This is a genomic window from Actinoplanes hulinensis (genome assembly GCF_019429605.1).
GTDB lineage: Bacteria > Actinomycetota > Actinomycetes > Mycobacteriales > Micromonosporaceae > Actinoplanes > Actinoplanes campanulatus.
Genome location: NZ_JAHXZI010000005.1, coordinates 113102 through 341331, shown reverse-complemented (window position 1 = coordinate 341331; position 228230 = coordinate 113102). Strand labels below are relative to the sequence as shown.

The 228230-nt window shown below is 71.6% G+C and carries 211 protein-coding genes and 1 riboswitch (2 of these 212 running past the window's edge); of the genes, 94 read left to right on the top strand and 117 right to left on the bottom strand.

The window, feature by feature from the left end; all coding sequences use genetic code 11:
• The 3 genes from KZ829_RS12150 to KZ829_RS12140 all read left to right on the top strand — a co-directional run.
• Positions 1 to 2457, top strand: the 3' portion of a protein-coding gene (locus tag KZ829_RS12150) for a sensor histidine kinase (protein ID WP_220143947.1). It extends 354 nt beyond the left edge of the window; the window shows 2457 of its 2811 coding nt (coding positions 355-2811); the start codon falls outside the window, past its left edge; its stop codon occupies positions 2455 to 2457.
• Between the two features lie 101 nt (positions 2458 to 2558).
• Positions 2559 to 3203, top strand: coding sequence for an LppX_LprAFG lipoprotein (locus tag KZ829_RS12145; RefSeq protein ID WP_220143946.1), 645 nt, complete (start codon positions 2559 to 2561; stop codon positions 3201 to 3203).
• Positions 3193 to 4758 (top strand): MFS transporter, encoded by a 1566-nt coding sequence (locus KZ829_RS12140; RefSeq protein WP_308285446.1) that lies wholly within the window; start codon positions 3193 to 3195, stop codon positions 4756 to 4758. The genes KZ829_RS12145 and KZ829_RS12140 overlap by 11 nt, the downstream gene beginning before the upstream one ends.
• A gap of 6 nt (positions 4759 to 4764) precedes the next feature.
• Here KZ829_RS12140 and KZ829_RS12135 read toward each other — a convergent pair whose 3' ends face one another.
• From KZ829_RS12135 to KZ829_RS12120, 4 genes are all read right to left on the bottom strand, one after another.
• Positions 4765 to 5871 (bottom strand): hypothetical protein, encoded by a 1107-nt coding sequence (locus KZ829_RS12135; protein ID WP_220143945.1) that lies wholly within the window; start codon positions 5869 to 5871, stop codon positions 4765 to 4767.
• Between the two features lie 192 nt (positions 5872 to 6063).
• The gene (locus KZ829_RS12130; RefSeq protein ID WP_220143944.1) at positions 6064 to 7569 is read right to left on the bottom strand and encodes a tripartite tricarboxylate transporter permease; all 1506 of its coding nucleotides are present in this window, start codon (positions 7567 to 7569) and stop codon (positions 6064 to 6066) included.
• Positions 7569 to 8018, bottom strand: a complete 450-nt coding sequence (locus tag KZ829_RS12125; RefSeq protein WP_220143943.1) for a tripartite tricarboxylate transporter TctB family protein — start codon at positions 8016 to 8018, stop codon at positions 7569 to 7571. The genes KZ829_RS12130 and KZ829_RS12125 overlap by 1 nt, the downstream gene beginning before the upstream one ends.
• On the bottom strand, positions 8019 to 9023 hold the full coding sequence (locus tag KZ829_RS12120; protein ID WP_220143942.1) for a tripartite tricarboxylate transporter substrate-binding protein: 1005 nt from the start codon (positions 9021 to 9023) through the stop codon (positions 8019 to 8021).
• A 179-nt stretch (positions 9024 to 9202) separates the two neighbouring features.
• Here KZ829_RS12120 and KZ829_RS12115 point away from each other — a divergent pair, with 179 nt between their 5' ends.
• On the top strand, positions 9203 to 10417 hold the full coding sequence (locus tag KZ829_RS12115) for an oxygenase MpaB family protein (protein ID WP_220143941.1): 1215 nt from the start codon (positions 9203 to 9205) through the stop codon (positions 10415 to 10417).
• A 4-nt stretch (positions 10418 to 10421) separates the two neighbouring features.
• On the opposite strand, the gene KZ829_RS12110 is transcribed toward KZ829_RS12115, so the two are convergent.
• The 4 genes from KZ829_RS12110 to KZ829_RS12095 form a co-directional block, all read right to left on the bottom strand.
• Positions 10422 to 11585 carry a TetR/AcrR family transcriptional regulator gene (locus tag KZ829_RS12110; RefSeq protein WP_220143940.1) on the bottom strand — a complete coding sequence of 388 codons (1164 nt, stop codon included), beginning with the start codon at positions 11583 to 11585 and terminating at the stop codon, positions 10422 to 10424.
• Between the two features lie 28 nt (positions 11586 to 11613).
• Positions 11614 to 12732: an aromatic ring-hydroxylating oxygenase subunit alpha gene (locus tag KZ829_RS12105; RefSeq protein WP_308285445.1), complete on the bottom strand. Its 1119-nt coding sequence runs from the start codon at positions 12730 to 12732 to the stop codon at positions 11614 to 11616.
• 9 nt (positions 12733 to 12741) lie between these two features.
• A complete protein-coding gene (locus KZ829_RS12100; RefSeq protein ID WP_220143938.1) occupies positions 12742 to 15165 on the bottom strand; it encodes a GcvT family protein in 2424 nt (807 codons plus the stop codon).
• A gap of 73 nt (positions 15166 to 15238) precedes the next feature.
• Positions 15239 to 16015, bottom strand: coding sequence for an IclR family transcriptional regulator (locus tag KZ829_RS12095; protein ID WP_220143937.1), 777 nt, complete (start codon positions 16013 to 16015; stop codon positions 15239 to 15241).
• Between the two features lie 145 nt (positions 16016 to 16160).
• Between KZ829_RS12095 and KZ829_RS12090 the strand changes: the two genes are divergently transcribed.
• The 16 genes from KZ829_RS12090 to KZ829_RS12010 all read left to right on the top strand — a co-directional run bounded on the left by KZ829_RS12090 (position 16161) and on the right by KZ829_RS12010 (position 34418).
• Positions 16161 to 17279 carry an NAD(P)/FAD-dependent oxidoreductase gene (locus KZ829_RS12090; RefSeq protein WP_220143936.1) on the top strand — a complete coding sequence of 373 codons (1119 nt, stop codon included), beginning with the start codon at positions 16161 to 16163 and terminating at the stop codon, positions 17277 to 17279.
• Positions 17279 to 17599, top strand: coding sequence for a bifunctional 3-phenylpropionate/cinnamic acid dioxygenase ferredoxin subunit (locus tag KZ829_RS12085; RefSeq protein WP_220143935.1), 321 nt, complete (start codon positions 17279 to 17281; stop codon positions 17597 to 17599). Before KZ829_RS12090 ends, KZ829_RS12085 begins: the two co-directional genes overlap by 1 nt.
• Positions 17596 to 19257 (top strand): choline dehydrogenase, encoded by a 1662-nt coding sequence (gene betA / locus KZ829_RS12080; protein ID WP_220143934.1) that lies wholly within the window; start codon positions 17596 to 17598, stop codon positions 19255 to 19257. The genes KZ829_RS12085 and betA overlap by 4 nt, the downstream gene beginning before the upstream one ends.
• The gene (locus KZ829_RS12075; RefSeq protein WP_220143933.1) at positions 19254 to 20681 is read left to right on the top strand and encodes an aldehyde dehydrogenase family protein; all 1428 of its coding nucleotides are present in this window, start codon (positions 19254 to 19256) and stop codon (positions 20679 to 20681) included. The genes betA and KZ829_RS12075 overlap by 4 nt, the downstream gene beginning before the upstream one ends.
• 17 nt (positions 20682 to 20698) lie before the next feature.
• Positions 20699 to 21736, top strand: coding sequence for a quaternary amine ABC transporter ATP-binding protein (locus KZ829_RS12070; protein ID WP_220143932.1), 1038 nt, complete (start codon positions 20699 to 20701; stop codon positions 21734 to 21736).
• Positions 21736 to 23703: an ABC transporter permease subunit gene (locus tag KZ829_RS12065; protein ID WP_220143931.1), complete on the top strand. Its 1968-nt coding sequence runs from the start codon at positions 21736 to 21738 to the stop codon at positions 23701 to 23703. The genes KZ829_RS12070 and KZ829_RS12065 overlap by 1 nt, the downstream gene beginning before the upstream one ends.
• A gap of 3 nt (positions 23704 to 23706) precedes the next feature.
• Positions 23707 to 24672 carry an ABC transporter substrate-binding protein gene (locus tag KZ829_RS12060; protein WP_220143930.1) on the top strand — a complete coding sequence of 322 codons (966 nt, stop codon included), beginning with the start codon at positions 23707 to 23709 and terminating at the stop codon, positions 24670 to 24672.
• Positions 24657 to 25874: a sarcosine oxidase subunit beta family protein gene (locus KZ829_RS12055; RefSeq protein ID WP_220143929.1), complete on the top strand. Its 1218-nt coding sequence runs from the start codon at positions 24657 to 24659 to the stop codon at positions 25872 to 25874. The genes KZ829_RS12060 and KZ829_RS12055 overlap by 16 nt, the downstream gene beginning before the upstream one ends.
• A gap of 23 nt (positions 25875 to 25897) precedes the next feature.
• A complete protein-coding gene (locus tag KZ829_RS12050) occupies positions 25898 to 26140 on the top strand; it encodes a sarcosine oxidase subunit delta (protein ID WP_220143928.1) in 243 nt (80 codons plus the stop codon).
• Positions 26137 to 28869, top strand: a complete 2733-nt coding sequence (locus KZ829_RS42855) for a 2Fe-2S iron-sulfur cluster-binding protein (RefSeq protein WP_246635454.1) — start codon at positions 26137 to 26139, stop codon at positions 28867 to 28869. Before KZ829_RS12050 ends, KZ829_RS42855 begins: the two co-directional genes overlap by 4 nt.
• Positions 28862 to 29353 (top strand): sarcosine oxidase subunit gamma, encoded by a 492-nt coding sequence (locus KZ829_RS12035; RefSeq protein WP_220143927.1) that lies wholly within the window; start codon positions 28862 to 28864, stop codon positions 29351 to 29353. Before KZ829_RS42855 ends, KZ829_RS12035 begins: the two co-directional genes overlap by 8 nt.
• 267 nt (positions 29354 to 29620) lie before the next feature.
• The gene (locus KZ829_RS12030; protein WP_220143926.1) at positions 29621 to 32002 is read left to right on the top strand and encodes a sensor histidine kinase; all 2382 of its coding nucleotides are present in this window, start codon (positions 29621 to 29623) and stop codon (positions 32000 to 32002) included.
• Between the two features lie 47 nt (positions 32003 to 32049).
• Positions 32050 to 32475 (top strand): roadblock/LC7 domain-containing protein, encoded by a 426-nt coding sequence (locus KZ829_RS12025; protein WP_183219981.1) that lies wholly within the window; start codon positions 32050 to 32052, stop codon positions 32473 to 32475.
• Between the two features lie 71 nt (positions 32476 to 32546).
• A complete protein-coding gene (locus KZ829_RS12020) occupies positions 32547 to 32876 on the top strand; it encodes a DUF742 domain-containing protein (RefSeq protein WP_307838042.1) in 330 nt (109 codons plus the stop codon).
• On the top strand, positions 32860 to 33462 hold the full coding sequence (locus tag KZ829_RS12015) for a GTP-binding protein (RefSeq protein WP_220143924.1): 603 nt from the start codon (positions 32860 to 32862) through the stop codon (positions 33460 to 33462). The genes KZ829_RS12020 and KZ829_RS12015 overlap by 17 nt, the downstream gene beginning before the upstream one ends.
• Positions 33459 to 34418 carry an ABC transporter substrate-binding protein gene (locus KZ829_RS12010; protein ID WP_372453857.1) on the top strand — a complete coding sequence of 320 codons (960 nt, stop codon included), beginning with the start codon at positions 33459 to 33461 and terminating at the stop codon, positions 34416 to 34418. The genes KZ829_RS12015 and KZ829_RS12010 overlap by 4 nt, the downstream gene beginning before the upstream one ends.
• Here KZ829_RS12010 and KZ829_RS12005 read toward each other — a convergent pair.
• The 4 genes from KZ829_RS12005 to KZ829_RS11990 form a co-directional block, all read right to left on the bottom strand.
• Positions 34415 to 35737, bottom strand: coding sequence for a vWA domain-containing protein (locus tag KZ829_RS12005; protein WP_220143923.1), 1323 nt, complete (start codon positions 35735 to 35737; stop codon positions 34415 to 34417). The genes KZ829_RS12010 and KZ829_RS12005 overlap by 4 nt on opposite strands.
• Positions 35738 to 35741: 4 nt before the next feature.
• Positions 35742 to 36866 (bottom strand): hypothetical protein, encoded by a 1125-nt coding sequence (locus tag KZ829_RS12000; protein WP_220143922.1) that lies wholly within the window; start codon positions 36864 to 36866, stop codon positions 35742 to 35744.
• Between the two features lie 2 nt (positions 36867 to 36868).
• Positions 36869 to 37303, bottom strand: a complete 435-nt coding sequence (locus tag KZ829_RS11995) for a hypothetical protein (RefSeq protein ID WP_220143921.1) — start codon at positions 37301 to 37303, stop codon at positions 36869 to 36871.
• Positions 37304 to 37704: 401 nt separating this feature from the next.
• Positions 37705 to 38490 (bottom strand): IclR family transcriptional regulator domain-containing protein, encoded by a 786-nt coding sequence (locus KZ829_RS11990; RefSeq protein ID WP_246635453.1) that lies wholly within the window; start codon positions 38488 to 38490, stop codon positions 37705 to 37707.
• Positions 38491 to 38590: 100 nt separating this feature from the next.
• Between KZ829_RS11990 and KZ829_RS11985 the strand changes: the two genes are divergently transcribed.
• The 9 genes from KZ829_RS11985 (at position 38591) to KZ829_RS11945 (ending at position 47749) form a co-directional block, all read left to right on the top strand.
• The gene (locus KZ829_RS11985) at positions 38591 to 39553 is read left to right on the top strand and encodes an ABC transporter substrate-binding protein (RefSeq protein WP_220143919.1); all 963 of its coding nucleotides are present in this window, start codon (positions 38591 to 38593) and stop codon (positions 39551 to 39553) included.
• Positions 39550 to 40353 (top strand): ABC transporter permease, encoded by an 804-nt coding sequence (locus KZ829_RS11980; RefSeq protein ID WP_220143918.1) that lies wholly within the window; start codon positions 39550 to 39552, stop codon positions 40351 to 40353. Before KZ829_RS11985 ends, KZ829_RS11980 begins: the two co-directional genes overlap by 4 nt.
• Before the next feature lie 58 nt (positions 40354 to 40411).
• Entirely contained in the window at positions 40412 to 41185 is a 774-nt protein-coding gene (locus tag KZ829_RS11975) for an ABC transporter permease (RefSeq protein WP_220143917.1), read from the top strand.
• Positions 41186 to 41198: 13 nt separating this feature from the next.
• On the top strand, positions 41199 to 41975 hold the full coding sequence (locus KZ829_RS11970) for an ABC transporter ATP-binding protein (RefSeq protein WP_220143916.1): 777 nt from the start codon (positions 41199 to 41201) through the stop codon (positions 41973 to 41975).
• Between the two features lie 113 nt (positions 41976 to 42088).
• The gene (locus tag KZ829_RS11965) at positions 42089 to 43597 is read left to right on the top strand and encodes a M28 family metallopeptidase (protein WP_220143915.1); all 1509 of its coding nucleotides are present in this window, start codon (positions 42089 to 42091) and stop codon (positions 43595 to 43597) included.
• A 157-nt stretch (positions 43598 to 43754) separates the two neighbouring features.
• Complete coding sequence (locus KZ829_RS11960) at positions 43755 to 44240, top strand: DUF2510 domain-containing protein (RefSeq protein WP_220143914.1); 486 nt, start codon at positions 43755 to 43757, stop codon at positions 44238 to 44240.
• A 164-nt stretch (positions 44241 to 44404) separates the two neighbouring features.
• The gene (locus KZ829_RS11955) at positions 44405 to 44974 is read left to right on the top strand and encodes a hypothetical protein (RefSeq protein WP_220143913.1); all 570 of its coding nucleotides are present in this window, start codon (positions 44405 to 44407) and stop codon (positions 44972 to 44974) included.
• A gap of 7 nt (positions 44975 to 44981) precedes the next feature.
• Positions 44982 to 45722, top strand: coding sequence for a class F sortase (locus tag KZ829_RS11950; protein WP_308285444.1), 741 nt, complete (start codon positions 44982 to 44984; stop codon positions 45720 to 45722).
• A gap of 170 nt (positions 45723 to 45892) precedes the next feature.
• A complete protein-coding gene (locus KZ829_RS11945; protein WP_220143912.1) occupies positions 45893 to 47749 on the top strand; it encodes a pectate lyase-like domain-containing protein in 1857 nt (618 codons plus the stop codon).
• A gap of 25 nt (positions 47750 to 47774) precedes the next feature.
• On the opposite strand, the gene KZ829_RS11940 is transcribed toward KZ829_RS11945, so the two are convergent.
• Entirely contained in the window at positions 47775 to 48191 is a 417-nt protein-coding gene (locus KZ829_RS11940; protein WP_220143911.1) for a universal stress protein, read from the bottom strand.
• A gap of 58 nt (positions 48192 to 48249) precedes the next feature.
• Between KZ829_RS11940 and KZ829_RS11935 the strand changes: the two genes are divergently transcribed.
• The gene (locus KZ829_RS11935) at positions 48250 to 49617 is read left to right on the top strand and encodes an APC family permease (protein WP_220143910.1); all 1368 of its coding nucleotides are present in this window, start codon (positions 48250 to 48252) and stop codon (positions 49615 to 49617) included.
• Between the two features lie 169 nt (positions 49618 to 49786).
• On the top strand, positions 49787 to 50818 hold the full coding sequence (locus KZ829_RS11930; RefSeq protein ID WP_220143909.1) for a helix-hairpin-helix domain-containing protein: 1032 nt from the start codon (positions 49787 to 49789) through the stop codon (positions 50816 to 50818).
• Between the two features lie 673 nt (positions 50819 to 51491).
• Here KZ829_RS11930 and KZ829_RS11925 read toward each other — a convergent pair.
• Complete coding sequence (locus tag KZ829_RS11925; RefSeq protein ID WP_220143908.1) at positions 51492 to 52619, bottom strand: hypothetical protein; 1128 nt, start codon at positions 52617 to 52619, stop codon at positions 51492 to 51494.
• 348 nt (positions 52620 to 52967) lie between these two features.
• On the opposite strand from KZ829_RS11925, the gene KZ829_RS11920 reads away from it, so the two are divergent.
• Positions 52968 to 57698 carry a beta-propeller fold lactonase family protein gene (locus tag KZ829_RS11920; RefSeq protein WP_220143907.1) on the top strand — a complete coding sequence of 1577 codons (4731 nt, stop codon included), beginning with the start codon at positions 52968 to 52970 and terminating at the stop codon, positions 57696 to 57698.
• A 23-nt stretch (positions 57699 to 57721) separates the two neighbouring features.
• Positions 57722 to 59077 carry a transaminase gene (locus KZ829_RS11915; RefSeq protein WP_220143906.1) on the top strand — a complete coding sequence of 452 codons (1356 nt, stop codon included), beginning with the start codon at positions 57722 to 57724 and terminating at the stop codon, positions 59075 to 59077.
• Here KZ829_RS11915 and KZ829_RS11910 read toward each other — a convergent pair.
• On the bottom strand, positions 59038 to 59427 hold the full coding sequence (locus KZ829_RS11910; RefSeq protein WP_308285443.1) for a winged helix-turn-helix transcriptional regulator: 390 nt from the start codon (positions 59425 to 59427) through the stop codon (positions 59038 to 59040). The genes KZ829_RS11915 and KZ829_RS11910 overlap by 40 nt on opposite strands.
• Before the next feature lie 63 nt (positions 59428 to 59490).
• Between KZ829_RS11910 and KZ829_RS11905 the strand changes: the two genes are divergently transcribed.
• From KZ829_RS11905 to KZ829_RS11895, 3 genes are all read left to right on the top strand, one after another.
• Positions 59491 to 60150, top strand: coding sequence for an NAD(P)-dependent oxidoreductase (locus KZ829_RS11905; protein WP_220143905.1), 660 nt, complete (start codon positions 59491 to 59493; stop codon positions 60148 to 60150).
• Between the two features lie 16 nt (positions 60151 to 60166).
• Positions 60167 to 60616: a hypothetical protein gene (locus tag KZ829_RS45000; RefSeq protein ID WP_443611882.1), complete on the top strand. Its 450-nt coding sequence runs from the start codon at positions 60167 to 60169 to the stop codon at positions 60614 to 60616.
• Between the two features lie 116 nt (positions 60617 to 60732).
• Complete coding sequence (locus KZ829_RS11895) at positions 60733 to 61269, top strand: hypothetical protein (RefSeq protein ID WP_220143904.1); 537 nt, start codon at positions 60733 to 60735, stop codon at positions 61267 to 61269.
• 51 nt (positions 61270 to 61320) lie between these two features.
• Here KZ829_RS11895 and KZ829_RS11890 read toward each other — a convergent pair whose 3' ends face one another.
• The 3 genes from KZ829_RS11890 to KZ829_RS11880 form a co-directional block, all read right to left on the bottom strand.
• A complete protein-coding gene (locus tag KZ829_RS11890) occupies positions 61321 to 62691 on the bottom strand; it encodes a sensor histidine kinase (protein WP_220143903.1) in 1371 nt (456 codons plus the stop codon).
• 50 nt (positions 62692 to 62741) lie between these two features.
• Positions 62742 to 62999, bottom strand: a complete 258-nt coding sequence (locus KZ829_RS11885; protein ID WP_220143902.1) for a DUF3040 domain-containing protein — start codon at positions 62997 to 62999, stop codon at positions 62742 to 62744.
• Positions 63000 to 63186: 187 nt separating this feature from the next.
• Entirely contained in the window at positions 63187 to 64299 is a 1113-nt protein-coding gene (locus KZ829_RS11880) for a M20/M25/M40 family metallo-hydrolase (protein WP_220143901.1), read from the bottom strand.
• A gap of 96 nt (positions 64300 to 64395) precedes the next feature.
• Between KZ829_RS11880 and KZ829_RS11875 the strand changes: the two genes are divergently transcribed.
• From KZ829_RS11875 to menC, 3 genes are read left to right on the top strand one after another with little or no spacing between them, the layout of a single operon-like run.
• A complete protein-coding gene (locus KZ829_RS11875) occupies positions 64396 to 65070 on the top strand; it encodes a GNAT family N-acetyltransferase (protein ID WP_220143900.1) in 675 nt (224 codons plus the stop codon).
• Positions 65067 to 65711, top strand: a complete 645-nt coding sequence (locus tag KZ829_RS11870; protein WP_220143899.1) for a MurR/RpiR family transcriptional regulator — start codon at positions 65067 to 65069, stop codon at positions 65709 to 65711. The genes KZ829_RS11875 and KZ829_RS11870 overlap by 4 nt, the downstream gene beginning before the upstream one ends.
• The gene (gene menC, locus KZ829_RS11865; RefSeq protein ID WP_220143898.1) at positions 65708 to 66820 is read left to right on the top strand and encodes an o-succinylbenzoate synthase; all 1113 of its coding nucleotides are present in this window, start codon (positions 65708 to 65710) and stop codon (positions 66818 to 66820) included. Before KZ829_RS11870 ends, menC begins: the two co-directional genes overlap by 4 nt.
• Here the strand turns inward: menC and KZ829_RS11860 are convergent.
• The 8 genes from KZ829_RS11860 to KZ829_RS11825 form a co-directional block, all read right to left on the bottom strand.
• On the bottom strand, positions 66810 to 68291 hold the full coding sequence (locus KZ829_RS11860; protein WP_220143897.1) for a lysyl oxidase family protein: 1482 nt from the start codon (positions 68289 to 68291) through the stop codon (positions 66810 to 66812). The genes menC and KZ829_RS11860 overlap by 11 nt on opposite strands.
• A gap of 112 nt (positions 68292 to 68403) precedes the next feature.
• Complete coding sequence (locus KZ829_RS11855) at positions 68404 to 69198, bottom strand: isocitrate lyase/PEP mutase family protein (protein WP_220143896.1); 795 nt, start codon at positions 69196 to 69198, stop codon at positions 68404 to 68406.
• Positions 69199 to 69352: 154 nt separating this feature from the next.
• Complete coding sequence (locus KZ829_RS11850) at positions 69353 to 69817, bottom strand: DUF5666 domain-containing protein (protein ID WP_308285442.1); 465 nt, start codon at positions 69815 to 69817, stop codon at positions 69353 to 69355.
• An 8-nt stretch (positions 69818 to 69825) separates the two neighbouring features.
• The gene (locus KZ829_RS11845) at positions 69826 to 70968 is read right to left on the bottom strand and encodes an ABC transporter permease (RefSeq protein ID WP_220143894.1); all 1143 of its coding nucleotides are present in this window, start codon (positions 70966 to 70968) and stop codon (positions 69826 to 69828) included.
• Position 70969: 1 nt separating this feature from the next.
• Positions 70970 to 71689 carry an ABC transporter ATP-binding protein gene (locus KZ829_RS11840; protein ID WP_220143893.1) on the bottom strand — a complete coding sequence of 240 codons (720 nt, stop codon included), beginning with the start codon at positions 71687 to 71689 and terminating at the stop codon, positions 70970 to 70972.
• Positions 71686 to 72741, bottom strand: a complete 1056-nt coding sequence (locus tag KZ829_RS11835; RefSeq protein WP_308285441.1) for an efflux RND transporter periplasmic adaptor subunit — start codon at positions 72739 to 72741, stop codon at positions 71686 to 71688. The genes KZ829_RS11840 and KZ829_RS11835 overlap by 4 nt, the downstream gene beginning before the upstream one ends.
• 55 nt (positions 72742 to 72796) lie before the next feature.
• Positions 72797 to 73873 (bottom strand): efflux RND transporter periplasmic adaptor subunit, encoded by a 1077-nt coding sequence (locus KZ829_RS11830; RefSeq protein ID WP_220143892.1) that lies wholly within the window; start codon positions 73871 to 73873, stop codon positions 72797 to 72799.
• A 58-nt stretch (positions 73874 to 73931) separates the two neighbouring features.
• Positions 73932 to 75647 carry an Hpt domain-containing protein gene (locus tag KZ829_RS11825; RefSeq protein ID WP_308285440.1) on the bottom strand — a complete coding sequence of 572 codons (1716 nt, stop codon included), beginning with the start codon at positions 75645 to 75647 and terminating at the stop codon, positions 73932 to 73934.
• A 35-nt stretch (positions 75648 to 75682) separates the two neighbouring features.
• On the opposite strand from KZ829_RS11825, the gene KZ829_RS11820 reads away from it, so the two are divergent.
• Positions 75683 to 76060, top strand: a complete 378-nt coding sequence (locus tag KZ829_RS11820; protein ID WP_220143891.1) for a response regulator — start codon at positions 75683 to 75685, stop codon at positions 76058 to 76060.
• Between the two features lie 60 nt (positions 76061 to 76120).
• Here the strand turns inward: KZ829_RS11820 and KZ829_RS11815 are convergent, their stop codons facing one another.
• The 8 genes from KZ829_RS11815 to KZ829_RS11780 form a co-directional block, all read right to left on the bottom strand.
• Positions 76121 to 76723: a LutC/YkgG family protein gene (locus KZ829_RS11815; RefSeq protein ID WP_220143890.1), complete on the bottom strand. Its 603-nt coding sequence runs from the start codon at positions 76721 to 76723 to the stop codon at positions 76121 to 76123.
• Positions 76720 to 78147 carry a LutB/LldF family L-lactate oxidation iron-sulfur protein gene (locus KZ829_RS11810; protein WP_220143889.1) on the bottom strand — a complete coding sequence of 476 codons (1428 nt, stop codon included), beginning with the start codon at positions 78145 to 78147 and terminating at the stop codon, positions 76720 to 76722. Before KZ829_RS11810 ends, KZ829_RS11815 begins: the two co-directional genes overlap by 4 nt.
• Positions 78144 to 78878: a (Fe-S)-binding protein gene (locus KZ829_RS11805; RefSeq protein ID WP_220143888.1), complete on the bottom strand. Its 735-nt coding sequence runs from the start codon at positions 78876 to 78878 to the stop codon at positions 78144 to 78146. The genes KZ829_RS11810 and KZ829_RS11805 overlap by 4 nt, the downstream gene beginning before the upstream one ends.
• A 3-nt stretch (positions 78879 to 78881) precedes the next feature.
• Positions 78882 to 80261 (bottom strand): rhamnulokinase, encoded by a 1380-nt coding sequence (locus tag KZ829_RS11800; RefSeq protein ID WP_220143887.1) that lies wholly within the window; start codon positions 80259 to 80261, stop codon positions 78882 to 78884.
• The gene (locus KZ829_RS11795) at positions 80258 to 82288 is read right to left on the bottom strand and encodes a bifunctional aldolase/short-chain dehydrogenase (RefSeq protein ID WP_220143886.1); all 2031 of its coding nucleotides are present in this window, start codon (positions 82286 to 82288) and stop codon (positions 80258 to 80260) included. Before KZ829_RS11795 ends, KZ829_RS11800 begins: the two co-directional genes overlap by 4 nt.
• A 1207-nt stretch (positions 82289 to 83495) precedes the next feature.
• Complete coding sequence (locus KZ829_RS11790) at positions 83496 to 85217, bottom strand: ABC transporter ATP-binding protein (protein WP_220143885.1); 1722 nt, start codon at positions 85215 to 85217, stop codon at positions 83496 to 83498.
• The gene (locus KZ829_RS11785; protein WP_308285450.1) at positions 85214 to 86872 is read right to left on the bottom strand and encodes an ABC transporter ATP-binding protein; all 1659 of its coding nucleotides are present in this window, start codon (positions 86870 to 86872) and stop codon (positions 85214 to 85216) included. The genes KZ829_RS11790 and KZ829_RS11785 overlap by 4 nt, the downstream gene beginning before the upstream one ends.
• Before the next feature lie 30 nt (positions 86873 to 86902).
• Positions 86903 to 87217 carry an MFS transporter gene (locus tag KZ829_RS11780; protein ID WP_220143884.1) on the bottom strand — a complete coding sequence of 105 codons (315 nt, stop codon included), beginning with the start codon at positions 87215 to 87217 and terminating at the stop codon, positions 86903 to 86905.
• A 230-nt stretch (positions 87218 to 87447) separates the two neighbouring features.
• Between KZ829_RS11780 and KZ829_RS11775 the strand changes: the two genes are divergently transcribed.
• Complete coding sequence (locus KZ829_RS11775) at positions 87448 to 87624, top strand: Lrp/AsnC ligand binding domain-containing protein (protein WP_308285439.1); 177 nt, start codon at positions 87448 to 87450, stop codon at positions 87622 to 87624.
• A 198-nt stretch (positions 87625 to 87822) separates the two neighbouring features.
• On the opposite strand, the gene KZ829_RS11770 is transcribed toward KZ829_RS11775, so the two are convergent.
• The 3 genes from KZ829_RS11770 to KZ829_RS11760 all read right to left on the bottom strand — a co-directional run bounded on the left by KZ829_RS11770 (position 87823) and on the right by KZ829_RS11760 (position 90941).
• A complete protein-coding gene (locus KZ829_RS11770; protein WP_220143883.1) occupies positions 87823 to 88494 on the bottom strand; it encodes an SDR family NAD(P)-dependent oxidoreductase in 672 nt (223 codons plus the stop codon).
• Positions 88495 to 88519: 25 nt separating this feature from the next.
• Positions 88520 to 89212, bottom strand: a complete 693-nt coding sequence (gene prfH / locus KZ829_RS11765; RefSeq protein ID WP_220143882.1) for a peptide chain release factor H — start codon at positions 89210 to 89212, stop codon at positions 88520 to 88522.
• Between the two features lie 616 nt (positions 89213 to 89828).
• Entirely contained in the window at positions 89829 to 90941 is a 1113-nt protein-coding gene (locus tag KZ829_RS11760) for an RNA ligase RtcB family protein (protein ID WP_220143881.1), read from the bottom strand.
• A 250-nt stretch (positions 90942 to 91191) separates the two neighbouring features.
• Here KZ829_RS11760 and KZ829_RS11755 point away from each other — a divergent pair, with 250 nt between their 5' ends.
• Positions 91192 to 92073, top strand: coding sequence for a poly(ethylene terephthalate) hydrolase family protein (locus KZ829_RS11755; protein WP_220143880.1), 882 nt, complete (start codon positions 91192 to 91194; stop codon positions 92071 to 92073).
• Positions 92074 to 92120: 47 nt separating this feature from the next.
• Here the strand turns inward: KZ829_RS11755 and KZ829_RS11750 are convergent, their stop codons facing one another.
• From KZ829_RS11750 to KZ829_RS11735, 4 genes are all read right to left on the bottom strand, one after another.
• Positions 92121 to 92552, bottom strand: coding sequence for a hypothetical protein (locus KZ829_RS11750; RefSeq protein WP_220143879.1), 432 nt, complete (start codon positions 92550 to 92552; stop codon positions 92121 to 92123).
• 75 nt (positions 92553 to 92627) lie between these two features.
• On the bottom strand, positions 92628 to 93446 hold the full coding sequence (locus KZ829_RS11745) for a DUF72 domain-containing protein (protein WP_220143878.1): 819 nt from the start codon (positions 93444 to 93446) through the stop codon (positions 92628 to 92630).
• Complete coding sequence (gene bluB / locus KZ829_RS11740; RefSeq protein ID WP_372453861.1) at positions 93443 to 94069, bottom strand: 5,6-dimethylbenzimidazole synthase; 627 nt, start codon at positions 94067 to 94069, stop codon at positions 93443 to 93445. Before bluB ends, KZ829_RS11745 begins: the two co-directional genes overlap by 4 nt.
• A complete protein-coding gene (locus KZ829_RS11735; RefSeq protein ID WP_220143876.1) occupies positions 94069 to 95109 on the bottom strand; it encodes a LacI family DNA-binding transcriptional regulator in 1041 nt (346 codons plus the stop codon). The genes bluB and KZ829_RS11735 overlap by 1 nt, the downstream gene beginning before the upstream one ends.
• A 234-nt stretch (positions 95110 to 95343) precedes the next feature.
• On the opposite strand from KZ829_RS11735, the gene KZ829_RS11730 reads away from it, so the two are divergent.
• Both KZ829_RS11730 and KZ829_RS11725 read left to right on the top strand, forming a co-directional pair.
• A complete protein-coding gene (locus KZ829_RS11730) occupies positions 95344 to 95634 on the top strand; it encodes a hypothetical protein (RefSeq protein WP_220143875.1) in 291 nt (96 codons plus the stop codon).
• A gap of 140 nt (positions 95635 to 95774) precedes the next feature.
• Positions 95775 to 97031: an MFS transporter gene (locus KZ829_RS11725; protein WP_220143874.1), complete on the top strand. Its 1257-nt coding sequence runs from the start codon at positions 95775 to 95777 to the stop codon at positions 97029 to 97031.
• On the opposite strand, the gene KZ829_RS11720 is transcribed toward KZ829_RS11725, so the two are convergent.
• Both KZ829_RS11720 and KZ829_RS11715 read right to left on the bottom strand, forming a co-directional pair.
• On the bottom strand, positions 97006 to 97950 hold the full coding sequence (locus KZ829_RS11720) for a DUF2332 family protein (RefSeq protein WP_372453856.1): 945 nt from the start codon (positions 97948 to 97950) through the stop codon (positions 97006 to 97008). The two genes, KZ829_RS11725 and KZ829_RS11720, sit on opposite strands and share 26 nt — an antisense overlap.
• The gene (locus tag KZ829_RS11715; protein WP_220143872.1) at positions 97947 to 98582 is read right to left on the bottom strand and encodes a spermine/spermidine synthase domain-containing protein; all 636 of its coding nucleotides are present in this window, start codon (positions 98580 to 98582) and stop codon (positions 97947 to 97949) included. The genes KZ829_RS11720 and KZ829_RS11715 overlap by 4 nt, the downstream gene beginning before the upstream one ends.
• A gap of 56 nt (positions 98583 to 98638) precedes the next feature.
• On the opposite strand from KZ829_RS11715, the gene KZ829_RS11710 reads away from it, so the two are divergent.
• A complete protein-coding gene (locus KZ829_RS11710) occupies positions 98639 to 99097 on the top strand; it encodes a PH domain-containing protein (protein WP_220143871.1) in 459 nt (152 codons plus the stop codon).
• A gap of 134 nt (positions 99098 to 99231) precedes the next feature.
• On the opposite strand, the gene KZ829_RS11705 is transcribed toward KZ829_RS11710, so the two are convergent.
• On the bottom strand, positions 99232 to 100065 hold the full coding sequence (locus KZ829_RS11705) for an ATP-grasp domain-containing protein (RefSeq protein ID WP_246635451.1): 834 nt from the start codon (positions 100063 to 100065) through the stop codon (positions 99232 to 99234).
• A 234-nt stretch (positions 100066 to 100299) separates the two neighbouring features.
• Positions 100300 to 100863: a hypothetical protein gene (locus KZ829_RS11700; RefSeq protein ID WP_220143869.1), complete on the bottom strand. Its 564-nt coding sequence runs from the start codon at positions 100861 to 100863 to the stop codon at positions 100300 to 100302.
• Positions 100864 to 101273: 410 nt separating this feature from the next.
• On the opposite strand from KZ829_RS11700, the gene KZ829_RS11695 reads away from it, so the two are divergent.
• The gene (locus KZ829_RS11695) at positions 101274 to 102497 is read left to right on the top strand and encodes a glutamate-cysteine ligase family protein (RefSeq protein WP_246635450.1); all 1224 of its coding nucleotides are present in this window, start codon (positions 101274 to 101276) and stop codon (positions 102495 to 102497) included.
• A gap of 308 nt (positions 102498 to 102805) precedes the next feature.
• Here KZ829_RS11695 and KZ829_RS11690 read toward each other — a convergent pair whose 3' ends face one another.
• Positions 102806 to 103042 (bottom strand): hypothetical protein, encoded by a 237-nt coding sequence (locus tag KZ829_RS11690; RefSeq protein ID WP_204297075.1) that lies wholly within the window; start codon positions 103040 to 103042, stop codon positions 102806 to 102808.
• A 284-nt stretch (positions 103043 to 103326) separates the two neighbouring features.
• Between KZ829_RS11690 and KZ829_RS11685 the strand changes: the two genes are divergently transcribed.
• Both KZ829_RS11685 and KZ829_RS11680 read left to right on the top strand, forming a co-directional pair.
• Positions 103327 to 103695: an ArsR/SmtB family transcription factor gene (locus tag KZ829_RS11685; RefSeq protein WP_220143868.1), complete on the top strand. Its 369-nt coding sequence runs from the start codon at positions 103327 to 103329 to the stop codon at positions 103693 to 103695.
• The gene (locus tag KZ829_RS11680; RefSeq protein ID WP_220143867.1) at positions 103692 to 104174 is read left to right on the top strand and encodes an SRPBCC family protein; all 483 of its coding nucleotides are present in this window, start codon (positions 103692 to 103694) and stop codon (positions 104172 to 104174) included. Before KZ829_RS11685 ends, KZ829_RS11680 begins: the two co-directional genes overlap by 4 nt.
• A gap of 54 nt (positions 104175 to 104228) precedes the next feature.
• Here the strand turns inward: KZ829_RS11680 and KZ829_RS11675 are convergent, their stop codons facing one another.
• Genes KZ829_RS11675 through KZ829_RS11660 form a run of 4 tightly spaced genes read right to left on the bottom strand, consistent with a single transcriptional unit; the run spans position 104229 to position 111301 of the window.
• Complete coding sequence (locus KZ829_RS11675; protein ID WP_220143866.1) at positions 104229 to 105488, bottom strand: glycosyltransferase; 1260 nt, start codon at positions 105486 to 105488, stop codon at positions 104229 to 104231.
• Positions 105485 to 107695, bottom strand: coding sequence for a glycoside hydrolase domain-containing protein (locus tag KZ829_RS11670; RefSeq protein WP_308285449.1), 2211 nt, complete (start codon positions 107693 to 107695; stop codon positions 105485 to 105487). Before KZ829_RS11670 ends, KZ829_RS11675 begins: the two co-directional genes overlap by 4 nt.
• 33 nt (positions 107696 to 107728) lie before the next feature.
• Positions 107729 to 110020 (bottom strand): putative bifunctional diguanylate cyclase/phosphodiesterase, encoded by a 2292-nt coding sequence (locus tag KZ829_RS11665; RefSeq protein ID WP_308285438.1) that lies wholly within the window; start codon positions 110018 to 110020, stop codon positions 107729 to 107731.
• 54 nt (positions 110021 to 110074) lie between these two features.
• Positions 110075 to 111301 (bottom strand): aminotransferase class V-fold PLP-dependent enzyme, encoded by a 1227-nt coding sequence (locus KZ829_RS11660; RefSeq protein ID WP_220143864.1) that lies wholly within the window; start codon positions 111299 to 111301, stop codon positions 110075 to 110077.
• Between the two features lie 16 nt (positions 111302 to 111317).
• A riboswitch (SAM riboswitch) is annotated at positions 111318 to 111432 on the bottom strand.
• Between the two features lie 74 nt (positions 111433 to 111506).
• On the opposite strand from KZ829_RS11660, the gene KZ829_RS11655 reads away from it, so the two are divergent.
• Complete coding sequence (locus tag KZ829_RS11655; RefSeq protein WP_220143863.1) at positions 111507 to 112292, top strand: DUF1684 domain-containing protein; 786 nt, start codon at positions 111507 to 111509, stop codon at positions 112290 to 112292.
• A 9-nt stretch (positions 112293 to 112301) separates the two neighbouring features.
• On the top strand, positions 112302 to 113366 hold the full coding sequence (locus tag KZ829_RS11650) for a M20 family metallopeptidase (RefSeq protein WP_220143862.1): 1065 nt from the start codon (positions 112302 to 112304) through the stop codon (positions 113364 to 113366).
• Here the strand turns inward: KZ829_RS11650 and KZ829_RS11645 are convergent.
• Both KZ829_RS11645 and KZ829_RS11640 read right to left on the bottom strand, forming a co-directional pair.
• Complete coding sequence (locus KZ829_RS11645; protein WP_220143861.1) at positions 113355 to 113909, bottom strand: HD domain-containing protein; 555 nt, start codon at positions 113907 to 113909, stop codon at positions 113355 to 113357. The genes KZ829_RS11650 and KZ829_RS11645 overlap by 12 nt on opposite strands.
• 65 nt (positions 113910 to 113974) lie before the next feature.
• Positions 113975 to 114295: an STAS domain-containing protein gene (locus tag KZ829_RS11640; RefSeq protein ID WP_183219844.1), complete on the bottom strand. Its 321-nt coding sequence runs from the start codon at positions 114293 to 114295 to the stop codon at positions 113975 to 113977.
• A 301-nt stretch (positions 114296 to 114596) separates the two neighbouring features.
• Between KZ829_RS11640 and KZ829_RS11635 the strand changes: the two genes are divergently transcribed.
• Complete coding sequence (locus KZ829_RS11635; RefSeq protein WP_308285437.1) at positions 114597 to 116132, top strand: glycoside hydrolase domain-containing protein; 1536 nt, start codon at positions 114597 to 114599, stop codon at positions 116130 to 116132.
• Here KZ829_RS11635 and KZ829_RS11630 read toward each other — a convergent pair.
• The 4 genes from KZ829_RS11630 to KZ829_RS11615 all read right to left on the bottom strand — a co-directional run bounded on the left by KZ829_RS11630 (position 116118) and on the right by KZ829_RS11615 (position 120316).
• On the bottom strand, positions 116118 to 117779 hold the full coding sequence (locus tag KZ829_RS11630) for a sensor histidine kinase (RefSeq protein WP_308285436.1): 1662 nt from the start codon (positions 117777 to 117779) through the stop codon (positions 116118 to 116120). The two genes, KZ829_RS11635 and KZ829_RS11630, sit on opposite strands and share 15 nt — an antisense overlap.
• A gap of 6 nt (positions 117780 to 117785) precedes the next feature.
• Positions 117786 to 119432 carry a sensor histidine kinase gene (locus KZ829_RS11625; protein ID WP_308285435.1) on the bottom strand — a complete coding sequence of 549 codons (1647 nt, stop codon included), beginning with the start codon at positions 119430 to 119432 and terminating at the stop codon, positions 117786 to 117788.
• A 54-nt stretch (positions 119433 to 119486) separates the two neighbouring features.
• Entirely contained in the window at positions 119487 to 119723 is a 237-nt protein-coding gene (locus KZ829_RS11620; RefSeq protein WP_183219840.1) for a hypothetical protein, read from the bottom strand.
• Positions 119724 to 119977: 254 nt separating this feature from the next.
• Positions 119978 to 120316, bottom strand: a complete 339-nt coding sequence (locus KZ829_RS11615) for an L-rhamnose mutarotase (RefSeq protein ID WP_220143859.1) — start codon at positions 120314 to 120316, stop codon at positions 119978 to 119980.
• A gap of 73 nt (positions 120317 to 120389) precedes the next feature.
• On the opposite strand from KZ829_RS11615, the gene KZ829_RS11610 reads away from it, so the two are divergent.
• From KZ829_RS11610 to KZ829_RS11590, 5 genes are all read left to right on the top strand, one after another.
• The gene (locus KZ829_RS11610) at positions 120390 to 121244 is read left to right on the top strand and encodes an alpha/beta hydrolase family protein (RefSeq protein WP_220143858.1); all 855 of its coding nucleotides are present in this window, start codon (positions 120390 to 120392) and stop codon (positions 121242 to 121244) included.
• Positions 121244 to 121657, top strand: a complete 414-nt coding sequence (locus KZ829_RS11605) for a MarR family winged helix-turn-helix transcriptional regulator (protein WP_220143857.1) — start codon at positions 121244 to 121246, stop codon at positions 121655 to 121657. Before KZ829_RS11610 ends, KZ829_RS11605 begins: the two co-directional genes overlap by 1 nt.
• Positions 121658 to 121726: 69 nt before the next feature.
• On the top strand, positions 121727 to 123079 hold the full coding sequence (locus KZ829_RS11600) for an NAD(P)/FAD-dependent oxidoreductase (protein ID WP_220143856.1): 1353 nt from the start codon (positions 121727 to 121729) through the stop codon (positions 123077 to 123079).
• Positions 123080 to 123167: 88 nt separating this feature from the next.
• Entirely contained in the window at positions 123168 to 123794 is a 627-nt protein-coding gene (locus KZ829_RS11595) for a thymidine kinase (protein ID WP_220144026.1), read from the top strand.
• A gap of 97 nt (positions 123795 to 123891) precedes the next feature.
• Complete coding sequence (locus KZ829_RS11590; protein WP_220143855.1) at positions 123892 to 124569, top strand: PASTA domain-containing protein; 678 nt, start codon at positions 123892 to 123894, stop codon at positions 124567 to 124569.
• A gap of 9 nt (positions 124570 to 124578) precedes the next feature.
• Here KZ829_RS11590 and KZ829_RS11585 read toward each other — a convergent pair whose 3' ends face one another.
• The gene (locus KZ829_RS11585) at positions 124579 to 125520 is read right to left on the bottom strand and encodes a lamin tail domain-containing protein (RefSeq protein WP_220143854.1); all 942 of its coding nucleotides are present in this window, start codon (positions 125518 to 125520) and stop codon (positions 124579 to 124581) included.
• 81 nt (positions 125521 to 125601) lie between these two features.
• Here KZ829_RS11585 and KZ829_RS11580 point away from each other — a divergent pair, with 81 nt between their 5' ends.
• Positions 125602 to 127377: an ABC transporter ATP-binding protein gene (locus KZ829_RS11580; RefSeq protein ID WP_220143853.1), complete on the top strand. Its 1776-nt coding sequence runs from the start codon at positions 125602 to 125604 to the stop codon at positions 127375 to 127377.
• 150 nt (positions 127378 to 127527) lie between these two features.
• Entirely contained in the window at positions 127528 to 129549 is a 2022-nt protein-coding gene (locus tag KZ829_RS11575; protein WP_220143852.1) for an ABC transporter ATP-binding protein, read from the top strand.
• A gap of 107 nt (positions 129550 to 129656) precedes the next feature.
• Here KZ829_RS11575 and KZ829_RS11570 read toward each other — a convergent pair whose 3' ends face one another.
• The 14 genes from KZ829_RS11570 to KZ829_RS11505 form a co-directional block, all read right to left on the bottom strand.
• Entirely contained in the window at positions 129657 to 130340 is a 684-nt protein-coding gene (locus tag KZ829_RS11570) for a cellulose binding domain-containing protein (RefSeq protein WP_220143851.1), read from the bottom strand.
• Positions 130341 to 130439: 99 nt separating this feature from the next.
• Positions 130440 to 131339 carry a serine hydrolase domain-containing protein gene (locus KZ829_RS11565; protein ID WP_220143850.1) on the bottom strand — a complete coding sequence of 300 codons (900 nt, stop codon included), beginning with the start codon at positions 131337 to 131339 and terminating at the stop codon, positions 130440 to 130442.
• A gap of 88 nt (positions 131340 to 131427) precedes the next feature.
• Positions 131428 to 133953, bottom strand: a complete 2526-nt coding sequence (locus KZ829_RS11560) for a M14 family zinc carboxypeptidase (protein WP_220143849.1) — start codon at positions 133951 to 133953, stop codon at positions 131428 to 131430.
• Positions 133954 to 134509: 556 nt separating this feature from the next.
• Positions 134510 to 135400: an HpcH/HpaI aldolase/citrate lyase family protein gene (locus KZ829_RS11555; RefSeq protein ID WP_220143848.1), complete on the bottom strand. Its 891-nt coding sequence runs from the start codon at positions 135398 to 135400 to the stop codon at positions 134510 to 134512.
• The gene (locus KZ829_RS11550; RefSeq protein WP_246635449.1) at positions 135397 to 136560 is read right to left on the bottom strand and encodes an acyl-CoA dehydrogenase family protein; all 1164 of its coding nucleotides are present in this window, start codon (positions 136558 to 136560) and stop codon (positions 135397 to 135399) included. Before KZ829_RS11550 ends, KZ829_RS11555 begins: the two co-directional genes overlap by 4 nt.
• The gene (locus KZ829_RS11545; protein ID WP_220143846.1) at positions 136550 to 136849 is read right to left on the bottom strand and encodes a Zn-ribbon domain-containing OB-fold protein; all 300 of its coding nucleotides are present in this window, start codon (positions 136847 to 136849) and stop codon (positions 136550 to 136552) included. Before KZ829_RS11545 ends, KZ829_RS11550 begins: the two co-directional genes overlap by 11 nt.
• Positions 136846 to 137961, bottom strand: coding sequence for a thiolase C-terminal domain-containing protein (locus tag KZ829_RS11540; RefSeq protein WP_220143845.1), 1116 nt, complete (start codon positions 137959 to 137961; stop codon positions 136846 to 136848). Before KZ829_RS11540 ends, KZ829_RS11545 begins: the two co-directional genes overlap by 4 nt.
• Positions 137958 to 138332, bottom strand: a complete 375-nt coding sequence (locus tag KZ829_RS11535; protein WP_220143844.1) for a MaoC/PaaZ C-terminal domain-containing protein — start codon at positions 138330 to 138332, stop codon at positions 137958 to 137960. The genes KZ829_RS11540 and KZ829_RS11535 overlap by 4 nt, the downstream gene beginning before the upstream one ends.
• Positions 138319 to 138777 (bottom strand): FAS1-like dehydratase domain-containing protein, encoded by a 459-nt coding sequence (locus tag KZ829_RS11530; RefSeq protein WP_308285433.1) that lies wholly within the window; start codon positions 138775 to 138777, stop codon positions 138319 to 138321. Before KZ829_RS11530 ends, KZ829_RS11535 begins: the two co-directional genes overlap by 14 nt.
• A complete protein-coding gene (locus KZ829_RS11525) occupies positions 138774 to 139739 on the bottom strand; it encodes a RidA family protein (RefSeq protein ID WP_220143843.1) in 966 nt (321 codons plus the stop codon). The genes KZ829_RS11530 and KZ829_RS11525 overlap by 4 nt, the downstream gene beginning before the upstream one ends.
• Complete coding sequence (locus KZ829_RS11520) at positions 139736 to 141064, bottom strand: MmgE/PrpD family protein (RefSeq protein WP_220143842.1); 1329 nt, start codon at positions 141062 to 141064, stop codon at positions 139736 to 139738. Before KZ829_RS11520 ends, KZ829_RS11525 begins: the two co-directional genes overlap by 4 nt.
• Positions 141061 to 142314 (bottom strand): CaiB/BaiF CoA transferase family protein, encoded by a 1254-nt coding sequence (locus KZ829_RS11515; RefSeq protein WP_220143841.1) that lies wholly within the window; start codon positions 142312 to 142314, stop codon positions 141061 to 141063. Before KZ829_RS11515 ends, KZ829_RS11520 begins: the two co-directional genes overlap by 4 nt.
• Positions 142311 to 143348 carry an LLM class flavin-dependent oxidoreductase gene (locus tag KZ829_RS11510; RefSeq protein WP_220143840.1) on the bottom strand — a complete coding sequence of 346 codons (1038 nt, stop codon included), beginning with the start codon at positions 143346 to 143348 and terminating at the stop codon, positions 142311 to 142313. The genes KZ829_RS11515 and KZ829_RS11510 overlap by 4 nt, the downstream gene beginning before the upstream one ends.
• A complete protein-coding gene (locus KZ829_RS11505) occupies positions 143349 to 143819 on the bottom strand; it encodes a MaoC family dehydratase (protein WP_220143839.1) in 471 nt (156 codons plus the stop codon).
• A 53-nt stretch (positions 143820 to 143872) separates the two neighbouring features.
• On the opposite strand from KZ829_RS11505, the gene KZ829_RS11500 reads away from it, so the two are divergent.
• On the top strand, positions 143873 to 144571 hold the full coding sequence (locus KZ829_RS11500) for a hypothetical protein (RefSeq protein ID WP_220143838.1): 699 nt from the start codon (positions 143873 to 143875) through the stop codon (positions 144569 to 144571).
• On the opposite strand, the gene KZ829_RS11495 is transcribed toward KZ829_RS11500, so the two are convergent.
• A complete protein-coding gene (locus tag KZ829_RS11495; protein ID WP_308285432.1) occupies positions 144568 to 145347 on the bottom strand; it encodes an IclR family transcriptional regulator in 780 nt (259 codons plus the stop codon). The genes KZ829_RS11500 and KZ829_RS11495 overlap by 4 nt on opposite strands.
• A 207-nt stretch (positions 145348 to 145554) precedes the next feature.
• On the opposite strand from KZ829_RS11495, the gene KZ829_RS11490 reads away from it, so the two are divergent.
• Genes KZ829_RS11490 through KZ829_RS11480 form a run of 3 tightly spaced genes read left to right on the top strand, consistent with a single transcriptional unit; the run spans position 145555 to position 149283 of the window.
• Entirely contained in the window at positions 145555 to 146562 is a 1008-nt protein-coding gene (locus KZ829_RS11490) for a flavin reductase (RefSeq protein WP_220143836.1), read from the top strand.
• A 4-nt stretch (positions 146563 to 146566) separates the two neighbouring features.
• A complete protein-coding gene (locus KZ829_RS11485) occupies positions 146567 to 147853 on the top strand; it encodes an acyl-CoA dehydrogenase family protein (protein ID WP_220143835.1) in 1287 nt (428 codons plus the stop codon).
• Positions 147850 to 149283 carry an aldehyde dehydrogenase family protein gene (locus KZ829_RS11480; protein ID WP_220143834.1) on the top strand — a complete coding sequence of 478 codons (1434 nt, stop codon included), beginning with the start codon at positions 147850 to 147852 and terminating at the stop codon, positions 149281 to 149283. The genes KZ829_RS11485 and KZ829_RS11480 overlap by 4 nt, the downstream gene beginning before the upstream one ends.
• Here KZ829_RS11480 and KZ829_RS11475 read toward each other — a convergent pair.
• Positions 149187 to 150554: an RNA-guided endonuclease InsQ/TnpB family protein gene (locus KZ829_RS11475; RefSeq protein WP_220143833.1), complete on the bottom strand. Its 1368-nt coding sequence runs from the start codon at positions 150552 to 150554 to the stop codon at positions 149187 to 149189. The genes KZ829_RS11480 and KZ829_RS11475 overlap by 97 nt on opposite strands.
• 150 nt (positions 150555 to 150704) lie before the next feature.
• Between KZ829_RS11475 and KZ829_RS11470 the strand changes: the two genes are divergently transcribed.
• The 5 genes from KZ829_RS11470 to KZ829_RS11450 all read left to right on the top strand — a co-directional run bounded on the left by KZ829_RS11470 (position 150705) and on the right by KZ829_RS11450 (position 156357).
• A complete protein-coding gene (locus KZ829_RS11470) occupies positions 150705 to 151577 on the top strand; it encodes an isocitrate lyase/PEP mutase family protein (RefSeq protein WP_220143832.1) in 873 nt (290 codons plus the stop codon).
• Complete coding sequence (locus KZ829_RS11465; RefSeq protein ID WP_220143831.1) at positions 151574 to 152725, top strand: FAD-dependent oxidoreductase; 1152 nt, start codon at positions 151574 to 151576, stop codon at positions 152723 to 152725. Before KZ829_RS11470 ends, KZ829_RS11465 begins: the two co-directional genes overlap by 4 nt.
• A complete protein-coding gene (locus KZ829_RS11460; RefSeq protein WP_220143830.1) occupies positions 152722 to 154152 on the top strand; it encodes an aldehyde dehydrogenase family protein in 1431 nt (476 codons plus the stop codon). Before KZ829_RS11465 ends, KZ829_RS11460 begins: the two co-directional genes overlap by 4 nt.
• A gap of 103 nt (positions 154153 to 154255) precedes the next feature.
• Entirely contained in the window at positions 154256 to 155425 is a 1170-nt protein-coding gene (locus tag KZ829_RS11455; protein ID WP_220143829.1) for an NAD(P)/FAD-dependent oxidoreductase, read from the top strand.
• Positions 155422 to 156357 carry an RNA polymerase sigma-70 factor gene (locus KZ829_RS11450; protein WP_220143828.1) on the top strand — a complete coding sequence of 312 codons (936 nt, stop codon included), beginning with the start codon at positions 155422 to 155424 and terminating at the stop codon, positions 156355 to 156357. Before KZ829_RS11455 ends, KZ829_RS11450 begins: the two co-directional genes overlap by 4 nt.
• On the opposite strand, the gene KZ829_RS11445 is transcribed toward KZ829_RS11450, so the two are convergent.
• Positions 156325 to 156648, bottom strand: a complete 324-nt coding sequence (locus tag KZ829_RS11445; RefSeq protein ID WP_188122543.1) for a Dabb family protein — start codon at positions 156646 to 156648, stop codon at positions 156325 to 156327. The two genes, KZ829_RS11450 and KZ829_RS11445, sit on opposite strands and share 33 nt — an antisense overlap.
• A 63-nt stretch (positions 156649 to 156711) precedes the next feature.
• Between KZ829_RS11445 and KZ829_RS11440 the strand changes: the two genes are divergently transcribed.
• From KZ829_RS11440 to KZ829_RS11395, 10 genes are all read left to right on the top strand, one after another.
• Positions 156712 to 158376, top strand: a complete 1665-nt coding sequence (locus KZ829_RS11440) for a nitrilase-related carbon-nitrogen hydrolase (RefSeq protein WP_220143827.1) — start codon at positions 156712 to 156714, stop codon at positions 158374 to 158376.
• A gap of 109 nt (positions 158377 to 158485) precedes the next feature.
• Positions 158486 to 159415, top strand: a complete 930-nt coding sequence (locus KZ829_RS11435) for an oxidoreductase (protein ID WP_220143826.1) — start codon at positions 158486 to 158488, stop codon at positions 159413 to 159415.
• Positions 159415 to 160374 (top strand): alpha/beta hydrolase family protein, encoded by a 960-nt coding sequence (locus tag KZ829_RS11430; protein ID WP_246635447.1) that lies wholly within the window; start codon positions 159415 to 159417, stop codon positions 160372 to 160374. Before KZ829_RS11435 ends, KZ829_RS11430 begins: the two co-directional genes overlap by 1 nt.
• Positions 160375 to 160379: 5 nt before the next feature.
• Complete coding sequence (locus tag KZ829_RS11425) at positions 160380 to 161579, top strand: aromatic ring-hydroxylating dioxygenase subunit alpha (protein ID WP_220143824.1); 1200 nt, start codon at positions 160380 to 160382, stop codon at positions 161577 to 161579.
• Entirely contained in the window at positions 161576 to 162268 is a 693-nt protein-coding gene (locus tag KZ829_RS11420) for a hypothetical protein (protein WP_220143823.1), read from the top strand. Before KZ829_RS11425 ends, KZ829_RS11420 begins: the two co-directional genes overlap by 4 nt.
• Entirely contained in the window at positions 162261 to 163181 is a 921-nt protein-coding gene (locus KZ829_RS11415) for a hypothetical protein (protein ID WP_220143822.1), read from the top strand. Before KZ829_RS11420 ends, KZ829_RS11415 begins: the two co-directional genes overlap by 8 nt.
• On the top strand, positions 163178 to 163933 hold the full coding sequence (locus KZ829_RS11410) for an SDR family oxidoreductase (RefSeq protein WP_220143821.1): 756 nt from the start codon (positions 163178 to 163180) through the stop codon (positions 163931 to 163933). Before KZ829_RS11415 ends, KZ829_RS11410 begins: the two co-directional genes overlap by 4 nt.
• Positions 163933 to 164574: a hypothetical protein gene (locus KZ829_RS11405; RefSeq protein ID WP_220143820.1), complete on the top strand. Its 642-nt coding sequence runs from the start codon at positions 163933 to 163935 to the stop codon at positions 164572 to 164574. The genes KZ829_RS11410 and KZ829_RS11405 overlap by 1 nt, the downstream gene beginning before the upstream one ends.
• Positions 164571 to 165314, top strand: a complete 744-nt coding sequence (locus KZ829_RS11400; RefSeq protein WP_220143819.1) for a maleate cis-trans isomerase family protein — start codon at positions 164571 to 164573, stop codon at positions 165312 to 165314. The genes KZ829_RS11405 and KZ829_RS11400 overlap by 4 nt, the downstream gene beginning before the upstream one ends.
• Before the next feature lie 531 nt (positions 165315 to 165845).
• Positions 165846 to 166592 (top strand): hypothetical protein, encoded by a 747-nt coding sequence (locus KZ829_RS11395; RefSeq protein ID WP_220143818.1) that lies wholly within the window; start codon positions 165846 to 165848, stop codon positions 166590 to 166592.
• Between the two features lie 103 nt (positions 166593 to 166695).
• Here KZ829_RS11395 and KZ829_RS11390 read toward each other — a convergent pair whose 3' ends face one another.
• The 10 genes from KZ829_RS11390 to KZ829_RS11345 all read right to left on the bottom strand — a co-directional run bounded on the left by KZ829_RS11390 (position 166696) and on the right by KZ829_RS11345 (position 179801).
• A complete protein-coding gene (locus KZ829_RS11390; protein WP_220143817.1) occupies positions 166696 to 167376 on the bottom strand; it encodes a neocarzinostatin apoprotein domain-containing protein in 681 nt (226 codons plus the stop codon).
• A 30-nt stretch (positions 167377 to 167406) separates the two neighbouring features.
• The gene (locus tag KZ829_RS11385; protein WP_220143816.1) at positions 167407 to 170313 is read right to left on the bottom strand and encodes an ABC transporter permease subunit; all 2907 of its coding nucleotides are present in this window, start codon (positions 170311 to 170313) and stop codon (positions 167407 to 167409) included.
• 43 nt (positions 170314 to 170356) lie between these two features.
• Positions 170357 to 171088: an ABC transporter ATP-binding protein gene (locus KZ829_RS11380; protein ID WP_220143815.1), complete on the bottom strand. Its 732-nt coding sequence runs from the start codon at positions 171086 to 171088 to the stop codon at positions 170357 to 170359.
• A complete protein-coding gene (locus KZ829_RS11375; RefSeq protein WP_220143814.1) occupies positions 171078 to 172436 on the bottom strand; it encodes an ABC transporter substrate-binding protein in 1359 nt (452 codons plus the stop codon). Before KZ829_RS11375 ends, KZ829_RS11380 begins: the two co-directional genes overlap by 11 nt.
• Positions 172433 to 173521: a hypothetical protein gene (locus KZ829_RS11370; protein WP_220143813.1), complete on the bottom strand. Its 1089-nt coding sequence runs from the start codon at positions 173519 to 173521 to the stop codon at positions 172433 to 172435. Before KZ829_RS11370 ends, KZ829_RS11375 begins: the two co-directional genes overlap by 4 nt.
• A complete protein-coding gene (locus KZ829_RS11365; RefSeq protein WP_220143812.1) occupies positions 173518 to 174516 on the bottom strand; it encodes a WxL protein peptidoglycan domain-containing protein in 999 nt (332 codons plus the stop codon). The genes KZ829_RS11370 and KZ829_RS11365 overlap by 4 nt, the downstream gene beginning before the upstream one ends.
• Before the next feature lie 87 nt (positions 174517 to 174603).
• Positions 174604 to 176250, bottom strand: coding sequence for a WxL domain-containing protein (locus KZ829_RS11360; RefSeq protein WP_220143811.1), 1647 nt, complete (start codon positions 176248 to 176250; stop codon positions 174604 to 174606).
• A gap of 226 nt (positions 176251 to 176476) precedes the next feature.
• Positions 176477 to 177847: an MmgE/PrpD family protein gene (locus KZ829_RS11355; protein WP_220143810.1), complete on the bottom strand. Its 1371-nt coding sequence runs from the start codon at positions 177845 to 177847 to the stop codon at positions 176477 to 176479.
• Complete coding sequence (locus tag KZ829_RS11350; protein ID WP_220143809.1) at positions 177844 to 178611, bottom strand: cyclase family protein; 768 nt, start codon at positions 178609 to 178611, stop codon at positions 177844 to 177846. Before KZ829_RS11350 ends, KZ829_RS11355 begins: the two co-directional genes overlap by 4 nt.
• A complete protein-coding gene (locus KZ829_RS11345) occupies positions 178608 to 179801 on the bottom strand; it encodes a CaiB/BaiF CoA transferase family protein (protein ID WP_220143808.1) in 1194 nt (397 codons plus the stop codon). Before KZ829_RS11345 ends, KZ829_RS11350 begins: the two co-directional genes overlap by 4 nt.
• A gap of 77 nt (positions 179802 to 179878) precedes the next feature.
• Between KZ829_RS11345 and KZ829_RS11340 the strand changes: the two genes are divergently transcribed.
• Positions 179879 to 181312, top strand: coding sequence for a dihydroorotase (locus KZ829_RS11340; protein WP_220143807.1), 1434 nt, complete (start codon positions 179879 to 179881; stop codon positions 181310 to 181312).
• Positions 181313 to 181334: 22 nt separating this feature from the next.
• Here KZ829_RS11340 and KZ829_RS11335 read toward each other — a convergent pair whose 3' ends face one another.
• The 4 genes from KZ829_RS11335 to KZ829_RS11320 form a co-directional block, all read right to left on the bottom strand.
• The gene (locus tag KZ829_RS11335; RefSeq protein ID WP_220143806.1) at positions 181335 to 183305 is read right to left on the bottom strand and encodes an acyl-CoA dehydrogenase family protein; all 1971 of its coding nucleotides are present in this window, start codon (positions 183303 to 183305) and stop codon (positions 181335 to 181337) included.
• A 111-nt stretch (positions 183306 to 183416) separates the two neighbouring features.
• Positions 183417 to 184289: a DUF4437 domain-containing protein gene (locus KZ829_RS11330; protein WP_220143805.1), complete on the bottom strand. Its 873-nt coding sequence runs from the start codon at positions 184287 to 184289 to the stop codon at positions 183417 to 183419.
• Positions 184286 to 185776, bottom strand: a complete 1491-nt coding sequence (locus tag KZ829_RS11325) for a class I adenylate-forming enzyme family protein (RefSeq protein ID WP_220143804.1) — start codon at positions 185774 to 185776, stop codon at positions 184286 to 184288. Before KZ829_RS11325 ends, KZ829_RS11330 begins: the two co-directional genes overlap by 4 nt.
• A 25-nt stretch (positions 185777 to 185801) precedes the next feature.
• Positions 185802 to 186719, bottom strand: coding sequence for a hydroxymethylglutaryl-CoA lyase (locus KZ829_RS11320; RefSeq protein ID WP_246635446.1), 918 nt, complete (start codon positions 186717 to 186719; stop codon positions 185802 to 185804).
• Positions 186720 to 186756: 37 nt separating this feature from the next.
• Between KZ829_RS11320 and KZ829_RS11315 the strand changes: the two genes are divergently transcribed.
• Positions 186757 to 187950, top strand: coding sequence for a CaiB/BaiF CoA transferase family protein (locus KZ829_RS11315; protein WP_220143803.1), 1194 nt, complete (start codon positions 186757 to 186759; stop codon positions 187948 to 187950).
• Positions 187950 to 188597, top strand: coding sequence for an isochorismatase family protein (locus KZ829_RS11310; protein ID WP_220143802.1), 648 nt, complete (start codon positions 187950 to 187952; stop codon positions 188595 to 188597). Before KZ829_RS11315 ends, KZ829_RS11310 begins: the two co-directional genes overlap by 1 nt.
• 129 nt (positions 188598 to 188726) lie before the next feature.
• Here KZ829_RS11310 and KZ829_RS11305 read toward each other — a convergent pair whose 3' ends face one another.
• The 4 genes from KZ829_RS11305 to KZ829_RS11290 all read right to left on the bottom strand — a co-directional run bounded on the left by KZ829_RS11305 (position 188727) and on the right by KZ829_RS11290 (position 191555).
• The gene (locus KZ829_RS11305; protein ID WP_220143801.1) at positions 188727 to 189692 is read right to left on the bottom strand and encodes an alpha/beta fold hydrolase; all 966 of its coding nucleotides are present in this window, start codon (positions 189690 to 189692) and stop codon (positions 188727 to 188729) included.
• Positions 189693 to 189910: 218 nt separating this feature from the next.
• Positions 189911 to 190174, bottom strand: a complete 264-nt coding sequence (locus tag KZ829_RS11300) for a hypothetical protein (RefSeq protein ID WP_220143800.1) — start codon at positions 190172 to 190174, stop codon at positions 189911 to 189913.
• Positions 190175 to 190294: 120 nt separating this feature from the next.
• A complete protein-coding gene (locus KZ829_RS11295; protein ID WP_308285431.1) occupies positions 190295 to 191029 on the bottom strand; it encodes a hypothetical protein in 735 nt (244 codons plus the stop codon).
• Entirely contained in the window at positions 191022 to 191555 is a 534-nt protein-coding gene (locus KZ829_RS11290; RefSeq protein WP_308285430.1) for an RNA polymerase sigma factor, read from the bottom strand. Before KZ829_RS11290 ends, KZ829_RS11295 begins: the two co-directional genes overlap by 8 nt.
• 105 nt (positions 191556 to 191660) lie before the next feature.
• On the opposite strand from KZ829_RS11290, the gene KZ829_RS11285 reads away from it, so the two are divergent.
• Positions 191661 to 192848: a YncE family protein gene (locus KZ829_RS11285; RefSeq protein WP_220143799.1), complete on the top strand. Its 1188-nt coding sequence runs from the start codon at positions 191661 to 191663 to the stop codon at positions 192846 to 192848.
• Here KZ829_RS11285 and KZ829_RS11280 read toward each other — a convergent pair.
• Positions 192831 to 193445: a class I SAM-dependent methyltransferase gene (locus tag KZ829_RS11280; RefSeq protein ID WP_220143798.1), complete on the bottom strand. Its 615-nt coding sequence runs from the start codon at positions 193443 to 193445 to the stop codon at positions 192831 to 192833. The two genes, KZ829_RS11285 and KZ829_RS11280, sit on opposite strands and share 18 nt — an antisense overlap.
• Positions 193446 to 193465: 20 nt before the next feature.
• Positions 193466 to 194467: a hypothetical protein gene (locus tag KZ829_RS11275; protein WP_220143797.1), complete on the bottom strand. Its 1002-nt coding sequence runs from the start codon at positions 194465 to 194467 to the stop codon at positions 193466 to 193468.
• 187 nt (positions 194468 to 194654) lie between these two features.
• On the opposite strand from KZ829_RS11275, the gene KZ829_RS11270 reads away from it, so the two are divergent.
• The gene (locus KZ829_RS11270; protein WP_220143796.1) at positions 194655 to 195572 is read left to right on the top strand and encodes an AbfB domain-containing protein; all 918 of its coding nucleotides are present in this window, start codon (positions 194655 to 194657) and stop codon (positions 195570 to 195572) included.
• 58 nt (positions 195573 to 195630) lie between these two features.
• Here KZ829_RS11270 and KZ829_RS11265 read toward each other — a convergent pair whose 3' ends face one another.
• The 4 genes from KZ829_RS11265 to KZ829_RS11250 form a co-directional block, all read right to left on the bottom strand.
• Positions 195631 to 197622, bottom strand: a complete 1992-nt coding sequence (locus KZ829_RS11265) for a beta-galactosidase (RefSeq protein ID WP_220143795.1) — start codon at positions 197620 to 197622, stop codon at positions 195631 to 195633.
• Positions 197619 to 198959 carry an ABC transporter substrate-binding protein gene (locus tag KZ829_RS11260; RefSeq protein ID WP_220143794.1) on the bottom strand — a complete coding sequence of 447 codons (1341 nt, stop codon included), beginning with the start codon at positions 198957 to 198959 and terminating at the stop codon, positions 197619 to 197621. The genes KZ829_RS11265 and KZ829_RS11260 overlap by 4 nt, the downstream gene beginning before the upstream one ends.
• A gap of 108 nt (positions 198960 to 199067) precedes the next feature.
• A complete protein-coding gene (locus tag KZ829_RS11255) occupies positions 199068 to 199985 on the bottom strand; it encodes a carbohydrate ABC transporter permease (RefSeq protein ID WP_220143793.1) in 918 nt (305 codons plus the stop codon).
• Positions 199982 to 200851: a carbohydrate ABC transporter permease gene (locus KZ829_RS11250; RefSeq protein ID WP_220143792.1), complete on the bottom strand. Its 870-nt coding sequence runs from the start codon at positions 200849 to 200851 to the stop codon at positions 199982 to 199984. Before KZ829_RS11250 ends, KZ829_RS11255 begins: the two co-directional genes overlap by 4 nt.
• 99 nt (positions 200852 to 200950) lie before the next feature.
• On the opposite strand from KZ829_RS11250, the gene KZ829_RS11245 reads away from it, so the two are divergent.
• On the top strand, positions 200951 to 202012 hold the full coding sequence (locus KZ829_RS11245; protein WP_229806926.1) for a LacI family DNA-binding transcriptional regulator: 1062 nt from the start codon (positions 200951 to 200953) through the stop codon (positions 202010 to 202012).
• 69 nt (positions 202013 to 202081) lie between these two features.
• Positions 202082 to 202477 (top strand): sporulation protein, encoded by a 396-nt coding sequence (locus tag KZ829_RS11240; RefSeq protein ID WP_220143791.1) that lies wholly within the window; start codon positions 202082 to 202084, stop codon positions 202475 to 202477.
• A 12-nt stretch (positions 202478 to 202489) separates the two neighbouring features.
• On the opposite strand, the gene KZ829_RS11235 is transcribed toward KZ829_RS11240, so the two are convergent.
• The 4 genes from KZ829_RS11235 to KZ829_RS11220 all read right to left on the bottom strand — a co-directional run bounded on the left by KZ829_RS11235 (position 202490) and on the right by KZ829_RS11220 (position 205175).
• Entirely contained in the window at positions 202490 to 203176 is a 687-nt protein-coding gene (locus KZ829_RS11235; protein WP_246635444.1) for a PilZ domain-containing protein, read from the bottom strand.
• Between the two features lie 94 nt (positions 203177 to 203270).
• On the bottom strand, positions 203271 to 203960 hold the full coding sequence (locus tag KZ829_RS11230; protein ID WP_220143790.1) for a hypothetical protein: 690 nt from the start codon (positions 203958 to 203960) through the stop codon (positions 203271 to 203273).
• On the bottom strand, positions 203957 to 204775 hold the full coding sequence (locus KZ829_RS11225; RefSeq protein ID WP_220143789.1) for an ABC transporter ATP-binding protein: 819 nt from the start codon (positions 204773 to 204775) through the stop codon (positions 203957 to 203959). Before KZ829_RS11225 ends, KZ829_RS11230 begins: the two co-directional genes overlap by 4 nt.
• A gap of 73 nt (positions 204776 to 204848) precedes the next feature.
• Positions 204849 to 205175, bottom strand: coding sequence for a PadR family transcriptional regulator (locus KZ829_RS11220; protein WP_220143788.1), 327 nt, complete (start codon positions 205173 to 205175; stop codon positions 204849 to 204851).
• Positions 205176 to 205277: 102 nt separating this feature from the next.
• Between KZ829_RS11220 and KZ829_RS11215 the strand changes: the two genes are divergently transcribed.
• Genes KZ829_RS11215 through KZ829_RS11205 form a run of 3 tightly spaced genes read left to right on the top strand, consistent with a single transcriptional unit; the run spans position 205278 to position 207648 of the window.
• Entirely contained in the window at positions 205278 to 205796 is a 519-nt protein-coding gene (locus KZ829_RS11215; protein ID WP_183219719.1) for a SigE family RNA polymerase sigma factor, read from the top strand.
• The gene (locus KZ829_RS11210) at positions 205793 to 206596 is read left to right on the top strand and encodes a hypothetical protein (RefSeq protein WP_220143787.1); all 804 of its coding nucleotides are present in this window, start codon (positions 205793 to 205795) and stop codon (positions 206594 to 206596) included. Before KZ829_RS11215 ends, KZ829_RS11210 begins: the two co-directional genes overlap by 4 nt.
• Entirely contained in the window at positions 206593 to 207648 is a 1056-nt protein-coding gene (locus tag KZ829_RS11205; RefSeq protein WP_220143786.1) for an amidoligase family protein, read from the top strand. Before KZ829_RS11210 ends, KZ829_RS11205 begins: the two co-directional genes overlap by 4 nt.
• A gap of 317 nt (positions 207649 to 207965) precedes the next feature.
• Here KZ829_RS11205 and KZ829_RS11200 read toward each other — a convergent pair whose 3' ends face one another.
• Positions 207966 to 208745, bottom strand: a complete 780-nt coding sequence (locus tag KZ829_RS11200; protein ID WP_220143785.1) for a DUF1932 domain-containing protein — start codon at positions 208743 to 208745, stop codon at positions 207966 to 207968.
• A 140-nt stretch (positions 208746 to 208885) separates the two neighbouring features.
• Between KZ829_RS11200 and KZ829_RS11195 the strand changes: the two genes are divergently transcribed.
• The 5 genes from KZ829_RS11195 (at position 208886) to KZ829_RS11175 (ending at position 212666) form a co-directional block, all read left to right on the top strand.
• Positions 208886 to 209026, top strand: a complete 141-nt coding sequence (locus KZ829_RS11195) for a hypothetical protein (protein ID WP_220143784.1) — start codon at positions 208886 to 208888, stop codon at positions 209024 to 209026.
• A gap of 153 nt (positions 209027 to 209179) precedes the next feature.
• Positions 209180 to 209905, top strand: coding sequence for a PIG-L deacetylase family protein (locus KZ829_RS11190; protein WP_220143783.1), 726 nt, complete (start codon positions 209180 to 209182; stop codon positions 209903 to 209905).
• Positions 209905 to 210591 carry a 4-carboxy-4-hydroxy-2-oxoadipate aldolase/oxaloacetate decarboxylase gene (locus KZ829_RS11185; RefSeq protein WP_220143782.1) on the top strand — a complete coding sequence of 229 codons (687 nt, stop codon included), beginning with the start codon at positions 209905 to 209907 and terminating at the stop codon, positions 210589 to 210591. Before KZ829_RS11190 ends, KZ829_RS11185 begins: the two co-directional genes overlap by 1 nt.
• 64 nt (positions 210592 to 210655) lie before the next feature.
• The gene (locus tag KZ829_RS11180) at positions 210656 to 211708 is read left to right on the top strand and encodes a 4-oxalomesaconate tautomerase (protein ID WP_220143781.1); all 1053 of its coding nucleotides are present in this window, start codon (positions 210656 to 210658) and stop codon (positions 211706 to 211708) included.
• Positions 211701 to 212666, top strand: a complete 966-nt coding sequence (locus tag KZ829_RS11175) for a VOC family protein (protein ID WP_220143780.1) — start codon at positions 211701 to 211703, stop codon at positions 212664 to 212666. Before KZ829_RS11180 ends, KZ829_RS11175 begins: the two co-directional genes overlap by 8 nt.
• Before the next feature lie 7 nt (positions 212667 to 212673).
• Here KZ829_RS11175 and KZ829_RS11170 read toward each other — a convergent pair whose 3' ends face one another.
• Positions 212674 to 213381, bottom strand: coding sequence for a GntR family transcriptional regulator (locus KZ829_RS11170; RefSeq protein WP_220143779.1), 708 nt, complete (start codon positions 213379 to 213381; stop codon positions 212674 to 212676).
• Between the two features lie 852 nt (positions 213382 to 214233).
• A complete protein-coding gene (locus tag KZ829_RS11165; protein WP_220143778.1) occupies positions 214234 to 215001 on the bottom strand; it encodes an alpha/beta fold hydrolase in 768 nt (255 codons plus the stop codon).
• Positions 215002 to 215139: 138 nt separating this feature from the next.
• Here KZ829_RS11165 and KZ829_RS11160 point away from each other — a divergent pair, with 138 nt between their 5' ends.
• Complete coding sequence (locus tag KZ829_RS11160; RefSeq protein WP_220143777.1) at positions 215140 to 216096, top strand: LysR family transcriptional regulator; 957 nt, start codon at positions 215140 to 215142, stop codon at positions 216094 to 216096.
• Here KZ829_RS11160 and KZ829_RS11155 read toward each other — a convergent pair.
• Genes KZ829_RS11155 through KZ829_RS11110 form a run of 10 tightly spaced genes read right to left on the bottom strand, consistent with a single transcriptional unit; the run spans position 216062 to position 225810 of the window.
• Complete coding sequence (locus KZ829_RS11155) at positions 216062 to 216934, bottom strand: SPFH domain-containing protein (protein ID WP_220143776.1); 873 nt, start codon at positions 216932 to 216934, stop codon at positions 216062 to 216064. The genes KZ829_RS11160 and KZ829_RS11155 overlap by 35 nt on opposite strands.
• Positions 216931 to 217872 carry an SPFH domain-containing protein gene (locus KZ829_RS11150; protein WP_220143775.1) on the bottom strand — a complete coding sequence of 314 codons (942 nt, stop codon included), beginning with the start codon at positions 217870 to 217872 and terminating at the stop codon, positions 216931 to 216933. The genes KZ829_RS11155 and KZ829_RS11150 overlap by 4 nt, the downstream gene beginning before the upstream one ends.
• Positions 217869 to 218255 (bottom strand): hypothetical protein, encoded by a 387-nt coding sequence (locus KZ829_RS11145; protein ID WP_220143774.1) that lies wholly within the window; start codon positions 218253 to 218255, stop codon positions 217869 to 217871. The genes KZ829_RS11150 and KZ829_RS11145 overlap by 4 nt, the downstream gene beginning before the upstream one ends.
• A gap of 31 nt (positions 218256 to 218286) precedes the next feature.
• On the bottom strand, positions 218287 to 219477 hold the full coding sequence (locus tag KZ829_RS11140; RefSeq protein WP_308285429.1) for a vWA domain-containing protein: 1191 nt from the start codon (positions 219475 to 219477) through the stop codon (positions 218287 to 218289).
• Positions 219478 to 219487: 10 nt separating this feature from the next.
• The gene (locus tag KZ829_RS11135) at positions 219488 to 220174 is read right to left on the bottom strand and encodes an SRPBCC family protein (protein ID WP_220143772.1); all 687 of its coding nucleotides are present in this window, start codon (positions 220172 to 220174) and stop codon (positions 219488 to 219490) included.
• Positions 220171 to 221022: an AAA family ATPase gene (locus tag KZ829_RS11130; RefSeq protein WP_220143771.1), complete on the bottom strand. Its 852-nt coding sequence runs from the start codon at positions 221020 to 221022 to the stop codon at positions 220171 to 220173. The genes KZ829_RS11135 and KZ829_RS11130 overlap by 4 nt, the downstream gene beginning before the upstream one ends.
• A 27-nt stretch (positions 221023 to 221049) precedes the next feature.
• Positions 221050 to 222036, bottom strand: coding sequence for an XdhC family protein (locus tag KZ829_RS11125; protein WP_220143770.1), 987 nt, complete (start codon positions 222034 to 222036; stop codon positions 221050 to 221052).
• Between the two features lie 15 nt (positions 222037 to 222051).
• Positions 222052 to 224445, bottom strand: a complete 2394-nt coding sequence (locus KZ829_RS11120; RefSeq protein ID WP_220143769.1) for an aerobic carbon-monoxide dehydrogenase large subunit — start codon at positions 224443 to 224445, stop codon at positions 222052 to 222054.
• Positions 224442 to 224936 (bottom strand): (2Fe-2S)-binding protein, encoded by a 495-nt coding sequence (locus tag KZ829_RS11115; protein ID WP_183219684.1) that lies wholly within the window; start codon positions 224934 to 224936, stop codon positions 224442 to 224444. Before KZ829_RS11115 ends, KZ829_RS11120 begins: the two co-directional genes overlap by 4 nt.
• A gap of 4 nt (positions 224937 to 224940) precedes the next feature.
• On the bottom strand, positions 224941 to 225810 hold the full coding sequence (locus tag KZ829_RS11110; protein ID WP_308285428.1) for an FAD binding domain-containing protein: 870 nt from the start codon (positions 225808 to 225810) through the stop codon (positions 224941 to 224943).
• 126 nt (positions 225811 to 225936) lie between these two features.
• On the opposite strand from KZ829_RS11110, the gene KZ829_RS11105 reads away from it, so the two are divergent.
• Positions 225937 to 227025 (top strand): XdhC family protein, encoded by a 1089-nt coding sequence (locus KZ829_RS11105; protein WP_220143767.1) that lies wholly within the window; start codon positions 225937 to 225939, stop codon positions 227023 to 227025.
• A 54-nt stretch (positions 227026 to 227079) separates the two neighbouring features.
• Here the strand turns inward: KZ829_RS11105 and KZ829_RS11100 are convergent, their stop codons facing one another.
• Together KZ829_RS11100 and KZ829_RS11095 are read right to left on the bottom strand one after the other, a co-directional pair.
• Positions 227080 to 227865, bottom strand: a complete 786-nt coding sequence (locus KZ829_RS11100) for a serine aminopeptidase domain-containing protein (RefSeq protein WP_220143766.1) — start codon at positions 227863 to 227865, stop codon at positions 227080 to 227082.
• A 234-nt stretch (positions 227866 to 228099) separates the two neighbouring features.
• On the bottom strand, positions 228100 to 228230 hold the final stretch of the coding sequence (locus KZ829_RS11095; protein ID WP_041831370.1) for a metal-sensitive transcriptional regulator. 166 nt of this gene lie beyond the right edge of the window; only the last 131 of its 297 coding nucleotides appear in the window; the start codon falls outside the window, past its right edge; its stop codon occupies positions 228100 to 228102.

The following is a 228230-nucleotide window of genomic DNA, read 5'->3' as shown; positions in this document are numbered from 1 at the left end:
GAGACCGCCGAGTCGGAGATCGCGTTGCTCACCGCGTGCGATGCCGCACGGCACTCCGCGGAACGGCTGCAGAGGATGCTCGACGACGCCATCGAGGCCTACCTGTCGATGGATGCCGACGGGCGGATCATCGGGTGGAACAGGTCCTCCGAGCAACTGTTCGGCTGGTCCGCCGCTGAAGTCCTGGGGAAGCGCACCACCGACCTGCTCGTGCCGCCGAGGTACCGGGACCGGCACGAACAGAGGCTGGCCGAGGCCCGGCGTACCGGAACCTCCGAGCTGGCCGGGCAGTGGCTGGAACTGGCGCTGCTGAACAAGCGGGGCCGGGAGATCCCGGTCGAGATATCCCTGTACATGAACGACGAGCACGGCCGGCCGGTGTTCAGCATGTTCATGCACGACATCACCGAGCGGACCGTGGCGCGCACCGAGCTGGAGAACGAACGGGCCTTCCTGCAGGCGGTGCTGAACAGCCTGGACGTCGGGGTGGTGGCCTGCGACAGCCGGGGCGTCCTGACCCAGTTCAACCGAGCCATGCAGGAGATCCACGGCCTGGAGATGCGGCCGCTCGGGCCGGAGTCGTGGCCGCGGACCTACCATCTGTTCGAGCCGGACGGGCATACTCCGATGCGGCCGGAAGACGTCGGGCTGGCCCGCGCCTACCGGGGTGAGATCGTGCGGCGCCAGGAGAACGCGATCGTCGTCCCGGGCCGGCCACCACGCTACTTCCTCACCAACTCCCGGCCGGTCGAAACCGCGGACGGGCGGCGCCTCGGCGCCGTGGAGGCGGTGCACGAGGTCACTGAGGCTCGCCGCGCCGAACTGCTGCGCCGCTGCCGGTACGCCGTCGCGAGCGCGCTCTCCGAGGCCACCTCAGCACAGGAGGCCGCGGCCGCGGCCGCGGCGGCTGTCGCCGCGGAACTGCAGTGGGCCTGCGCCGAATACTGGGAGGTCGACGAGGAACGAAACCTGATCGTCCGGGCCAGTTGCTGGAGCCGGCCCGGCACCGACCTGACAGGCTTCCGGAACGAAGGTACGCGGGCCGTCACCCGCGGCCACGCCTTGGCCGGCGCCGTCTGGGAACGCGGCATCGAAATCTGGAGCACCGACCTGATCCGCGACCTCACCTTCCCCCACCGGGGCCGGGTGCGGGCCGGCTACCAGGCCGGGCTGCGGACGGGGATCGGTGTACCGGTGCTCTGCGGTCACGGGGTGGCCGGTGCGCTCGTGTTCTTCACCGATGCCGCGATCGATCGCGACCACGAGATCCTCGTCATGCTGCGCGACATCGCCGGACAGATCGGCCGTTTCGTGGAACGGCGCCGCGCCGAGGACCTCACCCTCGCGCTGGCCGCCGCCCGCCGCGACTTCAACCGAGTCATCGAGCAGGTCAACGACTCCTTCTGGACCGTCGAGATCACCCCGTCCGGCGAGGTCCGCTCACATTACGCCAGCGTCGGCGGAAAAGGCATCTTCGGCGGCGCCCTGCCCACCGGCACGGATGCGGCAACCACCATCAGAGAGCTCGTGCACCCGGACGACCGGGAGATATTTCAGCGATACCACGAGCAGACGTCGACGGGCGAGCCGGCCGAATGCGAATGCCGGATGGTCGGCTTCGACGGCGTCACCCGCTGGGTGTGGATGCGCGCCGTCCCCCGCCGCACGAACGGCCACCTCTACATCGACGGCGTGGCCACGAACATCACCGAACGCCGGGAACTCGCTGACCAACGTGAACGACTACTCGCCCAGGAACAGCACCAGGTACGCCGCTTGCAAGAACTCGACCGGATGAAAGACGAACTTGTCGCCGTCGTCAGTCACGAACTACGCAACCCCATCGCCATCATCGCCGCCTACACCGACGCGCTACGCGACGAACCCGGCCTGGCCGACCAACCCGGTCTCGCCGTCATCGCGCGTACCAGCGAACACCTCAACCACCTCGTCGAAGACCTACTGGACCTCGCCCGCTTCGACAGCGGGCGAACCACCATCGACCTCAAACCCATACGGCTGGACCGGCTGCTACGCGAAGCCGTACACGACCACCGACCCCACGCCGAAACCCAATCGGTCACCGTCACCATCGACATCGACCCACTGCCAGTGGTGCCCGGCGACGCCCCCCGGCTCCGGCAGGTCGTCGACAATCTGCTCTCCAACGCCATCAAGTACACACCCGCCGGCGGCACCGCCGCCGTGACCGCACACGCCGACGACACCACCGTCAGCATCAGCATCAGCGACACCGGCATCGGCATCCCCGCCGAGCAATACCCCAAACTCTTCACCCGCTTCTTCCGTGCCACCACCGCGACCGACCGCAAAATCAAAGGCACCGGCCTCGGCCTCGCCGTCACCAAAGCCATCGTCGACGCACACGACGGCACCGTCACCGCCCAACCGGCACCCACCGGCGGCACCACATTCACCGTGACCCTGCCCCGCTGATTCATGACCAGACCGACCGTCCACGGCGGGTCAGCATCACACCTTGACCGCCGGGCGGGTCTAGCATTCGCTCTATGGCCCGACTTCGCCCCCTGCTTGCCTTGACCGTCGTTCTGTTCTCGCTGGTCGCGTGCACTCGCGACAAGAACGACGACACGGCGAGCCTGCCGAACGGCGCCACTCTGGTGCAGGAGTGCGCGGTGGCGATGCGTGAGGTCAAGACCACGCGCTTCCTGATCGTCGCCGACGGTGAGATCGCCGGGCTCAGCCTGCGACGGGCCGAGGGCACCCTGACCAGGGAGGGCAACGCGAAGGGCACGGCGCAGATCGAGCAGGCCGGCTCGACCGTCGAGCTGGAGTTCGTGATCGTCGGCGACACGCTCTATCTGAAGGGGCCGACCGGCGACTACCAGACGCTGCCGCTCACGCTGGCGGCCACCGTCTACGACCCGTCGGCCATCCTCGATCCCGAGCGCGGCGTCGTCACGATGCTCGAATCCGTGACCAGCCCCGAGACCGAGGCCGCGGAGGCCGTCGGCGGCAAGGACGCCTGGCGGGTCGCCGCGGACACGACAGGCACCGGGCTGGCGGGGCTCATCCCCGGCCTCACCGGCACCATCCCGACGAAACTGTGGATCGCCGACGCCGACAAGCGCCTGCTCAAGGCGGCCTTCACGCTGCCGGGCGGCTCGGTGACGGTGACGTTCGAGGAGTTCGACGTGCCGGCGGTGATCAGTGCTCCCTGACGCCACGGCCACCGGGCCGGTGGCGCGGCGGCGGCTGGCGATCGGCGTCGGTGGCGCCGCCGTGCTGTTGGGGGCCCTCGACGCGTACGTCGTGGTGACCGTCCTCACCGACATCCTCAGCGACCTGCACATCCCGCTCAACCGGCTGGAGCGTGCCACCCCGATCGTGACCGGCTACCTGCTCGGGTACGTGGCCGGGATGCCGCTGCTCGGCTCGGTCTCCGACCGGTTCGGCCGCCGCGCGGTCATCGTCGCGTGCCTGGCCGGATTCGCGGTGGGGTCGGCGGTCACCGCCGGATCCGGCGAGTCGCTGTACTGGCTGGTCGCCGGCCGGGTCCTGCAAGGGCTGGCCGGTGGCGCGCTGCTGCCGGTGACGATGGCTCTCGCCGGCGATCTCTGGACGGAACGGCGCCGTCGCGCGGTGGCTCTCGGCACGGTCGGCGCCGCGCAGGAGCTGGGCAGTGTGCTCGGCCCGATCTACGGCGGCGCGGTCGCGGCACTGATCGGCTGGCGGGGCATCTTCTGGATCAACATCCCCCTCGCCGTCCTGGCCATCGTCGCGGTGCTGATCGCGCTGCCCCGCGAAACCGCCGCCGGCCGGGAACGCCCCGGCGTCGACGTGATCGGCGGCATCCTGCTCGCCGCCGGGCTGGCTCTGCTCGTCGCCGGGCTCTACAACCCGGATCCGCGGGACTCGGTGCTGCCGGACTGGGGTCCCGTCGCGATCGGCGCGGCGGTGGCCGTACTCCTGATCTTCGTCTGGTGGGAGAGCCGGACCCGAACGAAGCTGTTCGATCCCGCGGGCGTGGGCATGGCGCCTTTTCTCGCCGCGCTCGGCGCGAGTTTCTGCACCGGCGCCGCACTGATGGTGACCCTCGTCGACGTCCAGTTGATCGCGCAGACACTGCTCGGCAAGGACGCGTTCGGCGGCACGCTGCTGCTCACCCGGTTCCTGGTCGCCCTGCCCGTCGGGGCCCTGCTCGGCGGCGTGTTGCTCGCTCGCCTGGGCGAGCGGCTGGTCACCCTGACCGGGCTGCTCACGGCGGCTTTCGGGTACGTGCTGATCGCGCACTGGCCGACCGATGTGCTCGCCGTGCGCTACGCCGGGTTCCTGCCCCGCCCGGACACCGACCTCGTCGTCGCGGGATTCGGTCTCGGCCTGGTGATCGCGCCGCTCGCCGCGGCCGTGCTGCGTGTCACCCCGCCGGACCGGCACGGGGTGGCCTCCGCGGCCGCGGTCGTGGCCCGGATGGTCGGCATGCTGCTCGGTGTCGCCACGCTGACCGCGTGGGGGCTGCACCGCTTCCAGACGCTGACCGCGACACTCGACACCCCGCTGCCGTTCGGCGTCGACCCGGCCGAGTACCAGGCCCGGCTCGCCGTCTACGAGGCGGCGGTCAAGGCCGCCCTGCAAACCGAGTACCGCGAGATCTTCCTGGTCACGGCCGGTGCCTGCGTGGTCGGTGCGCTGCTCGGGCTGCTGCTGTCGGGCCGGCCCGCTGCCGCCGGTGCCGATCCCGGTGGTCAGATCCGGGCCGTACGCGGCCGGATCTGACCGGCGCTACTTCTCGACGAATCTGCCCAGGGTCGCGACGAGGGTGGGCTCGGTGATCTCCATGTAGAGCTTCTTGTCCGGCTCGAGGCGGACCACATGCGGGCAGGAGATGTCCTTCGCCTCCAACTTCTTGTCCAGGAGCTTCTTGCCGGTGGCCGTCTCGTAGAGGTGCACGCGGTAGGTAGCGCGATACAGCACCCCGGTCCCCTCGAAGCGCTCGGGGTCGGTGCAGGTGCGGACCTTGGCGCCGGTCGCCACCCGGTCCACGCAGGCGACCAGCTGGATCGTCGTCGGGGGCTTGTCGTAGGACCAGGCGGTTTCCTTGTCCTTCGACTTCAGGAACCAGGTGTTGAACATCGTGTACGCCAGCCGGCTCTGGTCGCCCGTGTCGCCGTAGACGAGCGTCGGGTGCGGCGCCTTGCCGGTCCGCTTCGGCAGCATCGGCCAGTAGGTCTCACCCCGGCAGATCTCGTCCATGTCGAAAATGGTCGCCGGCGGGATGCCCTGCGCGACCGGGCCGGACGGGATCGGCTCCAGGTCGTCCGTGACGGCGGTCGACGGGGTGGGCCTGGCGCCCTCGGCCGGGGAGGACTCGCGGGTCGCGGCGCCGGCCGCGGACGACCGGGAGGCGGCGGGCGTGTCCCGGCGGTTCCCGGTCTCCGCCAGCACGGCCCCGACGAGTCCGGCCGCGGCGACCAGGAGGACGAACGTGGTGACCGCCAGGATGGCGATCAGACCGCGGGCGGAGAGCTTCTCCGGGGCGGCGACCGGGGCCGCGAGCAGGGCCGGCGGCGGAACGTAGCTGAGCGTCTCCAGGTGATCGACCGCCGCATGGTCGGCCGGCGCCCCCAGGCCCTGGATCGGTTCCGGCCACGGGTCGGTCGGCGCCTGGAGCTCCGCCGATCCGGTCGCCGGCTGGGAGCGCGCTCCGGCCCGGCTCGCCCACTGAGCGAGGGGCGCATGCTCGGTCTTGTCGGTGTCGCCGGACGAGGGGTCATCCGGCGCTGTGTCACCGGCCGGGGGGCCGTCCGGCTCGGTGTCGGCCCGCAACGGCTCAGGGGTGGCCGCGCCGGCCTCTTCCGAAGGCTCGGAGCCCGTCCCGTCCTCAGCCATGTTCCTCGATCAGCCTTTCCCTCACCCGGGAGGCGACTGTATCGAAAGGCCTCTCCGCACGCCTCGCCGGGTTGATCATCGCCCGGCGGGTGGCCGCACACGATCGGGCGGCGGGACGAGGACGCGCGTACAAGAAGAAGGAGCTGGAAGCGAAACGCGGACCTCGACCACGAAGGACCGGCACGGGACCGGTCAGTCCTCCTCGGTGAAGACGGTTTCGCGGCGGCGGCGGATGGCGGGAAGGGCGACCACGATCAGGGCCGCGGCGGTCAGGAGCAGGAGGCCGGCGGAGATCGGGCGGGACAGGAAGACGGTGGGGTCGCCGCGGGAGATGATCAAAGCGCGGCGCAGGTTCTCCTCCAGCAGTGGGCCCAGGACGAAGCCGAGCAGCAGTGGGGCCGGTTCGCAGCCGCATTTGATGAGGACGTAGCCGAGCAGGCCGAAGAAGGCGATCGCGTAGACGTCGTACTCGTTGAAGCCCAGTGAGTAGGTGCCGATCACGGCGAACAGCACGATCATCGGGAAGAGCACCTGGTACGGGATGCGCAGCAGCCGCACCCACATGCCGATCAGCGGCAGGTTCAGCAGGACGAGCAGCACGTTGCCGATCCACATGGACGCGATCAGGCCCCAGACCAGCTCCGGCTCGTCGTTGATCACGTTGGGGCCGGGGGTGATGCCGTGCACGATGAACGCGCCGACCATCAGCGCCATCACCGGGTGGGCGGGCAGTCCCAGGGTGAGCAGCGGGATGAACGAGGTCTGCGCGGCGGCGTTGTTGGCCGACTCGGGGCCGGCCACGCCCTCGATGGCGCCGTGCCCGAACTCGGCCCGCCGTTTCGAGATGCGTTTCTCGACGGCGTACGAGGTGAACGACGACAGCACGTGGCCGCCGCCGGGCAGGACGCCGAGTGCCGCGCCGAGCCCGGTGCCGCGCAGGATCGGGCCGACGATGCGGCGGCGGTCCTCCCGGGTGGGCCACAGACCCGCGACCTGACCCAGCAGAACCGGGCGGTCCCGTTCGTTCTCCAGGTTGCGCAGGATCTCGGCGATGCCGAACATGCCGACGGCGACGGACACGAAGTCGATGCCGCCGTAGAGTTCGCGCTGGCCGAGGACGAACCTCGGCGTACCGGTGTAGATGTCCTGGCCGACCGTGCCGAGCAGGATGCCGAGCGCGATCATCGCGAGGGCTTTCAGCGGCGAGCCGCGGGCCAGGGTGATCGATACGATGAGTCCGAAGAGGACGAGCGCGAAGTAGTCGGCCGGGCCGAACTCGAGGGCGACGGCGGCCAGCGGCGGGGCGGCGACGGCCAGGACGACGGTGGCGACCGTCCCGGCCACGAAGGAGCCGATCGCGGCGGCCGCGAGGGCCGGTCCGGCGCGGCCCTGGCGGGCCATCTCGTGGCCGTCGAGGGCGGTGACCGCGGCCGACGACTCGCCGGGCAGGTTGATCAGGATGGCGGTGGTGGAGCCGCCGTACTGGGCGCCGTAGTAGATGCCGGCCAGCATGATGAGTGCGGTGACCGGTTCGAACTCGAAGGTGATCGGCAGCAGCATGGCGACCGTGGCGGTCGGGCCGATGCCGGGCAGCACGCCGACGGCGGTGCCGAGCAGCACTCCGACGAAGCACCAGAGGACGTTCTGGATGAGCAGGGCGGTGGAGAAGCCGAGGACGAGGTTGTCGAGGAGGTCCATCACCAGCCCCACAGCGGGAGCCGCAGCTGGAGCCCGACGATGAAGATGAGCGTGGCGGCCACGGTGAGGCCGGCGGCCACGGCCAGGGCGGTGAGCGGCCGGACCCGCCGGCCGGCGAACGCGGTGAGCAGCGCGGTGACGAAGGACGTGGGGACGAAACCGAGCGTCCGGACGAAGACGCCGAAGAACACGACCGCCACGGTGACGAGCACGATGGCGCGCCACGGGACGGCCTCGAACGGGAGGCCGGATCCGGCGACGAGGCCCTTCACCACGATCGCCAGGCCCAGGACGGTCACGATCGCGCCGACCAGCAGCGGGAAGTAGCCGGGGCCCATCCGTAGCGGGGTCCCCCGGTCGTAGCCGAGCGACCCCACCACGAACGCGCCGCCGATCACGGCGAAGACTCCCCCGGCGAGCACGTCCGGGAGTGACCGTCGGCGCTGCATCTACGAGGCCTGTACGCCGGCGTCGGCGATGACCTTGCCCCAGGTCTCGATCTGCTCCTCCAGATGGGCGCGGTGCGTCTCCGGGGTGGCGTCGGCGGCGGTGACCGGCGCGGTGCCGAGTTCCGCCATCTGGTCGATGACCGCCTGGTCGGCCAGTGCCTTCTGGAGCGCCCCGGACAGTTTCTGGACGACCTCCGGCGGCGTTCCGGCCGGCACGTACAGCCCGTGCCACACGCTCACCTGGAGTTGCGGCATCCCGGCCTCGGTGGTGGTGGGCACGTCGGGCAGGCTCTTGACCCGTTCCGGGGTGGTCACCGCGTACGCCTTGATCTTGCCCGCCGTGATCTGGCCGCTGGTGTTGGTGGTCTGGTCGCACATGAAGTCGACCTGCCCGCCGACCAGGTCGGTGAGCGCCGGCCCGGTCCCCTGGTAGGGCACCTCCTGGAGTTTGACCCCGGCCGCCGACTGGAAGAGCAGCCCGCACAGGTGGGAGGCGGCGCCGCGCCCGGCGTTGGCGAGGGTGACCTTGTCCTGGTTGGCCTTCACGTAGGCGGTGAGGTCGGCGAGGGTGGCGGGTGGGAAGTCCGGCCGGGCGACGACGGTCATCGGCACCTCGGTGACCAGCCCGACGGTCGCGAAGTCCTCGAGCGGCTGGTAGCCGAGGTCCTTGTAGAGGGCTGGCGCCGTGGACATGCCGATGTGGTGCATGAGAACGGTGTAGCCGTCCGGCTCGGCCTGGGCGACCTGGCCGGCGGCGACCGTGCCGCCGGCGCCCTCGACGTTCTGGACGACGATCTTGCCGCCGAGCGCCTCGGCCATCGGGTCGGCGATCATCCGGGTGACGGTGTCGGTGGGGCCGCCGGCGCTGAAGGGCACGACGATGGTGATGTTCTGTTCGGGATAGCCGGTGGTGTCCCCGTCCCCGCCGTCGCCGCCCGGGGAGCAGGCGGCGGCGAGCGACACGGCGGCGAGCGCGGCGATTATCCGCGGCCTGCGCGTACCCATGTTTCGACCTCCTTGTCGAAGCCTCGGAACTTCCTCGATGACCGTATTCGCATATCGAGGTTGATCACTAGAGGAGCCACCTTGCCGAGTGCGGCCAGGTGCCGCTATGTTAATCGAAAATCACATATCGATGAACGTAGCCACACCCGCGTAACACCCCGTACGAAGGTGGGAAGCTAATGCAGAATCTCAGTAGACGACGTGTCCTCACCATCGGTGCCGCCCTCGGTCTGGTGGGCGTGGCCGACCCCTCGAAGGCCTGGGCCTGGTCGTCGTCCGGCTCGATCGCCGCGACGGACACCGTCACCGACCCGTGGGGTGTCTGGGACGACGCCACCGACCCGCTGCTCGCCGACCTCCTGGAGAACGGTCGGATCCCGGGCGTCAACACGGCGTTCGAGAAGTGGGTCAGGAACGGCGACGCGCTGCCGAGCGGCATCCCGGCGGCGCTCACCACCTGGCTCCAGGGGCACAACAGGCTGCCGTCGTGGGCCGATCAGACCAAACTCGACCGGGCCGCCCAGTTCAACAAGCGCATGAGCATGTACCTCTTCCTGCTGTACGGCCTGGGCAGCGGCATCATGAGCACGGTCATCCCGCGGGAGGCGCGCAACGTCTACTGGTCCGAGGGCGGCGCCGTGATGAAGTCGCGGGCGGCCAAGACCTTCACCTACGGGTACGACCTGAGCGCCGTCGACGCCTTCAAGCCGACCGGCCACTTCGTCGTCACCTCGAACAAGACCCGCCTCACCCACGCCGCGGTCCGGCACCTGCTGCCGCAGTCCTCGCACTGGCGGGCGGTCACCGACGACCAGGACTTCATCCCGATCAGCAACGGCGACATCCTGATCACCTTCCACAGCCTGGGCACCTTCGTGCACGGCAAGCTGAAGTCGTGGGGCATCCGGATGTCGGCCGCCGAGGAGGAGGCGTTCCTGCACATGTGGCAGGTGGCGCTGCACCTGCTGGGCGTGCGCGACGACTTCATCCCGGCGACCTGGGCGGCGGCCAGGGCCCAGTCGCAGTACGCGCTGACGCCGCTGCTCGCGCCCACCCCGGAGGGCATCGACCTGGCCGACATCCTGCTCGGGCTGACCTCGCAGGTGGACCTGGGCGTCACCAAGGGCTTCCAGCGGGAGTTCGCCCGCTACCTGCTCGGTGACCAGGTCGGCAACTGGCTGAGGCTGCCGCGCGACTACGCCTCCCGCGCGATCATCGAGGTGGGCTGGCCGGCGTACGTGGCGTTCCGGGAGGGGACGTCGGGGATCATCCCGACCACGTACTCGCTCTTCGACCAGTTCATCCGCGGCGTGGCGATGCTGTTCCTCAACAACGGGACGTCGGCCACGTACACGCCGATCACCATCCCGACCGGCAACCGGGCCGGCACCTGAGCGGTCAGAGCGTGAGGGCGCCGATGACCAGCGCGGTGACGGCGTCCCGGTGGCCGGGCGTGTTCTCCCAGCGCAGCGCGCGCCCGGCCTCCACCACCACACCGAAGCCGGCGTGCACCAGCAGCCGGGCCTGACGCGCGTCCAGCTCCGGGCGGACGCCGCGCAACTGCTGCTCCCAGACCGCGATGTGCTCCCGCTGGGCGAGGATGAGCGGCCGCTTCAGGTCGTCCGGCAGGCCGGCGATCTCGGCCTCGGCGACGCTGTTGAGCGCGTCGTGCTCGAACTTGTAGGCCACGTACGCCGCGGCCAGCGCCTCCACCGCCGCCCGCGGGCCGGCCGCGTGCTCCAGGCTCCGCTCCACCGCCTGCGCGAGCAGCCCGGCCGCCTGGAGGCACGCCGCCACCAGGATGTCGACCTTGCCGGGGTAGTGCCGGTAGATCGCCGACGGGGCCAGACCCACCGCCTGCGCGATCTGTGCGTTCGTGACGGTGGCGAACCCGTCCCGGGCGAACAGCGGGACGGCCGCCGCGAGGATCTCCGCCCGTCTGGTCCGCGGCACCGGCGAGGCGGGCGGCTCGACCAGCCCGGCGCTGCCGGCGGCGGCCGACGGGTCGGTGGCCGCCACGTGCAGGGCCGAGCCGAGCAGCAGATCCTCGATCCGGCGCTGGGCGATCGAGGTGTGGTGCATGGTGATCGACCCGATGGCGCCGAGCGCCGCCACGGCCCGCAGGCGCGCCTCCGGAAGCGGGAACTCGCCGGCCACCAGCTCGGTGACCCGGCCCACCACCTGCTCGAACTTGGCCCGCAGCCGGCGACGGTCGGCGGCCTCCAGGTAGCGGGCCTCCCACCGGTACAGACCGCCGGAGGCGCGATGCGCGACCGTCACCCGGGTGACGGCGGCGAACACGTCGCGGAGGGAGGCGACCGACGGCGCCTCCCGCAGAGCGAGAACGAGCCGGTCCACCATGACCTCGGCGCACTCGGCGAACAGCGCGTACTTGTTCGGGAAGTGCCGGTACAGCGCCGCGGCACTGATGCCGACCCCGGCGGCGATCTCCTCCATCGACGCGGCGTGGTAGCCGCGTTCGCTGAACACCTGACCGGCGGCCTCGACGATGAGCTGCTTGCGGTTGTGCGGGCGGGTGGCCGAGGCCGGCCCGGCCGTCACCGCATCACCTGGTACCGGAGCATGAGCGCTAGTCAATCACAGCGTCTCCGAGCCGGCCGGTGACCCATTCGTGGAAGGCGCCGATGTGGTGCTCGGACGGGACCAGGACCCCACCCCGGGCGTACGCGCGGGAGCCCATCGCCGGCTGGCACCGCTCGCAGGCCTCGAAGTCCTGCACGTTCACCCGGTGGAACAGCTCCACCGAACGGGACACGTCCCGGCCGGACTCCACCACCTGTCTCGAGTAGAGCCAGTCGCACTCGACGATGGTGCGGTCGGCGGCGACCGGGTACATCCGGTGCAGGATGATGTGGTCGGGCACCAGGTTGACGAAGACCTGCGGCTTGATGGTGATCGCGTAGTAGCGCCGGTCCTGGTCGTCGGTCACGCCGGGCAGCTTGGCGAAGCCCTCGCTGCCGTCCACGGTGAAGCCCTGGATGCCGGTGCCGAACTCGGCCCCGTGGCCCACGTAGTACTGGGCCGCGTACCCGTCGGCGAACTCCGGCAGCACCTCGGTCAGCTCCGGGTGGATGGTGGCGCAGTGGTAGCACTCCATGAAGTTCTCGACGATCAGCTTCCAGTTGGCCCGCACGTCGTAGGTGATGCGCCGGCCCACGTCGAGGCTGTCGATCTCGTACGAGTCGATCGCCCCCAGATCGCCGAGCCGCTCGACGACCGCGCCCGTCACGTCGTCCTCGAACGACGGCGGCTCGTCCGCCAGGCACACCCAGACGTACCCGATCCACTCCCGCAGGTGAACGGTGACCAGCCCGTACTCGACGCGGTCGATGTCCGGCATCCTCGTCAGGTTGGGCGCCGCGATCAGTTTTCCGTCCAGTCCGTAGGTCCAGGCGTGGTAGGGGCACTGGATGGCCCGCCGCACCTCACCGGCCGGTTCGGTGCAGAGCTTCGCGCCCCGGTGCCGGCAGACGTTGAGGAAGGCGCGCAGCACACCGTCGCGGCCCCGGACGATGACGACGCTCTCCCGGCCGACGTCGACCGTCCGGAAGCTGCCCGGTTTCGGCAGGTCGGCGGCCCGCGCCGCGCAGATCCACATCCGCTCGAAGATCCGCGACTGTTCCATTGTGAAGATCGTGGGGTCGGTGTAGTAGTGGCCGGGCAGGGTGGGGATCAGGCTTGCGGTCACGGCCACTCCTCATGAGCGGATGCGTTCCATCTTCGGGTCGAACAGCGGTTCCGCCCGGACGGTCGCCGGCAGCCGCACGCCGAAGTACTCGACGGCCACCGCGGTGCCCGGCACGGAGAGTGAGGCGGGCAGCCATGCGTACGCGACGGTGCGGCCGACGGTGTAGCCGTAGGAGGCGCTGGTGACGTAGCCGGCGGGCGCCCCGTCGGCGTACACCGGCTCCTTGCCCATCACCACGGCGGCGGGGTCGTCGAGGGTGAGGCAGGTGAGGCGGCGGTCGGGCGACGCCGTGCGTGCTTCGAGGGCGGACCGCCCGATGAAGTCGCCCTTGTCCATCCGGACGGCGAACGCCAGGCCGGCCTCGTAGGGATCATTTTCGGTCGTCATGTCGGTGCCCCACGCCCGGTAGCCCTTCTCCAGGCGAAGGCTGTTGAAGGCGCTGCGACCGGCCGCGACGATGCCGTGCTCCCGGCCCGCTTCCCAGAGGATGTCCCACAGTTTGAGCCCGAGGTCGGCCGAGGTGTAGAGCTCCCAGCCGAGTTCACCCACGTAGGAGAGTCGCATCGCGGTGACCGGGACCTCGCCGAGGTAGGCCCGCCGGGCGCGGAAGTACTTGAGACCGGCGTTGGAGAAGTCGGCGTCGGTCAGCGGCTGGAGGACCTCGCGGGCCCGCGGACCCCACAGGCCGATGCAGCAGGTGCCGCCGGTGATGTCCCGCAACTGAACAGAATCGGGCAGGTGTCGCCGCATCCAGTCCTCGTCGAGCGGCCCGTTCGCACCGACCTGGAACGTCTGGTCGCCCAGCCGGGCCACGGTCAGGTCGCTGCGGATGCCGCCGTGAGAATCCAACATCAAGGTGTACGTGACCGAGCCGACCGATTTATCCACGTTGTTGGTCGTGAGGCGCTGGAGGAAGCCGAGCGCCCCGGGTCCGCTCACCTCGAAGCGCTTGAGCGGTGTCATGTCGTACATCGCGACGCGTTCCCGGGTGGCGGCGGCCTCGGTGGCGGCGATCGGTGACCAGTAGCGGGCCGACCACTCGTCCCGCGGCGGCGTCACGGCCGGGGCGTTCGACGCGTACCAGTGGGGCCGCTCCCAGCCGGCGCCCTCCAGGAAGACCGCGCCCAGCTCCCGCTGCCGTGGGTGGAACGGGCTGGTCCGCAGGGGGCGCGGGCGGTCCATCGGCTGCAACGGGTGCACGACGTCGTACACCTCGATGAAGTTCTGTTTCGCCCTCTCCTCGACGTAGCGGGGCGCCAGTTGCACCGTCTCGAAGCGGTGCAGGTCGCACTCGTGCAGGTCGATGCCGGGGTCACCGTCCACGAGCCACCGGGCGACGGCCCTCGCCACACCGGCCGAGTGGGTGACCCAGACCGCCTCGGCCACCCAGAATCCGGCCAGTTCCCGGTGTTCGCCGAGCAGTGGGAAGCCGTCGGTGGTGAACGAGAAGACGCCGTTCATCCCTTCCTCGACCGCGGTGCCGGCCAGGTCCGGCAGCAGGGCGACGCTGTCCCGCCAGGCCGGTGCGAAGTCGTCGGCGGTGAACGGCAGGACGCTCGGCATGACCGGCGCCTCGGCCGGGGAGAGGAAGTCGCGGACCGGCATCGGGCGGTGGCCGTAGGAGCCGATGCCGAGGCGGTCGCCGTGCTCCCGGAAGTAGAGATCCCGGTCCTGGTGGCGCAGGATGGGCCTGGTCGCCTCCAGGACCGGGTCGTTCACGCCGGCCAGCGCGGGCACCGGGCCGGTCGTCGCGTACTGGTGGGCCAGCGGCAGCAGCGGCACGGTGAGCCCGGCCATCCGGCCGATCCGCGGGCCCCAGAAACCGGCGGCGCAGACCACGATGTCGGCCGGGACGAAACCCTGATCGGTCTCCACGCCGGTGACCCGGCCGGCGCTCTGCCCGATGCCGGTGACGGTGTGCCCGCCGAGGAAGCGGGCGCCGCGCCCGATCGCGCGGCGGGCCTGGGCCTCCACGGCGCGGACCGCCTTGGCCAGACCGTCCGTGGGCACGTGGAATCCGCCGAGGATCCGGGCCGGGTCGAGCAGCGGGTGCACGGCGGCGCACTGGTCCGGGTCGAGCAGTGCGGCCTCGACGCCCCACGAGGTGGCCAGCCCGTACCGCCGCTTGAGGTCGTGCAGGCGGGCCTCGGTGGTGGCCACCTCCAGGCCGCCGACCCGCCGGAAGCACCACCGGCCGTCGAGGGTGAGGCCGCTGAGCTTCTCGACCGTGTAGGTGGCCAGCTCGGTCATGGTCTTCGACGGGTTCGTCTGGAAGACCAGGCCCGGGGCGTGCGAGCTGGAGCCGCCGGGGGTGAAGAGGCGGCCCTGGTCGACCACGGTGACGTCGGTCCAGCCGCGCTCGGTGAGCTCGTCCGCCAGGGCACTGCCGACGACGCCGGCACCGATGATGACTACGCGAGGAGGCTTGGCCATGGGATCCCTGCGTTTCGTTGAGCGCAACCGGATCTGGAATACGCAACAGCTTCAACGCACAGTCAGGCCCGCGTCAAGCCATGAATCCCATCCGCCCGCTCACCTCGCCGGCAGCGGTGATCACCCGCTTCGCGATCTCCGGGAACGCCGCCCGGTCCAGCCGGTACGCCGGGCCGGAGACGCTGAGGGCGGCCACCACCGAGCCGTCGGCGCCCCGGATCGGCGCGGCCACGGCGTTGAGGCCCACCTCGTACTCCTCGCTCGTGGACCCCCATCCGGCCGACCGGACCGCGTCCAGTTCGGCGGTCAACTCGCCTCCGCCGACGAGGGTGGCGGGGGTGAACCGTTCGAGCGGCTCGGCGAGGACGGCGGCCCGGACCGGCTCGGGCGCGAACGCCAGCAGCACCTTGCCGCTGGACGTGGCGTGCGGCGGCGTCTGCCGGCCGACCCAGTTGTAGCTGGTCACCGAGGCGGCGCCGCGGCTCTGGGTGATGTTGACGACGCGGCTGCCGTCCAGGATGGCGATGTTGACGGTCTCCCCCAGGTCGGCGGCGAGCCGGTCGCACACCTCGTGGCCCTGCCGGCTCAGGTCGAGCTGCGCGGCCACCGCCCCGGCGAGACGCACGACGCCGAGGCCGAGCCGGTAGGTGCCACGCTCCTGGGCCTGCTCCACGAAGCCCCGGCTCTCCAGGACCGCGAGCAGGCGGAACGCGGTGGACTTGTGCACACCGAGCTCCCGGCCGATCTCGGTGACCCCGGCGCTGCGGCGCCTCGCCAGGATCTCCAGGATGCTCAGGGCGCGGTCCACGGACTGCACGAGGGCGGGACCCGGCTCGGGCTCGTTGCTCATGGCGCAACACTAGGGCAGGAATTTCAGGCAGGTTGCGAGATTCGACCGGTATCTGTCGCACTCTTGACTATCGATCAATCCCCCGACAGGCTGTTGCGGATCTCACTGACTGTTTCGTGTTCCACAACAGGGGGCGATTACCGGCGTGGAGAAAGTCGCGATCGTCGGGGCCTCCCTGTCCGGCCTCGCCGCCGCACGCGCGCTGCGCCGTCGGTCCTTCTCCGGCGAGATCATCCTCATCGGAGCCGAGCGCCGCCACCCCTACGACCGCCCGCCGCTGTCCAAGGATTTCCTGACCGGCGCCCGCACCGAGGAAGATCTCGCCCTCGACCACGAGGACCTCGGGATCGACTGGCGGCTGGGCGTCACGGCGACCCGGCTGGATCCACGCGGGCGCAGCGTCCGTCTCGACGACGGCACGGAGGTCCGGGCGGACGGCGTGGTCATCGCGACCGGAGCACGGGCCCGGAAGCTCGGCCGTTCCCGGACGCTGCGGACGCTGGACGACGCCATCGCCCTGCGCGAGGACCTCCGGCGGCGCCCGAACGTGGTGATCATCGGCGCGGGCTTCATCGGCGCCGAGGTCGCCTCCAGCGCCCGCTCGCTCGGCTGCGACGTCACCGTCGTCGAGGCCCTGGACACCCCGCTGGCCGGGCCGCTCGGGCCGGAGATGGGCGCGGTCTGCGCGGGCCTGCACGGCGACCACGGGGTCCGCCTGCGGACCGGCGTCCCGGTGCGCGGGCTGACCGGTTCGGATCGGGTCGAGGCGGTCGAGCTGGCCGACGGCACCCGGCTGCCGGCCGACGTCGTGGTGGCCGGGATCGGCGCGGAGCCCGATGTGGAATGGCTGGACGGATCCGGGCTGGCCGTCGCGGGCGGGGTGGTGACCGACGCGTACGGCGCGACGAGCCTGCCCACCGTGGTGGCGACCGGCGACTGCGCGGTGGCCGCGGGCGTCCGCTCCGAGCACTGGTCGCACGCCATGGACCATCCGGCGACCGCGGTGGCCACCCTGCTCGGCGCACCACCGCCACCGGCCCGGCAGCCCTACTTCTGGTCCGACCAGTACGGCGTGCGCATCCAGTTCGCCGGTCGCCGGGAGCCGGGCGACGCGGTCCGGATCGTCGAGGGCGACCCGGAGCGGCGGGACTTCCTGGCCGTCTACGAGCGCGACGGGCATCCGGTCGCGGTGCTCGGCATGAACCGGCCGAAGTCGTTCACCCGATGGCGCCGCCAGGTGCGCGCGGTACCTCAGGAGGCCTGATGTTCCAGCCCGTGTGCCCGCTCAGCACGATCCCGCCGGGAGAGGCGTACCGGTGGGAGACCGACCCGCCGGTGGCGATCTTCCACACCGAGGACGGGGAGGTCTTCGCCATCGACGACACCTGCACGCACCAGGACGCCTCGCTGGCCGACGGCTGGCTGGAGGGCTGCGAGGTGGAGTGCCCGCTGCACGCCTCCCGGTTCGACCTGCGCACCGGCGCGGTCGACGCGCCGCCGGCGAAGAAGCCGGTCCGCACCCACCGGGTCCGGGTGGCCGACGGCGTCGTCCACGTGGCGCTCTCCGAGCAGGCCCGCCCATGACCGACCGGTACGACTTCGTCATCGTCGGAGGCGGCTCGGCCGGCTCCGCGCTCGCCGCCCGGCTCTCCGAGGACCCCGCCACCAGGGTCCTCGTGCTGGAGGCGGGACGCCCGGACTATCCGTGGGACGTCTTCATCCACATGCCGGCGGCGCTGACCTTCCCGATCGGCAGCCGCTTCTACGACTGGAAGTACCAGTCGGAGCCCGAGCCGCACATGTTCGGCCGCCGGATCTACCACGCCCGCGGCAAGGTCCTCGGCGGCTCCAGCAGCATCAACGGCATGATCTTCCAGCGCGGCAACCCGCTGGACTACGAACGCTGGGCCGCCGACCCGGGCATGGCGGACTGGGACTACGCGCACTGCCTGCCGTACTTCAAGAAGATGGAGTCGTGCCTGGCCGCCGACCCGGACGATCCGTTCCGCGGCCACGACGGCCCGCTGGTGCTGGAGCGCGGTCCCGGGACGAACCCGCTGTTCCAGGCCATGCTGGAGGCGAGCCGCCAGGCCGGATATCCGGCCACCGCCGACGTCAACGGCGAGCGCCAGGAGGGCTTCGCCCTCTTCGACCGCAACATCCGCCGGGGTCGCCGTCTCAGCGCGGCCCGCGCCTATCTTCATCCCGCCATGAGAAGACCCAATCTCACGGTACGGACACGCGCACACGTCTCCAGGGTGATCTTCGACGGGAAGCGGGCGGTGGGCGTCGAGTTCACCACCCGCCGCGGCGGCGCTCCCCGACGGGTGCGCGCCGGTGAGGTCGTCCTCTGCGGCGGCGCCGTCAACACGCCCCAGCTGCTGCAACTGTCCGGTGTGGGCAACGCGGCCGAACTGTCCGCCCTCGGCGTCGACCCGGTCCACCACCTGCCCGGCGTCGGCGAGAACCTTCAGGACCACCTCGAGGTGTACGTCCAGTACGCCTGCACGCAACCGGTGTCGATGCAGCCGTACCTGAAATGGCGGCACCGGCCCTGGATCGGCGCGCAGTGGCTGTTCCTGCGCGGCGGCCCGGCCGCGACCAACCACTTCGAGGCGGGCGGCTTCGTCCGGTCCAACGACACCGTGGCGTACCCGAACCTGATGTTCCACTTCCTGCCGATCGCGGTCCGCTACGACGGCTCGGCGCCCGCCGGCGGCCACGGCTACCAGGTGCACGTCGGCCCGATGTACTCCGACGCCCGGGGCAGCGTGAAGATCGTCAGCCGGGATCCGCGGGAGCATCCGGCGCTGCGGTTCAACTACCTCTCCACCGATCAGGACCGTCGCGAGTGGGTGGAGGCGGTCCGGGTGGCGCGCGACATCCTCGGCCAGCCGGCGCTCGATCCGTACAACGGTGGCGAGATCTCCCCCGGTCCCTCGGTGGCGTCGGACGAGGAGATCCTCGACTGGGTGAGACGGGAGGGCGAGACCGCGCTGCACCCCTCCTGTACGGCCAGGATGGGTGTCGACGAGATGTCGGTGGTCGATCCGGGGAGCATGCGGGTGCACGGAGTCGACGGGCTGCGGGTCGTCGACGCCTCGGTCATGCCGTACGTCACGAACGGCAACATCTACGCCCCGGTGATGATGGTCGCCGAGAAGGCGGCCGACCTGATCCTCGGCAACACTCCCCTGGCGCCCGAGCCGGTCGCGTTCTTCCGGCAGGACAGCGCCCGGTGACCGCCACCCGGGAGATCCGCAACCCGGCCGACGGCAGCCTGGTCGCCACGGTTCCCGAGCACACCCGCGGCGACACGCTCGCCGCGATCACGGTGGCCCGGCGGGCGTTCGACGACGGCCCGTGGCCGCGCGTCCCGGCGGTCGAACGGGGAGACCTGCTGCACCGGGTCGCCGCCCTGATCGACCGGGACGCCGGGGAGCTGGCCCGCGCCGAGTCGCTCGACACCGGCAAACGCCTGGTCGAGAGCGAGTACGACATGGCGGACGTGGCGAAGTGCTTCCGCTACTTCGCGGGCATCGCGGCGACCGACGCGGGCCGGGTCATCGAGACCGGCCGCACCGACGCGATCAGCCGGATCACGCACGAGCCGATCGGCGTGTGCGGGCTGATCACCCCGTGGAACTATCCGCTGCTCCAGACGTCCTGGAAGGTCGCCCCGGCGCTGGCGGCCGGGAACACGTTCGTGCTGAAGCCGAGCGAGCTGACCCCGTCGACCGCGATCCGGCTGATCGGCCTGCTGGCCGAGGCCGGGCTGCCGGACGGGGTGGCGAACCTGGTGCTCGGCGCCGGTCCCGAGGTGGGCGCGCCGCTCGCCGAGGACCCCCGGGTCGACCTGATCTCGTTCACCGGCAGCCTGGCCACCGGGCGGAGGCTGATGGCCGCGGCCGCCGCCGCGGTGAAGCGGGTGGCCCTGGAACTCGGCGGCAAGAACCCGAACGTCGTGTTCGCCGACGCCGACGTGGAGACCGCTGTCGACTTCGCGCTCACCGCGGTCTTCCTGCACTCGGGGCAGGTCTGCTCGGCCGGGGCGCGGCTGATCGTCGAGGAGTCGCTGCACGCCGAGTTCGTGGACGCGGTCGTGGAGCGGGCCGCGCGGATCCGGCTGGGCGGCCCGTTCGACCCGGACGCCGAGACCGGGCCGCTCATCTCGGCGGCCCATCTGGCCAAGGTGGAGGCGTACGTGGCGGCCGGGCTCGCCGAGGGCGCGAAGCTGCGCTGCGGTGGGCGGCGGCCGGACGACCCGGAGCTGGCCGGCGGCTTCTACTACCTGCCCACGGTTCTGGACGGCTGCCAGTCCGGGATGAGCGTGGTGACCGAGGAGTCGTTCGGGCCGGTGCTCACCGTGGAGACGTTCCGCGGCGAGGACGAGGCGGTCCGGATCGCCAACGACACGCACTACGGGCTGGCCGGGGCGGTGTGGACGCGGGACGCCGGGCGGGCGCAGCGGGTCGCCGGGCGGCTGCGGCACGGCACCGTGTGGATCAACGACTACCACCCGTACGTGCCGCAGGCCGAGTGGGGCGGGTTCAAGCAGTCCGGTGTGGGCCGCGAGCTGGGCCCGCGCGGCCTGGACGAGTACCGCGAGGTCAAGCACGTCTGGCAGAACATCGACCCACGGCCGCAGCACTGGTTCCGTCCCTGAACATTGGAGTTGTCACGATGACCACCGAGGCCGTCATCTCGGTCCGGGACCTGTGGAAGGTGTTCGGGCCCAAGGCGGACCGGGTGCCACGCTCGGCCGAGCTGGCCGCGCTGTCCCGGCGTGAGCTCGCCGACCGGACCGGCTGCACGGCCGCGGTCCGGGAGGTGTCGTTCGACGTGGCGCCGGGAGAGGTGTTCGTGGTCATGGGCCTGTCCGGGTCCGGCAAGTCGACGCTGGTCCGCTGCCTGACCCGGCTCGTCGAACCGACCGCCGGGAAGGTGGTGTTCGAGGGCGAGGACATCCTGGACGCCGGCCGCCGGCGGCTGCGGGACCTGCGGCGGCACAAGTTCTCGATGGTCTTCCAGAACTTCGGGCTGCTCCCCTACCGGCAGGTCATCGACAACGTAGCGTACGGGCTGGAGATCCGGGGCGCCGGCCGGGCCGAACGCGACCGCCGGGCCCGGGAGGTCATCGAGCTGGTCGGCCTGGACGGGTACGAGCACAGCTACCCCGACCAGCTGTCCGGCGGCATGCAGCAGCGGGTCGGCCTGGCCCGCGCGCTGGCCGTCGACCCGGACGTACTCTATTTCGACGAGCCGTTCTCGGCGCTGGACCCGCTGATCCGGCGGGACATGCAGACCGAGATCTGCCGGCTGCACCGCGAGGTCGGCAAGACGATGGTGTTCATCACCCACGACCTGTCCGAGGCGCTGAGGGTCGGCGACCGGATCCTGATCATGCGGGACGGCGCGGCCGTGCAGTGCGGCACCGGCGACGAGCTGGTCGGCGCGCCGGCCGACGACTACGTGCGCGACTTCGTCCGGGACGTGCCGAAGGCGCAGGTGCTCACGCTGCGCCGGGTGATGCGGCAGCCCCGCCCGGACGACGCCCTGGACGGCCCGGAACTCGGGCCGGACGTGATCGTCCGGGACGCGGTCCGGACCGTTCTCGGGGCTAGCGCACCGGTCCGGGTCGTCCAGGACGGGAAGCTGCTCGGCGTCGTCACCGGCAACCAGATCCTCACCGTCGTCACCGGTGCGGAGGCCGGCGTCTGATGGCTGTCACGACCCTCGCCGCGCCACGGTCCACCGGCCGCCGGATCGGCCGGCCGGTGCTGGTGGCCGCGGTGCTGCTGGCCTGGGTGGTGCTGTGGATCCCGGTGCACGGCATGCACACCCTCGGCCTGTCCCCGGCCGACCTGACCCCGCTGCACCGGTGGCTCAACGACGTCAACGACACGGTCGGCGCCAACCGCAACAGCAGTCCGGTGTTCCTCTACTTCTTCAACGAGATCCGGGCGGCCATCGACAGCCTGGTCACGTTGCTCCAGGACCTGATCGCGCAACCGTCGTACGGGCGGCCGGTGCCGGTGCTGGGCTGGCTGGGCGTGGTGGCGCTCGTCGCGTACGTCTCCTGGGCCTTCGGGAACTGGCGCGTAGCGCTGCCGGCCGCCGGCGGGTTCGTCCTCCTCGGGTTGCAGGGCCTGTGGACCGAGAGCATGGACACGCTGGCCCTGACCCTGGCGGCGGTGGCGATCTCGCTGCTCGTCGGCATCCCGCTGGGCGTCTGGGCGGGGCTGTCCGACCGGTTCCACCGGCTGATCACGCCGGCGCTCGACTTCATGCAGACCATGCCGACCTTCGTCTACCTGGCCCCGCTCACGCTGCTGTTCCTGATCGGGCCGGCGTCGGCGACGATCGCCACGCTGATCTACGCGATGCCGCCGGCGATCCGGCTGACCGCGCACGGGATCCGCTCGGTACACCCGTCGGCGGTCGAGGCGACCGAGTCACTGGGCGCCACCGGCCGGCAGAAGCTGTTCAAGGTGCTGCTGCCGCTGTCCAAGCGCACCATCGTGCTGGGCGTCAACCAGACGATCATGGCGGCGCTGTCGATGGTCACCATCGCGGCCCTGATCGACGCGCCCGGCCTGGGCAAGTCGGTGGTCAAGGCGTTGCAGACGCTGGACGTGGGCACCGCGTTCAACGCCGGCCTGGCGATCGTGGTGCTGGCGATCGTGCTGGATCGGGTCACCACGGCGGCCGGTGACCGGGTTCGCCGGACCGGGCCCGCCTCCCGGCTGCGCCGCCCGCTGGTGGCGCTGTTCGGGATCCTGACCGCGGCCTGCTGCTACATGTCCTACACGTACGTGTGGGCCGCCGAGTTCCCGGACACGTACCGGATCGGCGGCGCGATCTCCCGGGGCGCCGACACGGTGACCGTGTGGGCGCAGGACCACCTGTTCGCCGTCACCGACGCGGTCAAGAACCTGGTCACCTACGCCCTGCTGAACCCGCTCCAGGCGCTGCTCACCGAGTCGCCGTGGTGGCTGGTCGCGGCGGTGGCCGTACTGCTCGCCGCGCTGGTCGGCGGGGTGCGCGCCGCGGTCGTCACCGTCGCCTGCCTCGCGCTGCTGATCGGCACCGGCCTGTGGCAGGACGCCATGACCACCTTGGCCATGACGATCGTGGCGACACTGCTGGTGATGGTGCTCGGGATCGTCTTCGGCGTGTGGATGGGCCGTAACCGCCACGTCGACCGATTCGTCCGCCCGGTCCTGGACGCCGGGCAGACCATGCCGGCGTTCGTCTACCTGGTGCCGTTCGTGGCCCTCTTCGCGGCCACCAGGTTCACCGCGATCGTCGCGGCGGTGGTGTTCGCCGCGCCGGTCGCCATCAAGATCGTCGCGGACGGCGTGCGCGGCATCCCGGCCACCACGGTCGAGGCCGCCACCGCCGCCGGGTCCAGCACCTGGCAGCTGATCACCAAGGTGCAGCTGCCGATGGCCCGGCGGTCGCTGACGCTCGCCGCCAACCAGGGCCTCATCTACGTGCTGTCGATGGTGGTCGTCGGCGGTCTCGTCGGAGCCGGTGCGCTCGGTTACGACGTGGTCGCCGGCTTCTCCCAGAGCCAGTTGTACGGCAAGGGCCTCGCGGCCGGGGCGGCCATCGTGCTGCTCGGCATCATGCTCGACCGCATCGCCCGCGCCTCGTCCCCCTCGAACACCCGGAAAGGTCACTGAATCATGAAATCGACGCGTATCGCGGCGGCCGCCACGATCACGGCGCTCGCCCTTACCGCCTGTGGCGGCGAGAAGGTCGGCGAGACGACCACGACGCCGGGGTCCGCCGCGGCGGCGGCCCCCTGCGGCACCTTCAACCTGGCCGTCAACCCGTGGGTCGGGTACGAGGCCACGGCCGCGGTCATCGCGTACGTCGCGGAGAAGGACCTCGGCTGCACCGTGACGAAGAAGGACCTCAAGGAGGAGATCTCCTGGCAGGGCTTCGCCACCGGCGAGGTGGACGCGATCGTCGAGAACTGGGGCCACGACGACCTCAAGAAGAAGTACATCGACGAGCAGAAGGTGGCGGTGGCCGCCGGGTCGACCGGCAACAAGGGCATCATCGGCTGGTACGTGCCGCCGTGGATGGCCGAGAAGAACCCGGACATCCTCGACCACAAGAACCTCAACAAGTACGCGTCGCAGTTCAAGACCTCGGAGTCCGGTGACAAGGGCCAACTGCTCGACGGCGACCCGTCGTTCGTCACCAACGACGAGGCGCTCGTCAAGAACCTGAAGCTGGACTACAAGGTGGTGTACGCGGGCAGCGAGACCGCGCTGATCACCGCGTTCCGGCAGGCCGAGTCGAAGAAGACGCCGCTGATCGGCTACTTCTACGAGCCGCAGTGGTTCCTGGCCGAGGTGCCGCTGAAGAAGGTGAGCCTGCCGGCGTACACCGCGGGTTGTGACGCGGATGCCGCGAAGGTCGCCTGCGACTACCCCGAGTACGACCTCGACAAGATCGTCAGCAAGAAGTTCGCCGACGCCAACGGCCCGGCCTACAACCTGGTGAAGAACTTCAACTGGACCAACGACGACCAGAACGTGGTCGCCAAGTACATCGCCCAGGACAAGATGTCCGCCGCCGACGCGGCCAAGAAGTGGGTCGAGGCGAACCCGGACAAGGTGAAGGCGTGGCTGGGCCGGTAGCCGTACACCCGGAACGGCTATGGCGCAACCCGGAGCCGGCCGCCGCCTACGACGTGATCGTCGTGGGCGGCGGCGGGCACGGCCTGGCCACCGCCTACTACCTGGCGAAGAACCACGGGATCACGAACGTGGCGGTGCTGGAGAAGGGGTGGCTGGCGGGCGGCAACATGGCCCGCAACACCACGATCATCCGGTCCAACTACCTGTGGGACGAGAGCGCCGGGATCTACGAGCACTCTCTCAAGCTGTGGGAGGGTCTCGAACAGGAGCTGGACTACCCGATCCTGTTCAGCCAGCGGGGCGTGCTCAATCTGGCGCACAGCCTCCAGGACGTCCGCGACAGCGTGCGGCGGGTGCACGCCAACCGGCTCAACGGCATCGACGCCGCATGGCTCGACCCCGCGCAGGTCCGCGAGATCTGCCCGATCATCAACATCTCGCCGGACGTGCGCTACCCGGTGCACGGCGCCACCTACCAGCCGCGCGCCGGCATCGCCAAGCACGACCACGTGGCCTGGGCGTACGCGCGGGCCGCCGACGCCCTCGGGGTGGATCTCATCCAGGACTGCGAGGTTACCGGCCTTCGGATCAGCGGCGGCCGGGTCACCGGGGTGCACACCACCCGCGGCACGATCGGGGCGGGCCGGGTGGCGCTCAGCGCGGCCGGGCACACCTCGGTGGTGGCGAAGATGGCCGGGATCGACCTGCCGTTGCAGAGCCACCCGTTGCAGGCGCTCGTCTCCGAGCTGCTGGAGCCGGTGCACCCGACGGTGGTCATGTCCAACGCCGTCCACGTCTATGTGAGCCAGGCGCACAAGGGCGAGCTGGTGATGGGCGCCGGCATCGACACCTGGAACGGGTACGGGCAGCGCGGCGCCTTCCACATCATCGAGCGGCAGATGGCGGCCGCGCTGGAGCTGTTCCCGTTCTTCGCCCGGGCGCACGTGCTGCGTACCTGGGGCGGGATCGTGGACGTCACCCCGGACGCCTCCCCGATCGTCGGCCTGTCCCCGGTGGACGGGCTCTTCCTGAACTGCGGGTGGGGCACCGGCGGGTTCAAGGCCACTCCCGGGGTGGGCTGGTGCTACGCGCACACGGTGGCGCACGGCGTACCCCACCCGCTGAACGCCCCGTTCAGCCTGGAGCGCTTCGTCACCGGAGCGCTCGTCGACGAGCACGGCGCCGCCGCGGTCGCCCACTGAGCCACTCAGCTGCGAGGAACACCATGATGCTCATCCCCTGTCCCTGGTGCGGGCCACGTGACGAGTCCGAGTTCCACTACGGCGGGCAGGCCGGGGTGGCCTATCCGGTCGACCCGGACGCGCTGTCCGACTCCGAGTGGGCGAGGTACCTGTTCTTCCGGGAGAACCCGAAGGGCCCGTTCCGGGAGCGGTGGAGCCACAGTGCCGGGTGCCGTCGCTGGTTCAGCCTGGTCCGGGACACCGTGACGAACGAGGTGCTGGCATGACCCAGCCGTTCCGTACCGAGGCGGGCGGGCTCGTCGACCGGGGCCGCACGCTGGCGTTTCTGTTCGACGGGCGGGAGTACGAGGGGCATCCCGGTGACACGCTCGCGTCGGCGCTGCTCGCCAACGGGGTCCACCGGGTCTCGTCGGGGATCCGGACCGGGCGGCCGCGCGGCATCTTCGCGGCCGGGGTGGAGGAGCCGAACGCGCTGGTCCAGATCGAGGAGCCGTTCCCGGAGCCGATGCTGACGGCCACCACCGTCGAGCTGTACGACGGGCTGGTGGCACGCGGTCTGCGCGGTCAGGGCCGGCTGGCGGCGGACCCCGATCCGGGCCGGTACGACGGGATGTACGCGCACTGCGACGTCCTGGTCATCGGCGCCGGGCCGGCCGGGCTGGCGGCCGCCACGGTGGCCGCGTCGTCGGGCGCCCGGGTCGTCGTCGTCGATGACCAGATCCGGGCGGGCGGCAGTCTGCTCGGCACCGGTGAGCACCTGGACTGGGTGGACCGGGTGGTCGCCGAGTTGGAAGCCGCCCCCGAGGTGCGGCTGCTGACCCGGACCACGGCGTTCGGCTACTACGACGACAACTACGTGGTGGCGGTGCAGCGGCGGCCGGGGCTGCCGGAGCACCGGGCCCGGGAGCGGGTGTGGCGGATCCGGGCGCGCCGGGTGGTTCTCGCCACCGGGGCGCACGAGCGGTCCCTCGCGTTCGCCGGCAACGACCGGCCGGGCGTCATGCTGGCCGGGGCGGCGCGCACCTATGTCAACCGGTACGGCGTGCTGCCCGGCCGCCGCGCCGTGGTGCTGACCGGCAACGACAGCGCCCACGGCGCGGCCCGTGATCTCGCCGCCGCCGGGGTGGAGATCGCCGCGATCGCCGACCTGCGGGACGGCTGGGCGATCACCGGGGTGGCCGGGACCGAGCGGGTCGAGGCGGTGACGCTGCGGGCCCCGGACGGGATCGAGCGCCGTCTGGAGGCGGACCTGCTGCTGGTGTCCGGTGGCTGGAACCCGGTGGGCGCGCTCTACAGCCAGGCCGGTGGGCGGCTCGTCCACGACCCCGGGCTGGCCGCCTTCCGGCCGGACGGGAACTGCCGGCAGGCGCTGGAGGTCGCCGGGGCCGCCGCCGGGTCGTACAGCCTGGGGGTTTGTCTCGCCGAAGGCGCCGCGGCCGGGAAGCGCGCCGCCGAGGCCGCCGGTCTCGAAGCCGGCGACATCGTCCTGCCGGAGGTCACCGAGCCGGAGGTGACGCCGCCGCTGGCCGTCTGGACACTGCCCGGCGGGGATCCGGCCACCGCGTTCGTGGATCTCCAGCGCGACGTGACGGTGGCGGACCTGACCCGGGCCACCGGGACCGGGATGCGCTCGGCCGAGCACGTGAAGCGCTACACCACCGCCGGGACCGCGCACGACCAGGGCAAGACGTCCGGGACGCTGACCAGCGGGGTGATCGCGGAACTGCTCGGTGTGGAGGTCGGCGCGCTGGGTGTCACGACGTTCCGGCCGCCGTTCACGCCGGTGAGCTTCGCGGCGCTGGCCGGCCGGAACCGGGGCATGCGCTTCGATCCGGTCCGGGTGACCGCCCTGCACGCCTGGCACGAGGCGAACGGCGCGCTCTTCGAGAACGTCGGCCAGTGGCGGCGGCCGTGGTACTACCCGCGCGAGGGCGAGGACATGGCCGCCGCCGTGCTGCGCGAGTGCTGGGCGGCCCGCGAGGGCGTGGCGATGATGGACGCCTCCACCCTCGGCAAGATCGACGTAGGCGGGCCGGACGCCGCGGTGTTCCTGGATCGCCTGTACACCAACATGATCAGCACGCTGGCGCCGGGCGCGATCCGGTACGGCGTGATGTGCCGCCCGGACGGCATGGTGTTCGACGACGGCACCGTGATCCGCCTGGCGGAGGACCGTTTCCTGGTCACCACGACGACCGGCAACGCCGCGGCGGTCCTCGACTGGATGGAGGAGTGGCTCCAGACCGAGTGGCCGGAACTGCGCGTGCACTGCACCTCGGTCACCGAGCAGTGGGCCACCGTGGCGCTGGTCGGCCCGGACTCCCGCCGGGTTCTCGCCATGCTGGCGCCCGCCCTCGACGTCAGCCGGGAGGGCTTCCCGTTCATGACGTGGCGGGACACCGAGGTGGCGGGCCTCACCGCGCGGGTCTGCCGGATCAGCTTCTCCGGCGAGCTGGCCTACGAGATCAACGTGAGCTGGTGGGACGCGGTCACGCTGTGGGAGGCGCTGCTGGCGGCCGGCACGCCGCTCGGCATCACGCCCTACGGCACCGAGACCATGCACGTGCTGCGCGCCGAGAAGGGCTATCCGATCATCGGCCAGGACACCGACGGCACGGTCACCCCGCACGATCTGGGGCTGAGCTGGGCGGTGTCGCGCAAGAAGGCCGATTTCCTCGGCCGCAGATCCTTCTCCCGTACGGACACCGCGCGCCCGGACCGCAAGCAGCTGGTCGGGCTGCTGCCGGACGCCGGAACGCTGCTGCCGGAGGGCTCGCACCTGCTGACCGGGCCGGACGAGACGGCCGCCCTGGGGCACGTGACCTCGTCGTACCACAGCGCGGCCCTGGGGCGGACCTTCGCGCTGGCGCTGGTGCGCGGCGGCCGTGACCTGATCGGGCAGACCCTGTGGGCCACCCTCGACGACGGCGTGACACCGGTGACGGTCACCGGTTCGGTGCTCTACGACCCGGAAGGAACCCGGCGAGATGGCTGAGCGGAATTCCCCTCTGGGCGGCGCCGCGGACCGGTTGGCGGCGGTGGCGGCCGCGACCGGCGGCGCGGTCACCGTGGCCGAGGTGCCGTTCCTGACCCAACTCAACGTGCGCACCCTTCCTCACTCATCGGCAATTGTCGATGTGAACGTTCTCCAGCTCGGCCCGGACGAGTGGTTGATCGTCGGAGCGCCGGGCGCCTTCGCCGAACCGGCGGGACCGTCCGCCGTGGACGTCTCGGCTCAGCGCACCACCGTGGCGGTGGGCGGCTCGCGGGCGCTCGATCTGCTGGCCATGGGCTGCGCGATCGACCTTCACCCGCGCGTCTTCCGGGTGGGTGACTGTGCGCAGACGACGATGGCGCACGCGCCGGTGATCATCTGGCGCCGGGAGACGGAGTTCTGGATCCTGGTGCGGGCGTCCTTCGCGGCACACCTGGCCGACTGGCTCGTCGACGCCGCCCAGGAATTCACAGCGGGTGACTGATAGCGCTCCCATCTCACGATCGGTGATCATGTCAATGCTATGTGACGTTGCGCCATCGTAAATTTCGGCTCGCACTGTTGACCATCAAGGACGAAGCGACGATTCTGTTTCGGCGTAGCCGGAAGATCAGTTCCATGCCCGGCGACCGCGATTCCGTCGCGCCACCCCCCGCTTCACGCAACAAACTTTGCGGATAGACCGTAATGAATCGACGTGCACGCCGGTCGTGAGCGAGCCGAACCGGCGGTCGACAAAGGAGCTGATCGCTTGTCCGTCCATGCTGAGGGCGCCGAGCAGTCCGAGCCGGGCCAGGGCGCGCCGGCCCCCAGCAGCCACCCCGGCGACGAGAGGGCGCGATCACGACGGGCCGGTGGGACGATCCGCCAGCGTGTGGTGCGAACCCTCGCCCTGCCGGTGGCCACCACCCTGGTGCTGCTCACCATCGTGGCCGTCGGCGAGGTCGGCAACTACCGCACCGCCTCGGGCACCACCCGCGCGGTCACCATCGACCTCGGCGTCCAGGAGCTGGTCCAGGACCTCCAGACCGAACGTGGCCTGACCGCCGGGCTGCTCGGCGGCAACGACGGCTTCCGCGCCGAGCTGCTGCCCGCCCGCGACGCGGTCGACCTGCGGCGCGACCAGCTGGAGGTGCTGATCTCCGACGGCGGCGACGTGGAGGACCGGGTCGGCGCCGCGCTCCAGCAGCTGGACGGGCTGACCGGCGTACGGGCCGGCACCGACACCGGCTCCGGCGAGCGGGCCGCCACCTTCGCCTTCTACACCGCCCGGATCGCCGACCTCGGCAACCTCGACTTCGACCTGGACGGCACCAGCGACCCGGAGCTGCGCCGGGGCGCGGCCGCGCTGGAGGCGCTCGGCGACATCAAGGAGGCGACCGCCCAGGAGCGCGCCTTCCTCAACGGTGTCTTCTCGGCCAGCGGCTTCAAGTCCGGCGAGTTCCTCCAGTTCGTCACCATGCGGTCCACGAAGGACGCGGCGCTCGCCGCCTTCGACCGGTACGCCAACAGCACCGAGCGCGCCGCCCGCGACTACATGTTCGACACCGGCGCCGCCCGCGAGGCGGCCTACTTCGAGCAGGTCGCCCTCCAGTCCGGTGACAACCGGTACCTCCAGGTCAACCCGCAGTCCTGGTGGTCCGCGCACACCACGGTGCTCGACGACATGCTCCAGCTCGAAAACCACATCGGGTCGGTCATCACGGCGCGGGCCGCCGTCCTCGAGGACGACGCGACCGTACGCATGGGCGTGCTGCTCGGCGCCGTGCTGCTCTGCCTGGCCGGTTCGGTCTGGCTCGCCACCGTCGCGTCCCGGTCGGTCGCCCGCCCGCTGGCCGTCCTGGCCTCCGAGGCGAACCTGCTGGCCAGCGCACAGCTGCCGGAAGCGGTCCAGCAGGCGGCGGCCGGCGACAGCACCGCTCCCCCGCCACCGGTGCTCGTGCCGCGCGGCGCCAGCACCGAGGTCCGCCTGGTGGCCGACGCCTTCGACCGGGTGCAGGCCACGGCGTACGCGCTCGCCACCGAGCAGGCGATGCTGCGGCGCACCACCGCCGAGTCGCTGGCCAACCTGGGCCGGCGCAACCAGAACCTGCTGCGCCGCCAGCTCGGCTTCATCACCAAGCTGGAGCGGGAGGAGTCCAGCCCGGCCGGCCTGGCCAACCTGTTCGAACTGGACCACCTGGCCACCCGCATGCGGCGGAACGCGGAGAGCCTGCTGATCCTGGTCGGTGCGGCCAGCCCCCGGCAGCTCTCCGAGCCGTTGCAGGTCTCCGACGTGATCCGGGCCGCGGTCTCCGAGGTCGAGGAGTACCGCCGGGTCACCCTGCGCCGGGTCGACGACACCATGGTCACCGGCTCCACGGTCAGCGGCATCGCGCACATGCTGGCCGAGCTCATCGAGAACGGCCTGGCCTTCTCCCCGCCGGACGTGGACGTGGAGATCCACGGCCGCCGGATGGGCGAGGGCTACCTGATCGCCATCACCGACCAGGGCATCGGCATGACCCCGGCGGACCTGGCCCGGGCCAACGAGCGGCTGCGTGGCCGCGGCGACTTCATCACCGCCCCGGCCCGCTTCCTGGGCCACTACGTGGTCGGCCGGCTGGCCCTCCAGATGGGCATCGACGTACAGCTCACGCCGTCGCCGGTGACCGGTGTGACGGCGCGGATCACGCTGCCCGCCGAGATCCTGGCCGACCCGCACACGGTCGGCGCCGCGCCCCGGCCGTCCGCGCCGGCCCGTAAGATCACTCCGATCCCGCGGCAGGTCACCGCCACCGTCGAGCCACCGGCGCCGACCACGCCGACCGCACCGACCGCACCGACCGCACCGCTGCGGCTGGAGCCGGCACCCGTCGCGAACGGCACACGGCCCCTGCGGTCCACCGCCATCGAGTACGTGGTGGTGCAGGACGAAGCCGCCGCCGCCGACGGTGCACCCCGTACCGCGAATGGCCTGAAGAAGCGCATCCCCCGCACGCAGCGCAACCCTTCGCGCCCGGCCGAGACGGTCACCACCCCGGCCGAGAAGCCGGCGCCGGTCGCCGATTCGCCGGAGGCGATCCGGGATCGCCTCAATGCCCTGCGCGGTGGCATCCAGCGCGGCAACGCCGAAAAGGCGGGGCTTTCATGACGAGTACTCAGAAATGGCCCCTCGGCAGCAACCTGGAAAGAAGAATGATGAGCGTTGACACCTCGGCGGACCGGCATCAATTCAATTGGCTGCTCGGCAACTTCGTCCACCAGACGGACGGCGTGCGCGACGCCGTGGCGGTGTCCTCCGACGGGTTGCTGATCGCCGGGTCGGACGGGCTGAACCGGGCCGAGGCGGACCAGCTGGCCGCCATCGTCTCCAGCCTGGCCAGCCTGGCCCGCAGCGCCTCCCGCCGGTACGACTTCGACGGCCTCAAGCTCATCATGATCGAGATGCATCGGGGCTTCCTGCTGGTCTCGGTCATCCGCGGCGGCAGCGTGCTCGGCGTGGTGGCCGGCAGCGAGAGTGATCTGGGCCTGGTCGGCTACGAGATCTCACTGCTCGCCGACCGCTTCGGCGATCTGCTCACCCCGGCCCTGATCGCAGAGTCCCGGCAACACCTGCCGCGATGAGCGAGTCGTCGGGGATCCCGTACGCCGGCTCCCACCGGCCGTCCGACGGGTACGGGCTGCACTCGGGCGGCATGGACGAGGACCCGGTGATCCGCCCGTTCATGCTGACCGGTGGGCGTACCGAGCCGCTGCAGGACGGAATCCGGATCGAGACACTGCTGCACGCGGCACCGGCCGCGCTGTCGGCGCCGCTGCGCTTCGAGTCCCGGCGCATCGTCGAACTCGCACAGGCGCCGATGTCGGTCGCCGATCTGTCGGTGGCGCTACGCGCGCCGCTCGGCGTCGTCCGCGTCATCGTGGCCGACCTGATCACGCAGGGCTACCTCTCCGTCGAGGATCAGCCCGGCGAGCTCTCCACCAGTTTGATCGAAAGGATCAGGGACCGTGTCCGGGCGCTCTAGGGAGCCGTCGACAGCGCACCCCATCGCTGTCAAGATCGTCATCAGCGGCGGCTTCGGCGTCGGGAAGACCACCTTCGTGGGGGCCATCTCCGAGATCGAGCCGCTGGTCACCGAGGCCGAGATGACCGAGAGATCGATCGGCATCGACGACACCTCCGCGGTGTCCGGCAAGACCACCACCACCGTCGCCCTCGACTTCGGCCGGATCACCCTGGACGACGCCCTGCTGCTCTACCTGTTCGGCACCCCCGGGCAGGACCGGTTCGCGTTCCTCTGGGACGACCTGGTCGACGGGGCGCTCGGCTCGATCGTGCTGGTCGACACCCGGCGGATCGAGGACTCGTTCCCGGCCATCGACTACTTCGAGGAGCACGAGATCCCGTTCATCATCGGCGTCAACCGGTTCACCGGCGCCCAGCGGTTCCAGCTCGCCGAGGTCCGCGACGCGCTCGGGGTCAGCGAGGGCGTACCCCTGGTGGAATGTGACGCGCGGGACCGCGAGTCGGTGAAGAGCGTCCTGGTGGCGCTCACCGAGGAGGTGCTCGCCAAACGGGCGGGCCGGGAGCGGGCGGGGTCGGTCCGGTGAGGCGCGGACTCTCCCGGCTCATCGCGGCCATCGGCATCGCCGCGCTGGCGGGCTGCTCCGGCACCGAGGCGGCCATCACGCCGCCGCCCGGTGCGCTGCCCGACCCGGTCGGCTGCGGCAGCGTGAACATCGCGGTCAACCCCTGGTCCGGATACTCCGCCAACGTCGCCGTGGTCAGCTATCTGCTCGAGGAGGAGCTGAACTGCACGGTCGGCACCGTGGAGCTGAGCGAGACCGCCTCGTGGGCCGGCCTGGTCGACGGCAGCATCGACGTGATCCTGGAGAACTGGGGCCACGACGATCTGAAGAAGAAGTACATCGACGGCCAGAAGGTCGCCGTGGAGCTCGGGCTCACCGGCAACAAGGGCGTCATCGGCTGGTACGTGCCACCGTGGATGGCCAAGACCTACCCGGACATCACGAACTGGCGCAAGCTCAACGGCTACGCCGACCTCTTCAAGACCAAGGCCTCCGGCGAGAAGGGCCAGTTCCTGGCCGGTGACCCGTCCTTCGTCACCAACGACGACAAGCTGATCGAGAACCTCAAGCTCGACTACACCGTGGTGTACGCGGGCAGCGAGGACAAGCTCATCGCCGCGTTCCGGAGGGCGCAGGCCAACCGGACGCCGCTGCTGGGCTACTTCTACGAGCCGCAGTGGCTGCTGTCGGACATCAAACTGGTACGGGTGCCGCTGCCCAACTACACGCCCGGCTGCGACGCCGACGGGGAGACGGTGGCCTGCGACTACCAGCCGTACGACCTCGACAAGATCGCCCGGAAGAAGTTCGTCGACTCGGGCAGCCCGGCCGCCATCTTCCTGAAGAACTGGAAGTGGACCAACGACGACCAGAACAGGGTCGCCAAGGACATGACCCAGAACGGCCTGTCCGCGGAGGACGCGGCCCGCAAGTGGGTCGACGCGAACCGCACCGTCTGGGAGAAGTGGCTGCCCTAGCTCTCGTTCCCGTCCTCGTCCTGGTCCGGCTCCTCGGTGGGCGGGACCGGCGGGGTGTCGTAGCGCCGGCCGCGCTTCTGGAGGCGGGCCCGGGAGCTGGCGGACAGGAACTTACCGGCGCGCGAGGCCGAGCCCATCTCGGTCTCGCGCGCCAGGTAGTCGAGTGTCGCGGCCTCCTCGGCCAGGTCGGCGGCCAGTGACTCCGGAGCGTCCGCCCGCGCCTTGCCGATCTCCTCCCGGGCCTGCCGGATCTCCTCCAGCGCGGCCGTCGAGTCGCCCTGGTTGAGCAGGTCGGAGGCCCGTCGCTTGGCCCGCTGGGCGCGGAGGTAGACCAGCTCGGTGCGGACCACCGGGTCGGGCACCCGGCCGGCGGCCACGTCACCATGCACCACGTTGACGTGCACCGGAACCGTCACCGTGTGCTGGGCCAGCGCCGGCAGCTCCACATGGGTGAAGGTCAGCGTCGCGATCTCGGCCAGGCCCAGCGCGGCGACCGCCGGCACGTCGAAGGTGAGCACCAGCTTCCGGGTCTCGTCGGCGTAGAAGCCGCCGAGCTCGATGAGCAGGCCGTCGTCGACGAGGTTGGCGGGCAGGTCGTTGACCACCAGCACGCCGCTGACCACCGGGGTCACCGCGACGTGCAGCGAGGCGGCCTGGACGGTCTGCGCCAGCAGGGCCTGGACCTCACCGGCGATCAGCGCGATGGCGGTGTCCGGCTCCTCGGCGAAATGCTCGTTGCCGGAGCCGCCCCGGGCGAGCGCCGACATGATCCGCTCGTCGTAACCCAGCCCGAACCCGAGCGTCGACGTGGTGACCCCGTGCGTGTACGCCTCGGCCGCCACCCGGGCCAGCGCCTCCGGATCGGTGATGCCCGCGTTGGCGTGCCCGTCGCTGATGATCAGGACGGTGGCGCCGGCCGCCCCGGCCACCCGGCGGGCCTCCTGGAGCCCGCGCAGGTAGCCGCCGGACAGATCGGTGCTGTTGCGCGCCTCCACCCCGGCGATGGCCCGTCTGGCCGCCGCCTTGTCGGTCAGCCGCCGGGCGGGCACCACCACGTCGGCCCGGTCGTCGAAGACGACCAGGCCGAAGTGGTCGCGGGGGTCCAGGCGGTCGACGAGCGCGGTCAGCGCGCTCTTCGCCCCGTCGAGCCGGTCGCCGCGCATCGAGCCGCTGCGGTCCAGCACCACCACGAGGGTGCTGGGCGCCCGCTCGGCGCCGTCACCGGGCGCGGGCGGCGCGGCCAGCTCGATCATCACGGAGACCTGGTCCTCGGTCTCGATGGCGATCATCTCGACATCGAGGTGGGCGGTGACGCGCACGGAACTACTCCTTCGCCGACTCCCCTGGGCCGGCCGACTGTAGTAGACCGTCGCTCGTCCCCGGTTCCGCTGAGGGCGCGGGCTCCTCGGTGGGTTCGGGCGTAGCCGTGGGTTCGGGCGTAGCCGTGGGTTCGGGCGTCGCTGTGGGTGCTGTCGTCTCCAGCCAGCGGTCCGGGACCGTCGACACCGGACGCGGGGGCGTGTCGTCCTTCCCCGTGCGCTCGAACACCGGGTCCACCATGAAGCAGTCACCCCCGGCGCGGTCGGTTTCGGCCACCGCGGTCACGTCCCGCCACCGGTTCACCGGGACCTCGACCTTCCGCGCCTCGCCCGGCTCGACGGCGATCTGCGAGGTGCGGTACTCGGGTGTGGTGCCGTCGCCGCCGCGGAACTGCCAGGTGCATTCGGCGTCCTCGGGCGACTGGAGGGTGGTGACGAGACGCGAGGACTTCACCTCCTTCCAGCGCATCCGCGCCTCGTTCTTCTTCGTGCCGCGTTCCCGGGGTACGAAGGCGGTGCTGATGCCACCCTTCTTGTTCGGCCCGCGGAGCACCGTCACGGTCTCGTCCAGGGGCTCGGTCGTCTCCGGTGCGGCCGAGGGCGGAGCGCCGGCCGGTGTCTCGGGTTCGGTCCGGCGTGCGGCGCCGTCCTGAACGACCGCCAGTTGCTGAGCCTGCCCCTCAGGCGCGGTCTGTAGCACCAGGGAGTTGAGTCGCTGCGGCTCCTCGCGCGTCCCACCCCCGGCGTCGAACTGTGCGACGACGAGGAAGGCGCCCAGGACAGCGGCCGCGGCGACCAGTGTGGTGGAGCCGCGGAACCTGCCCGCCGGGGGCCGCAGCGGTTGCCCGCCCTCGCCGGTCGGCACCCGGGCGGCCGGCACGGCGACGACGGATTCGCGGGGATGCCCGGCCCGTTCGACGGTCTCCTCGATCACCACGACGTCGTCGTCCGCCCGGACGACACCGCGGTCCAGGGCGAATTCCATGCATTTCAGCGCCGTCTCGAATTCGCCGTACCGGACCAGGACGTGCCCGGCCTCGTGCACGGCGTATCCGTCCTCGTAGGGGGAGAACTCGTCCGTCTCCTCCGGGTCCGCGTGCCCGCACTCGAATTCGATCTCGCTGCCCATCTTCACGAGTCGGCCTTCCCGTAGTCACGACGGTTTGCGTTTCTCCACATTTTCGCGATCTCGGTCGCGATCGCGCGGTAGTCGACCAGTTGATGCCTGACGAGAAGGGGAGCGCGTTTGAAATCCACCCCGGCGACGCCGATGACGAGAATCGCGTCGCAGTCGCGTGAATCGGCTCCGTTCACCAGCCAGCGAAGGTATCCGAACCGATCGTCCTCCGCGACGATCTTGGCCCAGCGCTCGTACTTCTCCTCGCGCCGCTTCTTCTCGGCGAAAGCCGCCCGCAGCGCTTCGAAGTTGGCCATGTTGACGGCCGAACCGATTTCCCGCACCGCCTCCTTACGGGGGACCGGACGGCCTTCCCGGTCCGTCGGCCCATCGGCCACCAAGGGCCTGGTGCGCTTGTAGGAACGATATGAAATGACGATGTTCTTCATCAGCGGGATCGTCCAGTCGATCGGCCGTGGAGTCAGAAAATCGAATACCCCGTAGCAGACGACCTCACGAATTTCCCTATGGCTGTGATCCACGAGAACTCGCAAACGCTAGAGCGCGGAAGCCTTCTCCGCGCAGCATGAGCTGATTTGTTCTGCCGGCCGAGATCACCGCGAGATCACTCGGCGACGCGGGGCGGGCTGAACACGGGCATTCGCCGTCGGGTCAGCGGTGGGTCGGAAACCCCGCGCAATCGCAGCCGTGATCGTATATCGGACTTATCGCCAATGTCTGAATGAGAGGCTCTGAAACGAGATAGATCAGGCTTTAGAGTGATGGAGATGGCCGAAGGCCAGGGTTGATGAGGTCGCGCGCGGCCGTCGCCCTGGCGGTCTGACCGGGTTCAGGCGATGGTCCGCCGCGGCGCCGCGACCCGCAGGTCCGCCTCGATGGCGGCGGTGGCCGCGAGCAGCGGCGGCAGGAGCCGCTCGCGGATCTCGTCGACGGTGGCCCGGGCCGCGTGCACCGAGACGTTCACCGCCCCGGTGGCGGCGCCGGTGCGGTCCCGGATCGGCGCCGCGATGGCCCGCAGCCCCTCCTCGAGCTCCTGATCGACGATCGAGTGGCCCTGGAGGTGAACCTGCCGCAGCTCGGCGCGCAGCGTGTCGGGGGTGCAGATGGTGCGGTCGGTGAGCCGCTCCAGCTTGACCCGGGCGAGGTATGCGTCGAGCTCCGGCTCCGACAGGGCGGCCAGCATGACCCGGCCCATCGACGTCGCGTATGCCGGAAATCGGGTACCCACGTTGATGGCGACCCGCATGATCCTACTTGTCGGGACACGGGCGACATAGACGATGTCGTCACCGTCGAGCACCGACATGGAGGACGACTCCCGGACCTCGGCCACCAGACGCTCCAGATGGGGCTCGGCGACCTCCGGCAGCGAGAGGCTGGAAAGGTACGAGTAGCCGAGTTCCAGGATTCGCGGGGCCAGCGAAAACAGTCGGCCGTCGGTGCGTACGTACCCGAGATCGGTGAGGGTGAGCAGGAATCGGCGGGCGGCCGCGCGGGTGAGACCACAGGCCCGAGCCACGTCACTGAGCGTGAGTTCCGGGTTCCGGGCATCGAACGCACGTATGACCGCGAGCCCCCGCTCCAGCGATTGAACGTAGTACGGTTCGCGCGGCATCAGATGATCGACCCGAGTCGTTGACGTGACACGGGGCACATCATAGCGTTCTCTATGAGAACTCACGTTCGTCATGCGCACACATTTCGAAGGAGTAAATATGCGGCGACTTCTCGCAGGGCTGACGGCGGCCGTCCTCGCCGGCGCCCTCGCTGCCTGCGGCACCTCCAACGACTCGGGCGACACCACCGACGCGGGCGGCGTCGACCAGGTCAAGGTCGGTGTCATCCCGATCGTCGACGTGGCCCCGATCTTCCTCGGCAAGGAGAAGGGCTTCTTCAAGAGCCGGAACATCGAGCTCACCCTGGAAGCCGGTCAGGGCGGCGCGGCGATCGTCCCCGGTGTGGTCAGCGGCCAGTTCCAGTTCGGCTTCTCGAACTTCACCTCGCTGCTGATCGCCCAGACCAAGAGCGTGCCGATCAAGGCGATCGCGGCGGGCGTCGCGTCGACGGGTGAGGCGGGCAAGGACTTCGGCGCCGTCGTGGTCAAGGGCGACAGCCCGATCAAGACCGCCAAGGACCTGGTCGGCAAGAAGATCTCGGTGAACACCCTGAAGAACATCGGTGACACCGTGACCCGCGAGTCGGTCCGCAAGGACGGCGGCGACAAGAAGAACCTGAACTTCGTCGAGATGCCGTTCCCGAACATGCCGGCCGCCCTCCAGGACGGTCAGGTCGACGCCGCGTGGGTGGTCGAGCCGCAGCTGTCCACCATCAAGGCGGCGGGTGGCCGCGAGATCGCCTCGACGTTCGTGGACACCGCGCCGAACCTGACGGTGGCCGCGTACTTCGCCTCGACCGCGCTCATCGAGAAGGACGCCGACCTGGTCAAGCGCTTCACCGAGGCGATCAACGAGTCGCTGACCTACGCCGACGCGCACCCGGACGAGGTCCGCACCGTGCTCGGCACCTACACCAAGATCGACGAGAAGCTCCGTTCCTCGCTGGTGCTGCCGAAGTGGCCGACCCAGATCAACGAGCCGTCGGTGCAGACCCTCGCCACCCTGGGCGCCGAGGACGGCATCTTCACCGGCACCCCGGACCTGGAGAAGCTCCTCCCGTGACGTCCCCACGTCGTGGCAACCCGGCCCGGTCCGGCAGCACCGCCCTCCTGGGTGCCGCCGGACTGGCCGGGTTGCTTCTCGTCATAGAGCTGGCGCCGCGGCTCGGCCTGGTCGACGAGCGGTACCTGCCGCCGGCCAGCCGGATCGCGGCCGCGCTGGCCGAGGAGGCCGGCACCCCCGCGTTCTGGACGGCGCTCACCGACACCCTGATCGCCTGGTCCGCCGGCCTGGCGATCGCGGTCGGCGCCGCCGTGCTCGCCGGCATCGTTATCGGGTCGATCCCGGTGCTGCGGTCACTGACCGCCTCGACGATCGAGTTCCTGCGCCCGATCCCGTCGGTGGCCCTGATCCCGCTCGCCGTGCTGATGTACGGCACCGAGCTCGGCTCCACCCTTCTGCTGGTCTGCTACGCCGCCTTCTGGCAGGTCCTGGTCCAGGTCCTGTACGGAGTGGCCGACGTCGACCCGGTCGCCTTCGAGACCGCCCGCAGCTTCCGGTTCTCCGCGTGGGGCCGGATCCGGCACGTGCTCTGGCCGACCGCCCTGCCGTACGTCTTCACCGGTGTCCGGCTGGCCGCCTCGGTGGCGCTGGTCCTGGCGATCACGGCCGAGCTGGTCATCGGCTCGCCCGGCCTGGGCAAGGAGATCGCCGTGGCACAGGCCTCCGAGGCCGTTCCCACCATGTACGCCCTGATCGTCGTCACCGGCGTGCTCGGCGTGATCATCAACCTGCTGGCTCGTACCGGCGAGCGCCGCCTGCTCGCCTGGCACCAGTCCGTGCGGGGAGAGGTGACGGCATGACCGAGTGCACCACAGCGAAGCAAGGGCCGCGAGGGCATGCCCGGGGAGGCTCAGCGTGATGAACGTCGTGAAGAGGATCCTGCTCGCCGTCGCGCTGCCGTTGATCCTGTTCGCCGGCTGGTATTTCCTCAGCGCCGGCAGCGAGAGCTTCTACTCGCCGCCGCTGGAGAAGATCCTGGTCGCCTTCGGGGACACCTGGAGCCTCGACCGGCTGCGGGCCGACGTGGTGCCCAGCCTGCTGCGCCTGTTCGCCGGGTACCTGCTGGCCGCCCTGATCGGCATCGGCGCCGGCGTCGCGATCGGCATGAACCGGCGCCTGCGCGCCACGGTGGAACCGGTCCTGGAGTTCTTCCGGGCCATCCCGCCGCCGGTGCTGGTGCCGGTCATCATGCTGTTCGCCGGCATCGGCGACGCCATGAAGGTGATCGTCATCGTCTTCGGGTGCATCTGGCCGATCCTGCTCAACACGGTGGAGGGCGTCCGTGCGGTGGACAGCGTGGTGCTGGAGACCGCACGCTCGTACGGGGTGAACGGCGTCGCCCGCATCACCAAGGTGATCCTGCCGTCGGCGGGCCCGCAGATCGCGGCCGGACTGCGCCAGGCGCTGTCCATCGCGATCATCCTGATGGTGATCAGCGAGATGTTCGCGGCCAGCAACGGCCTCGGCTTCACCATCGTGCAGTTCCAGCGCAGCTTCGCGATCCCCGAGATGTGGAGCGGGATCATCCTGCTCGGCCTGCTCGGCTTCGTGCTGTCGCTGCTGTTCCGGCTCGCCGAGCGGCGGGCGTTGCGATGGTACGAGGGCCTGCGCGCGGCGCAGCGCCAGAGCTGAGGGAGGAGCGACGATGCTCGAAGTGAAGGGACTGCGGAAGGTTTACCGGTCCGGAAGCCGGGAGGTGGAGGCGCTCCGCGACCTGACGTTCACCGTGGACAACGGCGAACTGGTCTGCCTGGTCGGCCCGTCCGGCTGCGGCAAGACCACCCTGCTGCGCTGCATCTCCGGCCTGCTCGATCCGACCGCCGGGGACGTCCGCGTCAACGGCCAGAAGGTCGACGGGCCGCCGAAGGGCATGGCCGTGGTGTTCCAGGAGTACGGGCGCAGCCTGTTCCCCTGGATGAGCGTGCGCGACAACGTGGAGCTGCCGCTCAAACAGAAAGGAGTCGGCCGGGCCCGGCGCAAGCAGTTGGTCGAGCAGTCACTGGACGCGGTGGGACTGACGGGCACAGCCGGGGCGTACCCGTGGCAGTTGTCCGGCGGCATGCAGCAGCGCGTCGCGATCGCCCGCGCGGTCGCGTACGAGCCGCAGACGCTGCTCATGGACGAGCCGTTCGCGGCCGTCGACGCGCAGACCCGCGCCGACCTGGAGGACCTGGTCCGCCAGCTGTGGAAGCGCCTGGGCGTGACCATCCTGTTCGTGACCCACGACATCGACGAGTCGGTCTACCTCGGACAGCGGGTGGTGATGCTCTCCACCTCGCCGACCGTGGTGCAGGAGGAGCTGGCCATCGACCTGCCCGAGCACCGGGACCAGCTGACGACCCGGGCCGACCCCCGGTTCATCCAACTGCGTACCCGGGTCTACGAGCAGATCCAGGCCGCCAAGCGCAACGCCGTGCAGTAACTCCACACCGGACGCCCGGGCCCCTGATAGGTATCGATTGATATGGGGGTCCGGGCGTTCTCCTCTGCGATGCTCGGGCCACCCCAGATTCCTGAGCCCGCAGAGGAGATCTCGTGCGAGCAACACCCTTCGTCGGCGCCGCCGTCCTGCTATTGGCCGGCGTCGCTGTAGCCACCCCCGCCCAGGCCGCCGCCGCGCCGAACATCGCGGTCGCCAACGTGAAGGCGCACCTCAGCCAGTTCCAGAGCATCGCGACCGCCAACGGCGGCAACCGGGCGCACGGCCGCCCCGGCTACCTGGCCTCGGTCACCTACGTGAAGAACCTGCTCGACGCGGCTGGGTTCACCACCACCCAGCAGTCGTTCACGTACAACGGGGCGACCGGCTACAACCTGATCGCCGACTGGCCGGGCGGTGACACCAGCGACACGCTGATGGTCGGCGGGCACCTGGACAGCGTCACGGCCGGCCCCGGCATCAACGACAACGGGTCCGGCTCGGCGGGCATCCTCGAGGTCGCCCTCCAGGTCTCCCGGTCCAACTTCCAGCCGGACCGGCATCTGCGTTTCGCCTGGTGGGGCGCGGAGGAGCTGGGCCTGCGAGGATCGACGGCGTACGTCAACTCGCTCACCAGCGCACAGCGGTCGGCGATCACCGGCTACCTGAACTTCGACATGATCGGCTCGCCGAACCCCGGCTACTTCCTCTACGACGGCGACAACTCCGACGGCACCGGCTCCGGTCCCGGCCCGGCCGGCTCGGCGCAGATCGAGGCCACCCTGGCCGCCTACTTCACCTCGATCGGGGTGCCGACCCGGGGCACCGACTTCGACGGCCGCAGCGACTACGGCCCGTTCATCGCCAACGGCATCCCGGCCGGCGGCATCTTCACCGGGGCCGAGGGCACCAAGACCTCCGCGCAGGTCCAGCTCTGGGGCGGCACCGCCACCCGCTTCGACCCCTGCTACCACGCCTCCTGCGACACTTCGTCGAACATCAACGACACGGCGCTGGACCGCAACAGCGACGCCATCGCGTACTCCGTCTGGACCCTCGCCGACGGCGGCGGAACCGAACCGCCGCCCGGGACCACCGTCTGGTCCGACGGCCTGGAGACCGCTACCGGCTGGGCCGCCGGCACGGGCAACACCGCCACCTCGGGTCTGCTGGAACGTGGCAACCCGGCCGCCACCAGCAGCTCCGGCGTGGCCACCCAGCTCGACGCGGCGGCCGGCGGCAGCTACGCCCTGATCACCGGGGCCACCGCGGGATCCAGCGCCGGGGCCAACGACCTCGACGGGGGCGTCACCAGCATCGTCTCCCCGCAGATCACGCTGCCCACCGGCACGCTGACGCTGAGCCTGTCCTGGTACCTGGCCCACCTCAACAACGCGACGAGCGCCGACTACCTGCGTGTGCAGGTCGTCTCCGGGACCACCACGACGACCGTGCTCAGCCAGACGGCGAGCGCCACGAACAAGGCGGCGGCCTGGACCACGGCGACCGCCAACCTGTCCTCGTACGCCGGGCAGACCGTCCGCATCCGGGTGGAGGCCGCCGACGCGGGCACCGCCTCCCTCGTCGAGGCCGCCGTCGACAACCTGCTCATCACCCGCTCCTGAGCCGGGTCACCCGTCCGCCGGTCAGCCCCGGCGGGCGGGAACCCCTCGTCACCCGCCCGCCGGTCAAGCCCGGCGGGCGCGAACCCTTCAGACCCGGGTGTCTCCGGCCGATCGGGAGGACCAGCCCTCGTCCCCGGTCAGAGAAGGGAGCACGCCCATGTCGCAGCCCGCCGGATGGTATGCCGATCCGAGCGGTCTACCGGCCCAGCGCTGGTGGGACGGCGGGAAGTGGACCGATCACATCCAGCCGGGCGGCCCTCCGACGCCACCACCGAACGGCTTCTTCCCGCCGGTGCCGCCGACCGGGCCCGCGGCCCCCGGGCAGCACACGGTCAACACCGGCGATCCGGAGAACGCGCCGCTCCACGCCGCCCAGCCGGCCTCCGCGCGGCAGGGTGGGCTGCCGCTGCTCTCCGACTCCCGGCCGGCCTCGCCCGCGCCGCATCCCGAGGTGCCGGCCGTGCCGTACACCATGCAGCCGGTCGACGCGGTCTCCGGGAAACCCGGCCACACCCTGCCGGAGCCGCCGCACGGCCCGTCCGGCCCCTCCGGCCGGGAACTGCGCCGGGTGGCCCTGCCCGCGGCCGTCGCCGTGGTCGCCGTGGTGGTGCTGACGCTCGCCGCGTACCTCCTTCTGCTCTGATCCGCACCGGACAGCCTCGGACAGCGCCGCGCCGTGCTGCTCGTGCCGGGCGGGGCTGGGCGCACCGGGACCGTCCGAAGTGACCGATCACGGATAGAAAGCTGCGGAACGGGGAAGAGGACCACTAGCGTGGCGCCCACCCCGGCCGTCCCCGGAAGGACCGCATGTCCGACCCCAGCAGCTATCCGGCACACCGCCGGCCGAGCCCGTTGCAGAACAACCGGGCCGTCGCGATCGGCGCCGGGCTGCTGCTCGCGCTGATTCTGCTCTTCTCCGTGCTGGCGTACTGCGACAGCCGGGAGGACGACCAGCCGCCCGCCGCCGGGCCGGCGTCGTCCGGCCCGGGCGCGCCGCCGTCCGGCTCTCCGGATCCGGGCGCGTCCAACCCCGGTGGGCCGAACCCGGGCGGCTCGCAGCCGGGCGGCGTGGACCCCGGGCCTTCCGGTGGCGGAAACGGATCAGTGCCACCGGGTTCCGGTGCGTCCGGCACGGCCGAACCGCCCGGCACAACAGAACCGCCCGGCACGACCCAGCCACCCGGCACGACCGAACCGCCCCCGGGCACCGATGCGCCCGGTGGCACTCCACAGCCGACACCCTCCGGCGGCGTGGACACCGGAGGCGGCGGGCTGGTCGGCGGGCGGCGCCTCACGCTGCTGGTGACGGGTCTGTTCCTGATGATCGCGGCGGCCGGTGCTGGGGCGTACAGCATGCGGCGCCCGAACCACCGATAGGCGCGGCGTGCCCCGCGTCCATGACCGCCGCGCGGCGGCCTTCGCCGCCGTGCTGGCGATGCTCGGAACCGCGACCGCCACGCTCGGCCTGCGCACCGAGGACACCGGACCGGTACCACCGTCCCTCGCGGCTGAGGCCGTCGGTGCTTCCCTCACGCCGTCCGGCTCGGCGGCAGGCGGTGAGAAAGAGAGGGAAGCGGCCGGCGGTGGGAAGGGGAAGCACGCGGCGGGCGGCGGGCCGGAGAAGGAGCCGGCGGGCGGCGGGAAGAAGCCGGTCGGCGGGCGGGGGATGCAGCGGTCCGTGCCGGTGCGCCTGGAGATCCCGTCGATCGGTGTGGACACCGGGCTGATGACGCTCGGGCTCCGGGACGACGGGACGCTCGAGGTGCCGCCGCTGCGCGGCGACGCCCCGGCCGGCTGGTACCGCCACTCCCCCACGCCGGGCGAGGTGGGCGCGTCGGTGCTGGCCGGGCACGTGGACTCGGCGCGGGACGGGCCCGCGGTCTTTCACCGGCTGGGTGAGGCGCGGCCGGGCGACCCCGTCGCGGTACGCCGTACCGACGGCACCGTAGCCCGTTTCACCGTGACGAAGGTGGCCACCTATCCGAAGCGGGATTTTCCGAGCGACCAGGTGTACGCCCCGCTGGATCGTCCCGGGCTGCGCCTGATCACCTGTGGCGGCGTCTTCGACCGTGGCCGGGGCAGCTACCGGAGCAACATCGTCGTCTTCGCGGAGGCCATCTCGTAACCGCTTCCGGGAGCGGTTCCGACCGGCTTTTCGGTCAGTTTGGTTCCGGAACCTGACCGTCTTGCCCCGGTTAGGGCCGCATGCCGGAGAGCTTCCCTTGACACAGGCGATCGAGGGTTGTTTCTGTGACGGGCATCATTGCGATCTTGTTTCGGAAGGAACCCCTCCGCATGACGAGAATCCGCCCGTTCCGCCGCGCCGCAGTGGGTGCCCTCGCTCTCGGGCTCTCACTCGCCGCCATGCCGGGCTCACCGGCGTCGGCGCACGGCTCCGGCACTCCGGGCTTCGGCTCCAACGTCACCGTCTTCGACCCCAGCATGCCGGTCGGCGACATCCAGGCCACCCTGGACGCCACCTACGCCAAGCAGGTCGACAACGAGATGGGTACGGCCCGGTACGCGTACCTGTTCAAGCCGGGCACGTACGGCACCGCCGAGCAGCCGCTCCAGATCAAGGTCGGCTACTACACGGAGATCACCGGCCTCGGGGCGAACCCGGGCGATGTGGTGATCAACGGCAAGGTGGAGGCGTACAACCGCTGCCTCGGCTCGGACCCGGCCAACCCCAACTGCATCGCGCTGGTCAACTTCTGGCGCACCCTGTCCAACCTGACCGTCAACATCAACGGGGCGGGCCAGGACGGCTGCCGGCAGACCGCCAACTTCTGGGCCGTCTCCCAGGCCGTCTCGCTGCGCCGGACCCAGTTCACCGGCGGCACCCTGTCGCTGATGGACTACTGCACCGCCGGCCCGCAATACGCCAGCGGCGGCTTCATCGCCAACTCGAAGCTGCCGAACACCGTCAACGGCTCCCAGCAGCAGTGGCTCACCCGCAACAGCGAGGTGGAGAACTGGTCCAACGCCGTCTGGAACCAGGTCTTCGCCGGGGTGACCGGCGCGCCCGACGACGCGGCCTTCCCGAACCCGCCCTACACCACCCTCGACACCACCCCGGTCAGCCGGGAGAAGCCGTTCCTGTTCGTCGACGCCAAGGGCAAGTACCAGGTACGCGTGCCCGCCGCCAAGCGCAACACGGCCGGCACCTCCTGGGACGACGCCTCCGGCCGTACCATCCCGCTCTCCGACTTCTACGTCGCGAAGCCGGGTGACTCGGTCACCAAGATCAACGTGGCGCTGGCGCTCGGCAAGCACCTGCTGCTCACCCCGGGCGTCTACGACATCGCCCGCAGCATCGAGGTGCGCCGCCCGAACACCGTGGTCCTCGGCCTCGGCCACGCCACGCTGACCGCGGTCAACGGCTCCGTCCCGCTCGACGTCGCGAACGTGCCCGGCGCGATCATCGCCGGTGTCACCATCGACGCCGGCACCAAGGAGTCGCCGGTCCTGCTGCGCGTCGGCCAGAAGCACGGCCTCGGCTTCAGCTCGGCGGCCAACCCGACCACGCTGAACGACGTCTACTTCCGGGTCGGCGGACCGCACATCGGCAAGACCAACATCGCGCTCGAGGTCAACAGCGACGACGTGCTGATCGACCACACCTGGGTGTGGCGCGGCGACCACGGCGTCGAGGGCTTCACCAACGGCGTGAACGGCGACACCGACCGCTGGAAGACCAACACCGGCCGCTACGGCGCCGTCATCAACGGCGACGACGTGACCGCGACCGGCCTGTTCGTCGAGCACTTCCAGAAGTACAACACCGTCTGGAACGGCGAGCGCGGCACCACCGTCCTCTACCAGAACGAGCTTCCGTACGACCCGCCCACCCAGGCCGACTGGATGAACGGATCGGTCGAGGGCTACGCCGGTTACAAGGTCGGAGCCAAGGTCAAGACCCATCAGCTGTACGGCGCGGGCGTCTACGTCTTCAACCAGAACAACCCGTCGATCCACACCGAGAACGGGTTCGAGGTGCCGCAGACCCCCGGCGTGAAGCTGCACCACATCATGACCGTCAACCTGAGCGCCGGCATCATCGACCACGTGGTCAACGGCGTCGGCGAGGCCGCGGACACCACCAAGGTCGGTCAGCCGGTCTTCGTGGCGGACTACCCCGCGGTCCCGTAACCCTTCGCGAACCAGGGTCTGGTGGTCACCCTTTCACGGGGCGGGTGACCACCAGCACCGGGCGGCCCGCCTTCTCGATCAGGGTCAGCGGCACGCTCCCCAGCAGCCGCTGCGCCACCACCGGGCGCACGCTCGAACCGAGCACGATCAGGTCGGCCTTCTGATCGCTCGCGAACCGGATGATCTGCTCCGCGGCGCGGCCCGGCAGGACCGTACGCGAAGCCTCGATCCCGGCCTCGGCCAACCGCCGGACCGCGGCCTCCGCGGCATGCTCGGCCCGCTCGGTGTAGACGCTGCGCGGCATCGGCGAGAGATACTCGCTCTCCAGCTCGTCCACCGCGAGCACCGTGACCGACGCGCCCGTCTGCCGGACCAGATCGGCGACGGCGTCGGTCACCCACGGCTGCTCGGCCTGGGGATTTGCGGCAAGCACGATATGCATGTCACCCAAGGTACGGGTAACGTCACTTATCCGCAGTGGACCTTCGCAGGGAGCACTCATGGCGGATGTGACCGCGCCCGGGTCTGAGCAGCCCACCCTCAACCGGGTCATCGGCCCGGCACTTCTGCTGCTGTTCGTGGTCGGGGACATCCTCGGCACCGGCGTGTACGCGCTGACCGGCAAGGTGGCCAACGAGGTCGGCGGCGCGGTGTGGCTGCCGTTCCTGCTGGCGTTCGTGGTCGCGCTGCTCACCGCGTTCAGCTATCTGGAGCTGGTCACGAAGTACCCACGGGCCGCCGGCGCGGCGCTCTACACGCACAAGGCGTTCGGGGTGCACTTCCTGACCTTCATGGTCACCTTCGCGGTGATGTGCTCCGGGCTGACCTCGGCGTCCAGCGCGTCCAAGGCGTTCGCCGGGAACTTCGGCAAGGCGTTCGACCTGTCCCTCGGCGACGGGTTCGTGCTCACCGCCGTCGCGCTCGGCTTCATCACCCTGGTCGGCCTGATCAACTTCCGGGGCGTCGGGGAGAGCGTCAAGGCGAACGTGGTGCTCACCTGTGTAGAGCTCACCGGCCTGCTGATCGTCATCGGGGTCGGCGCGTGGGCGCTCGGAGGCGGCAACGGCGACCTGTCCCGGCTCACCGAGTTCAACACCCCGCCCGGGGAGAGCGTGTGGCTGTCCGTGACCGCCGGGACGGCGCTGGCCTTCTTCGCGATGGTCGGCTTCGAGGACTCGGTCAACATGGCCGAGGAGACCCGGGACCCGGTCCGCATCTTCCCGCGCGTCATGCTCACCGGCCTCTGTGTCACCGGGGTCATCTACGTGCTGGTGGCGATCTCGGCGGTCGCGCTGGTGGCGCCCGCCGACCTCGGCTCCGGCGACACGCCGCTGCTCAAGGTGGTGCAGGCCGGGGCGCCCGGGTTCCCGCTGTGGGTGTTCGCGTTCATCACCATGTTCGCGGTGGCCAACTCGGCGCTGATCAACATGATGATGGCCAGCCGGCTGCTGTACGGGATGGCGAACGAGCGGGTCCTGCCGAGAGTGCTGGGCCGGGTGCACCGCCGTCGCCGTACGCCCTGGGTGGGAATCGTGTTCACCACGCTCATCGCGTTCGGGCTGATCTGGTTCGCCGATCTGGCCGCCCTCGGCGGCACCACGGCGCTACTGTTGCTCTGCGTCTTCACCGTCGTCAACGTGGCCTGTCTGGTGCTGCGGCGGGACCGGGTCGACCACGATCACTTCCGGGCGCCGACGGTCATCCCGGTGCTCGGTGCGGTCGCCTGCGCCTTCCTGGCCAGTCCACTCTCCGGGCGGGCCGGGGCGGACTACCGGGTGGCCGGGGTGCTGCTGCTCATCGGGGTGGTGCTGTGGGCCATCACGTATGCGACGAACCGGTTCGTTCCGGGCGCAGTATCGCGTACCTGATCGGGTGACCGGACCGGTTCGCCCGATCGGCGTAACCCGACGGAAATCCTGGGGCATCGCAGGTGACGGGTGTTCGACGCTGGTCGACACCCTCGTCGTGGCAGCTTGAGGCGATGTGCGAAGCTGCCCGCTACCACATGCATCCTCCTCTCCTGTCCGGAGGCCCGATATGGCATCATTCCTCTACTTTGTTGCCGGGCTCGTGATCGGCGTGATAGCCGGCTGGCTGATCCGGGGCCGCCGCTCCGGCGCCGCCGCCCCGGCCCCGTCGACCTCGGCCCCGTCGACCTCGGCCCCGTCGACCTCGGCCGAGGCCGCCGCGGTCGCGCCCGCGGTCGTCGCGACGCAGGCCGACACCGACACCGAGCCGTCTCCCGTGACCTCGCCCGCCGACGAGCTCATCGCCGAGCCCGTCGCCGCCGAGCCCGAGACCGAGGCGGCGCCCGCCGTCGAGCCCGAGACCCCGGCCGAGCCGGTGGCCGCCGAGCCGGTGGCCGAGAAGGCCGCCGACGAGGAGACCGTGGCCGTCGCTGAGACCGAGCCCGCCGAGCCCGTCGCCGTCGACGAGCCCGAGACGGTCGTCATCGCGGAGCCCGAGCCGGTCGCTCTCACCGAGACCGAGCCGGTCACCATCGTGGAGACCGAGCCGGTCACCGAGCCCATCGCCGAGCCGGAACCGGTCGCCGCCGCCGAGCCGGCCGCCGCCGCCGAGCCGGTCGCCGCCGCCGAGCCGGTCGCCGCCGAGCCCGAGCCCATCGCCGCCCCGGAGCCCGTCGCCGAGCCGGTTGCCGCCGCTGAGCCCGCGCCCGCCCCGGAGCCGGTCGTCGCGCCCGAGCCGGTCGTCGCCCCGGAGCCGGTGGTTGCCCCGGAGCCGGTAGTCGCGCCCGAGCCGGTAGTGGCCCCCGAGCCGGTCGTCTCGCCTGAGCCGGTCATTCCGGTGCAGGCCGTCATCACCGAGGAGCCCGACCTGGCGGCCACGCCCGCCCCGGTCGACGCGCGGGACGACCTCACGAAGATCGCGGGCATCGGCCCGAAGGTGGCCGTCGCGCTCGCCGCGGCCGGCATCACCACCTACGCGAAGCTGGCCGACTCCGACGTGGACAGCCTCAAGCAGGCGATCAACGCGGCCGGCATGCGCGGTTCGGCGAGCCTCGCCTCCTGGCCGGAGAAGGCCCGCGACCTGGTCGGCGCCAAGAGCTGAGCGGACACGGGCGTGCCCCACGCCGGGGCACGCCCGTCGCCCGTCGCCCGTCGCCCGGGAGTCTCTTTCTCGGTTGTCGCCTGGCCTCGGCGCCAAGTCGCCTGTTCGGGTATTCCCCCACCTTCGCCGCGAGATTCGGCCGGTCCCCGCCGACTGTTCAAGCCGTCCGCGAGCGTCAATGTGAATCTTGGGTATTCGTTGCCGAGCGGTGCGATCTTGAGCGATCATGGCCGTCCGGATGTATCCGATAACCCAAGTTCTTCCAGGTGAAATAGATCATGGGTGATGATCTACCGCCGGATGGCGACCAGGAATCAAGATCGGCCCGGAACTACGATCACCCAAGAAATTCATGGCCTTGGCAGGCCGTCCGAGGTGGGTGAAACTCGGTCGGCGGTGTCGCTCGCCGTCACCGGTCGATCTTGGTGCCTGTGGTGCCTGAACCCAAGATCGCCGGCGAGTCGGGATGACGCCGCAGCCATCCGAGTGCGCGACTCGACATCGCGCCCACCCATGACCAAGAGACAGGCTCCAGAACACCTCGAATCCCGCAACGAAAGGTCGCGGCCCACCACCGCCCGCCACCACCGCCCAACATTGGCTGACCGACATCCGGCCGGGAGCGGCCCGCCGAGTTGCCGGCAGGGCGGCGGAACCCGAGGCGGTTACCCGGTCAGAACTGCCGGCCGTCGTCGAACCACTCGGACGGCTCCTCGTCCACCGGTACGTGGAACCGGGCGGCCAGGCCGCGGTAGGCGTCCCAGACCTGTTCCCGTTCGGCGGTGTCGATCACGCCGTACCGTTGATCCATGCCGTTGAAATCGGCGACGAACCGGCGCAGCGCGCGCTCGGCCCGCGGGAGACGATCCGGCGTCGACGGGGTGATCCCCTCGGCGGCCGCGAGCGCCCGCGCATAGGCGAAGCCGGCCTCCTCGGCGGCCGCCTCCGAGTCCTCCACCCAGTCCCGGAACGGGTTGCCGAGGTGGCGGGCCAGCCAGGCGTCGGAGACGTCGCCCCGCACATGCACCTGGACACCGCTCCCCCGGTAGCGGTCGCGCAGCGCCCTCGCCACTCCGCGGCGGATCCCGTGCAGCTCGAGGCGGCGCAACTCCGGAAGATCGGGTAGATCGTCCGGGCCGAGGGCGTAGGCGCCGGACAGCGAGATGGTACGCAGACGGGAGCAGGCGGCCAGCAGGTGCGGATCCTCCAACTTGCCCGGCGGGTCGTCGAAGTCGAGCCGGAGCTCCGCCAGCTCGGTGAGGCCGGACAGCACCGAGGCGGACACCCCGGCGCCCACCCGGAGCCAGAGGTCCCGCACCCGGTGAAGGCCGTCGGGAAGCCGCACGCCCGGCTCGGCGGGGAACCAGCGCAGGCTCACGTCGTACCCCGCATCGGGAAGATCGACCCGCAGTGCGGGTGACGGGCCCGCGAGCAGCAGGGTCTCCATGGCGGGCAGGCGAAGGCCGTGCAGGCCGCCGCAGCCGTGCAGGCGCAGGGTGCCGACGGCGGTGCCGGCGAGATCGATGTGGCCGACCGGATCGCGCCACTCGAGGAAGCGGATCCGGGGGCGGGTGCGGAGCGCCTCGGCGAGACCCCGGTCGGCGCCGGACCAGAGAATGTTCCTGGCCTGTGGGAAGGCGTCCAGCGCGGCGAAGTCGACCGGGCCCTCGGTGGGCACGCGATTCATCAGATCGAGTACGGCCATCGAGGCGATCATCGTCTGTGGACCGGCCCCGAAATCGACCTCGACGGTCGGCGACGTCACGGAGCGCAACCCGAAGGCACCGGACAGATCAGACATCCGATCATGGTAGAACCACCGGATCCGGTGAAATCCGGGAATTCGCCGTGACTTCGGCACACTCCGCGGCGCACGATGGATCGACGACCTTCCACCTCTGTTCGAGTCCGGCGATTCGGCAACATCATCGCTGGTAGATCGCCATGCGGACACCCGTCGCGGAGTGGCCCGGACGACCGCGGCACGGCTAGATCAACAACGCGGTGTCGCCGGATGGACGCCGTTCGTAATCAACTCGGGGTTTCGTGTCGCGCCTCGTCGTCGCACCATGGATGACGGGTGATGCATTCGATGAGCGGGCGACGACTTGCAGTAGTGGTTAGCGTCGAGCAGCACGACGATCCCGTGTTGCGCAGGTTCTCGGTGCCGTCGGCAGATGTTCCGGCGTTCGTGGACGTGCTCGGGGAGCCGGCGCTCGGCGGGTTCGACGTGACGTATTTGCGAGATCCCGGGGCGCGCGAGGCGTACTCCCGGGTGAAGTCGATATTCGACGGCCGGGAGCAGGACGACTGCGTCCTCGTGTACTTCCGCGGCGTCATGCTGACCGGGCCCGGCGGTGGGCTCTACCTGGCCACCGCCGACACGGTGATGGGCCGGCCCACCGACACCGCGATCGACGTGGCGCAGATGGCCGTCCTCATGCAGCGGAGCCGCGCCGGGCAGGCCGTGGTGATGCTCGACGGGCGTACCGGGAGTCCGGTGGACGCCGGGCACCACTTCCGCGCGGCCCGGGCCGCCGAGTGGCAGAGCCGCGTCGTCATCGCCACCACCGCCCGGCCCGAACCCCCCACCTTCGCCGGGCTCATCGCCGACGGCGTCGTCACCGGCGCCGCCGACCGCGACCGGGACGGCTGGATCGGCATCGGCGAACTCCACGACCACCTGCGCGAACGGGACCCCAGTGTGCGGCAGTGGGTGTTCGGGTCGGGGCGGCAGCCGTACCTGGCCCGGATCCGCCGCCAGGGCAGCGACCAGATGGCACAGATCGCCCAGCTCGCGGTCGCGGCCGCCGGCGAGGACCTGTCCCGCGCCGTCGAGGCCCGCTCGTCGTTGCAGCGGCTCGCCACCGGCGAGGGCCGGGTCGCGGCCGCGGCGTCGGCCGCGCTCCGCCGCACCTCGGTCCGCCTCGCCGAACCGGCCGTCGACTTCGGCCGGGTCGCCCCCGGAACCCGCCAGCTCGCCGCCGGCGTCGCCGTACAGGGCCCGCCGCTGGCCGCCGCGTCGGCGGTGTCCAGCGATGCCGAGGGCCTGCACGCCCGTCTCGAAGGGAACGTGCTGCGGGTCTCCTGGTTCCCCACGGTCGGCCGGCTCGACGGGGCGGTCACCCTCGACGGCCCGGCCGGATCCGCCCGGCTCACCGTGACCGGTGAGGTCGCCGCGGACTTCGACGTGGCCACCGGCGGTTGGGTCCCGGCACCCGGAGGGAACGGCGGGCAGGCGGCCCTGCCCGCCGCGCCACCCGGCACCCCGCCCACGAGCGGCGCTCCGGCCACGAGCGGCGCTCCGGCCGCGGGTGGCGTCTCCCCACCCGGGTCGCCGGCGATCAGTTCCACACCTAATTCCGGCGTCGGCCCGAACTCCGTTTCTCCCGCGCCCTCATCCGGCGCCGGGCCGCACACATCGCCTTCGGGCGGCGGCTTCGTGCCACCGGCATCGGGTAGCCCGGCGCCCGCGTGGGAGGCGGCCTGGCCGGGCGAGGCGCCGACGCCCGAGGAGGCGTGGCCGGGCGAGACGGCCTGGCCCGGCGAAGCCCGGAATCAGCCCTGGCAGACCCCGGACCCCGCAACGGCGCCCGGGGAGGCGGCACCACCCGCTCAGCCGGGCGGCGCGCCCGAGGACGCCGGATCACCGGCCGCATGGCCGTCCTCCGCTTCGGCGCCGGCATCCGCCGGGTCAGAGAACACATCACCCAAACCCTCTTCCGGTACGGCCGAAGCGGTCCCGCCGTCAGCCGGATCCCCCGGATGGGCGCCGACCTCCGGGTCGCCGGCGTGGTCGCCCACGAGCGGCCCGCCGGTTCGGAGCACCCCGCCACCGGCCGAGGGCCCACTGTCGGGGCCGGCGTCTTCGGGGCTGCCTGCTGACGCGTCACCGCAGGCCTCCCCCCGTGAGGTCCCGGGCTCGGACGGTTCACGCACCGCGGCGTGGACCTCGCCGTGGGCACCCACCAGTGGGCCACCGTCGTCGAGTCGTTCCACCGTTCCCGCAGCCGGGCAGCCGGATGGCCCCGGGACTCAGGCTGCCCGGACAGCTACCGGCGAATCGGCGGCGCTGGAGAGTTCCGGCGCTGAGCAGGTGAGTGACCCTGCCGAGCAGGTGAGTGACGCCGCCGCGCGGGAGAGTGACGCCGCGGAGCAGGCGGCTTGGCCGTCCGTCGGCGGCTCGGTGTCCGACGGCCGCGGGGAAGAAGGGCACAGCGACTCGATTGACGCAGGTGTCAGCGAAGCGGCCCCGGTCGAGGACACGGCCAGGCCCGTCGATGAGTCTCCGGTGGCCTCCGCAGCGGGAACGAGCAGCGACACTTCGGCTGTGGAGCAATCGGACGCTCGCGGTGGCGAGTCCGAAGAGGCCGTCCCGGAGACCGAATCGTCCGGGCCTTCGGGTGACGAACCCCTGGTCGCGCCGAGGGCGACGGTACATGGTTCGTTCCCGGTAACGGCAGCGGACGCACCGGCCGTTCCCCAGGAACCGGAGGCGACCACCGGCACGGAAGCCGGGCTGGACACCACCGGCACGGAAGCCGGGCTGGACACCACCGGCCCGGCGACGGCTTCCGATGACACCTCCGGACCGGACGGCGGACAGGCGGAGGTCTCCGTCGCTGAGGAGGCGGCCGCCGACAGCCCGGCTGGAGTGCTGCCGGACGTGAACGCGACCGGCGCGACGACTGCTGCGGAGAGCCCGGATGCGGCACGGTCCGCCGGTTCGGAGCCGGATGCCGCCTCGGAAACGCCCGCATCAGGCGTGGCGGCGAGCAGCGCGGTCGACCGGACCGGGCAACCCGCGGCCGTGAATGGCGGAGGGTGGCCGGTACCGGGCAGTTCGTGGGGTTCACAGTCCGATCCGGACGGCCTCTGGCCGTCGGCGGGACGGAAACCTGGCCAGGGCTCGACTGCCACCGACGCGGCGGGTGCTGCGGGCGCTGTCGCGGCGGGTGCTGCGGCAGCAGCGGCCGCAGAGGGAACGCAGCCGCGCGAAGCGAGTGCGGATTCCGGCGTGAACGCGGGTGGCGGGGACGGAAGCGCTCGGGAGGAAACATCCCCCGATCTCGATGAGCGTGGCGCGGACGAGCCGGAACCCGGTTCGGCCGATGACGGGAACCCCGGTCCGGTGGAGGAGAGTTCGGCGGGGCCGGCCGGGCCGTGGCCGGGGCGGACGTCCGGGAACGGGGTCTCGATTCCGGCTCAACGGCAACCGGCTGAGGAGAACGGGCCCTGGCTGGTTCCGTCCGCGCCGGGCGAGTCGGCCGCGGAGCACGGTGGGTTCGCGGAGGCGGGTGCCGCTCGGGGGTTCGGGGAGCATCAGCCACACGGGTGGCCGACCTCGCCGGCGACCGCCTGGCCGGGGTCCGACCCGTGGGGACAGGCGCAACCCGGGGCCGACCCGTGGGCACAGGTCCAACCGGCGGCCGACCCGTGGGCCCAGGCGCAACCCGGGACAGCTCAGGCCCCGGGAACGGCACATCCGGACGACCAGCCGACCGGCACCTATGGCGCCGGCTATCCGGGTGGACAGGCCGGCACCGGCTACGGCCCGGCCGGCGGACCGGGTTCGGCCACCTACGGGCAGACCGGCGGGCCGGATGCCGGTGGATACGGGCAAGCCGGCGGGCCGGGTGCCGGTGGATACGGGCAGGCCGGCGGCGGTTCCAGCGGTCCGCCGCGGGTGACCTACGAGGACGGATCGGGATTCGGGGGCTCCGCTCCGTACGGTGAAGAAGGGGGTAAGCCGCCGCGGAAACGCCTGGCTCTGGTGGCGGGGGTTCTGGTGGCGCTGCTTCTGCTGGCCGGCGCCACGTACGCCGGAGTGCGGTTCGTCCTGAAGGACGATGAGCCGGAAGCCGCCTCGCAGAACCCGGCCCCGACGCAGAGCGCGCCCGGGCAGACCGCCGGCGCCGCGCCGACCGGGCCGGCGACCGAGCCCGCCGGGACGCAGCAGCCGGCCGCGCCCCCGAGTCTGGCGAAGCCGGTGGTGCTGGAGCAGATCAGGCTGGGGCGCGAGCCGGAGGGTGTGGCGGTCGCGCCGGACAACCGGACGCTCTACGTGGCCGATCAGGACTCGAAGGACGTGCACTTCGTCGACGTGCGGTCGAAGCAGGTCGGTGTGGTGAAGGTGCCGAACACGCCGCGGTTCCTGGCGTTGTCGGCGGACGGCGGCCGGCTGTATGTGTCGCTGTTCGAGAACGACTTCACCGGCAACGGGCTCGCGGTGATCGACACGGCGAACAGGACCCTGGTCAAGACGATCCGGACCGGACCGCGGCCGTTCGAGCCGGCGGTGGCGCCGGACGGGAAGGTCTGGGTGCCGATCCACAACGGGGCCCGGGTGGAGATCTACGACGACAGGACGCTGACCGAGGCGGCGCGGATCTCGGTGCCGCCGAACCCGCACTGGATCGTGTTCACGCCGGACGGGCAGACCGCCTTCACCGCCAACCACGAGTCGAGCCAGATCTCGGTGGTGAGCGTGGCGGACCGGCTGGTGCGGAAGAACTTCAAGGTGGGCAAGTCGCCGCACGCGCTGGCCGTCACCCCGGACGGGAAGCGGCTGGTGGCGACGAACTACGACCTGGACACCGTGGAGATCTACGACACCGGCGACCAGCGGCTGATCCACAAGGTGGCGGTGGGCCGGGAACCGCAGGCCGTGATGGTCTCCGGGGACAGCCGGCACGCCTACGTCGTGAACGAGGGGTCCGACAACCTCTCGGTGATCGATCTGTCGTCGGGCAGGGTGGTGTCGACGGTCGGGGTCGGGGACAGTCCGCGGGTCAACGCGCTGTCACCGGACGGCAAGCGGCTGTACGTGACGGACGGCCGAGGAAAGACGGTAACCGTGCTGAGAGTCTCGGAGGAGTAACGATTCGCTGGTAGCGTCGCGCCATGTCGACGGATTCCATCTCCCGCGCCCGCCTGGCTACGCTCACGAAAAGGGAGCGGGCCACTTTCGCCGACCGGCACCCCGGCTCGAAGAACGCCTATGCGAACGCCGGCCACCTGTTCGGACGGGTGCCGATGACCTGGATGAACAAGGCCGCCGGAAATTTTCCGATCTATCTGGACAGGGCGCGCGGTAACCGGATCACCGACGTGGACGGCAACGAGTTCGTCGACTTCGCTCTCGGCGACACCGGCGCGATGGCCGGCCACTCCCCCGAGCCGGTGGTCGCCGCGGTCACCGCGCGTCTCCGCAACGGCCTGGCCACCATGATGCCGACCGAGGACGCCGCGGCCGCCGGCGCCGAACTCGCCCGCCGTTTCGGGCTGCCGGCCTGGAGTTTCGCGCTGACCGCCACGGACGCCAACCGGTGGGCGATCCGGCTGCTGCGCGCGGTCACCGGCCGGTCGAAGATCCTGGTGAACAGCTACTGCTACCACGGTTCCGTGGACGAGTCGCTGATCGTGGTGGGCCCGGACGGGCGGGGCGTCTCCCGGGAGGGCAACGTGGGCGCGCCGGTGGACGTCACGATGACCAGCCGGGTCGCCGAGTTCAACGATCTGGCGGGGCTGGAGCGGGAGCTGGCGTACGGCGACGTGGCCGCGGTGCTGATGGAGCCGGCGCTCACGAACATCGGGATCGTGCTGCCGGAGGACGGCTACCTGGCCGGGGTGCGGGAGCTGACCCGCCGGTACGGCACCTACCTGATCAACGACGAGACGCACACGTTCTCGGCCGGGCCGGGCGGGGCGACCGCGTACTGGGGACTGGAGCCGGACGTGGTGACGATCGGGAAGGCGATCGGCGGCGGGGTGCCCGTCGGGGCGTACGGATTGAGCGCGGAGCTGGCCGGAACGCTCAGCGGGAGGGACGATCTGGACCTGGTGGACATGGGTGGGGTGGGCGGCACGCTGGCCGGCAACCCGGTGTCGATGGCCGCGACCCGCGCCACCCTGGGCGAGGTGCTCACCGAAGCCGCGTTCGCCGGGATGATCGAGACCGCGACGGCGTTCGCCGACGGCCTGGTGAAGATCATCGAGGGGTACGGGCTGCCCTGGTCGGTGAGCCGGCTCGGCGCCCGGGTCGAGTACCGTTTCGCGAGCCCGGCCCCGCGCAACGGCACCGAGTCAGCCCGTGGCGCGGACGCCGAACTGGAGGACTTCCTGCACGTCTACCTGGCCAACCGGGGTGTGCTGCTCACACCGTTCCACAACATGGCTCTCATGTGCCCGCAGACCACGCCCGCCGACGTGGCCCGGCATCACGAGATCTTCGACGCGGCGCTGAAGGAGCTGGTGTAGGCCCGGCGCGCCTCGGTCAGCTCCGGAAGGTGCTCCGCGCACCAGCCGCGGGCCGCGTCGATCAGGGTCAGCAGGCTGCGGCCGAGCGGGGTGAGCGCGTACTCCACGTGCGGCGGGTTCGCCGGGAACTCGGTGCGTGTCACCAGGCCGTCGCGTTCCATCGCCCGCAGCGTCTCGGCCAGCACCTTCTTCGTGATCGCCGACAACGGCACGAGCAGCTCGCCGAACCGGCGCGGCCCGTCCTCCAGACAGAGCACGATCATCGCCGTCCACTTGTCACCGATCCGCATCGGCACCTGCCGGGTGGGGCACTCGGGAGCGAACATGTCCGGCTTCAACTCGGTCGTCACGAAGCCCACCGTACTGCCGGTTTCGTTGCGGTAACCAGACCCCCGTCGATTACCGTCCGCGCCATGACCAGCATCGTCATCTTCGGAGCAGGCGGCCGGGCGGGCCACGCCGTGACCGCCGAGGCGCGCAGCCGCGGCCACCGGGTGACCGGGGTCGTCCGCGACCCGGCCCGCCACCCCTCGCTCAGCGCCGACCGTGTCGTCCAGGGCGACGTCCAGGACGCCGCCGCCATCGCCGACCTCGTCCGCGGCCACGACGCCGTGGTCAACGCGGTCTCCCCCGCCTCCGGCCCCGAGGAACTGGCGGCTCTCGGCCACCTGGACGAGAAGTGGTTCGTCACCGCCGACGACGCCCTGCTCACCGGCCTGGCCGCGGCGGGCGTGCCGCGTCTCGTCCTGATCGGCCTGTTCGTCAACCTGCGCGCCGCCGACGGCGGCCTGCTCCTCGACGATCCGGCCGTCCTGCCCGCCGAGTTCCGCCCGTTCGCCCTCGCCCACACCGCCGGCCTGGAACACCTCCGTGCCGCGGACACCCCGGTCGACTGGCTGATGCTCACCCCACCGGCCCAATTGGACGCCGCGGCCCCGAGGACCGGCCGCTACCGCACCGGCGGCGAGACCGCGACCGGTGCGACCCTCTCCTACGCCGACCTGGCGGTGGCGACCCTCGACGAGATCGAGAACCCCCGCCACCACCGCACCCGGATCTCGATCTTCGACTGAGTCGGATGCTGTCCGGTTGATTCAGCGCGGGATGCCGCTTCCCGGGCGTCGCATGCCAGGCCGGACCGTCCTGCCCGAGCGCCGTCTCGATCCGCAGTTTCGCCTACTCGTCCAGCTCGGGCAGGACGTCCACCTCGAACCAGCCGACCTCCAGCGACTCGTCATCGCCGACGGCCGCTCGCCCGGATCGATCATCCCGGCCGGCAGCGACCACTTCCCGCTGTCGGCCCGCCGCACCAGCGGGATCCGCCCGTCGTCATCGGTCACGACGGCGCTCGCACCGGGCAGCATCAGCAGGTCGTGGCGATCTTCGCCCGTAGCCGGGCCACATATTCAGGTACAGCCACAGACAAATCCTAAGACCGCGTTTCCGGTACGGACGGGAATCTCAATACGCAACACGCCGGGGCTGTGCGGCACCTCTTCACCCGAAAAACAACGACTGGTTGACGAGAACGTCGACTAAAGGTTTCCCCTTCCTGCTTTACATCGGCGGCGCCGGGGCATGACGGCGGCACCTTACCAGTGCAATTCGTAAGTATCAATATTGATAGACTTTTAACACGGTTGTAGATTGCCCACATGATTCGCCAGCGCACCTTGCGGTACACCACAGTCGCCATCAGCATCTTTCTCGGCGCCACCCTGGCCACACCGGCCACGGCCGCGACTGCCGACAGTCCTCAATTCACCACCGCCCTCATCGGAGAGGTGCGGCTCACCGCCGAGGGTGTGAACGCTTTCCAGATCACCCCGGTGACCACCGGCGCCCCGGCACCCACCCCGGTGACCACCAGCGCCCTTCCGTCCAGCGCGTTCGCCCCGCACGACGCCAACATCATCAACAGCCGGTCTTCAATCGCCGGCGGTTCGTTCAACGCTTGCAAGGATTTCAACTCAACGACCTGCATTTTGGCTAATGGCACCGGCACGCTCCAGCCCGGCGAGAGCACCGAAGGCAGGTATGGCTGGCCCGATTCCGACGGCTTCTACTGCATGACTCACCGGAGTTTCCAGGTGAACTCCAGCACCGTGACGTGCAGCACCAACAAATGGGTCAAGGTTTCCGGCGGTCTGGTCGGCCAGATCGACGTTTCGATTATCGTCCGCAACCGGTAACCGAATCCACTGCACGGTATGGGCCAAAGACGCCCTCAAGGCGAATGAGTGTCAGACGGGAAGCTCGAACCAGACGGCGACACCGTCGCCGGTGTCGATGCCGGTGACACCGCCGTGGAGGCGGACCACCTCGGCCACGATCGCGAGACCCAGGCCGAAGCCACCCGCGTACGTCCGTGCCGCGTCCGCCCGCCAGAACCGCTCGAACGCCCGTCCCGCCGCCTCGGCCGTCATCCCGGGGCCCTGATCGGCGACCGTGACCCGGACGCGGTCGCCGTTCGCGCACACCGTGATCCGCGCGGGGGTGCCGGGCGGGGTGTGTGCGCGGACGTTGCCAAGCAGGTTGGCCAGAACCCGGCGCAGGGTGCCCTCGTCGCCGACGACCGTCACCGGGGCGGTGATCAGCACGGTCAGCGGACGATCCGGTTCGGCGGCGCGGGCGTGGGTGACCGCGTCGTGGACGAGCACGGCCAGGTCGACCGGTTCGCGCCGGGCCGGCGGCTCGGACTCCAGCCGGGCCAGGTAGAGCAGCCCGTCGATGAGCACGCCCATCCGGCCGGACGCCTCCTCGAGGCGGTGCAGCACGTCGGGCCGGGCGGCCAGGTCGACCGCGCCGCCGCGGATCAGCTGGAGGTAGCCGCTGATCGAGGTGAGCGGGGTGCGCAGCTCGTGCGACGCGTCCGCCACGAAGGTGCGCATCACGGCCATGCTGGTCTGAATCCGGGTGAGCATGCCGTCGACCGCCACCGAGAGCCGGCCCACCTCGGTCCGGGCCGCGGGGCTGCCCGGTTCCGGGGCACCGACCCGCCGGTCCAGGTCGCCGTCGGCGATCGCTCCGGCGGTGGCGGCGATCTCCTCGAGCGGGCGCAGCCGGCGAATCACCAGCCAGCGGGCCAGTACGGTGAGCAGCGTCAGCACCGTGACGGCGGTGAACGCGGCGGTCGCGGCGAGCCGGGTGACGGCGTCCCGGACCGGGGCCAGCGGCAGGCCGACCAGCACCGTCCCGTTGACGCCCCGAACGACCCGGACCCGGTAGGCGCCACGCACGGTCTGCGGGCCCGGCACGGCGGGATCGGCGCTGTCCAGCAGCGGTTCGGCCGGCAGCGGGGTGCCGCCGGCCAGCCGGACCGTGAGCCCGTCGGTGCTGCGGAACTCGACCAGGTAGTCGGTGACGGGCGGCGCCGAGCGCGGGCCCGGTTCGGGCAACGGCACGGCCCCCTGCCGGACCAGGGCCACCGCCGCGGCTAGCTGGTCGTCGATGCGCTCCAGCAGGTAGGAGCGGAGCACCAGCGCCGCGGTCAGCCAGGTGATCGCCAGTGCCACAGCGGTCAGCCCGGTCATCCCGGCGACCAGCGAGAACCTGAGAGTCCGGGCGGGGGCAACGGTGGGCCGGTCATCGACGACCAGGGCGTGCGCGCTCATGGTGCCGTCATGAGAGCACGCTCGGTTGAGAAATGGTTGAGAGCCGGAGGTCAATGCTCCCGGCGCTGGCGCGCGATCAGGGTGATGGCGATGACGGTGGCGAACACGTCAACCGTGATGATCAGACCCGGCCACCCGAACAGCATCATCAGCGGCGGGACCAGGACGAACAGGGCGACGCAGAGGGCGAAGACGATGGGGAACCGGACCTCGGACTCCGGCGCGGCCATCCGCGCGGCGAACTCGGGGTCGGCTTCGAGCTCGGTCTCCAGCTCGGCGAGGGTGCGCCGATCATCATCGCTCAGCATCGATTTCCCCTCCAGGCCCGCCTGATACCCGGCTGACGCGCGTCTAAACCGGCTGGAACAGGGAATTCAGGTGACATGAAAAATCAGCGCGAGCCGGAAGAGAAGAAGCCCGAGGACATGCCCCGCCATCCGGCGGCGCATCCCCTGGCCGAGGCGGACCGTGAGCTCGTCCCGCCCGATGAGCCGCTCACCCCTGCCGCGGGACCAGACCCGAGGGGCCGAGGAGGGCGGTGAGCAGGGCGGTCCGTTCGGCCATGCCGTCGGCCGACACCCATTCGGTACGGGCGTGCGCACCGCCACCGCGGGGCGCCAGCCCGTCCACGGTCGGCCGCCCGAGCGCGCCGGTGGTGTTGGTGTCGGCCGCACCGTCGGCCGGCCGGCCGTCCAGGGTCTGCCCGAGGCCGGTCGCGATGCCCCGGATCCGGTCCAGCAGCTCGGCCCCGGCGTGGTCGGGCCGCCAGGTGGGCCGGTGCGACAGCAGCCGCGCCGACACGGCCGCCCGTTCCCGGACCGGCCGCAGCGCCCGCAGCTCGCCGAGCAGCGCCTCCTCGTCGGCCGGGTCGGAGAACCGCAGCCCCAGGTCGGCGTGCGCCCGGCCGGCCACCACGTTGGTCCGGCCGCCGCCGGCGATCGTCCCGGTGTTCAGCAGCACCGGCCGCCGGGCCACCACCGCCCGGAAGCGGATCAGCTGGTCGACCAGCTCGTCGATGGCGTTGGCCCCGGCGTCCGGGTCCAGTGCGGCGTGCGCCTCCACCCCGGTCACCTCGATCCGGGCCCGGGTGCTGCCCCGGCGGCCCGTCTTCAGGTCGCCGCCCGGGTGCGGCGGCTCCAGGCCGAGCACCATCGCGGCCCGCCCGGCCTCGGCGCGCACCAGATCCCCGGCGCTCGGCGAGCCGATCTCCTCGTCGGCGACGACGATCACCCGTACCTCCGGATGGTCTTGATCCTTGATCCGGGCCGCCGCGGCGAGCAGCGCGACGAGACCGGCCTTGGTGTCGTAGACGCCGGGGCCGCGCACCACATCACCCTCCACCGACCAGGGCATGGCGGCGAGCGTGCCGACCGGCCACACGGTGTCGTAGTGGGACAGCAGCAGGATCGGCGGACCGGCGACGCCGCGGGCGGGCAGGCTCCAGAGCAGGTGGTCGCCGGTCGGGTGCGGCTCGCGGGCGGTCGTGAAACCGGCCCGCCCGGCGTCCGCCTCCAGCGTCTCGGCCAGGGTGGCCAGCGACCGGGCATCCCCGGTGGGTGACTCGAGGACCGTGTACCGGTGCAGTGCTTCGAGCTCGGGTGACGGCATATGCGAACGCTAAGTTCCCGTCACATCGTTGTCAACGAGCGATGATGTTGCGAGGATGTCGCTTATACGTTCCCTATCTTTACCCGGAGGTGCGGCATGGAGCTGTCGGTGCGGGAGCTCGACGGGCTCGCCGAGTGGACTGCGGCGGCCCGCCTCTACCGGTCGGTCTTCGGCTACGAGGAGCCGGAGTACGGGGTGAGCCCCCGCCTGCTGGCCGCCCTCCGGGAGAACTCCGGCTCGGTGATCGGCGCCCTCGGCCCGTCCGGCGAGGTCGTCGGCTTCTGCTACGGCTTCTCCGCGGTCGACGGCGGCGAGCTCTACCACTACTCGCAGGCCGCCGTCGTCGCGCCCGAGGCCCAGAGCCTCGGCGTCGGCCGCCGGCTCAAACAGGCGCAGGCAGAGGTGGCGCGCGGCACGGGGGCGCGCACCATGCGGTGGACCTTCGATCCGTACGCGCTGCGCAACGCCCACTTCAACCTGGCCGTGCTGGGCGCCACCGGGGTCCGGTTCATGCCCGGCTACTACGGCGGCGACACCGACCGGATCCTGGTCAGCTGGGACCTGTGGCACGCCCGCAAGTCCGGCGTCCCGGGCCCGCCCGTGCAGACCCCGGCCGACCCGCGGTTCGCCGCGCCGTCGCTGTCCGACCGGGCCCGGCTGCGCGCGAGCCTCCAGGAGCGGTTCGCGTCCGGCGGCCGTCTGGTCGGCGTCGCCCGGGTGCCGGGGGCCACGGACCGGGTCGTCTACACGTTCGAGAATGCCGAACTGTGACGACCCGGCGCTCCACCCCGTCCGAGCGGTTCGACCGCAACGTGCAGCGCCGCTCCGCCCAGGTGCTCAAACAGCGTGTCCTGGAGCAACAGCGCACCGAGTTCGAGAAGGCCCTGGCCTGGGCCGCCGAACAGGACGCCATCGAACGGGCCGCCGCCCTGATCGTGTCGGCCCGCCGGCGCTACCTGATCGGGCACGGCAAGTCGCTCAGCTACGCCTCGATGCTGGCGGTCGACCTGAGCGCCGGGCTGTCCGGCGTGCACCTGGTCGACGGCGCCTCGGCCCGGCCGCTCGACGTGCTCAGCGACATCCGGCAGGGCGACCTGCTGATCGCCGTGTCCATGTCCCGCTACCGCCGGGAGACCGTGGACGTGGCGTCGGCGTACGTGCGGCGCGGCGGCGACCTGGTGCTGATCACCGACGCCGACGACACCCCGCTGTCCTCCCATGCGACGGCCGGCATCGTGATCGGCGCCGAGAGCGCGTCGTACGCGAACTCGCCCACCTCGGTCGTGCTCGCCCTGCATCTGCTCGCCACCCTGACCATCGCCAGCTCCAAGGGGGCCGGCCGCCGCCTGCGCGACCGCGACGACCTCGCCGCGGAACTGGGCCTGTACACCGAAGACACGGAAGAGACATGATCCGGATCGAGAAGGTGGAGCTGCGCCGGGTCCGGTTGCCGCTCGTGCACCGGTTCCAGACCAGCTCCCACGCCAAACGGGAGCTGGAGCACATCCTCGTCACGCTCACCGGTTCGGACGGGGCGGTCGGCTGGGGTGAGATCGCCTCGCCGAGCGGCCCGTTCTACTCCGCCGAGACGGTGGACAGCTGCTGGGCGGTGGCCCGTACGTTCCTGGCGCCGCTCGTGCTCGCCGCCCGGTGGGAGCATCCGTCCGAGCTGGCGGCCGCGATGGCGAAGGTGCGGGGGAACCATTTCGCGCGGGCCGGGTTCGACATGGCGGGCTGGGCACTGTGGTCGCGCGCGATGGGCGTACCCCTCTCGAAAGGTCTCGGGGGTGAGCGGGCGAAGGTCGAAGCCGGTGTGTCGCTCGGCATCGAGCCCACCATCGACGACCTGCTCGCCCAGGTCGAGGCCCGGGTGGCCGAGGGGTACCGGCGGGTGAAGCTGAAGATCGCGCCGGGCTGGGACGTCGAGCCGGTCCGCGCGGTCCGTGCCGCCTTCCCGTCCGTGCCGGTGCATGTGGACGCCAACGGTGCGTATCCGGACTCCGAGGTGACCGTCTTCGCGGAGCTCGATGATCTCGGGCTGCTGATGATCGAGCAGCCCTACGCGCCGCGTGCCCTGGTGGCGCACGCCTCGCTCCAAGAAAGGATCGCGACGCCGATCTGCCTGGACGAGTCGGTCGAGGAGGTGGACGACCTGGTCACCGCGCTGCGGCTGGGCGCCGGGCGGATCCTCAACATCAAGGTCTCCCGGATGGGCGGGCTCACCCCCGCGGTCCGCGCCCACGATCTCGCCGTCGCCCACGACATGCCGGTGTGGTGCGGCGGCATGCACGAGTTCGGGATCGGCCGGGCCGCGAACGTGGCGCTCAGCTCGCTGCCCGGCTTCACCCTGCCGTCGGACGTCTCCGGTTCGGACAAGTACTACGCCCGGGACGTCACCACCGACCCGGTCGTCTGCGACGGCGGGTTCGTCGAGGTGCCCTCCGCGCCCGGTCTGGGCTGGGAGGCCGACCTCGACTTCCTCGAATCGCGGACGACCGGCCGGGAGACGGTCAGCCCTTGATGCCGTGGACCGCCGGCACGGTGAGCGTGCGCAACGCCTTCGTGCCACCCAGCACGATCCTGCGGAGCGCGGTGTTGTTGCCGGTGGTCAGCTCGCCCAGACGGTTGCTGGGGTTCGCCTTCACCTGGATCCAGTAGGTGCCGTTCGGCAGGTTCGTGATGTCGAACGACTGGCCGGGCCGGTCCTGGGTGTAGGTGTCGCCGTTGCCGATGTCCAGCACCTCACGCACCGCCACCACGGTGTTCGCCCCGCACGAGGTCTCCAGCGAGGTGTTCTCCGGCCGCCACTTCGCGCCCGCGATGGTGTAGTCGACCGCGTCCGTGTTGGCCAGGCAGAACGCCTCCTTGCCGCTGCGCACCGCCAGCTTCTTGTCACTCCTCAGCAGCGTGTACTGCGCGAAGTCGGTGAAGTGCCAGTGCTTGTGGCCCTCCCGGTCGTCCCACTCCATGGTGCCGGCCGGCCGGGACCCGACCTGCTTGCCCTTGGCGTCGAAGAAGTACTGGTAAGCGTCCATCAGATCCGTTCCGGTACGCCGGAAGCCGTCGACCACCAGCGGGGACGTGCCGGCGTTCCAGACCGTGGCGCCGAAATTCACGTACGTCTTCCCGTCCTCCTGGGAGAGGGCGATGCCCCAGGCCGGCAGCGACCGCAGATCAGGCTTCGGACCCGCCTTCGGCGCCGCCTTGAGGACCGTGGGCCGGCTCGCCGCCGCGCGGAACTCGGGCAGCCGGTCGGAGACCTGACCGTGCGCCTCGTGGCCGCCGGCCAGCGACCTGTCCGCGTCCGGCTCGACCTCGACGACGTTCAGCGCCACCTTGGCGGTGGCGCTCTTCGCCGGGATGCCGAACACCTTCCGGTACGCCGGATTCACCGTCGCCGTGGCCGTGTACTTCCCGGCCTTCAGGTTCTTCAGCGTGACCGCCGAACGCGGCTGGTCGGTGATCGCGGCGTTCCAGCCGGCCTGCACACCCCAGACCGCGCCCAGCGTGAACGGGTTCTCCCCGCCACACCCCATCGGGTACGGGTTGGTCGCCGGAGCGGTCGGCCGGGTGCGCGCCGACTGGTCCGAGTTTCCGCAGAACCCCGTCCGGTACGTCGCGACCGTCTTCCCCTTGGCGTCGGCGATCGTGATCGTGGTGAAGTCCTTCAGCCCGGTGAAGTCCCTGACCGTGCCGGCCGGAAGCCGCACCCAGGTGCGCTTGCCCTTCTTGACTACGCTGCGGTGCGCGACGATCGGCTTGTCGTAACCGGTCCTCCTGGCCCGGATCACCAGCGGATCCTTCCCGGCGATCACGTGCAGGCCCAGGTTGAGGGACAGATAGACGTCGTCGCCGTCGACGTACCGCTCCGCCGTCACCGTCCTGCTCGCGGCCACCAGCGTCAACGGGGACGGCACCGCCGCCGCCTCCGCCACGCCGGCGCTCGCCAGCACCACGGCACAGGCCGCGATGATCGCGATCGTCCTCTTCATGTTTTTCCTCCCCCTTGGAACGGCTTTGTGGCCATCCCACCCGCATTGCTGTCAAGCGCCGGTGAAGTGGGGGAGGTTGGCGTGAACCCGGGACGCCCGATGCGGGTCTTCGTCAGCCGCCGAAGGCGGCCTTCACCTCGGCCGGGGTGAGACCATGAGCCCGGAACCCGGTGGTCCCCGTGTCCAGCAACTCCCTGGCCGCGTTCCGGACCGCCCCGTAGGCCGCCCAGGCCAGCGCCCCGCCCACCGAGACCCGCCGGACCCCGAGCTTGCCCAGCTCCGGCACGCTGGGTGCGCCCGGCAGGGTGAGCACGTTCACCGGCGCCCGAACGGCGGCGACCACCCGCTCGATGTCCCCGGCGGCCTTCACCCCGGGCGCGAACAGCACGTCGGCCCCCGCATCCCGGTAGGCCACCAGCCGATCGATCGTGTCGTCGAGATCCCCGGCCCCGTAGAGGAAGTTCTCGGCGCGGGCGGTCACCACCACCCCGTGCCGCCGGGCGGCCTCCACCGCGGCCCCGACCCGCTCGACACTGACCGCCAGCGATTCCACCACCCCGGCCACCGGGTCGTAGTCCTCGATCGACAGCCCCGAAGCCCCGGCCTCCGCCAGCAGGTCCACGGTCTCCGCGATCCCCTCGGCGGTCTCCGCGAACAGCCGCTCCGAGTCCACACTCACCGGAACCCCGGCCCCCGCCGTCATCGCCGCGACATGGGCCACCAGCTCATCCCTGGTGACCTGCTGATCCAGCTTCCCCAGGGTGGCCGCCAGCCCCGACGACGTGGTGGCCAGGGCGAGGAAACCGGCCTCCTCCAGCACCCGGGCCGACCCCACGTCGAACGCGTTGGCGATCACGAAGGTCCCGGCCGTGTGCAGTTCCCGAAAGCGTTTCCGAAGCGAATCCATACCCGTCACCCTGGCACACGGTGGGAACGGAGGGTGAGGGGCCGGCTCCGCCCGGCGGCGGCGTTGCGGCCGGGAGGCCGCAGCGAGGCCGTGCGGCAGGGCGGAACGGTCCGGGGATGCGGTCGGGAACTGCGGGCGGCGTACCGATGAAGGGTCAACCGGCCGTGATCGACGTCGCCGTGATGACGCCCTCGGAGTCCGGGGTGCCCTCGACCGTGACCGGCAGTCCCGAGGTGAGGGTCTCCAGGCCGGCGGTCTGGCTGACCTTCACCGTGGTGGTGTCGCCGGTCCGGACGGTGACCGTCTGGCCGTTCGCGGTCGTGACGTAGAGGGTGTCGCCGTCGACGAGCTGAACGGTCCCGGTGGCGCCGCCCGCGGCGGGCGGCCCGGCCGGGTGGCCACCGGGACCACCGCTCGGCCCGCCCGCGTTCTGCGGGGAGGGCGCCGAAGTGCCCCAGCGTTCGTGGGCCTGGATGCCGGCGAGGAAGCCGCCGGCCAGCAGGACCACGCCGAGCAGGGCGATCGTGGTGCGGTTCCACCAGCGGCGTGGGGCGGCGGCGGCGAGTTCCTCGCCGAGGCCGGGCGGTAGCGGCAGGGCCTCGGTGTCGTGGCTGGTCACAGATTTCCTCATGGGTAGCGGAGGGCGTCGACCGGGCGCAGGCCGGCGGCACGGACGGCGGGCAGGCCGCCGAAGAAGATCCCGATCAGTACGGAGACGCCCAGGGCGAGCGCGACCGAACCGGGCATGATCACCGGCTGGACGCCGGCGATCGAGAAGTGGCTGCCGAGGTAGGCGACGGCCACGCCCAGACCTCCACCGATAACACTGAGCAGGGTGGCCTCGGCGAGGAACTGGGTGAGGATCACCCGGCGGGGCGCGCCCAGGGCCTTGCGGATGCCGATCTCGCGGGTTCGCTCGGTGACCGTGACCAGCATGATGTTGGTGATGCCGATGCCGCCGACGAGCAGGCTGACGGCGGCGACCGCGCCGAGCAGGGTGGTGAAGGCGCCGGCCGTCGCGGCCCGTGTCCCGGGCAGGTGGGAGGCGTTCAGCACGCGGTAGGAGCCGGGTTCCAGTTTCGTGTCGAGGATCGCTCTGACCTGCCCCTCGACGGTGTCGACCGGTGACGCGTCCCCGGCCTCGACGAGGATGGAGCTGAGCGGGCCGTACCCGGCGAGGACCTGCTGGACCGCGCTGATCGGGGCGACCGCCGTGTCGTCGGCGTCCCTCCTCTCCTTCAGAACGCCGATCACGCTGAACAGCGCCCCGCCGACGGTGACCCGCTGACCGACCGGGTCGGTGCCCGGGAACAGCTCCTCGGCGACGGTCCGCCCGATCACCACGACCCGGCGGGCCTGCGCCTCGTCGTCGGCCGTGAAGATCGCCCCGGTCTCGACCGGGGAGCCGGCGGCGGTGAACCAGCTGGGCACGGTGCCTATGAACGAGCCGCTCCGGTGCTCGGCTCCCTCCCAGGTGAGGGTGGCGGAGGTGTCGGCCACCGGGGAGACGGACCGTACGCCGGGGGCGAGCACCGGGTCGTCGAGGGACTCGGCGATCTCCATGGTGAGGCCGGTGCCCATGATCGTCACCGTGTCGGCGCCGAGCGCCCCGATCCGGGCGGTGACGGCCTGCGCGGAGCCGTTGCCGACGGCGACCAGCAGGACGACGGCGGCGACGCCGATCAGGATGCCGAGCACGGTGAGCAGGGACCGCGGTTTGTTGGCCCCGATGCCCCGGAACGCGGATCGGACGATCTCGGGGAAACTCATCTCAGGCCGCCGCCGCGTGCCGTCCGGCCGGCTCCTGCCGGGAGTCCTCGACGATCCGCCCGTCGAGCAGTGTGATCAGGCGGTCCGCGCGGGCGCCCACCCCGGCCTCATGCGTGATGATCACGATGGTCCGGCCGGCCGCGTTCAGCTCGTCGAACACCGACAGGAGCTCCTCGGTGGCGTGACTGTCCAGGTTGCCGGTGGGCTCGTCGGCCAGCAGCAGGGCCGGCTCGGTGACCAGCGCCCGGGCCACCGCGACGCGCTGCCGCTGCCCGCCGGAGAGCTGGTGCGGCTCGTGGTCGGCGAGGCCGGCGAGGCCGATCAGGTCGAGGGCGAACATGGCGCGGCGGCGCCGCTCGGCCGGCTTCATCCCGTGGTACGCCAGGGGCAGTTCGACGTTGGCCACCGCGCTGGTCCGGGGGATCAGGTTGAACGCCTGGAAGACGAATCCGATCCGCCGGTTGCGCACCAGGGCGAGCTGCGCGTCACTGAGCCGGCCGACATCCACCCCGTCCAGCAGGTAGCCGCCGGTGGTGGCGGTGTCCAGACAGCCCAGGATGTTCATGAGCGTCGACTTGCCGGAGCCGGACGAGCCCGTGACGGCCACGTACTCGCCCCGCTCCACCCGCAGGGTCACGCCGTCGAGGGCGCACACCTCGGTGGCGCCGGCACCGTAGACCCTGGTCAGGTTCCGCACGTCGAGAACGGGTGGCCCGGTCATCGCGGGCCCGGCGGTCCGCCGGCGAACCCGCCACGCCTGCCGGTGGTGGCCGCCGGCAGCACGACCCGCTCGCCCAGGGCCAGGCCCGAGGTGATCTGGTAGACGTCGTCGCCCTCCAGTCCCACCTCCACCTGCCGGATCTCCTGCCTGCGGTCGCCACCCAGGACGGTCACGGTCTTCCGGCCGCCGGTGCTGGTGACGGCCACCGAGTTGACCATGACGGCATTGTCCACGTTGCCGGTGACGACCGCGACCTTCACGGTCTGGCCGGGTTTGGCGCCCTCCGGCGGGTCCGGGAGGCTGACCGTCACGCCGTACGTCACCACGTCGTCCTCGCTGGTGGCGGTGGGGGCGACGGCGGTCACCGCGCCGGTGGTCTCGGCGCCCTGGAGCGCGTTCCAGGTGATGGTGGCGCTCTGACCCTCCTGGAGCTCGGTGGCGTCGGCCTCCGGGAAGGCGGCGGTGATCTGGAGCTTGTTCAGGTCGGCGAGGTCGACGAACCCGCTCTCGTCCGTGGTGCTCGACCCGCCCAGCGACCCGTTGACCGCGATCACCGTCCCGCCCATCGGCGCGGTCAGCTTCGTCCCGGCGACCGCGGCCTCCGCCTCGTCGACGGTCAGTTCGGCCTCGGTGACGGCGTCGGCCGCGGGGCCCGTGTCGGTGCCGGCATCCTCGGCACGGTCCACCGCGTCCTCGGCGGCCGCCAGGTCGGCCCGGGCCAGTTCCAGGTCGCGTTCGGCGCCGGTGGGGTCGACCCGGGCCAGCAGTGCGCCCGCGCCGACCCGGTCGCCGACCTTCACCTTGATCGAGGTGACCGTTCCGGGCGTGGTGAAGGTGGCGGTGGCGGTGGCGGCGCCGGCCACGGTGCCGTCCGCGGACACGGTCCGGGTGACCGTGCCCTCGGTGACGGTCACCGTCCGCACGCCTCCGGCGCTCGCCCGGGCCGTCCCCGAGCCGTCCCGCAGCAGGGTCCAGCTCCAGAGCCCGGCACCGACGATCAGCAGCACCAGCAGGGCGTTCACCACCGTGGTGGGACGGCGCAGCGCGTTCACACCGTCATCATGCCTTCCGGGCGGTTCGTGATCCGGTGTTCCACGGATTCCGCGATCACCGGAAACGTACGACCTGGTCGCCCTCGATGAGCCCGCCGGTTATCTCGGTGTACTCGTCGCCCCGCAACCCGAGCGTCACGGTGCGCTCGACCGGCTTCCCGCCGCTGCGCATCAGCACCGTGCCGGAGTCGCCGGAGACGTCGTGAACCGCGGTCGACGGCACCCGCAGCGCGCTGTCCACCTGGCCGGTACGAACCTCGACCTGGGCGCTCTGCCCGACCAGCAGGTCACTCGGCGGGTGGGCGACGGACAGCAGCACGCCGTACCGGACCAGGGTGCCGTCCGAGGTGCCGACCGGGTCGACCTGCACCACCTCGCCGGCGTACGTGCCGTCGGAACCGGCCGGTGTGATGGTGGCGGACTGGCCGGTCTCGAGGGCGACGGCGTCGGCCTCCGGGAACGCGGCGCGGACCCGCATGGCGTACGTGTCGGCCAGGCTCACGAAGGTGGACCCGCGCTGTACGTGGTCGCCGACGCTGCCCTCGACGGCGAGCACGGTGCCCGCGATCGGCGCCTTGAGGGTCGTGCCCTTGAGTGCCTCCTCGGCCTCCTCGACCCGGTGCGCGGCCCGGTGGACCTGCTGTTCGGCGGTGAGGACCGGATCGCCGCCGGTGTCCGGGTAGCCCCGGGTGGCGCACGGTCCGGCGGCCGCCGCCTTCGGCCGGGCGCAGGCGGTGGCGCTGGCCGTGGTGCTCACCGAGACGCTCCTCGCCTCGGTGAGCCGGCTCTGCGCCTCGGACAGGGCGGCCTCGGCATCGGTCACGTCGTCGGCCGCGCCGGCGCCGTCGAGCGCGGCGAGGGCCTGACCCTTGGTGACCCGGTTGCCGGGGCGTACCGACACCGACGCGACGGTGCCGTTCACCCCGAACGCCAGGCCGAGGGTGGCGGCGGGTTCGACCGTGCCGGTGGTCGCCACGACCCGGGTGACCTCGCCTCGGTCGGCTACCACGGTGGGGGCCGGTGTGACCGTATGGTTCCGCTGCACGGCCAGGATGATCCCGGCGGCCACGGCGCCCGCCACCACGAGGAGGGCGCCGATCCGCCGACCGTTTCGCCCCGTTTTCCTGCTCACACCGGTTGATTGTGGCTGTTCGCACCGGGATCCGCCGGGCTTTTACCGCTCCTGCTGCTCACCGGCGTACCGCCGCGGGATCGGGCCGGTGCGGCTCGCGGGTGAGCCGCCGGGACACCGACTCCATGCTGTCGCCCACCTCCCGCGCCCGCTCGTGCAGATCCCGCAGCACCGGCGCCGGGTCGCCGTGCGCGTGGTGGGCGCGATCCTCCAGGTCCGCGCAGAGCGCCGCGAACCGGTTCGCGCCCAGGGTGGCCGCCGACACCTTGAGGCCGTGCGCCAGCCGGGCCAGGTTGCGGGTGTCGCCGTCGGCCACCGCCCGGTCCATCCGGTCGAGCACACCGGGCAGGCGGTCGGCGAATCGGTGCATGATCCCGGCGAGACGGCGGCGCTCCGGCGCCCCGGCCTCCGGCCCGGCGATCACCTCGGCGCGGGCACGGATCATGTCCGGCTCGCTGTCGCGCGGTCCGGGTTCCACATCGGCGTACGGCTCCCCGGACCGCTCCGGCTGCTCCACCTCGTCCAAGTGCACCGTGACGGTGACCGTGGCGCCCTCCCCCGGGCGGTACTCCGTGGTGATCCCGCCGCCCATCGCCTCGGCCAGCCGCCCCGCCAGCAGCACCCCGGCGTCGCTGTGCCGCTCGGCCGGCACGCCCAGTCCGGTGTCGGCCACCGCGAACCGGATGGCCCCCTCGGTCTCCGACACGGTGACCGTGACGGTGCCGTGCCCGGTCCCGGCGACGGCCTGGCGCAGCAGCGCCGTCAGGATCCGGCGTACCCACCGCTCGTCACCGCCGGCCCACTCTGGGCAGCCCGGCGCGAGACGACCTTCCAGGTGCAGGGTCTTGGCCGCGGCCTCGGCGGCGACCGGTTCCAGCGCCCGCCGCACACAGTCGCGCAGCGAGAACGGCCGCCGCTCCAGAACCAGGTCACCGGCCTCGGCCGCGGCCAGGTCGAGCCGGTCGCCGACCACGGTGAGCAGCGCCGACCCGCTGGCGTGCACGGTCTCGGCCAGCGCCCGCTGCCGGGTGTCCAGGGGCGTCTCCAGCAGCAGGCCGGTCATGCCGGTGAGGGCGGTCATCGGCGTACGGATCTCCCGCCGCATCGCGTCCACGAACGCCGAACCGGCCGCATGCGCCGCGGCCGCCTCCGTCCTGGTCGCCGCACGGGCCGCCGCACCGGCGGCCAGCGACTCGTTCCAGGCGGTGGCCAGCTCGGCCAGCTCACGGGGACCGTCCACAGGCGCGGGCCGGGCACGGCGTGCGGCGGCGGCGATCTCCCCGGCGGTCCGGCCGCAGCGCCACACCAGCAGGCGACCGCCGATCAGGACCGCGAGCGCCGCCACCACCGACACCCAGACGATCAGCCACCGGTTGGTCCGCGAGACGGCGCCGAGTTCCCGCAGGCCGCGGTCGAGCCGCGTCTCCTCGTGCCGCCGCATCTCCTCGACGGCGGCCCGCATCCCCGCCACGTCCGGCCCCGGCGCACCCACCTGCGCCAACAACCGCTGGTGCACCGGATCGGCGCCGGCCACCTCGCCCAGTTCCGCGGCGCGCAGCCGTAACGCGTCCGCCGCGACCGGCTCCGCCTGAACGATCGCTCGCAGCTCCCCGATCCGGCCGAGCACCCGCTCGGAACGCAGAACCGCCGTCTGCGCCTGGAGGATCTCGTTGTTACGCAGAAACCCGGTGACCCCCACCAGCGCGACCGCCGCCAGCGCGACCGCGATCCCGAACCGGAGCAGGCGGCCCATCGTCCAGCCGGACGCCGACACGGCATTTACTCTAGGTAGCGATCAAGGAGGTTGTGGTGACTTCCGTCCTCGTGGTCGACGACGATCCGACCCTGCTGCGCCTCATCGAGACGGTGCTCCACTCGGCGGGCCTGGAGGTGGCGTCCCGCGACACCGGCGAGGCCGCCCTGCGCGCGGCCCACGCCCACCCGCCCGACTGCGCCGTCCTCGGCACGGGCCTCGACCACACCGCCGGGGCGATGTCCGCCGGCCGGCTCTGCCGCGCCATCCGCGCCGACCGGTGCACCGCCGACATCCCCATCCTGCTGCTCACCGAACAGGGCCGCGGGCTGGACGCCGCGGCCGCCTTCGACGCGGGCGCCGACGACTGTCTGGCCAGGCCCTTCACCGCCCAGGACCTCCTGGCCCGCGTCGAGACCCTCACCCTTCCTTGAAGCCCTCCCCGGTACGGCCTACGCCGTTCCCGACCGCAGCTCGGCTGGTCGGGCCAGGATTCAGGAGTCGAGGATGAGGACGTGCAGGTGGCGGGGGCCGTGGACGCCCTCGACCCGGTTCAGTTCGATGTCGCTGGTCGCCGAGGGCCCGCTGATCCAGGTCAGGGGGCGGCGCGGGTCGAGGCGGGCGATCGCGTCCGGCACCGAGGCGACCACCTGATCCGGGCGGAGCACGCAGACGTGCACGTCCGGCAGCAGGGTGATGATGCGCCGCCCCTGGTCGGGTGAGGCGTCCAGGACGATGGTCCCGGTCTCGGCGACGGCGACGGCCGCCGCGGTGAGCACGGCGCCGGCCGAGGCGATGCGGTCCGGCGCGAGGCCGTCGTCGGTGAGGGCACCCTCCGGGCGCCATTCCAGAGGCAGACCAGGGGGTACGAGCACCGCGCCCCCTTCCCCGGCGAGGCGCGCGGCGGTGGCCGCCACCTCGCCGGCGCTGACCCGGTAGACCTCGGCCTTGTAGTCGGCGAGCCGGTCGATCAGCACGTCGAGGTCCGCGGTATTGCTCCCGGCCGGCCGGTACTCCCGCGGCACCTCACCGACGACGGGCGCGTCCCGCAGGGCGGCCCGAATCCGGTCCAGGATCAACTCCCGGGAGGAACTCATCGCTGGGCCCACCAATCGCGGAAGGTCTGTTTCGGGAATTCGGGCAGGTCGCGCCCGGCCGTCCAGCCGGACAGCGGCGGCGGCAGGCCGCGCCCGCGCCGCCCCACGATCCGGGCCATCTTGGCCGCCCGCTGAGCCGACGCGTAGAGGCGCGGCCGGCTCATGGTGTAGGCGGCGGCCGCCATGGCCGCCCTCTCGGCCGGCGAGTGCGGCGCCTTGTTGCGCAGGTGCACCAGCATCGACGGAATATCGATCTTGACCGGGCAGGCGTCGAAGCAGGCCCCGCAGAGCGACGACGCGTACGGCAGGGACGCGTTGTCCTCGATGCCGGTGAGCTGCGGCGACAGCACCGCCCCGATCGGCCCCGGGTAGACCGACCCGTACGCGTGCCCGCCGGTCCGCTCGTAGACCGGGCACACGTTGAGGCAGGCCGAGCAGCGGATGCAGTGCAGCGCCTGCCGTCCCACGGTGTCGGCGAGGACCGCGCTGCGCCCGTTGTCGAGCAGCACCAGGTGGAAGTTCTGCGGCCCGTCGCCGGGGGTGACGCCGGTCCACATGGTGGTGTACGGGTTCATCCGCTCCCCGGTCGACGCCCGCGGCAGCAGTTGCAGGAAGACTTCCAGGTCACGCCAGGTGGGCAGCACCTTCTCGATGCCCATCACGGTGATCAGGGTGTCCGGCAGGGTGAGGCACATCCGCCCGTTGCCCTCGGATTCGACCACCCCGAGGGTGCCGGTGTCGGCGATGGCGAAGTTGGCCCCGCTGACCGCCACGGAGGTGGAGAGGAACGTCTCCCGCAGGTAGCGCCGGGCGGCCGCGGCCAGCACCGGTGGGTCGTCGGTCAGCGCGGGGTCGACCCCGGGCATGGCCCGCAGGAAGATCTCCCGGATCTCGGACCGGTTCCGGTGGATGGCCGGTACGAGGATGTGGCTGGGCTTGTCGTCGCCGAGCTGCACGATCAGTTCGGCGAGGTCGGTCTCGACCGGCGTGATCCCGGCGTCCTCCAGTGCCTCGTTGAGCCCGATCTCCTGGGTGGCCATCGACTTGACCTTGATGACCCGTTCGGAGCCGGTCTGCCGGACCAGGCCGGTGACGATCCGGTTGGCCTCGTTGGCGTCGGCGGCCCAGTGCACGACGCCACCGGCCCCGGTCACCCGGGCTTCCAGCTGGATCAGAAGCTCAGGGAGCCGGGACATCACGTCGGCCTTGATCGCCGATCCGGCGTCGCGCAGCCGCTGCCAGTCCGGCAGTTCGGCGATGACCCGGCCGGACTTGCCGCGGATCGTGGTGGTGGCGTGCCGCAGGTTGCGCCGCATCTGCGAGTTGCCGAGGGCGTCGTGTGCGGCGCGCGGGAACGGCTGGTCACCGCGGAGGTGCCCGACGCCGCGCGGCGCGGTGGCCGGCATCCCGAGAAAGGTGGTCATGAGGACTCCGTCGAGGCCAGGATCTCGGCGAGGTGGACGGTCCGCACCCCGGTACGCAGACGGGACAACCCGCCGCCGATGTGCATGAGGCAGGACGTGTCGCCGGCCGTGCACACGTCCGCCCCGGTGGACACGATGTTCGTCATCTTGTCGGCCAGCATGGCGGTGGACGTCTCCGCGTTCTTGAGCGCGAACGTGCCGCCGAACCCGCAGCACTGCTCCGCCGCGGGCAGCTCCACCAGGTCGAGTCCGCGGACCTGCCGCAGCAGCCGCAGCGGCTTGTCACCGACCCGGATCATCCGCAGCGAGTGGCAGGTCGGGTGGTAGGTGACCCGGTGCGGGTAGTAGGCCCCCACGTCCTCGACCTTCAGCACGTCGATGAGCAGCTCGGACAGCTCGTAGGTGCGGGCCGCCACGGACTCGCTGCGGGCGGCGAGCCCGGCGTCGCCGTAGGACGACGCGACCATGGCGTGCTGGTGACGGATCGATCCGGCGCAGGACCCCGACGGCACGACGATCACCTCGTACGGATCGAAGGTTTGCGCGTATCGCTTGACCAGCGGCAGCGCTTCCTTCTGATAGCCCGTGTTGATGTGCATCTGCCCGCAGCAGGTCTGTTCGAACGGGAACACCACCTCGTGCCCGAGCCGTTCGAGCAGCCGCACCGTGGCCTTGGCCGCCTCCGGGAAGAGCGTGTCGGCCAGGCAGGTGGCGAAGAGCGCGATCCGCACTTCTCACCTCCCCACTCGTACGGCCGCGGCGTCCCAGTCCTTCTCGGAGCCGCCCGGCGAGTAGCGCACGATGCGTTGAGTCTCGCGCACCAGGGCCCGCATCGCATCCGGTCCGCCCTCGACCACGCCCGCGGCACGGGCCTGCACCAGCAGGTTGCCGATGGCGGTGGCCTCGACCGGCCCGGCCAGCACCGGCAGCCCGCAGGCGTCCGCGGTCAGCTGACAGAGCAGTTCGTTGAGCGCGCCGCCGCCGACCAGGTGCACCACCGAGACGGACCGGCCGGCCAGTTCCTGGGCCTGGCGCAGCGCGCGCCGTTGCGCGAGCGCCAGGCTGTCCAGGATGCAGCGCACGATCGTCGCCCGGCTCGCGTCGGCCGGGAGCCCGGCCGCCTTGCGCAGCCGGCCCGCCATGTCGCCGGGTGGCAGGAACAGCGGATCGTCGAGGTCGACCACGTGGGCGAGACCCGGCTCGGCCGCCGCCGCTCGCAGCAGTTCGGGCAGGCCGGGCGAGTCCCACTCGCGCAGGCACTCCTGGAGGGGCCACAAGCCCATGACGTTGCGGAGGTAGCGGATCGTCCCGTCGACGCCGCCCTCGTTGGTGAAGTTCGCCTGGCGCGACTGCGGGCTCAGCACCGGCTGGTCCAGCTCCAGGCCGACCAGCGACCAGGTGCCACAGGAGATGTACGCGAAATCGGTCCCCGAGGCGGGCACGGCCACGACCGCGCTGGCCGTGTCGTGCGATCCGACCGCCACCACGGGCGTGCCCTCGTGGTACCCGATGGTCGACCCGGGATGCCGCACCGGCGGCAACAGCTCGGCGCGCAACCCCAGCTCACCGATCAGATCAAAGGCCCAGTCCCGGGTACGCACATCGAGCAGCCCGGTCGTGGAGGCGTTGGTGTACTCCGCGCCGATCTCCCCGGTCAGCCAGTAGGCCAGCAGGTCGGGGATGAGCAGGAACCGGCGGGCCATCCCGTACTGCACGGTCGGTTCCGCGGCGAGGAGCTGGTAGACCGTGTTGAACGGCAGGCGTTGCAGCCCACAGACGTCGTACAGTTCCCGGACCCGCTCGGCGACGCCGTCGGTGCGCCCGTCCCGGTAGTGGACCGGGTTGCCGAGCAGCGCCCCGTCGGCGTCGAGCAGCCCGTAGTCGACGGCCCACGAGTCGATGCCGATGCTGCCCACCGGCCCGGCGGCTCTCAGCCCGTCGAGCACCCCACGGTACAGCGACAGGATGTCCCAGTGCAGGGTGCCGCCGACGCGCACCGGCTCGTTCGGGAACCGGTGCACCACGTCGAGGCCGAGGCCGCCGTTGCCGAAGCGGCCGACCACGACGCGCCCACTGGACGCGCCCAGGTCGACGGCGGCGAAGGAGGAGCTCATCGCAGGAAGGCCGCGGCGACACCCGCGTCGACGGGGACGTGCAGGCCGGTGGTGTGGGTCAGGTCGCCGCCGGTTATCGCGAAGACCGCGCCGGCGATGTGCTCGGGCAGCACCTCACGCTTGAGCAGGGTCCGCTGCGCGTAGAACTCGCCGAGCTTCTCCTCCGGCACTCCGTAGACGGCGGCCCGGTCGGCGCCCCAGCCACCGGCGAAGATACCGGAGCCGCGGACCACCCCGTCCGGGTTGATGCCGTTGACCCGGATGCCGTACGGGCCCAGCTCGGCCGCCAGCAGCCGGACCTGGTGCGCCTGGTCGGCCTTGGCCGCGCCGTACGCCACGTTGTTGGGCCCCGCGAAGATCGAGTTCTTGCTGGAGATGTAGATGATGTCGCCGCCCATGCCCTGCGCGATCAGCACCCGCGCCGTCTCCCGCGACACCAGGAACGAGCCCTTCGCCATCACGTCGTGCTGGAGGTCCCAGTCCCGGGCCGTCGTGTCCAGCAGCGACTTCGACAGCGACAGTCCCGCGTTGTTGACCACGAGATCAACCCCACCGAAGGCCACAATCGCTTCCTGTACGGCGTTCGCGACGGCAACCTCGTCGGTGACGTCGAGGCTCACCGCCACCGCCACGTCCGGCCCGCCGATCTCGGCGGCCACCGTAGCGGCGGCCCCGGTGTCCCGGTCACTGACCACCACGCAGGCGCCCTCGGCCGCAAGACGCAGCGCGATCGCCCGGCCGATGCCCGAACCGGCGCCGGTGACCAGCGCGATCCGGGTGGCCAGCGGCTTCGGCTTCGGCATCCGCTGGAGCTTGGCCTCCTCCAGCGCCCAGTACTCGATCCGGAACTTCTCGGCCTCGTCGATCGGCGCGTACCGGGACACCGACTCGGCGCCGCGCATCACATTGATCGCGTTGACGTAGAACTCGCCGGCCACCCGGGCGGTCTGCTTGTTGGCCCCGAAGGAGAACATGCCCACGCCCGGAACCAGCACGATCGCCGGGTCGGCGCCACGGATCGCCGGGCTGTCCGCGGTGGCGTGCCGCTCGTAGTAGGCGCGGTAGTCCGCCCGGTACGCCTCGTGCAGCTCCCTGAGGCGGGCGATCACCTCGTCCAGCGGCGCGTCCGGCGCGGTGTCCACGACCAGTGGCTTCACCTTCGTCCGCAGGAAGTGGTCGGGGCAGGAGGTGCCGAGGGCGGCCAGTTCCGCCAGGCGCTCGGAGCCCACGAAGTCCAGCACCACGTCGCTGTCGGTGAAGTGCCCGACCTGGGGGCGGTCGGTGGAGGCGAGACCCCGGATCACCGGGAACAGTGCGGCGGCGCGCTCACGGCGTACGCCCGCTTCGAGGGGTTGACGAACCGTCGCGCCGAAGGGCGCGCTGCGGCCGTGCTCCGCGATGTAGGCCGCGGCGGTGTTGATGATCTCCTGCGAGTGGGCCTCGCACTCGTCGCTCGTCGCACCCCACGCGGTGATCCCGTGCCCGCCCAGGACGACCCCGATGGCCTGCGGGTTCGCCTGATGTGCGGCGGCGATGTCCAGGCCGAGCCGGAAGCCGGGCCGGCGCCAGTCCACCCAGAGGACCCGGTCGCCGAAGATCTCCTTGGTGAGCGCCGGGCCGTCGGCGGCGGTGGCGATCGCGATGCCCGCGTCCGGGTGCAGGTGGTCCACGTGCGGGGCGTCGACCAGGCCGTGCATGGCGGTGTCGATGCTGGGCGCGGCCCCACCCTTACCGTGCAGGCAGTAGTCGAAGGCGGCGACCATCTCGTCCTCACGGTCGATGCCCGGGTAGACGCCGGTGAGCGCGCGCAGCCGGTCGAGGCGCAGGACGGCCAGGCCCTTCTCGGTCAGCGTGCCGAGGTCGCCGCCGGAGCCCTTCACCCACACCAGGTCGACCGATTCACCGGTGACCGGGTCGGTGTCGGCGCCCTTGGCGGACGTGTTGCCACCGGCGTAGTTGGTGGTCCGCGGATCCGCGCCGAGGCGGTTCGAACGGGCGATGAGCTCGGAGACTACGGGGTTGGTCATGGAGGTCCGCTCTTCGTTCGGTGTGAAACGTTTCAGAGTTACCGGTAGATTACGGCGGCCACTCACCCCGGGTCAAGAGCCCCTACCGGCCTTCCACAAGCCGCTCGCGCACTCTCGGCCTCCGAACCGAGCGGCGGCAGTCTGCCCGGCCACCGAGCCCAGCCCGGCGGGCGGAGATCGGTGGGACACCCGGCATGTGCCGCCGCTCGCTCCGAGTGCGTGGTTACGGTTGCGGTTGCCAGGCATCCGGGCGCTACTCCCGGCCGTCACGCCGGTCGCGCCAGGTGGGTGGTGACGTCTGATGCCGGTCGCGCCACGGGAACCCGAGATCTTGGGCAAATCGTCGCCGGGCAGCGCGATCCTGGGCGATCGTGGCCGCCCGGGAGTCTTCTTGGGTGTTCGTGGTTCTACGTCAAGCGCCCGGTCGGGCGAATCGCCGAACGGGGCCGCCGGCCGCCGCACTGGGCCGAAATGGGTCCTTGGTCGGAATCAGGCGGCCATTACGCCCGCTTTGGATGCCAACGTTATGCGATCTTGAACGATTGGCCACCCACAGCGGTGGTAAATCGTTCAAGAACGCTCCGAAAACAGGCTCTCTGGCTACCTCGATCCTCCACATGAGCTGGTAACGGCGTCTCTCGCTCACGCGAGCTCCGGCTGGCCGGGATTTCGGAGGTGCGCGCACACGAAAGCCGTGACGTGGGCGGCCGTCGCGGCCATGTCCCACGTAGGCGACCACGACACTGCCGCCGTGTGCACCCACCCTTGTGTGAGCGCGACAGCCCGCACCGGGCGACCGGCCGAGAGCGGGCTGTCGCAGTGCCTGGCCGGCAAAACCGCAACTACCCGTGCCGGGCGGTCGGCGCAACGGCCGAGAGCAACCCGGAAACCGTGCCGGGCGGTCGGCGCAACGGCCGAGAACAACCCGGAAACCGTGCCGGACGGTCGGCGCAACGGCCGAGAGCAACCCGGAAACCGGGCCGGCGACACCGCGACCACCCGCCCAGCGTGACCAAACGGCCGTGAGCGGCGGCAGGCGAGGGTGACAGCGACTGGGCCGGCCCGCCCGGGCAGCGATCTCAGCCCGGCGGGCGCGGCACAGGCGGGAGTGGGCAGCGAGATCGCGCCGCACCGACGGGACGGTCCACGTTGGGCGGGGCGGCGTCACGCGTACCGGACAAGAGGTTGAAAGCCGGCGGCGCGTCGATCACCGGGACACCCGGCCGCCGTGCCAGGAGCGCCACAGGGCGGCGTAGGGGCCGTCCGCGGCGACCAGGTCGTCGTGGCGGCCCAGTTCGATGATGCGGCCGTCGTCCATGACGGCGACCCGGTCGGCGTCGTGGGCGGTCTGGAGGCGGTGGGCGATCGCGATGACGGTGCGTTCGTGCAGGACGGCGGCCAGGGCGCGTTCGGCGGTCCGGGCGGCGGTCGGGTCGAGCAGCGCGGTCGCCTCGTCGAGGATGACCGTGTGCGGGTCGGCGAGCACCACCCGGGCCAGCGCCAACTGCTGGGCCTGCGCGCCGTCGAGAGGGTGTTCGCCGAGGTCGCGGTCGAGGTCGTCGGCCCAGTCGGCGCCGACCGTGCGCAGTGCCTCACGCAGCCGCTCGTCGGGGGCGGCGACCATCAGGTTGGCGCGCAGCGTGTCCTGGAAGACGTGGTGTTCCTGGGTCACCAGGACGACGTGGCGGCGTAGTTCGTCCGGTGGCAGGTCGGCGATCGGGACGCCGCCGACCGTGACGGTGCCGGAGGTGGGCCGGTCGACACCGGCGATGAGGCGGCCCAGGGTGGACTTTCCGGCGCCGGAGAGGCCGACGAGGGCGAGGCGCTCGCCGGGACGGACGGTCAGGGCGACGTCGTGCAGCACGTCACGGCCCTGGTCGTACGCGTACCGAACGTTGCTGATCTCGATCCGCTCGCTGTCGGGCGCGCGTTCGTCCGGTGGGGGTGGCGCCGGCACCGAGCCGAGGCCCTCGATGCGGGCGAAGGACGCGGCGCCGGCCTGCAACTGGTCGAGGAAGATCAGGATGCCGTCCAGCGGGCCGACCAGCTGCCGCAGGTAGAGCACGGCCGCGGCCACGGTGCCGATGCTGACCCGGCCGTCGATGTGCATCAGGCCGCCCAGGGTGAGCACGAGGACCGCCGGGATCGCGTACGACGACTCGGCCAGCGGGAAGAACACGCTGCGCAGCCCGAGCGTGAACAGTCTCGTGCGCCGGGTCCCGGCGATCGCCTCGTCGCCGGCCGCGATCCGCCGTGCGTGCAGGCCGAACGCCTCGATGGTGCGGGCGCCGCCGGTGGTGTTGGCGAGTTCGTCGGCGAGCCGGGAGGTGGCCTCGCCCTCGGTGAGGTACGCGTCGCGGGCCCGCCGCAGGAACCACCGTGTCACGAACCAGATCCCGGAGAACCCGATCACACCGACCAGGCCGAGCAGCGGGTCGAGCACCACGACCGCCACGATCAGGAAGACGATCTGCACGACGCCCACGAAGATCGGCGGAAGCAGATCGCGCAGCGCGTTGGCCACGATGTCGACGTCGGTGCTGCCGCGGGCCGCGAGGTCACCGGCGGGCACCCGTTCGGCCACGGCGGCGGGCAGGGCGAGCACCCGCCGCAGGAACGTCTCCCGGATCCGGGCCGCGGTGCGTTCGCCGAACCGGTAGGCGGCGGCCAGCGCGTACCGGGCGAGCAGGGTCTGGGCCAGGGCGCACAGGAGCACGGCGGCGGCCAGCCGGTCCACCTGACCGGCCCCGCCGCCCGCGGACACCGTGTCGATGACCCGGCCCAGCAGCGCCGGCCCGCCGAGCCCCGCCACGGCGGCCAGCGAAGCGACGGTGAGGAACACGGCGACGGCCTTGGCGTCCGCCCTGATCAGCCGCCGGGCGGCGCGGGCCACGTCGCGGCGGGAGGCGACCGGCAGCAGGGTTCTCATTCGTCGCCGCCGAAGGCGCGGGTGACCAGCGCCCGGTAGCCGGGTTCGGATCTCAGCAGCTCGGCGTGGGTGCCGGTGGCGGCGACCCGTCCGCCGACCAGGTAGTGCACGGTGTCGGCGCGATCCAGCAGCACCGGCGAGGTGGTGGCCAGGACGGTGCCGCGGCCGGCGCGGGCGGCGCTGAGCCGGTCGGCGATCGCGGCCTCCGTGTGCGCGTCGACGGCCGAGGTGGGTTCGGCGGCGAGCAGCATCTCCGGGTCGGCGTAGAGGGCACGGGCCAGCCGGACCCGCTGCCGCTGCCCGCCGGACAGGTTGCGCCCGCCCCAGTCGACCGGCCGGTCCAGGTCGGCGCCGACGTCGTGGGCGACCGCGATGTCCAGGGCCCGGCGGACCCGGTCGTCGTCCGGCTCGCCGGGGCCGGCGACCACCTCGCGCAGCGGGCCGGCGAACAGGTGGGCGTCGTGGTCGGCGACCAGGATCCGGGCCCGGATCTCCGGTTGGGCGATGCCGGCGAGCGGCCGGCCGCCCCAGGTGGCGTCGCCGGCCCGGTAGCGGCCGAGGCGTTCCAGGACGGCCGCCGAGTCGGCCGGGCGGTCCGAGGCGAGGGCGGTCAGCCGGCCGGGTTCGGCGCACACCCCGGACTCCGGGTCGTGCAGGACGGCCGGGCCCTCCGGGGCGGGTCCGCCGGCCGGGTCGTCGGTGGGCAGGCGCAGGAAGTCGGTGACCCGGCGGGCCGCGATCACACCGCGGGTGACGTCGAACCCGACGAAGATGAACACGCTTACCGGGATGACCAGCACGGCGGTGTAGCCGTACACCGCCACCAGCTGGCCGGGGGTCAGCCCGCCGCCGACCGCGAGCCGGGCGGCCAGCCAGATCACCACCGCCAGGTAGACCACCGGGAGGCCCTCGCCGAGCGCGCCGATCCAGCTGGACGGGCCGCCGACCCGGTAGCCGACGTCGCGCAGCCCGGCCGACTCCCGCGCGTACCGCGCCTGGTGCGCCTCCTTGCCGCCCAGGCCGTTGAGCACGCGCAGGCCGCCGACCACGTCGACGAGCCGTCCGTTGAGCCGGCCCTGGTGCTCGCGGTAGTGGCCGCCGGCCCGCTGGGTGCGGCGCAGCAGCGGGCCGATGACCAGCGCCAGCACCGGCACACCGGCCACCACGACGAGGGCGAGCAGCCCGGAGACCCGCTGGAGCAGGAACGCGATCACGCCGACCGCGACGACCGAGGCCACCCCGACGCCGCCCGCGTTCATCGCCCGGCCGACCGTCCACACGTCGGAGATGCCGATGGTGACCACCTCGCCGGTGGTGACCCGGCGGGGCAGGGCCGCACCGAGCCGGGTGGCGTGGGTCATCACCAGGTCTGCGGTGCGCAGCGCGGCGGCCAGCCGCAGCTTCGTCATGCTGCGGTGCCGCATGATCCCCAGGCCGGCGCTGGTCACCCCGACGATCAGCACCACCGCGGCCCAGGCGAGCAGCACACCGGGGCGGCGCGGCGCGAGGCCGCGGTCGATCGCCTGCGAGATGAGGTACGGCGTGACGGCCAGACTGACGAACCACAGTGTCCCGAACAGCGCGCCGAGCGCGACCCGCCCCTTCACCTGCCGAGCCAGCCACCACAGATACCGCACCGGGCCACGCGCATCCACCACGCCGACATGCTGCCGAAAACCGCAGATTCATGTCACCTGATTTCCCACCGGCCGACGGGTGTTCTCCCGCACAGTCACGAACGCCGTCACGGCCGCGACCACGGTGAACCCGGCCGCCAGGGTGACCGCGCCGCTGAGTCCGTCGGCATAGGAGTTCCGCTCGTGGAAGAACGAGCCGAAGACCGCCACACCGAACGCGAAGCCCCGTTGCCGGAACGTGTTCAGCGCCCCACCGGCCATGCCGCCGCGCTCCGGCGGTACGGCGGCCAGCACCGCCGACGACAGCACCGGCAGCACCGCGCCGACGCCCAGCCCGACCAGGATCAGCCCGGGGATCAGCATCGCGGGTGGTGGTGCAGGGCAGGTAGGCGAACGCGGCCGCCTGGCCCGGCGAACCGGCCGTCGCGGAACAGCCGCAGATCCAGCATGGGATGGTCGGACCGGTGCTCCACCAGCACGAACAGGCCCATCCCGGCCAGGCCGGCGGCGATCGGCAGGAGCGCCGACGGGGCGGTCCAGCCGTCGTCGGAGGCCCGGTCAGCCTCTAGGTGGCGGCCGTCGCGGTGGTCTTCGTGGCTGCCACCACCGGTGCCACGAACCTGATGGCGACCGTGATCCGCCGCGACATGGCGGCCTTCTACCGCTACCTCACCGAGCGGGTCAGCGGCCTCGACGGCGTCGACCGGGTGGAATCCGCCCCGTTGTTACGGCACGTGAAACAACTCGGACCGGCCGTCCTGTCGATGTGAATTCCCCGTTACGCCTGGCCCGGGAGGCAACCATTCCGGCTCGACAGACGTCATGCTCTACAAGGGTCGAAGATCGGGACGGCACGGGACCGCGGTTCGCGGGCGCCTCCCAGCCGTGCCCGGTGAACGGCCCCGCACGGGGTGGGCGACGGCACCGGTTCGGGCCGCCGCCCATCCCGGCGCGGCCCTCCGGTGCTCTCAGCGGGAGCGGCGCAGCCGGGCCGCGGTTCGCAGCAAGGGGCCGAGCGTGCCGGTCACCGCGGCCATCCGACGGGGGTGGGACACGACCGCCGGCCGGGTGCGGACGCACCGCATGAGGACGTCGACCGCCCGCTCCGGGGAAATCTTGAACGGGGTGACCGGCGATTTGGCCATCTTGGTGTCGACGAAACCGAACCGCACCGCGGTCACCGCCACCCCGCGCGGCCGGAGCGCCGCGTCGAGCCCGAGCAGGTACGACGTCAGCCCCGCCTTGGACGCCGCATAGCCGGGAGCGTCCGCCGAGATCATCGCGTCGGCCAGGCTGGACAGCCCGATGAAGTGGCCCCGCCCGGCGGCCAGCATGCCGGGCAGGACCGCCTCCACGGTGCGGGCCGCGCCGAGCAGGTTCACCTCGATCGCCCGGGTCTGGGCCGCGAAGTCGTCCCCACCGAGCAGCTCACCGACCCCGGCCGCGTAGACGCACAGGTCGACGGCTCCCACCCCGGCCAGCGCCTCCGGGAAGCCGGCCGAGGTGACGTCCACGACGACCGGTTCACCGACCGGCGCGGCCCGCCGCGACAGCCCGGTGACCTGCCACCCCTCGGCCAGCAGCCGGTGTGTCAGGGCCAGTCCGATGCCGTCGCTGTTACCCACGATCAAGGCACGCATGACCGCAGATCCTGTCACGCCCGCCTCACTCCGGCGGACGGGCGCCGTCCGGCCCACGACGGCGGGTGCCGTTCGCCTTGGCCCCGCGGGAGCTGCCGGATCCGGGGGCCGGCCGTTCGATGCGCACCGGGTCGCCGCGCACCAGCTCGTCGTGAACCCGCCAGCGTGCGGTTTCGACGGCCCGGCCGGCCGCCGCGTCGCCCGCTTCGAGGCGTTCCCGCAGCAACCGCACCGCGATCCCCCGGTTGAGGCTGAACTGTCGCTCGGTGTCGACCACCACGACGGTTCCGGACGGGCGATGAGTGGCCCGGACCGCCGTACTGGCCTTGTTGCGATGCTGCCCGCCCGGCCCGCCGGTGCGGCACGGCACGAAGTCGACATCCGCCTCGTCGAAGACGGTCGGTGTCACCCCGATCCGGACCTGCTGGGCGGTCACGTACCAGTTCTTGCGCCCCGGACCGGTCCGGTAGGGGCTCGGCGCCTGCCAGCACAGCGTCCCGGTCCACGAGTCCGCAAGCTGCACCGCCGCGTCCCCGGTGATCTCCAGCAGCACCGACAGGAAGGTTCCGGGTCGCTCCCCGGCCACGGTCTCCACCCGCCGGGTGGAGACCTTCTCCCGCCCTCCGGCATCGGTTTCCAGCCGGCGGACCAGCCGCGCCACGGCCCAGGCGCACTCTTGCGGTCCGCGTCCGGCGGACAACAGCAGATGTACGGTCATCGCAACCACCTCATGACCCGCCCGAACCCGGCCCGGCTCTCCACCGGCGCCCCCGGTCGCGCCCGCCGGCCGGCTTCCCGCCCGTCGCCGCCGGGACGCCGCGGCCTGGTCGAATCGCCCGGCGGGAAGGGCTCAGCGGGGGTCGCGGCGCGCACCGGACGGAGATGACCGCCCAGCTCGACGCGCACACCGAAGAGCGCGAACGCCGCATCGCGAGGTCCGGCCGAATGATCCGGCCAACCGAAAGGCGCTTCGCCGGAGCGGGGACGCCCACTGCGGCCGGACGGCCGGCCGGGAACGGGCGGGGAGGGGCGGACCGGGGCCTGACCGCCCGGCCGTCCGACACGGGCAGCGGCCACCCGCCGTACCCGATGGAGACGCCTGAAGGAGGAACCGGGCCGATCGGGGTGACCGCCCACGTCGACGGTGACCCGGAAGCGGCCCGCCGGCAGGCGGCGCAGGGTGGGGCGGCGGATCGGGGTGATCCCGAAGGGACAGCCACGGAAGCGGCGACCGGGCCGCCGGCGCGGATCGAGCCGGCCGGCCCGCCGGGCGGTCCTGGCGCCGAGCGTCAGGCGGCGTCGCGGGCGCGGGCGGACGGCCCGCCGGGGCGCGCTCATCGACGGCCTCCCCGGCGCGGCGCCAGGTCGGCGGTCTTGTAGGTGACCACCGGCAGCGTGCTGACGACCGGCGTGGCCAGGCCGTACGAGACGAGGTCGCCGATCACCTGCTCGATCCGTTTGTACGCGGTGGGCGCCTCCTCGAACAGCAGTTGCCGGTCGCCGCATACGACGAGGGATCCCACCGCCGTACGCCGGAGCTCCTCGACCGTGTGTTTGGCCCGGCCGCGCCGGAGTGCGTCGGCCCGGGACATCTTGCGCCCGGCGCCGTGTGCGACGGAGTGCCCGGCGTCCGGCCCGGCGTGCCCGGCGACCAGGTAGGAGTGGGTGCCGCGGGTGCCGGCGATGAGCACGTCGCGGCCGTCGCCCGGTGCGGCGCCCTTGCGGTGCAGGTAGACGCCGTCGCGGATCTCCACCGAGTTGTGGCAGACGTCGGTGACCGGCTCGCCGAGTTGGGCGCCGATGGCGTCGGCGACGCGTTCGGCCATGAGCCGCCGGTTGAGGTGTCCCCATCGGACCGCGCCGTCGTGTGCGGCCAGGTAGGCGGCGGGGTCGGGGGCCGGTCCGGCGCCGTGCACCTCGGTGTGTGCCCGCAGGATGCGCTCGCCGAGCCCGCGGGAGCCGCTGTGCACGATGAGCACCAGGTCCCCGCTGGTCAGGCCGAGCCGCGCGGCGTGCTCGCCGTCGAGGACCGCGTCGACGCGGGCGAGTTCGACGAAGTGGTTGCCGCGCCCGACGGTGCCGAGCTGCTCGGTCCAGCCGGCCGGGATGTCCTGTCCGGGCAGTTCGGCCGGGTCGACGGGCTGGTCGAGGTCGGGGAACCGGGCCGCGACGCGTTCCGGGACGGCCTTCTTGAGCCGGACCGGGTAGACCGCGATCCCGCAGCCGATGTCGGAGCCGACGAGGAACGGATAGAGCACGGTGGAGGCCATGGCCGCGCCGATCGGGGCGCCCTTGCCGGGGTGCAGGTCGGGCATCCCGGCGACGTGGATCATGCCGGTCAGGGCGGCGACCTGGTGGCACTGGGCGACGGCGCCGGACTCGATCCAGCTGCCGGGTGCGGCGAAGACGGTGACGGACGCGGACGTGGCGGACTGCGCGTGAGACAAAAGAGATCTTCTTTCGCATGACGGAGGCGCGGCCGGGCGTCAGATGTGCCCCGGGGCCGCGAGGGATGCGCTGGTGAAGTGCCTCAGTACGTCATGCCGCCCACCCTCGCGGATCACCGCGGGCACGGCAAGCGAATTTCCGGCGGCATACCACGGCGGCAGGTACCGGATGGGATTACCAGCTTGTTACTGGCGAGTTAACCCTATTCATATCCATCGATACAGGAGCCCTACACCCTAGGGAGTTCCCATGCCCGTCCCCACCCTTCGCCGGACATTTTCCCTGCTCACAGCCGCATTCGCGGCGACCGCGGCAGCGCTGACGGTCCCCGCGGCACCGGCTCTCGCGGCCAATCCGTATGAACGCGGCCCCGCCCCCACCAACGCGAGCATCGAGGCCGCCCGCGGTTCGTTCGCCATCGCCCAGGTCACCGTGGCGCGGTCCAGCGTCTCCGGCTTCGGCGGCGGCACGATCTACTACCCGACCGACACCAGCGCCGGCACGTTCGGCGCGGTGGCCATCTCCCCCGGCTTCACGGCGAGCCAGTCCAGCGTCGCCTGGCTCGGTCCGCGCCTGGCCTCACAGGGCTTCGTGGTGATCACCATCGACACGCTGAGCACACTGGACCAGCCGGACAGCCGCGGCACCCAGCTGCTGGCGGCGCTCGACTACCTGACCGGGAGCAGTTCGGTACGCACCCGCATCGACGCGAGCCGGCTCGGCGTGATGGGCCACTCGATGGGCGGCGGCGGCAGCCTGGCGGCGGCCCGGACCCGTCCCGCGTTGCAGGCCGCGGTGCCGCTCACCCCGTATCACGGCACCAAGAGCTGGTCGACGGTACGCGTACCGACCCTGATCGTCGGCGCCGAGAACGACACGGTGGCCCCGGTGTCGTCGCACTCGGAACCCTTCTACACGAGCATGTCGAGCGCTCCGGACAAGGCGTACCTGGAGCTGAACAACGCGTCCCACTCCGCCCCGACCTCGGGTCAGAACGTGACGGCCGCCAAGTACAGCCTGTCCTGGATCAAGCGGTTCATCGACAACGACACCCGCTACGACCAGTTCCTGTGCCCGGCGCCGTCCGGCACGGCCATCCAGGAGTACCGCGCCACCTGCCCGCACGCCTGACCCTTCCCAGCCCGGAGCCCGGCGCACCCGCGCCGGGCTCCGGCACATCAGTCCGCCAGCCAGTTGTGCAGCTGTTCGCCGTAGGGGCTGAACGCCACCGCGAACAGCACCACCCAGATCACGATCCGCAGCAGGGACCGGTTGAGCCGCTGCCGGTCGCCGCCGCGGCGGGCGGCCGCCGCCGACAGCCCGCCGAGGATCACGCCGAACGCCGCCACCGGGACGATCAGGAGGGCGATCAGCCTGGCCACGCCGAAGATCCAGACGAGCGGGTTGGCGAACGAGTCCCAGCCCAGCGGAACCGAGACCTTCGGGTCGTCGAGACGCTCCAGGCCCGGGTCCAGCAGGGCGCCCCAGTCTCCGCTGCGCACGACGGCCAGCAGCAGGATGCCGAAGGAGCCGAGAAGGTACATCCCGATCAGCGCCCACTGCGCCCCGCCCCAGAGGCGGCCACCCACGGACCGCCGAGTCTTGATCATGGACGGCAATCTATCGGGCCGGCTGTCAGGGCTGTCCCGCGGCCCGCGAAACAGCACTCACGACCAGCCGGGGACTCAGAACAGGGTGAGCGGGGCCTCGGGTTCCACGATGTCCGGCAGTGGCGTGAGTGCCGGCGCCAGCGCCCGCACCTCGTCGTGGAAGCGCCGGCACAGCGTAGGCGCGTCCACATTGTCCGGCGTGTGGACGAAGAACGTCGGCGACCGCCCCTCGCGCAGCCACCCGGCGACGATCGGCACCCACCGCTGCCAGCCGGCGACGGTCCGCTCGACCGAGTCACGGCCCAGGTAGCGGACGATCGGACGGTCGGTCAGGGCGGCGGTGCGCAGCGGCATGCGGGGCTTCTTCATCCACGCGTCCCGTTCGGCGTCGCTGCCCGGCGGGGTGCGGAAGAACTCGGTGGTGTCGAACGGGACCCACTCCGCCCCGATCTCGGCCAGCGTCTCCTCGAGCGGGCCGGGCGAGTGGAAGAAGGCAGGATCGCGAACCTCTACCGCGTACCGGAAATGATCGGGAAGACCCCGCAGAAAGCGTGCGAGAGCCGCGAGATCGCCCGGTCCGAAGGACCCGGGCAACTGCACCCACAGAGCATGGGTACGGGCTCCGAGCGGCTCGATCACCCGAATGAATTCCGACATCTCCGCATTGTGGGAGAGCCCGCCGCCGTGCGTCACCGACCGCGGCAGCTTGAGCACGAACCGGAAGTCAGCGGGAGTCGCGGCGGCCCACGCGGCGACCGTCCGCGACGAGGGCGTCGCGTAGAACGTCGTGTTCCCCTCCACCGCGTCGCACCAGCTCGCGTAGGTGCTCAGCGCGGGCTGCGGGAACTGCCACGCTTTCAGGTTCCACATCGCACACCCGACGTGCAGCCTCACGATCCACCCCACCGGTCGGCGTGCACGGCCTCGCTGAGCGGCCGCCGCTGCCGCCACCCGTGCCGTTCCAGGTCGGGGACGCGTTCCAGATGGGTGACCGGCCCGACGCAGAGCCACGCCACCGGCCGCACCCCGTCCGGGATGCCGAGCAGCTCACGCAGGAACTCCTCCCGGTAGAACGACACCCACCCGACGCCGAGTCCTTCGGCGGTGGCGGCCAGCCACAGGTTCTGGATGGCCAGGCACGACGAGTAGAGCCCGGCGTCGGCGATGGCGTGCCGCCCGAGGACCGCCGGCCCACCGCGGGAGGCGTCGTAGGTGACCACGATCGACAGGCTGGACTCCAGCACTCCGTCGATCTTGATACGGGCGAAGCGGCCCGCGGCCTCGGCCGCCAAACTCGCCGCGAACGTGTCCCGTTCCGCGTGAACGTGCTGGTGGAAGGCCTTCCGCACGTCATCGGAGCGCACGATCACGAAGTCCCACGGCTGAGACAGGCCGACGCTGGGCGCGGCGTGCGCGGCACTCAGGACACGGTCGAGGACGTCGCCGGGGACAGGCTCTCCGGTGAACTCGCCGCGGACGTCACGGCGGCGGTGGATGACCTCGTACAGGTCGTGGATCACCGTCGTACGGTACCGGTGGACGCCCGGGCCACCAGCGCCGGCACGAAGGTGGCCTGCTCGTGCACATGATCCGGGTTGGTTGCCTCGTCCAGCACCAGCCGCGCCGCGGTCCGCCCGAGCTCCTGCCGCGGCTGGCGGACCGAGGTGAGCGGGACGGCCGCGGCGGCCGCGAAGTCGATGTCGTCGAACCCGACGATGGCCAGGTCGTCGGGCACCCGCAGCCCGGCCGTGACGGCGTGCTGGAGCAGGCCGAGCGCGAGCAGGTCGTTGGCGCAGAACGCGGCGGTCGGCCGGCGGCGGCTGGGCAGCCCGGCGAGCCGCTCCCCCGCCGATCGGCCCTCGTTGACCGTCATCGCCTCGGTCGGCAGGTGGATCAGGTCCTCCTCGGGCATGCCGAACTCGGCCCACACGGCGCGCGCCCCCTGGAGCCGCTCGCGGACCTGCCCGATGCTGGACGGCCCGCCGACGAACGCGACCCGCCGGTGCCCGCGGTCGATCAGATGCTCGACGGCGATCCGGCCGCCGAGCACGTCGTCGACGGCGACCGAACAGTGCCCGCCGGACCGGCTGAACCGGTCGACCAGCACGAACGGGATGCCGCGCTGGGCGATCTCGGCCAGGTGGCCGGCGTCCGGGTCGACCGGGGTGATCAGTATCCCCTGCACCCGCTGCTGGACGAGCCGGTCGATGTGCTTGGCCTCGCGGTCGGCGCGGCCGTTGGAGTTGCACACGAACAGCGACAGGTCGGCGGCCTCGGCGGCGGTCTCGATGCCCTCGGCGACGTCGTGGAAGAACGGGTTGCCGCCGTCGAGCATCACATACGCCAGCGCCCGGCTGGTCCCGGCGCGCAGTTGGCGGGCCGACTCGTTGCGCACGAATCCGAGCTCGGCCATGGCCCGCTCGACCCGCTCCCGGGTGGCGGTGCTGACCACGGACGGCCGGTTGAGGACGTTGGAGACGGTGCCGAGGGAGACGCCCGCGGCAGCGGCGACGTCCTTGACCGACGGGGCTCGACCGTTGCGCGGGTGCGGAGTCAACGTGTGCCCTTCCTGGCAGTGGGTGATTCGACCAGAAGTCAAACACGCCGATTGAAACATTTCAAGTCCGCCCGGAGCCACGAAGGTGTACCGATCCGCGAGGCACTCTTCCGCCTGGTCCGGGAGGGCCTCGTCATCCAGCGTAAAGGCTGGGTGGTGCGCGATCACACCCGGCCGAGCCTTCCGCAAGGTGGCTTCTCACCCCGGCTGGGAGGGCATGGCTAGATTCGGCCGGTGGGAGAGATGCGGATCGAGGACGCCTGGCCGGACCCGCCCGGCGGGGTGACGGTGACCGGGCGGGTGCGGGGCGGGGCGATCCGGCGCGGCGACACGCTTCGGCTCACCGTGGACGGCGGGTCGTTCGTGGTCACGGTGGAGCGCTTCCTGCGGCTGTGCGGCCGGCAGGATCCCGGGATCGCGCGCCCGGAGGAGAACACCGCCCTGGTGCTGCGGCCCGTTCCGGACGGGATCGCCCTCATCGGCGGGCTGCTGCACACCGAACCGGGCGATCCCGCCCGGCCGTAGTGGGGGTCGTACGGCTACCGGCCGATTCGCCGGCGTCGCGCGGCCCGGCTCGGGGGTGATCGCGTGTCCCGATCGTCGTGTGACCAGTCACCTACCGGTGGGGCCCGACCGAAGCGGCGGGCCACCGGTAGGGTGCGCCGGTGGCTCTCGGCTCGGACTTTCGGCGCCTGTGGGCGGCGTACGCGGCCAGCGAGATCGGCACCGGGATCGGCTTCGGCGCGCTTCCGCTGGTCGCGATCCTGGTATTGGAGGTCCCGGCCTGGCAGGTGTCGCTGCTGGCCACGATGTCCGGGCTGGCGGCCGCCGCGGTGGCGGTGCCGGCCGGCCCGTGGGTGGAGTTCCGCAGGAAGCGGCCGGTCATGGTCGGCGCCGACCTGGCCCGCGCGCTCGCCCTGTTCAGCGTGCCGGTGGCGCTCTGGTTCGGCGTGCTCGGTTACGGGCAGCTCGGCCTGGTGGCGGCGATCCAGGCGGCCGCCGCGATCGTCTTCGCGGCAGCCAGCGGCGCCCACCTGAAAGCGCTGGTGGCGCCGGGTGACCGGGCCACCGCGACGGGCCGGATGGAGGCCACGTTCTGGACCGCGTACAGCGCCGGCCCACCGATCGGCGGGGCGCTGACCTCGTGGGTGGGCGTCGGCTGGACGGTGACCGTCGACGCGGTGAGTTTCCTGCTGTCCGCGGCCGGTGTCCGCAGTCTGCGCGGCCCGGAGCCGAAGCCACCACGGCGTGAGCCGGGCACCGGCCGGTGGGCGGAGATCGGGGCCGGCTGGCGGTACGTGTTCGTCCACCGTGACCTGCGGGCCCTGTTCCTCAACGCGCAACTGTTCGGGTCCGGCATGATGGCCGCCTCACCGCTGCTGGCCGTCCTGATGCTCGACGAACTGGACTTCCCGGCCTGGCAGTACGGCATCGGCTGGGGCATCCCCTGCCTGGGCGGCATCCTGGGCGCCCTGGCGCTGGCGCCGCTGACCCGCCGGTTCGGCCGGCGCCGGGTCCTGCTGTGGTCGGGTGTCTGGCGAGCGGTGTGGCTGTGCCTGCTGGCGTTCATGCCGGCCGGGCTTCCCGGGCTGCTGCTGATGATCGTGGTGGAGACGTTCGCCCTGTTCGCGACGGGGGTGTTCAATCCGGCGTTCGCGGCGTACCGGATGGAGCAGACCGAGGACCGCTACATGGCCCGGGTGATCTCGGCGTGGTCGGTCTCGTCGCGGATCTGCCAGCCGGTCGGCATCGCGCTGGGTGGGCTGCTGGCCGCGCTCACCGACGTACGGACCGCCCTGGCGATCTGCGGCCTCGCCGTCGCGGCCAGTGTCGTCCTGCTCCCCTGGCGGCACGGCGGCCCGGGTCGCCGGCTCACGTGCACGCCCGAGCCCGGGTCTATGGGCGGTCACCGAACCAGGTGAGGGCCTCGCCGTGCGGGCGGGCCCACGCCAGCGGGCGGCCGTCCAGCGCGAGCACGTTGTGCAGGCGCTCGTCCGGTGGGTTCGGCAGGCTGGCGTGATCGAGAACGGTCGGGTTCTCCACCGCGATCCAGTGGGCGCGCATCGTCCGTACCAGATCGGTGAAGGCCCGGCGCTGATCGGCCGGAACCTGGTAGAGGACCGACGTGTGGAAGACGATCAGGGTGGCGCCGGCCGGCGCCTCCGCGGCCAGCGCCGGCAGGTCGTCGACCAGGTCACCACGGACCAGCAGCGGCGGATCGGCGGCGGCGACGCGGGCGGCGGCACGCTGACGCTCGCGGCGGTCGTCCCGCTCCGGCCAGGTCAGCGCCTGGAGCCAGGCCGTGTCGGCCGGGTCGGTGACGTCGAGGGGATTCAGGTCGAGACCGGCCCGCCAGACCACCTCGGGTAGCCTGCTCGGCGGATCGATTCCGGTCAAGGCGCAGTCAAGGAGCGGACCGCCGTCGCCGAGGACGTGATCGCCGTAGCGGTACGCGTACCGGTCGGGGAAGAGATTGAGGCCCGCCGACGCGCCCACCTCGAGCAACGCGAGGGGTTGCGGCAGCGCCGCGAGCAACGGCAGCAGCAGCGCGCACCGGGCCGGCTCGTTGGTCTGCGTCGCCCGGCGGCGGATCTCGCGCGCGATCCGCTCCCAGTTGGCCGCCGCGAACTCCAGGAACGCCGGCGGGTCGGTGACCGGCGCGCCCAGGAACCGGCCGGCCGCGAACAGCAGGTTCGGCTGCCGTTTCGCCGGCGGCAACGTGTCCAGCAGGCCGATCAGGTGGGCGTCGCGGGAGACGGCGACGGCGAGGTTCTCGTACGCCGGGGACTCGCCCGCGGCCTCACGGGCGGCGAACTCACCGTAGATCAGCGCGGTCGTCACCCCGCGCATGATGCCACGTAGACGACATCCGGCTCACCGCGCTCGACCGGCACCCGAACCGTGCGGACCGGCCCGATCGTCCGGGTCAGGGTGGCCTCGAAGCCCGGCTCGGCCGACGCGCTCCACACCGCCAGCACCCCGCCCGGCCGCAGATGGTCGCGCAGCATCGCCAGCCCAGCCGCCCGGTACAGCCCCGTGTTGTGATCGAAAACGGTCCAGCCGGGGCCGTTGTCGACGTCCAGGCAGATCACGTCGAACCGGTCGCTGGTCCCGGTGAACCAGGCCGCCAGATCGGCGGTCACCACCCGCACCCGGGGATCGTCGAGCGCCCCCTCGCTGAACTGCCGGAGCACCCCGTGATGCCACCGCACCACGGCCGGTTCGATCTCCACGACGACGATCTCCGCGGCGTCCGTGTGGACCGCCTCCGCCAGCGAGAACCCCACCCCGAGGCCGCCGATCAGCAGCCGCGGGCCGGGCGGCGCGACGGCCAGGGCGGCCCGCACCAGGACCCGCTCCGACTCACCCGACCGGGTGTCCATCAGGAAGACACCGTTGCTGATCAGCTCGAAATGCCCGGCCCGGCGACGCAGGACCAGCTCACCACGCTCGGTGAAGACCCGTTCGTCCATGGGCGGCAAGCCTACGCAACCGATGGATGCTGGTCGATGAACTACGGTGGTCTGTCGTGAACCCCGTCCCGGATCACTGCACCCGGGCCCTGGCCAAGGCGCAGCGCAACAGCGTCGACACCAGCGGCGCCCTCGCCGTCGCCCACAGCCGCGACGGCGGCGCCGACCTCTACCTCCTCGTCTACCCCGACCGGCTCGAACTCGCCAGCACCGGCACCCTGATGCGCGCCGGCGCAGGCCGTGAACGGATCCCCCTCACCGCCGTCACCTCGGTCACCGCCCACCGCGGCCTCCTCCGCTCCCGGATCGACATCGAGACCGGCGGCCACACCGTCTCCTTCGGCACCGACCGCCCGACCGCGCCCTACCTGGCCGACCTCATCCAGCGGTGCCGCACCGGCACCCCCGACAACACGGCCCTGCTCCACCACCTCACCGAACTCCACGCCGCCGGCCTGCTCACCGACGACGAATACGCCACCAAACGCGACAACCTCCTCAAACCCCCTTCATAGGTACGCCCACCCGCGCCGCTGTGGGCAACCGACGACCTCGCCGCCCACCGGGCGTGAGCGAAGCCGCAGCGGACCGGCCATCGCGAGGAGCCGGTTCACCACGGCACGAACCCAGCGAGGGGGTACGACAGAAATCAGGCCCCGAACAGTGCCCCGATCAACTCCTCCGACGGTGTGCCGGACGGACGGTCGCTCACCTGGCCGTCACCGATCTCGACGATCCGCCACCGCCCGTCAGCGCGCCTGACCAGGTCGGCCGTCACGAACGGCAAACCCAGCGATCGTACGGCGGACTCCGCCACACCGATCTCGACATCCGCGGGCGGCGGCGCCTCCGGGGTGTCCGGGTGGGCCGTGACCAGCCGGCACGAGCCATCCACCCACCACGTGCGTACCTCCGCGCCGGTGAACGACTCGAACCGGCGCACCACGAAGCCACCGGCGAAATCGTCGCCGCGCAACTCCCGGAACCGGCTCGCGACCCGCCACGCCGCCGGCCCGTCCGCGACGTCCGGCAGGAACGCCGCCTCGTCCCAGTGGTGCTTCATCGACTTGGTGTAGTCCCGCAGCACCGCGGGCCCGTCACCCAGCGCGGCGCACGCCCGCCGGAAGTCCTCCCGGTCGTCGCCATCGGTCCACGCCGACTCGGGGGTGCCGCCCGCGGCCGCCGCGTACCAGCCGGGCAACTCGTGTGCCCGCCGGTACGAAGCGGCCCCGGTCCGCAGCGTCACCCCACGGTCGGCCAGCGCCCCCGCCATCGCCGCGTACCGTCCACTGTCGAGCATCCATCCCCGATAGACGGCGGCGGTGCTCGCCGGAACGCGCGCCACCGCGGCGTCCCAGCCGCTCCGCGCGTCATGGTCGATCAGGGCGACCTCGATCCCGGCCTCCCGGGCGGCCCGCGCCTCCCCGGCGAAGTGCTCATCGGGGCGGCGCGGGCGCAGGACATCAGCTGGCAGCAACAGCATCACGCCACGATGATCGCTCACCGCCCAGCCAGCCGACGACCGCTGGGCCAACCGAGCAGCGCGAGCCCAGGCGGGCAGCTCAAGCCCAACCGAGCAGCTCAAGCCCAGCCGGGCGGCACGGCGCAGGCCAGGCCGCACCAGGCCGACGGGATCTTCCTGGTTCCCGGGCGCTTCCCCCGGGAACCAGGACACCCGAACGGGGTCGCGGGTGACGTCTCCGAACGGGGCGGGATCTCAGACGTAGCGGCGGGTCAGGCCGGCACGGCGGCGATCCGGGCGGGCCAGGGGCGCGAGCGCGGCGAGCAGGATCAGGGCGGCCAGTGGAAGGTTGTCGACGTCCAGAGTGAGCGCCACGATGCCGGCGCCGAACATCAGTGGGCTCCACGCCGGGGCCCGCCGGGCGGCGACCATCAGACCGAGCAGGGTGAGCATGCCGAGAGCGAACAACAGCGGGCCGGCGACCTGGAGCGGTTCGGGCAGCGGGGCGGCCGCCCGGAGAGCGGGTGACAGGTCCCCGGCGATCACCCAGAGAAAGCCGGCCACACCGGACAGGGTCATGGCGGTGGCCACCGTGGCGACCGGTCCGGCGCCCGGCGGGGCAATCCTGCGCAGGCCGACGGCGAGCACAGCGAACAGCACCATCGCGGCGAAGAACGCCAGGTGCCCGGCGACCCAGGCGAGGTCAGCCGGGTCGCGGGCGCCGTCCAGGCCGTCGATCAGGCGGAGCAGCCCGTAGACCAGCATGAGAGCCGGCGCGTCCAGGGCGGCGAAGCGAACGGTGACGCTGTTCGATGGCATGGCCCGACCGTATGGCCGCACCGTATCGGCCCGGCACCGGTGCTTTCCCTGCCTCGCCCCCGATTCCCCGCTAAGGGCTCCCCGCCACCTCCCCTAAGGCATCCTAGGAACCCATCCCGAAGATGGACGGCCGGCGTTCCGCTCACGACTTCCACCTGACAGCCGGGCGCCAGGGTCCACGCTGCCCCGGCCCACAGACCTCCGCATGAGTGGCCCCGCCGAAGATGGGCGGCAAGACGGCGAGCGGATGACTCGATGCGGGAGCCAAACAATGCCAGACGCTCGATGCGGCAGGTGAAGGCGAGAATGATCGTCGTGGTGGGAGCCGGGAACGCGCGATGGCAATATTCCTAGTTGGCAGATAGGAATGCTATGCTCGCCGCTCCTGGGACGGGGGAGGCGGGGCCGGTATGGGGAGCCTGAGTGAGCGGGCGGCCGAGGAGTTCGTGGCGGCGCGGGCGTTCGCACCGGGGCTGCCCGGGTTCGTGGGGATCACCGTCGACCTACCGGTGGAGCCGGGGTGCGCCCCGATCGGACGGCGGTCGCTGCGGCACGGGTTCCTGGACATCCGGTCACCGCGGGTGATGACCGTCAGCGGACCACCGTCGCCCGGGATCGAGATGGCGCTCCGGCGGATGAGCGACGACCTGGCCGCCTCGGCGCGAATCGCGGAGCAGCATCGACTCAGCGTGTCCGGGCAGGCCCCGACCGGCACGGAGCAACGCTGGCTCAACGTGCCGGGGCAGACCACGACCAGCACGGACCATCGGCTCAACGCGCCCGGACAGACCACGACCGGCACAGACCATCGGCTCAACGCGCCCGGACAGACCACGACCGGCACGGACCATCGGCTCAGCACGTCGGGACAGTCCTCGGCCGGCGTGCGGTCGGACGGTGGCGAGCAGGCGGCGTGGTCGGCGACCGCCGGGATCCGGGTGGGGCTCGAGGCGGGACTGGACGGGGGTGGGCCGCTCGGGCTGCCGCGCCGCTGGGCGCTGGCGCACACGCTCGCTCCGGTGCTGGCGGCCGCTTTCGCGAACTCGCCGTTGCGGCATGGTCGGCCGACCGGCTGGCGCAGCGTACGCCAGGCGGCGCGCCGCACCCTCCCGGTCCACGCTGGAGGTGGGGATCCGCGGGCCGCTTGGACGGCGTACGCGATGGGGGCGAGCGGAAGCGGAGGCAGCTCGCCGCGGCAGACGCTCCGCGAACTGGGCCGCATCACCATCGCCGACCTGGAGCGGCACCTGGCCGGGCTGCGGCCGCCGGTGGCCGCGCGCGGCCATCTCGAACTCGACGTGGCCGACCACCAGCCGGGCGACGGCTGGCGGGTCGTGGCGGCGGTGACGTCGATCCTGCTGGACGATCCACGGGCCGCCACGGAGGCCGCCGACGCGACCGGGCATCTGGCTGGCGAGCCCGCGCTGTGGGAACGCGCGGCCCGGGACGCGCTCACCGATCCGGTGCTGGCGGCCGCCGCACGGGACTGCTTCCTGGCCGCTTACGCGGGCCTGGCCCGGCAGGGCGTCTCGCGGGAACTGCGCGACGCGGTCGCCGATTTCACCGAGAGGTACGTCTACCGGGGCCGCTGTCCCGCCGACGACGTCCTGGACCAGGCGACCGCCCGTCCCTGACCCGCCGCCGGGCGGCCACGGATTCCCGCGCAACCACGCCGGCCGGCGCATCGACCTCCGCGGGACCGGCAAGCCTGGGAGCGCCCGGAGCCGGGCTCGGCAGGCGCGGGGCGAAGTGGCCGCGCGCCGTGGTCGATCTTGCCCGGCTGGCACTGAGCGCTCGAGACAGCCCCCACGACCAGCCGGACAGGATCGGGGGCTATCCGACGGCCACGCGGCTGTTCCGGAGCGCGGTGAAGCGGTGACGGGCCGCCGGGGACGGTCGTCGCGCGAGGGCCGTGGCCCCACGGGATCAGTGGGACGGAGGGCTAGCCGGCGGTGGAGTAGCGGACCACCGGGCCGGCGGCGGGTGGGGACAGGGTGACCGACGGCGGGCTCACCGTCCGGGTGGCCTCGGTGGCGAAGCGCTCCGCCACGGCGATGGCGTCCAGCACCGTGGTGTGGCGTTCGCCGGGCTGGACGCGGCGGGAGGCGGCCAGCTGGTCGCGCAGCAGTGTCATCCGGGCGATGCAGTCGTCGATCAGGGTCATCATCTCGTCGTGCACGGAACGCTCCTCCCCGTCGGATGGTCCCCGGGCGTGCTCGGCCAGAGCCGGTGAACGGCATGGGGGGTGAGTGAGATCGATCCTAGGCCCCGGAAGCCCGTGAATGGGCACAGATCAGTAACCGATTGTCGAGAATGTGTTTACAGGATGTTTTCCGGGGGACGACAGCTCGGTTTAGCACCTCGCCGCTAAATCGATCTGACGTGCACTTTCAACCATCGAGTTGACAATCCCGGAGAACCGGCCTAACTTGAGTTTCAACCGGAGAGTTGAAACGAGGGACGATGTCGGCGGATTCACTGTCCCGGGTGTTCGCGGCACTCGCCGATCCCACCAGGCGGGACATGGTGGCCCGGCTGGCCGACGGGGACGCGACGGTCAACCAGCTCGCCGAGCCGTACCGGATGTCGTTGCAGGCGGTCTACAAACACCTGCGCGTGCTGGAGGAGGCGGGGCTGGTCACCCGGCCGCCCGGGCCGCAGCCCCGCGCGGTGCACCTGGAGACGGAGGTGTTCGACCGGATGAACGACTGGATCGAGCGCTACCGCAGCCGCGCCGAGCGACGGTTCAGCCGGCTCGACGCGGTTCTTGAGGCGATGCACACGGACGAGAAGGACGAGAAGCCGGAGCGAGAGGGAGAAGGACAGCAATGAACAAGATCGTGGAGACCACCATCGAGGCCGACCCGAAGCTGCCGATCATCCGGCTCACCCGGGACTTCGCGGCCACCCCGGCGCAGCTGCTCAGGGCGCACACCGATCCGGAGATCTTCGTGCAGTGGAGCGGCCCGGACTCGCTGACCAACACCGTCGACTACTGGGACGCACGGACCGGCGGCAGTTGGAGGTATGTGGCCAGGCGCGGCGACGAGGAGTACGCGTTCCGCGGCACGTTCCACGAGGTGGGACCGGAGCGGATCGTGCAGACCTTCACCTTCGAGGGCCAGCCGGAGGGCGTGGCGCTGGAGACGCTGTGGTTCGAGGACCTCGGCGACGGGCGGACCCGCCTGCACGCGCAGTCGCTGGTGGACAGCTTCGAGGGCCGGGACGCCTGGTTGCGGAGCGGCATGGAGGTCGGCGTCAACGAGGGTTACGCCAAACTCGACCGACTGGCCGCGGAGCACAAGATCTAGATCAAGATCCGAGGGGTACGGGGGACGAGCGCGCGCTCGTCCCCCGTACCGTCGTCATTCGGTCTTGATCTGGAAGAGCTGGTCGAAGACGGCGCCGCGGTCGAAGGTCATGGCGTGCGCCCGCGCGCGCACCTCCAGGTCCCGGCGCTGTTCGGCGGACATCTCGAGCACCACCCGGTCGACCGCCTCGGCGAGCCCGCCGATGTCGCCCGCCTCGACGATGACCGCGGTGTCGCCGACCGCCTCGCCCACTCCCCCGGTCGTGGTCGTGATGATCGGCCCGCCGCCGGCGAGGGCCTTCTCGGCGAGCGCGATGCCGAAGGTCTCGACGAAGTCGGGCTCCGGCTTGGTGGGCAGCGCGTACGCCGCGCACCCGGCCATGAGCAGCGGCTTCTCGTCGTCGTCCACATCGGTGAGGAAGATGATCCGGTCGTCCTCCTTGGCCATCGCCCGCACGTGTTCGAGGGCCGGCCCGGTGCCCGCGACGACGAGTGGCACGTCGTCCCGGCAGCGCATCTGGCCGTACGCGATGACCAGGTCGTAGATGCCCTTGGCGCGGGCCACCCGGGAGAGGAACAGGATGTACCTCCCGCGTGCCAGGCCGCGGCGGGCCAGGGCGGCGTCGACGGCGGCCGGATCGGGGTCCACGAAGGCGGCCGCGTCGATCGGCGGGTAGCTGACGGTGACCCGGTCCCGGCACTGCCCGGCGAAGGCGGTGCCGCAGTGCGCGTCCACCTCCTCGGCCGCGGCGATGATCTCGTCGCGGGTGTACTCGGAGACGGCCACCACCTGGTCGCTGGCCAGGAAGGTGGTGAGCAGCACGGTGGCCGCCCCGAACCGGCCCTCGCGCAGGCAGGAGCGGATGACGTTGGTGACGTCGGAGCCGACCGCCTTGGCGATGGTGTGCACGTCGGAGGCGAATCCGGCGGCCCGGGCCGCGGTGACCGCGTCGTTGATCACCTGGGTGTGCGGCACGAGGTACATCGACAGGCAGACGGTGGGCACCGGCTCGGCGAGCAGCTCGACCAGGCGGCCGGTGAGCCCGGCCAGGTGGCGGCCGTCCGGGACCCGGTAGTCGCCCACCGCCTCGGGCCGTTCCACGGTGATGCCGGGGCTGTACGGCAGCAACCGGTCGAGCGGCTTGAGCGGCAGCCCGGCCGATTGCAGGGCGGGGATCGGCCAGGTGAGCAGCCGGACGTCGTCGAAACCACGGGTGAGGGCCACTTCGGCGAGGTTGCGGGCCTCACCGGAGTGTCCACAGATGACCGGATCGGCTCGGACCGCGATCACGAGGCGGCGGGTCGGTCGGCTCATCGGCGTTCCTTAGGGTGCGGATCGGAGAGGGAAGGCGGCCGGATCCGTTGCCCCCAGGTGGAGGGCTCGGGCCCGAGCCGCAGATGCAGCCGTCCGCCGTGATGGACGTCGGCCGCGTTCAGGTGGGTGGCGTGCAGGGGCCTCCCGTTGAGGGTCGCGGACTGAACGTACTGGGGTGACGGGTCGCGGTCGATGCCGTCGACACCGATCGGTGATTCTCGATGTCCGCTGGTCTCGATGACGAACTCGCCGCCCTCGACCTGGAGCGAGGCACGGGCGAAGGCGGGCGCGCTGACCAGGAACAGGTTCTGCCCGGCCACCGGGAACAGGCCCAGTGACGCCCAGACGTACCAGGAGCTCAGGCCGCCGGAGTCGTCGTTGCCGGGAAGCCCGCCCGGTCCGGTGCCGAACTGCCACGTCAGCGCCGCGTCGACGATCTCGGCGGTGCGGTCCGGGCGGCCCGCGTAGTGATAGGCCCAGGGCACTTCCATGTCCGGCTCGTTGTTCAGGCCCTCGAAACGGTTGAGCGCGTACCCGGCGGTCATCTCGATCGGATCCGGGCAGCGGCCGGGCTGCTTGACCGGCTCGGCGCCGTAGCCGAAGAACCGGTCCAGCATCGCGGTGAACGCGGTGTCGCCGCCGGCCATCCGGATCCGCCCGGCCATGTCGTGCAGCAGCCGGAACGAGTAGTTCCACTTGCCGCCCTCGTAGAACTCCGAGTCGCGCAGCAGGCCGGTGGCCGGGTCGAAGGCGTTGATCCAGTCGCGGCTGCGCCGCTCCAGGTCGTCGGCCAGGCGGTGGTCGTTCAGGGCGCGGGCCACCTGCGCGGTGCAGTGATGGGCGTACGCGAGATCGAGGGTGTGCGTGATCGGGTGCACCACGCCGTGCTCCCAGAAGTCCTCACCGTAGAGCCGGCGCAGGTCGTCGACCATGTGCACGAGCGCCCAGCTCCAGTCGATGCCCGGCCGCCGCAGCGCGTGCACGTCGGCCAGCGCGGTGTGCGCGAGCGCGCTGGCCTGCCGGAAGAACCGGTCGGCGCCGCGGGCCATCCGGTAGCCGATCGGGAAGTTGCCCTCCTCCTCGCACACCCGGATCAGCGACTCCAGCACGTCGCCGGCCCGGTCCGGGACGATCGCCGACAGCAGCGGGATCTGCGTCTTGTAGATGTCCCACATGGTGCAGACGTCGAACGCGTACGGGCCGGGGTCGGGCCAGTTCGGGCTCTCGTCCTCGGCGATGCACGGCTTGATCAGCGAGTGGTAGAGGGCGGTCGCCATCACCGTGCGGCGCGCGTCGGTGCCGCCCTCGACCCGCACCCGGCCCAGGTGGTCGCGCCAGCGGGAACTGGTCCGGGCGCGGACCGTCTCGAAGGCGCTCTGCCCCACGCCGCACTCGCGTTCCAGGTTGCGCCGGGCCTGGTCGCAGCCGCGCAGCGAGAAGCCCAGCCGGACCTCGATGGTCTGCCCGGCCCGGGCGGCGCCCATGAAGAGCATGCCGAACGGGCGCAGCGTGGTGTGCCGGATGCTGTCGAAGTCGAGCCGGGTGCCGCCGGGGATGAGCCGCCGGTCGTACCAGAGCATCTGCCGCCAGCCGGGACTGTCCACCTCGGCGTACACCGACAGCGGCACGCCCTCCATGACCACGGTGCCCTGCGCCCGGCCGTGGCCCGTGCTCTCGATCTGGGCGCGCAACGGCACGGTCCGGCCGAGGTCGATGGCGAGGCCGCCGCAGGACAGGTCGATGACGAGCCGGGCGCTGTGGTGGTCGGGGAAGGTGTAGCGGTGCACCGCCACCTTCTCGCCGACGGTGATCTCGGAGCGGATGCCGGTCTCGAGGTTGGCGGCGTAGTAGCCGGCCTCGGCCCGCTCCTCCTCCAGCGCCCAGGACTGGCCCAGGTCGTCGAGCGGCTGCACCATCGGGGTGACCCGCACGTAGTTGTAGTACTTGCGGATGGCGCCGGTGCCGGACTGCTGGAAGTGGGTGAAGCCGGACGCCTGCATCCGGCCGAACATGTCCTCCGGCACGCCCTCGGTGTTCTTGGCGTACCGGCCGTAGCCGGTCGGGTAGGCCCCCGAGTAGGCACAGGCGGAGACCATGCCGAAGGGGGAGGTGGCGCCCGGGTGGGTGTTGCCCACCTGAGGTTTCGGCCACCACCAGGTAGCGGCGAGACCGTGTGCGCGGGGCAGATCGGTGGCCGCGGTGCCGATGAAGGGATCAACGTTGTCCAGGATGGCCGGACTCTAACCGGCCAGAACCGTCCCGGTGGTTTCGTTCAAGTGAACTCCGTCCGAGGTGGCCCTTTCGTGGGACTCGCGGAGCATCCGGTCGAACTCCGGGCCGGGCAGCGGCCTGCTGAACAGGTAGCCCTGCACGGCCGGGCAGCCGGCGGCCTTGAGCGCCTCCCAGTCGGACGGTTCCTCGACGCCCTCGGCGATCGTGGACATGCCCAGCGAGCGGGCCAGCCACAGCACCGCCTGGATGATCGACGCCTTGCGCGGGTCGTCGGCCAGGCCGGCCACGAACGAGCGGTCCAGCTTGACGATGTCGGCGGGCAGCGACTTGAGCCAGGTCAGCGAGCTGTAGCCGGTGCCGAAGTCGTCCAGGGCGATGCGAACGCCGAGGCGCTTGAGCGAGGCGAGCCGCTCGCTGACGTCGACCGTCGAGGACAGCAGCGCGGTCTCGGTGATCTCCAGGACGATCCGGGACGGGTCCAGCCCGGGGACGCCGGCCAGCACCCCGGCCACCATCGGCACGAAGTCCGGCTCGGCGAGCTGCCGCGGGCTGACGTTGACCGACACGTAGCCGAGCCGGTCCGACCAGTGCAGCAGGTGGTCGACGGCGGAGCGCAGCACGTACTCGCCGAGCGGCACGATCAGGCCGGTCTCCTCGGCGGCGCCGACGAAGTGGTACGGGGTGAGGATCTCCCCGTCCGGGGTGCGCATCCGGACCAGGGCCTCGGCGCCGGCGATCCGCCCGGTGGCGGTGGTGACCACCGGCTGGAACCACAGCGGCAGGGTGACCCGGAGTTCGCCGGACAGCGCACGGCGCAGCCGGCCCTCCGCGGCGATCCGCTCCCGCACGGGCACCCGCAGGTTCTCGGTGAACACCTGGAGCCGGTTGCCGCCGGCGCGCTTGGCCGCGTACATGGCCGTGTCCGCGGCGAGCACGACCTCCTCGGCGGGCATCCCGCTGAAAGCCGTGGTGATGCCGATGCTCACCGACACGGGCAGCTCGGAGCCGCCGACGGCGAGCGGCCCGGCGAGCGACGCGAGGATGCCGTTGCCGACCCGCAGGCCGGTGCCGGACGGGCCGGGCAGCGCCGCGATGAACTCGTCGCCGGCGAGCCGGGCGAGCAGGGCGCCGTCCGGGACGACCTGGGCGAGGCGTGTGGCCAGGGCCCGCAGCACGTCGTCGCCGGTGCCGTGACCGGCCCCGTCGTTGATCGACTTGAACCGGTCGACGTCCAGGTAGATGACACTGACCGGTTCGGCGCTGCTCTCCAGCAGCAGCACCAGGTCGTGCTCGAACGCCTGGCGGGACAGCAGGCCGGTGAGCGAGTCGTGCCGCACCTGGTAGCGCAGCTCGGCCTCGTGGTCGCGGGTCGCGGTCACGTCGATGCAGTGTGCCAGGATCAGCCGCAGCCGGCCGTTGCGGTCGCGCAGGCCGGTGGCGTGGGTCTGCACCCAGATCAGCGAGCCGTCGTCGGTACGCCGGTACTGCCGGGTCACGTTCGTCGGCTGGCGGGACTCGGTGGCCAGCCGCATCAGGCTCGTCTCGCTCTCGTCGACCGGGACGAGCGGCAGGTCGGCGACGCGGAACCCGTCCGGCAGCCGGCCGGGCAGGCGCAGCCAGTCCCGGTACGCCGGGTTGATTCGCAGAACCCGCCCGTCCGCGCCGAACATGGCCATCGGCACCGGCGTCTCGTCGAAGGCGACACCGAGCTGGGCCTGGCTCTCGTCCAGGTTGTCCTGGGCGCGCTGCTCCTCGGTCTCGGTCAGCCGCCAGGCGATCACGTGGAACCCGGCGGCGGCGAGCACCGCGACACCGTGCAGCAGCGCCCACACCAGCGGGTGTATCTGCGCCTGGTGGTGGCCGAAGGTGTGGCCGGCCTCGGTCACGCCGAAGCCGGCGTGGTGCAGGACGGTGGCGGCCAGGAAGACACCGAACGGCGCCCAGTCCCGGTAGAGGGCGAGCGCCGCCACCGCGATGAAGAACGAGAAGTGTGCCTCGGTGAGGCCGTGGCAGAGGGCCACGAACCCGGCCGACGCTGTCGCGAAGCCGAGCGCCACCACGATCGACCGGGCCCGCCGGTTACCCAGGCGTACCGCGCCGACCAGGCAGGGCAGCAGCAGCCCGTCGATGATCAGCAGGTCGGTCGGGTGTTCGGCGCGGAACACGCCGAACACCGTCAGCAGCACCATGCAGACGGCGAGCAGCACCGTCAGGAGCCGGTGCCGGCCCGCCCAGTCCTCCTCACGCAGGCCGCCACCGGTCGGGAGCCGGTCGCGGAGCCGCGTCATCCACGTCGCCACGAGAGGCATGATCGGCCTTCGATGCCCGCGCCGAAGCACCTCGCCGGTTGCGAATCAGGTGCCGAGGACCTCGCGGAGCCCGGCGAGCAGCCGGTCGGTGTCCTCGGTGGTGCTGCCCAGGCCGAAGCTGATCCGCAGCAGTCCGGGCGGGCCGTCCCCGCAGCTTCCGGCCCGGCCGTCGCGGGTGAGCCGGCGGACCAGCGGGTGGGCGCAGAACTGCCCGGCCCGTACGCCGATGCCGTGCTCGGCGTCCAGCCGCCGGGCCACGGCCGCCGGATCGGAGGCGTCCAGGGCCAGCGAGACGATCCCGACCCGGGGGTGGGCCGGCCCGAAGACGCTGACCTCGGTGGCTCCCGGCAGGTCGGCGAGACCGTCGCGCAACCCGGCCAGCAGCTCCTGCTCGTGGGCGTGCAGGGCGGCCCGGTCGGCGGCTTCCAGCGCCTCGCAGACCGCGGCCAGCGCCACCGCGCCGGGCAGGTTCGGGGTGCCGCCCTCGTGCCGGGCCGGGCCGGTGGCCCAGGTCAGGTCGCCGGGACGGTCGCCCACCACGGCGCTCGCGCCGCCACCGGCGAGGTACGGCTCCGCCGCGTCCAGCCAGTCCGCACGGCCGGCCAGCACCCCGGCGCCGAACGGGGCGTACAGCTTGTGGCCGGAGAACGCCAGGTAGTCGGCGCCCAGGTCGTCGAGGCGGGTGGGGGCGTGCGGGGCCAGCTGGGCGGCGTCGACGATCACCCGTACGCCGTGCGCGCGGGCCACCTCGGCGAGTTCGCGGACCGGCCACACCTCGCCGGTGACGTTGCTCGCGCCGGTGACGGTCAGCACGGCCGGCCCGGCCAGGCGCTCGCACGCCTGCCGTAGCGCGGTGACGGCGTCCCCGGCCGACGCCGGCAGCGGCAGGCGCAGCGGGTTCGGCCAGGGCAGCAGGTTGGCGTGGTGCTCGCCCTCGAACTGGATCGTGGTGGTGCCCGGCGGCAGCGCGCGGGCCAGCAGGTTGAGCGCGTCGGTGGTGTTCCGGGTGAAGATCACCGCATCGCCGGGGCGGGCGCCCACGAACTCGGCGACCACGTCGCGGGCCAGCTCGTACGCCAACGTGGAGCCGCGGGAGCGGACCCCGGTGCCCCGGTGCACCGAGCCGTAGCGCGGCAGGAGGTCCTGGACCGCGTCGGCCGCGGCCCGCACGCACGGCGCCGACGCCGCGTAGTCGAGGTGGGCGAAGCGAACCAGCTCACCGGAGGGAAGGGCTACCTTGAGATCGTCGCCGAGGATGTCGAGAGATGGCATGACCGCGCCTCCACGGGTTCGCCGCTTGCCGGTGTCGGACGACACCGGCCCGGTCCTCACCCGGGGCACCCCGTCGCGAACGGAAGGGTTGCCGGCCAGCGAGCCGGGGCTTCGCGCTGGCACTCATGACCTGCCGAGGAAGTTAGCAGATGTCACGACCCCGGCCAATAACCCATGCAACAAGTAGAGATTAAGGTCCTATGGCATGACGACCTTGTTCCAGCAGGAGTGGGACCAGTGGCACGCCGACCACGAGAAGCGGCGCGCCGACCCGCACGGCTTCCTCGCGATCACCGGCCTGCACTGGCTGGACGCCACCCCGCAACGGTTCGACGGCGCGCCCGGCGAGTGGAGCAGCGGACCGGACGGGGTGACCGTGGCGCTCGGCACCGGCGAGACCCTCACCGTCGACGGGCGGGAGGTGACCGGGACGCACCGGTTCCCGCCGCTGACGGAACGCGCCGACACCACCGTGGGTCATGGCGGCGCGGTGATCGAGATCGCCCGGCGGGGCGGCCTCGACGTGATCCGGCCGCGGCATCCGGACAACCCGGTGCTGACCGCCTACACCGGCACGCCCGCCTACCCGGCCGAGGAGAAGTGGGTGATCGGCGGCCGGTTCACGGCGTTCGCCGAGCCGGAGCCGGTCACCGTCGGGTCGGTGGCCGAGGGCGTCGAGCACGTCTACGAGTCGCCCGGCCGGGTCGAGTTCACGGTGGGCGGGGAACCGCAGTCGCTGACCGTCTTCAACGGCGGCACGCCGGGGTCGCTGTTCGCGCTGTTCACCGACGCCACCTCGGGGCTGACCACGTACGCCGCGAACCGGAGCCTGTTCATCGCCCCGCCGGAGGAGGACGGGTCGGTGGTGCTCGACTTCAACCGGGCCACGAACCTGCCGTGCGCCTACACCGCGTTCGCGACCTGCCCACTGCCGCCGGCCGGGAACAGGCTGCCGGTCGCGATCGAGGCGGGAGAGCGGCTTCCGCGGTAGTTTTCATCGATGGATGAGCTCGCCGAACTGATCGGGATCCGGTCCACCGCCGACCGGCCGGCCGACCTGCGGCGGGCTCTCGACATGGTGCTCGGCCTGGTCGGCCCGGGGTTCGAGGTCCGCCGGTTCGAGTCCCGCGGGAAGCCGAGCGCCCTGGTGTCCACCCCGGGCCCGCCCCGGGTGATCCTCAACGCCCACCTGGACGTGGTGCCCGGCGCGCCCGGGCAGTTCACCGCCCGCGCCGACGGCCACCGGCTGTACGGTCGCGGCGCCCACGACATGAAGGCCGCCGCGCTGGTGATGGCCACGGTGTTCCGGGAGGTGGCGCCCACCCTGCCGTACCCGGTGGCGTTGCAGCTGGTCACCGACGAGGAGGTGGGCGGTTTCGACGGCACCGGGCACCAGGTGGCGCGGGGCGTCCGGGCCGGCTTCGTGATCATCGGCGAGCAGAGCGGCCTGCGGATCGTCACCGAGTCGAAGGGCATCATCCGGGCCCGGCTCACCGCCACCGGCCGCACCGCCCACGCCGCCTACCCGTGGCTGGGGTCGAACGCGCTGCTCACGGTGACCGCGGCGGTGCGGCGGCTGCTCGACCGGCATCCGGTCCCGGCCGCCGAGGAGTGGACCACGACCGTCAACGTGGCCCGGATCGAGACCTCCAACGAGGCCGCCAACGTGGTTCCGGCGGACGCGTCGGCGCTGGTCGACATCCGGTTCCCGCCGTCCGACCCGGATCTGGCCGGCCGGCCGGCGGACGAGATCGCGGCCCACCTGACGGCGGTGGCCGGGGCCGCGGTCACCGTGGAGGCGCTGGGCGCGCCGCACCACGCCGATCCGGAGAGCGCCGAGGTGCGGCTGCTGCGGCGGGCCGCCCGGGAGGCGGGGTACGACGGCTCACTGCTGCGCAAGCACGGGGCGGCCGACGGCCGGTTCTACTCGGCGGTGGGCGTGGACGCGGTGATCTTCGGGCCGGGAGGCGACGGGCAGCACGGTCCGGAGGAGTTCGTCGATCTGCGAACGCTCCCGCCGTACCGGAAAGCGCTCGAAGGTTTTCTGAAAGGCCTAGGCGGCTAGCAGGTGCTCGACGCGGGCGGCCGTGCCCCGCAGGTGGGGGCGGCGGTCGGCGTCGACGGCCGCGTTCCACGAGCAGGGGCCGTGCCGGTGCAGCATCTCCGTGTAGCGGGCCTCCGGATCGACCCGCAGGCCGGTCGGGCCCACCGTCTGGTCGGCGTAGGTGAGGGCGTCGGCCATCAGGCTGCGCTCGTCCGGGAAGGCGGCCAGCTGCCCGGCCAGACCCCGCGCGGCGCCCACGAAACGGGCGCCCGAGTGGTAGGCCACCAGACCGGCGATCCGGGCCGGCCAGCCCTCGCCGCTCAGGTGCACGGCGCCGTCCAGCGGGTGGAAACCGGTCAGCGCGATCGGCTCGGCATAGCCGATGTCGTGCAGCCAGGCGGCCGCGACCAGCACGTCGGGATCGAGGCCGAGCCGGGCGGACAGCCCGGCGGCACGGTGGGCCACCCCGGCGGTGTGCCTCCAGCGGTCGCCGCTGTCACCGATCAGCGACCCGGCCACCAGCCGGGCCGTCTCGGCACGCGAGCGGAGCAGCACATCGGTCATGGGCGGATGCTATGCCGGGGCGGGTTAACGGCGGATGGACGGCCGATGGCCGGTGACCGAAAAAGTCAGTGTCCCCGGACCCGCTGAGCGGGCACACCGGCCGCCGCGAGTTGCTCGGCGAGCCGCCCGTTGGGGTTGTCGACGAAGACGGCGACCTGGAGGTCGTCGCCGAGCCCGCACGCGGCGGCCACCGAACCCAGGTTGATCGGGTCCAGCTCCGGCACGTCGGCCAGGTCGACGATCAGCCGCAACGGCCGGACGCGGCGCACGGTGTGCACCAGGAGCTGCCGCAACTCCACCGCGACATCGAGTCCTACCGATCCGTGCGGCTGGATGACCACACTGCCGTCCGGGCTGGTGCTCACTTCGAGTACCGAGCTACGCATCGGACTACCTCTCGCTACCCAGCGTTCATCTGGCCGCCCACCCTAGGTCGCGGTGGGCAGACGGGTCGCCAACGGCACATGACCATCCGGTGAACACCTCATCGATGCCGATGGTGACCGAACAGATGATCACCCTCGACCGAACGGGCGTATACGAATCGGCAGACGTTTGCTTGTCTCGATGGGCCTTCCGACATGACGAAGTAGGTCCACCATGAATGCTGCGCCCAGCCGAGGGCGTCACCGGCTGCATCCCCGCCGACTCGTCAGGTACCGGAAGCGATTACTCACCGCCCTCGTCGTGGCACTGTCGGTCGCCCCGCTGGCGTTCATCAACGGCAACGCCACCGCGGCCACCGCCCTCGCCCCGCAGCCGGGCGACTTCACCGGGTACGGCTTCGACGCCTGCACGGCACCGTCCAGCGAGACGATGGCGGCCTGGCTGAAGTCGTCGCCGTACCGCGCGGCCGGCATCTACTTCGGCGGCAACAACCGTGGCTGCACGCAGAAGAACCTCACCGCCGGGTGGGTCCGTGAGCAGGTCACCGCGGGGTGGCGGCTGATCCCGCTGTACGTCGGCCCGCAGGCCAGCTGCACGTCGGTCACCAAGAAGAACCTGATCGACAACACGAAGGCCGCCGCACAGGGCCGGGCCACCGCCGAGGACGCGGTCCGGCAGGCCACCGCGCTCGGGCTCGCCAAGGAGAGCGTGCTGATCTACGACATGGAGTCGTACGACAGCAAGAACACCGTGTGCCGCGAGGGCGTGCTGGCGTTCATGAACGCGTGGACCAACCGGCTGCACGACTACGGCTACCTCTCCGGCTACTACAGCAGTGCCGCGTCCGGCATCGCCGACATGGTCGCGGTCTACAACAGGCCGTGGTACGTGCGACCCGACTACATCGACTTCGCCCGCTGGGACCAGGTCGTCACCGTCTCCGACAAGGTGGTCCCGGCGTCGTACTGGGCGCCGAAGCGCCGGATGAAGCAGTACCGGGGCGGCCACCAGGAGACCTGGGGCGGCGTCACCATCAACATCGACAACGACTACCTGGACTTCGCCCGCCTGCCCGGCGCCAAGCTGTCCGACTGGAACCGCAACGGCTGGTCGGACGTGATGGCCCGGACCACGTCGACCGGCAACCTGTTCGCCTACCCGGGCAACGGCGTCTACATCTCCGAGGGCTACCGCTCCAAGGTCGGCTCGTACGCCTCGGCGAACGCGCTGCTGCGGATGGACCTCGACCGGGACGGCTACGTCGACCTGATCGTCCGGAACCGGGCCGGGGCCGTGTACCTCTACCCGGGCCTGGGCAACGGAAGGTTCGGCGCCCGCAAGCAGCTCTACAAGAACCTGAGCCACCTGCGGGAGCTGACCGCGATCGGCGACTTCAACCGGGACGGCTACCCCGACATGCTGGCCGCGCAGACCAGCAACGGCAACCTCTACCTCTACCCGGGGGTCAAGGGCGCCAAGTTCGGCAAGCGGAAGGCGATCGCGTACGGCGACTGGAACAACCGCAGCGAGTTCGCCGGCGTCGGCGACTTCGACCGGGACGGTTTCCCGGACCTGGTGGTGAGGCTGAACGGCAACAACGGCATCTACCTGTACCGCGGGAAGCCGGGCGGCCTGCAGACCGCGCTGCGGATCGGCTCGGCCGCCGGGCTGCGCGACCTGTACGGCATCGGCGACTTCGACCGGGACGGCTGGACCGACCTGGCCGCGGTGCAGTCGTCGACCGGCTACCTGAAGCTCTACCGCGGCACCGGCAAGGCATTGACCGCCGGCCCGAACCTGGCCACCGGGTACAAGGGCCGCTCACCCCTGTTCTGACGGCTCCGACGGCGCGCCGGGCAGGGTGAACGACACGGTCGTGCCACCGCCGGGGGTCTCGTCCACACGGATGTCCCCGCCGTGCCTCTCCACGATGCGCCAGCACGTGGAGAGGCCGATGCCGTGGCCGTCCGCCGTGCCGTTGCCGAGCCGGGTGAACATGTCGAAGACGCGTTCCCGCTGATCCGGGGGGATGCCGAGGCCGTTGTCGGCGACCCGGACCGTCCAGCCGGACTCGGCCCGCTCGGCGGTGACCGTCACCCGGCACGGCCGTCGCGGGTCCCGGTACTTGATCGAGTTGCCGACCAGGTTCTGCAACAGCTGACGGATCAGCACCGGGTCGCCGGTCGCCACCGGCAGCGGCTGGTTCGCCTCGACCACCGCGCCGGCCGCCGAGGCGGCCGGCGCGAGGTCGCCCTGGACCTGCTCGAAGAGGTCGGCCAGATCGGCCTCGCCCGGACGCACCGGCGCGCTGCCGGCCTGTGCGTAGTCGAGCAGTGACCGGATCAGTTCCCGCATCCGGCTCACCGCCCGGGTGGCCGCCTCCACCCACTTGCGCGGGCGCCCCTCCACCTCTTCGCCGATCAGCTCCAGGTAGCCGCCGACCGCGGCGAGCGGGGCGACCAGGTCATGGCTGACCGCACCGGCGAAGTTGGCCAGGTCGGCGTTGGAACGGCGCAGCTCGGTGTTGGCCGAGGCCAGCTCGCGGCGGGCATCCTCGATGGCACGCTGCTGCGCCCGGGTGCCGGTGACGTCGTTCATCGCGACCACCGCGCCGAGCGGGGCGCCGTCCACGCCGGTCAACGCCCGGCCGCTGACGCTGACGTGGACCGGGTCCGCCCCGGACCGCTTGATGATCATCTCAGCGTCCTTGACGGCGCCGTCACGCAGCGCCCGGATCAACGGCACCCGTCCCGTCGGCAGCGGGGTGTGCCCGTCGGTCTCGAACAGCTGGTAGCGGCGCGCGAAATCGTCCGGGTCGACGTCCGGGTCGGCGTCGGCGCCGTGCCATTCACGGGCGGTCCGGTTGAAGAGGGTGAGCCGCCCGGCCGGGTCGGCGGCGACCACCGCCACGTCGATGGTGTCCAGCAGGGTGTCGGTCCACCGCTGCCGTTCCTCGGCCAGGGTGGCCAGCTCGGCGTTGATCCGGGCCTGCCGTCGCCGTTCGAACAGCGCCAGGACGACCTGCGCCAGATCCTTGAGCCGGGCGATCTGCTCGCCGGTCAGGTCCCGCGGCACCACGTCGAAGACGCAGAGCGTGCCCAGCGCGTACCCCTCCGGTGTCACCAGCGGAGCGGAGGCGTAGAACCGCGTGCCGAACAGGGCGCCGGTCACCCACGGGTTGTTCCGGTAGACCGGGTCGGCGCTGGCATCCCGGACGTGGATGAAGCGGCCGGTCTCGAAACGGATGGCGCACATCGAGTCGGAGCGGTCCGAGTCCTCGCCCTCGAAGCCGACCGTGGTGAGCTGGCACTGCCGGTTCTCGTCGATCAGGTTGAGCGTGGCGTGCGGCACTCCGGCGACGGCCGCCGCCACCCGCACCACCGCTTCCAGCTCGTCGCCCGCCGGAGAGTCGAGTAGCTGGTACTCGTGCAGTGCCGCGATCCGCGAACGCTCCCGTTCCGACAACCGTTCCGCCAGGTCCACGTGGATTCAATCGGCAACGCGCCCGCTGAACTGACTCTTTGGCCCGTCGGTGACAGGCAGGGTGACGGTGACGGTGAGCCCGCCGCCCGGCGTGTCGTCGAGGGTGATCGTCCCGTCGTGCCGTTCCACGATCCGCTGGCAGCTCGGCAGCCCGATCCCGTGCCTCCGCCGGGAGAACATGTCGAACGCCTGCGTGCGCCGCGACGGCGGGATGCCGGGCCCGTTGTCGGCGATCCGCAGCGACGGCCCGTCGGCGCTCACCTCGATCCGGCACGGCCGGTCCGGGCGCCGGTGCTTCAGCGCGTTGCCGAGCAGGTTCTGCAACAGCAGCCGGATCAGCACCGGGTCGCCGCACACCGTCGGCAACGGGCCGGGCACGCTGACGCGCGCTCCGGCCGCCACGATCTCCGCGTTCAGGTCCGCCAGGACGTGGTCCAGCACCTCCTTCATCGGTACGTGCACCGTGCGCACCGGCGCACTTCCGGCCCGCGCGTAGCCGAGCAGCGAGTCGATCAGGTCCCGCATCCGGCCGACCGCCCGCGCGGCCTCCTCCACCCAGGCGGTCACCCGTTCCGGGCCGTCCTCGTCGCGCAGATCGTCCAGCAGGTCGAGGTAGCCGCCGACCGCCGCGAGCGGGGCCACCAGGTCGTGGCTGACCGCGCCGGCGAAGTCGGTCAGGTCCGCGTTCGACCGGCGCAGGTCGGCGTTCGCGAGGGCCAGCCGCCGGTGGGCCTCCTCGATGATCCGCAGCCGGCTGAGCTCCCCGGTGACGTCCTGCAACGCGACCGCCGCCCCGGTGACGACGCCGCCCGGGCCGCGCATCGCCCGCGCGTTCGCCCGCACCCTCCGGGGCTCCCGGCCCGGCGCCTTGATCACCAGCTCCCGGCCCTGCACCGGCTCCCCGGTGCGCAGCACCCGCACCAGCGGCACGTCCTCCTCCCGCAGCAGGGTGCGGCCGTCGGGTTCGTACAGCTGGTAGCGGTTGGCGATCCCCTCCGGCCCGGCGTCCGGGTCGATCTCCGGGTCGTGCATGTCGCGGGCCGCCCGGTTGTAGAGAAGCAGCCGCCCGGACGGGGTAACCGCGAGCACCGCCTCGTCGATGCTGTCCAGCACCGTGCGGGTCCACTCCTCACGGGCCGTGAGGGTGGTCCGGAGGCCGGCGGACAACCGGGCGTGGCGGCGCCGCTCGAAGAACGCCACGATGATCCCGGCCAGGTCGGTGAGGCGGCCGATCTGCTCGTCGTCGAGCCGGCGCGGTACGTCGTCGAAGACGGAGAGCGTGCCCATCACGTACCCGTTCGGGCTGAGCAGCGGCGCGGACGCGTAGAAGCGGACGTGGCCCAGCTCCCCGGTGACCCACGGGTTCTCCCGGTAGTCCGGCTCCGCACGAGCGTCCGGCACGTGCACGAACTCGCCACGGTCCAGCCGCACCGCGCACATCGAGTCGTCGCGGGCGCAGTCCCGGCCGGCGAACCCGACCGTGGTGTGCTGGTACTGGCGGGTGTCGTCGAGCAGGTTCAGAGAGGCGTTGGGCACCCCGGCCACGGCGGCCGCGACGCGCACGACGGCCTCCACCTCCGCGGCCTGCGGCATGTCCATGAGGTGGTACTCGTCGAGTTCCTCGGCCCGCCGCCGTCCGGTGTCCGTCCCCACCTACTCCCTATCGGCAACCGGACGGCACCCCTGACCGGCCAGGACCCGGTGGGCTCAGAACCAGCGCCGGCGCCGGTAGTGGCCGTGGTGACGGTAGTGCCCGTGATGCCGGTAGTGGCCGTGATGCCCATAGGCGCCCGGGTGGTGGTAGCCGTACCCCTGGCTGCGCTGGATCCGGTGGTTGACCTCTCGCAGCAGCCCGTCGACCGCCGGGTTGTGCCGGCCGTGGGACATCCGCTGAAGCTTCGACGCGACCATCGAGAGCACGAACCGCTTGATGAAGCCGCTCACCGCACCGTCTCCTCTGCCTGCCGGGCCGGCGCTCCGCCGGTCCTGTCCCTCCAGGGTAGGTTGCCGGTTCCATCCCTGAGCTGTGCGTTTCCTGTCCGTTGCCGGTATCGTACGGCGCCGATGGACATCCCACGCCGGAGTCGGCTGGTCGGTGAGGCTCGTGCGAGCCCGGCCGCGGCCCCGGCGCCGACCGGCCGCACCGGACCGGCCGGTCGCCCTCCGGTCGAAGCACAAACCCCGCCGCTGAACGCCGGTCAGAGCCGGTCGAGCTGCTCCTCCAGGTGGAAGACCTGGTCGAGGACGAGCATGCCCTCGTCGGGGCGGGCCTCGCCCAGGGTCGGGAAGAACCCGGCCATGGCCGCCTGCCACCGGGCGTTGACCTCGGTCTTCGCCATCGCCTCCTGGGCCGCGGCGAAGTCGTCGGTCTGGAGGGTGCCGACGAGCAGGCCGTCGGGGCGCAGGAAGAGCCGGTAGTCGCGCCAGCCGGTGGCGGCGAGCGCCCGCAGCATCTCCGGCCAGACCTCGGCGTGGGCGGCACGGTATTCGTCGAGCTTCGCCGGGTCGACCTGGAGGGTGAAGCAGACGTGCGTCATCGCGGGCTCCTTCGGATCATGGTTCGCCCGCCATCATGAACAGCTTTCCGGTACGGCTGCTACGTTATTTCGCATGCGAAATAACGACGTCAGGATCGGGGAGATCACCGGTACGTTGTGGGAGCCGGACTCCGAGCCCGCGGCGGTGCTGGTGGTGCATCCGGCGACGGCGACGCCGGCCGGGTTCTACCGGGCGTTCGCGGAGTTCCTGGTGGAGAACCGGATCGCCGTGGTCACCTACGACTACCGGGGCACCGGGCGGTCCGGGTCGCCGCGCGAGCACCGGCATCTGGGCATGCGCGACTGGATCGAGCACGACGTGCCGGCGGTGACCGCCTGGGCGCGGGAGCGGTTCCCGGGGCTGCCGCAGCTCGCGGTCGGGCACAGCATCGGCGGGCACGCCCTGGCGCTCGGGCACGGCGGACCGGAGCTGACCGCGTTCGCGCTGGTCGCCTCGCACGTGGCGGCCATCCGGGCGATTCCCGGCCGGGTCGAGCGGATGCGCGTACGCCTCGTGCTGAATCTTCTCGGTCCGGCGCTCGGCGCCGTGTTCGGCTATGTCCCGGCCCGCCGGCTGGGTCTGGGTGAGGACATCCCGGTGGCCGCGGTCCGGCAGTGGGGCGGCTGGGGCCGCCTGCCGGACTATCTGTTCGACGACCCGGCGATGCGGGCTGCCGAGCGTGCCGCCAGGGTGAGGCAGCCGGTGCTGATGATCGGGGTGAGCGACGACCCGTGGGCGACGCCGGGCCAGGTCGACGCGCTCGCCGCCCGGCTGACCGGCGCCCGGGTGGAGCGCCGCGCCTGGACCCCGGCCGACGCGGGCGTTCCGCGAGTCGGTCACCATGGGTTCATGCGGCGCACCGTTCGTGACACCCTGTGGCCCGACCTGCTGACGTGGTTCCAGAAGCGGATGGCGGACGTGGCCTGATGGCCCACCGGCTGGTCTTCGATCTGATGACGGCCGAACGCGCGGTCCGTCGCTGGATCGACGCCCGGTCCGGGGGCAGCGGCATCGGAGCGGCCGGGGCCGGGGTGCTGTTCCACCTGGCCGCCCACGGTGACGCGCTGATCGGCGACGTGGGCGCGGCCCTGGGTGCGTCGCCGTCCGGGATGAGCGGGCTGGTCAGCCGCCTGGAGAAGGGCGGCTTCGTGACCAAGGCGCCGGACTCCGGCGACGGCCGGGCGGTGCGGCTGGCCCTGACGCCGCTGGGCCGGCAGGCGGTGGGCGCGGCCCGCGAGGTGGTGACCGAGCTGAATACGGAGCTGACCGACGGATTCACGGCGGCCGAACTCGACGTGGTCGCGCGCTGGCTGGGACGAACAACACAGCGCCTGAGTTGAGCGGTACTTCCGCTGACGCCGTGGGCATACCAAGGTGATGGGTGGGTGCCCTGAGCCGAGGGAGAGCTGATGCGTCATCGAGTGGTAGTTGTGGGGGCCGGATTCGGCGGCCTCTTCGCGATCAAGGCACTGCGCCGGGCGGACGTCGACATCACCCTGATCAACGGTACGGCGTACCACCTCTTCCAGCCGCTGCTCTACCAGGTGGCCACCGGCATCCTGTCCGAGGGCGAGGTGGCCCCGCCGATCCGCGAGGTGCTGCGCCGCCAGCGGAATGTGGACGTCCGCCTCGGCTGGGTGCGGGACGTGGACGTCGAGGCGAAGGTGGTCTCGGTGGCCGGGCCGGGCATCGACTACACGGTGGGGTACGACACTCTGATCGTGGCGGCCGGCGCCTCCCAGTCGTATTTCGGCAACGACGAGTTCGCCGACCACGCGCCGGGCATGAAGAGCGTCGATGACGCCCTGGAGCTGCGGGCCCGGATCTTCGGCGCGTTCGAGGTGGCCGACCTGCACACCGACCCCGAGACGATCGAGCGGTGGCTGACGTTCGTGGTGGTCGGGGCGGGCCCGACCGGCACCGAGATGGCCGGCCAGATCGCCGAGCTGGCGCACCGCAACCTGCGCGGCCAGTTCCGGCACATCGACTCCCGCAAGGCGCGGATCCTGCTGGTCGACGCGGTCGGCTCGGTGCTCAGCACGTTCGGCGACCAGCTCTCCTCCAAGGCCGAGCGCCAGCTGGCGAAGCTGGGCGTGGAGGTGCGGACGGACACCAGGGTGGTGGCGGTCGACGCGACCGGCATCGAGGTGGAGTCCGGCGGGCGCCGCGAGCGGATCCCGGCGATGACGAAGGTGTGGGCGGCCGGGGTGGCGGCCCCGCCGCTGGCCGCCCGGCTGGCCGAGGAGGCCGGGGCGAAGACCGACCGGGCCGGCCGGATCCTGGTCGAGCCGGACACCACCCTGCCCGCGCACCCGGAGATCTTCGTGCTCGGCGACATGATGAGCCTGGCCGGCGAGGACGGGCGGCCGCTGCCCGGGGTGGCGCAGGTGGCCATCCAGAGCGGCCGGCATGCGGCCGACCAGATCAAACGGCGGCTCGCCGGTAAGGAGAGCGGTCAGCCGTTCCGCTATTTCGACAAGGGCAGCCTGGCGACGATCTCCCGCTTCTCGGCGGTGGCGAGCATCTGGAAGTTGCGATTGTCCGGCTTCCCGGCCTGGGTGGTGTGGGTGGCGGTGCACCTGTTCTACCTGGTCGGCTTCAAGAACCGGGTGACCGCGGTGCTGCACTGGTTCGTCAGTTTCCTGGGCCGGGGCCGGTCGGAGCGGGTGGCCACCCAGCAGCAGGCGTTCGCCCGGCAGGCGATCCGGGCCTACGGTGATCCGTTCCGCCGGGCCTCCGGGGCGGAAGCCGAGGTCGGGTAGCGTGTAGCGGCCCGCAGAAAGTCATGAGGAAGGCTCACCATTGGTCCCGGTCACAGTGTCAACGCCCGTGGTGTCGCGAGTCCGGACCATGGCGCCGGTCTTTCACGAGCTGACCCTGTTCCACGGGAGCATGGGCGCTGGCAAGTCGACGCTGGCGCTGCAGAACGCGTACAACAGGCGGCAGGCGGGCCGGCCCGGGGTGCTGCTCACCAGCATGGACCGGGCCGGCGCCGGGGTGATGTCGTCGCGGCTCGGAGTGGCGGCGGACGCCATCGAGGTGACCGACGGCACCGAGCTGACCGCGCTGATCGCCGGCGAGGTGCCGGCCGGTGGTTTCGTGATCGTCGACGAGGCCCAGTTCCTGCATCCGGAGCAGGTGGAGCAGCTGGCCTGGGTGGTCGACGAGCTGTGCGTGGACGTGGACGCCTACGCCATCTCCACCGACTTCATGTCCCGGCTGTTCCCGGGCGCGCGGCGGCTGCTGGAGCTGGCCGACAACATCGTGTCGCTCCAGGTGGAGGTGACCTGCTGGTGCGGCCGCCCGGGCCGGCAGAACGCGCGGATCGAGGACGGCCGGGTGGCCCGTTCGGGCGCGCAGGTGGCGGTCGGTGACACGTCCGACGCGGCCGACGTGACGTACCGGGTGCTGTGCCGGCGGCACTGGCGCGACGGGGTGGCCGGGCCCGATTCGGTGACCGCGGAAACGAACTTCTAGCGCGAAGTCCCGACATTCTCGATACGCCGGGAGGTCGACGGCGGGGCATTCCTCTAAGGTGTGCCCCGCTTTTGATCATCCAACGTGGAGGGTTGTCATGTCTCGCGCGGGCCTCGGGCCGCTGCTCACCCTGCTGGTGGGCGCCCTGTTACCGGCCTCCTGCGCGAGCGGCCCGGCCGCCGTGGGCGCCGCCCGGGTCACCGTGCCGGACCTGATCGGCGCGGAGGCCGACGCGATCGGCGAGCAGAGCGCCCAGGCCGGGGTGAAGCCGATCCTGCGCTACCGGTGGGACTCCACGGCCGCCCCTCGCACGGTGATCGCGGTGGCCCCCACGCCGGGCACCACGGTCGAGCGCGGCACCAGCATCACGGTCGAGGTGGCCGGCGCGCCGGGGGCCTCGCTGGACGAGCGGATCACCGCGGACCGGGAGCACTTCGTCGGCCTCGGCACCGACCCGGACGGCACACTGGTGATCGCCGTGGCGGCCGGCGCCGACCGGGCCGCGGCCGTGGCGGCCCTCGGCGCCACCCTGCTGAACCGGCGCTTCCGTACCGTCGTCTGCCCGGTGACCCACGCCGACCTGGAACGGATCCGGGCCGAGGTGAGCGCCACCGCGTCGCTGCACGCCACCGGCTACACGGTGCACATGGAGGCCACGGCGTGCGCGGTCCGGCTGACCGGTGACATCGCGCCGCCGGTCGTCCGGGCACTGCATCAGCGGTACGGCGGCGCGCTGATCGTCAGCAGCGGCCCGAGCCCCACTCCGCACACGTGACGGTCCGCGTCACGGGTAGATCATCCAGTTGCGCAGGTCTCCCTGCGGGTCGAACAGGTAGCCGCCGTCGCCGACGCTGTGCCGGGCCGGGTCGGCGTTGGACAGGATCGGCTTGGTGAGCCCCCAGTGCTTGTGGTCGGCGGTGTCCGTGCCCTTGCCGACGTGCACGTAGACGTCACCGCCGGCGGGCACGACCGTGCCCGCCTGGAAGGTGTAGCGGCGCAGGCCGGTGTCGCGCACCCACCAGCCGGCGATCGGCACGGGCGCGGCGGACGGATTGTGCACCTGGAACCATTCGCCGTTGAGGTTCTGCTCGTCGGCGCCGTCCGGGTCGGGGTTGACGGTCACGGTGAGGCCGCTGTCCTGTGCCGGTCCCGCGCCGCAGCTGTCGGTGTCGTAGAGCCCACGGCGCTCGGCGGCGGCCTGCCGGGCGGCCACGTGATAGGCGTCGTCCCAGGCCCACTCACCGGGGAAGGGCAGCCAGAGCGCGTACCCGCCGCGGACCATCTGCCGGCCGACGTCCTGCCAGGTGCCGTTGATCTTCACGGCGACCGAGCGCAGGTCCCGGTCCCCGCTCTTGCTGGAGGCGTCGAGTGAGGTGAGGCGAACCTTGTTGCCACCGGCTTTGAGGATCCGCTCGAGCCGCGCGGTGGCCGCCAGCGCGTGACAGTCTCCCTTGCGGCGTTGCGGCTTGGGCGAGTAGCGGGTCTGCTCCATGGCCTGCAGGCCGATGATCCGCACCGAGACGAGCTTCTTGGTGCCGTCGCCGGCCAGGTCGACGCGAATGGTGTCGCCGTCGGGCACCCAGTCCACCGTGCCCGTCCACACCTGGCAGCGTGGACTGCCGGCGCCCGGGCGGCAGGCCGTGGTCGCGGCTTCGGCCGGCGCGGCGAGGCCGGCGGTCAGGGACAGTGTGGCGGCGGTGGCCAGGGTGACCAGGCGACGGAACATGACGCTTCGATCGGCTCCCGGCGACGGCGGTTGAGGATTCGGGGCTTCTTGTCCCTAAGATCGTTAGCTAGGCTAAGCAACATGCCGCCTGTACCGCGCCGCGCCCCCAAGGGCGGTATCCATCCGGATCCGTCGAAGACCTGGCTACGGCGCGCCTGGCCGATCGTCCGCGCCCACCGTGCCCTGCTCGCCACGTCGCTGACGTGCTCGTTCGCCGGTCTCATCGTCCAGGTGTGGATCCCCGACCTGGTCCGCATCGGCATCGACGAGGCGCTGGTGGCCCGCACCGGCGACCTGACCGTGTATGTCGGCCTGATCGCCGTGCTGGCCGTCACCCAGGGGGTGATCAACTTCCTGGCCCGGCTCTATCTGCTGCGCACCGCGTACGAGATGGAGTACGACCTGCGCAACATCGTCTTCACCCATCTGATGCGGATGTCGTACGCCTTCTACGACCGGGCCCAGTCCGGCGAGCTGCTGTCCCGGGCCACCAGCGACATCCGGGCCGTGCAGATGTACCTCGCGTTCGGCCCGTCGATCCTGGTCCAGTGCACGATCGCGGGCGTCGCCTTCGCCCTGATGCTGTCGATCAACGCCCCGCTGGCCGTGGTGGCGATGCTGACCATGCCGGTGATCGCGGTCCTCGGCGTCCGAATGCGCAAGGCGATCTTCCCGGTCTCCTGGCTGATCCAGTCCCGGCTGGCCGGCGTCGCCACCGTGGTCGACGAGAACGTGCAGGGCGTCCGGATCGTCAAGGCGTTCGCGGCCGAGCAGCGGCAGGTCGACACGCTGGCCCGGGCCGCCGACCGGGTCCGCTGGGCCTACACCACCGACTCGCGGATCCGCGGCCGCTGGCTCCCGGTGATGGACAACCTGCCCCGGCTCGGCCTGGCCATGGTCCTGCTGATCGGCGGCCTGATGGTCCTCGACGGGAACGCGACCGTCGGCACGATCGTGGCGTTCAACTCCTACGTGCTGATGCTCCAGCCGCCGTTCCGGATGCTCGGCATGATCATCATGATGGGGCAGCGGGCGGCCGCGTCGGCCCAGCGCATCTACGAGATCCTGGACACGCCCACCGAGGTCCTCGACCCGGTGACCCCGGTGGTGCCGGAACCACGGGGAGACGTTCGTTTCGAGGGCGCGCGGTTCGCGTACCCCGATGGGACCGTGGCCCTGGACGGCCTGGACCTGCACGTCCGGCCGGGTGAGACGGTGGCCCTGGTCGGCGCGACCGGCAGCGGCAAGTCGACGGTGGCGCGGCTCGCCGCGCGCTTCTACGACGTGACGGCGGGGCTGGTGCTGATCGACGGCGCCGACGTCCGCGACTATCCCCTCCCGACGCTGCGGGACCGGGTCGGGATCGTGCCGGACGAGCCGTTCCTGTTCTCCGTGTCGCTGCACGACAACATCGCTTTCGGACATCCAGAAGCGACACGCGAGCAGGTGGTGACCGCCGCCGTCGCCGCGGGCGCGCACGCGTTCATCGAGAAACTTCCCGAGGGGTACGACACGGTCGTCGGCGAACGCGGCTACACCCTCTCCGGCGGGCAGCGGCAGCGGGTCGCGATCGCCCGCGCGCTGCTGGTCAACCCGCCGGTGCTGATCCTGGACGACGCCACGAGCGCGATCGACGTCCGCGTCGAGCACGAGATCCACGAGGCGCTGCGCGACCTGATGCACGACCGCACCACGATCGTCGTCGCCCACCGGCTCGCCACGATCGGGCTGGCGGACCGGGTCGTCCTGATCGAGAACGGTCGCGCCATCGCGTCCGGAACCCACGCGCAACTGCTGGCGAACGAGCCCCGCTACAACCGGGTTCTGGCCACCAACGTCTCGGAGGTGACCATATGAGCGAGCTTGCGAGCGAATCATCAGGCTCAGTCTTGAACTCATGGCGGCGCCGGAGCGAAGCGGAGGTGACGGCATGAGCGAGCTTGCGAGCGAATCATCAGGCTCAGTCTTGAACTCATGGCGGCGCCGGAGCGAAGCGGAGGTGACGGCATGAGCATGTTCGGTGGCGGGTTCGGCGGGCCGGGTGGCGGGCCCGGATCCGGGCCGGTCGGCGGCCTCAGCGGCACCGGCGCGGGCGGCCGCGACCGGCGGCAGGGCGGTCCGGGCGCGTTCGCCGGGATCCCGCCGGAGCTGGCCGCCGGGGTGGCCGCGCTGGAGGCCCGCGAACCCGTGCATCCGGCGCCGGACGAGCCGTTCACCCAGGCCCCGGACGGCGGCCGGCTCAGCCTCTGGTCACTGCTGTCCGGCCGGCCGGCGCTGCTCGTGGCGGCCGCCGTCGCGGTGCTGGTGGAGGCGCTGCTGCTCCAGTCCGGTCCGTACCTGGTCCAGGTCGGCATCGACCACGGCATCATGGCCCGCGACGTGACGGTCCTGATCGTGGCGGCCGCGGCGTTCCTCGCCTCGGTCGGCCTCACCGCGCTGGCCTCGGCGATCCGGATCCGGCAGAGCGGCCGGCTCGCCGCCTACGCCACCCGTGACCTGCGGGTCCGCGTCTTCGCCCAGTTGCAGCGGCTGAGCCTGGACCACTACACCAGCGAGAAGGCCGGGGTCACGCTCACCCGGATGACCTCGGACGTGGAGGCGTTGCAGCACCTGCTGTCCGAGGGGTTCGCCCAGTTCCTCATCCACGGGCTCACCATGGTCGTGGTCACCACGATCCTGGTGCACTACGACGCGACCCTCGCGCTGATCACCCTGGCCCTGGTGGTGCCGCCGCTGCTGCTGCTCACCCTCTGGTTCCGCGGGGCCGCCGACATCGGCTACCGGCGGCAGCGCGACACCATCGCGGCCCTCTTCACCCACCTCTCCGAGAGCCTGTACGGCGTACGCGTCATCACCGCCCACAACCAGCAGGACCGCAGCGTCACCGGGCACCGCGAGGTGGTCGGCGACTACCGTGACGCGAACGACCACACCGGACGGATCAGCGCCCTCTACGGCCCCGGCACCTCGGTGATCGGCCTGCTCGGGCTGGCCGCGCTGCTGCTGATCGGCGGCCACATGGTGCTCGACGGCACCCTCACCATCGGCGAGCTGACCGCGTTCGTGCTCTACCTGAACGCCTTCTTCCAGCCGGTCCAGCAGCTCGTCCAGCTCTACACCAACTACCAGCAGGCGCGCGCCGCGCTCGGCAAGCTCCGCGGGCTGCTCGGGACCGTACCGGCCGTCCGCGAGGCGCCCGGCGCGATCCCGCTGCCCCCGGCCGACGGCGCCATCGAACTGCGCGGCGTCACCTTCGGCTACGACCCGGACCGCCCGGTGCTGCGCGACGTCAGCCTGCTGATCGCCCCCGGCGAGACGATCGCGTGCGTCGGCCCGACCGGCGCCGGCAAGTCCACCCTGGCCAAACTGGTGGCCCGCCTCTACGACCCGGACGCCGGCAGCGTCCTCATCGACGGCCACGATCTGCGCGACGTCACCCTCGGCTCGCTGCACCGGCAGGTCGGCGTGGTCCCGCAGGAGCCGTTCCTGTTCGCCGGGACACTGCGCGACAACATCGCCTTCGCCCGCCCGTCGGTGCCCGACGAGGTGGTGTGGGCGGCGGTCGACGCGGTCGGCCTGCGGGATCTGGTCGACCGCTCCCCCGGCGGCCTGCACACGGTTCTGCACGAGCGCGGTCAGTCGGTGTCGTCCGGTGAACGCCAGCTGATCGCGCTGGCCCGGGTCTTCGTGGCCGAGCCGCGGGTGGTGGTGCTCGACGAGGCGACCTCCAGCCTCGATCTGCGGTCCGAACTGCGGGTGGAGGCGGCGATCCAGCGGCTCCTCGACGGCCGGACCGCGATCCTGGTGGCCCATCGGCTCTCCACGGCGCGCCGCGCCGACCGGGTGATCGTCGTCGACGACGGCGGCATCGTCGAATCGGGCACGCACGACGACCTGCTCACGGCCGGGGGCCACTACGCGGCCATGTACTCGACCTGGGAATCACACACCATTTCCGGTACGGACGTCGCAGTCCCCGACCGCAGTCGACCCCGTCCCGCGGCGCACCCGCGATCACCTGCCCACTGACGCTCCGTGCCGCGACCGCCGGGCGTTGAGTGGGTGGTCGCCGCCGGCCCTCAGCGCTGTCTCAAGCCCTCCGAACAGCCCTGGCAGCCGGCTGGGCAAGATCCGTGCTATCCGAAGGAGCAGGGGGTTCCGTTGACGGTGCAGGAGGAGGGGCGGCCGCCGGTGCCCGTGTGGGCGTACTGGAAACGCAGCGGGGCGCTCGATCCGACGGCGACCGGCGCGCCGGAGCGCCAGATGTAGCGATCGCCGGACCGGCTCAGAGTGGCCTGCGGCGCGGACTCGACCCACGACGTGCGCAGCTCGCCCACCTCGTCCGGAAAAATCAGCTCGACCACCCAGTCGGCGGGCGCCGCGCCGGAGTTGGTCACCAGGACCTCGCCGATGAACTCCCGGTCGTAGGGCGCCATCACCCGGTACGTGCCGGTGACCGTCGGCGCGGGGCTCGACGGGCGCGCGACGGCCGGCGGCCGGGTCGACGGCCTGGTCGACGGCGTCCGCACCGGGAGCCGGCTGAAGGACGGCCGAACCGCCGGCGACAGGCTTCCCGTCGCCGAGGGTGCGGGCGCGGGCGCCGCCGACGAGGTGACCGCGGCGGGCCGCAGTGGCGCGGGCAGGGTGAATCCCGGCACGGCCTCGACGATGACGTCGTCACGGTCCGGCGACAGCAACCGGAACCCGGTCGCCAGGACCATGAACAGCAACAGGCCGACAGCGACGATGATCGGCAGCCAGGGCAGCGACTCCTCCAGGCCTTCCCGGAATCCGCCCTCCCGGAACGCCGTCTTTCTCATCTGCGGAACGCCCCCATCACGGCACGAATGTGTGAACGAGCACACACTATGCCCGGCACCCCGTCGCGAATCAACAGCGACCTCTGTGACCGAGACTAATCAGTGGAGCCGGGAGAGCACCAGATCGTGCACCGCGGCCAGCAGATCGCCGTCCCGCTCGGAACGGGCGGTCACGGTGACCGCCGCCCGCCGCCGCGGGTCGACGATCGCGTACTGGCCGTAGGCGCCGTCCATCCGGTAGGCGCCGTCCCGGTCCAGCCAGACGCCCAGCCCGTACCCGTGCTCGAATGCGGGCCCGAACCCGATCCCACCGGTGCCGACGCTCTCACCGGTCATCCGCCCCACCCAGCCCTCCGGCAGGATCCGGCGCCCCTCCCACTCGCCGTTGTCCAGCAGCAGCCGGGCGAACCGGGCCAGTTCCCCGGTCGTGAGGTGGAGCCCGCTCTCGCCGAACGGGAACCCCAACGGGCAGGCGTGCCAGGCCGGATCGTGCAGCCCGAGCGGCCGGAACAGGCGCGGCGACAGGAACTCCCGCAGATCGGCGCCGGACACCCGGGCGATGACCCGCCCGACCGCGTACGGTCCCGACCCGGTATACCGGAACCGCGTCCCCGGGACCGCCTCCATCCGAGCGGCGACGATCTCGGCCAGCAGGTCGGGGGCGTCGATCCGCTGATGGGCGAACCATTGATGCCCGGTCCCGCTGGTCATCGTCGTCAACTGCCGCAGCGTGACCGCCTCGAACCCGTCCGCCGCGTTCCCCCGCAGCTCCGGCAGGTGGTCGAGCAGCCGGTCGTCCAGCCCGAGCCGCCCCTCCGCCTCCGCCATCCCCAGCGCGACGGCCGTGAACGTCTTCGCCACCGAGTACAGATCGACCCGCTCGTCCGGCCGGAACCGATGCTCCACCGGCGACCGCCCGTCCGAGTGCACGTGGATCCCGTAGGTGCCGAGCCCCTGCTCCCGATCCGCCCGAACGAAGTCCTCCAACAGACCGGCCATGCCCGCACGCTACGGCAGGAGGCCGCGGGGGCGCGGACGGCAGAGCCCGCGGACGGTGTGGAACCGCCCGCGGGCCCGGATCGATGCGCTAGCCGGCGGTCCAGAACAGGGCTCGGGCGTAGCCGGCGTACAGGCCCTTCGGGTGGGCCCGGAACAACGGCTCGGTGCCGAACAGGACCGCGTTGCCGCCGCCGGGTGTGGTGCCGGAGACGACGGCGGCCTGGCCGGCGGCCTGGGCCGGACCGTTGGTGCCGGCCTCGGTGGGCAGCCAGTGGCCGGCGACCAGCGGGTCGGCGCCGTAGCGCTGTTCCACGGTGAAGCCGGTGCCGGTGAACCAGAGCGGGGAGTAGACGAACGAGTGCGGCGGGGAGCCGGCGCCCACGACTGCGCCCTCGTTCGTCACGGTGACCACGCCGTTGGCGTCGCCACGGCCGGCCACCGCGGTCGCCGGCAGGACCTTCGCGGCGGCGTTGAAGGCGGCGCCGGTGGCGCCCCGGGCGAGCACGCCGCCGCCACGGGCCAGGAAGGCGTCGACGGTGGCGCGTGCCGTGGGGTTCAGGGCGGTGTACGACAGGCCGGACGAGACGATCAGGGTGTCCACGCCGGAGAGGTCGGCCCCGGCGTTCAGGACCGCCGTCGACACGGTCCGCACTCCGAAGCCCATCTCGCGGAGGGCGAACAGCTCGTCCGCGGAGACGGCGGCGGCGATCACCGGCTGGTCGAACACCTCACCCTTGGCGCCACGAGGGGCGGCGCCGAATCGTACGCCCAGGGTCTTGGCGAGCGCGGCGGCCTCGGAGCGCGCCTCGGCCGGGACCACGACGGTGCCCGCGTCCGTACGCCGCAGTTTGATCCCCCGCGTGAGCAACTCGTTGACCGCGCGCACATCGTTGCCGTCGCGCGGCGACAGGCTGAGGTCCCGCCCGCGCGGCGCGTCGACCGAGCCGGTGGGCGCGGCCCTGGTGACCGGCGACGTGTGGACGCGCGGCAGCGTGCGGAGGCTGGCGTCGACGGTGGCGCCCCAGAGCAGGCCGTGGCTCCAGCCGGAGATGTCGTACATCTGCGGAACCAGGTCGGAGATGTCGCGCCCGGCTTCGAGGAGCACGTTCGCGAGGCCGCGCTTCGGCTGGTGCATGTCGACGATGTAGGTGCCGTCGGGGTAACGGTGCCCGTTCACGGTGAAGCCGTGGCGGGCGCGGGTGACCCGGACGTCGTTGGCGATCAGGTGGTCGACGAGGCGGGCGGCCGCCGGGGTGCCCGCCGGGATGACGTAGGCGCGCGGGAACGTCGTCGAGTACCGGTCCTCGGGGCCGAACCCGGGCACGAAACCGTCCGGGATCTCCGGCGACGCCTCGCCCGCCCAGCCGCGGCGGAACTGCTCGATCTGGTCGGCGAGCAGGGTGGCCCGGTCGGTGTCGGCGTAGGTGAGCGCCGCCTCGATGGTCGCGGCCGCCACGTCGGTGTTGATCCGGGCGCGGCGCCGCAGCTCCTCGACCGGCAGGTTGGTGTAGTCGGCGTTGTTGACCCGCAACGGGATCTCCACGGTGTGGCCGATCGCGCCGTGGTACATCGCGTACATCGGGGTGAAGATCGGCGGCCAGTCGTCCCAGTCACCGGGAGCGTAGTCCCGGAACGGGATGTCGGCGGCGGCCGTCTCCGGGTGGCCGAGCCGCTGGATCGCCTTCTCCATGCCGAGCGCGTTGGGCAGCGCGTGCTTGATGTAGAGGTCGTACTCGTAGTTCTGCCCGTGCGGCGGGGTGGCCGGCTCGATCAGCGTGGTGCCGGTGTAGCCGTGCTCGTCGAGCATGACGAACGGCTGCGTCCCGATGACCACGTCGCGTACCGCCCGGGACTCCGGCTGCGAACCGGTCGCGTGGTCCCGGTTGATGTCGAAGCCGGCGCCGTTCGCCCTGGTCCCGGCGACGCGGCCGTCCGGGTTGTTGGTGACGGTCACGTACACCCGGCTGCGGTCCAGGAAGTCTCCGGTCGCGGCGTCGGTGGCGGTGGCCAGGCGCTCGATGACGCGCAGCGCGCCGTCGGTGCCCTCCCACTCGTTGCCGTGGATGTTCGCGTTGATCCAGACCGGCGTCTTGTAACCGGCTTGGAGAGCGCGATCCCGCTTCGCGGCGGCCGGTTTCTCCTCGATCAGCTCACGCCAGCGGTCCTGCCGGGCCGCCTCGCCCGCCGACTCGGGGGCGGTCACCGTCACCAGGTAGAGGTCGCGGCCTCCGGCCGACTTCCCGATGATCTCCGCGGACACCCGGTTCGAGGCCTGCTGCAGCGCGTTCAGCTTCGGGGCTATCTCGTGGTACGGGACGAGGCCGAGTTTGATCGACCGGTCCTCGGGATTGTCCGGCCACACCGGCAGGGTGTTCTGCCGTGGATAGCCCTTGCGGCTCTTGAGGCTCCACGCGGACGCGGGCTCCTCCGCAAGCAGCGTCCGTGCCGACCGTCCGGCGGCCGAGTCGACGGCGGCGATCTCGTTGCGTTCCGGCCCGTTGCCGAAGTCGCGAGTCGACGGGGTGTCGTCTGGTGCGCCCGTCGCCGGGTTGGCGAGCAGGGCGGTGGCGAGCAACGCGGCACCGAATCCGGTCAGGGTTCGTGACAAGTCCACAAAGCACCTCCGTTGGGATTCCCCGACCCTCTCCGGAGCACTGACGCATGCGCAATGATCTATCAGGTTGATTCACCATACCGTTAGGGTCATCCCCCGCACCCGCGCATCAACGGTCACCTCCATCGATCGGCATTCATGTCGCCGACCGGCTCGCGTCAGGGCGCCGGGGCCACCAGGGCGGCGTGCCCGCTCACCGGCCGCTCCCCGCCTTCGCCACGCGACCCGGCCGACCACCACCGGCCGTTCGAGCCATCCGTAAACATCGAAGCAGATCTTGAGCAATCGTCGCCGAACGGCGCGATCTTGCGCGATCGAGGCCAGCCGGATGCACCCGATAACCCAAGATCTTCCAGGCAAGATAGATCATGGGCGATGATTCACCGCCGGATGACAACCAGGAATCAAGATCGGCCCGAAAGCTACCATCGCCCAAGATCGCTGGCGAGTCGGGGCGGGGCCAGGGACGGGCCAGCGGGACCGGGGCGGGGCGGAGACGGGGGGCGGAGACGGGGGCGGAGACGGGGGCGGAGACGGGGACGGGAGGGTGGGGGCGTCAGGGGGTGGGGGGTGTCGAGGAGAGGGTTCGGCGGGCGTCTCGGATCACGGCCAGGTCGACCATGCGGCCCCGGGCGTCCAGGCAGACGCCACCGCCGGCGGTTTCGAAGCGGGTGATCAGGTCGCGGGCGGTGGCGATCTCCTCGGCGGTCGGGGTGAAGACGTCGTGGACCACCGGGATCTGGGCCGGGTGGATGCAGGCGCGACCGCGGAAGCCGAGGCGCTTCAGGGCGAGCGTCGAGCGGCGCAGAGCGTCCAGGTCACGGAAGTCGGTGGTCACCGCGGCGACGGGTGGCTCGATTCCGGCGGCCGCCGAGGCGAGGACGACGCTCGATCGTACGAGGAGAAGCTCTTGATCTCCGGGGGTGATGCCCAGCTCGGCGCTGAGATCGGCCTCGCCGATCTGCAACCGGGTGACGCGCGGCGCCGACGCGATGGCCGCTGCCGCGAGGATCGCCTGCGGGGTCTCCAAGAGGGGTACGAGGCCGACCGCCCCCGCCGGATCGTGCTCGCCGAGCAGCCCGGCCAGGGCGGTGAGCTGGTCCGGTGAGGCCTTCGCCACGACCAGGCCACGCAGTGCGGGAGTGATGACGGCACGGGCGTCGGTGTGCGGTGCGGGAGTGATGACGGCACGGGCGTCGCCGCGCGGTGCGGGGGCGATGACGGCACGGGCGTCGGCCAGCCCGTCCGGCCCGGAGTTGACCCGCACCCAGACCGGCGCGCCGGCCGGAAGGGACCGCAGCCATGCGGCGACCGTGTGGCGGGCCGCCTGCTTCTCGCCGGGCGGGACCGCGTCCTCCAGGTCGACGATGAGCGCGTCGGCGCCCCGGGTCAGGGCGGAGGCCAGCATCTTCGGCTGGTTGCCGGGGACGTACAGGAAGGATCTCATCCGATCGTCGCCGCCCCGGACAGCAGCGCGCGGGCGATGACGACGCGCTGGATGTCGTTGGTTCCCTCGCCGATCATCATGAGCGGGGCGTCCCGGTAGAGGCGCTCCACCACGAACTCCTTGGAGTAGCCGTAGCCGCCGTGCACCTGCATCGAGTTGAGTGCACAGAACACGGCGGCCTCGGAGGCGAACGCCTTGGCCATGCCGGCCTCCATGTCGACGCGGTGGCCGCCGTCGGAACGGGACGCGGCCCAGTAGACGAGCAGCCGGGCGGCCTGCACCTGGGCGGCCATCTCGGCAATCTTGAGCTGGACCGCCTGGAAGTCGCCGATCGCCTTGCCGAAGGCTTTGCGCTGGCCGGCGTACCTGAGGGCCTCGTCGTAGGCGGCCTGGGCGATGCCGAGGGCGCGGGCGGCCACGTTGATCCGGCCGGTCTCCAGGCCGGAGAGCACCTGCTGCATGCCCCGGCCCTCGACACCGCCGAGCAGCTGGGTCGCCGGGACGCGGACGTCCTCCAGCAGCACCTCGCACGACTCGGTGCCCTTGTAGCCGAGTTTCGGCAGGTCACGTTCGACGGTGAAACCGGGGGTGCCGGCCTCGACGAGGATCACCGACATGCCCTTGTGCGCGGGGGTCGCGGCCGGGTCGGTCTTGCAGAGAACGGGCAGCGGGTCGGCGTACCGGGCGTTGGTGATCCAGGTCTTGCGGCCGTTGAGGACGTAGTGGTCGCCGTCGCGAACGGCCGTCGTGGCGATTCCCTGCAGGTCGGTTCCGGCATCCGGTTCGGTCAGAGCGATTCCGGTACGCCGGACGCCGCTGGCCAGATCGGGCAGGTACCTCGACTTCTGGTCGTCGGTGCCGTGCCGGGCGATCAGCCAGCAGGACAGCGAGTGGCTGCCGAGGATGCCGGCGATGCCCATCCAGCCCTTGGCGATCTCCTCGAAGGTGAGCGCGAAACTGACCATGTCGGCGCCGAGCCCGCCGTACTCCTCGGGGACGGTGAGGCCGAACAGTCCCAGCTCACGCATGGTCTCGACGATCTCGGTGGGATACCGGCCGGAGGCCTCCCACTCCTGCGCGACCGGCCGGATCTCGCGGTCCACGAAGTCCCGGAGCACGTCGCGGAACATCCGCTGCTCGTCGTTCAGGTCAAAGTCCATCGTCACTCCCTGTGAAGACCGGTGGTTCGGAGCCCTCGACGAGGCGGACGGGCTGGTCGCATCGGGGTTCGGGGACACCGGTGACGTGGGTGAGCACGACCGGGCCCTCGGTGAGACGGACCCGGGCGAGCACGTAGAGCTCCTCGGCACGGTGGACGACGGTGAAGCTGTCCACCGTTCCGGTGCCGGCCGCCTCCACCTCGTCCGGCCGGTCGCCGCCGCAGGTGACACAGATCGGGCGCGGATAGTGCTGGTAGGACCCGCAGCTCGTACAGTGCTGGATTCTCACCGGTCCGCTCCCAGGATCACCGTGGCGTGGCTGGAGAAGATGCCGCCGGTACCGTGCGCGAGGGCCGTCGACGCGCCCGGCACCTGCCGGTCGCCGCATTCGCCACGCAGTTGCCGGACCGCCTCCACCAGCAGCAGCACCCCGAACTGGCCGGGATGGCAGTAGGCCAGGCCGCCACCGGTGGTGTTGTGCGGCGTGGTGACGGCGAGCCCCTCGCCGGGCGCCGCGAAACCGAGCGCCTCGAGGCCGAGCGGCACCGAGACGGTGAACGAGTCGTAGAGCTGCACCACGTCGATGTCGGCCGGGGTCAGCCCGGCCCGGGCGAAGGCACGCCGGCCCGAGTCGATCGCCCCGGTCCGCAGCAGGTCCGGTTCGCTCGCCATGCCGGTGTGGGTCAGCGCCTCCCCGTAGCCGAGCACCTCGACCGGCCGTTTCGGCAGGTCCCGGGCGCGTTCCAGGGAGGTCAGGACGATCGCGCCACCGCCGTCGGTGACCAGGCAGCAGTCCAGTCTGCCGAGCGGGCTGGAGATCTGCGGGGCGGCCAGGACGTCATCGACGGTGAGTGCGCCTTTCCCGTACGTCCATGCCTTGGGGTTGATCTGGGCCCGCGCCCGAGCGGCGACGGCGACCGACGCGAGGTCCGCCCGGTTCAGGCCATGAACGTGCAGGTAGCGCTGGGCGACCATGGCGTAGTAGGAGATCGGGTAGAGCGGCTCATAGGGGGCCTCCCACTCGGCCTCGGGGGTGCCCTCGTCGTAGACGGCGGTCAGTTTGCGGCGGCGGGCCGAACGCTGGTCGGAAGCGTAGGAGATCACCACGGTGCCGCACTGACCCGCGGCGATGGCCTGGGCGGCGCGGGCCACGTACATCTCGAAGACCGCGCCCCCGGCGAACGTGGAGTCGCACCACGCCGGCCGCACCCCCAGCCAGTCGGCGAGCTGGGTGGCCGAGAAGCAGGAGATGCCGTTGGTGGCGAGCCCGTCCACGTCACTCAGGGTGAGCCCGGCGTCGTCGAGCGCCCGGGTGACCGCCTGGGTCTGCAACTCCAGGATCGTCTTGCCGGTGGCGCCGAGGTCGCATTCGGCGACGCCGGCGATGGCGACGCCGGTCATGGCAGGGTCAGTGTCGCGGAGGCGGGGGCCACCGCGATCCGGCCACCCTCGACGACCTCGACGCGCAGGTCGACGTCGACCGTGCCGGCCTCCTCGCGGACGACCGTGCCGACGCAGCGGATCGTCTCGCCGGCGAAGACCAGGCTCTTGAACCGGAACGACAGGACGGTGATCACCGCGTCCGGGCCGAACCACTCGCGCAGGGCGATCGCCAGGTACGCGCCGAACACCTGACCGTCGACGACCGGCTTGTCGAGGCCGCGTTCCCGCAGATAGCCGGCGTCGTAGTGGAGTTTGTGCCAGTCCCAGGTGGCGCCGGCGTACGCGATCATGTCGGGCAGTTCGATCTTCTGTTCTCTAACGAGCGACATAGATCAGCGTCTCCTCGTTGACGGCCAGGACGCGGCCGGCCTGGTCGGTGTAGGTGGCGACCGAGGTGACGATCAGCATCGTCTTGCCACCGCCGGTGACCCGCTCGGCCATGTCGGCCAGTTTCCAGCGGGCGGTGATCACGTCGTCCGGGCCGACCGGGCGCTCGAAACGGTAGGCGTTTCCACCACGGACCAGCCGGGTGCCCGGAACGTCCAGATGCCACCCGTGACCGGCGTAGCCGTCGGCGTCCCGGGGCAGGCCGGCGTACTGGTTGGTCTCGCAGATCAGTGTCGGCGGCGCCACGTCGCCGGCCAGGTGCGCCGGGTCGGTGTCGCCGGTGGCCAGCGCGAAGTAGCGGATCGCGGCCCGGCCCAGCGGTTCCGGCGCGGTGTAGACCCGCTCCTCCCCGATCCGCGCCGCCAGTTCCGGCGTCAGCAGCGTCACGGCAGCACCGCCGTCGGCACCGTCTCCAGCAGGAACTCCGGGCGCAGCAGGGCCGAGCAGACGACCGCGGTGACGACCGCGTTCGGGAAATGCCTCTCCCGCAGGGCGGCCGTGCTCGGATAATCGGCGACCGCGCCCGGGGTCAGGTATTCAACCAGGTGGACGACGTTCTCCCCGGTGGCGCCGGCCTCGGCCAGGACGGTCTCGATGCCGCGGTAGACGTACTCCGCTTGGGCGACCAGGTCCCCGGCGTGGATCGCCTGCTGGCTGACCGGGTCGAGCGCGCCGAACCCGGCCAGGTAGACGCTGTTCGCGGCCCGTACGGCCGGTTTGTAGGTGAGCGTGTCGTAGCGGGCCCAGCCGGGGTTGAGCGCTTCGAGCGGCGGGGACGCGGCGAGCGCGTCCAGCGACACCTGGGCGCCCGGCTCGACCGGTACGTCGACGAGGATGCCGGCGGCGCCCGGATGGACCGGCCCGGCGCCGAGGATCTCCCTACGTGGCCGTCCGCATCGGGGGTATTCGGCGCGGGTCGCGGTCGCCGTGTAGTCGACCGTCCGGACCAGCGCGCCGGTGTCCGATCCGGCCACCGCCAGCAGGGTGGCGATCCGTTCCAGGCACCAGCGGTACTGGTCGCGGAAGTCGCCCTCGGTGGTGTGCACGCTCGGCAGATAGGTGACGCCGGCCGCCACCCGGATCACGTCGTCGCCGTCGGTGAACAGCGTGCCGCCGCCCGGGTGGGTGACGACCGCGACGGCGTAGGGGGCGCCGGAGCCGACGATCGACTCGACCGGCACCCGCGACACCGGCGCGCGGTGTTCCCCGAACACCGCTTTCCGCGCGGCGTCGAGTGCCGCCGGGTCGGCCAGGGCGGCGGCGGTGACGTATTCGGTCACGTGGACCACGTCCCCGATCGGCACGTCGAGCTGGTGGTAGCCGGGAACGGCCGGCAGATACACGGTCACGGGAGACATCCTTCGATCGCATCCAGGAGAGACACCGGGCCGTCGGCCGCGAAGACCGCCTCCGCGCCGGGTCCGAGGTTCGCGGCGGCCTTCGTGCGCACTCCCCCGCCGGTGGGCCGCTCCACCCGGGCGGTCCGGCCGTCGCCCTCGACGATGCCGGGCGCGTCGGCGGCGACCACGCCGGCGGCGCCGGCCCGCACGGTGATCCGGGCGGCCAGGTCCAGGATCTCCGGCCGGTCCAGGTCCTCGAACGTGTCGAGGTCGACCCAGCCGTCGACCACCATCGCGGCGACACACCAGTAGACACTGAACTTGGCCTCGTAGGCGCTGCGCGGCCGCCGTTTCTCCGGACCACCGACGATCGGTACGGCGTCCGGGTGCAGTGTCACGGTCAGCGCCGACGGTGTGCTCCCGGTGAACTCCCCGGCCGCGTCGATCGAGGCGTGCGTGAGCTGGCAGGCCGGGTAGGGCTTGATCCCGATCCGGGTCGTCTCCCACCGCTCCCCGAGATCGCCGAGCAGCACGGCCCGGTCGGGATCGCGGGCGGTCATGGTCCGGAAGAGGCCGTACTCGCCGTCGAGCGCCCCGGCCGGACCGGTCGCGCCGGCGGCGGCGAGGCGGGCGGCGAGGATGCCGTTCGCGGCGGCGGTGCCCGGATGCAGTTGCTTGGTGCCGGCCGGGCTGTGCAGGAACTCCAGCAGTCCGCTGGCCCCGCTGGCCGCGATCCCGATGGCGTGTGTCAGCCGCGTCTCGTCGAGGCCGATCAGCTTCCCGGCGGTGACGGCCGCGCCGACGACCCCGCACATCGAGGTGGCGTGCAGCCCACGCGCGTGGAAGCCGTGCGGCGCCGACGCACCGAGGCGGCACACCACTTCGAGACCCGCGACCAGCGCGGTGATCATCTCGCTGCCGCGCGCCCCGGTCTGTTCTCCCACGGCAAGAGCCACCGGTACGGTCACCGCGCTCGCGTGCACCAATCCGCCGGCGTGGGTGTCGTCGAAATCGAGCGCGTGTACGGCGACGGCGTTCCCGAACGCGGCCGCCACCGCGCCGACCCGCTCCCCGCTGAACAGCCGTGCCTCGGGCGGGCCGCCGAGCCCGCGCGCGACGGTGAGCGCGGGTTCGGCGGCGCCGCGTCCGATGCCGGCGACCGCACAGCCGACAGCGTCGATCAGATGTTCACGGGCCGCCTCGACAACCGCGTCCGCCAGTGCCGTGTAGTCAAGCCCATCAACCCATCGGCCCAGCACCACCGCCGCCGGCTCAACATTGACGTGCTCAACATTGACGCCGTCAACACGATCAGGATTGAGGGCGCCGGTCACTCGGGGGCCTTGCCGAAAGCGCCGGAGGAGCGGAGTTCGGTCAAGCGGGTGTCGGAGTAGCCGAGGAGTTCGGCGACGTACCCCAGGTCTTCTCCCCGGCGCGGAGCGCGACGGTAGGCCGGCGGCGCGCCGCCCACCCGGACCGGTGACGCGACCTGGCGCACGGTGCCGTAATGCGGATGCTCGGTCTCCACGACGAGCCCACGCGCCAGCGTGTGCGGGTCACGCAGCGCGGCGGCCACGTCGTTGACCGGCCCGCACGGGATGCCGGCCGGTTCGAGCAGGGCCAGCCACTCGGCCGTCGTCCGGGTCGCGAAGATCTCCTCCAGCAGCGGAAGCAGCACGTCAGCGTGCGTGCGCCGATCCGCGAAGGTGGCGAACCGCGGATCGCTCAGCGCGGTGGCGCCCCTCCCAGCCGCGGCGTTCGGGGCGGGAACGGCGTTCGGGGCGGGGGCGGTTTCGAGGACGGCGACCAGGCGGTGCCAGAACTTCTCCTTGGCGCAACCGACCACGACCCAGCCGTCGGCCGAGGGGAACAGCTGGAACGGGACCAGGGACGGGTGCGCGGAGTAGCGGGTCCGGCCGGGTTCGAAGCCGGCGTTCAGGTGCCACGCCGCGGGGTAGGTGAGCATGCCGACCGCGGTGTCGAAGAGGCTCAGGTCGCAGTCCATGCCGTGGCCGTCGCGGCGGGCCGCGTGGACTCCGGCGAGCAGGGCGATGGCGGCGACGAAACCGCCGGAGTAGTCGACGATGGACAGGCCGGATTTGGTGGGTGGGCCGCCCGGTTCGCCGGTCAGCTCCATCCAGCCGGCCAGGCCCTGGAGGATGTAGTCGTAGCCGGGCTGGGCGGCGCGCGGGCCGGTCATGCCGAAGCCGGTCAGCGAGCAGCAGACGATGCTCGGGTTGATGTGTTTGAGCTGGTCGTAGGTGATGCCGATCTTCGCGGGCACGTCACCGCGGAGGTTGGAGTAGACGGCGTCGGAGTGGCGTACCAGGTCTTCGAAGACCTCGCGGCCGGCGGGGGACGTCAGGTCGAGGGAGAGCGAGCGTTTGCCGCGGTTGAACGTCTCGAAGAACAGCGAGTCCTCGCCGTGCTGGTAGGGCGGCACGTAGCGGCCGACGTCGCCGCCGGTGCCCGGTTCTTCGATCTTGATGACGTCGGCGCCCAGGTCGGCGAGGTGGACCGAGCCGAACGGGCCGGCGCCGTACTGTTCGACGGCGACGATGCGGATGTCCTCGAGTGGCCTCAACACATGCTCCCGACGAGTTCGAGCAGGCGGTTCTGGGCGTGCCGGACCTCGGCGGCGGGCAGGCCGTAGGAGGGCGGGGAGAGCTTGATCGCGTCGGCCAGACCGTCGTATTCGAGGATCCGGGCGGCGCAGTGTGCGGGGGTTCCGGCGATGGTGAAGGCGTCGACCATCGCGTCGGGGATCAGGTCGCCGAGGGAGTCGGCGGGGCGGCCGGAGCGCAGGGCTTCGGAGGCGGCCGCGCAGACGTCGGCGAATCCGGCGGCGCCGAACATGTCGGCGTAGGAGCGGACCGAGGCGTAGAAGCCGACCACGTTGGCGGCACGACGGCGAGCCACGGCCGGATCCGGGTCGACCGAGCAACAGGCGGCGGCCACGATGTCGAAACCAGCGGAGGAAGAGGAGGGGGCGGCGCGCCGCGCGAGACCGGACTGCAGCGCGGGACGGATACGTTCGCGCAGCTCAGTGGATGGGCACAGCTCGTGGGCGATCCAGCCGTCGGCGACCTCACCGGCGAGCGCGACCATGGCCGGCCCGACCCCGGCCAGGTAGATCGGAAGGTGCGGGCGGACCGGTGGATAGGGCCGCCGCCAGCCGCGCACCCGGATCGACCGCAACCCCTTGTGGACGATCGGGTCACCGCCGGCGAGGACCGCGCGGACGATGGCGACCGTGTCACGCAGCCGGGGTAGCGGGCGATCGAAGGAGACGCCGTGCCAGTCCTGGTTGAGCCGGGCCACCCCGGTGCCGAGGCCGAGCCGGAACCGGCCTTCGGACAGTTCGTCGAGGTCGGCGGCGGCGAGCGCGGTCAGCATGGCACTGCGGGCGAAGGCGAGCGCGATGCCCGTACCGATGCCGATGCGGGAGTGACCACCCGCTTCCTTGCCGGTTCCGGCGGCGAGTGCGGAGGCTGTCACGAAGGCGCTGCGGTGCAGCTCGGGGGCCCAGACGACGCCGGCGCCGGCGCTCTCGGCGGCCCGGGCGGCGCTGACCAGTTCGGCCATCGTCTCGCCCCACGGCTGCACGTCGAGGCGCATCTAGGAGTCCTCGAAGCCGGGGCCGTGGCCGCGCTTGTAGGTGAGCATGGTGCGGGTCCAGGTGATGACGTCGACGCCGTCCTGGTTGAAGCCGGTGGTGAAGACCTTGACGATGCCCGCGTACGGCCGCGATTTCGATTCACGCAGGTCGAGGACCGTGGATTTGGCGTAGATGGTGTCGCCGACGAAGACCGGGCTGGGCATGTTGATCTGTTCCCAGCCGAGGTTGGCGAAGGCGTGCTGGCTGACGTCCGGCACCGACAAGCCGGTCACGATGGCGACCGTGAGGGTGGAGTTGACCAGCAGTCTCTTGTACGGAGTACGCGCTGCGTAGTCGGCGTTGAAGTGGCTCTGGTTGGTGTTCAGCGTCAGGAGCGTGAACCACGTGTTGTCCGCTTCGGAGATGGTGCGGCCGAACGGGTGGCGGTACGTGTCACCGACGGTGAAGTCTTCGTAATAGCGGCCGAGCATGCGGCGAAGCTAGCACTTGTTTCGCACAGTGGAAAGGTGTTTCCATCTACGCCATGCTCGAAGCGTTCCTCTACCTGCACATCGTGCTCATGGTCTTCTGGCTCGGCGGGGACCTGGGAGTCTTCTACTCCAGCCGGTACGTGATCGACTCCTCGCTGACCCCGGCCGCACGGCTCACCGCCCTGAAGATCATGCTGGGGCTGGACCTCGGGCCGAAGATCTGCCTCATCCTCTTCCTGCCCAGCGGCCTGACCCTGATCTCACTGGACGCGCACGGCGGCGAGCTGTGGGGCGTCCGGTTGCTGCCGTGGTGGCTGCTCGTACCGGTCTGGATCGGATCGTTCGTCTGGGTCCGGCTGATGTGGACCGACCACCACGAGCCGGGCAAGCACCCCACCGTGAAGCGGGCCGACCAGGCGATCCGGATCGCCGTGGTGGCCGGCATGTTCGGCATGGGCGTCTTCACGCTGGTGGCCGCCGAGCCGTTCGGCGTCACGACGAATCCGAAGTGGCTGGGCGGCAAGGTCATCCTCTACGCCCTCGCGATCGCGGCGGGACTGGGCATCCGGCGGCAGCTGAAGCCGTTCGGCCCGGCCTTCTTCGGCAAGGTGATGGCGGGCACGGCCGGGGACGACGACGAGGTAACCGTCAAGAAGAGTGTCAACGGCTGCCTCCCGTACGTCTGGGTGATCTGGGGTTCGGTCCTGCTGGCCGGCCTTCTCGGCGTGGCCAAGCCGCTCGCGAACCTCTAGGGCCGGTAGCCCAGCTGCGCGGAGATCCGGGACGCGGAGGCCAGGAGGTCGGCGACGGCCTCCTGGGTGTCCGCCTTGAAGCGCAGCGCCGGCCCGGCCAGGCTGATCACGGCCACCACCCGGGCGTCGTGGTCGAAGATCGGGGCGGCGATCGACGCGGCCCCGGCCTGGCGTTCGCCGAGCGAGGTGGAATACCCCCGTTTGCGGACCGCGGCCAGGTCCTTGCGCAGCTTGGCCGGGTCGGTGATGGTCTTGTCGGTCACCGCCTCGAGCGGGTGCCGGGTGAGGTAGGCGTCGACCTCGAAGTCCGGCAGGAACGCCAGGAACGCCTTGGACGAGGCGCCGGCGTTGAGCGGGAACGGGATGCCGAGGCTCACCTCCAGGCGCAGCTCCTGGTCGGGGACGACCTGGTCGACGTAGAGCCGGGTGTCGCCGCGGCGCAGCGACAGGGTGGCGGTCTCGTGGGTGCGCTCGGAGAGGCGCCTGAGCTCGGGCGCGGCCATCGCGCGGACGTCGGTGCGGGCCAGGTACGCCCGGCCGAGGGCGACCGCGGCGTGGCCCAGCGCGTACCGCCGGGTGGCCGGGTCGACGGTGATCAGCTCGCGGCTGCGCAGCGCGGTGAGGATGCGGTGCACGGCCGCCTTGGTGAGACCGAGCGCGGTGGCGATCTCGGTCACCCCGAGATCGGGCTGGTCGGTGCGGCCGAAGTAGAGCAGCACATCCATCGCGCGCTCGACCGCGGCGATGGACCGGGACTGGCCTTCGTCCTCACTCACTGCCACTGCGAAACCCCCACGGAACAGGTACGGAACAGACTTTGCCGAACTCTAGCCTGCCATTTCGCGGTGGGAAACGCCGTACCGTTCCGCGGTTGACACGATCCTTGAGCGTCGTTACGTTCAGCGTAACGACGTTTCCTAGAGCGAAACAGTCCGCAGGAACGGAGCGTACGAGTGCCGGTCGACAGCACTACCTTCCGATCCGTGCTCGGACAGTGGCCGAGTGGCGTCTGCGTGGTGACCACGGTCGGCCCGCACGGCGTGCACGGGATGACCGCCAGTTCATTCTCCTCCGTCAGCCTCGATCCGCCGCTCGTGTCGGTCTGCCTGGGCAACCATCTGCCCAGCCGGGCGCTGCTCGGCGAAGCGGGCAAGTTCGCGATCAGCTTCCTCGGCAGGGACCAGGCGGACATCGGCCGCCGGTTCGCCGGACAGGAGCGCGACGTCAAGAACCGGTTCGCCGGCCTGGACTGGACCACCACCCCGAACGGATGCCCGGTGCTCAGTGACGCGGTGGCGTGGCTGGACTGCACGGTGGCGCACGCGTACCCGGGCGGCGACCACACCATCTTCGTCGGCGCGGTGACCGACGCGGCCCTGCCCCGGATCACCTCGCCGCTGCTGTTCCACTCGCGCAACTGGGGCCAGATCGCCGACCCGCTGCCGTCCTCGGTGAACCTCACCGTCGACGTGGCCGCCGACGACCCGCTCGCCGGCGCGCTGCGCAAGGCCGGAGCCCGGGTCCGCGCCGACGGGCACTGCTTCGAGTTCTCCGCCGACGCCCCTCCCCCGCCCACGGCCATCCGGGCCGCCAAGGAGTCCGGCGCCACCGTCATCGGGTACGTGCCGGACGCCTTCGACCCGGACCGCGAGGACGAGGTGCTGGCCTCCGTCGCCGCGCTCACCGAACTGGGCTGCGACGAGATCGGGTGCGCCGAGTCGCTCGTCGCGCCGGCCTCGCCGTTGCAGGTCCGCCGGGTGCTCCAGGACGCCGCGGTCCGGGCCCGCCCGGCCGTCCTGCGCGTCCGCCTCTCCGGCGACAACCGTCTCGCCCTGGTCAACGCGCTGGTCGCGATGAAGAGCGGGGTCTCGCACTTCGACGTCGTCGCCCCCGGCTCCGGCTCGTCCGGGCTGCCGCTGGGCGACCTGCTCCACCTGTCCCGCCAACTCGAGGTCGCCGGCCCGCCCGACCTCGCCCACATCAGGGAGTGACACCATGGCCGACCGACTCATCGGCGAGAAGCTCGTCGACGACATGACCGTCGAGGAGAAGGCCCGGGCCGCCCTCGTCGAGCAGGTGTTGCCGGCGCTGCGGGCCAAGGCCGACCAGGCCGACGCCGACGGCGCCTTCCCGCGCGAGCACATCGATCTGCTGCGCGACGCCGGCCTGCTGGGCCTGATCGTCCCCCGGGAGTACGGCGGCCTCGGCGGCACCCTGCGGGACCTGGCCGCCGCCACGTACGCGATGGGCAGCGCCTGCCCGTCCACGGCGCTGGCCTTCTTCTTCCACAACACGTCGGCGTCGCGCGGCCTGCTGCCGCTGGAGGCGATCGAGTCCGGGCTGTTCTCCGCCGAGGAGGCGCCGGTCGTCAAGGCGTTCGCCGAGAAGGTGCTGCGGCTGATGTCCGGCGGCACCTGGCTCGCCAACTTCGCCAGCGAGTCGGTGAAGTCGAGCGGCGCCAACATCGCGATCGCCACCACGGCGGTCTCCGCGACCCGGAACGGGGTGGAGGGCTGGGAGCTGACCGGTGAGAAGTCGTTCGGCTGCGCCACCGGCATCGCCGACTACTACCTGGTCACGGCCCGCCTGGACGGCTACGAGACGGCCGACGGCCTGGTCATGTTCCTGGTCCCGCGCGATGCCGAGGGGGTGACCGAGCGGCCGTTCTGGAACGGGCTCGGCATGCGCGGCAGCGCCAACCACGGCATCCGGCTCGACGGTGTGTTCATCCCGCGGGAGGACGCGCTCACCGTACCGGGCGCGTTCGTGAAGATGTTGCGGTGCAGCCGCGGCAGCTTCGTCGGCAACCAGCTGGCCATCACGGCGGTCTACGTGGGCGCGGCGCAGGGCGTCTACGACGACACCCTGGAGCGGCTGACCCGCAAGACCTTCGCCGACACGGGCCGTCCGATCGCCGAGTCGCCCATGCACCAGGTGATCATCGGCGACATGACCGAGAACCTGGAACGGGCGTACCTGTGGCTGCGCCGCCAACTGCTGCTGGAGACGTGCGAGCCGCCGATCGCCACCAAGTCCGAGGTGTACGCGCAGTGGCGCATCGCCAAGGGCAGCATCTGCCAGGCCGCGTTCGACGTGGCGATCGGCGCCCTCAAGGCGTCCGGCACCTCCAACGCGACGATGAACGGCACCGTCGGCCGCGCCCTGCGTGACCTGGCGATGGGGCTGGTCATGACGTTCCCGCCGGAGCGCGGTCGCCTGGAGGCCGCCTCGGTGATCACCAGCAACCGGGCCAACGATCTGTTCGCGAGCGTGTCCTCATGACCAGAAACCTCATCACCGGTACGTGGAGAGCGTGCACGATTTCGGTAGGAGTGGACCTGGAGAACCCGGCCACCGGTGAGGTGACCGGGCCGGCGCTCGGCGCGTCCGAGACCGAGGTGGAGGAGGCTCTCGCCGCCGCCGACGCGCTCGGCGCCTGGGACCTGCCCGCCGCCGACCGTGCCGACGTCCTGGACCGGATCGCCGCAGCGGTCGGCGCGGCCGCGGGTGAGATCGTGGCGCTGGAGTCGAAGGCCACCGGCGTCCCGATCCGGCAGACCACCCCGCTCGGCATGATCCTGGCCGGAGCGTTCGCACTGGCCGCCGGGCAGCTCCGGGCCGGCATCCTGACCTCGACGGCGACCCGTGAGGACGGCCGCGAGGTGCTCGTCGAACGCCTCCCCTGGGGGCCGGCCGCCTGCCTGGTGCCGTGGAACGCGCCGGCCCCGATGGCCGCCCACAAGGTCGCCAACGCGCTGGCCGCCGGCTGCCCGGCCGTCCTGAAGCCCAGCGAGTACGCGCCGTACGGCACCGAGCGCCTGGCCGAGGTGATCGACACCGTCCTCCGCGAGGCCGGCGCCCCGGCCGCCCTGTTCCAGCTGCTGCACGGCGGCGCCGCGGTCGGTTCCCAGATCGTCTCGGATCCGCGGATCCGGGCCGTCTCGTTCACCGGCGGGCTCGGCGGCGGCCGGGCGGTCGCGGCCGCCTGCGCCTACGACATCAAGCCGGTGCAACTGGAGCTCGGCGGCAACAACGCGCTGATCGCCCTGCCCGACGCCGACGAGCACGCCGTGGCCCGCGCCGCCGCCGATCTGCTCACCACCCTGAACGGGCAGTGGTGCCGGGCGCTGGGCCGCCTGATCGTCCCGGCCGGCCGGGAGGAGGCCATTGCCTCCTTGGTCATGGCGCGTATCGACGATCTACGGACCGGTGATCCCTCCGACGAGGCCACCGACTACGGCCCGCTGATCCATTCCGGACACCGGGCCACCGTGGTCAAGGCCCGCGACGACCTGGGCGGCACCCTGCACGAATCCGCCCTGACCGGTCCGGGCAACACCCTCGCGCCGTCGCTGGTGGTCGGCGCCGACCCGGCCCGCACCACTGACGAGATCTTCGGCCCGGTCGCCGCGGTACACGGCTACGAAACGGTCGACGAGGCCGTCGCCCTGGCCAACGGCACCCGGTACGGCCTGGAGGGCTACGTCTTCGGCGCCGACGAGGAGGCCGCCCTGGCCGTCGCGAAACGGGTCCGGGCCGGCGAGGTGAAGGTCAACGGCTCCTCGATCATGAGCCTGCACCTGTTCACGCCCCGGCCGGCCTGGGGGATCTCCGGCTACTCGGAGGAGGGCACCGCCGAGACCCTGCTGTTCTTCACCAACCCGCGTGTGGTCGGTGTCGAGAACGGCTTCGCCCTGCACAGCCGATCATGACCCACCGCACCGAACGGCACACGGGGCGAGGAAGATCCAGCCTTGACATCTCCCCGCCTTAGAACGGGGATTCCGGCGGTTGCCCGCCGGGTTTCCTGCTTCGCAGCCCGCTGCCCCGGACGGAGGTTTCCCCGTTGAGGTCTTACGCCGGCTCCACAGGCCGTCACCGCCTGCCCGGCGGCCAGGATGTTGCGTGCCGCGTTGACGTCACGGTCATGAAGGGTGCCGCAGTTGCGGCAGGTCCACGACCGGATGTCCAGCGGCATCTTCTCCGTGAGGTGCCCACAGGCCGAGCAGACCTTGGACGACGGGTACCAGCGGTCGACCACGACCAGGTCCCGGCTGTACCACCGGCATTTGTAGGTGAGCAGTTCACGGAAGGTGGTCCAGGCCGCGTCACTGATGGCGCGGGCCAGACGGTGGTTCTTGACCATGTTGCGGACGGTCAGGTCCTCGATCACGAGCGTTTGGTTCTCACGCACGAGCCGAGTGGTCAACTGGTGCAGGTGGTCACGGCGACGGTCACCGATGCGAGCGTGGATCCGGGCAACCCTGACCCGGGCCTTGTCCCGATTCCGCGAGCCCTTCTCCTTACGGGCCAGCTGGCGTTGGGCGCAGGCCAGCCGGTGCCGGTCGGCACGTTCATGGCGGGGGTTGGCGACCTTCTCCCCGGTGGACAGGGTGATCAGGTGGTCGAGCCCGGCATCGATACCAACCGCGTTTTCGGTGGCCAGCAGCGGCGGGATGGTGTCCTCGCACAACAGGGATACGAACCAGCGGCCGGCGCTGTCGCGCGACACGGTCACGGTGGACGGCGACTGTCCCTCGGGCAGTGGCCGGGAGCAGACGATGTCCAGCGGGGCGGTCATCTTTGCCAGGGTCAGCTCGCCGTTTTTCCAGCGGAAGGCGGACGGGGTGAACTCGGCCGACGCACGGGACTTGTGTTTGGACTTGAAGCGCGGGTACCGGGACCGCTTGTCCCAGAACGCGGTGAACGCGCTCTGCAGATGCCGCAGGCCCTGCTGGAGTGGCACGCAGGAGACCTCGTTGAGGAAGGCGAGTTCCTCGGTCTTTTTCCACGCGGTCAGCAGGGCGCTGGTGGCGGTGTAGTTCACCCGTTCCTGCCGTTGCCGCCAGGCGGTGGTGCGGGCCTCCAGAGCCAGGTTGTACACCTTGCGCACACACCCGAACGTCCGGTTCAGCAGGTCGGCCTGCTCCGGAGTCGGGTAGAAGCGGAATTTGAAACCCCGCTTCACGGTGCGCTGGGACACGGCGCATAAAATAGCACACTTGTTCGGAATTGATCCGATGGGGGCGATGGACGCCTATCCGCTTTGACGCGGATCGGCTATCCCTGATCTGCTCCGCAAGGGTTCCGTTTCCTCTCCGGCCTTCAGCCGGAGTATCCACGAAGGAATCTGATGACTGCCACCGCACTGCGCGCGATTCTCGCGTCCGGCCGGGTCACCCATGTGCCCGGCGTCTACGACCCGGTCACCGCGGCGCTCGCCGTGGCGGCCGGCCACCGGGCCGTGCACCTGTCCGGCGCGGCCGTCTCGGCGATCATGCTGGGCCGGCCGGATCTCGGGTTCGTGCACGCCACCCAGATCGCCGACCGGGCGTCCACCCTGGTCCCGGCCCTGGACGGCATTCCGCTGATCGCCGACGCCGACACCGGGTACGGCAACCCGCTGCACGCCGTGTGGACCGCCCTCGCGTACGCCCGGGCCGGTATCGCCGGACTGCACCTGGAGGACCAGGTCAGCCCGAAACGGTGCGGGCACCTGGCCGGCAAGGAGGTGATCCCGATCGGCGAGGCGGCCGCGAAGATCACCGCCCTGGCCGATCAGGCGCCGCAGATCGTGGTGATCGCCCGCACCGACGCGTACTCGATCCTCGGCCTGGACGAGACGATCCTGCGCTGCCGGGCGTACGCCGAGGCCGGCGCCGACGCGGTGTTCCCCGAAGGCGTGGACAGCCTGGCCGACCTCGCCCGCATCGGTGCCGCGATCCCCGGCGTGCCGATCGTCGTCAACCGCAGTGAGGCCGGCGGCGACCGCCCCGCCCTGACCGACGCCGAGCTCGCCGCGGCCGGTGTCCGTCTCGTCCTGCACCCGGTGTCCGCGCTGCTCGCCGCCATGCGGGCGGCGTCGCTGACCTACCGGGCCATCGCCGACCACGGCACCGCCGAACCGGTCGACCGGATGCCGTGGGCCGCGTTCACCGCGCTGGTCGGCCAGGACGAGGCGCTCGACCTCGACGCCCGCTACGTACCGAAAGGGTTGCAGACGTGAACCGCATCCTGGTCGCCGGCGCCGGGCCGGTCGGTCTCACCGCGGCCCTGGCCCTGGCGCGGCGCGGCTTCGCCGTGACCGTCCTCGAGTCCGGGGACGCGCTGGCCACCGAGTCCCGTGCGTCCACGTTCCACCCGCCCACCCTGGAGATGCTCGACGATCTCGGCGTCGGCGGGGAACTGCACGAGCGCGGGCTGCTGTCGCCCACGTTCGCCTACCGGGACCGGCGCGAGGGGCTGATCGCCATGCTGGACCTGGCGGTTCTCGGTGACGACACCCGTTTTCCGTACCGGTTGCAGTGCGAGCAGTCGAAGCTCACGCCGATCCTGCTCGACCATCTGCTGCGACACGAGAACTGCGGGATCGAGTTCGGTTTCCACGTGACCGACGTGGCCCAGGACGGCGGGGTCACCGTCACCTCCGCCGACGGCCGCGCCGTCCACGGTGACTGGCTGATCGGGGCGGACGGCGCGCACTCGTCGACCCGGCGGGCCACCGGCGTCACCTTCGACGGCATCACCTATCCCGAGCGGTTCCTGGTCGCCTCGGTCGACGAGGAGCTGCCGGACTGGCTGGACGACCTGGCCTCGGTCAACTACGTGTTCGACCCGGTCGAGTGGTGTGTGCTGCTGCGGACCCCCGACCACTGGCGGGTGCTGCTGCCCACCCCGTCCGAGACACCCGACGAGCAGGAGTACGAACGTCTCGGCTCCCGCCTGCGCGGCGTCCACGACCCGGGCCGGCCGTGGCGGGTGGCGCACGCCAGCATGTACCGCGTCCACCAGCGGGTCGCCACGTCCTTCCGTACCGGACGGGTCCTGCTCGCCGGCGACGCGGCACACGTCAACAATCCGCTCGGCGGGCTCGGCATGAACTCCGGCATCCACGACGCCGTCGCCTATGCCGCCGCCATCGCGACCGGCGATGACGCGGCGATCTGGGCGGCCGCCACCGACCGGCGGCGGATCGCCCTGGAATACGTGCAGAGCGTCTCCCACCAGAACTACGAGCGCCTGCGCGCCGCCGACCCGGACGCCCGCGCCGCCCACCTCGGCGGCCTGCGCGCCATCGCCGCCGACCCGGCCCGTGCCCGCGAGTCCCTGCTGCGCAGCTCCATGATCGCCTCGCTGCGCCCGGTCGCCGCATGACCGCGTCCGCCGCGGCGACGATCGCCCGGGAGAATCCCGCGCGTACCTCTGAGATCGTCGGGGTGGTCGTGGAGACGGCGCCGGAGGCGGTCGACGCGATCGTGCGTGAGGCGGACGCGGATCAGCGGAAGTGGGCGGCACGGCCGCTTGCGGACCGGCTGGCCGCGCTGGCGCGCGCCGCCGCCGCGATCGAGGACGCGACGCCCGGGCTGGCCACGCTCCTGGCGCGCGAGTCCGGCAAGGTGGTCGGCGACTGCCGCGGTGAGCTGGGCTTCGCGGTCCGCTATCTGCGGTGGGTGGTCGAGCATGCCCCTTCGGCGTACGCGGATCGCGTTCTCGACGACGACCTGGGAAGGGTCGTCGAGCAGCGGAAACCGTACGGTGTGGTGGCCGCCGTCACGCCCTGGAACGCGCCGGTCATCCTGGCCATGCTCAAGATCGCGCCGGCGCTGGCGGCCGGGAACGCGATCGTGGTGAAACCGTCGCCGCTCGCGCCGCTGACCATCTCGCGGGTGGTGGACCTCTTCGACGCGCCGGTCCGGGTGGTGCACGGCGGGGCGGAGACGGGCGCCGCACTGGTCGGGCACGAACTGGTGCGGAAGGTGGCGTTCACCGGCGGCGCGGCCGGCGGGCGGGCGGTGGCGGCGCTGGCCAGCGAGCGTCTCACCCCGAGCGTCCTGGAGCTCGGCGGCAACGATCCGGCCGTCTTCCTGGACGACGCGCCGTTCACCGACGACGCGATGGACCGCCTCGTGATGGCCAGTTTCGCGACCAGTGGGCAGGTCTGCATGGCGGCGAAACGGCTCTACGTGCCGTCGTCGCGGCTGTCCGGGTTCGTCGGCGCCTACCGGGCCGCCGCCGACCGCGTCCTGGTCACCGGCGATCCGCTCGCCGACGGCGTGACCATGGGCCCGGTGATCTCCGCCGCCGCCCAGCGGGCCGCGCTCGCCCTGCGCGGCTCCGGAACCGTGCACGATCTCGGGCGGTTCGACGGGGATCCGGCGAGTGGCTACTTCGTGCGTCCGGCGCTCGTCGTGGAACCGGACCCGGGGTCGCGGCTGGTCGTCGCGGAGCAGTTCGCGCCGGTGGTGCCGGTGCTCGGCTACTCCGGCGAGGAGTCGGTGCTGGCCGCCGCGAACGCCGGGGAGCTGGGGCTGGGCGCGTCGGTGTGGAGCGCCGACGAGGAACGGGCGTTCGCGTTCGCGCGGCGGTTCGAGGCCGGGTTCACGTTCGTCAACACGCACAACCGCACCGGCATGAGCCTGCGTGCCCCGTTCGGCGGGGTGAAGCGCTCCGGCTGGGGCCGCGAGTACGCCCAGGAGGGGCTCGCCGAATACGTCCAGACCTGCGTCATCCACGCCCCGGCCGCGTTCCGGCCGGGCGCCGCGGTGACCGGGGGCGGGCCGTCGGCGTACCCCGCGGGGTGATGGTCCGCCAGGAGGTCCCACTGTGACCCCCGTCACCACGGTTCACGAACGGCGGGGCCGTGCCCGTCTCCCGGTCGTAACAGCGACGAGGGAGGAACAAGCCATGCACGAGATCCTGGTTCTGGGCGCCGGATACGCGGGCCTGATGGCCGCCACCAGCCTGGCCGGCCGCACCGGACGGCGCGGCGACGTCCGGATCACGCTGGTGAACGGCAGCGACCGGTTCACCGAGCGGCTCCGGCTGCACCAGGTGGCGACCGGGCAGCGGCTCGCCGACCTCAGCATCCCGGCGGTCCTGGCGGGCACGAACGCTCACCTGGTCACCGGCTGGGTGACGGCGATCGACCCGGCCGCCCGGACGGTACGGGTCGACGACGAGCGGGTGCTCCGCTACGACACGCTGATCTACGCGCTCGGCGGGGTCGCCGACACGGCCGCCGTCGCGGGGGCGGACGAGCACGCGTACGCCCTGGACGGTGCGCCGGCCGCCGAGGCGCTGGCCCGCCGCCTGGCGGAGGTGGGCCGGCCGGGTGGTGGGTCGGTGGCCGTCTGCGGCACCGGCCTGACCGGGATCGAGCTGGCCACCGAGATCGCCGAGAGCTACCCCGGCCTGGCGATCACGCTGCTCGGCACGGCCGAGCCCGGCGCCGGGATGGGCCGGCGAGCGCGGGCGCACCTGGACGGCGCGCTCGCCCGCCTGGGCGTACGGGTGCGGGCCGGCGCCGAGGTGGTCAAGGTGCTCCCGGGCGCGGTGGCGCTGGCCGGCGGCGCGACCGTCGAGGCCGACGTGGTGGTGTGGGCCGCCGGGGTGCGGATCCCGCCGCTGGCCACGGCGGCCGGCCTCACGGTGGACGGGCACGGGCGGATCGTGGTGGACGGCGCGCTGCGCTCGGTGTCGCACCCTGAGGTCTACGCGATCGGGGACGCGGCGGCGATCCGGCAGGGGTTCGGCGTTCTGCACGGCACGTGCCAGAGCGGGATGCCGACCGGCGTGCAGGTGGCGTGGAACATCGCGCGGGAGCTGGACGGCCGGGAACCGGGACGGTTCCGGTTCGGCTACCTGCACCTGCCGGTGAGCCTGGGCCGCGGCGACGCGGTCATCCAGTTCACCCGGCCGGACGGGAGCCCGAAACGGCTGGCGCTGACCGGGCGGGCGGCGGTCTGGTACAAGGAGACCGTGAGCTCGTCACCGTGGTCGTCGTTCCAGCGCATGCTCCGCAGTCCGGGCGCGGGCCGGCTCGCCTGGCGCCGTGGCGGTCGGCAGACCCGGTGAACGAGCCGTTCGAGGAGCACCGGAGGCTGCTGTTCGCGGTGGCCTACCGGATTCTCGGCAGTGCGGCCGACGCCGAGGACGCGGTGCAGGACAGCTGGCTGAAGTGGTCGGCCGCGGACCGTTCCCGGGTCGCCGACCCGCGGGCCTACCTGGTGCGGATCGTGACGAACCTGGCGATGGACCGGCTGCGGTCGGCCCGGGCGCGGCGGGAGTCCTACGTCGGCCCGTGGCTGCCCGAGCCGGTGCTGACCGACGCCGGCTCCGAGGACGACGCGGTCCGCGCGGAGTCGGTGTCGACCGGCCTGCTGATGCTGCTGGAGAGTCTCAGTCCGCTGGAACGGGCGGTGTTCGTGCTGCGGGAGGCGTTCGCGTTCAGCCATGCCGAGATCGCCGCCGCGGTGGGACGCTCCGAGGAGACGGTGCGGCAGGCGGCGTCGCGGGCCCGGGAGCACGTGCGGTCGAACCGGCCGCGGTTCCCGGTCACCGCCTCCCGGCACCGGGCGGTGACCGAGCGGTTCCTGGCCGCGGCCGGTGGCGGGGACATCAACACGATGATGGACCTGCTCGCCCCGGACGTCACCCTGTGGACCGACGGCGGCGGCAAGGTGCGCCAGGCGTTGCGGCCGGTCCGCGGGGCGCAGCCGGTGGCGGCCTGGTTCGCGGGCATCATGCGGCGGCCGTACGAGGGGGTCGCGCCGGCCGCGATGACCGCCGAGATCACCGGGCTGAGCGGCACGCCCGGCGTCGTGATGCGCGGCGGCGGGCGGGTCCTGGCGACGCTCACGCTCGATCTCGACGATCAGGGCCGGATCATCGCCATTCACAACGTTGCCAACCCGGACAAGCTGGGCGCCGTCACCGCCGGAATCATGCGCGACCTGCGGTTTTCCGCGTACGGATCAGGGTTGGGTGTAGTCGACGACGGCGCGTGAGGTCAGCAGCGGGCGCAACCACGCGCCCAGCTCGAGATGGGCCGGATGCGCCTGATAGGCGCGAAGATCGTCGGTGTCCCGGTGCGTGGTGCGCAGGTGCAGGTCCCAGGAGACCTCGGTACGGAGCTCGTCGACGTGGGCCTCCAGGGAACGGATTTCCGGAACGGCATCGCCAAGGTCTTCCAAACGCAACTTCGCCTTGGCAGCATCCCCGGGATCGGCAAACCTCATCAGTACGACATGCACCAGCACCGCGCGCCCCCAAAATATCTTTGTCATCAAGAGAAACACCTGTTGCGAAGGTGGCACCCAAGTGTAGTTTTGGGAAACGCCGTTTCGCTAGGGGGAACCCGGATGCCCGGTTCTGTTCGTGTCGCCGCCGCCCAGATCGAGGCCGGCCAGGATGTCACGGAGAATCTCGCCGCCTGCCTGCGGGTCATCGACGCCGCGGCCGAGCAGCGGGCACAACTCGTGGTCCTGCCCGAGTTCTGCAACCATCTCTCCTGGTACGCGTCTCGCGCCCAGGCGCACGAGCGGGCCACCCGGCCCAGCGGCGAGTTCCTGACCGCCATCGCCGAACGGGCCCGCCGGCACGGCATCTGGATCAAGATCAACCTCACGCACGCCCACCCGGACGGGACCACCGGCGGCACGAACTTCCTGTTCGATCCGGCCGGCGAGGTGGTCGGCACCTGCGACAAGCAGACCCTGATGGGCGCCGAGAACGACTTCCTGGAGCCGGGTGCCACGGTCGGGCCGGTGCTGGAGACGCCACTCGGGCGCATCGGGATGTACGCCTGCATGGAGGGCGTCATCAACGAGGTCGCCCGCGGGCTCGCCCTGCGCGGCGCCCAGGTGCTGCTCAACAGCCTGAACAGCTTCGCTCTCGACGAGGCCGACCTGCACATCCCGGTCCGCGCCGCGGAGAACAAGGTGTGGGTGGTCGCCGCCAACAAGGTCGGGCCACTGCTGCCGCGTGACGAGCTGCCCGCGATCGCCGAACGCCTCGGGGTGCCGCCGGAGTGGCTGCACGGGGCCGGCGAGTCGCAGATCGTCGCGCCGGACGGCACGGTCGTCGCGAAGGCGCCGCGCACCGGCGAGGCCGTGGTGGTCGCCGACATCGACCCCACGCTGGCCGACGACAAACGGCGACCGGACGGGACGGACATCTTCGCGACCCGGCGCCCCGAGCTGTACGGGCCGATCGGCGAGCCGCCCGCCGGACGCCGCCGCCCGCCCGGCGCGCCGGTGTTGCGGAGCGCGGTGGTCCGCGACCCGGCACTCCTGCGCGACGCCGTCGACAAGGGCGCGCAGCTGGTGGTGATGCCGGAATCGGCCGGCGACCCGGCGGCGCTCGCGGCAGCCCTCGACGGCACCGGCGCCCACGTCGTCACCACCGCCCTGGAGGACGGCGTCCCGACCGGGCTGCTGATCTCGAGCGACGGCATCGTGGCGCGACAGCCCCGCTTGCACGGCCGGTCCGGCGATGTCGGCCGGGCCGGCGGAATCGGCGCGGCCGGCGAAATCGGCACGCCCAGCACGACGGGCGCGTCCAGCACATCCGAATCGTCCGGCGCGGGGATCGTCCCGATCGACCTGGAGTGGGGCCGCCTGGCGATCATCGCCGGTGACGACGCGCTCTATCCGGAGACGTTCCGGCTGGCCGCGTTGCTGGACACCGACGTGGTGGCGGTGCCCTACGACGCGCAGGAGGACTGGGAACTGGCCCTCGGCCTGCCGGAGCGCGCCGCCGAGAACCGGCTCAACCTGGTCGTCGCCACCCCGATCGACCAGCCCGCCGCGATCCTCGCGATGACCCCCGACTTCACTCTCTGGACCAGGTGGGAGGGGCCGTTCACCGGCCGTATCTCCACCCCGGTCCGCACCGACATCCCGGCCGGTGAGGCGAGCGGCGCCGCCGAGGTCGCTCCGGCACAGGCCGCGAATCGCCTGGTCTCACGGAACACCGACCTTGTCGACGGCCGTCCTTGGCGCCTGGTCGACGCATTGACCCGCTGACGACACAGCGACTCGGTCACGGCAGTGGCTCGGCATGACGCATTGACTTGACTTCATACACGCATTGACTTGACACAACGCATTGATTCGATAACGAAGGGTGCACATAGTGGCCGAGACGATCCGGCACGTAGAGGACATGGTCGACAACTCGCCGGCCATCGACGTGCACGACACGTTCAACTTCTACCGGCAACTCCTCGCCGATCTCAAGGCGAAGATCGACGCCCGGTTCGAGTTGAAGCGTGACCCGTCCACCCTGGGTCTCCAGACGTACGGCAGCTACCCGGACGGCCCCGGCGGCTCCCTGGAGGCGTACTCCGGACCGGAGATCGACTGGATGGTCCACTCGTGGATCGGCAACCCGGGCGCCAGCTTCGCCAACCTGCACCTGACCGCCTGGCTCGGCCCGCAGGTCAAGGTGCCGCACCTGGGCATCGCGCTGCTGGTGTGGCCGGGCGGCTGGTTCTACTTCGACTCGGTGCCGCGGACCAACCTGGTCGAGGACGGCGAGTACTACGACAAGTACTACGAGCCGGTCAACGAGGAGTGGCTGGAACTGCGGGGCGACCCGGAGTTCGACTACTTCGTGAGCCGGGCCGGGTTCATCCGGGCGAGCCTGTCGCCGACCGCGTACTGCTTCTCGTTCGAGCGTTCGCAGCGCAACCTCGACATCGTGGCGGCCCGGGCGCACGCGCACGTGGACCGCTGGCTGCGCTGGGTAGACGAGGCCGAGCCGGTGCCGGCGGAGGAGCAGGCGGCACTGGCCGCGACCGACGAGACGATCCGCCGCAACATCGCCGAACGGGACCCGGCGAACGTGATGGGGGTCCGCTTCTTCGGCGAGGAGACCACGAACAAGCTGGTCCGGGCCCTCTGGGGCGGCGACCGCGAGCTGCCGCGCCCCGGGGCGACGAAACCGGCGGCCCCGAATCAGGCGACCGGAGAGCAGGCCACGGACCAGGCCACGGACCAGGCCACGGACCAGGCCACGGACCAGGCCACGGACCAGGCGACCACGGAATCGGCGGCCGGGTGATGAGCGTCCGTTCGGTCTGGTGGGCAACCACGATCCCCGGCGCGGACAAGCCGTTCGACACCGCGCATCTGCGGGTCTTCTACCCGTCGAAGCCGACCGGCTCGGACGCGGAACGGCTGTCGGGCGTCTTCCCCGCCGATCCGGCACACGCCCCGTACCCCGTGGTGTTGATCGTCTCCGGGGTCAACGTGGGCCAGGAGGCCTATCGCTGGCTGGCCGTGGAACTCGCGTCGCGGGGCTATGTCGCCGTCACCTACGACTGGGTGGGTGAGCTGTTCGGCGGCTTGAAGGGCATCACGCCGGGCGTCGAGCTGGCCGCCGCGAAGCCGGACACCTACGGGACGCGGGCCACCACCCCGTCGGTTCCCGCGGTGATCGACGCCCTGCGGACGATCACCGGGCCGGTGGAGGGCCTGCTGGACCTGGACAACGTGGCGCTGATCGGGCACTCCGCCGGCGGCACGGTCATCCTCCAGAGCGCCCGCTTCTTCCCCGAGGTCAGGGCGGTCGCCGCCTACGGCACCCACACCATGGTGGCGACGATGCTCGGCTGGCCGGCCGGCACGGTTCTCCCCGCCCAGGTGGACTGCCCGGTGCTGCTGATGAACGGCGAGAACGACGGCGTCATCAACGGCTCGGCGGACCGCTACGGCGAGGACGCCGCGACCAGGCGGGATCCGATCAGCCGCACCTTCGACGAGGCGCTGCCCTCCGCGGACGGCGCGAACGTGCAGGTCACCTTCGCCGGGGCGAACCATTTCGCGATCGTGCACCCGGTCGACGACACCGCCGCCCGGGCGTTCCTCGATTCCGAGGCCACCACCGATCCGGCGGCCACCCGCGCCGCCCTGGTGGACGTCACCGCGGCGTTCCTCGACGTCCACCTGCGCGGCGCCTCCGGTGACGCGCTCGACAAGGCCCTCCAGAACCCCGACATCGCCGGCATCCGGCGGAGGTAACAGCCATGCTCAAGAACTTCTGGTACGCGGTGGAGTTCTCCGACAAGGTGACCACCAAGCCGGAGCGGATCACGGTCCTCGGGCAGTACCTGGTGATCTACCGGACGCCGAAGCAGGGACGGGTCGTCGCGCTGAGCGATCTGTGTGTGCACCGGGGGGCCGCGCTCTCCGGCGGGTGGCTCAACGACGACAAGATCGTGTGCCCGTACCACGGTTGGGAGTACGAGCCCGACGGCGCCTGCGTCAAGATCCCGGCGAACCTGCCGGGGCGGGGCATTCCCAAGAAGGCGCGGGTGGATTCGTACCCCGTACAGGAAAAATATGGTTTTGTCTGGGTCTTCATGGGCGATCTCCCGGAGGAGGAGCGCCCGCCGATGCCGGTGTGGCCGGAATTCGACGACCTGGTGGAGAACGGCGGCAGGTTCCGCACGGTGACCGGCGAGTTCCTGTGGAAGGCCAACTACGAGCGGATCCTGGAGAACGGCTGCGACATCGCGCACGCGCCGTTCGTCCACGCCGGACGGTTCGGCAACCCGGACATGCCGCAGGTGCCGGACTACGAGGTCGAGCATCCGGACGAGTGGTCGGCGTTCGCGACGGTGGATCTGCACCCGCCGAAGCCGAGCGGTCTGTGGGGCAGGTTCGGCCGGCTGATCGGCAACGATCTGAAGAAGCGGCCGCCGGTCACCACGTCGGCCGGCTGGATGCTGCCGAACATGATCAAGCTGCACGTGCGGCTGCCGATCGGCGACATGATCATTTACGACACCAACATCCCGATCGACGAGACGACCACGCTGGTCAAGTGGGTCGCGCTGCGCACCTTCTTCACCGGGAAATGGGCCAACAGGGACGCCATCAACCGGACCATGCGGATCTTCTACGAGGACGCGGCGGTGGTCGACAAGGTGCGGCCCGAGCTGCTGCCCTTCGACCTCGGCGCCGAGCTGCACATCAAGAGCGACATCATCGCCGTCGAGTACCGCCGCCGGCGCCAGGAGCTGGCCGACAAGGGCTGGCTGCTCAACGAGGAGGATTTCATCACCGGTGACGTGCCGAGACGCACCGCCACGGTGATCCCCTCGCCGGCCCGCCGGGAGAGCACAGAGCTGTCCCGCGCCTGGGTGCACAAGGCCCGTGGCGAGCACCCGACCGTCGCCGCCGCCCGCCTGATGGGTGCCAACCCTGAGGAAGAGAACAAGTGAGCCTGCCCGAAGCACTCTCCGACACCACGCTCGACAAGATTCTCGCCCGCTTCGCGGTCTCGCTCGACTCCGAGCGCGCGCTCACGTCGCCGATGAGCCCGGCCCCGGTCGGCAAGATCAAAATCTGGCGGGGTACGGGCACCGTCGTCAAAGTCGTGAACGTGTCGCTGGTCGTACCGATGATCGGTCTGGACAGCCACATGATCTTCGCGTTCACCGCCCCTGACTCGGGCGTGCCGCACTTCACGCTGGATTCGGTGGCCAACGGGGAGAACTATGCGTTCCACCTCGACCTGATCCCCCGGATCGACCTGGCCACGTCGCTGCCCTACCTGGACGAGGTCTACGAGCCGCTGACCGCCCTGTACCAGGAGGTCAGCGCCCGGGACGGCCTCACCGCCGCCCACCTCACGCCCCGGCAGTATGCGCTCATGTCGCCCTGGATGCTCGTAAATCGGGCGAATGCCGAGGCTTTCGAAGGGATCGGCGACGCGGTCGACGGCTACTTCACCCACTGGGCCTCCCTGGTGGAGAGCGGCGTCAAGGCGGAGGGCACCGGCGTACGGGACGCCGCCCACCGGGAGCTGCTGTTCAGCCCGGAGATCGACCCGGTGTGGAAGCAGACGGTCCGCCTCCTCGGCGAGGAGCAGAGCGAATCGGTACGCCTGGCCCTGGTGAGCAATGACTGAGCCGTCCACCTGGCAGAAGAGGATCGCCGGGGAGTGGCACGGGCGGCCGTCGCTGTTCAACCACAACGGCACCTGGTGCGGATTCGAGGAGATCCGGCGGTCGTCGGACTTCATCGACGGCGTCACCACGTACAAGATGGATGGTGGTCTGATCGGTGGCGGCCCGCTGGCCGGGCAGTTCCGGCTGGGCGCGCCGTTCTCGTTCGGTGTCGTCGACTCGGACGCCAACCGGGTCTACACCGGGCCGGACTTCTTCGGGACCGGGCAGCCGTACGGGTCGTTCGTCGACTCGCACTACTACGGGCCCGGCTGGCAGGTCGACCTCAACACCTGGAACCAGGTGCTGCCGGACGGGGAGACGCAGGTCTACTCGTCGGTGCTCCACCAGGGGTGGGCCGTGGTGGGCTGCTTCAACGGCCTCTACACACGGGTTCCCTCTCTCGTGGAGGACCTGATCGAGGCGGAGACCCGGAACGGCTCGGTGCCGTACATCCTGCCGACAAAGCAGGCCGGCACGTTCACCGGCGAGCTGGAGCTGTGGGGCGCCGATCAGAAGCTGCGCGGCGCCGTGTCGGCGTCCATCGCGCTGGAGCCGATCGACCTGCTCCGCACCCGGCGGACGGTGTCCTGGCAGGGCGCCGGCCTGGACCGGGTGTTCACCGCCGACACCCGGCGGGACGGCAACCGGCTGTTCTTCGAGGGGCCGCAGGCGTGGGGCAACGCGATCGGGTTCGGCCGGGCGTCGTTCCAGTCGCTGCACTTCACGGACGTGTGGAAGGTCAAGGCACGGGAGTTCTCGATCGACGCCGCGCCGGGCATGTCGGCCGGTAAGCAGCTCGCCGTCGTCTACGAATTGTTCCACGGCGGCAACCTGGACTCGGTGCTGCACGGTCTTCTGGAGTGGACCTCATGACGGTCGTGGTGGTCACGGGTGGGACGCGCGGGATCGGGCAGGGGCTGGTCCGCGCGTTCCTCGATCAGGGCGCGTCCGTCGCCTACTGCGGACGGACAATCCCCCCGGATGGACCGGCTGAGGCCCTCGCCGTGGCCGCTGACGTGACAGATCGGGCAGATGTCCGCAAGCTCTGGGATGCCACGGTCGACAAATTCGGAAAAGTCGATGTCTGGGTCAACAATGCTGGAATATCCAATTCGAGGCGTCCGCTGTGGGATCTTCCCCCGGCGGAGATCGATGCGGTCGTCGGGCTCAACCTCCGCGGGACACTGCACGCCAGCGCGGTCGTCCTCGAAGCGATGCTCGCCCAGGGCCACGGCGCGCTCTGGAACATGGAGGGGCTCGGCTCGAACGGGCAGATCGTGCCCGGCCTGACGCCGTACGGCGCGACCAAACGGGCCCTCACCTACGCCACCCTGGCGATGGCCAAGGAGCTGAAGGACACCCCGGTCAAGGTCGGCCTGCTCTCCCCCGGCATGGTCGTCACCGACCTGCTCATCCAGGACTACGACCCGGCCGAGCTGGAGAAGGCGAAGAAGATCTTCAACATCCTGGCCGACCGGGTCGAGACGGTCACCCCCTGGCTCGCCGCGAAGGTGCTGGCCGGCACGAGGAACGGCGGCCGGGTCGCCTGGCTGACCGGACCGAAAGCCGCCTACCGGTTCGCCACCGCCGGATTCCGCAAGCGCGACCTCTTCGGGGACGCCTGATGGACTATCCGATCATTCTCGCGCTCGAGGACTTCGTACCGGTGATCTTCGGGACCGTGGGTTTCGCCCTGCTCGCCCGGACCGCGCCGGTGGAGTCCGCGCGCAAGGCCGGCCTGGCCGGCGCCGTCCTCATCGGCGCCGGCGGCATCGCCAAATGCGTCTGGAAACTCGGGTACTCCGCCGGCGCCGGCGACTGGACGCTTCTCGAACAGGCGCTGTTCCCGCTGATGGCGGCCGGTGCCACACTGCTGTCCTGGTCGCTGGCGGTCACCGTCCGCCGGGGGAAGCCGACCCGGTTCTGGCCGTTCGGGCTGGCCTTCGGATCGTGTGTGGCCGGGTCGGTGCCGGCCGGCAGCCTCAACCCGCTCTTCGTCGCCGCCACGCTGGGCGTGACCGCGATCAGTGTGCTCGGCGCGGTCGTCGCGGGCCGGCACAAGCAGTGGTGGGCGGTGTCCCTCTACGTGCTCGGCCTGGTCCTGGTGATGGGCCTGGTGCCGCTGCGGTCGTCCGACGAGCATCACACGGTCGCCTTCCAGTGGCTCGAACAGTCGATCAACACCGCCGCGCAACTCTGCCTCCTGGTGGCCGCGTGGCTCACCCTCCGCGCTAGTCGTCCCGCACTGATCGGAGCCTCCCGATGACCGACGCCCTCGGCTGGCGCCGCAAGTTCGGCGTCATCGCCCCGTCCACCAACACGATCGTCGAGCCGGATTTCCACTCGATGGCCGTACCCGGTGTGACCTCGCACTTCTCCCGCATCCACATCCGCAACCAGAACCTGTCCGACGACGCCGAGTTCGAGAACCTGCTGGTCCAGATCCGCGCCGAGATCGGCTTCGCCTGCGAGCGGGTCCTCACGTGCGAGCCCGACTACATGGTGATGGGCATGTCCGCCGAGACGTTCTGGGGCGGCGTCGAGGGCAACCGGGAATTCGTGGCCCAGATCAGGGAGATCACCGGCCTGGACGTGGCCACCGGCGCCGAGGCGTGCGAGCGTGCCCTCAAGCTCTACGGCGCCCGCAGGATCGGCGTGGTCACCCCCTACCAGCCGGTCGGCGACGCCAACGTGGTCCGCTTCTTCGGCGAGATCGGTTTCGAGGTCACCGCCATCCAGGGCTTGAAGTGCCCCACCGCGGTCTCCATCGCCCACGTGACCGAGGACGAACTGCGCGCCGCCGTCCTCACCGTCAACACCCCCGACGTCGACGCCATCGTCCAGTGCGGCACCAACCTCTCCATGCTCCGCCTGGCCGACGAGGCCGAACGCTGGCTGGGCAAGCCGGTGATCGCCATCAACGCGGCCACCTGGTGGATGGCCCTCCGCGAGAACGGCATCAACGACAAGGTCTACGGCGCGGGCTCCCTCCTCCGCGACCACTGACCGCACCGCACGCTCAGCTGTCGGGGTCGAGGTCCGCGTTCCCTTCCGGTCGTTCCTTTCCGGTACGCGTGACCTCGCCCCGTCCATTTCAGGGCAGTTCCGCCCTGCCTCGCGATCTAGCTGCCCGCTCCGGCCCGTGCCGCGCCCGCCGGGCGCAGATCGGTGGTCACCCGAACCCCCGCAGCACCCTCGCCCACCGCCGCCGCCCGCGGCACCCTCGCTCACCGCCGCCGCCCGCAGCACCCTCGCCCACCGTCCCCGCGGCAGCCAGGGACGGCAGGCGCACACGCCCGCGGCACCGTGAGCACCCGCCTGGCCGATAACCTCGGCCACCGCACACGCAAGCCCGCCGTGCGCGCCCACCCACCCCACAGCGCCCCATCGTGCGCGCCCAACCGCGCGGCCGCGCCTCACGGGTGTGCGATTCACCTCAGTTTGCGGGCCGTCAAATTGATCGAATCGTTGCCGGGGCCCGATAGATTCGCCCAGCTCACTCAGGTTCCCGGTGACCCGGATCAGGAAAGAAGATCAATGAAGAAGACTACGCTCCAGGCCGGTGCCGCCGCCCTGGCCGCCGCCGCCATGCTGCTCGCCGGGTGTGGCAGCTCCGACTCGAGCGACACAGGGTCCAAGAGCACGCCGGCCGCCACCCAGGCGACCGACAACGGGGTGGCCGCTCTCACCGCCGACGAGATCCTGGCCAAGGCCAAGGAGGCGCTGAAGAAGGCCGGCTCGTTCCAGGTCAAGGGCAGCCAGACGTCCGAGGGCACCACGGTCAGCATCGATTTCCGGATCTCCGGCGACGACTTCGCGGGCTCGATGTCGATGGGCGAGGGCGCCGACGTGGAGCTGCTGTCGGTCGGCGGCAAGCAGTACATGAAGCCGGCCGAGGGCTTCTGGGCCATGCTCGCCGGCCCCGAGCAGGCGAAGAAGATGGCCGCGGCCACCGGCGACAAGTGGATTCTGGTGCCGGCCAAGGACGAGACCGCGACCGGCCTGTTCGCCGCCGGGAACGTCGACGAGCTGCTGAAGCCGACCGGCAAGCTGGCCAAGGGCGAGGCCGCGAAGGTCGGCGACACCGCGGTGATCACCCTGACCGACGCCGGTGACGCGACGGCGAAGCTGTTCGTGGCGACGACCGGCGACGCGTACCCGGTCAAGATCGGTGCGGACGCGGCGGGCGACGGCATCCTGTTCAGCGAGTTCGGCGCGACCTTCGCCGACATCAAGGCGCCGGCCGCGGGCGAGTTCATCGAGAAGTCGAGCCTGGGCAAGTAGTCCTGCCGGATCGGGGGGTGTGGGACCGGCCCCGCGCACAGCCGGGCCCACACCCCCCGAACCGTCCCCTCCCGCTCGAGAGATGCGGGCGGGAGAGGACGTCCTACTGGAAGCCCGCCATCCGGCGCCGGCGTGCCGGCAGCATGACGAGCAGGCCGATACCGGGCAGGAGCAGAGCGCTTCCGATCAGTACGACGGTGGCCCACTCCATGCCGGGCCCGGTCTTGGGCAGGGCGCCCGCGGCCGCGCTCGAGCTCTTCGACGAGGTCGCGGTCGCCGACTTGGTGGACGACTTGGTGGACGTCGCCGTCGGCGAGGTGCTGGTCCCACCACCGCCGGTGCCGAACGCGATCTCCACCTGGACCTTGTTGGCGGCCACCTCCTCCTCGCTGTGGCTGGACGGAAGCAGCTGTGCCGCGATCACACAACCGTCGTCGCAGGTCTTGGCCCCGTCGCTCCACGATTTGGCGATGGTGAGGGTGAGCGTCTTGGTCTTGCCGGAGCCGTCGGTGGACACGAATTCGGCGCCGCCGGTGAGGTTGCAGTCGGTGGCGGTGGCCGGGTCGGCGACACACTGGCCGAGCGCCAGGTCGGTGAGCCCGGCCGTGAACCCGGTCCCGTAGACGGTGATCTTCTCCCCGTCGGCGATGCCGCTCGTCTTGGAGACGTGCAGTTCGGGCGCGGCCAGGGCCGGGGACGTGTCGACGAGCACGACCGTGACGGCGCAGATCAGGCCGGCGGCGACCGAGGCGGCCAGCCGGCGGAGGTGGCGGGTAAGGACCATCGATGAAACCTCCATCATGGGTACGGCCGGTCAGCCGGCCGGTTCTCCGGATCGGGCCACGGCAGCCTGGTCGGTGCCGAGGTAGGACAGGACGACCGCGGGGTGGTTACGGACCTCGTCCGGCGTCCCCTGAGTGATGACCGTGCCTGCGTCCATGGCGATCAGCCGGTCGGCGACGCGCGACAGCAGCGGCAGGTCGTGTTCGATGACGAGGATCGTGGTGCCGAGTTCGGCGCGGACGCGCAGCATCAGGTCACCGAGGGCCTTGCCGTCGGCCTGGGTGAGGCCGGAGGACGGTTCGTCGAGAAGCAGCAGCCGGGGACGCAGGGTGAGCAGACAGCAGAGCTCGACGACGCGCCGGGTGCCGGTGGACAGCTCCCCGACCGGCCGTCCGGCCAGCCAGTCCAGCCCCATGGCCTCCAGCGCGGCATCCGCCTGAGCCGCCTTGACCGTTTCCGATCGCTCATCACCGATCAGGTCGGCGGCCAGCCGCACCGGCGCGATCCGTTCGGCGGCGACCATCACGTTCTCCCGGACGGTCATCGCCGGAAAGAGCCGCGCGTCCTGGAACGATCGCACCAGCCCGGCCCGCGCCCGCCGCTCCGGGGTCCAGCCGGTAACGGCGCGCCCCTGATACCGGACCGCACCCCCATCGGCCGCGGTGAACCCGGCGAGAATCTCGAAGAGCGTCGTCTTCCCGGCGCCGTTGGGCCCGATGATCCCGACGATCTCACCGTCGGTCACGGTGAACGTGGCGTCCTGCACAGCCCGCACCCCACCGAACGACCGCCGGATCCCGGCCACCTCCAGCAGCGGCCCGCTCTCCTCCCCGGGTACCCCAGGCTCTGCCCGCTCCAGCGGCTCAGCGGGCAGCCGCGCGATGTTCCAGAGCCGAGGCCGCTCCGCCGCAAAGATCGGCCGCGTCTCTTCCACATCGACAGCGCCCACACCGACGCCGCCCACACTGACGGCACCCACGTTGACGCCGCCCGCATTGACGGGGTTCGTGCCGGTTGGGCGGCGTTCGCGTAGGCGGGTGACGGCGCCCGCCAGATCGCGGAGCCTGCTGTCGAGGCCGCGGCGCGAGCCCCACGCGGCGAGGCGGCGCCCCAGGCGGGGGACGCTGCCGGCGAGGAAGCCGCCCAGACCGTCCGGCATGAGGATGACCACGAGCAGCCAGCCGAGGGTGAGTGCCGCCTGCCCGGGGATCCCGAGGGGATAGAGCAGCGGCAACCCCACGATGATCACCGATCCGAGGAGCGCGCCCCCGGCGCGGGCCAGCCCGCCGACGACCGCGATGGCGACGACGTCGATGCTCGCCCCGGCCGGGAAGTTGTTGATGCTCAGCTGCGACTGTCCGAAGCCGATCACCACGCCGCCGAGGCCCGCGAGGGCGCCGCCCACGGCGTACGCCTGAAGTTTGCGCAGAGGGGCCGTCACGGTGAGTGCGCGTCCCGCCTCCTCGTTGTCGCGCAGCGCGAGCAGGAGGCGGCCGAAGCCGCCGCCGCTGAGGCGGGCCGTGACCCACCAGCCGAGTCCCAGGAGCAGCAGGGTGAACAGGTAGTAGTCGGTGGCGACGCCGACGACGTAGCCGTGCCACACCGGGTAGGGCGTGTCCAGCCCGTCGCCGAGCAGGAAGGTCTGGCGCAGCAGCCAGCCGCTGGTGGCGAGCGCGAAGGCGAGGGTGGTGACGCCGAGGGCGACGCCGCGCAACCGCATGGCCGGGATGCCGACGAGGGTCGCGGCGAGCCCGCCGGCCGCGCAGCCGGCGACGGTGCCGAGGAACATGTTGCCGGTGAGTGTGGCGATCTGGACGGCGACGGCGGCGCCGATGCCGGCGAAGCCGAACTGGCCGAGCGACAGTTCGCCGGCGATGCCGGTCACCAGGATCACCGACAGCGCGACCAGCGTGTATCCGCAGATGGTGGTGAGGATGGAGGCGGTGGCGTTGCTGACCACGTAGGCGAGCCCGACGCCGAACGCCGCGAGCAGCGCCAGCCCGGCCCGGGAGAGAACGGAGGCCGCCCTACGTTCCTGACGGGGCCAGGGCGCGCTCTGATCGTCACGGCGGCCGCCCTGCCGCTGGCGCAGCAGCGACACCAGGATGGCGAGCCCGAGGACCACATCGACGAAACCGCTGCCCTCCTTGGAGAGCAGGACCTGCTCCAGGACGCCGACGCCGAGGGATGCGCTGAACGCGATCGGCAGCGACGTCATCCGGGCGATGACCGCGCCGGCCAGGCCGCGCAGCAGCAGTTGGGGGCCGAGCGACTCGATCGACTGCACGCCCTGGGTGGGGGTGAGCAGGATGGCCGAGAAGGCGGCGATACCCCCGGCGACCGCCCAGGCCAGGGTCGCCATCCGTGGCGCGGGCACGCCGTCGACGGTGGCGGCGTCCGGGTTGTCGGCGGCGGCGCGGATGCCGATGCCGTACTTCGTGCGCCGGAGGAAGAACGCGAGCGCGGCCAGCAGCACCGGGGTGAGCAGCAGCATGGCGGTGAGCGACGAGCCGACCGCGGTGGTGCCGATGTTGAAGGCGGGCAGGCCGGGCGGTTTCGGGTAGGTGGTGCCGGAGAAGCTGTCCCGGGACACCAGCAGCGCGATGACCAGGATGAACTGGGACAGGCCGAGGCTGGCGATCATGCCGATGACGCGGGGCCGCCGGTAGAGGCGCCGGACGATCACGATCTCGGTGAGCGCGGCGAGCCCGCCGGCGACCACGATGGCGACCGGGAAGGCCAGCCAGTAGGGCATCCCGGTGGCGAACCGGGCGAGCACGGCGGCCCCGAAGACGCCGATGGCGCCGTGCGCGAAGTTGACGAACCGGCTGGACCGGTAGACCAGCACGAGGCCGACGGCGAGCAGCCCGTAGGTGAGACCGGTGAACAGCCCGACGGTGAGCCGGTCGAGCCCGAGATCGAAGCCGAGGAGTGTCATGCCGCCGCCACTGCGACGAAGCGGTGGCCGTGCCGGAAGAAGCTCATGCGGCATGCCCTCCGAGTACCAGGCGGCGGGCCAGATCCGGGGATTCGCGCAGCTCGGCCGGGGTGTGTTCGGCGATGATCGTGCCGTGCTCCATGAAGAGCAGCCGGTCGGCGACCGACATGGCGACGTTCACCGACTGTTCGATGAGCAGTGTTCCGACCCCGGCCGTGGCCAGCCGCCGGATGAGTTCGAGCAGTCCGCCGACCACGACCGGGGCGAGCCCGAGGGAGAACTCGTCGATCAGCAGCACGTCGGGCCGCTGGATGAGCGTCTTGGCGAGCACCAGCATCTGCCGTTCCCCGCCGGACAGGGTGGAGGCGGGCTGGTCGGCGCGGGCCCGCAGCCGGGGGAAGACGGCGAGCGCCCCGTCGACCGAGGTGGTGGGTTTCTCGTCGCCCCGGTTCACCGGGTAGGTGTGCATGCGCAGGTTGTCGCGTACCGAGAGGGAGCCGAAGGCCTGCTGGCCGATGACGGTGGACATGCCGAGCCGGGGCCGTTCGGCGCCGGGCACGCCGGTGACGTCGAGCCCGTTGAGGAGGACGGTGCCGGCGCTGGGCCGGCTCAGCCCGGAGATCATCCGGACCAGGGTGGACTTGCCGACGCCGTTGGGCCCGCACAGTGCCACGGTCTCGCCGCGCCGGACGGCCAGGTCGATGCCGAACAGCACCTGGATCGAGCCGTAGCCCCCGGAGAGCCCGGTGGTCTGGAGGACGATGTCACTGGCCAAGGGGGGTCACCGGCCCGTCGTAGGTGAAGCAGGCGCAGCCGGTGTCGTACTTGAGGATCCGGTAGCCGGTGCCGGCCGCGTACCCGTCGGGTCCGAGTTCGCCGCCGAAGCCGCCGGCGGTGCTGAACGCGGGTCCCAGTGCCCGGGCGGCCGTGCCCCAGGCGGCGGCGTTCAGGTTGGGCCCGAGGTTCGCGGCGGCGCCCTGGAGCAGCAGCGCGGCGTCGCAGTAGGTGAAGGCCACCCGGGCGTTCTCCCGTTTGGCGAAGGTGATCCCGGCCTGCTGGTAGATGTCCAGGCACTTCTTCTCGGCGTCGGTGCCGGGGAAGGCGAGCCGGGAGTCCGGCACGTCGTTGGCCGGGGCGAACCCGATGCCGACCATCCCGGCCAGTGACTCCGGCGGCACGGTGCCCGGGTTGTTCACCATGAAGATCGGGCTGTCGAAGGTGGAGATGCCGTACCGGGCGGTGAAGCTCTGCGCTTTGGCGCTGGTCATGAAGAACGGCGCGAGCCGGGCCCCGCCGAGGAAGAACACCCGGTCGATCCTCTTCCCGCGGAAGTTGACGGCCGCCTGGGACAGTCCGCTGTTCAGGGTGCCGAGGCTGGTGGTGTCGATCCAGTTGACGGCGACCGTGACGCCCGCCTCGGAAAGCAACGGGACGACCAGTTCGTCGTACACCGATTTGTTGGCCGGCGTGTCGGCGGCGACCAGACCGGCCTCCTTGCGGCCGTCGAAGAACTTCTGCTGGACCAGAACGGACAGGAACGACGTGGCGAAGGCGTCGTACTCCGGGTAGGAGGCGGTCCACAGGTACGGGTCGAGCTGGGTGAACGTGGCCCGGTCGTCGGCGATCAGGGTGGCGTCCAGCATCAGGGTGCGCCGCTGCGCGTAGCAGGGCCGGGCGTTGGACTGGAGCTGTCCGGTGAGGACCACCGCGAACGCCTTGTCGTCCTGGGTGATCTGGCTGCACAGGGTGGTCTCGGCGGCCGGGGAGTCCTTGCTGGCCTCGTACTCGCGGTAGACGGCCTCCAGTTCGCGCCCGGCCACCCCGCCGTTCGCGTTGACGTACGTCTCCAGGGCTTCGACCTGCTCGGCCGGCTTGCCGACGTCGGCGTTCTTGAAACCGGTCATGGAGGCGGTCTTGGTGAGGTCGGTGCCGATGAACACGACCTTCACCGTGTCGTCGGTGACGCCGGGTCCGGTGCCGGCCGCCGACGCCCCGCCGGCCGAGTCCGCGCCCGGCATCAGGGTGCCGCAGCTCGTGTAGGCGAGCGCCGCGGCCACCAGCACGGCGCCGGCCCGGACCAGCAGCGGCCGGTCCAGCGGGCGGCGCGGCGATGGCGATGTCATTCGTCGTCCTCCTCGAAGAGGGTGAGGTCCCGGGGGTAGCGCCGGGCCATCACGTGATCGAGCGCGTCCAGGTCGAGCACGGAGTCACCGCCGCCGGCCGGGCGTTCCTGGCCGACCAGGGCGCGCAGCGTCTCCAGGCTGAGCTGGGCGCCGGCCATCCGGCGCAGCCGCCGGGTGCCGGGCGCGTCGTCGAAGACCAGGTAGGCGCCGAGGCTGCCGAGGCGGACGACGGACGGCAGCATGGTCTGCGACGGGTCGGCCCAGGCCAGTTCGATGCCGCGCCGGCGGGCCCGCCGCAGCACGCCCCAGGCGATCAGCAGCAGGCCGGCCGCGTTGATCAAGAACAGACCCCAGGGGTACGCCTCGCGCGTGAGCCGGGCCTGGGCCAGTCCGCTGACGTCGACCGTCACGACGTAGCGGCCGAACGCGGCGAGGGGCAGCTCGACCGGCACGGTGAGGGTCCGGCTCTGGCCCGGCCCCAGGTCGGTGATCTGTGCCCGGTGGAAGACGTTGTCGTCGCCGCCTCCGCCGAGGCGTACCTGTGCCGTGGCGTTGACCAGCGTCGACGTGCTCGGGTTGCGGATCGTGTAGACGAGAAGCAGCCGGTCGGGGGCGCCGAACCAGGCGGCCGCCGTGCCGCCGGTCAGCCGGGCGTCCTGGACGACCAGGTCCCGGACCGGGTCGGCGGTGCGCGGGATCTGCCCGCTGGCGTGGCCGGTGATGGTGAGCGGCAGGTTGACGGTCGCGTCGGCGTCGCCCTGTACGGCGGCCACGTGGATGACGCAGGGGCAGGCTTTGGGGGGTTCGCCGACGAACAGGTCGACGACGAAGGTGCCGTCCGGGCGTACCGGGGTGGCCATCGAGGCGCGGGTGTCGCAGGCGGCCGAGCCGGTCACGCCGCCTTCGCCGCAGGTGACGAACTGGAGCAGCTGGGACGGTTCCCAGCCCTCTCCGGTGACCCGGATCTTCTCGCCCGGCGACGCCTCGGTGACCGAGAGCCGGGCGACCAGTCCGCTGGCCCGGGCCGCTGCCGCCGGCGTGACGAGCGCCAGCACGACGAGCAGGGACGTGAGGAACCGCCTCATCGAGACGCCACCAGCCCACGTGGCCGGACCTCGCGGCTGCGGATGCGGCGGCGGGCGGCCCAGACGACCGATCCGATCAGGACAGCGAGGATGACGGCGCCGCTGTACGAGTAGACGAAGGCCCGGTCGGTGCGGCGGGCGTAGACACCGCCGTCGGCTCTGACCACGACCGAGGTGGTGACGATGTCGAGCGGCCAGATGCCCTCGGCGGTCATGGCGAACCGGCCTTCGGAGCCGGGGACCATGTCGCTGGACGGCGCCGGCCCGGTCACCTTGACCGGATGCCCGAACAGGCCGGTCACGCGGACCGTGGCCCGCGGCATGAGGTGCACGTTGCCGACGTTCGTGACGGCGTACTCCAGGTCGCCCTTCACCGGCACCGGCAGCAGCGGCGATCGGATGTCCATCCGCAGGCTGGGCACCCCGAGGCCGGGCACGATGGTGCCGGCCACCCGCAGGTAGACGCGGGCCGCGACGGCACGCTGGATCTTCACGGTGGCGCCGCCGGCCCGGGTGACGGCGCTCGGCTCGGCCTCCAGGGCCACGACGCCGCCGACGTGGTCGCCGGGGGTGGCGCTCTGCGGGACGGTGATGGTGAACGGGATGTCCGCGCTGGCGCCGCCCGGGATGGTCACCTTCCCGGCGCCGGAGGTCACCCAGGCGCCGAGGTCGGTCTGCTGCCGGTCCTTGGTGCGCAGCGCGAACCCGCCGTCCTTGACCGTGTTGTACGCGTCCGCGCCGTAGATCTCGAACGCCTTCGGGTCCTTGCCGAGGTTGGTGACGCGTACCGATTCCTTGACGGTCTGGCCGGCGGCCGCGTCCAGGAAGAAGTAGAGGCGCGGGGTGGGCCCGGCGTTCTTGGCCGGGGTGGGCGTCACCGCCCACTCGCCGTTGCCGGTGGCCAGGGCCGGGGTGGCCGGGACGACCGTGAGGGCGGCCAGCGCCAGAGCCGCCGCGGCGATCTGGGTGATCCGGCCGATCCGGCTGATCCGCATGTCTGTCCCTCCAACGGCATGGCGGCCGGAAATTCGGAGAAGAGGGTGGGTGGGGACGGTGGCGGCCGTCCCCACCCGGGGTCCGGGTCAGCTCAGGGTGATCGTGAGCGTCGCCGTGTAGGTGCCCGCGAGCTGGTTCACGGGCACCGCCAGGGCCAGTTCGGCCGAGGCGTCGAACGAGCCGCCGGTGCCGGTCGTGGTGTTGACCGGTCCCTTGCAGAGGGTGGCGGCGTTGACCGCTTGACCCGCGGTGCCTGCCTCTGCCGTGACGGCGTTCGTGGCGCCGGGGTGGGCCACGCAGGCGGGCGTCCAGGTGAGGGCGCTCGCCGGGATGGTGCCGCCGGGCACACCCTTGAAGTCGGTGACCTCCGCCGTCAGGTCCCACCCGAGGGTGCTGCCGCGGTAGTCGGTCACGTTGATCGCCGAGAGGGTGCCCTCGGCGGTCTGCGCGGTCCCGTTCAGGGTGATGCCGTCGAACGCGATGGTGCTGGAGCCGGCGCCCCGCGACATCGCGAGCGCGCCGCCGTTCACGGTCTGCGAGAGCTCGTAGGTGAGGTCGCACTCCCCGTCGACGTTGCCGGTCGCCGCGGTGCAGGAGTCCGCCGAGGCGGTCCACGCGGCCAGGGCGAACAGCTGACCCGACGACGCGCCGATCCAGGCGGTCGCGGGGTCGTCGACGGTGAACGTGGCGGTGATGCCGCCGGTCGCCGTCGCGGTGGTGGTGACCGCCGCGTCGGCGGTGGCCGGGGGCGGCGGTGCGCCCGCGAGCGCCTTGTAGCCGCCGACCGTGACCGTACTGGCCGGGTTGAATCCGGTGCCCTTGACGGTGACGACGGTGCCGGCGCCGCCGCCCGGGGGCGTGATGGTGATCGCCGGCGTGCCGAGGATCGTGATGGATACGAGGACGATGCTGGTGCCGTCGGTGATCGCCACGGTGCGGTCGCCCGCGGTGGCGTTCGCCGGGACGGCCAGCGTGCCGGTGCCGGCGCCGGTGGCCCCGGTGCTTCCGGTGCCGCTGCCCTCACCCGTACCGCCGCCGGCGCTGTCCTTCAGCGACGCGGTGAGCGCCGCGTTCGCGGCCAGGCCGGTGACCGAGTAGTTGATGGTGTTGCCGGAGCGGGCCGCGGCGGTGCCGGTCTGCCCGGTGATCGAGGTGATGGTCGCCCCGCCGTCGAAGACGGTGACCGGCTGGACGATCGTGGTGGCCACCGGGCTCGCCTTGTGGTCCCGGTCGCCCTCCGCCGAACAGTAGGTGGACGCCGTGGTGTTGGCGAATTTGACCTGCTGGACGGTGAGGTCGAGGGAACCCGCCGCGCCGGCGGTGAAGGTGCCGGTGGCGGTGAAGCCACCGAGCTTGGCGTAGGCGGCGACGGCGCCGGCCGGGTAGCCGGCCTGGTTCAGCGTGACCGTTCCGGTCTGGGATCCGGAGATTCCGACCGTGACGGCCACCGGCACGGAGCCGGCGGTGAGCGGGACCGGGCCGTTGGTGGACCCCTCCGCCGCGGTGAACGACACGGTCACGGTCTGGCCGGGCTTCGGCGACGCCGGAGTCTGGGTCAGGGTGAACGTGTCCGCCCACGTGCTCGGGGAGGAGCCGGTGCCGGCGTCGCTGAAATAGATCCGGCACCCAAGGGAACTCGCGGTCGGCCCGTACGCGGCGGCGGGCGCCTGTACGGCGACGACGCCGACCAGGGCCAGTGCCGCGATCAGGGCCTTTCTTGCGGTGGATGTCATGGTGGTGCCGCGTCCCCTCTCTGACAGTGGGTGCGCCGCCTCCGACCGGCGGTGGTGGCGCTCTAGCGCGCGGTACGCATCCAGTCTCCCTCCCGTTTCCCAGAGGGAAACGGCGTTTTCTTTCTGCGTGGGATCAATGAACGCAGTCCGCAACACTCATGTCAACCCACCGACCAGCCTTATCCCGCCCTGCGATACACCGTTTCCCGAATCATCATCAGAATCGTCAGGCCGGAAACACGTCGGAAACCGGCCCACCGGACCCGAGCCGCCAGACCGCATCGGACAGCGCGGCCACCGCGTCGGCCGATAACGCACGCCGGGCGTTGCCGGTGAACTTCGCGGTCACCTCGGCGGCGCTCAGCGGATGCCCGGGCCCGCCGCGCGAACTGTCCACCCGGTGCTCCATCACCGCCCCGGAGCGGGTACGCACCCGCAGCACGCCGGCGAACGCACGCGGGAACGCGGCCGTGGCGGCCTCGTCGGCGTACATCCGCACCCGGGACGCCAGTTCCAGCCGCCGCGGGTCCAGCGCCACGAAGTCGTCCAGGCCCACACCCAGCCCGCCGCCCCCGGTCAGGGCCACCGCGAGGGTGTACGGCCCGGAGAACTTGGCGTGGTACCCGCTGCGCGGCCGGGCCTTCTCGGCGGCCGGCTCGGCGATGGTCCGCAGCACCGGCTCGGCCACCCCCAGCTCGGCGCTCTCCACCTCGTCCGGATCCAGTCCGGCCGCGCGCAACGCCAGCGCGCAGTCGATCCCGGCGTGGGTGAAATGATTCGACGGGTACGGCTTGAACACCGTCCGCAGCAGTTCCCAGCGCTCGCCCAGCCCGTCCGTGACGGCCTCCGGCGTGAACCGGCCGGTGTGTGCCGTGAAGAACCCGAAGCGTCCCTCCAGCACGGTCGGCGGGCCGGTCAGCCCCTCGGCGGCCAGCGTCGCCGCGACCACGCCGCCGTGCGCCGCCCAGCCGCAGTGCGAGCGTTTCACCGACCCACCGGTACGGTTCGCCTCCAGCACCCCGGCGCCCATCGACACGGCGATCCCGACGGCATCGGCGATCTTCCCGGCGTCCAGCTCGTACAGACGGGCCACGGCCACCGCGGCGCCGATCGTCCCGCAGATCGACGTGGCGTGCTGTCCGCGTTCGAAGTACAGGTTCGCGCCGGTCTCCGGATCGCAGCCGGCCATGCCGAGCCGGTTGGTCACCTCGATGCCGGCGGCGATCGCGGCGATCAGGTCGCCGGGCGCGCCGGCCTCGGCCGCGGCCAGCGCCGCCGGGACCACCGAGGCGCTCGGGTGCAGCACCGACGGCAGGTGCGTGTCGTCGAAGTCGAGCGAGTGGGCGAGCACCCCGTTCACGAACGCCGCGGACGGGGCGGGCAACCGGTCCCCGGAGCCGAGGACGGTCGATTCGGGCACGCCACCCCAGCGTCGCATCGCGCGGAGTGCGGCGGGCGCCGCGTCCGCGTCCTTCTCGGCGTACGCGGCCAGACTGTTCCCGAGCACGTCGAGGATCCGCGTCGGCACGTCCGCGCGCACCCGCCCGGGTGGGTCCACCTTGGCCGCGAACTCGCCCAGCTCCTGTGCGAGGGTCACGGGACCACCGCCAGCGGCCGCACCGGCGAACCCGTGGCGCCGACCAGCTTGAGCGGGGCCAGGATGAACTGGAACTCGGTCACCCCGGCGTCGGCCAGCTCACTGAGCAGCATCGTCTCCACGATGTTGATGCCTGCCTCGACCAGCAAAATCCGGTGCACCGGCAGGCTGGCGTGCCCGGCGCCGGGGGCGATGTGCTCGTAGGCGATCGTCTCCGCCCCGGTCACCGCGATCTCCCGCTCGGCCAGCCAGCGCGCGGCGTCCGCTCCGGGGCCGGGCACGCCGTCACGCGTACCCAGGAAGGTTTGCCCGTCCTGAAAATGGCGTGACCAGCCGGTGCCGATGAGGACCGCGTCGCCGGGGTTGACGGTGAGGTCGCCGGAGGCGGCCGCGAGGTCCTCGGCCGTCACCTCGTAGCCGGGCGGCAGCACCTCCACGCCGTGCACCCGCGCCACGTCCAGGAGGACGCCGCGGCCGACGAACGGCGGGAACTCGTCGATGCCGAGCCGGGCGAAACCGGCGTCGGACTGCACATCGGCCGCGACCACGCCGCCGTGCAGCAGGCCGTCCTGCGAGACGTGCGCCAGCGCGTCCACGTGCGTGCCGACGTGTGTGCCCATGACCAGGATGTCGTTGGCGGCCGAACCACCGCCGGCCCGCACCATGTCACCGTGCCTGCGCACCAGGGAATGGGTGTAGGCCGGATGGTTCGGCGACTGTGGCATCCCCTTACGCATCGGCTGCGCAAGGTCGAAAACTTTCACTGGATGACTCCTTCGGCCCTCAGCTTCGCCCGTTCCTCCTCGTCGTAGCCGAGGCCGGCGAGCACGTCGTCGGTGTCCGCGCCGCGCGGCCGGCCGGTCCAGCGGATCGAGCCGGGCGTCCGCGAGAGGCGGTACAGCGGGCCGGGCATGCGCACCGGCCCGAGCGTCGGATCGTGCGCGGTCGTCACCGAGTCGCGCGCGATGAACTGCGGGTCGGCGAAGACGTCCGCGATGTCGTAGACCGGGGCGATCGCGGCCTGCGCCCGCTCGAACGCCTCGGTGACCGTCGCCAGGTCGCGGGCGCCGATCCACCCGCTCAGCGCCTCGTCCAGCACGTCGGCGTGCGCGGCCCGGCCGACGCCGGTGGCGAACCACGGCTCGTCGATCAGCTCGGGGCGGCCGACCAGGCGCATGACCCGCTCGGCGATGGCCTGCGCGCTGGTGGAGACGGCGACCCAGCGGCCGTCGACGGTCCGGTAGGTGTTGCGCGGCGCGTTGTTGACCGATCGGTTACCGGTCCGCTGTTGCACCTGGCCGAGTTGGTCGTACACCATCGCCTGCATGCCGAGGACGGTGAGCATCGGCTCGACGATGGCCAGGTCGATGACCTGGCCCGTGCCTCCCCGCGCGTCGCGGTGGTACAGCGCTGTCATGATCGCCTGGGCGGTGGTCAGCGCGGCGATGCCGTCGGCCAGGCCGAAGGGCGGCAGGGTCGGGGGCCCGTCCGGCTCACCGGTGATGGCCGCGAACCCGCTCATCGCCTCGGCCAGCGTGCCGAATCCCGGCCGGTGGGAGTACGGCCCGAATTGTCCGTACGTGGTGACACGCGCGATGATCAACTTCGGGTTGATCTCGTGCAGGACGTCAGGACCGAGCCCCCAGCGCTCCAGAGTGCCTGGACGGAAGTTCTCGATCAGGACATCGACGTCCTTGAAGAGATTCCTCGCCACCTCAGCGCCTTTGGCCGCCCCCAGATCGAGGGTGACCGTCCGCTTGTTGCGACCCAGCATGGTCCACCAGAGCGGGACCCCGTCCTTCGCCGGACCGTGCCCCCGGGCCGGGTCACCCTTGACCGGATGCTCGATCTTGGTCACGTCGGCGCCGTAGTCGCCGAGGACCGTCGCGGCCAGAGGTCCGGCGAACAGGGTGGACGCGTCGACGACGCGGACACCCTCGAGGGGGCTGTGCATGCCACACCCTAACCGCTCTGTTCCATTAAGGGAAACCTCGTTACTGTGTGCGAAACACTCGTGGGAGGTTGGGCCGGATGAGCCGTTACGAACTGCTGGTACGCGGAGGCACCCTGGTCGTGCCCTACCTGGGAACGATCCGGGCCGACCTGGCCACCAGGAACGGCAAGGTCGCCGCGATCGCCGACTCGATCCCGGTCGAGGACGCCGACGAGGTCCTGGACGCGACCGGCAAACTGGTCTTCCCCGGCGCCGTCGACGCCCACTTCCACCTGGGCATCTACCGTCCGCTCGCGGTCGACGCGGCCGAGGAGACCCGGTCCTCGCTGGTCGGCGGCGCGACCACGGTGCTCTCCTACTTCCGCACCGGCCAGCACTACCTCAACAGGACGGGCGCCTACGCCGACATCTTCCCCGAGGTGCTCTCCTCCGTTGAGGGCCACGCGTGGACCGACTACGGCTTCCATCTGGCGCCGATGGACACCGCCCAGGTCGGCGAGGTGTCCTCGCTGGTCGACGGCAGCGGGGTCAGCTCGTTCAAGTACTACATGTTCTACAAGGGCTTCAATCTGTCGGCGAACTCGCGCGACGCCAAGTCGTTCACGATGAGCGACGAGTACGACCTCGGCCACCTCTACCAGCTCATGGAGGCGGTGGCCGCGGCCAACGCGGCAACGGACCGGCGGGTGTCCCTCTCACTGCACTGCGAACAGGCCGAACTCATGCGGCTCTTCATCGAGAGGGTACGAGCGAACGGCGACCCCCAGACGCTGAAGGCCTATTCGGAGGCCCGCCCGCCGCTGACCGAACGGGTGGCGATCGGCGAGGCCACCACCCTGGCCCGGGCCACCGACTGTGCCATCAACCTGCTGCACCTGTCCTCCGGCGAGGCCCTGGCCGCCGCCCGCGAGGCCCGGATCGCGATGCCGGAGGTCGACATGCGCTTCGAGGTGACCCTGCACCACCTGTGCCTCACCCACGAGGAGCTCGACGCGCAGGGCGGCCTCGGCGGCAAGGTCAACCCCCCGATCCGGTCGAGGAACGACACCGAGGCCCTGTGGGCCGGCGTCCTGGACGGCACCGTCGGCTGGGTCGCCTCCGACCACGCCTGCTGCCTCGAGGAGGAGAAGGGCGACGAGCTGTGGCCGGCGCTGCCCGGCTTCGGCGGCACCGCACTGCTCTACCCCATCCTGATCAGCGAGGGCATGCACAAGCGCGGCCTCTCCCCGGCCCGCGTCGCCGAGCTGGTGTCCGCGAACCCGGCCCGCGCGTACGGCCTGGACGGCCGCAAGGGCAACCTGCTCCCCGGCTTCGACGCCGACCTGGCGATCATCGACCCCGACCTGGAGCAGGAGGTCACCACCGGCCTGCTGCTCTCCGGCCAGGACCACTGCCCCTTCGAGGGCCGCAAGGTCCGCGGCTGGCCGGTGGCCACCGTCCTCCGGGGCCGCGTCGCCTACCGCGACGGCGAGGTCCTGGGCACTCCCCGCGGCACCTTCGTAGCTCGCTGAACCCGGGCCGAGCCGCCCCTTCTCAGAGAGGCGGCTCCGCGCGGAGGGCGTCGTCCTCCTTGGCCATGGCCTCCTGGCGGGCCGGCTCCTCGCGGAGGACGGCGGCGTTCAACCACTCCTCCGGTACGGCGAACGCGTCCACCAGCGTGCGCATGTGCGGCCGCAGCTCGCGCAGCAGGTCGTTGGCGACCGCGGTGACCGCCCGGGAGCGGGCCGGGGTGAGGCGGCCGTGTTCCATGAGCCAGGCCTTGTGCTCCTCGATGGTGGTCAGCGCGTACAGGTCGCAGACCTTGCCCAGCAGCTCGCGGGCGGACTCGTCGGTGGCCCGCTCGATGCCGGCCACGAACGCCTCCAGGGTGATCCGGTCGATGTGGGCGCCCGCCACCGACAGGATGTGGTCCTGTACGTCGTTGAAGATGTCGAACGGCCGGTCCTTCTTGGTGTCGGCGCCCTTGCGGAGCCGGCGGATCGCCCCGTCCAGCAGGTGCTTCTCCCGGTCCTCGAAGAGGGCCAGATGCCAGCCCCGGTCGGTGACGGCAACCTCCTCGTCCCGGCCGGGGACCGCGCTGACGAGCCGCTGGATGAGCGAGCGCGCGGCCGTACGCTCGAGCATCATCTCCCGCACCTGTTCGGCGACGAACGTGGCGCGTCCCCAGCCGTCGAGCGAGCCGAAGGCGTCGCGATAGCCGGTGAGCAGGCCTTTCGCGACCAGCTGGAGCAGGACGGTGTTGTCGCCCTCGAAGGTGGTGAACACGTCGGTGTCGGCCTTGAGCCCGGGCAGCCGGTTCTCGGCGAGGTAACCGGCGCCGCCGCACGCCTCCCGGCACATCTGGATGGTCCTCGTGGCGTGCCACGTCTGGACGGCTTTGAGCCCGGCCGCCCGGGATTCGAGTTCCCGTTGCCGGTGCTCGTCGGGCTCGGCGAGGGAGAAGACCTCGGCCATGGTGACCGCGAGTTCCTCCTGGGCGAAGGCGTACGCGTACGAGCGCGCCAGCGCCGGCAGGAGTTTGCGCTGGTGGGCCAGGTAGTCGTTGAGGGCGATCTCCCGGTCGGCGCCGGGGCTGGTGAACTGGCGGCGGGTCTCGCCGTACCGGACCGCGATGGTCAGCGCGCTGCGGGTGGCCGCGGAGGCGGCGGCGCCGACGGTGACCCGGCCGCGGACCAGGGTGCCGAGCATGGTGAAGAAGCGCCGGGTGTCGTTCTCGATCGAGCTGGTGTAGGCGCCGTCGGCGGCGACCTGCCCGTACCGGTCGAGCAGCATGTCCCGCGGCACGGTGACGTGATCGAAGGAGATCCGCCCGTTGTCGACGCCGAGCAGCCCGGCCTTGGGTCCGGCGTCGCCGAGGGTGACGCCGGGCATCGGTTTGCCGTGCTCGTCGCGGATCGGCACGAGCCAGGCGTGCACGCCGTAGGACCTGCCGCCGGTGATCAGCTGGGCGAAGACCACGGCCATCCGCCCGTCGCGGGCCGCGTTGCCGATGTAGTCCTTGCGCGCGGCCTCGTGCGGGGTGTGCAGCACGAAATTTCCGGAGGCGGCATCGTAGGTACAGGTGGTCCGCAGTTGCTGCACGTCGGACCCGTGACCGGTCTCGGTCATCGCGAAGCAGCCCATGAGGTCGGCCGAGATGATGTCGCGCAGGTAGGCGTCGTGGTGCCGCTTCGTGCCCAGGGCGACGACCGCCCCGCCGAAGAGCCCCCACTGCACCCCGGCCTTGACCATGAGCGACAGGTCGACCTGGGCGAGCATCTCGGCGGCGACGGTGGAGCCGCCCGGATCGTCCGAGCCGCCGTACTCGACCGGGAAGGCGGAGACCACGCCCACGTCGGTGGGCAGGTCGCGGATCAGCCGGCTGACCCGTTCCCGGGCCTGGTCGCCGGTCTCACCGGGAACCGTGACGAACTCGGCGCCGAGCCGTTCCCGGACCGCCCGGCGGACGTGCGCCCACCGGCCGTCGAGCACCTCGGTCAGGGCAACGGTGACACGATCTCTCATGCCGAGATATTACCCACCAGTAACCTGGCTTGAACCTCTCCGCCGGAAACCGGCTGTCAGTGCTGTCCCAGCCGCGCCGAGACAGCACTGACGCCCAGCTGAGGAACGACGTCACATGCCGTCGCCGGACCACTCGCCACGGGACCGGGACCGCACCGGCAGCGACGACAGGACCGGGTGGACGTGGCCGTCGTGCTCGTCGTAGTTCTCCGCGTGACCGCCGTACTTGACCCACTCGTCGGTGGTGTACCAGTTGGTCAGCTCACCGTCGGACCGCAGGATCCAGTCGATCTCGGTCTCCGCGACGAAGTGGCCGTGCTTGACCCGGGCCGGGCGGAAGCAGTAGGTGCCCTCGTCGATGTCGCCGAAGTTGTACGCCATCTTCCCGGCCAGGGTGTAGAACTCCTCGTAGCACGGGTGGTGGGCGAGCCGGTGGTCGGTCCAGCCCTTCGGTGCGCGGATGAGCCGGGTGTAGAAACCGGTCTTCGGGTCGCGGTGCAGCAGCTTGATGTAGAGCGGGGTGAGCGGGCCGACCGACTGCGCCTCGGTCCACTCCATCCTCTCGGCGTCCATGACGGTCACGCCCTCGGCCGACTCCGGGGTCGCCTTGGCCGAGGCCTCACCGAGATCGGTGAACGGGTCGAAGCCGCAGTCGCCGTACTCGCGCCAATGCAGCACCCGGGAGCCCTCCCGGATCTTCAGCCAGTCCATCGCGGTGCCCTTGGGGACCTGGACGTAGCCGCCGGCGCCCAGCTCCTGACCGCCATAGAGCATCGAGCCCTCGACCACGTAGAACTCGGTGTCGGCGTGCACGATCCCGGCGCTGCGGCCCCAGTCGGCGGTGGCGTGCAGCGACAGCGACGACGAGCCGTCCTCCTCATCGGTGGACAGACGGCGCTCGAGGATCTTTCCCTCGCCGTACGGCAGTTCGCCGGCGTGGAAGATGTAGTCGTCCTCGTGGATCAGCTCCACATGTGCCCTCACGGCGTACTCCTCAGCTCGCGTTTCAGGATCTTGCCGGCGGCGTTGCGGGGCAGCGCCGCGACGGTTCGGTACTGCTTGGGGACCTTGAATCCGGCCAGCCGCGACCGCAGGAAGCCCTCCAGGTCACCGGCGTCGACGGGCGACCGGCCGACGTAGTAGGCGACGACCCGCTCACCCCACCGCTCGTCCGGCTCGCCGACGACCGCGCACTCGGCCACCGCCGGGTGGGTGAGCAGGACCTCCTCGACGTCGCGCGGGTAGACGTTCACACCGCCCGTGATGATCACGTCCTTGACCCGGTCAACGATGGAGATGAAGCCCTCCTCGTCGCGGATCACGATGTCGCCGGAGGTGAGAAAGCCGTCCTCGGTGGTGCAGGCGGCGGTCGCGGCCGGGTTCTCGTGGTAGCCGTTCATCAGGTACGGCGAGCGGCTGTACAGCTCTCCCGGCTGCCCGGGACCGACCGGGGCGCCGTCCGGCCCGACCACCCGGACCTGCGTGCCGAACCACGGATGGCCGACGGTTCCGGCCTTGCGCCGGGCGTCCGGCGGCCGCAGGTTGGTGATCACGCCCGCCTCGGTGGAGCCGTACAGCTCGTGCACCCCCACGCCGGGGAACGCCTCGAACACCCACTCCTTGAGCACCTTCGGCAGGGCCGCCGCGTTGAAGTAGAGCGTGTCCAGCGTCGACAGGGACGGGACCTTGTCGACAGCGGAGCGGATCAGCTGCGCGTGGGTCGGGACCAGGAACACCGACTGGGCGCCGTCCCGCTGGATCATGTCGAGCAGCGCGTCCGGCTGGAACGAGCGCAGCATGCTGACCGTCGCCCCGCAGTAGACGGCCGCGTAGGCGAAGGCGAACCCGGCGCCGTGGTACATCGGGGCGACCGCGATGGTCCGCCGCCCCGGCCCGATCCCCCACTCCAGCGCGGTGGCGTAGAAGGTCAGCGCCCGGGACCGGTGCGAGACGAGCACACCCTTCGGGTCGCCGGTGGTGCCGGCCGTGTAGGCGATGCAGAACGGGTCCCGCTCGTCCACCCCGATCCACGGGTCGACGGCACGGGCGTCGCCGAGCCACGCCTCGTACTCCGGCCCGATGTGCACGACCCGCCCCGGGAAGCCGTCCGGGACCGCCCCGGCCAGCGCCGGGTCCACGATCAGCGCCCGCGCCCCGGAGTGGCCGAGGATGAAGTCCACCTCCGGCGCGGTGAGCCGTGGGTTGACCGGGACCAGCACCAGGCCCGCCTTGGCGATGCCGGCCGCGATCTCCGGGTATTCGAGGCGGTTGCCGCAGAGCAGCGCCATCCGGTCGCCGTAGGAGAGCCCATGGGCCAGCAGCGCACACGCGATTCGTGAGGAGCGCTCGTCGAGCGCCCCGTACTTGAGTTCCCGGTCACCGTCGCGTACCGCGATCACGTCCGGGGTGGCCCGGCCGAACTCGCGTACGCCGCCGGCGATCGTCAGATCAGCACCACCCGGCCGCAGCATGCGAGAATGGAAACACCGTTTCCATTCAGGGCGCAAGAGGGAAGTCGCCGGCCCGGCCGAGTTGCGCGGGAACCGAGTCGAGCCCGAGCTCCGATCCGATCCAGGTCCCGGCGGCGGCAGCGGCGGTCACGTCCACCCCGGTCTTCCGCGCCGACCGGTTCAGCAGGTAGGCCAGGTCCTCGGTGGCGATGTTCCCGGTGGCGGCCGGCGCGAACGGGCACCCGCCGATCCCGCCGATGCTGGCGTCCAGCGCCACGAATCCACTCGCCACCGCGGCGATCGCGTTGGCGTACCCCGTGTTCCTGGTGTTGTGGAAGTGAGCGCGCAGCGGCGCGCCCGGGGCGACCGCACGCACCGCGGCCGCCAGCTCGGTGACCTGCCCCGGCACGCCCACGCCGATGGTGTCGGCCAGGCAGATCTCATCCAGCGGGCCGGCATCGGCCACGATGTCGCGCACGCGGGAAACGGGCACCGAGCCGGTAAAGGGGCATCCGAACGCCGCGGCCACCGTCAAAGTCACGAAAAATCCGGCATCGCGGGCACGTTCAGCGACCGCATGGAAGGCCCCGAGTGAGGAGGCCGTAGACATCCCCTGGTTGCGCCGGGAAAACTCATCACTCGCGACAACTACATAGTTGATCTCGTCAGGCCGGGCGGCCTCCAGCGCGAGCGCCCGGTCGAGCCCGCGACCGTTGAGGACCAGCGCGACATACCGCACGTCGGGCCGGCGGGGCACCGACCGCAGGACCTCCTCGGCGTCGGCCATCTGCGGCACCCGGTCCGGGCGGGCGAAGGCGGCCACCTCGATCCGCCGCAACCCCGCCCCGATGGCCCGCGACACGTAGCCGACCTTGACGGATGTCGGCAGCACCCGCTTCTCGTTCTGCAGCCCGTCGCGCGGCCCGACCTCGACGATCTCCACGTCCGACACCCCCTGTTTCATCTAGCGAAACGTCGTTTCGCAAGTATAGGGTGGCGGCGTGACCGCGCCACTGTCTGACATTCGCGTACTGGAAACCGGAACCCTGCTCGCCGGCCCGTTCTGCGGGCAGCTCCTCGGCGACTTCGGGGCCGAGGTGATCAAGCTGGAGGACCCGGGTAGGGGCGATCCGATGCGCCAGTGGGGGCGGGAGAAACCGCACGGCCAGTCCCTGTGGTGGCCGGTGGTGGCCCGCAACAAGAAGTCGGTCACCTGCAACCTGCGCACCGAGGAAGGTCAGGCCCTGGTCCGGCGCCTGGTCGAGAAGGCCGACGTCCTGCTGGAGAACTTCCGGCCCGGCACCCTCGAGCGCTGGGGCCTCTCCTACGAGGAGCTGTCGAAGATCAACCCCCGGCTCATCCTGGTCCGGGTGACCGGTTACGGACAGACCGGACCGTATTCGCCGCGCGCCGGATTCGGCTCGATCGGCGAGGCGATGGGCGGGCTGCGGTATGTGACCGGCGAGGCCGACCGGGCCCCGTCCCGCTCCGGCATCTCGATCGGCGACTCCCTCGCCGCGACCTACGCCGCGTTCGGCACGCTCGCCGCCCTGCACGCCCGCGAGCGCACCGGCCGCGGTCAGGTCGTCGACTCGGCGATCTACGAGGCGGTGCTCGCCATGATGGAGTCGCTGATCCCGGAGTGGGGCGTGGCCGGCTACCGTCGCGAGCGCACCGGCCCGATCCTGCCGAACGTCGCGCCCAGCAACGTCTACCCCAGCGCCGACGGCTCCGACGTGCTGATCGCCGCCAACCAGGACACCGTGTTCCGCCGGCTGGCCGACGTCATGGAGCGCCCCGACCTGCCGGCCGACGAGCGGTATGCGACGCACGGCGCCCGCGGCGAGAACCAGGCCGAACTCGACGACATCATCTCCGCCTGGACCCGGACCATCCCGTCGGCGAAGCTGCTGTCACTGCTGCACGAGGCCGGCGTCCCGGCCGGCGGCATCTACACGGCCGAGGACATCATCGCCGACCCGCACGTCCAGGCCCGGCAGGCGGTCATCGAGGTGGACCACCCCGAGTTCGGCAAGCTCCCGATGCAGAACGTGGCGCCGAAGCTGTCCGGCACCCCCGGTGAGGTGAAATGGGCCGGTCCGGCGCTCGGCTCCCACAACGAGGAGGTCTACCAGGGCCTGCTCGGCCTCACCGGCGACGAGCTGGCCGACCTGAGAACCCGCGGGATCGTCTGATGGCCGAGCTCGGCGAGGACTACGCGAGGGCCGGGTTCGCGCGGCGGCTGGGCTGGGGCGCCCGGCCCGCGGTGCTGCTCGTGGATCCGGCGCTGGCGTACACCGACCCGGATTCGCCGCTCTTCCTCACCACCGGTCAGGCGGCCGCCGAGGCGATGGCCGAGCTGGCCGACGCCGCCCGCGCCGGCGGCATCCCGGTCCTCTGGACCCGGGTCCACTTCGCCGACGAATCGTGCGCGGAGGCGCCGCTGTTCGCGGCCAAGGTCCCGGCGCTCAAGGTCTTCGCCGACGGCAACCCGCTGGGCGACTTCGCGCCGCCGCTGCGCCCGGCGCCCGGCGAGCAGGTGGTGGTCAAGCACTACGCGAGCGCCTTCGCCGGCACGTCACTGGCCGCCTGGCTGGCCTCACACTCGATCGACACCGTGGTCATCGGCGGTTACTCCACCTCCGGCTGCGTCCGCGCCTCGGCGCTCGACGCGCTCCAGCACGGCTTCCGGCCGATCGTCGTCCGCGACGCCTGCGCCGACCGCGACGGCGGCCCGCACGACCACAACCTCTTCGACCTCGACGCCAAATACGCCGACGTGGTCACCCTCCCCGAAACCCTGCAAACCCTGATCTGGTACGCGGCGGAGCGTTCCGAATAGGACACCCCGTCCCGTGGCGCACGGCGGCCTCGCTGCCACCCGGGCCTTTGCCGCCCGTTCCGGGCGGAGCTGCCGGGTCCGGCGGGCCGGAGCCGGCGACCGGGTGGCCGCCGGCTCCGGTGGAGTGGATCAGCTGAGCGTCTGGATGACGTTGCCGGTGAGCAGGCCCTGGTAGTACGAGCCACCCGGGTAGTAGGTCGCGGTGGTGGTGCCGGCCACCGCGTCCGAGGCCCAGTTGACCGCGAAGGTCTGGAGCGCCGTGACGTTCTGCGCCTTCGACGCGCCGCCGGTCAGGGTGCAGAGCCAGTTGGTGCTGGCGCCCTCGGCGTCACAGTGTGAGCCGGTGGTGAGCCGGACCCCGAGGAACGCCCGGTCGACGCGGGCGAGCAGCTCCACGGTGCCGCTGGCGTTGCTGTTGGAGAGGTAGGGCGGCGAGGAGATCGCCGTGATCGGCAGCGAGGTTCCGTTCAGCCCGGTCAGTGCGGTCGCCATGTTGGTGCCGGACGGCGACTTGACCGGGTCGAGCAGCTGCAGGTAGGCCAGGTTCGCGAACGCGGCCGGGAACGTGGTGCGCAACCGGTTGGCGATGTAGGTGACCGCGTCGCCGCCGGCCGAGTGCCCGGCCAGCACGTACTTCGTGGGCAGTGTGCTGCCGGAGCGCCCGGCCGTGGTCGCCGCCTTCGCGTAGCTGGTGGCGAGCGCCTTGGTCGAGGTGGTCGCCTCGCCGATCCAGGCGGCGACGCCGTTCAGGAAGGCGGTGTTGTCTCCCTGGTTGCTGACCGTGCAGCCGCTGGAGTTGGTCGACGGCAGGGTCGGGGTGAAGACCAGGAAGCCGGCGGCCTGGTATTTCCGGGCCAGCGCGGCGACGTTGCTGTTCGAGCGGGAGAAGCCGTGCTGGAGAAGGACCAGGGCCTTCGGGCTGGTGGTCTCGGGGAAGAACCAGTCGGCGTCCTGGGTGAGGGTCGAACTGCCGCAGGGGACGGTGATGTCACCGTCGACCTCGACCGCCGCGGCCTGGGCGGGCGTGGTGGTGGCGGCCAGGATGCCGGCGGACATGACGAGCATCGCCACGATGCGGCGCGGGGACAGGGACACGGGACCTCCAAGTGGTCATCCGTAACACTCTCCGAAACAGGGTTTCCATTAGCCGCTATCGATGGGAGGCTGTCAAGGACGCAAAAAGGCCCGGCCGGGGGGGGGTTGGGATTGTAGGGGCAGGGTCACCACAGCCACACCGCCGCGCGGCTCGTCGCGGGTCGTCCCCCCCCCCCCCAACCCCCCCCCCCCCCCCGCCCGGGCCCGAACCTCAGTCCTCAGTCCTCGTAACGGGGCACCACGAGGGGGTGGCGATACTCGTCACGCGCGGCGATGCCGGCCATCGACCGCAGGTACTGGCGCCGGGTGATCTCCCCGTCCAGGAGCTGCGCGCAGAGCACGCCCTCCAGGCTCTCCGGCGCGAAGAGCGCCTCCGGGATGCTCAGCGGCTCAGCCTCGGCCCGAGCGTCCGCCCGCACCCCGCGCACCGCGAGCACGCAGGCGGCGGCCAGGACCAGGATGAGCAGGGACAGGATCAGCATTGCCACCGCCTTGTCGGTCACCGCGGGACGTCGTGTCCCGCCTGACAGAGAGAACGGATCACAGGGCGTGTCGGTTCGACGATTTCTGTCACTCTTAGCGACGAAGTCGCCGTCCAGGGCTCAACGCACCGACGATGCCGTCGCCGTTGCCTGATCAAATGCCGAAATTCCCTCCAACCGGTACGTGACCGCGCCGGTCGTCCAGATCAGGGTGGGCCCGGCCAGCCGTGCCGTCTCGGTCCGCGCGACGCCGTCACGGCCCACATAGGTGACCGGGTGCGGCAGTGGGAGCCAGGCCGCCGCCAGGACCGGGCCGCCCAACTCCACCGGTCGCGCGTCCGGTGACGTCTTGAGGAACGTGGTCTCCAGCCGCCCGTCGAACTGGTCGAACCGCACGCTCCCGCCCTGGTAGACCAGGGTGACCACCCGCGGATGCCCCTGCGGGTCCGGGTCGGCCGACAGCACCTGCTCCGGCTCCCCCAGCACCCCGGGCACGCCGACCGGGAAGGCGGCGGCGCGGCGGACGGCGTCCAGCGACGACCCGCCCTGCGACGGCAACGGGCCGGGGGTGGCGGGCAGGCTGGTGCGGGACGGCTCCGCCCGTACCTCGATGCCCGCGACGCGCAGGAGGCCGCCGATCACCTCGGCCACCGCGGCGCGGGCCGGGGCGACCAGGGTGACCGCGGCGATGAGAGCGGCCACCAGGCCGGCGAGGACGAGGCGGACGCTAGGCCGTCGCGGCGCGGGCCGGGCGAGGCGCGCCCGCACCGCGTCCCTTTGATCAACAGCCGGGGGTACGCGCAGCCGACCGCCCAATTCACGAAGTTCCGCGATCAGATCGTCCCGTTCAGGCACCGGGCACCTCCGTGATCGGCAGCCGGTCGCGCAGTCTCGCCAGCGCCCGGGAGGTCCGCGACTTGACCGTCCCGCGGGGCAGATCCAGGGTCACCGCGGTCTCCGCCTCGGACAGGTCGAGCAGGTAGCGGCAGACCAGCACCTCCCGGTCCCGCCGGTCGAGCGCCCGCAACTGCTCGACCAGGATCCGGCGGCGCTCACCGGCGACCGCCGACTCGGCCGGGTCCGGCTCCAGCGGAAGCGGATCCTCCCGGACGGCGGCCCGCAGCCACAGACCCTCCCGGCGGCGGCGCGACCGGACCAGGTTGCGCGTCTCGTTGGCCACGATGGCCAGCAGCCACGCCTTGAACCCGGCCTCACCCCGGAACCGGCCCAGCTGCCGGTACGCCTTCACGAACGCCTCCTGCACCACGTCGTCCGCGTCCGCTCCGGCCCCGAGCAGGACCGCGGCCCGGTGCGCGGGCGCCGTGCAGCGCGCGACCAGGACCTCGTAGGCGTCCAGATCGCCACCCCGGGCCCGGGCCACCGCGGTCGCCTCATCGATATCGATCGCCGCCCCCTTGAGACAACTGCACAATCTAGAGACACCGCCGATCGGGAACCGGTTCCCGGCGAGCGGTGTCTCGATGACATGACGACCCGCCGCAACGTGTTGATGCTCGCCGGCTCGGCCCTCGTGCTGGCCGGCTGCCGCGACTCCGACCCCGCCGTCGCCGCCGGCCCGGTCCCGGACCGGTTGCTCGCCGACTCGGAGCGTGGCCTGCTCCGGCTGGGCCCGTTCGGCGAGCAGGTGCTCGGCCCGGCCGCCGCCGGGTTCGACGGCGCCCACGTGTTCCTGGCCCGTGACCGTGGCCTGGAGCAGATCAGGCCGGACACCGGGCTGTCCGTCCGGCGTACCCCACTACGGGACGGCTGGCTGCCACGGGTCGTCTCCACCGACGGCCGGGCGTGCGCGCTGACCCGGACGGGAGCCGCCGACCGGCCCGCCGCGCGCGCCCGGACGCCCCTTCTGGTTGTCCGGGCCGACGCCGAACGCGAGTACGACCTGCCCGGGGTGATCGAGCCGGACGCGTTCACCGCCGACGGCACCGGCCTGTTCGTGCTGGACTGGCTACCGGCGACCGCGCCGGACCACTACCGGGTGCGGCTGCTCGACCTGGGCGCCGGCACGATCCAGCCGCTGTTCAGCCGGGACAAGCGACCACTGCCGGCGGGCGCCGAGGAGGAGATGCGTGGCGACGGGCGGCAGGCGGTGCTGTCCGCGGACCGGACGATGCTGTTCACCCTCTACACCCATCAGCCGGGCCACCGGCACACCCGGGATCTGCTGTCCGGGCGGCCGGGCGACGCGCACGCCTTCGTACACGTGCTGCACCTGACCGACCGGTGGGCGTACTGCCTGGATCTGCCGCACCCGTTCGGGGAGGGACCGGTGGCCGGGCACGCGCTGGCCGCCGACGGGCGGCACCTGTTCGTCGCCGACGCCACCGGCGGGAAGCTGGCCTACGCGAACCCGGAGACGCTGTCGATCGAGCGGGTGGTGGACGTGCCGGTCACGAAGGACGCGCCGGCCGCCCTGGCCCTGACCGCCGACCGGGTTCTGCTCGGCGTGGGCGACGCGGTGACCGTGCTGGACCGGAACTCGGGCGCGGTGACCGGCAGGTGGCCGGTGCCCTTCCCGGTACGCGGACTGGCCCTGAGCCGGGACGGCGGCCGCCTCTACGCCGGCGGCCCGGACCGGGTCACCTGGCTCTCCGACGGCGCCGTCCGGGGATGGTCGGCCGTCCCCGGGCTCACCGCGTTACGCCACGTCGTCTGACCGGCGCAGCACGTCGAGCAGGAACCACTCGTCCTCGTGGTGCACGACCGGGGTCAGGCCTGCGGTGGCGAACAGCGCGGCGTGCGCGTTGAAGCCGTCGTAGTTGCCGCCGTTCTCCCGGTCCCGGAAGTGCACCGACACCAGGTCGCCGCCCGGCTCCAGCCGCTGGACCAGGCCGTCGAGCAGGGCGGTCAGGTCGGCCGCGGACAGGTAGTAGAGCAGGTCCCCGATGACGACCAGGTCGAACGTGCCGTCCGGCAGCTGGGCCGGGAGCTCGGCGCGTTCGGCCCGGACGTTCGGCAGGTCGGCGGTGTTCTGCCGGAGCAGGTCGACGGCCTCGGGGACGCTGTCCACGGCCAGCACCTCGCCGCAGCGGCCGGCCAGCATCCGGGTGAGGGTGCCGACCGAGGCGCCCGGCTCGTAGCAGCGTTCGTACCGCTCGCGGGGCAGGCTCGCCATGGTCACCGCGAACTTGCGCCGGTCGTGCCACTTGCTGGCGATGTCCCACGGGTCGTCCTTCGCCAGGTAGAGCCCGGTGAAGTAGTCCAGGGAGACGGTGGTCTCGGGTGGTGCGGCGTCGCCCTCTGCTCGTGTCACCCCGAAATTCTGCCCCGGGCTCACCCGGCCTCGACGGTCAGGGTGCCGACGCCCTCGGCCGCGACCAGGTCGATGCCGCCGTCACCGTCACCGACGGTGAACACGGTGCGGCTGTCGACGCCGCGGTCCCGGTCGCCATAGAGATCCACCTCGCCGGCGCCGCGCTGGAGCACCGCACGGACCCGGGTCTTACCGTCGGTGGTGATCTTCCAGTCCCGGACGCCGCCGCCCATCGAGATCGGGACGACCGTGTCCTGGCGGGGCAGCGCGAGTTCGATCCGCCGGGCGCCGCCGAGCAGGTCCACCCGGCCCACCCGGCCGTCGGTGAGGTCGAAGTCGCCGACCCGTACGCCGCCGCGCATCAGCACCGACCAGACCACCTCGGGGCTGAGCACCACGTCGATCCGGGCGGAGCCGCCGCGGGCGATCTCGTCGACGAAGACCCGTACGGACGTGCCCTCGACCACGGTCCGTACCTCGATCCCGCTGTCCTGCGGGGTCGACACCGCGAACCAGCCCTCACCCGGGTCGCCGATCCGCACGTCGAGTTCGGTGGTCCCCTCGGCCAGCTCGAAAGTGGCGGCGGCCGGGGCGGGCACGGGCGGCGCGGTGCTCTGCTCCGCCACCGGCGGAGACGTCCCGATGGACACCGGCGGGCTGGCCGGGACGGCGGCCGGCGGGTTGACGAGGACCGGCGCCTGTGACCGCTCCGCCTCCTGGTCCGGCCCGAAGATCACCCAGAAGGTGCCGGCGATGACCAGCATCCCGGCCAGCAGCGGGAGAACCGGGCGCCAGAGCGGCCGGGGCGGCGGTGGGCCGATGCCGGTCAGTTCCAGGGTGGGCCGGTGGGCGGCCAGCGAGTTCCAGGCCGGATCGGTCCGGACGGCTTCGGCACCGTCCAGTTCGTAGTGGTCGGCGGGTGGCCCGGTCCGATGCGGGGCATCCGGCCAATACTCCGCTATGTCGGGTAACTCAACCGGCTCGGCCGGGTCACCGGTCGTGGGCACGACGGGACTGTCCACGCTGCTCTCTCCTCGAAGCGCACGGATGGATCCAGCCGGGGATACGGGCGCGCGGGCCGAACGGATCAACTGGGATCGCTCCCAAAGAATTGATGGGGCGCTACCTCTTGCCCCACGACACATAGACCGTGTAGATCCTTAACGGATCATTAAGTACCTTTGTGAGCGTTCTCCAGGAAGCGAATTGATGCCGGAAGACGACACCCGCGACGGACTGCGGGTCGGCGGCTGGATTCCGCCCTATTCACCCGGCGGGGCATCCACCGGGCCGATCCGGCCGACCGTCCAACCCCCGCTACCCGGCGGGACCCGCCCCCGTGACCATTTCCCCCGACTCCGCGGCTCCGTGACGGCGCGCCCACGCCTCGTCCTGGTCGCCGCCCTCTGCCTCGCCTGCGCGGCCACCGCCGCGGTCGCCGTCGCCCTGGACGCCGCCCGCGGTCCCGAACCGGTGGCCGCCGAGTTCACCTTCCCGGCCGCGGCGCCGCAGACCTGGCCCGCGTGGCCGCCGGATCCCGGCACGTCCGACGCGCCGGTCAGTGTCGAACCGTCCCCACCAGCGAGTTCACTCTCCGCGACACCGACCGGCCGGCACACCACGGCGCCGGCCACCACGTCGGTGTCGACACGTACCGCGACCAAGAGGCCGACCCGCACGGCCACCGCCACGAAACCCGCGCCGGTGTCACTCTCCGTAGGCTCCACAGCCGGGCTGGCGGCGGCCGACGAGACCGCGCTGCGGGTCCGGCACCGCGATTACCGGGGCCGCCTGGACCGGATCGGCGACCGCGAACGGGACGACGCCAACTTCCGGATCCGTAGCGGACTCGCGAACAGCGGCTGCGTCTCGTTCGAATCTGTAAACTTTCCCGGATATTATTTGCGGCACCGGAACTACGAAATCCGGCTGGACCGGATCGACGGCAGTGAGCTTTTCCGTCAGGACGCCACTTTCTGTCCACTGACGATTCGTTCAGGTGCCGCGCTCGTGTTGCGTTCCAACAATTATCCGAGGCACTATGTCGTCTCCGGCGACCAGTGGTTGCGGATCGTGGAGACCTCCGCGGAGCGGGCCACCGCGTTCGTGCCGCGGGCCGCGCTCTGACCGCTCCCCGGCCGGCCCATCCGGCCGGGGAGCGGTCAGGCTCTTCCCTCGCTCGTCATCAGTTCGTGAAGACCGCGACTCCCCGCGCCTCCAGCACCTCGGGGGCGCCGGGGAGGGCGCGCAGGTCCACCGGCTGGTCGGTGCGGTTGATCAGGAACCAGTGGTCGCCGCGGATCGCCAGCTCCACCCGCCCGCCCAGCTCGGCCGGCAGCTCGCCGGTCACCCCGGCGGGGCCGAGCAGCCGCGGCAACAGCCCGGCGAGCCCGTCCGGGCCGAGGCGCGTGGAGACGTACGCCGCGGAGCCGGCACCCACCCGCCGCCGGGTGACCGCCGCCCGGTCCGCCTGCTCGCCGGTCGTGTAGCGGGCCAGCACCTCGACGTCCGGGCCGGCCACGTCGATCCGGTCGGTCCACAGTGTGCCGGTGGCGCCGTCGTCCAGCGTCACGCTCCCGCCGTCGAGCAGCGGCCCGAACTCCTCGATCCGGATGCCGAGCAGATCACGCAGCGCACCCGGGTAGCCGCCCAGCCAGACGTGGTCGTTCTCGTCCACGATCCCGGAGAAGTACGTGGTGACCAGGTGCCCGCCCGCGGCGACCCAGGCCTCCAGCCGGGCCGCGAGGCCGGCCGGGACCACGTGCAGGACCGGGGCGATGAGCAGCCGGTACTCCTCCAGCGGCCCACCGGCCGGCACCACGTCGGCGCGGATCCCGGCGTCCAGCAGCGCGGTGTACCAGTCCAGCGACTCCTGCCGGTACCGCAGCCGGTCGGTCGGGTGGGAGTCCTGCTCGGCCGTCCACCACGACTCCCAGTCGAAGACGATGCCGACCGAGGCGCGGCGGCGGCGTGAGCCGGCGATGGGCGCCAGCTCACGCAGCCGCTCCCCCAGCCGGACCACACTCCGGAAGAGGTCGCTGTCGGTCCCGGCGTGCGGCAGCATCGCCGAGTGGTACTTCTCCGCGCCGGCCCGCGACTGCCGCCACTGGAAGAAGCAGACCGCGTCGGCGCCGTGTGCCACATGGGTCAGCGAGTCGCGGGCCAGTTCGCCCGGCTTCTTCGCCACGTTGACCGGCTGCCAGTTGACCGCGCTGGTGGAGTGCTCCATCAGGAACCACGGCTCGCCGCCGGCGATGTTGCCGGTCAGGTTGGCCGAGAAGGACAGCTCGTCGCGGGCCTGCGGGCCGGGCAGCACGTAATGGTCGTTGGAGACGAAGTCGACCTCGGCGGCCCAGTCGGCGTAGTTCATCGGCTTCATCCCGCCCATCACCATGAAGTTCGTGGTGACCGGCACCTCCGGGGTGATCCGCCGGAGCAGGTCGCGCTCGGCCCGCAGGTGGTCCTTGAGGGCGTCCGAGGAGAACCGCTTGAAGTCGAGCTGCTGGGTCGGGTTCGGGTGCGAGGCGGCCAGGCGGGGCGGCAGGATCTCCTCGAAGTCGTCGTACCGCTGGGACCAGAAGGCGGTGCCCCAGGCGTGGTTGAGCGCTTCGATGGTGCCGTAGCGCTCGCGCAGCCAGACCCGGAGGGCGCGCGCCGCGTCGTCCGAGTAGTCGTACACGTTGTGGCAGCCCAGCTCGTTGTTGACGTGCCAGGCGACCAGCGCCGGGTGGTCGGCGTACCGGGTGGCCAGCTCGCTCACCAGGCGCAGGGCGTGCTCCCGGAAGACCGGCGAGGTGGGCCGCCAGTGCTGGCGGGCCCCCGGCCAGAGGATCTCCCCGGTTCGGGTGACCGGCAGGATCTCCGGGTGCTTCCGGGTCAGCCAGGGCGGCGGCGAGGCGGTGGCGGTGGCCAGGTCGACGGTGATGCCCCCGGCGTGCAGCAGGTCCATCACCTCGTCCAGCCACGCGAAGTCGTACTCGCCGTCGCGGGGCTCCAGCCGTGCCCAGGAGAAGATGGCGAGGCTGACGATGGTGACGCCGGCCTCGCGCATCGCGCGTACGTCGTCGTCCCAGACCTCGCGGGGCCACTGGTCGGGGTTGTAGTCGGCGCCGAATTCCAGACGCGCCGACCCGGCGCGGCGAAGCCAGCGCCGGGTCGTCTCGTTGCTCTGTGTCATTTAACCGTGAAACCCTGTTCCTGGCCGTACTTGACCGAAGCGTCCTGCCAGGACTTCAGCCCGTCCGTGAGCGTTCCCTGCCCGAGGTAGGCCTTGCCCACCGTGTCGCCGTAGATGCTGTTGGCGTAGACCTGGAAGGGCAGGTAGGACCATCCGGTGACGACCTGCCCGGCGGACTCGGCGAGCACCTCGTTGACCTTCTGGCCACCGAAGTACGGGAACTCCTTGTTCTTGAACTCCGGCGCGGCGAGGTGCTTGGTGGTCGCCGGGAAGGCGCCGTCGTCGATGCGGGTCTGCGCGCCCTCGTCGACGGCCGCGTACTTCAGGAACGCGTACGCGAGGGTCTTGTTGGCGCTCTTCTCCGGGATGGCCAGGGAGCTGCCGCCGTTCTCCGCGGTGGCCTTGCCGCCGGCCTCCCACTGCGGCATCGGGGCGACCCGCCACTTGCCGTTGGCGGCCGCCGCGCCCTTCTCCAGGTTGCTGGGCATCCAGGCGCCGGTGACCAGGGTGGCGATGGTGCCGTCGCCGAGGCCCTTGTACCACTCGTCGGTCCAGCCGACGACCGGCGAGAGCAGCTTGCCGTCGATCAGCTTCTGCCACTGGGTGGCGAACTTCGTGCTGCCCGGGTCGGCGAAGTTGACGCCGACCTCGGTGCCGCTGACCGTGTACGGCTTGCCGCCCGCCTGCCAGATCAGGCTGGTGGTGAACCCGGCGTCGCCGCTGTCGCTGGTGATGTACGCCTTCGGATCGGCCTTGTGCAGCTTGTCGGCGGCGGCCGCGTACTCCTCCCAGGTCGCCGGGACGGCGATGCCGTGCTTGTCGAAGACCTCCTTGTTGTAGAAGAGCGCCATCGGGCCGGAGTCGATCGGGAAGCCGTAGATCTTGTCGCCGGCGTGCACCGCGTTCCAGGTGCCAGGGGTGAACGTGCCGTCCAGCGACGCGGCCCCGTACACGTTCAGGTCCGCCACCGACTTGGCCAGCGCGAACTGCGGCAGCGCGTAGTACTCGATCTGCGCCACGTCGGGGATCCCGGTGCCGGCCGTGATCGCGTTCTGCAGGGCGGTGTACTGGTCGTTGCCCGTACCGGCGTTGGTGAGGTTGATCTTGACCTTGGGGTATTTGGTCTGGAAGTCGGCGGCGACCTTGGTGATCGTGGTGTCCCACGCCCAGACGGTCAGGTTGCCGCCCGCCTCCAGGGCGGCCGCGATGTCCGCCTCGGTGACCGTGGTCGGGGCCGCGGCGCCGTCGTCGGCGTCGTCCGAACCGGAGCAGCCGGTGGCCATGAGGGTTATCGACAGGGCGGCGCCGAGAAGCGCCCGCCGTCGGGTGATCGACATATGAATCCCTTCGGTGTTGGGGGATCTAAATGAGGCTTGTTCGCGACGGTGGAGACGTCCGTCGCACCTCACGCGGACGGGTCGGTACAGGTAGGTCGCGAACAAGCCTCATTGCTTGACGCTCCCCGCGGCCAGACCCGACTGCCAGTAGCGCTGGAGCATCAGGAAGGCCACGGTGAGGGGGATGATGGTGAGCAGGGAGCCGGTGATCACGAGGTCGAAGACGACGTCGCCGCCGACCGTGATGGCCTGCCTGTTCCAGGAGTAGAGACCCAGCGTGAGCGGGTAGAGGTCGGCGTTCTTCAGCATGATCAGCGGCATGAAGAAGTTGTTCCAGGCCGCCACCAGGTTGAACAGCAGCACGGTGACGAGACCGGGCGCCAGCAGCGGCAGCGCGAGCTTGAAGAAGATCCGGAACTCGCCGGCCCCGTCGCACCGGGCCGACTCCAGGATCTCGTTCGGCACCGCCTCCGTGGAGTAGGTCCACATCAGGTAGAGGCCGAACGGCGACACCAGCGACGGGATGATCACCGCCCACGGGGTGTCGGTGAGCCCCATCTTGGCGAACAGCAGGAACGTCGGTACGGCCAGGGCGGTCGGCGGGACCGCGATGCCGCCGAGCACCACGGCGAACACCGCGCGGCGGCCGCGGAAGTCGAACTTGGCCAGGCCGTACCCGGCGAGCGCGGCCAGCAGGGTCGCTCCCCCCGCGCCGACCACCACGTAGATCACCGTGTTGAGCATCCAGCGGCCGAACATGCCGTCCTGATAGGTGAACGTGTCGGCGATGTTGTCGAAGAGGGCGAACTCCCCGCCGAACCAGAGACCGAACGTGCCGAGCAGGTCCTCCTGGGTCTTCGTGGCGCTGATGAACAGCCACGCCAGCGGCAGGATCGCGTACACCAGCATCACGCCGGTGACCACGGTGAGAACGGCGCTGCGCCTACGCGGCTTGCGGGCCGCGGGTTTCAGCGGGGGGCGGCCCGGACGGCGCGCCGCCGCCCGGACGGTGGGCGTGGCGCTCATCGGGCCTCCCCCCGCATGGCGCGAAGCTGGAAGAGGTAGGCCACGACCATCGTCGCCACACCCATCAGCAGCGCGATGGTGGCCGAGTAGTTGATCTGCTGCCCGGCGAACGACAACTGGTAGGCGTAGATGTTCGGGGTGAAGTAGGTGGTGATCGAGTTCGGCGCCAGGCTGTCGAGCACCTGCGGCTCGTTGAAGAGCTGGAAGCTGCCGACGATCGAGAAGATCGTGGCGACGACCAGCGGCCCGCGCAGCGCCGGCAGCTTGATCGACCGGATGATCCGGAGCTCGCCGGCCCCGTCGATCGCGGCCGCCTCGTAGAGCGAGGCGTCGATCACCTTCAGGCCGGAGTAGAGGATGAGCATGTTGTAGCCGACGTATTCCCAGGTCACGATGTTGCCGATGGTGGCGAGGATCCAGCCCGGCGCCAGCGGGTCGGGCAGGTTCAGGCCGAGCGCCTCGTTGATGCTGCCGACCAGGCCGAACCGGATGCCGTAGAGGAAGCCGGCCATCAGGGTGGCGACGACCGACGGCACCGCGTACGGCAGGAAGATCGCGACCCGGAAGAACCCGGCGCCGTAGAGCCGCCCGCTGTCGATGGCGAGCGCCACCAGCAGGGCCAGCCCGAGCATGATCGGCACCTGGATCAGCAGGAAGAGCGCGACCCGGGTGATCGCCTCCCAGAACTGCGGGTCGCTGAGCGCCTTGGTGTAGTTCTCCAGGCCGACGAAGGTGGTGCCGCCGACCAGGCGGGTACGAAACACGCTGAGGTACGCCGAGTACGCGATCGGCGCCAGGAAGACCAGCGTGAAGAGCGCGAGGAACGGAGCGGTGAACTGCCACCCGATCCATGAACGCCGGGTCAAACCTGCCCCCTCCCGAGGATGTTTACGTAAACATCAGCGTCATGTTTACGTAAACATGACTGCCGTATAGTGGCACGGGCCACAAATCACGGTCAAGGAGTGATCAAGATCGAACCACCCCGGCTGCGCGCCTCCTCGGACGTCCCCGGCGGCCGGCGCAAACAGCGCGTGTCCATGGCCGACGTGGCCCGCCTCGCCGGGGTCTCCTCACAGACCGTCTCGCGCGTGGCCAACGGCTCGCCCGGCGTCGTGGAAACCACCCGTGAGCAGGTGCTCGCCGCGATGAGCGAGCTCGGTTACCGGCCCAACAGCGCGGCCCGCTCCCTGCGCTACGGGCGGTTCAACACGATCGGGGTGATCCTGTTCGGGCTGTCCTCCATCGGCAACAGCCGGACGGTGGAGGCGATCGCCACCCACGCCGCCGCCGAGGGGTACGCGATAACGCTCATCCCGGTCGGCGCGCCCACCCAGGACAACGTCCTGGGAGCGTTCACAAGAATGGGCGAGCTCGCGGTCGACGGCGTCATTCTCATCATCGAGGTACACCTTCTCGACGCGGCCGCGGTGACCCTTCCGCCGGGCGCCCACGTGGTGGTCGTCGACTCGGACGCCGGCGACCGCTATCCGGTCGTCGACACCGACCAGGCCGACGGCGCCCGGCAGGCCGTCCGGCATCTGCTCGACCTGGGACACCGCACCGTCTGGCACCTCGCCGGGCCGGCCGGGTCGTTCTCCGCCGAGCGCCGCGCCTCGGCCTGGCGCCAGGTCCTCGAGGAGGCCGGCCGTCCGGTGCCCGCGCTCGAGCGCGGCGACTGGTCCGCCGACTCCGGTTACCGGGCCGGGCTGCGGCTGGCCGGCGACCCGTCCTGCACCGCGATCTTCGCGGCCAACGACCAGATGGCGCTCGGCGTGCTCCGGGCCCTGCACGAGCGCGGCCGCCGGGTGCCGGAGGAGGTCAGCGTGGTCGGGTTCGACGACATCGCCGACGCCGGTTCCTACCTGCCCCCGCTGACCACCGTGCACCAGGACTTCGCCGAGGTGGGGCGGCGCTGCGTGGACGCCCTGCTGCGCCAGATCCACGACGAGCCGACCGGGCCGGGCACCGACCTGGTCGCCACCCGCCTGGTGATCCGGGCCAGCACCGCCGCTCCCGAAGTCTGATCAGGGACTGCGCGCACCGTCGGCCGAGTGGATCCTTCAGGGGAGAACTTCGACGCGGAGGAGAAGCGCATGCCATCGAGACTCAGTGCCGCCGAGATCCTGGAGCGGGCCCGCGCCGGCGCCGAGACGGCCACGGCCGGCCGGGTCTTCGGCCCGCCGATCGAGCGTGACGGCGTCACCGTCGTCCCGGTCGCCGTCGTCAGCGGGGGCGGAGGCGGAGGCGAGGGCGGCGGGACGTCCCCGGGCGACGACCCCGGGGACGGCGGCACCCCGCAGGGGGAGGGCTCCGGCGGCGGGTTCGGCTACACCGCCCGCCCGGCCGGCGTCTACGTCATCCGCGACGGCGACGCCCACTGGCGGCCCGCCGTCGACGTCAACAAGATCGTCATCGGCGGTCAGCTGATCGCTGTCGTGGCCCTGTTGGTCGCGCGGTCGGTCCTGCGCCACCGCCGCCGCCGCCGCTGACGGCGGCGGCCCTCAGGAGGCGAAGTCCCCGGCCAGGCGGCGCTCACCGATCTCCCAGGCGAGGATGTACTGCCGGATCATCCTGGCCACGTCCTCCTCGGCGCCGAACCGGAGGATCAGGTGCTCGCCCGGATCGCCGTGCGGCGCCTGGCGGATCGTGTGGACGACGCCGCTCAGCCGGACCTCGGCGTCGCCCAGCCACACCGCGGCCTCCACCCGGTCCCCCTGGGACAGGGTGGTCGGCTGATCGATCCAGCAGCGCAGGCCGCCCTCGCTGATGTCGAGCAGCGCGCCCTCGGCCGGCTGGCCGTTGACCTCGGTGTCCAGCTGGACCACCGCGCCCGCCCCGCCCCGGACGAATTCGCGCCGGTTGTCGTGGCGGGCGCTGCCGGACGGCACGAGCGTCCACCCCGGTGGCGAGTCGGAGATCTGGGTCAGGCGGCAGGGCAGCACGACCCGGGTCCGGGGCGGGGCCCAGAAGATCTCGATCTCGCGGCCCGGCGCGAACACGGTCAGGCCGGTGGTCTCCAGCGGTGCGCTGAGCAGGAGCGCGCCATCGTCGATCGCCTGGAGTTTCGCCCGCAGATTCAGGCCCTCACCCATGGCGATGAAGACCGTGCTGCCGATCTCCGGCAACTCGATCGGCGGCGCGCCCTCCATCGCGGGAACGGACATCGAATCGGCCACACCGTTACTCATCTGCTACCTGCTACCTCACGAAAGACGCCGTTACCGGCAGTTCGGACGCCTTTCCATCGGCGGGCCGCACCCGAATGTGACCATCCTGGTCCGATCATGTTCGTTCCAGTGCGGGTTCGGGGTAGCGGGCCAGCCGGAGACGGCGCGCGAACACCGCCAGGGTGAGGCCGGTACAGAGCAGCCAGACCACCGCGGCGTGAGCGAGACCACGCCACAGCAGGTCGGTGCCGCCGCCGTCGACCGCATAGGTGCCGATCTCCCGGGCCGACCAGAACGGCATGAACTTCGCGATCGTGCCGGCCGGGTCGGCGAGCATCTGCACGGCACAGACCGAGAGCAGGGCCAGGGCGCCCTCCAACTCGCGGGGCAGCAGCGCGCCGACCAGGCTGCCGAACGGCGCCGCGATCAGGGCGGTGGTCCCCATCATCAGGGCGATCGCCCAGAACCGGTCGATGTCCTGATCGATGCCGACCAGGACCAGGTATCCGCCGGCCAGCAGCAGGCCGAAGCCGCTCATCGCGATCAGGCGGCCGCCGATGATGCCGGCCACCGAGGCGCCGGAGAGACGCAGGCGGGGGTCGACGCCGCGGGCCGAGTTCACCACGAAGAGGGTGAGGGTGGAGACGGCCCAGGCGATACCGAGGGTGAGCATGCGGGTGGACTGGCCGGTCAGGTCCCGCCGGACCAGGTAGAACCAGAGCGGCAGGGAGATCACCAGCAGCAGCGCGGTGCGCCGCCGGCCCACCTCGCGGGCCGACAGCCCGGCCACCGTCAGCGCGGTCATCGGTCTCCTCCGCCGTGTGCGCCCAGGTCCAGCACGTGATCGACGTTCTCCAGCTCGTGCAGCAGGTGGGTGACCACGATCACGGCCCGGCCGGCGTCGCGCCACTCCCGCACCTGACGCCAGAAATCCAGGTACGACCCCTGGTCGAACCCCTGGTACGGCTCGTCGAGCAGCAGCAGGTCCGGGCCGTGCAGCTCGCCGAGGACCAGGTTCAGCTTCTGCCGGGTGCCGCCGGACAGCTCCTGCACCGGCTGGTGACGGCCGGGACGCCAGGCCAGACGGGACGCGAGATGCGTACCGGTGGATCGGGCCTTGCGTGGCGCCATGCCGGCGGCGGCCCCGAAGAGGGTGAAATGCTCCTCGGCGGTGAGCCAGCCCGCGGTGCCGCCGTCCTGCGGGACGAAACCCACCCGGCGGGTCCGCCGGACGTCGCCGCCGGTGGGGCGGGTCAGCCCGGCGCAGATGCGCAGCAGGGTGGACTTGCCGCAGCCGTTGGCGCCGACGATCGCGGCCACCTCGCCGCCGCGAACGGTGAGGTCGACGCCGGAGAAGACCTCGCGCCTGCGGTACCGCTTGCTCACCCCGGTCAGCCGCAGCATCACCGGCCCGGGCAGCGCGGGGACCGCCGCGGTCGGCGCCTGGAGCTCGGTGACGAGATGACGGGCGTACAGGTGTGCCGGGCCGAAGAACCGGTCCGGGTCGGCGGCGTGCTCCCCGGCCTGGGCGGCGGTCTCCGCACCCAGTTGCCGGGCCCGCTCCGGCTGCACGCCGAGCCGGACCAGCTCCGCCTCGAACCGATTCGGCCAATCGCTCATGCCGCCACCTCCGCCGCGCTCCGGTGGCGCCACGAGACCTGTGCTGAGCCCGATGATTCGCTCGCAAGCTCGCTCATCGGACCCGCTCCCCGATCAGGGAGTCGACGCCGTCACGGAAGCCGCGCCACTCCTCTGCCTGAGCGTTGAGCGTGCCGAGCCCGGCCGGGGTGATCGCGTAGTACTTCCGGCGCGGCCCGGAGCCGGACGGCGCCCAGCTCGGCGAGGCCAGCCCCTGCTGTTCCAGGCGCAGCAGCGCCGGGTAGAGGGTGCCGCCGGGGATGTCGGCGACGCCTGCCGCGGCCAGCCGCTGAGCCAGCCCATACCCGTAATCGGGCTGGTCACGCAGCATGGCGAGCAGGCAGAGATCGAGGAAACCGTGCAGCCACGGCCGGGGGGTCATGTAGGAAGGCTAACTGCTTAGCAGACCGCCTATCTACCCGGCCCGGAAAAATAGTTCGGCGTTCGACTGCACAGATCGGCCCCGGGGTGCGTCGATTGAGTTGTGACCTTCGAGCAGTTCGCGTTGGCCCGCCTGCCCAGCCTCCTGCGCTACGCGGTCGTCCTCACCGGCGACCGTGACCTGGCGCAGGACGTCGTTCAGGAGGTGCTGGCGCGGGCCCAGACCCGATGGCGGCGCATCAGCGACGCCGACTCCCCGGAGGCGTATGTCCGGCGCATGGTGCTCAACGAGTACCTGTCCTGGCGGCGCAGCTGGGCGGTCCGGCACGTGCACGCGGCCGGCGAGCGCCTGATCGAGCTGGACGACGCGCGCGGCGGTGTGCGCGACCACGCGGACGGCGTGGTCGAGGCCGACGCGCTGTGGCACCGGCTCGCCGCGCTGGGCCGCAAGCAACGGGCCGTGCTGGTGCTGCGCTACTACGAGCAGCTGGACGACGACGCGATCGCCGACCTGCTCGGATGCACGGCCGCCACGGTGCGCAGCCACGCGTCGAGGGCACTGAGAACCCTCCGGCTCGACAAGGAGTCGGACTTGCGAGTACCTGCCGAGGAGAGGTCGTGACCGAGCACGGAGACCGGCTGCGGGAAGCCTTCATCACCCACGAGAACCAGACGCCGGATCCCGCCGCGGTCTACGCCCGCGTCGAAGAACTGGCCCGCAAGCACAAGTGGCGCCGCCGCTCGGCGCAGGCCGCGGGCGGGGTGGCGCTCAGCGCCGGCCTGATCGCGGGGATCACCCAGATGCCGGGGTTCCTGCCCGGCGAGGCGGCGCCGTCCGGCCCCGTCATCGAGGTCGCCGCACCGAGCGCCACGCCGTCGTACACCGACGACCAGGCCTTCGACGCCTACTTCGAGGCCGGGTTCGGTTACACCAACGCTCTGGAGCTGGCCAAGCTCTGGAACATGACCGACACCCAGGCGGGCGACATCAAGCTGCTCGCCGGGCGGAAACTGCTGGCCGGGGAGACCCTGCCGGTCCAGCCGAAGCCGAACACCGAGGGCGTTCCGGGGCAGACCGAGGACGGTCGCAACTCGGAGGCGTTCTTCAACGGGGGCTACGACTGGGACGACGCCGTCAAGCTCGCCAAGCTGTGGAAGCTCGACGACCCGTACCAGGCCAAGATCGAGGGCGGCAAGCGACTGCTGGCCGGCGAGACCCTGCCGATCAAGCCGGACCCGAAGCAGCTCGAGGAAGCGCGCAAGTCGAAGCTCGCCACGATCTTCTGGGAGGCCGGTTACGACGGTGAGGACGCCGCGAAACTGGCCAAGCTGTGGAAGATGGACAGCAACGACACGTACGCCGTGAAGGTCGAGGCGGGCCGTCGCCTGGAGGCCGGCGAGACCCTCCCGATCAAGCCGTGATCCCGGAGCTGCGCCGGCGCATCGGCTTCGAGATCGAGCTGATGGCCCCACCCGGGGTCAGCCGGCGCACTCTCGCGCTGGATCTGGCCGGACGCTGCGGAGGCAGCGTCCGGCCGGTGTGGCACCACGACAGCGAGCCGTCCCTGGTTCCCGGCCTGGGACGGTTCCTGCACCTCACCCAGGGTTTCGAGGTGCGCCGGCCGGACGGAACGCCCCTGTGCACGCTGGTCGACGACATCACCCTGACGCGCGGGCTCGACCCCCGGGCGCCCGCCATCCCCGGCTGGTTCCGGGTGCTGACCGACGACACCCGGCTGCTGCGCCTGCTCTCCGCCCGCTGCGATCCGGGGACCACCCTGCCCCGGGTGCTGGAGCCGGCGGCCGAACTGTGGGGCACCACGGTCGAACGGCACGGCGACATCTACCGCCTCAACGACGCGGCCGGCGCCACGATCGCCCTGGCCTCCCCCGCCGGCGGCGAACGGGAACGCCCCTGCGAGATCATCACCCCACCGCTGTCGGCGGGCCATCACGCGGAGCTGTCGTTCCTGCTCGGGGTCGCCCGGGGGCTCGGTTTCACGGTCCCGCACGAGGCGGCCGTGCACCTGCACGTCGATGGCGGCCCGTTCCGGGAGGCGCCCGCCCTGGCCAATCTGATCAGGTTGTTCGCCCACTGGCGGGAGCCGTTGCGGACGCTGCTGGCCACCAATCCGGCCTGCCGTCGTCTGGCCCCGCTGCCCGCGCCGCTGGTGGACGCTGTTGCCGGGACCCCGACCATCACCGAGCTACGCCAGGCAGCCCAAACAGGGCAGATCACGAAATTTTATGATGTGAACCTGACGCAGGTGCTGACGGACACCCCTCCCCTGCGCGACACCGTGGAGATCCGGATCCTCCCCGGCGCCATCGACGCGGACGAGATCGTGCACCGCGCCGCCCTGGTCGAGCTCCTGCTCGATCGCTGCCTCGATCCGGCCCCGATCCCCTCGGGCCCGGCGACCCCCGACGCGCTCCTGGAGATGGCCGCCGCAACCCTAGTTCAAGATCAATAACCCCTTCTCCGGTACGGGCCGAGACGCCCCAGACGCATTCGGCACGTCCCGTGGCGCACCGCGAGGCCCGTGCGTGATACAGACCGTGCCGCGACCGCCGGGCTTGACCGGGTGACCCGGCCGGCTTCAGGAGCTGTTTCAACGGGCCTGAGACAGCTCCTGAAGCCAGCCGGACAAGGTCGGCCCGGCAGGGCGGGGCAGGCGGGCCTGCCCTGCCGGGTGGTCGAGGGCGCGACATGTCGAGAGTCGCGGACGGTGGTGGACACCGGGAGGTGCCCTGCGGGATTCGGGGGCGCCGCGGCGCTGTCAGTGGACGATCAGGTGGGTTGCCGGTGTTCGGCCAGGTCGGCGAGGACGTCGCGGGCGGCGGGGGCGATGCGGGGCGGCACGCCCAGGTCCTCGAGCAGTTCGGTGGCGGCGGCCATCTCCTCGCGACGGCGTACGGCGTGTTTGACGGAGCCGTCGACCAGGCGGTCCAGGGTGTCGGCGTTGCTGCGGATCAGCTCGTCGCGGATGTTGCCGCGCAGCCACTCCTCCAGACCCGCGGCCCGGGCGGCGGTCAGCGCCTCGGTGACAGCGGCGGCCATGCCCTTGTAGAAGACGCTGCGCAGCAGTTTGCGGGTGGCGGCCGCACCGACCGGACCGTCCAGCACGGTCACCGTGGCGCCGTATCCACCGAGCACGGTGGCGAACTCGGCGGCGGCCGGGCCGCTGGCGGTCATCTGAGTGCGCAGTCCGCGGCCGGGTACCGGGGACATCAGGGCGACGTCGACCACCCGTACCGTCTGGCCGCCGAGCGCCGCGAGCGTCTCCTTGAGGCCGGGTGTCGCGGTGTTGAGATCGGCCCAGATGGCGCCGGGGGCCAGCGACGGCAATGAGTCGCGCAGGGCGTCCGCCGCGTCGGCGGCGCTGTTGACGCTGAGCACGATCGACGCCCCGGCGCACGCCTCGGCGTCGCTGCCGGCGGCCCGCACCCCGGCCGGGGGCGGAACCTTCGGGTCGTAGCCCTGGACGGTGGCGCCCGCGGCGACCAGGTCGGCCGCGATGAGACCACCTGCCTCACCCAGACCGAGGACGGCGATGACGGTTTCCGTCATGGATGGACCTCCAGACACTTCACGGCCGGCTGGGCGGCGTCAACAGTCTTCGTCGCGGATGGGCCCGGGAAGCCTCGGGGCGGGTGGGTAGCAGGGACAGAATGAACCGGTGCCGCAGGAGCCGGCCGCGCAGGGTCTCGGTGACCGTGTCGGTGGTGGGCGGCGATCCGGCGGATCAGTTCGTGCAGGTGCTGTTCCAGGTCACGGTGGCGCCGCTGGGCGCCGGTCTCGGCGGCCGGGGTTGGGGGCACACGCGCCTCCTCAAAGACCGGCGGAACTGATTGAAGGGGAGTGTTCCAAGGCGGCGACAGGATTGTCAACAATTGTTTCGCCGGGATCGCTGGCCTAGGCTCGGGTCTGGCAGCCGCGCCTTCAGGGCATCTCCGCCGCGCGGATTGTTGACAATGTTGTTGCTAATCGGATTGGGAGACGCGATGACCGATTCGACCCTGGTACTCACCGCCCACCCCGGCGATTTCGTCTGGCGTGCGGGCGGGGCGATCGCCCTGGCGGCGTCCCGCGGTCAGCGTGTGGTGATCGGCTGCATGAGCTTCGGCGAACGCGGCGAGTCGGCCTCGCTCTGGCGCAAGGGTTACACGTTGCAGCAGGTCAAGGACCACCGCCGGGCCGAGGCCGAGCAGGCCGCGAAGGTGCTGGGCGCGGAGATCCGGTTCTTCGACGCCGACGACTACCCCCTCGTCGAGACGCCGCGGCTGCTCCAGGGGCTGATCGACCTGTACCGGGAGGTGCAGCCGTCGGTCGTGCTGACCCACGCGGCGGCCGACCCGTACAACGGCGACCACGCGTTCGCGCACGCCATCGCGCTCAAGGCCCGGATCCTGGCGCAGGCGCCGGGCGTCGAGGGGCCGGGCGAGGTCATCGGGGCGCCGCCGGTGTTCAGCTTCGAGCCGCACCAGCCGGAGCAGTGCGGTTTCATCCCGAACGTGCTGCTCGACATCACCGCGGTGTGGGAGACCAAGCGCGCGGCCATGCGGATCCTGGCCGCGCAGAAGCACCTGCACACCTACTACACCGAGCTGGGCAGCCGGCGCGGACTCCAGGCGTCACGCAACTCCGGGCCGAACCTGGGACTGCCGAACGACACCTGCGCCGAGGCCTACATGCGGCTCTACCCGCAGGTCACCCGGGAGTTGTCCTGATGGCCCGGCACGTCGTCGTCCGTACCGGGAAAAGGGTTTCCGAAGAGGTTCTGAAGGGCCTCGCGGAGGCCGGCGCGTCCACGGCGCACGAGGCGGACGGCCGGCGCGGCGCGGTCTCCCCCGATCTGCGGCCGATCCAGGCCGGCGCCCGGATCGCCGGCAGCGCGGTGACCGTCTCCTGCCATCCCGGCGACAACCTGATGATCCACGCGGCCGTGGAGCAGGTGCGGCCCGGTGACGTCGTGGTCGTCACGACCACCTCGCCGTCGACCGACGGGATGCTGGGCGACCTGCTGGCCACCTCGCTGCGGGCCCGGGGCGCGATCGGCGTGGTCCTGGACGCCGGGGTGCGCGACGTGGCCGAGCTGCGCCAGATGGGTTTCCCGGTGTGGTCGCGGGCGGTCAGCACCCAGGGCACGGTGAAGGCCGGCCCGGGGTCGGTGAACGTGCCGATCGTGGTGGGCGGCCAGGTCGTCGGTCCCGGTGACGCGATCGTCGCCGACGACGACGGTGTCGTGGTGATCCCGCACGAGCGGGCGGCCGCGGTCCTGGCGGCGGCGCGGGCGCGTACCGCGAACGAGGACGCCAAGCGGGCGCGGCTCGCCGCGGGTGAGCTGGGCCTGGACATGTACAACCTGCGGCCGCTGCTGGCGGAGCTCGGCGTCGTCTACGTGGACGAGCCATGAGCTCCCTGCGGTCGCTCATGGCTCGTCGGGACTGCGCCTTTGACTCCCGAGTGGGGGAACAGCAATGAGCATCCCGGTCGTGATCATGCGTGGCGGCACGTCCAAGGGGGCGTACTTCCTCCGGGAGGATCTGCCCGCGGACGAGAGCGAGCGGGACGCCCTGCTGCTGTCGGTGATGGGCTCCCCGGATCCGCGGCAGATCGACGGCATCGGCGGCGGCCACCCGCTGACCAGCAAGGTCGCAGTGGTCGGCGCCTCGGGCGATCCGGAGGCCGACGTCGACTACCTGTTCCTCCAGGTGCAGGTGGATCAGCCGCGGGTCAGCGCGGAGCAGCCGTGCGGCAACATCCTGGCCGGGGTCGGCCCGTTCGCCGTCGAGCGCGGCCTGGTGGCGGCCTCCGGCGACGTCACCCCGGTACGCGTCCGCATGGTCAACACCGGCGCCCTGGCCGTGGTCTCGGTCCCCACTCCCGGCGGGCGGGTCGAGTACGCCGGGGACACCGCGCTCAGCGGCGTGCCCGGCACGGCGGCCCGCATCGAGGTGGAGTTCCGGGACACGGCCGGCTCGGTCGCCCCGGGGCTGCTGCCCACCGGCCGGATCGTCGACGAGCTGGACGGTGTCCCGGCCACCCTGATCGACAACGGCATGCCGGTGGTCCTGATGGCCGCCGCGTCACTGGGTGTCACCGGCGAGGAGACTCCGGCCGAGCTGGAGGCGGACGGTCGTCTGCGCCGCCGGGTCGAGGAGCTGCGCCTGCTCGCCGGCAAGCTGATGGGTCTCGGTGACGTGAGCGCGACGACCGTACCGAAGATGTGCCTGATCTCGCCGCCGACCGAGGGTGGCACGCTGAGCACGCGCATGTTCATCCCGCATCGCGTCCATGCCTCGATCGGCGTGCTCGCCGCCGTCACCGTGGGCACCGCCGTGGCGATGCCCGGCAGCGTGTCGCACACCGAGGCCGGCGGCATCGTCCGGCTGGAGCATCCGACCGGTTTCTCCGACGTCGTCATCGATCCGGGCACCGGCCGTTCCGCGATCGTCAGCACCGCCCGCCTGCTCATGGAGGGGCGGGTCCATCCCCGTCGCAACACGGAAGGGGCCGTCATCCATGGCTGAGAAGATCCGCGACATCGCCCACGTCTCCGCGGTGGAGCTGCTGACCCCGGTCCTCGACGACACGGTCCGGTTCTTCACCGACACCATGGCGATGGAGGTCGTCGAGCGGCGCGGGAACAGCGCGTACCTGCACGCCTGGGACGACTACGAGAGCTTCACCGTGAAGGTGACCGGCTCGGGCACCTCCGGCATCGGCCGCACCTGGCTGCGGGCCCGCAGCCCGGAGGCGCTGGAGCGGCGGGTTCACGACATCTCGTCCCTGGGACTCGGTGCGGGGTGGAGCAAGGACGAGCCGGGTTACGGGCCGGTCTTCCACTTCACCGACCCGGACGGGCACCCGTTCGGTCTCTACTACGAGACCCGGCGGTACGTGGCCTCGGACGCCACCCGCCCGTCGCTGAAGAACCAGGCCGCGAGGTTCCCGGGCCGCGGCTCGAACGTGCGGCGGCTGGACCACGTCAACTTCCTGGCGCGGGACGTGCCGCCGAACGCGGACTTCGTGGCGACCGCGCTGACCGGCCGGGCCAGCGAGCAGATCGTGCTGAACGACGGCACGCAGGCGGCGGTCTGGTACACGTTCAGCGACAAGTCCTACGACGTCGTGTACACCCGGGACTGGACCGGCTCGCGGGGCCGCCTGCACCACGTGGCGTTCGCGACCGATACCCGGGAGGACATCCTGCGTGCCGCGGACGTGTTCCTGGAGGCCGGCGTGCACATCGAGACCGGGCCGCACAAGCACGCCATCCAGCAGACCTTCTTCCTGTACGTCTGGGAGCCCGGCGGCAACCGCATCGAGTTGTGCAACGCGGGCGCCCGGCTGCTGCTCGCCCCGGACCACGAGGTGGTCACGTGGACCGAGGCGGAACGCGCCAAGGGCCAGGCCTGGGGCTTGAAGACGATCGAGTCCTTCCACACCCACGGCACGCCGCCGGTGGCCGAGGCCGAGTGGGCGTAGTGACGGCCTAGCCGTGGGCCGCCGGGGTGTCCTCCAGCGACCGGAGCACCTCCACCACGCTCGCGATGTGCTCGCGCATGGCCGTCTCGGCGGCCGCCGGGTCGCGGTCGCGGATCGCCGTGATGACGCGCTCGTGCTGCGGCAGGGAGACGGCCGGCCGGCCCGGCAGCAGTGACAGCATGAACTGGTGCCGGGCCAGCTGGGCGCGCAGCGTGCCGATCAGCCGGTCCGCGGTGGCATGGTTGCCGATCTTGCGGATCAGGCCGTGCAGGCGCTGGTTGAGGTCGCTGTAGCGGCGGAACTCGCCGGCCTCCACGGCGCGGCGCATGAGCAGGCCGATCTCGTCGAGCTCGCTGGCCTCGGCCTCGGTGACGCGGTCCGCGGCCTGTGCCGCCACCAAACCCTCCAGCACCATTCGGACCTGGGTGATCTCGATCGTCTCGGCCAGGGAGATCTTGCGGACGTGGGCGCCGCGGTTGCGCTGGATCTCGACCAGGCCCTCACCGGAGAGGTCCTGCAGGGCCAGCCGGATGTTGAACCGGCTCACCCCGAACCGCTCGATCAGCTGCGCCTCCACCAGGCGTTCGCCGGGCATGTACTCCCCGGCCAGGATCGCGGTGCGCAGTTCGTCGCGCGCGGTCGCCTTGTCCTTCCCGTCAGCCGTGCCACGTGGCCGTGACCGGCGTACGCCGGTGAGGTTCTTCTCCGCAGACATGTGGATCCCGTCGTCCCGTGCCGACAGCCTGTTCAGTGCCGGTACGATACCGCGCTCTCCCGATCACCGCCGGTCAAGATCTTCGCTGCCCTCGAAGCCGGGCTTCCCCTTTTTCAAGATCAAACCCCTTCCCGGTACGCCGGGAGCACACTCGATCGTGGATTGTTGACGATATTGCTCGCCATCTTGTTAAGAACTCGTGTCGAGACTTGTCGGCCACCGCCTCCGCTTCGCTCCGCCCCGTCCAGCCGGTCATCGACTGCTCCGACGTCACCGGCCCGGACCTGGCCGGCGTCACCATCCGCTCCGCCACGGTGACAGCGCCGGCACCCCGGCCCCGTACTGCGCCGTCGAGGGCGTCATCGCCCCGGCGGACACCATCGTCATGCGCCTGCCGGTGAACGGATGAACGCAGCGGTACCTCCAGACCGGGTACGGCGGGCTGTGCGGCACCGCGCGGATCAACTGCACCCAGGCGGCGGCGTGCGCCCCGGTCGCCGACGACCGGCGGTCAACTACGACTGGCTCGGCGCAGGCCTCCACACCCACGGCTACCAGACCACGTGCCAGTCCTCAAACGGCAAGCTGCTCCGCGCCCCGTCCCACCCCATCCCCCACCCGCTGACCCACATTCACCCCACGGCCGCACCACCTACGGCCCACCCCGTCGCGATCTTGTACGGTTTCCCACCCGCTCCGGTGGCCGATCGTCCAAGATCGCGGGCCGCAGGCACGGAGCAAGCAGGACGCACTCACCCTGCCGGACCTTGGACGAAGCACCACCGGATGCGGTGGGCAAACATCCAAGATCGCGGGTGGGATGGAGGTGGGAGGGGAGGGAGGAAGTGCGGGTCAGGGGGTGTTGAGGAAAGTGAGCAGCTCGCTCGTGAAGGCGGGGACGCGGACGGCGCCCAGGTGGTCGCCGTCGATGACGGTGAGGCGGGCGCCGGGGATGGCCTTCGCCAGGAGTTCCGGGCGGGTGGCCAGGGCGTCGTCGCGGCCGGCCAGGACCAGCGTGGGCACGGTGATGGCGTCCAGCGGGATGGGCGCGGCGTGCAGGGCGGCGGCCTGCGCGGCCAGGGCGACGCGGTCGCCGCCCACCGCGTCGACGAAAGCGCGGAAGCCGGCGGCGGCCGGCGAGGTGATGGTCTTCGGGTCCGCGGCCTCGAACGCCTCGCGGAAGTCACCGGCCGGGATGATCCGCGTGTCGACGCCGCCCAGCTCGACCACCGCCGAGCCGACGCCCCCGACGACCAGGCGGCGGACCCGGGTGTCGCGGGTGGTCAGCAGGAGCGAGACGACGGCGCCCATCGAGTAGCCGGCCACGTCGACGGTCTCGATGCCGAGCAGGTCGAGCAGGGTGGCGACGTCGGCGGCCATCCGGGACTCGCCGTAGAACGACGGGTCGTGCGGCTTGCCGGAGCGGCCGTGCCCGCGGGCGTCGATGGCCACGACGTCCCGGCCGGCGGCGGTGAGGGCGTCGACCACCCCGGGCAGCACCCAGTTGGTGAGGCCGTTCGCGATGAATCCGTGGTGCAGCAGCACGGGTGGCAGGGCCGGCTCGGCCTCCCATCGCTGGTAGTAGATCTCCACACCATCGGTGGCCTGGAAGGTCGGCATGGCGGGTCCCCTCTTCGTGATGCGAGCGGACGACAGCGTATGCACCGCACCGGATGAGCGGGATCGGTGAGATCGCCGGTGTGGTCAGAGTCTGCGACGCGGGCGCGTCCGGCACGTTGATCGCGATACATTGCGGCGGTGACCCCCACTCAGTTGCGCGCCTATTCCGCCGTGGTCCGGTGCGGCTCGGTGAAACAGGCGGCCGCACAGCTCGAGGTGTCCGAGTCGGCGGTCTCGCTGCACATCGGACAGCTGCGCAAGGAGCTGGGTGATCAGCTGTTCTCACGGTCGGCGAACGGGCTGACGTTCACGCCGGGCGGGCTGCGCCTGGCCAGCCGGGCCACCGAGCTGCTCGGCCTCCAGGACATCACGGTGCTGGAGGTGAGCGCGGCCGGGCAGGGGCGGCGGCTGCTGCGGGTGGGCGCCTCCAGCCTGTTCGCCGAGCACGGCGCGCCGGGCCTGATCGAGCTGTTCGCGAGCCGGGCCGCGGACCTCGACGTCGAGCTGAGTGTCCGCAACCCGGGGTCGTTCGTGCCGGCGCTGATCGAGCGGCGCATCGACATCGCGATCGGCCCGCCGCCGGCCCTGCCGGATCCGGCGGTGGTGTGCCGTCCGGTCATGTACTACAAGGTCGTCACGGTGGCCGGCCCGGACCATCCGCTGGCCGGCACCCAGCCGTCACCGCGGCAGCTGCGCGACCAGACGTGGCTGCTCGGGCCGTCCGCCGCCGCGGACCGGGGCGCCATCCCGACGTTGCTGCGCCGGCTCGGGGTGCCGGACGACCGGCAGCAGATCTTCCAGAGTCACGCGGCCGCCATCGAGGAGGCGAAACGCGGGCACGGGGTGGCGGCGGCGCTGTCGTTCACCGTGGCGCCGGAGGTCCGCAAGGGACATCTCGTGCAGTTCTGCGGGCCGCACACCGGACTGGAGGACGTCTGGCACTCGCTGACCCTGGCCGAGACCGGGGCGCCGTCCGCGGCGGCCGAGTTGGCACGCTTCGCGTCGACGCCCCGGGCCATTCAGGCGATGATGCGCGGGGCCGGGGTCAATGTGGGACGGTTCAAGCCGTCGATCCACGTGACTCTGTGGAGTTGATGCTCCGCGGCAGCAGCTGGGCGGCGATGAGGGTGGCCAGCGCGCCGTTGTCACTGCCGCCGTCGGTGCGGATCACCACCGGCTGCGGGGCCTGACCGGCCAGTTCGGCGCCCACCTCGAGCCGGCGCAGGGCCAGCTCGTACTGGAGGACGGCCCGGTTGTCCCGGTACGCCTGGGCGAGCCGCCGCTGGGCCTTCGCCTCGTTCTCCGCGGCGATCAGCCCGCTGCGGCCCCGCGTCTCGATCTCGAACCGGACCCGCTGGGCGTCGGTCTCCTGCTTCTCCAGCAGCTGGGCGACCTGCTCACGGGCCTTGTTGAGGGCGGCCTTCACCTCGACGATCCGGGCGTCCCGGACCTTCTTGGCGCGCTCGATGTCCATCTGGAGCTGGTCGATGCGCCGTTTACGGGTGAGACCCCACTCCTGCTCGTAGGCGGCGCTCTCCTTGGCGACCCGCTCCCGGGTGGCCAGGTGCTGCTGGTACTGGGCGGGCAGCTGCACGTCGGGGATGTTGCAGCCGGTGATGCGTACGCCGTACCGGGTCAGCTGGCGGTTGAGCAGCTCCTGCATGTCGGCCACGTCGGAGCCGCGCAGGTCGTACGCCCGCTCGGTCTGCACGAGCCGGGCCCGCTGCCGGATGGCGTCCTGGACGGCGCTGGACAGCACCGCGAGCAGGCCGAGCCAGAGCGCGGCGATCCAGCCGAGCCGCCGCCGGTGCTTCGGGATGACGACCGGTACGAGCGTGCCCGCCTCACCGCCGCGCAGCAGCCGGGCGATGTCGCTCCACGGCGCCACCGCCTCGGTGATGACCGAGCTGCGCCCACCGAATGACCTGCTCATGCCTGCTCCTCGAAGTCGTCGGTGGAAGAGGAGACGGGGGAAGAGGAGTGGGGAGAAGAGGCGGGGGCGGCTCGCAGCGCCTCGATCTCCGGCTCCCGCTCGGCGATCCGCTGCGCGACCGAGGCCAGGCGATCACGCATGGCGGCCATGTCGGCCGGGGTGAACAGTTCGGTGCCGCGCTCGCCGAGCATCTCCCGGGCCAGTTGCAGCAGGTCGATGCCGGCCGCCGCGTTGGGGTCGCCGGACCCGCCGATCCGGACCAGCCGGGGCAGGTGCCCGGCCACCTCCTCCAGCCGGTCCAGCACCTCACGCTGGTAGCGGTATTCGAGGATCTCCGGCGCCTCGGCCGTGGTGACCGCCCGGATGTCCAGGGCCTGCGCCTCCAGCAGGGCGGCGTTGGCCTTCGCCTCGGATTCGACGAGCACGTACCGCTGGCGGGCCAGTGCCTCGGCCCGGTTGGTCTCCCGCTCGACCGCGGTGTCCATCTGTGCCTGGTACTGGGCGATGTCGGCCTGGATGGCGGACAGCGTCTCGGTGAGGGTGGCGAGCTCCTTGGTCAGGTCGCCCTCGTCCTGCTCCTTGCGCAGCGTCAACGCGTACTCATGGGTGTAGGCGTCCTTGGCGACCCGGACCATCTCCGGCGCCGCGAGGTCCATCCGGTATCTCTGGTCGGCCGGCTCGGCGTGGGTGATGTTGGCGTTGGTCAGCTCGACGGCCGGGCGGAACTGCTGGTTGAGCATGTCCAGCAGCCGGCCGGAGTCCTCGCCGACCATGTTGTAGATGTCGGCGGCCGCCTGCTCGTAGATCAGGCTGCGGATCGTCTCGCTCACCGCGTTGCTGAGCTTCTCCTCGAAGCCGCGGACCGCGCCGAGCGTGTAGACGAACTCCACCGGGTCGTTGATCCGGAACTGGATGAACAGGTCGATCGACGCCTTCACCCCGCCCTTGGTGGGCGCCTCCCGGACCGGGGCGTTGAACGGGTACTCCCGCGTGGTGTTAGCGACAGCACCGGCAGCATGGTCGCCAGGGAGCGGCCCTTGGGGATCACCATGGGGCAGATGACGTGCACCTGCTCGCCCTCCAGCCGCTGCAGCTCGCTGCGGTTGAGCACCTCACCGGCCTCGTCGAGCGGGACGGTGCGCTGCTCCATCACGGTGTCGACGCTGCCGCCGAGCTCCTGGGCGGCCGGGAAGTCGCTGGGATCGACGCCCATCTCCGAACCGGTGAGCCGCCGCATCTCCGCCCGGGCCACCTCCTGCGGGTCCGCTCCCTCGACGATCGCTCCCGCGGCTCTTCGCAGGCTCTGCTGGATCCGTGCCACTACCTTCCTCCCCCACTGGAAAGCGCTGAGCCTATCGCCGGCCGGCCACTTCCTGTAGACAGCGGACAGCCTGAATGAGGTCGGCGAAGGTGGCGGCCGGCAGCAGCCGGTCACAGGACGGCAGGGCCGCGGCCATGCCGCCGACGCCGGGGGTCCATCCAGGAGCGCCGGCGCGGGGATTCAACCAGATGATCCGGTACGCACGGCGCCGCAACCGGGCCATGACGGCGGCCATTCGTTCCGGCGGGTCGCTGTCCCACCCGTCCGAGGCGACGATCACCACGCCGCCGCGGACCGTCTCGCCGTGGTGCGAGTCGAGCAGCGCGCCGAGGTTCGCGGCGATCCGGGTGCCGCCGAACCGGTCGCCGACGGCCGCCCCGGCCTGTTCGATCGCCTCGGACGGCGAGGTGTGCCGCAGTGGCACGGTGAGCCGGGTCAGCCGGGTGGCGAAGGCGAACACCTCGGCGTCGGCGACAGTGGCGAACGCGCGCATGAGCTGGAGGTACGCGGCCGCCTGGGCGCGCATCGACTCGCTGACGTCGCAGAGCATCACGACCCGGCGCGGGCGCGGCACCGGCCGTTCCCGGACCACGGTGACCGCCTCCCAGCCGGTACGCCGGGCCCGGGCGATGGTGGGCCGCAACGCCACCCGGCGGCCGGCCGGATGTGCCCGGTGGCGGCGGCCGCGCCGGTGCGGCCAGTGGGTGAGCGCGTCCCGCAGCGCCTCGCCGAGCGCCGCGGTCTGTCCGGCGTCCAGGTCCTCGAAGGGCCGCTCGGCCAGTGCCGCCAGCTCGCTGGGCCGCAGTTCGGGCAGGTGGAGGCCGTCCTCGGCGGGTGACTCGCCGGCCGCGACGGCCGGCGGCAGGGTGGCCCACGGCAGCCCGTCGCCGCCGGAGGTCTTCTCGTCCCCGGTGCCGGGGACCGCCACGTTGGCGCCGTCGTCGCGGCGGGACGGCGGGGTGGCCGAGCGGCTCAGCGGCAGTGGCGGGCTGTCGTCGAAGACGGTGGCGAAGACCCGGTCGAAGACGGCCAGGTCGGCGTGCCGGCGGACCAGGGTGATCCGGGCCGTCCAGTAGAGCGCGCCGCGGGACACCGGTGGGCTGGCGGCCAGTGCCCGTACCAGATCGTCGGTCTCGGTGATCCCGGCCGGGAGGCCGGCGGCGCGCAACCGGGCCGTGAACGCCACCGCGAACGCGGCCCGGTCGGTGCCGCGCAGCAGCACCGGGGCAGGGTCAGCCGCGGGCAACGAACCAGATGACGACGGCGGCGACGACCGCCACGCCGATGCCGACCGGAATGAGCCGTTTGTAGACGGATCCGCCGGCGACGGCCAGCAGATCGAGTGCCTCCGGCTCGGCCGTCTCCTTCACCGCGACCGAGGCGGGGGCGGGGGCGGGGGGTTCCGCGGCGGGCGTGCCGGCCTCCACGACGGGAGCGGCCTCCTCAATGGCAGCGGCCTCGGCGACGGGTTCCTCGGCGGCCAGCTTCGCCTCCAGGTTCGCGACGAACTGGGCGAGCAGCTTCGAGGACACCTCCTTGATCATGCCGCTGCCGAATTGGGCCAGCTTCCCGCTGATCCTCAGGTCGGTGTCGACCGAGACCCGGGTGCTGTCCTCCCCCTCCGGCGACAGCGACGCGCTGACCACGGCGGCCGCGTTGCCGGCCGACCGGGCGTCGCGGCCCTTGGCGTCGATGACCGCCCGGTAGGCCGTGTCGTCCCGCTCCACGAACCGCGCGGTCCCGGAGAAGTCCGAGATCACCGGACCGACCTTGACCTTCACCTTTCCCTGGTAGACGTCGCCCTCCACCCCGGTGAGCCGGGCGCCCGGCATGCAGGGGGCGATGCCCTCCAGGTCGGTCAGCACCTGCCAGGCACGGTCGACCGGGATCCGTACGGTGAACTCGTTGGTGATCTTCATTGGGGGCTCTCCCGGGTTACGGCCTCGGCGACCAGGATCCGGTCGTCGGGGGTTTTGGCGATGGTGCCGATGGTGCGCGGAACGTCCCCCGCGGCGAGGTCGGCGACGCCGAGAGCCACCAGCGCGGCGACCCAGTCGATGGTCTCGGCGAGGCCGGGCGCCTTGTCCAGTTCGAGCCCCCGGACGCGGCCGATGAACTCGGTGGCGTCCCGGATCAGCGGCTCGGTGGCGGCCGGTACCGCGCGGCGCACGATCGACGCCGCGCGGTCCGGGGCCGGGAACTCGATCCAGTGGTAGAGGCAGCGGCGGCGCAGCGCGTCGTGCAGGTCGCGGCTGCGGTTGGAGGTGAGCACCACGACCGGCGGCCGGGTGGCGGCGAAGGTGCCCAGTTCGGGAACGGTCACCGACGCCTCGCCGAGGAACTCGAACAGCAGCGCCTCGAACTCGTCGTCGGCCCGGTCGATCTCGTCGATCAGCAGCACCGGCGGGGTCGGCCCGTCGTGCCGGACGGCGCGCAGGATCGGCCGTTCCAGCAGGAAGTCGTCGGTGAACAGGGAGGAGTCGTCGGAGGCGTGGCCGAGCCGGATGTGCAGCAGCTGACGCTGGTAGTTCCACTCGTACAGGGCCTCGCCGGCGGTCAGGCCCTCGTAGCACTGGAGGCGGATGAACGGCGTGTCGAGCGCGTCCGCCAGCGCCTTGGCGGCGGCGGTCTTGCCGACGCCCGGCTCGCCCTCCAGCAGCAGCGGCTTGCCGAGACGCAGGGCCAGGAAGATCGCCATGGCGAGGCCGTCGTCGACCAGGTAGTCGACGGCGTCCAGACGCGCGATGACCTCGTCAGGAGTGTTCAATCGGAAGCAGCCGTTCGTCGTCTCAGGTCAGGCCTTCGTGTACTTCTTCAGGCAGCCGGGGCAGCAGAACCAGAAGTCCTCGCCGTCGACCACCCCGTGCGGGGTGTCCGGTCCGATCACGACGGTCATCCCGCAGACCGGGTCGACGGCGGTCCGTGCGGGGGTCTCGCCGATGGGGACCATGATCTCCTCGATGGGAAATGTGGCCGGCCCGACGGGCAGGGTCGGGCCGGCCACGAACTCGGGCCCGGCTTTCGCGAACGCGGCCGCCTCGGCGTGCGTCGCGGCGGGCTTCTTCGGCGCGGCGACGGTCAGGCCACCGACGCGCATCTCGCGCACGATCTCGGCCAGCACCGAGAGGGCGATCTCCTTGGGGGTACGGGCGCCGATGTCGATACCGGCGTGCGCCCGGATCCGGGACCGCTCCTCGATGGACAGGCCCATCGTGTCGAGCAGGATCGCCGACCGGGTGTTGCTGGCCACCAGCGCGATCAGCGGCACACCGGCGTCCAGCGCCTCCCGGACGGCGCGTTCCTCGTCGCGGCCCAGCCCGGCCACCACCACCGCGGTCGCCCCCTCGTACGAGTGGGCGACCTCGAAGTCGAGGAACTCGGCCAGGGCCGTCACGGCCGTGCCGACCGGGGTGCCGCCGACCACCACCATCAGCGGTTTCGGCAGCACCGGCCGGAGGAAGATCTCGATCGCCCCACCGGAGTGGCAGGGGTTGACGACGACGAGCGCGCCGGGCGTCTCGGGGAACTCGGCCGAGTCCTCCGGCAGCACCCGCAGCAGGACGGTGTTGCCGTCGCGCAGCGAGTCCATGGCGGCCGCCCGTACCGACGTCTCGGCGCAGACCCCGCCGACGAAGCCCTCGATGGACCCGTCGGCCAGGATCACCGCGTCGTCGCCGGCCCGCGCCGAGGTGGGTTCCTGGGCGCGGACCACGGTGGCGTGCACGAACGGCCGGCGGGCGACCGTCAGCTCGTGGGCACGCTCGGCGATGCTCGTCGTCATCACGTACTCCGTCTTCTAGATCGGCGGGGTGGCCTGGCCGCGCATCGCGTCCCAGACCCGCGACGGGGTGAGCGGCATGTCGGCGTGCCGGACGCCGAACGGCTTGAGCGCGTCGACGACCGCGTTGACGATCGCCGGCGGCGAGCCGACCGTCGCGGACTCGCCGACGCCCTTGGCGCCGATCGGGTGGTGCGGCGACGGGGTGACCGTGTAGCCGGTCTCCCAGTCGGGCACCTCCAGAGCGGTCGGGATCAGGTAGTCCATCAGCGAGGCGCCGAGGCAGTTGCCGTCCTCGTCGAAGGAGATCATCTCCATGAGCGCCATGCCGACGCCGTCGGTGAGACCACCGTGCACCTGACCCTCGATGATCATCGGGTTGATCCGGGTGCCGCAGTCGTCGACCGCGATGAACCGGCGAACCTTGACCTCGGCCGTGCCCGGGTCGATGTCGACGACGCAGATGTACGCCCCGTGCGGGTAGGTCAGGTTCGACGGGTTGTAGCAGATCTGCGCCTCGAGACCGCCCTCGACGCCGTCCGGCAGGTCGCCCGCGCCGTGCGCCCGGAACGCGATCTCCTGGATCGTCACCGACTTGCCCGGGTCGCCCTTGACCTGGAAGGCGCCCTTCACCCAGTCCAGGTCGGCGATCGACACCTCGAGCATCGCCGAGGCGATCAGCTTCGCCTTGTCCCGCACCTTGCGGGCCACCAGGGCGGCCGCCGCGCCGGAGACCGGGGTGGACCGGCTGCCGTAGGTGCCGAGACCGAACGGCGTGTTGTCGGTGTCGCCGTGCAGCACGTCGATGTCGGCCGGTGGTATGCCCAGCTCCTCGGCGATGATCTGCGCGAACGTGGTCTCGTGGCCCTGGCCCTGGGTCTTCACCGAGAGCCGGACGACGGCCTTGCCGGTCGGGTGCACCCGCAGCTCGCAGCCGTCGGCCATGCCCAGGCCGAGGATGTCCATGTTCTTGCGCGGCCCGGCGCCGACCGCCTCGGTGAAGAACGAGATGCCGATGCCCATCAGCTCGCCGCGGGCCCGCTTCTCGGCCTGCTCCTTGCGCAGCTCGTCGTAGCCGGCCATCTCCATGGCGAGGCGCATGGTGGGCTCGTAGTTCCCGGAGTCGTACACCCATCCGGTCTTGGTGGTGTACGGGAACTGGTCCGGCTGGATGAAGTTCTTCAGCCGCAGCTCGGCCGGGTCCATCCGGAGCTCGTAGGCGAGCGTGTCGACGATCCGCTCGACCAGGTAGACGGCCTCGGTGATGCGGAACGAGCAGGCGTACGCCACACCGCCGGGCGCCTTGTTCGTGTAGACCGCGGTCATCTTGCAGTGCGCGGCCTGGAGGTCGTAGCTGCCGGTGAACACGCCGAAGAAGCCGGCCGGGTACTTCACCGGGGCGGCCGTGCCGTTGAACGCGCCGTGGTCGGCCAGCACGTTCGTACGGATCGCCAGGATCTTGCCCTCGGCCGTCGCCGCGATCTCGGCCCGCATGATGTAGTCCCGGGCGAAACCGGTGCTGATCAGGTTCTCCGAGCGGTCCTCCATCCACTTCACCGGCTTGCCGGTGACGATGGAGCCGACGATGCTCAGCACGTAGCCCGGGTAGATCGGCACCTTGTTGCCGAAGCCGCCGCCGATGTCCGGGGCGATCACCTGGATCTTGTGCTCGGGCAGACCGGCGACGATCGCGTAGAGGGTGCGGTGCGCGTGCGGGGCCTGGGTGGTCGACCAGAGCCGCAGCCTGCCCTCGACCGGGTCGAAGTCGGCGACCGAGCCGCACGTCTCCATCGGTGCGGGGTGCACGCGCGGGTAGACGATGTCCTCCTTGACGACCACGTCCGCCGAGGCGAAGACCCGGTTCGTCTCCTCCTCGTCACCGGTCTCCCAGTCGAAGACGTGGTTGTCCGCCTTGCCCTCGAGGTCGGTGCGGATGATCGGGGCGTCCGGCGCCAGGGACTTGCGGACGTCGATGACCGGTTCCAGCACGTCGTACTCGACGTCGATCAGTTCGAGGGCGTCCCGGGCCTTGTACCGGTCCTCGGCGACGACGAACGCCACCTCCTGGCCCTGGAAGCGCACCTTGTCGGTGGCCAGCACGGCCTGCACGTCGTTGGACAGCGTCGGCATCCAGGCCAGGCCGAGGCCCTTGAGGGTCTCGCCGGTGACGACCGCCTTCACGCCGGGCGACGCCTCGGCCGCGCTGGTGTCGATGCTGACGATGCCGGCGTGCGCGAACGGCGACCGCAGGATCGCCAGGTGCAGCATGCCGGGCAGCTGCACGTCGTCGACGAACCGGCCGCGGCCGCGGAGCAGGCGCGGGTCCTCCTTGCGCAGCATCCGGCCGAAGCCGATCGGATTCTGGTCGTTGTCCTCGAACTCGGTGAGCTTGGAGTCCTGGAGATCGGTCATGCCTGCGCCACCTCCTCTTCCTTAGCGGCGTTGGCCTCGTGCACCGCGGCCCAGCGGACCGAGCGGATGATCGACGAGTAACCGGTGCAGCGGCAGATCTGGCCGGAGATGGCCTCGCGGATCTCGCCCTCGGTCGGGTCCGGGTTCCTGTCCAGCAGCGCCCGGCACGTCATCAGCATGCCCGGCGTGCAGAACCCGCACTGGAGGCCGTGGCACTGCCGGAAGCCCTCCTGGATCGGGTCCAGCTCGGCGCCGTTGGCCAGCCCTTCGACGGTACGGACCTCGTGGCCCCCGGCCATCGCGGCCAGCACGGTGCACGACTTGACGGGCTCGCCGTCCAGCCACACCACGCAGACGCCGCAGTTGCTCGTGTCGCAGCCCCAGTGGGTGCCGGTCAGGCCGAGCACGTCGCGCAGGAAGTGCACGAGCAGCATGCGGCCCTCGATCTCACGGGTGTACTCGGTCCCGTTGACCGTCATCGTGACCTGCATCAGTTCAGCTCCTCGCCCGTTCCACGGCGGTACGCAGGGTGCGCCGGGTCAGCTCGTCCGCCAGGTGGCGCTTGTAGTCGGCACTGCCCCGGGTGTCGGTCACCGGGTCGCAGCCGCGCGCCGCGATCGCCCCGGCCAGCTGGTACAGCTCCTCGCTCGGCTCGTGGCCGCGCAGGGACGCCGAGATCTCCGGGATGCCGGTGGTGTTCGGGCCGACCGCGGCCAGGCCCACCCGGGCGTCCACGATCCTGCCGGCATCGAGCCACACCGCGGCGCCGGCCGACACGACGGCCCAGTCGCCGGCGCGGCGCTCGACCTTCGCGTACGCGCTGCCGACCTTGAAGTTCTTCCGGGGGAGCCGGATCTCGGTGAGGATCTCGTTGTCCGCGACGGCCGTCTCGTACGGGCCGACGTGGAACTCCTCCATGGTGACGACCCGCTCGGCGCCGCCCGGGCCCCGGATCACGCAGCTCGCGTCCAGGGTCGTGCACACCGCCGACAGGTCCTCGGACGGGTCCGCCTGGCAGAGCGATCCGCCCAGGGTGCCGCGATTGCGGACCACCGGGTCGGCGATCACCCGCTCGGCGTCCCGGAAGATCGGGAAGACGCCGGCCAGCACGTCCGATTCGAGCAGCTCCCGATGCCGGGTCATGGCCCCGATGCGCACCTCGTCGTCGCTCAGCCTGATGTAGCCGAGCTCGCCGTGCAGATCGTTGATGTCGATGAGATATTCGAAGTTGGCGAGCCGCAGCTTCATCATCGGCAGCAGGCTGTGGCCACCGGCCACCAACCGTGCCGAGCTGCCCAGCCGCTCCAACAGTCCAATGGCTTGATCCACGCTTGTGGCACGTTCGTATTCGAACGGAGCCGGCACCTGCACCCTGCACCTCCCGCGAAGTCGCGCAGACCCTCGCGTGCCCGGGATCCATTGTCAACAGCGACCTAAGGGTTCTCTTAATCAAGCGTTGACTAGGCCTTGATGATCACGGAAGGTGCTGAGATGCGCGAGATCGTGGACGGGCTGATCGCCTGGCGCGCCGCCGGCGTCTCCTTCGCCGTGGCGACGGTCGTGAACACGTGGCGTTCGGCGCCCCGGCAGCCCGGCGCCGCGATGGCCGTCAACGAGCACGGCGACGTTCTGGGCAGTGTCTCGGGCGGCTGCGTGGAGGGCGCCGTCTACACGGCCGCTCAGGAAGTCATAAAAACCAAAAAGGCACAGACGCATACGTACGGGGTGAGCGACGGCGACGCGTTCGAAGTCGGTCTGACCTGCGGCGGCACCATCGAGGTCATGATCCAGCCGGACGTCGCGCTGTCCTCGCTGGACGCCCTGCTCGCCGACATCGCCGCCGGCCGCCCGGTCGCCACCGTGTCCCTGCCCGGCGCCCAGCTCGTGGCCTGGCCCGAGCCCACGCCGAACACCGTCGCCGGCCCCGAACCCGGCCGCACCGCGGGCACCCTCGGCGACCCCGAGCTCGACCGGATCGCCGCCGCCCAGGCGAGAGGCCTGCTGGCGCACGGGCGCAGCGCCATCGTGACGGCCTGCGAGCGGGAGGTGTTCGTCCAGTCCTGGGCCTCCCCGGCCCGCATGATCGTCTTCGGGGCGATCGACTTCGCCGCCGCGGTGGCCCGGATCGGGAAGTTCCTCGGCTACCAGGTCACCGTCTGCGACGCCCGGGGCGTCTTCGCCACCGAGGCCCGCTTCCCCGAGGCGGACGAGGTGGTCGTCCAGTGGCCGCACCGCTACCTCGAATCCACCGGGATCGACGAGCGCACCGTCCTGTGCGTGCTCACCCACGACCCGAAGTTCGACATCCCGCTGCTGGAGGTCGCCCTGCGGACCCCGGCCCGCTACATCGGCGCGATGGGCAGCCGCCGCACCTGCGAGGACCGCATCCGCCGCCTGCGCGAGGCCGGTGTCCCGGAGGCGGCTCTGGCCCGTCTGCGCGCCCCGATCGGCCTCGACCTGGGCGCCCGCACCCCGGAGGAGACCGCGGTGGCCATCGCCGCCGAGATCGTCGCCCTCTCCTGGGGCGGTTCCGGAGCCCCGCTCACCGGCCTCACCGCCCCCATCCACCGTCCCGCCTGATCAGGGCACTTCCGGCTGGGCCCACCCACGGACCGCGAGCGCGGCACGGAACTGTCAGTCGCCGGCCAGGATCTCGTCGGTCCGGCGGCCGGCCGTGGCCCACCAGGTGGCGATGCGGTCGACGACCGGGCCGGGGTTGCGGGCCCAGGCGATGTGGTCGTTGCTGCCGCCCGGTGGGACGTCGGCGTGGCGGTACTGCCAGACCGTGGCGGCCGACGGGTCGAACATGGCGGCGGCGAAGGCCTCGACCGACATCGGCGGGGCGAGGCGGTCGCCCTCCAGGGCCACGAGCAGCGACGGGGTACGCACCGGCTCGGGCGCCGGGAACGGGGTGCGGCCGGTCAGCGCCATCCGGGCCCACTCGCGCATCAGGGTGCGGGCGCCGGGACCACCGAAGGCCGGCTTGGGCAGGTGGCCGAAGAGGCTGGTCAGCAGCGGGACGACCACGCCGGCCTGGATCACCAGCGGCAGGCCGCCGAACGGGTAGTGCCGGTGGTACGGCAGGGCGCCGCCCACCGTGACCACACCGTCCGCCGGGACGTGGCCGAGCTGGTGACCGACCGCGAGCTGGGCGCCGAGGCTGTGGCCGAGGATGATGACCGGCCGCCGTGGCGCCTCGGCACGGGCCGCCGTCACCGCCTCCGCCATCACCTGGATCTCGTCGGCGTAGGACCAGTCGTTGCCCCGCGACGCCGGGCGCTCACCCTGCTCGAAACCGCGCCGGGGCAGAGCACGGGCGCTCCATCCCCGGGCTTCGAACGCTTCGACGAGCAGCCGGTAGTACCGGGATCCGATGCCCATGGCGGGCGACACGAGGACCATCGGTGCCGGCTGCGTCATGTCCATCCCCGTCTCGGTGTCACGGCCACTGGTTACCGGCCGGTATCAGCACTCTCGGGTCGCCGGATCCGGACGACAAGCGGATATGGCCCACATCACGTACCCGGGCCGATCCCACGAGAGCCGTCCCCGGCCGATCACATGAGCCGGCGGCCGGGGACGGCCCGGAGCACCGGCCGGCGGCCCGCCGCGACAGCAGCGAGCCCCGCGGTCCCGTACAGGAAACGGGGTTTGTCAGCCTCTCTTCATCAGACGGCCGACCGCGGCCATCAGCTCGGAGGCCATCTCGTCGGCGCGGCCCTCCTGGGCGCCCTCGTGCATGCAGTGGCGGGCGTGCCCGTCGAGGAGGCCGAGTGCCACCTTGT

What these genes read in the sequence shown, in the direction of transcription:
- KZ829_RS12135 (WP_220143945.1), bottom strand. Translation starts at nt 5,871, where the DNA reads ATGGCTGAGGACGGGACGGGCTCCGAGCCTTCGGAAGAGGCCGGCGCG.
- KZ829_RS12130 (WP_220143944.1), bottom strand. Translation starts at nt 7,569, where the DNA reads ATGGACCTCCTCGACAACCTCGTCCTCGGCTTCTCCACCGCCCTGCTC.
- KZ829_RS12125 (WP_220143943.1), bottom strand. Translation starts at nt 8,018, where the DNA reads ATGCAGCGCCGACGGTCACTCCCGGACGTGCTCGCCGGGGGAGTCTTC.
- KZ829_RS12120 (WP_220143942.1), bottom strand. Translation starts at nt 9,023, where the DNA reads ATGGGTACGCGCAGGCCGCGGATAATCGCCGCGCTCGCCGCCGTGTCG.
- KZ829_RS12115 (WP_220143941.1), top strand. Translation starts at nt 9,203, where the DNA reads ATGCAGAATCTCAGTAGACGACGTGTCCTCACCATCGGTGCCGCCCTC.
- KZ829_RS12100 (WP_220143938.1), bottom strand. Translation starts at nt 15,165, where the DNA reads ATGGCCAAGCCTCCTCGCGTAGTCATCATCGGTGCCGGCGTCGTCGGC.
- KZ829_RS12095 (WP_220143937.1), bottom strand. Translation starts at nt 16,015, where the DNA reads ATGAGCAACGAGCCCGAGCCGGGTCCCGCCCTCGTGCAGTCCGTGGAC.
- KZ829_RS12085 (WP_220143935.1), top strand. Translation starts at nt 17,279, where the DNA reads ATGTTCCAGCCCGTGTGCCCGCTCAGCACGATCCCGCCGGGAGAGGCG.
- betA (WP_220143934.1), top strand. Translation starts at nt 17,596, where the DNA reads ATGACCGACCGGTACGACTTCGTCATCGTCGGAGGCGGCTCGGCCGGC.
- KZ829_RS12070 (WP_220143932.1), top strand. Translation starts at nt 20,699, where the DNA reads ATGACCACCGAGGCCGTCATCTCGGTCCGGGACCTGTGGAAGGTGTTC.
- KZ829_RS12065 (WP_220143931.1), top strand. Translation starts at nt 21,736, where the DNA reads ATGGCTGTCACGACCCTCGCCGCGCCACGGTCCACCGGCCGCCGGATC.
- KZ829_RS12060 (WP_220143930.1), top strand. Translation starts at nt 23,707, where the DNA reads ATGAAATCGACGCGTATCGCGGCGGCCGCCACGATCACGGCGCTCGCC.
- KZ829_RS12050 (WP_220143928.1), top strand. Translation starts at nt 25,898, where the DNA reads ATGATGCTCATCCCCTGTCCCTGGTGCGGGCCACGTGACGAGTCCGAG.
- KZ829_RS42855 (WP_246635454.1), top strand. Translation starts at nt 26,137, where the DNA reads ATGACCCAGCCGTTCCGTACCGAGGCGGGCGGGCTCGTCGACCGGGGC.
- KZ829_RS12035 (WP_220143927.1), top strand. Translation starts at nt 28,862, where the DNA reads ATGGCTGAGCGGAATTCCCCTCTGGGCGGCGCCGCGGACCGGTTGGCG.
- KZ829_RS12025 (WP_183219981.1), top strand. Translation starts at nt 32,050, where the DNA reads ATGAGCGTTGACACCTCGGCGGACCGGCATCAATTCAATTGGCTGCTC.
- KZ829_RS12020 (WP_307838042.1), top strand. Translation starts at nt 32,547, where the DNA reads ATGGACGAGGACCCGGTGATCCGCCCGTTCATGCTGACCGGTGGGCGT.
- KZ829_RS12000 (WP_220143922.1), bottom strand. Translation starts at nt 36,866, where the DNA reads ATGGGCAGCGAGATCGAATTCGAGTGCGGGCACGCGGACCCGGAGGAG.
- KZ829_RS11995 (WP_220143921.1), bottom strand. Translation starts at nt 37,303, where the DNA reads ATGAAGAACATCGTCATTTCATATCGTTCCTACAAGCGCACCAGGCCC.
- KZ829_RS11990 (WP_246635453.1), bottom strand. Translation starts at nt 38,490, where the DNA reads ATGCCGCGCGAACCGTACTACGTTCAATCGCTGGAGCGGGGGCTCGCG.
- KZ829_RS11985 (WP_220143919.1), top strand. Translation starts at nt 38,591, where the DNA reads ATGCGGCGACTTCTCGCAGGGCTGACGGCGGCCGTCCTCGCCGGCGCC.
- KZ829_RS11975 (WP_220143917.1), top strand. Translation starts at nt 40,412, where the DNA reads ATGAACGTCGTGAAGAGGATCCTGCTCGCCGTCGCGCTGCCGTTGATC.
- KZ829_RS11970 (WP_220143916.1), top strand. Translation starts at nt 41,199, where the DNA reads ATGCTCGAAGTGAAGGGACTGCGGAAGGTTTACCGGTCCGGAAGCCGG.
- KZ829_RS11960 (WP_220143914.1), top strand. Translation starts at nt 43,755, where the DNA reads ATGTCGCAGCCCGCCGGATGGTATGCCGATCCGAGCGGTCTACCGGCC.
- KZ829_RS11955 (WP_220143913.1), top strand. Translation starts at nt 44,405, where the DNA reads ATGTCCGACCCCAGCAGCTATCCGGCACACCGCCGGCCGAGCCCGTTG.
- KZ829_RS11945 (WP_220143912.1), top strand. Translation starts at nt 45,893, where the DNA reads ATGACGAGAATCCGCCCGTTCCGCCGCGCCGCAGTGGGTGCCCTCGCT.
- KZ829_RS11940 (WP_220143911.1), bottom strand. Translation starts at nt 48,191, where the DNA reads ATGCATATCGTGCTTGCCGCAAATCCCCAGGCCGAGCAGCCGTGGGTG.
- KZ829_RS11935 (WP_220143910.1), top strand. Translation starts at nt 48,250, where the DNA reads ATGGCGGATGTGACCGCGCCCGGGTCTGAGCAGCCCACCCTCAACCGG.
- KZ829_RS11930 (WP_220143909.1), top strand. Translation starts at nt 49,787, where the DNA reads ATGGCATCATTCCTCTACTTTGTTGCCGGGCTCGTGATCGGCGTGATA.
- KZ829_RS11925 (WP_220143908.1), bottom strand. Translation starts at nt 52,619, where the DNA reads ATGTCTGATCTGTCCGGTGCCTTCGGGTTGCGCTCCGTGACGTCGCCG.
- KZ829_RS11915 (WP_220143906.1), top strand. Translation starts at nt 57,722, where the DNA reads ATGTCGACGGATTCCATCTCCCGCGCCCGCCTGGCTACGCTCACGAAA.
- KZ829_RS11905 (WP_220143905.1), top strand. Translation starts at nt 59,491, where the DNA reads ATGACCAGCATCGTCATCTTCGGAGCAGGCGGCCGGGCGGGCCACGCC.
- KZ829_RS11895 (WP_220143904.1), top strand. Translation starts at nt 60,733, where the DNA reads ATGATTCGCCAGCGCACCTTGCGGTACACCACAGTCGCCATCAGCATC.
- KZ829_RS11890 (WP_220143903.1), bottom strand. Translation starts at nt 62,691, where the DNA reads ATGAGCGCGCACGCCCTGGTCGTCGATGACCGGCCCACCGTTGCCCCC.
- KZ829_RS11885 (WP_220143902.1), bottom strand. Translation starts at nt 62,999, where the DNA reads ATGCTGAGCGATGATGATCGGCGCACCCTCGCCGAGCTGGAGACCGAG.
- KZ829_RS11880 (WP_220143901.1), bottom strand. Translation starts at nt 64,299, where the DNA reads ATGCCGTCACCCGAGCTCGAAGCACTGCACCGGTACACGGTCCTCGAG.
- KZ829_RS11875 (WP_220143900.1), top strand. Translation starts at nt 64,396, where the DNA reads ATGGAGCTGTCGGTGCGGGAGCTCGACGGGCTCGCCGAGTGGACTGCG.
- menC (WP_220143898.1), top strand. Translation starts at nt 65,708, where the DNA reads ATGATCCGGATCGAGAAGGTGGAGCTGCGCCGGGTCCGGTTGCCGCTC.
- KZ829_RS11860 (WP_220143897.1), bottom strand. Translation starts at nt 68,291, where the DNA reads ATGAAGAGGACGATCGCGATCATCGCGGCCTGTGCCGTGGTGCTGGCG.
- KZ829_RS11855 (WP_220143896.1), bottom strand. Translation starts at nt 69,198, where the DNA reads ATGGATTCGCTTCGGAAACGCTTTCGGGAACTGCACACGGCCGGGACC.
- KZ829_RS11845 (WP_220143894.1), bottom strand. Translation starts at nt 70,968, where the DNA reads ATGAGTTTCCCCGAGATCGTCCGATCCGCGTTCCGGGGCATCGGGGCC.
- KZ829_RS11840 (WP_220143893.1), bottom strand. Translation starts at nt 71,689, where the DNA reads ATGACCGGGCCACCCGTTCTCGACGTGCGGAACCTGACCAGGGTCTAC.
- KZ829_RS11815 (WP_220143890.1), bottom strand. Translation starts at nt 76,723, where the DNA reads ATGAGTTCCTCCCGGGAGTTGATCCTGGACCGGATTCGGGCCGCCCTG.
- KZ829_RS11810 (WP_220143889.1), bottom strand. Translation starts at nt 78,147, where the DNA reads ATGACCACCTTTCTCGGGATGCCGGCCACCGCGCCGCGCGGCGTCGGG.
- KZ829_RS11800 (WP_220143887.1), bottom strand. Translation starts at nt 80,261, where the DNA reads ATGAGCTCCTCCTTCGCCGCCGTCGACCTGGGCGCGTCCAGTGGGCGC.
- KZ829_RS11795 (WP_220143886.1), bottom strand. Translation starts at nt 82,288, where the DNA reads ATGACCAACCCCGTAGTCTCCGAGCTCATCGCCCGTTCGAACCGCCTC.
- KZ829_RS11790 (WP_220143885.1), bottom strand. Translation starts at nt 85,217, where the DNA reads ATGAGAACCCTGCTGCCGGTCGCCTCCCGCCGCGACGTGGCCCGCGCC.
- KZ829_RS11780 (WP_220143884.1), bottom strand. Translation starts at nt 87,217, where the DNA reads ATGCTGATCCCCGGGCTGATCCTGGTCGGGCTGGGCGTCGGCGCGGTG.
- KZ829_RS11770 (WP_220143883.1), bottom strand. Translation starts at nt 88,494, where the DNA reads ATGCGTGCCTTGATCGTGGGTAACAGCGACGGCATCGGACTGGCCCTG.
- prfH (WP_220143882.1), bottom strand. Translation starts at nt 89,212, where the DNA reads ATGACCGTACATCTGCTGTTGTCCGCCGGACGCGGACCGCAAGAGTGC.
- KZ829_RS11755 (WP_220143880.1), top strand. Translation starts at nt 91,192, where the DNA reads ATGCCCGTCCCCACCCTTCGCCGGACATTTTCCCTGCTCACAGCCGCA.
- KZ829_RS11750 (WP_220143879.1), bottom strand. Translation starts at nt 92,552, where the DNA reads ATGATCAAGACTCGGCGGTCCGTGGGTGGCCGCCTCTGGGGCGGGGCG.
- KZ829_RS11715 (WP_220143872.1), bottom strand. Translation starts at nt 98,582, where the DNA reads ATGGACGAACGGGTCTTCACCGAGCGTGGTGAGCTGGTCCTGCGTCGC.
- KZ829_RS11705 (WP_246635451.1), bottom strand. Translation starts at nt 100,065, where the DNA reads ATGCTGTTGCTGCCAGCTGATGTCCTGCGCCCGCGCCGCCCCGATGAG.
- KZ829_RS11700 (WP_220143869.1), bottom strand. Translation starts at nt 100,863, where the DNA reads ATGCCATCGAACAGCGTCACCGTTCGCTTCGCCGCCCTGGACGCGCCG.
- KZ829_RS11695 (WP_246635450.1), top strand. Translation starts at nt 101,274, where the DNA reads ATGGGGAGCCTGAGTGAGCGGGCGGCCGAGGAGTTCGTGGCGGCGCGG.
- KZ829_RS11685 (WP_220143868.1), top strand. Translation starts at nt 103,327, where the DNA reads ATGTCGGCGGATTCACTGTCCCGGGTGTTCGCGGCACTCGCCGATCCC.
- KZ829_RS11680 (WP_220143867.1), top strand. Translation starts at nt 103,692, where the DNA reads ATGAACAAGATCGTGGAGACCACCATCGAGGCCGACCCGAAGCTGCCG.
- KZ829_RS11675 (WP_220143866.1), bottom strand. Translation starts at nt 105,488, where the DNA reads ATGAGCCGACCGACCCGCCGCCTCGTGATCGCGGTCCGAGCCGATCCG.
- KZ829_RS11660 (WP_220143864.1), bottom strand. Translation starts at nt 111,301, where the DNA reads ATGCCATCTCTCGACATCCTCGGCGACGATCTCAAGGTAGCCCTTCCC.
- KZ829_RS11655 (WP_220143863.1), top strand. Translation starts at nt 111,507, where the DNA reads ATGACGACCTTGTTCCAGCAGGAGTGGGACCAGTGGCACGCCGACCAC.
- KZ829_RS11650 (WP_220143862.1), top strand. Translation starts at nt 112,302, where the DNA reads ATGGATGAGCTCGCCGAACTGATCGGGATCCGGTCCACCGCCGACCGG.
- KZ829_RS11645 (WP_220143861.1), bottom strand. Translation starts at nt 113,909, where the DNA reads ATGACCGATGTGCTGCTCCGCTCGCGTGCCGAGACGGCCCGGCTGGTG.
- KZ829_RS11640 (WP_183219844.1), bottom strand. Translation starts at nt 114,295, where the DNA reads ATGCGTAGCTCGGTACTCGAAGTGAGCACCAGCCCGGACGGCAGTGTG.
- KZ829_RS11615 (WP_220143859.1), bottom strand. Translation starts at nt 120,316, where the DNA reads ATGACGCACGTCTGCTTCACCCTCCAGGTCGACCCGGCGAAGCTCGAC.
- KZ829_RS11610 (WP_220143858.1), top strand. Translation starts at nt 120,390, where the DNA reads ATGCGAAATAACGACGTCAGGATCGGGGAGATCACCGGTACGTTGTGG.
- KZ829_RS11605 (WP_220143857.1), top strand. Translation starts at nt 121,244, where the DNA reads ATGGCCCACCGGCTGGTCTTCGATCTGATGACGGCCGAACGCGCGGTC.
- KZ829_RS11600 (WP_220143856.1), top strand. Translation starts at nt 121,727, where the DNA reads ATGCGTCATCGAGTGGTAGTTGTGGGGGCCGGATTCGGCGGCCTCTTC.
- KZ829_RS11595 (WP_220144026.1), top strand. Translation starts at nt 123,168, where the DNA reads ATGGCGCCGGTCTTTCACGAGCTGACCCTGTTCCACGGGAGCATGGGC.
- KZ829_RS11590 (WP_220143855.1), top strand. Translation starts at nt 123,892, where the DNA reads ATGTCTCGCGCGGGCCTCGGGCCGCTGCTCACCCTGCTGGTGGGCGCC.
- KZ829_RS11585 (WP_220143854.1), bottom strand. Translation starts at nt 125,520, where the DNA reads ATGTTCCGTCGCCTGGTCACCCTGGCCACCGCCGCCACACTGTCCCTG.
- KZ829_RS11580 (WP_220143853.1), top strand. Translation starts at nt 125,602, where the DNA reads ATGCCGCCTGTACCGCGCCGCGCCCCCAAGGGCGGTATCCATCCGGAT.
- KZ829_RS11575 (WP_220143852.1), top strand. Translation starts at nt 127,528, where the DNA reads ATGAGCATGTTCGGTGGCGGGTTCGGCGGGCCGGGTGGCGGGCCCGGA.
- KZ829_RS11570 (WP_220143851.1), bottom strand. Translation starts at nt 130,340, where the DNA reads ATGAGAAAGACGGCGTTCCGGGAGGGCGGATTCCGGGAAGGCCTGGAG.
- KZ829_RS11565 (WP_220143850.1), bottom strand. Translation starts at nt 131,339, where the DNA reads ATGGCCGGTCTGTTGGAGGACTTCGTTCGGGCGGATCGGGAGCAGGGG.
- KZ829_RS11555 (WP_220143848.1), bottom strand. Translation starts at nt 135,400, where the DNA reads ATGAGATCCTTCCTGTACGTCCCCGGCAACCAGCCGAAGATGCTGGCC.
- KZ829_RS11550 (WP_246635449.1), bottom strand. Translation starts at nt 136,560, where the DNA reads ATGGACTTTGACCTGAACGACGAGCAGCGGATGTTCCGCGACGTGCTC.
- KZ829_RS11540 (WP_220143845.1), bottom strand. Translation starts at nt 137,961, where the DNA reads ATGACCGGCGTCGCCATCGCCGGCGTCGCCGAATGCGACCTCGGCGCC.
- KZ829_RS11535 (WP_220143844.1), bottom strand. Translation starts at nt 138,332, where the DNA reads ATGTCGCTCGTTAGAGAACAGAAGATCGAACTGCCCGACATGATCGCG.
- KZ829_RS11510 (WP_220143840.1), bottom strand. Translation starts at nt 143,348, where the DNA reads ATGCGCCTCGACGTGCAGCCGTGGGGCGAGACGATGGCCGAACTGGTC.
- KZ829_RS11505 (WP_220143839.1), bottom strand. Translation starts at nt 143,819, where the DNA reads ATGCTCGGCCGCTATTACGAAGACTTCACCGTCGGTGACACGTACCGC.
- KZ829_RS11500 (WP_220143838.1), top strand. Translation starts at nt 143,873, where the DNA reads ATGCTCGAAGCGTTCCTCTACCTGCACATCGTGCTCATGGTCTTCTGG.
- KZ829_RS11485 (WP_220143835.1), top strand. Translation starts at nt 146,567, where the DNA reads ATGGCCGACCGACTCATCGGCGAGAAGCTCGTCGACGACATGACCGTC.
- KZ829_RS11480 (WP_220143834.1), top strand. Translation starts at nt 147,850, where the DNA reads ATGACCAGAAACCTCATCACCGGTACGTGGAGAGCGTGCACGATTTCG.
- KZ829_RS11470 (WP_220143832.1), top strand. Translation starts at nt 150,705, where the DNA reads ATGACTGCCACCGCACTGCGCGCGATTCTCGCGTCCGGCCGGGTCACC.
- KZ829_RS11460 (WP_220143830.1), top strand. Translation starts at nt 152,722, where the DNA reads ATGACCGCGTCCGCCGCGGCGACGATCGCCCGGGAGAATCCCGCGCGT.
- KZ829_RS11455 (WP_220143829.1), top strand. Translation starts at nt 154,256, where the DNA reads ATGCACGAGATCCTGGTTCTGGGCGCCGGATACGCGGGCCTGATGGCC.
- KZ829_RS11440 (WP_220143827.1), top strand. Translation starts at nt 156,712, where the DNA reads ATGCCCGGTTCTGTTCGTGTCGCCGCCGCCCAGATCGAGGCCGGCCAG.
- KZ829_RS11430 (WP_246635447.1), top strand. Translation starts at nt 159,415, where the DNA reads ATGAGCGTCCGTTCGGTCTGGTGGGCAACCACGATCCCCGGCGCGGAC.
- KZ829_RS11425 (WP_220143824.1), top strand. Translation starts at nt 160,380, where the DNA reads ATGCTCAAGAACTTCTGGTACGCGGTGGAGTTCTCCGACAAGGTGACC.
- KZ829_RS11415 (WP_220143822.1), top strand. Translation starts at nt 162,261, where the DNA reads ATGACTGAGCCGTCCACCTGGCAGAAGAGGATCGCCGGGGAGTGGCAC.
- KZ829_RS11410 (WP_220143821.1), top strand. Translation starts at nt 163,178, where the DNA reads ATGACGGTCGTGGTGGTCACGGGTGGGACGCGCGGGATCGGGCAGGGG.
- KZ829_RS11405 (WP_220143820.1), top strand. Translation starts at nt 163,933, where the DNA reads ATGGACTATCCGATCATTCTCGCGCTCGAGGACTTCGTACCGGTGATC.
- KZ829_RS11400 (WP_220143819.1), top strand. Translation starts at nt 164,571, where the DNA reads ATGACCGACGCCCTCGGCTGGCGCCGCAAGTTCGGCGTCATCGCCCCG.
- KZ829_RS11395 (WP_220143818.1), top strand. Translation starts at nt 165,846, where the DNA reads ATGAAGAAGACTACGCTCCAGGCCGGTGCCGCCGCCCTGGCCGCCGCC.
- KZ829_RS11390 (WP_220143817.1), bottom strand. Translation starts at nt 167,376, where the DNA reads ATGGTCCTTACCCGCCACCTCCGCCGGCTGGCCGCCTCGGTCGCCGCC.
- KZ829_RS11385 (WP_220143816.1), bottom strand. Translation starts at nt 170,313, where the DNA reads ATGACACTCCTCGGCTTCGATCTCGGGCTCGACCGGCTCACCGTCGGG.
- KZ829_RS11375 (WP_220143814.1), bottom strand. Translation starts at nt 172,436, where the DNA reads ATGACATCGCCATCGCCGCGCCGCCCGCTGGACCGGCCGCTGCTGGTC.
- KZ829_RS11370 (WP_220143813.1), bottom strand. Translation starts at nt 173,521, where the DNA reads ATGAGGCGGTTCCTCACGTCCCTGCTCGTCGTGCTGGCGCTCGTCACG.
- KZ829_RS11365 (WP_220143812.1), bottom strand. Translation starts at nt 174,516, where the DNA reads ATGCGGATCAGCCGGATCGGCCGGATCACCCAGATCGCCGCGGCGGCT.
- KZ829_RS11360 (WP_220143811.1), bottom strand. Translation starts at nt 176,250, where the DNA reads ATGACATCCACCGCAAGAAAGGCCCTGATCGCGGCACTGGCCCTGGTC.
- KZ829_RS11345 (WP_220143808.1), bottom strand. Translation starts at nt 179,801, where the DNA reads ATGCACAGCCCCCTCGAGGGTGTCCGCGTCGTCGACGCGTCCACCCTG.
- KZ829_RS11340 (WP_220143807.1), top strand. Translation starts at nt 179,879, where the DNA reads ATGAGCCGTTACGAACTGCTGGTACGCGGAGGCACCCTGGTCGTGCCC.
- KZ829_RS11335 (WP_220143806.1), bottom strand. Translation starts at nt 183,305, where the DNA reads ATGAGAGATCGTGTCACCGTTGCCCTGACCGAGGTGCTCGACGGCCGG.
- KZ829_RS11325 (WP_220143804.1), bottom strand. Translation starts at nt 185,776, where the DNA reads ATGCTGCGGCCGGGTGGTGCTGATCTGACGATCGCCGGCGGCGTACGC.
- KZ829_RS11320 (WP_246635446.1), bottom strand. Translation starts at nt 186,719, where the DNA reads ATGAAACAGGGGGTGTCGGACGTGGAGATCGTCGAGGTCGGGCCGCGC.
- KZ829_RS11310 (WP_220143802.1), top strand. Translation starts at nt 187,950, where the DNA reads ATGGCCGAGCTCGGCGAGGACTACGCGAGGGCCGGGTTCGCGCGGCGG.
- KZ829_RS11300 (WP_220143800.1), bottom strand. Translation starts at nt 190,174, where the DNA reads ATGCTGATCCTGTCCCTGCTCATCCTGGTCCTGGCCGCCGCCTGCGTG.
- KZ829_RS11285 (WP_220143799.1), top strand. Translation starts at nt 191,661, where the DNA reads ATGACGACCCGCCGCAACGTGTTGATGCTCGCCGGCTCGGCCCTCGTG.
- KZ829_RS11270 (WP_220143796.1), top strand. Translation starts at nt 194,655, where the DNA reads ATGCCGGAAGACGACACCCGCGACGGACTGCGGGTCGGCGGCTGGATT.
- KZ829_RS11265 (WP_220143795.1), bottom strand. Translation starts at nt 197,622, where the DNA reads ATGACACAGAGCAACGAGACGACCCGGCGCTGGCTTCGCCGCGCCGGG.
- KZ829_RS11260 (WP_220143794.1), bottom strand. Translation starts at nt 198,959, where the DNA reads ATGTCGATCACCCGACGGCGGGCGCTTCTCGGCGCCGCCCTGTCGATA.
- KZ829_RS11255 (WP_220143793.1), bottom strand. Translation starts at nt 199,985, where the DNA reads ATGAGCGCCACGCCCACCGTCCGGGCGGCGGCGCGCCGTCCGGGCCGC.
- KZ829_RS11240 (WP_220143791.1), top strand. Translation starts at nt 202,082, where the DNA reads ATGCCATCGAGACTCAGTGCCGCCGAGATCCTGGAGCGGGCCCGCGCC.
- KZ829_RS11235 (WP_246635444.1), bottom strand. Translation starts at nt 203,176, where the DNA reads ATGAGTAACGGTGTGGCCGATTCGATGTCCGTTCCCGCGATGGAGGGC.
- KZ829_RS11230 (WP_220143790.1), bottom strand. Translation starts at nt 203,960, where the DNA reads ATGACCGCGCTGACGGTGGCCGGGCTGTCGGCCCGCGAGGTGGGCCGG.
- KZ829_RS11225 (WP_220143789.1), bottom strand. Translation starts at nt 204,775, where the DNA reads ATGAGCGATTGGCCGAATCGGTTCGAGGCGGAGCTGGTCCGGCTCGGC.
- KZ829_RS11220 (WP_220143788.1), bottom strand. Translation starts at nt 205,175, where the DNA reads ATGACCCCCCGGCCGTGGCTGCACGGTTTCCTCGATCTCTGCCTGCTC.
- KZ829_RS11200 (WP_220143785.1), bottom strand. Translation starts at nt 208,745, where the DNA reads ATGACGGAAACCGTCATCGCCGTCCTCGGTCTGGGTGAGGCAGGTGGT.
- KZ829_RS11190 (WP_220143783.1), top strand. Translation starts at nt 209,180, where the DNA reads ATGACCGATTCGACCCTGGTACTCACCGCCCACCCCGGCGATTTCGTC.
- KZ829_RS11185 (WP_220143782.1), top strand. Translation starts at nt 209,905, where the DNA reads ATGGCCCGGCACGTCGTCGTCCGTACCGGGAAAAGGGTTTCCGAAGAG.
- KZ829_RS11180 (WP_220143781.1), top strand. Translation starts at nt 210,656, where the DNA reads ATGAGCATCCCGGTCGTGATCATGCGTGGCGGCACGTCCAAGGGGGCG.
- KZ829_RS11175 (WP_220143780.1), top strand. Translation starts at nt 211,701, where the DNA reads ATGGCTGAGAAGATCCGCGACATCGCCCACGTCTCCGCGGTGGAGCTG.
- KZ829_RS11170 (WP_220143779.1), bottom strand. Translation starts at nt 213,381, where the DNA reads ATGTCTGCGGAGAAGAACCTCACCGGCGTACGCCGGTCACGGCCACGT.
- KZ829_RS11165 (WP_220143778.1), bottom strand. Translation starts at nt 215,001, where the DNA reads ATGCCGACCTTCCAGGCCACCGATGGTGTGGAGATCTACTACCAGCGA.
- KZ829_RS11155 (WP_220143776.1), bottom strand. Translation starts at nt 216,934, where the DNA reads ATGAGCAGGTCATTCGGTGGGCGCAGCTCGGTCATCACCGAGGCGGTG.
- KZ829_RS11135 (WP_220143772.1), bottom strand. Translation starts at nt 220,174, where the DNA reads ATGAAGATCACCAACGAGTTCACCGTACGGATCCCGGTCGACCGTGCC.
- KZ829_RS11125 (WP_220143770.1), bottom strand. Translation starts at nt 222,036, where the DNA reads ATGACGACGAGCATCGCCGAGCGTGCCCACGAGCTGACGGTCGCCCGC.
- KZ829_RS11120 (WP_220143769.1), bottom strand. Translation starts at nt 224,445, where the DNA reads ATGACCGATCTCCAGGACTCCAAGCTCACCGAGTTCGAGGACAACGAC.
- KZ829_RS11115 (WP_183219684.1), bottom strand. Translation starts at nt 224,936, where the DNA reads ATGCAGGTCACGATGACGGTCAACGGGACCGAGTACACCCGTGAGATC.
- KZ829_RS11105 (WP_220143767.1), top strand. Translation starts at nt 225,937, where the DNA reads ATGCGCGAGATCGTGGACGGGCTGATCGCCTGGCGCGCCGCCGGCGTC.
- KZ829_RS11100 (WP_220143766.1), bottom strand. Translation starts at nt 227,865, where the DNA reads ATGACGCAGCCGGCACCGATGGTCCTCGTGTCGCCCGCCATGGGCATC.